The following is a 229079-nucleotide window of genomic DNA, read 5'->3' as shown; positions in this document are numbered from 1 at the left end:
GTCCCCGGAAGACTTCCTCGCCTGGGGCTGGCGTCTGCCGTTTCTCGCCAGCGGCGTGTTGATGATGGTCGGCCTGATGATCCGCTCCGGGGTGCATGAGTCGCCGGAATTCGCCAAGGCCAAGGACAACAACGAAACCGCGAAATACCCAGTGAAAGACGTAATCCGTCAATGCTGGCGGCAGATCCTTTTTGCTGCCGCCGCCGTCACCATCGGCTCGGCCGGGTTCTTCTTCACCAACACCTTCATGATCACCTACGTCACCCAATATCAGGGCATCCCGCGCGCAACCATTCTCGACTGCCTGTTCCTGGTGACGGTCATTCAACTGCTCTCGCAACCGTTGTCGGCACTGCTCGCCGAGCGCATCGGCGAAGGCCGATTTCTGATGTTGGTGGCGTTGCTGTGCATGGGCACGCCGTACCCGATGTTCCTGCTGGTCGGCACTCAAAACATTCTGTTGATGACCCTCGGCATCGCTGTCGCGGTGGTGATTCTCTCGGCCTTGTACGCGGTGATCGCCGGGTACATGACCCAGGCCTTCCCGGTGCACCTGCGTTACTCGGGCATTTCCATCGCTTACCAATTGAGCTGCGCAGTAGCCGGCGGCACCACGCCGCTGATCGGCACGCTGCTGGCCAGCAAGTTCTCCGGACAGTGGCTGCCATTGGCGGTGTTCTTCACGCTGCTGTCGGCCCTGTCCCTGATCGGTGTCTGCGGCCTCGCGCGCTTGCGGGCCAACCCGGTCGTCCTTCATAACAGCAAAGAGGTGTATTCGTGAGTAAGCCCGCCCATATTGACCCGATCGAATGGCAAGCCCGCTGCGAGCTCGCGGCGTTGTACCGATTGATCGCGCACTTTCGCATGACCGACCTTATCGACACCCACATCACCCTGCGGATTCCGGGGCCTGAGCATCATTTCCTGATCAACCGCTACGGGGTGATTTTCGACCGCATGCGTGCCTCCGATCTGGTGCGCATCGATCAGGACGGGCGCATCGTCGATCCTGAATACGCCGGGCATCGGGTCAACGCCGCCGGCTTCGTGATCCATTCGGCGATCCACATGGCGCGGCCGGATCTGAACTGCGTGATCCACACCCACACGGCCGCCGGCATGGCCGTCGCCGCGCAGAAACAAGGCCTGCTGCCGATCAGTCAGCACGCACTGAAGTTCTACGGAAAACTTGCTTACCACACCTACGAAGGCATCGCGCTGTCGCTGGATGAACGTGAGCGTTTGATCGCCGATCTCGGCCCGCACCGAGCGATGATCCTGCGCAACCACGGCCTGCTGGTCGGTGGTTCCGGCGTGGCCCAGGCATTCCAGGAAATCCACTTTCTGGAGCGCGCCTGCCAAGCCCAGGTGCAAGCGCTGGCCGGCGGTTGCGAGCTGCATTTCCCGTCGCCGGAAGTCTGCGCCCACACCGCCGAACAGTTCGACCGCGATGATCAGGACAACATCATCGACTTGGCCTGGGAGGCCGCACTGACCCTGATCGAATCCCAGCGCGAGTCCTATCTGTCATGAATACCGTTGCACTGATGTCCCGCGATACGCTGTTGCTCAAACAATTGCAGGAGGCCTTTGCCCGCCGTGCGCCGCAGCTTTCAGCGGTGCTGGCCGACGATCCCCGGGCGGCGAATGCGCAGATCGCGGCGTGCTGGTTTCCGCTGCCGGACAGCCTCGCCGCGTTGCCCAATCTGCAAGTGATTCACTCGGTCGCCGCCGGCATCGATCACCTGGAGCACGATCCGTCGTGCCCGGATCTGCCGGTGTGCAGGGTGGTTGATCCCGGCCATCGCCAAGGCATGACCGAGTATGTGCGCTGGGCGGTGATTCATTTTCATCGCGGCTTCGATCAAGTGCTGGAGCAACAGCGCCAACAGCATTGGGAGCGACCGCTGCAACGCCCGGCCCATGAGTTTCGGATCGGTGTGATGGGTCTCGGCTCGCTCGGCAGCGCGATCGCCCAAGACCTGGCGAGCGCCGGTTACGAGGTGCGTGGCTGGGCGCGCAGCAGCAAGGATTTGCCGGGCGTGCAGACCTTCGCCGGCAGCGATGGCTTCAACCCGTTCCTCGACGGCGTGGAGTTGCTGATCAATCTGTTGCCGCTCACCCACGAGACGCGCGGCATCCTCAATCGCGAGACGTTAGAACGGCTGGCCAACGGCGCGGCGCTGGTCAACGTCGGGCGCGGCGGGCACCTGAACATCGACGATCTGCAACAGGCACTGGCCCGTGGAAAACTGCGCGGTGCACTGCTGGATGTCTTCGAGCAGGAACCGCTGCCCGTCGAGCATTCGCTGTGGAAAACTCCGGGTGTAACCGTCACCCCGCACATGGCTTCGGCAGCTTCGCACGACTGCATCGCCGAACAGATCGCCGAGAACTTTCGCCGTTTGAACGTCGGCGAACCGCTGCTCAACAGCGCGGATCGCCTGCTCGGTTACTGATCCGCCAGGCAGGCCTGCAAGCGTTCGATGAACAGCGTTTCGGCGCGACTCATGCGCTGGTCGCGGTTCCACAGCAGATGAATGTCGACATCGGCAATCCCCTCGTGGGGCGGCAGGCGCCAGAGCAATCCGGCCTCGACGTCCGCCGCCACCACGTGCTCCGGCAAACAACCGATACCGAACCCGGCGATCACCAGTCGCCGCACTTCCTCAAGGCTTGGCGATGAGGCGACGATGCGTCCGCTGAAGCCTTGCTGATCACGAAAAATCGTCAGCGGCGAAAGCATCCCGCCAATCTGGTCGCTGGTGAAACTGACGAAGTTTTCCCGCTGCAAATCGCCTTCGCCGATGTCCTGTCGGCCAAACAGCGCGTGGTGTTTGCCACAGAAAAACGCATAGCGTTGACGCAGAAACAGACGCTGTTCCAGACGCGGTTGCGGGCGGCGATTGAGGCTCAGACCAAGGGTCGCGGTTTTCTCCTGAAGCGCGCTGACGATGTCCGAACTGCGCATCACATCCACCTCCAGATCCACCCTCGGATACTGCCGATGAAAGTCAGCAAGGAAGTCATCGAAACGCTCGGAAAAGATCCGGCTGATGATCAGCAGTCGCACCTTGCCGATCACTTCGTCGGCCGGTTGCTCCAGCAGGCTGCTGACCTGGGACATCTGCCCGTAGATCTCGCCGGCCAGTTCGAAGATCTGCTCGCCGACTTCGGTGAGGGCAAAGCGCGGGCCGCGCCGGGCGATCAGCTGGCGACCCAGTTGCTCCTCCAGACGCTTGAGTGCCTGGCTCACCGCCGGTTGGGTCAGGTGCAGACGCGCGGCGGCGCGGCTGATGCTCAGCTCCTGGCCGATTACCCGGAAGGTACGCAGCAGGTTCCAGTCGAGGCGGTCGTTGAGCAGGCGCTGGACGTCGCGTTCGGCCATGGGATTTCTCGATTATAAGGTGGGGTAATACTCGGAATAATAAATAGAAAATTGACTAATCATAGCCCCGGGACGATAAATCACCCCACGACAGGCGCCGCCAGAGCGTCTCGGATTCAGCGTTTTCCTCCTGCCAAAAAAACAATCAAAGGAGCCCGACCCCATGAAGCCCCACGCTTCGAACCAGCCGCGCCGTGCGGCGGCCGCAGCCTTCATCGGCACCATGATCGAGTGGTACGACTTTTACATCTACGCCACCGCCGCCGCACTGGTGTTCGGCGCGCTGTTCTTTCCCTCCGACGATCCGCTGTTCAGCACCATGGCGGCGTTCGGCACCTTCGCCGTGGGCTTCTTTGCCCGGCCGTTGGGCGGGATCATTTTCGGTCATATCGGCGACCGTATCGGTCGCAAGAAATCCCTGATCATCACGCTGTTGATGATGGGCGTAGTGACGGTGTGCATCGGCCTGTTGCCGACCTACGCGCAGATCGGCGCGGCAGCACCGGTGCTGCTGATTCTGCTGCGCATCGTCCAGGGCATCGCCGTTGGTGGCGAGTGGGGCGGGGCGGTGTTGATGGCCGGTGAGCATGCGCCGAAGGGCCGGCGCAATTTCTTCGCTTCGTTCGCGCAACTGGGCAGTCCGGCGGGTTTGATCCTGTCGCTGCTGGCCTTCAGTGCCGTGACCCGTTTGCCGGAAGAAGACCTGATGAGCTGGGGCTGGCGCCTGCCGTTCCTCGCCAGTGCGCTGTTGCTGCTGGTGGGCCTGGCGATTCGCCTGGGCGTGAACGAGTCGCCGGAATTCCTCGCCAGCCGCGAGCAGGCCAGCAAGCAAATCAAGAAAGAACAGGCGCCGGTCATGGAAGTACTGCGCACCGCGTGGCGTCCGCTGTTGCTGTGCATCGGCGCCAACACGCTGGGCATCGCCGGGGTGTATTTCACCAACACCTTCATGATCGCCTACACCACTCAGCAACTGGCACTGCCACGTTCGCTGATTCTCGAATGCCTGTTTTTCGTTGCGATCATCCAGTTCTGCATCCAGCCGCTGGCCGCGTGGACGGCGGAGAAGATCGGCGCGACACGTTTCCTGTGTCTGGTGTCGCTGCTGGCGATGGTCTCGCCGTACCCGATGTTCGTGCTGGTCAGTTTGGCCCAGGCGCCGCTGATCATCCTCGGCATCGCGCTGGCGGTGGTGTGCATGGCGTCGTTCTACGCAGTGATCGCCGGGTACGTCAGCGGCATGTTCGAGACTCGCGTGCGCTACACCGCGATCTCGCTGGCCTATCAGATTTGCGGCGCGGTGGCCGGTGGGTTGACGCCACTGATCGGCACGATGCTCGCGCACAAGTTCACCGGGCAGTGGTGGCCGATGGCGGTGTTCTACAGCCTGATCGCCGGCATTTCGCTGATCTGTGTGCTGTCCCTCGCCCGGCGTCACGCCAGCGCCCGTCGCGCGGAACTGGCCCGTGCCTGACCCGGAATTTCAGGAGAACCTCATGTTGAAGATCAATGGCGAACGCCTGTGGGCGAGCCTGATGGCCATGGCCGAAATCGGTGCGACAGCCCGAGGCGGCAGCTGCCGTCTGGCATTGAGCGACGAAGACAAGGCCGGTCGCGAACTGTTCGCCCACTGGTGCCGCGAAGCCGGCATGACCCTGAGCGTGGACGCCATCGGCAACCTGTTCGCCCGTCGCGCCGGCACCGATCCGGACGCCGCGCCGGTGATGATGGGCAGCCACCTCGACACCCAGCCCGAAGGCGGGCGTTTCGACGGCGTCTACGGCGTACTCGCCGGTCTGGAAGTGGTACGTTGCCTCAACGACCAGAACATCCAGACCCGCAAACCGCTGGAAGTGGCGGTGTGGACCAACGAAGAAGGTGCGCGCTTCACCCCGGCCATGTTCGGCTCGGCGGTGTTCACCGGGATCATGGATTTGGACGCTGCGCTGGCGGTACGTGATGTCGATGGCATCAGCGTTGCCGAAGCGTTGCAGCGTAGCGGTTACGCCGGTGAACGTCCGTTGGGCGGCGCGGTGGATGCGTATTTTGAGGCGCACATCGAGCAAGGCCCGATCCTTGAAGACAACGCCAAAAGCATCGGCGTGGTCACGGGTGGTCAGGCGATCCGCTGGCTCGATGTGCGTGTCGAAGGCATGGCCGCTCACGCCGGCACCACGCCGATGCCGCTGCGCAAAGATGCGCTGTACGGCGTGGCGCGGATGATTCAGGCGATTGAAGGCTTGGCCACGGATTTTGCCCCCGAAGGCCTGACCACGGTCGGCGAGTTGAGTATCAACAAGTCCTCGCGCAATACCATTCCGGGGCTGGTGAATTTCACCGTCGATCTGCGTCATCACCGTGACGAAGCGATTGCCGCGATGGAACAACAAGTCCGCGCCCGGTTGCAGGCGATTGCCGATGGCCGGGGCTTGAACCTGACGATCACCCCGCACTGGATCAGCCCGGCCACGCCGTTCGACGCCGAATGCGTGGCAGCCGTGCAAGAAGCGGTGGATGCGCTGGGCTACGCTCAGCAGTCGATTGTCAGCGGCGCCGGGCATGACGCGATTCATCTCGCACGCTACTGCCCGACGGCGATGGTGTTCATCCCGTGCGTCGGCGGCTTGAGTCACAACGAAGCCGAGGACGTGTTGCCCGAAGATGTGAAGCAGGGCACCGACGTATTGCTCAACGCCGTGCTGGCCCGCGCCGGTCTAATCGAACAGGGAGTCTGAATCATGCGCAGTTTTTTCCATGCCGAACAATTGCTCCACCATCCACGCAGCTATTACTCGCGCGGGCAGATGCGTACGCCGCAGGAAGTCCCCGAGCGTGCGCAGCGTCTGGTGCAGGCCGCCCACGGTTTGGGCTTCAGTGTCGAGCAACCCGCCGATGCCGGTCTCGCGCCGCTGCTGGCGGTGCATGGCGCACCGTATCTGACGTTCCTTCAGGAAGCGCACGCACGCTGGAAAGAAATCCCCGAAGACTGGGGCGACGAGGTGATGTCGAACATCTTCGTCCGCGAACCCAACGCCTTGCGCGGCATCCTCGCCCAGGCGGCACGGTATCTGGCGGACGGCAGTTGCCCGGTGGGCGAGCAGACCTGGCGCTCGGCCTACTGGTCGGCCCAAAGCGCAGTGGCTGGGGCTCAGGCCTTGATCGATGGCGAGCCGGCGGCGTACGCGCTGTGCCGTCCGCCGGGGCATCACGCCCGGGCCGAAGCGGCGGGCGGTTTCTGCTACGTCAACAACGCGGCGGTGGCGGCGCAGGTGCTGCGGGACAAGTTTGAAAAAGTCGCCGTGCTCGACACCGACATGCACCACGGTCAGGGCATCCAGGAGATTTTTTACGACCGCGATGACGTGCTCTACGTCTCGGTGCATGGCGATCCGACCAACTTCTATCCGGGCGTCGCCGGGTTCGCCGACGAACGTGGCAGCGGCGCGGGGGAGGGCTTCAACCTCAACCTGCCGATGGCTCATGGATCAAGCGAAGTGGATTTCCTCGGGCAACTGGAAGTCGCATTGAACGCGGTACGCGAGTTCGGCGCCGAGGTGCTGGTGCTGTCGCTGGGCTTCGATATCTATGAGCTGGACCCGCAAAGCAAAGTCGCCGTGACCCGTGAAGGTTTTGCAGCATTGGGCGAACGGATTCGCAGCCTGGGCCTGCCATGCCTGATCGTGCAGGAGGGCGGTTATCACCTGGAAAGTCTCGAAGACAATGCCCGAGCGTTTTTCGTGAATGGCGAGGTGTGGCAACGCTGAGGCACCCCACCTGCCGTAGCGCCGGTAGTGCTTGCGATCGCCCTGAAGCCATCGCGAGCAAGCTCGCTCCCACATTTGAAATGCGGTTCAAATGTGGAAGCGGGCTTGCCCGCGAAGAGGCCTTCGAAACCGCTACAAAAATCAGGCCCCGGGCACCGGGCAGCTCATGTCACCCTCCTCACACTTCAAGTATTGCTTGAGCGCCTCGGTTCGCGTCTTTGTCACCGAGGCGATGCAATTGTTGTAGATCAACGGATAAACACTCCCGCCTGCCACCCCGGATGCCGAAAACTTGCACTCGGCATCGCGAAACCCGATCCAGGCCCGCTGCGCGCTCACCAGCAGTTTTTTGCCATCAGGGTTGTCCTTCAACCGGGCGGTAATCTGCTGATAAACCGAGTTCAACTCCTTGTCCGCCGCCTTGTTTTCCTGCGCGGCGCACTGATTCATCGTCGCCTGATCGCTGGCATTGGCGCAGTCCACGGCGGCGTGGACGACGGAAGTGAAAAGAAAGGGTGTCAGGGCCAGAAGCAGGCGTGGGGACATGAGTCATCTCGCTTTGATGAATGAACGTGCCGGGCAGTTTAGCGACTTCGTGGCGCTAACAAGGTGTGCGATGTCTGGATGCGTTGAGCAACCGTTCGGCAGTCGCCGCAATTTCCTCTCCGTCATGCAGTTTTTCCAGCCATCCGAACGGGATTCCCTGCACGCCGTAATGGGCTCCGGCCAACTGACCGACAATGGCGGCCGTGGTGTCTGCGTCATCGCCCAAGTTGGCCGCTTGCAGGACGGCGGCGGCAAAGCTGTTGGTGTGCTGGAAGCACCATAACGCCGCTTCCAGGGATTCGACGCAGTAGCCGCTGCCGCGGATTTCGCGCTCGGTCTTGTGCAGGTAGTTACCCCGGGCAATCGCCGCCACCTTGGGCTGGTGGAAGGATGTTTGGGGCAGAGTGCGCAGTTGCGCTTTCGATGCGCCTTCCAGGGCCTTGCAGAGCAGTTCGGCAAACAGTTGGCAACATTCGATGGCCTCGGGCGCCGCGTGGGTGGTGCGTGAACTGTCAGCGGCGAATCGCCTGATTTGCCGGGCATCGGGGAAATAGAACAGAACCACAGGCACCAGTCGCATCAACGAGCCATTGCCGGCACTGTGCGGGTCAGTAGAGCCGGCAAACGGCTCTCCGGTTTGTTGATAGCGATCCAGAGCCTGACTCACGGTCATGCCGATATCGAAGCATTCGCCAGTCGAACTCAGATAACCCCACTGCCACCAGTTCAGATAGCGGCCCATCTGGTCAGCGGCATCGAAAGCATTTTTGTTCAGCAGGCTTTCTGCCAGACACAACGCCATCGAGGTGTCGTCGGTCCATTGTCCGGGCTTCAAGTGAAAAGGCCCGCCACCGACCATGTCGGTCAGGGGCTGGAAGCTGCCGCGAGGCTGGAATTCGACGGTGGTTCCCACGGCATCGCCGCAGGCCAGGCCGAGCAGGGCGCCACGGTAACGTTCGGGGAGGGAGGGCTGCATGATGACGTCCTTGTGTCGTTCAATTCGCTGCGAACGTTAGCAGTTTCGCCGCGCTGATCCGTGCGCATTCTGACGAACCGGTGCCCCAAAATACTGCCGGATATTTCAATCAGACCCGCCCTTTGCAGTGGATCGATACAACTTCGGATTGGACATGTGGTCATACAAGCCTACTGTTCAAAACAGGAGGTGACGTATGAAACCAGTACCCAACAGCTTTGAACGCAAGATCATGCTCAGGTCGCCGCGCTCCCATGTCTGGCGCGCCCTGGTCGATGCCGAGGCGTTCGGCCAGTGGTTCGGCGTTGCGCTGGAGGGCCGGCGGTTTATCGCGGGCGAATGGACGCAGGGGCAGGTGACGTACCCCGGTTATGAACATGTGCTCTGGAACGTGCTGGTGGAGCGGGTCGAGCCGCAGCAGCTGTTCTCCTTCCGCTGGCATCCCTATGCGGTAAATCCGAAAATCGACTACTCGCAGGAACCGACCACCCTGGTCAGATTCGAACTGCAGGACTACGAGAACGGCACGCTGCTGAAAGTCTCCGAGTCAGGTTTTGCACACATTCCCGACGTGCGTCAGAAAGAGGCGTACTACATGGACAGTCGGGGCTGGGAGGAACAGTTGAGTCGGCTTGAGCACTTCCTCGCGGAGAGCGACCGGGCCCGTGAGCGTGAAGGTGGCTGATCCCGACCTGTTTACGCCGTGGCTGGAACGCTGGGCGCTGACGCCAGACGGTGAGCCAATCATCACCCCGGGCAGCCGCCTGTTACCTGTGCGTCAGGGCAATACTCCGGCGATGCTGAAAGTCGCGGTGGACGAGGAGGAAAAGTACGGCAACCTGCTGATGACCTGGTGGGGCGGCGACGGTGCCGCCCGGGTGCTCGCCCATCACGACGAGAGCCTGTTGCTGGAGCGGGCGATGGGCCAGCGTTCGCTGATGCACATGGCGCTCAACGGCGAAGACGACGAAGCCACACGGATCATGTGTCGAGCGCTGGCGCACCTGCACGCACCGCGACCGACGCAGCCACCGCCGTTGGTGGAGCTGGCGCCATGGTTTGCATCATTAACAATGGCCGCGGCCCGATACGGCGGCCAATACGCCGAATGCCTGCAAATCGCCGATACCTTGCTCGCCGAACCGCACGACGTGGTGGTGCTGCACGGCGACATGCACCACGACAACGTCCTCGATTTCGGCCCACGGGGCTGGCTGGCCATCGACCCCAAGCGGGTGCGGGGCGAGCGTGGTTATGACTACGCCAACCTGATCTGCAACCCGGAACTGCCGACGGCCACCGATCCGGAGCGCTTTCAGCGGCAAGTCGAGGTGATCTGCGCAACAGCGGGCATCGAGCGAAGCCGCTTGCTGCAATGGGTATTGGCCTTTGCCGGACTGTCTGCCGCATGGTTCATGGAGGATGACGAGCAAAAAGCCGCCGCCGGGCAGCTGAAAGTCGCCCAACTGGCGGCTTCCGCGCTCAATGCCTGACACGCCTAAGGGTTTTCGGAAGGCGCGCTATGGCGAATGTCTTACACGCGCTGGTAGCTTTTTCGACTATTGCCGATTGGATCCACAGCGTAATCTAGCCTCATCAACTGAAGCACAGGGAGTGTTTCAGGATCACGGATGATCGACCATTAGCAAGGATCGCTGCCGACAGGGAGTCGATAATGGTCTTGGGAAAAACCCGCTTCGGCGGGTTTTTTTTCGTCTGCAGAAAAGTGCCGTGCTCAAACAGAAACACCGCCGATCTGGCGGTGTTTCTGCATCTGCAGGTCTTACGAGGCGATCAACTGGCGCAACACGTAATGCAGAATCCCGCCGGACTTGAAGTACTCCACCTCGTTCAAGGTGTCGATTCGGCACAGCACTTCGATTTTCTCCTGCCGTCCGTCTTCACGGGTGATGACCAGGGTCAGGTTCATCCGTGGCGTCAGCTCGACACCGCTCAGGCCCTGGATATCCAGGGTTTCCTTGCCGGTGAGGTTCAGGCTCTTGCGGTTCTGATCCAGTTTGAACTGCAACGGCAGCACGCCCATGCCCACCAGGTTGGAGCGGTGGATGCGCTCGAAGCTTTCGGCGATCACCGCTTTCACGCCCAGCAGATTGGTGCCCTTGGCCGCCCAGTCGCGGCTGGAACCGGTGCCGTATTCTTGCCCGGCAATCACCACCAGCGGCGTGCTTGAGCCCTGATAACGCATGGCCGCGTCGTAGATCGCCAGTTTCTCGCCGGTCGGAATGTAGATCGTGTTGCCACCTTCTTCGCCGCCGAGCATTTCGTTGCGGATACGGATATTGGCAAACGTGCCGCGCATCATCACTTCGTGGTTGCCCCGGCGCGAGCCGTAGGAGTTGAAGTCCCGTGGCTCGACGCCTTGCTCGCGCAGGTAACGTCCGGCCGGGCTGTCGACCTTGATGTTGCCGGCGGGGGAGATGTGGTCGGTGGTCACCGAATCGCCCAATAGCGCCAGCACTCGCGCACCTTTCACATCGGCGATCACCGGCAATGGCCCGGCAATGTCATCGAAGAACGGCGGATGCTGGATGTAGGTCGAATCCGCCTGCCAGACGTAGGTCGCGGCTTGCGGGACTTCGATGGCTTGCCACTGTTCGTCACCGGCAAACACTTCGGCGTATTCCTTGTGGAACATCGCCGTGTTGACCTGATTCACCGCGTCAGCGATCTCCTTGCTGCTCGGCCAGATGTCACGCAGGTAAACCGGATTGCCCTGCTGGTCATTGCCCAGCGGTTCGCTGCTGATATCGGTGCGCACAGTGCCGGCCAGGGCGTAGGCGACCACCAGTGGCGGTGACGCCAGCCAGTTGGTTTTCACCAGCGGATGCACCCGGCCTTCAAAGTTGCGGTTGCCGGACAGCACCGAAGCCACGGTCAGGTCGGCTTTCTGGATGGCTTTTTCGATCGGCTCCGGCAGCGGCCCGGAGTTGCCGATGCAAGTGGTGCAGCCGTAACCGACCAGCGAAAAACCGAGCTGGTCGAGGTACTGCGTCAATCCGGCGGCCTTGTAGTAATCGGTGACGACTTTCGAACCCGGAGCCAGCGAACTCTTCACCCACGGCTTGCGGGTCAGGCCCTTTTCCACGGCTTTTTTCGCCAGCAGGCCGGCAGCCATCATTACGCTGGGGTTGGAGGTGTTGGTGCAGGAGGTGATCGCGGCAATCACCACCGCGCCGTTTTTCAGGCGATAGGTGTGGCCGTCGTGCTCATAATCCGTTTCGCCGACCAGATCGGCACTGCCCACCGCCGCGCCACCGCCGCCCTCGCTCTCCAGGCGTCCTTCTTCCTTGCTGGTGGGTTTGAACTGCAATTCGAGGAAGTCGCTGAACGCCTGACCGACATTCGGCAGCGAGACTCGGTCCTGCGGGCGTTTCGGCCCGGCGAGGCTGGCTTCGACGCTGCCCATGTCCAGCGCCAGGCTGTCGGTGAACACCGGTTCCTGACCGGGCAGGCGCCACAGACCCTGTGCCTTGGTGTAGGCCTCGACCAGTTTCACCACTTCAGGCGGACGGCCGGACAGGCGCAGGTAGTCGAGGGTCACGTCATCCACCGGGAAGAAGCCGCAGGTCGCGCCATATTCCGGGGCCATGTTGGCGATGGTTGCGCGGTCGGCCAGCGGCAGGTCGGCGAGACCGTCGCCATAGAACTCGACGAATTTGCCGACCACGCCTTTCTTGCGCAGCATCTGGGTGACGGTCAGCACCAGGTCGGTGGCGGTGATGCCTTCCTTTAGTTTGCCGGTAAGTTTGAAACCGATGACTTCGGGAATCAGCATCGACACCGGTTGCCCGAGCATCGCCGCTTCCGCCTCGATCCCGCCCACGCCCCAGCCCAGTACGCCGAGGCCGTTGATCATGGTGGTGTGGGAGTCGGTGCCGACCAGGGTGTCGGGGAAGGCATAGGTGCGGCCGTCTTCGTCCTTGGTCCACACCGTGCGGCCGAGGTATTCGAGGTTGACCTGGTGGCAGATCCCGGTGCCCGGCGGCACCACGCTGAAGTTATCGAAGGCGCTCTGGCCCCAGCGCAGGAAGGCGTAGCGTTCACCATTGCGCTGCATTTCGATGTCGACGTTCTGTTCGAAGGCGCTGGCACTGCCGAATTTATCGACCATCACCGAGTGGTCGATCACCAGATCCACCGGCGACAACGGGTTGATTCGCTGCGGATCACCACCGGCCTTGGCCATGGCGGCGCGCATGGCGGCCAGATCGACCACGGCGGGTACGCCGGTGAAGTCCTGCATCAGCACGCGGGCAGGGCGGTACTGGATTTCCCGGTCGGAGCGGCGCTCCTTGAGCCACGCGGCAATGGCCTTGAGGTCGGCGCCGGTGACGGTTTTTTCATCTTCCCAGCGCAGCAGGTTTTCCAGCAGGACTTTCAGCGACATCGGCAACCTGTCGAGATCGCCCAAGTTCTTGGCGGCATCCGGCAGGCTGAAATAGTGGTAAGTCTTGTCGTCTATCTTCAGGGTTTTAAGGGTGTTCAGGCTATCAAGGGACGGCATTACGATCACTCCTTTGAGTCCGCACGGCTACGGACTGAGGGGACGGGCAGAGCTATCAACGTAGCCCTGTTTTCAGTAGCTGGCTAATAACTGGACTCTATGGGCAAGTCCAAGGTTCCGACATGGGCTATCATGCGCCGGTTTTCGTGACAGGCTTTGCTTCAACGCAGGTCTGGGCATCGCGCAGGGGATGAATGATCGCCCTCTGCCCAGGAGTAAGAATGAACACCCTATTCATGCATTGCCGGCCAGGTTTCGAAGGTGAAGTCTGCTCGGAGATTTCCGACCTCGCCGCCCAACTCAACGTGGCCGGCTACGCCAAGGCCAAACCGGCTACCGCTTGCGCCGAGTTCGTCTGCACCGAAGAGGATGGCGCCGAGCGTCTGATGCGCGGTCAGCGTTTCGCCGAGCTGATCTTCCCGCGCCAATGGGCGCGCGGTTTTTTCATCGATCTGCCGGAAAACGACCGCATCAGCGTGATCCTTGCGCACATGGCCCAATTCCCGGTCTGTGGCAGCCTGTGGCTGGAAGTCGTCGACACCAACGACGGCAAGGAACTGTCGAACTTCTGCAAGAAGTTCGAAGGCCCGCTGCGCAAGGCCCTGACCGGCGCCGGCAAACTGGTGGAGGACGCCAGCAAGCCGCGCCTGCTGCTGACCTTCAAGAGCGGCCGTGAGGTGTTTCTCGGTCTGGCCGATGCCGGTAACTCGGCGATGTGGCCGATGGGCATTCCGCGTCTGAAGTTCCCGCGTGAGGCGCCGAGCCGTTCGACCCTGAAACTGGAAGAGGCCTGGCACCACTTCATCCCCCGCGATCAGTGGGAAGATCGCCTGCACAGCGACATGACCGGCGTCGACCTCGGCGCTGCGCCGGGCGGCTGGACCTGGCAACTGGTCAATCGCGGCATGCTGGTGACCGCCATCGACAACGGCCCGATGGCCGAAAGCCTGATGGACACCGGTCTGGTGCAGCATTTGATGGCTGACGGCTTCACTTTCAAACCGAAGCAGCCGGTGGACTGGATGGTCTGCGACATCGTCGAGAAGCCGGCGCGCAATGCCGCGATGCTCGAAGAGTGGATCGGCGAGGGGCATTGCCGGGAAGCGGTGGTCAACCTGAAGTTGCCGATGAAGCAGCGTTACGCCGAAGTGAAGCGCCTGCTCGAACGCATCGCCGACGGTTTCAAGGCCCGTGGGATCAAGGTCGACATCGGTTGCAAGCAGCTGTACCACGACCGCGAGGAAGTGACCTGCCATCTGCGCCGCCATGACGTGAAGAAAGCCAAAGCCCGCTGAGCGCGCGACAGGTGACCGAACACCCGGCATTGGGCGACAATGCCGGCCAGTTTCAGGAGTGAATCATGAGTGAAATGATCGATACGCCGGTCGACGGCACCCTCGACGCCACGGGCCTCAACTGCCCGGAGCCGGTGATGATGCTGCACCAGCACATCCGCGACCTGGTGCCCGGTGGCCTGCTCAAGGTGATCGCCACCGACCCGTCGACCCGCCGCGACATCCCCAAGTTCTGCGTGTTTCTCGACCATGAACTGGTGGGGCAGCACGAAGAGGCCGGGACCTATCTGTACTGGATCCGCAAGAAGTCCGGTTGATCGCAAGGCAAAAAAAGACCTGCAAATGCAGGTCTTTTTTTATGGCCGGTCAGCCCATCGAACGGCTGATGCGAATGCGTTTGCGTGCGCTGCGCGTCAGGCGGATCGACAGCATCAGCGCCGCGCAGCTGAGGCCGACGATCAACCCTTCCCACAAGCCGCTCGGGCCACGTGGCTCGCCGAGCCAGTCGGTCAGGCCGAGGGCGTAACCCACCGGCAGACCGATGCCCCAATAGGCGAACAGGGTCAGGATCATCGTCACGCGAGTGTCCTGATAACCGCGCAGGGCGCCGGCGGCGGTGACCTGGATCGCGTCGGAGAACTGGAACAGCGCCGAGTACACGATCAGCATCGCCGCGATGTGAATCACCATCGGATCGGAGGTGTAGATCGCCGCAATGTGTTCACGCATCAGCAGCATCATGCTCGCCGACAGGCAAGCATAAGCCAGCGCAGTGCCCATGCCGACGCCCGCGGCGAAACGCGCTTCACGGGGTTCTTCACGGCCCAAGGCCTGGCCGACCCGCACGGTCACTGCCATGCCCAGCGAGTACGGAATCATGAACACCAGCGAGCTGACGTTCAGCGCGATCTGGTGCCCAGCCACCACGGTGGCGCCGAGGCTGCCGATCAGCAGCGCGATCACCGCGAAGATGCTCGACTCGGCAAACACCGCGACGCCGATCGGCAGACCGATGGCCAGCAAACGCTTGATCACCGCCCATTGCGGCCAGTCGAAACGGCTGAACAGTTCGCTCGACTTGTAGGCCGGCGCCCAGCGCTCATAACCGGCCAGGCCCAGCGCCATCACCCACATCACGATGGCCGTGGCCCAGCCGCAACCGACGCCGCCCATGGCCGGCACGCCGAAGTGGCCATAAATGAACACGTAGTTGAGCGGAATGTTCAGCGCCAGTCCACACAGGCCCAGCACCATCGCCGGCCGCGTGCGGCCGAGGCCATCACTGGTGCAGCGCAGCACGTGATAGAAGGCCACCGCTGGCAGGCCGCTGGCGATACCGTGCAGGTATTGCATGCAGGGGCCGATCAGCTCCGGATCGACTTTCATCAGATGCAGGATCGGCTCGGCGCTGAACAGCAGGGTGGTTGCCATCAGGCCCACCACCAGCGCCAGCCACAAGGCTTGCCGCACGATCGGGCCGATTTCGCTGTGGGTGCCGGCGCCGAAGCGCTGGGCGACTTTCGGCGTGGTGGCCAGCAGGGTGCCGGTCATCAGCAGGAACACCGGCACCCAGATCGAGTTGCCCAGCGCCACGGCCGCCAGATCCTTGGGCCCGACGCGCCCGGCCATCACCGCATCGACGAAGCCCATGGCGGTGGTCGCCAGTTGCGCGATCATGATCGGCAGGGCCAGGCCGAGCAGATTCTTCAGCTCCAGGCGAACCCGGGCAGGGCGGTTGAGGGAAACGGCAGCGGGGCGGTCAGTCACGGAATTCACAGGCAAAGCGTCCACAGGGGTTGATGCGCAAGGTCGGGCATTCTACGCCGCTGACGTAACGGTCAGGAAAAATCCTCTGTTGCGTATTTGTAATCGCGGCGCCCCATCAAGAAATCACAGCCTGCTGGCTCATCGCAGTCCCAGCGCCTACACTGCCGATCCGCCCAAGGAGCCCCGCCATGCTGATTGTTGCCGACGAAAATATCCCGCTGCTCGATGCCTTTTTTGCCGGTTTCGGCGAGATCCGTCGGGTTTCGGGCCGTTCCATCGACCGGGCCACGGTCGAACAGGCCGACGTGCTGCTGGTGCGCTCGGTGACCAACGTCAACCGCGCACTGCTCGAAGGCAGCAAGGTGCGTTTTGTCGGCACCTGCACCATCGGCACCGATCATCTGGATCTCGATTACTTCAACGAGGCTGGCATCACCTGGTCCAGCGCGCCCGGCTGCAATGCCCGGGGCGTGGTCGATTATGTGCTCGGCAGCCTGATGACCCTGGCCGAAATCGAAGGCGTCGATTTGCGTGAACGTACTTACGGTGTGATCGGTGCCGGTGAAGTCGGCGGTCGCCTGATCAAGGTGTTGAAAGGTCTGGGTTGGAACGTGAAGGTCTGCGACCCGCCACGTCAGGCGACCGAGGGCGGCGACTATGTCAGCCTGGGGCAGATCATCGCGCAGTGCGATGTGATCAGCCTGCATACCCCGCTGACCCGCAGCGGCGACGGCGCGACCTGGCATTTGTTCGACGAGCAGCGTTTGCAGCAGCTCAAGCCCGGCGCCTGGCTGATCAACGCGGCGCGCGGTCCGGTAGTGGATAACACCGCGTTGCGCGAGGTGCTGCTGGAGCGAGAAGACTTGCAAGCGGTGCTCGATGTCTGGGAGGCCGAACCGCAAGTCGATGTTTCTCTGGCCGAGCTCTGTGTGTTGGCGACGCCGCACATCGCCGGTTACAGCCTCGACGGCAAGCAGCGCGGCACGGCGCAGATCTATCAGGCTTACTGCGACTTTATCGGTGAGCCCGCCACCATTCAGCTCGGTGATTTGCTGCCGGCACCGTGGTTGTCGGAAGTTTCCCTGCATGCCGACAGCGATCCGGCCTGGGCGCTGGCGATGTTGTGCCGCGGTGTGTACGACCCGCGCCGGGACGATGCGGATTTCCGTCGCACGCTGCTGGGCAGTGTCGGTGAGCAACGTGCCGCGTTTGATCTGCTGCGCAAACAGTATCCGTCGCGACGCGAAATCGAAGGCTTGAAGGTGCGGATCGAGGGGGATTCGCCCGTCTTGCGCCAGATCGTGACCGCGCTGGGGGCTGTGGCGGTATAAACAGCGGGCAGAAAAAACCCGGCCTGCAGGGGCCGGGTCAGGAAGACGGTGGCGATATCACTTTTGTTCGGCAGGCTTGACCAATCGCTTCTCCAGTTCGCGGCAGGCGTCCTGGATCATGTCTTCAGTGATTGGCACTTCGCGCCCATCCTTATCGATGATCGAGCAACCCAGAGGTTGGCCGGGCTTGGTGCGGATCACTTCAATTTTGTCATCGCTGCTGTGTTGCAAGGACATGGCCTGTCTCCTCATCAGGTTGTGTGCCTAGATTAAAACCGTCAGGTGACCAGGCTGTTACAACTCCCTGCGGTCGGTCCGGAACGGCATCTCCACTCAAACAGAAATGACCGTCTGTCTCAACCCGGACCTTAGACCAATAGCGTCTAGGGGGTAGTCTTGCCGGTCATAATTAACCTGACTCATTGTGATTTGCAGAGTTCCACCCCATTTGACTCTGTAGGCTGGCCCTATCCATCAGCACACGACGTGAACCTGAATGATCCCGATGCTTTCCTCGCGCCACCGCCGGGCCTTGCGCCTGACCAGTTCTTTCCTTGCCCCTTATCGCTGGCCGGCCTTTGGCGCGCTGCTGGCACTGATCGTCACGGCCGGCATCACCCTGTCGATGGGGCAGGGCATCAAGTTGCTGGTCGATCAAGGCTTCATGACCCAGTCGCCGCACTTGCTCAACCAATCCATCGGCCTGTTCATGCTGTTGGTGTTCGGCCTGGCGGTCGGCACCTTTGCGCGGTTTTATCTGGTGTCGTGGATCGGTGAGCGCGTGGTGGCAGACATTCGCCGGCAGGTGTTCAACCATCTGGTGTACCTGCACCCCGGATTCTACGAAGACAATCGCAGCTCGGAAATCCAGTCACGATTGACCGCTGACACCACATTGCTGCAATCGGTGATCGGCTCGTCGCTGTCGCTGTTCCTGCGTAATCTGCTGATGGTCATTGGCGGTGTGGTGCTGCTGTTCATCACCAACCCCAAACTCACCAGCATCGTGGTGATCGCACTGCCGCTGGTGATTGCGCCGATCCTGATTTTCGGCCGTCGCGTGCGCAACCTCTCCCGGCTGAGTCAGGACCGGATCGCTGACATTGGCAGCTACGTCTCGGAAACCCTCGGCCAGATCAAGACCGTACAGGCCTACAACCATCAGGTGCAGGACGAACAGCGTTTCGCCAGCACTGTCGAGCAAGCGTTCGAGACCGCGCGCAAACGGATTTTCCAGCGGGCCTGGCTGATCACGCTGGTAATCGTGCTGGTGCTCGGCGCCGTCGCGGTGATGTTGTGGGTCGGCGGCATGGACGTGATCGCGGGACGGATTTCGGCGGGTGGACTGGCGGCGTTCGTGTTTTACAGCCTGATTGTTGGCAGTGCGTTTGGCACGTTGAGCGAAGTGATTGGCGAGTTGCAGCGAGCGGCCGGCGCCGCGGAGCGAATTGCGGAACTGCTGCGTTCGGAGAACATTATTCAGCCACCGACCACAGGGTTGGTGACGTTGCCGGGGCGGGTCAAAGGCGAGCTGGAATTACAGGATGTGCGTTTTTCCTACCCTTCGCGTCCCGAAAGTCTTGCCGTCGATGGCTTGAGTCTGACGATCAACGCCGGAGAAACCCTCGCGCTTGTAGGACCGTCCGGCGCGGGCAAGTCCACGGTGTATGACTTGCTGCTGCGTTTCTACGATCCCCGGGGAGGGCGGATCCTGATCGATGGCGTGCCGCTGACGAGCCTAGACCCGTTGGATTTGCGCCGCTGCTTCGCGCTGGTCTCGCAAACCCCGGCGCTGTTCTTCGGCAGCGTCGAAGAAAACATTCGCTACGGCTGCCCGACCGCCACGCTGGAGCAGGTGCGGGAGGCGGCCAGAATCGCCCACGCCCACGACTTCATCGAACAGATGCCCGACGGCTACCAGACCCATCTGGGCGACGGTGGCCTCGGTCTGTCAGGCGGACAACGCCAGCGCCTGGCAATCGCCCGGGCGCTGCTGGTCGACGCGCCGATCCTGCTGCTCGACGAAGCCACCAGCGCCCTCGATGCCCAGAGCGAACACCTGATCCAGCAAGCGCTGCCGAGCCTGATGCAAAACCGCACCACACTGGTCATCGCCCACCGGTTGGCCACGGTGAAAAACGCCGACCGGATCGCGGTGATGGATCAGGGCAAACTGGTGGCGATCGGCACACATCAGGAGTTGATCGCGAGCAATCCGCTGTATGCGCGGTTGGCGGCGTTGCAGTTCAGTGATGGTCATCAAGCTTCGACCGACCCTGTAACCGACTAAGTAACCGACCCAGTAGAACGCCATAAAAAATGCCCGCATCTCTCGATGCGGGCATTTTTGTTTACGTCGATCTATCGGCGATACGCGCCCCGATCACTGATCGTCGAAATACCGCTCATGCCAGTCCACCAGCGGCTGTGGCGAGTTGAGTTTCTGGCCGTAGATCACCGAATAGGACAACACGTTCTGTACGTACTGGCGGGTTTCGTCGAACGGGATGCTTTCCACCCACACGTCGAAGCTCAGGTGGTCGGCGCCGCGCAGCCATTGGCGCACGCGGCCGGGGCCGGCGTTATAGGCGGCGGAGGCGAGTACGCGGTTGCCGTTGAACTGGCTGTGCACCTGGCTCAGATAGGCGGCGCCGAGCTGGATGTTTTTATCCGGATCCAACACTTGCTGCGGCGAGGCCAGCGGAATGCTGAACTTGCGCGCGGTTTCCTTGGCGGTGCCGGGCATCAGTTGCATCAGGCCGCTGGCGCCGACGCTGGAGCGGGCGTCGTCCATGAACGCACTTTCCTGACGGGTGATGGCGAACACCCAGCTCGAATGCAGGCCGCGTACCTTGGCTTCGCGCACCAGGGTGTCGCGGTGGGCCATCGGGAAACGGATGTCCAGATCGTCCCAGTACTGCGCCTGGCTGATGGTGCGGATCGCCGGGAAATACCATTTCAAGTCGTAGGCCAGTTTCGCCTGGGCGACCATTTCGTCGCGGCTGAAATGCCGGCTGACGTGATACCACTCGCGGCGACCGTCGACGATCTGCCCACGGGCGTGGAACTCCAGTGCACGCCGTACGCCAGGGGTGTTGCGCACTTTGTTGATCAGCGCCTGACTGAGCACCAGCGGCTTGTTGTTCAGTGAGTACGGCGATTGCGAGCGGTCAGCGGCGAGGAAACCGTAGAAATCCCGTTCCCGCGACAGGTTCTTGTACAGCGTCTGTGCTTCCGGGTTCTGCGGTTGCGCCAGTTCCAGACTGCGGGCCTGCCAGTAGCGCCAGCGGTTGGTGGTGGCCAGGTCCTGTGGCAAACGGCGGGTCAGTTGGTAGGCGTCATCCCAGCGCGCCAGACGCAACAACAGACGCAGGCGCCATTCGGATACAGTGTTGTCGCGCAGTTCCGGATCGTATTTGGTCATCACGTCCAGCGCGCGGCTGTCGAAGCGGCGGGCCAGCGTCAGGCCGATTTCCCGGGCGATCGCGACTTTTTCATCCCGGGAGAAATGCATGCTGCTGGCATAACCGTCGAGCAGGGCCATGGCCTTGTCCGGGTCCTGGCGCGCGAGGCGGCGCAGGCCGAGGCTGACCACGTCCGACATCGGTTCATCGGCCGGCGTGAAGCGCGACGGCTGGTTGAGCAATTCCGGTTTCTGCGCCACGTCCACCAGCAGGCGGCCGCGCGGGGCGAGGGTGGTCAGGCCATTGACCAGGCTGTTGGCCAGTGGGTAGTTGCGGTGCTGGGCGGCGAGTTTGGCGCGTTCCCAGCGTTTCTGTTCGGTCAACTGACCTTCGGCGGCCCACATGCCGAACAGCGCATCACAGGCGGCAGGCTGGGATTTGCCGGTCAGCCAGAGTTTCTCGGCGTTGGCGAAGCCCTCGGCCTTCTTGTTGTGGCTGATCTGGTACTGCGCGTTGAGGCAGTCAAGTTCAGTGAAATTCAGTTTCGGGTCGTAATACTTGACGAACGTCGCCCAATCGCCGCGATCGGCCAGCCAGCGCAGCCAGCGCAATTTCATCCAGTTGGCCTGGGGCAGGTCACCGTGCTCGGCGAGGAATTTCTCGATCTCCGCGTTGCTGGCGGTTTTCAGCCGGGCGGTCAGCTCGTCGTAGGCGAGGTACGGCTCCAGCGGATAATCGGCGAGGGCCTGGCTGTAACGGAAATACGGGCCGCTGTCGCCTTTGGCCAGGGCGCGCTTGGCTTCATCGTAATACTGGCGTTGGGTGGACAGGTCCACCGCCTGGGCGGATTGAACGGCAGCGGCGGAAAGCAGCAAACATGACAAAACACTGAAGAGGCGACTGCGCATGAGACATCCGGGCAGAGAAATCATGACAAGTGCCGGCCCAAAACCGGCACTGAATTGTCTGTAGCTTAGCCTTTTGCCAGCAGGCGGCGAAAGCTTTGCCGGCCTTGCAGCACAAGTTCGCAACAATTGTTGTGCAGAGTGCGTCAGCGGCGAAATTGCCGGCCTGTTCGGGTCTCGATTCAGGTAGAATGCGCGCCCGGTTTTTGGAGAAGCTCATGACCCTGCTCAAATTCAGCGATGTGTCCCTTGCATTCGGCGCGATGCCGTTGTTGGACAAGGTGTCCTGGCAGATCGCCCGTGGTGAGCGGGTGTGCATCATCGGCCGCAACGGCACTGGCAAATCCAGCATGATGAAACTGGTCAAGGGCGACCAGAAGCCTGATGACGGCTCGGTGTGGCGTGCCCCCGGTCTGAAAATCGGTGAATTGCCGCAAGAATTGCCGGTGGCCGACGAGCGGACTGTATTCGACGTGGTTGCCGAAGGCCTCGATGGCGTTGGCGCCTTGCTCGCCGAATACCATCACCTGAGCCAGAACATCGTCACCGACGCCGATCTGGACAAGCTGATGCACGTCCAGCACGACCTCGAAGCCCGCGATGGCTGGCGCTTGCAGACCCTGGTCGACAGCACCCTGAGCCGCCTGCAACTGCCGGCCGACAAGACCCTCGCCGAACTGTCCGGCGGCTGGCGTCGTCGTGTGCTGCTGGCGCAGGCGCTGGTGTCCGAGCCGGATCTGCTACTGCTCGACGAGCCGACCAACCACCTGGACATCGGTGCGATTGCCTGGCTTGAAGAAGCGCTGAAGGATTTTCAGGGCGCCGTGCTGTTCATCACGCACGACCGTTCCTTCCTGCAAAACCTTGCCACCCGCATCCTCGAACTGGATCGCGGTGGCCTGATCGACTGGAACGGCGACTACGCCAGTTTCCTCGTTCACAAAGAAGCCGCACTGGCCGCCGAAGAAACCGCCAACGCGCTGTTCGACAAGCGTCTGGCCCAGGAAGAAGTTTGGATTCGCCAGGGCATCAAGGCCCGCCGCACCCGTAACGAAGGCCGCGTACGTGCCCTGAAAGCATTGCGCGTGGAACGCAGCGAGCGTCGCGAGCGCACCGGCAAGGCCAACATCCAGCTGGAAACAGCGGAGAAGTCCGGCAAGCAGGTGATGGTGCTGGATAACGTGAGCTTCGCGCATCCGGGCGGTCCGTTCCTGATCCGCGATTTCTCCATGGTGCTGCAGCGCGGCGACCGGATCGGCCTGCTCGGCGCCAACGGTACCGGCAAGACCACCCTGCTGAAGCTGATGCTCAGCGGTCTGCAACCGACCAGCGGCAAAGTGGAAGAGGGCACCAGGATCGATGTGGCCTATTTCGATCAGTTGCGCCATCAGCTGGATCTGGAAAAGACCGTGATCGACAACGTCGCCGAAGGTCGCGACTTCATCGATATCGACGGCCAGAGCCGCCACGTGCTGAGCTATCTCGGCGACTTCCTGTTCAGCCCGCAGCGTGCCCGCACGCCGGTGAAGGCGTTGTCCGGTGGCGAGCGTGCGCGTCTGTTGCTGGCCAAGTTGTTCAGCAAGCCGGCGAACCTGCTGGTGCTCGACGAACCGACCAACGACCTCGACGTGGAAACCCTCGAGCTGCTCGAAGAAGTGCTGCTGACCTTCAACGGCACCGTGCTGATGGTCAGCCACGACCGGGCATTCCTCGACAACGTGGTCACCAGCACCCTGGTCTTCGAAGGTGAAGGCAAGGTTCGCGAATACGTCGGCGGCTATCAGGACTGGATCCGTCAGGGCGGTTCGCCGCGTCTGCTGGGCGTGACGGAAAGCAAATCCGGCAAGGCTGACCTGAACTCGGCGGTGGTCACTGCTGAGCCGGCTCCGGTTGCCGCACCTGTTGCTGCGGCCCCGGCTGCGAAGAAGAAGCTGAGCTACAAGCTTCAACGCGAGCTGGAAGCCCTGCCGGGCGATATCGACGCCAAAGAGCAGCAGATTGCTGCTGTCGAGGCTGAAATGGCCGAGACCGGTTTCTATCAGCGTCCACCAGCCGAGACGGCCAAGGTGATTGCTTCTCTGGAGCAATTGCAGGCGGAGCTGGATGCCTTGGTTGAGCGTTGGGCCGAGCTGGACGCCTGATTGATTCCAGGCATGAAAAAGCCCGGTGTCCAGTTATGGGCGCCGGGCTTTTCAGCTTTTCATAAGTGACTGGTGTCAGCGTTTGACCAGGTGCACCGCCAGCACATCGCACGGTGCGCCGTGCAGCACGTCATTGGCGGTCGAGCCCAGCAACAACGCCAGACCATGCCGGCCATGGCTGCCGACCACGATCAGGTCGCACTGCTGTTCCTTGGCAAAATGGTGGATTTCCTGACGTGGCTGGCCGTAGGTCAAGTGGCAGTTGGCGCCTTCGAGCTCGGTGTACTTGTGCTTCAGACGTTCGAGACGTTCCTTGGCCTGATCGAACTGCTGTTGTTGCAGTTGTGACAGATCCATCGGCACGTCACCGCCGAAGGCCATGGCCATCGGTTCGACGATATGCACCAGCGACAGCTTCGCGCCATTGCTTACCGACAGCTCTCGGGCGCGGTGGATCACAGGGTCGCACTCTTCGGTCAGATCTACGGCGACCAGGATATGGTGGTAGGGCATGAGGTGCTCCTCGTGAGGGATCAATATTGGTAAGTATGGCTGGTTTCAAGCGCATTGGTTCCAAAGTGACGCAATGGGCTCATCAGGATTCGGGAGTAGAGATATGACGGTCTGGCTGGTGGTGTCAATCCTGCTGGTGGTGTTGAGTCCGCTGGCATGGTTGCGCCCGTCCCGTGCACAGAGTGGCCGGATAGCCTTGCGCACGGAGGCCCGGCGCATCGGGCTGGCCATGCAGCTTGCGCCTCAGGAGTGGCCGCACTGGATGTCTCAGGAGCCGCCTAGCCCGTGTGCGCAATACCATCGGCCACGCCGTGGCAAACAGCCGGCGTGCTGGACGTACTGGCAGAAATCCCCGGGGATCTGGGTCAACCAGTGGCAGGAAGTCTGTGAGGATCCACTGCTGCTGAATCATTTCGAAAAATTGCCGGGCAACGTTTTCAAGGTCGAGGCGGACAAGCAGATGATCGCCCTCTATTGGGGCGAGAAGGGTGAATCATCGGTTTTGCTGGACATTGATGCCACGCTGAAGGCGCTGGCATGACTCGCGGAATTTTCGCGCTGCAACGGCGCGAAATGTCCGGCAGACGAGCAATAAAAAGCCCGACATGATTCATCGGGCGGGGTTGGCCAGGCAGGCCGGAAACTCTTTTTGGCGTTGAATCGGGTGATCCGGTCAACAAACGTGCGCCTGTTTTCCTTCGTAGTCCAGCCAGCGTAGCCTGTTAAACAAGGCGTGCCGTGAATTAGGGCGACTTTTCTAACTATTAATCTTATGAATGCCCTCACATGCAAGCGTGTGTGGCCGGGCTGCGTCCTACAGAAATGACCGCAAAGTCGCATTTCAACCCGTATTTTGGGCGATTGACAATTGTCGGAAATTCCGTGAAGGTGGCGTACCCAAATCAAACGGGCGTATGAATTGAGCGTTTGTATTGCAGACTGCTCCTACAGAATCCCGACTATCGCGTTGGCGGGTGTGCCGGGTGGATGGGTGTCAGCATCGACGAAAAAACGTCCTGCCGAGCCATTTGCCTGCGTCCGACGTGTACTGTTCAGCTTCCATATCGTGGAGATCAGTTGATGATTTACGAAGGTAAAGCCATCACGGTTAAAGCTCTTGAAAGTGGCATCGTCGAATTGAAATTCGACCTCAAGGGTGAGTCCGTCAACAAGTTCAACCGTCTTACCCTGAACGAACTGCGTCAGGCCGTAGACACCATCAAGGCAGATGCTTCGATCAAGGGCGTGATCGTCAGCAGTGGCAAGGACGTGTTCATCGTCGGCGCCGACATCACCGAATTTGTCGACAACTTCAAGCTGCCGGATGCCGAGCTGGTTGCTGGCAATCTCGAAGCCAACAAGATCTTCAGCGATTTCGAAGACCTCAACGTTCCGACCGTCGCCGCGATCAATGGCATTGCTCTGGGTGGCGGTCTGGAAATGTGCCTGGCAGCGGACTACCGCGTCATGTCGACCAAGGCCAAGATCGGTCTGCCGGAAGTCAAGCTGGGCATCTACCCGGGCTTCGGCGGTACCGTGCGTCTGCCGCGCCTGATCGGTGCCGACAACGCCATCGAGTGGATTGCCGCCGGCAAGGAAAACCGTCCTGAAGACGCGCTGAAAGTCGGCGCCGTCGATGCCGTGGTTGCCCCGGAAAAACTGCAGGATGCTGCCCTTGAACTGATCAAGCGCGCCATTTCCGGCGAGTTCGACTACAAGGCCAAGCGCCAGCCGAAGCTGGAAAAGCTCAAGCTGAACGCCATTGAACAAATGATGGCTTTCGAAACCGCCAAAGGTTTCGTGGCTGGCCAGGCGGGCCCGAACTACCCGGCCCCGGTCGAAGCGATCAAGACCATCCAGAAAGCCGCGAATTTCGGTCGTGACAAGGCGCTGGAAGTCGAAGCCGCAGGTTTCGTGAAACTGGCCAAGACCTCTGCCGCGCAGAGCTTGATCGGCCTGTTCCTGAACGATCAGGAACTGAAGAAAAAGGCCAAGGCCTACGACGAAATCGCCAAGGACGTGAAGCAGGCTGCCGTACTGGGCGCCGGCATCATGGGTGGCGGTATCGCCTATCAGTCGGCTTCCAAAGGTACGCCGATCCTGATGAAGGACATCAACGAGCACGGCATCGAGCAAGGTCTGGCGGAAGCCGCCAAGCTGCTGGTCGGTCGCGTTGATAAAGGCCGCATGACTGCCGCGAAGATGGCTGAAGTGCTCAACGGCATTCGTCCTACGCTGTCCTACGGCGATTTCGGTCACGTCGACCTGGTCGTTGAGGCCGTGGTCGAGAACCCGAAGGTCAAGCAAGCCGTTCTGGCGGAAGTCGAAGACAAGGTCAAAGAGGACACCATCCTCGCGTCCAACACCTCGACCATTTCCATCAGCCTGCTGGCCAAGGCCCTCAAGCGTCCGGAAAACTTCGTCGGCATGCACTTCTTCAACCCGGTGCACATGATGCCGCTGGTGGAAGTAATCCGTGGCGAGAAATCCAGCGAGCAGGCCATCGCCACCACCGTTGCCTACGCCAAGAAAATGGGCAAGAACCCGATCGTCGTCAATGACTGCCCGGGCTTCCTGGTCAACCGCGTCCTGTTCCCGTACTTCGGCGGTTTCGCCAAGCTGGTCAGCGCCGGCGTGGACTTCGTCCGTATCGACAAGATCATGGAAAAATTCGGCTGGCCGATGGGCCCGGCGTACCTGATGGACGTGGTCGGTATCGACACCGGTCACCACGGTCGTGACGTAATGGCTGAAGGCTTCCCTGACCGCATGAAGGACGATCGTCGTTCGGCCATCGACGTGCTTTACGAAGCCAAGCGTCTCGGTCAAAAGAACGGTAAGGGCTTCTATGCCTACGAAGCCGACAAGAAAGGCAAGCAGAAGAAAGTCGCCGATCCGTCGGTACTGGAAGTGCTCAAGCCGATCGTCTACGAGCAGCGCGAAGTCACTGACGAAGACATCATCAACTGGATGATGATCCCGCTGTGCCTGGAAACCGTGCGTTGCCTGGAAGACGGCATCGTCGAAACCGCCGCCGAAGCCGACATGGGTCTGGTCTACGGTATTGGTTTCCCTCCATTCCGTGGCGGTGCGCTGCGCTACATCGATTCGATCGGTGTTGCCGAGTTCGTTGCCCTGGCCGACCAGTACGCTGATTTGGGCGCGCTGTACCACCCGACCGCGAAGCTGCGCGAAATGGCCAAGAACGGCCAGAGCTTCTTCGGTTAAGCGCCCCCAACTAGAGTGAGAGTGAACTTATGAGCTTGAATCCTAGAGACGTCGTGATTGTCGACTTCGGTCGTACTCCGATGGGCCGCTCCAAGGGCGGCATGCACCGCAACACCCGCGCCGAAGACATGTCGGCGCACCTGATCAGCAAACTGCTGGAACGCAACACCAAGGTCGATCCTGCCGAAGTCGAGGACGTGATCTGGGGCTGTGTGAACCAGACCCTGGAACAAGGCTGGAACATCGCGCGTATGGCGTCGCTGATGACCCAGATCCCGCACACTTCGGCCGGCCAGACTGTCAGCCGTCTGTGCGGCTCGTCGATGAGCGCGCTGCACACCGCTGCGCAAGCGATCATGACCGGCAACGGTGACGTGTTCGTGGTTGGTGGCGTCGAGCATATGGGTCACGTAAGCATGATGCACGGTGTCGATCCGAACCCGCACATGTCCCTGTACGCGGCGAAAGCCTCGGGCATGATGGGCCTGACCGCTGAAATGCTGGGCAAAATGCACGGCATCACTCGCGAACAGCAGGACGCCTTTGGCGTGCGTTCCCACCAGTTGGCCCACAAGGCGACTGTGGAAGGCAAGTTCAAGGACGAAATCATCCCGATGCAGGGTTACGACGAGAACGGTTTCCTGAAAACCTTCGACTACGACGAAACCATTCGTCCGGAAACCACCCTGGAAAGTCTGGCGGCTTTGAAGCCGGCGTTCAATCCAAAGGGCGGCACCGTGACGGCCGGTACTTCGTCGCAGATCACCGATGGTGCTTCGTGCATGATCGTGATGTCGGCGCAGCGTGCACAGGACCTGGGCATCCAGCCTCTGGCCGTGATTCGCTCGATGGCGGTAGCGGGTGTGGACCCGGCCATCATGGGCTATGGTCCGGTACCGGCTACTCAGAAAGCACTGAAGCGTGCCGGCCTGGGTATCAACGATATCGACTTCTTCGAGCTCAACGAAGCGTTCGCCGCACAGGCCCTGCCAGTGCTGAAAGACCTGAAAGTGCTCGACAAGATGAATGAGAAGGTTAACCTGCACGGCGGCGCGATCGCCCTGGGTCACCCGTTCGGTTGCTCCGGTGCCCGTATTTCCGGCACCTTGCTGAACGTGATGAAGCAGAATGGCGGCACCTTCGGGGTGGCCACCATGTGCATTGGCCTCGGCCAAGGCATCTCCACCGTCTTCGAACGCGTTTAAGCGTCTCGTCGATGGAAGCCGGGGCCAAGTGCCCCGGTTTTTGTTTTTGCGGATTTATTTTGTTTTTATTTTGAAAAAATTTGAGTGAGGGCCGAAGCATGCCGATACAACCTGGGCTCTACCAACATTACAAAGGTCCCCAGTACCGCGTATTCAGTGTCGCGCGGCATTCCGAGACCGAAGAAGAAGTGGTCTTTTACCAAGCCCTGTATGGCGATTACGGCTTTTGGGTACGTCCCTTGAGCATGTTCCTGGAGTCCGTCGAGGTTGACGGCGAGCAGGTCCCACGCTTTGCTTTGGTGCAAGCCGAACCGAGCCTTTTTTCGAAGCCGTAAGGCGAGTGCGCGCAAAACCCTGCGCTTGACCTCACCTTGTAGCCACTATATATAGCGGTGCCGCGTCAGGCGCCAACCGCCTTTCACTTCTAGAATTCAGGAATTTTCTGATCCATGGGCAAATCGCTGGTCATTGTGGAATCCCCGGCTAAGGCCAAGACCATCAACAAGTATCTGGGCAACCAATACGTGGTGAAGTCGAGTATCGGCCATATCCGAGACCTGCCCACCAGCGGTTCGGCTAGCGCCAGCAAGGAGCCAGCCGCCAAGCGCGGGAAAGCTGCTGCGGGCGAAGCGCCAGCGCTGTCGCCGAAAGAGAAGGCGCGCAAGCAGCTGGTCTCGCGCATGGGAGTCGATCCTGAACACGGCTGGAAAGCCAAGTACGAGATCCTCCCGGGCAAGGAAAAGGTCATCGAAGAGCTGCGCCGGCTCGCCAAGGATGCTGACACCATCTATCTCGCAACCGACTTGGACCGCGAGGGGGAAGCCATTGCCTGGCACCTGCGCGAAGCCATCGGTGGTGACGACAGCCGCTACAAGCGCGTGGTGTTCAACGAAATCACCAAGAAGGCGATTCAGGAAGCCTTCTCGGAGCCGGGCGAGCTCGACATCGATCGAGTGAACGCGCAGCAGGCCCGTCGCTTCCTCGACCGCGTCGTCGGCTATATGGTCTCGCCGCTGTTGTGGGCGAAGATCGCCCGTGGCTTGTCCGCCGGTCGCGTGCAATCGGTTGCCGTGAAGCTGGTGGTAGAGCGTGAGCGTGAGATTCGTGCGTTCAACCCGGAAGAGTACTGGGAAGTGCACGCCGATCTCGGCACCGCCAAAGGCTCGACCGTGCGTTTCGAAGTCGCTCGCGAAAAAGGCGAGGCCTTCAAGCCGCTGAACGAAGCGCAGGCGAAGGCCGCGCTGGAGAAACTCAAATCCTCCAGCTACAGCATCGTCAAACGTGAAGACAAGCCGACCAGTAGCAAGCCGTCGGCACCGTTCATCACCTCCACACTGCAACAGGCCGCGAGCAACCGCCTGGGCTTCGGTGTGAAGAAAACCATGATGATGGCCCAGCGTCTGTACGAAGCCGGCTACATCACTTATATGCGTACCGACTCGACCAACCTCTCGGCGGATGCCGTGGCGATGGCGCGCGATTACATCGAAACCGAATTCGGCAAGAAGTACCTGCCGGAGTCGCCAAACGTCTACAGCAGCAAGGAAGGCGCACAAGAGGCTCACGAAGCGATTCGTCCTTCCGACGCCAACACCACGCCAAGCAAGCTGGCCGGCATGGAGCGTGACGCTGAGCGCCTCTACGAGCTGATCTGGCGCCAGTTCCTGGCTTGCCAGATGCTGCCGGCGCAATACCTGTCGACCACCGTCAGCGTCGCTGCCGGCGACTTCGAGCTGCGCGCCAAGGGCCGCATCCTGAAGTTCGACGGTTACACTCGTGTGCTGCCGCAGATCACCAAGCCTGGCGACGATGACGTTCTGCCGGACATGGCGCAGGGCGACGTGATGAAGCTTATAAAGCTCGATCCGTCCCAGCACTTCACCAAGCCGCCGGCCCGGTATTCGGAAGCCAGCCTGGTCAAGGAAATGGAAAAACGCGGCATCGGCCGTCCTTCGACCTATGCGGCGATCATCTCGACCATTCAGGATCGCGGCTACGTGACCCTGCACAACCGTCGTTTCTATTCGGAAAAGATGGGCGACATCGTTACCGAACGTCTGTCGGAAAGCTTCTCGAACCTCATGGACTACGGCTTCACCGCCGGCATGGAAGAGAACCTCGATGACGTGGCCCAGGGCGAACGCGACTGGAAAAACGTGCTGGACGAGTTCTACGGCGACTTCAAGAAAAAACTCGAAGTGGCGGAGAATCCGGAAGCCGGCATGCGTGCCAACCAGCCGGTAATGACCGATATTCCTTGCACCACCTGCGGCCGTCCAATGCAGATTCGTACTGCCTCGACTGGCGTGTTCCTCGGCTGCTCGGGCTACAGCCTGCCGCCGAAAGAACGCTGCAAGGCCACCGTCAACCTGGTGCCGGGCGATGAAATCGCGGCGGACGACGAGGGCGAGTCGGAATCCCTGGTACTGCGCGGCAAGCATCGCTGCCCGATCTGCAGCACGGCGATGGACGCCTACCTGCTCGACGAGAAGCGCAAGCTGCACATCTGCGGTAACAATCCGGATTGCGCCGGCTACGAGATCGAAGAGGGCAGCTATCGCATAAAGGGCTACGAAGGTCCGAGCCTGGAATGCGACAAGTGCGGCAGCGAGATGCAGCTCAAGACCGGCCGTTTCGGCAAATTCTTCGGTTGCACCAACCCGACGTGCAAGAACACCCGCAAGCTGCTGAAGAGCGGCGATGCGGCGCCGCCGAAGATGGATCCGGTGAAGATGCCGGAGCTGAAATGCGAAAAGGTCAACGACACCTACATCCTGCGTGACGGTGCGTCCGGCCTGTTTCTGGCGGCCAGTCAGTTCCCGAAAAACCGCGAGACCCGTGCTCCGCTGGTGATCGAGATTCTGCCGCACAAGGACGAAATCGATCCGAAGTATCACTTCCTGTGCGAAGCGCCGCAGAAGGATCCGGATGGCTTGCCAGCCGTGATCCGCTACAGCCGCAAGACCAAGGAGCAATACGTTCAGACCGAAGTCGACGGCAAACCGACTGGCTGGAAAGCGTTCTTCGACGGTGGCAAGTGGACGGTCGAGGACAAGCGTCCGGCGAAAGCCAAGGCTTGAGCTGACTCCGACCTTGCGATGGGCTGATGTTATCGGCCCAACACGACAAAAGGCCGCATGACAACCTTCGGGTTTTCATGTGGCCTTTTTGTTTAAAGCTTGCGATCGCATCGGCTGATCCATGACACTGTCCGGCCTGTGTGAAGCAATTATTTCGTTGTGGAGAGTGCCGACATGGCCCACGAACTCTATACCCGTACCAATCAGAAGATCTATTTCGCGGGTTTGTCGCTGGAAGCGCTGGCCAGGGCCGAAGAGGGGCGGGCGATGAACTCGCTGGCGCTGATTCAGGCCGGGCGCGAATCCGCACTGTTTCATCTCTACGGTGCGTTGTTGGGGCTGTGTCATGAAATCGCCGGCTTCTATCGTCTGCCGCAAGCCAATGCGTCGCAAGCGGAAACCTTGCTGACCCGCGAAGTGCTGGAATCGATTGCCATTCCTGAGCTGGCGGAGATGATTGAGCTGGCGGGCAATCCGGAGACCTGGCTGGCTAAATTGCTGGCCGCGCACTCGGCGCTGTTTCAGCCGCCACGCGTTCCACATAAGCCGAAGGGCGATGTGACGCAGCCATTGATTCAGGCAGTGAATCTGGATGAAGAAGAGGTGGTTGAAGAGTTGAGCCGTGAAGAGCTCGAGAGCTGGCGGCAGAACCTCAAGGGGCTGGCTATCCGTTTCCGTGAAGGCTTGAACGAGTGCTGAGGAGCTGTGTACTGGCGGCGACGAGAGGCGTGCTGCTGGTCAAGATCCCGAGCGAAGCCTGAATGATGTCTATATAATCCCTGCCTTTCGTGGAGATCAGACCTATATGCCAACGTCCTTTCTAGAAATTGTCGAGCTACCAGACGGCCGAATCGAACTGCGCAGGGCCGAGGACGAGGGTTCTCTGGTGACTCTGGATTTCTCCGAGGATGCCAAGGCGTTTCTGCAGGGCCAGCACGTTGAAATTGCCAAAGCGATGTTGAGTGTCGGCGTGCAAATGGCGGGGCGTATGGTTGAGGGAGAATTCGATAAGGATGAGGGGCCGCGGGTTCTTCATTGATCCGCTGTCTCCCAGTTACTGCTCCAGATCGGCTTCTCTATCCCTGGAGAAGCCCTGCGCTTTACGTGGCGCGCATTGTTGCTGAATCATCCCAAACGAATGTTCAGGCTTTGAGCGTCCCCGGTGCGGGCGGCGCTGATCAACTGTTGCCGTGACCCTGCGCTCAGTGGATTCGGCCACGTGACGACCGTGTGGCTGCGGCCCAGGCGTAATGCTTCGCAGGCCAATTGCTGAGCGCTTTGGGCGCCGCGCGGTTGTAACAGCAGGATCCGTTCGCGATTCAATCCAGCGTCCCGCAACCAGGTCTGGGTCAGGCTGGCAGGCGGTGCAATCAGGGTCAGCCAGCGTGCGTCCTGATCCTCGCTCAATTCGCGAAGAATCGGTGCCAGCAGGTTCAGACAGTTCCCGGCCGCACCGCGCAGTGACAGCTCACTGAACGCTTCGGGTTCGTTATTCCACGGACGCTCGACGACATCCTTGAGGATGGGGGCGAGCGGTTGCGCCAGAAACGCTTCGAACAACGGCAGTTGTGTTTGCTGAGGTGCGTGTGGGAACTGCATAAAGCCTCCTTTAGCGGCGGATGACGCCGACACTCAAGCCTTCGATAACCAGCTCCTGGTCTTTCAGGTTGACTTCGATAGGGGCGAACTCGGGGTTTTCGGCAATCAGCCAGACTTTACTGCCGTCACGCTTGAAGCGTTTGACGGTGACTTCATCGCCGATCCGCGCAACCACGATCTGACCGTTGCGTGCCTCGCGGGTGGTGTGAACCGCCAGCAGGTCACCATCGAAAATGCCGATGTCCTTCATGCTCATGCCATGAACGCGCAACAGATAATCGGCGCGCGGATGAAAGAAGGCCGGGTTGATGTTGCAGGACTCTTCGATGTGTTGCTGAGCGAGAATCGGCGCGCCGGCAGCCACTCGACCGATGATCGGCAGCGTGGACTCGTCGACCTTGGCTTCGAAACCTGGAATTCGAATGCCGCGAGAGGCGCCCGGAGTCATTTCGATTGCGCCTTTGCGAGCGAGCGCCTTGAGGTGCTCTTCGGCCGCGTTGGGCGACTTGAAACCCAGTTCCTGAGCGATTTCCGCACGGGTCGGCGGGTAGCCGTTGTCTTCGAGGCAGCGTTTGATAAAGGCCAGAATCTCGGCTTGGCGTGGCGTCAGCTTAAGCATATTGATCGCTCTGTCTTTTTATACAGTGACTGGGATTATATACAGTGAAGCGGTCTTGGCAATGATCGTTTTTTGCCATGCCGCCGGACGGTCAGTGACGACCCAGATTAATGTGGCGTCCTTGTTGTGGTTAAATATCTGACTGACCATTCCCAAAACGAACCGGCAGGCTTGACAAGGCACAGACTGAAACGTATGTTTCAAACAAGTGTTTGTCAGGCGGAGTAGCCATGGCCCAGTCGGAAACCGTTGAACGCATTCTTGATGCTGCAGAACAGCTGTTCGCGGAAAAAGGTTTTGCTGAAACCTCATTGCGTCTGATCACCAGCAAGGCAGGGGTCAACCTCGCTGCGGTGAACTATCACTTCGGCTCGAAGAAGGCGCTGATCCAGGCGGTTTTCTCGCGCTTTCTCGGTCCGTTCTGCATCAGCCTCGACAAAGAGCTGGAGCGCCGTCAGGCCAAACCAGAGAACAAGCCTTCGCTCGAGGAGTTGCTGGAAATCCTCGTCGAGCAAGCGCTGGTGGTACAGCCACGCAGCGGCAACGATCTGTCGATCTTCATGCGTTTGCTCGGTCTGGCCTTCAGTCAGAGCCAGGGCCACTTGCGCCGTTATCTGGAAGACATGTACGGCAAGGTATTCCGCCGCTACATGCTCTTGGTTAACGAAGCTGCCCCGCGTATTCCTCCGATCGAACTGTTCTGGCGCGTGCACTTCATGCTCGGCGCTGCGGCGTTCAGCATGTCCGGGATCAAGGCCTTGCGTGCGATTGCCGAGACCGATTTCGGCGTCAACACCTCCATCGAGCAGGTGATGCGTCTGATGGTGCCGTTCCTGGCAGCCGGCATGCGTGCCGAAACCGGCGTCACCGACACGGCAATGGCCACCGCGCAGTTGCGGCCACGGAGCAAATCCGCGCCGGCACCTGCCAAGGTTTAACCCTCCATGGGTGGGCGCGGCAGCTGACATCCGCTAAGCTAGCCGCCCATGTCGACTCTCGTCCTGAACCCGTTTCTCATTGAAATCACCGACCCGCCGGGCAATGTCCCTGGTGGTGATTTCGTGGGCGACGGGTTTTTCGTTTTCAAGGAATTTCTATGACTGCTGGCCTGCAAGGCTCGTTGATGGTGGACGTCGCCGGTACCTGGCTGACGGCCGAAGATCGCCAATTGTTGCGCCAGCCCGAAGTGGGCGGCCTGATCATCTTCGCCCGCAACATCGAGCATCCGCGCCAGGTGCGCGAGCTGAGCGCGGCGATCCGTGCCATTCGTCCGGACTTGCTGCTGGCGGTGGACCAGGAGGGCGGTCGCGTCCAGCGTCTGCGTCAGGGCTTCGCCCGTTTGCCAGCCATGCGCGCCATCGCTGATAACCCGAACGCCGAGTATCTGGCCGAGCAGTGCGGCTGGATTATGGCCACCGAAGTGCTGGCGGTCGGACTCGACCTGAGCTTCGCGCCGGTGCTGGATCTGGATTACCAGCGCAGCGCCGTGGTCGGCACCCGTTCTTTCGAAGGCAATCCGGAGCGCGCCGCACTGCTCGCAGGCGCTTTCATCAAAGGCATGAGCAGCGCGGGCATGGCCGCCACCGGCAAGCATTTCCCCGGCCATGGCTGGGCGGAAGCCGACTCCCACGTCGCGATCCCCAACGACGAGCGCAGCCTCGAAGAGATCCGCGCCAACGACCTGGTGCCGTTCGCCAGACTCAGCAAGCAACTGGCCGCGGTCATGCCGGCTCACGTGATTTATCCGCAAGTCGACACACAACCTGCCGGTTTCTCCCGGCGCTGGCTGCAGGACATTCTGCGTGGCGAGTTGCAGTTCGACGGCGTGATCTTCAGCGATGACCTGTCGATGGCCGGCGCCCACGTGGTCGGCGACGCCGCCAGCCGTATCGAAGCGGCACTGAGTGCCGGTTGCGACATGGGCCTGGTGTGCAACGACCGCGCAGCTGCCGAGCTGGCCCTGAGTGCCGCGCAGCGCATGAAGGTCAAGCCGTCGCCGCGCATCGCACGCATGCGCGGTCAGGCATTCGCCAATACCGAATACCGTCAGGATCCGCGCTGGCTGACCGCTGTCGGCGCGCTCAAAGACGCTCAACTGATCGATTAAGGATTTTTTCGCTATGACGGTTTACGCAATCATCGGCGGCACCGGTCTGACCCAGCTGGAGGGCCTGAGCATTCGCCAGTCGCTGGCGGTGGATACGCCTTACGGGGCGCCATCGGCCGAAGTCCAGATTGGCGAATACGCCGGCAAGGAAGTGCTGTTCCTCGCTCGTCACGGTCACCCGCATCGCTTCTCGCCGCACAAGGTCAACTATCGCGCCAACCTGTGGGCGTTGAAGCAGGCCGGGGCCGAAGCGATCATCGCGGTCAACGCCGTGGGCGGGATTCATCCTGCAATGGGCACCGGACATTTCTGCGTGCCGCATCAGATCGTGGACTACACCAGCGGTCGCGAGCACACCTATTTCGCCGATGATCTGGAACATGTCACACACATCGACTTCAGCTTTCCCTACAGCGAACCGCTGCGTCAGCAATTGATTGCTGCGTTGGCTGCGGAAGGGTGCGAGTACAGCGATCAAGGCGTTTATGCCTGCACCCAGGGCCCGCGTCTGGAAACCGTGGCCGAGATCGTGCGACTGGAGCGTGACGGCTGCGACATCGTCGGCATGACCGGCATGCCGGAAGCGGCGCTGGCTCGCGAGCTGGATCTGGATTACGCGTGTCTGTCGCTGGTGGTGAACCCGGCTGCGGGCAAGACCACTGAAGTGATCACCATGGCCGAGATCGAGCAGGCGTTGCACGATGGCATGGGCAAGGTGAAGTCGACGTTGGCGCGCGTACTCAAGGGCTGAGTCTGGCTCGAAACCGAGTCGAGCCTTTTCGCGGGCAAGCCCGCTCCCACAGAGGTCACGCTAAACCTGTGGGAGCGGGCTTGCCCGCGAATCGATCTGATAGCCGACGAAGATCTCAGCGCTTTTCAAACTTGTCCGGCAACGGCGCAAACAGCGCCTCGATATCATCACTCTGCAGCTTCCAGTCCCCGGCCTTGCGCCCATCCAGCACGCCGGCCGCCAGGTCGGATTTTTCCCGCTGCAAGTGCTGAATCTTCTCCTCGACCGTGCCCCGGGCAATCATCTTGTAGACGAATACCGGCTTCTCCTGGCCAATGCGATACGCGCGGTCGGTTGCCTGATTCTCGGTCGCCGGGTTCCACCACGGATCGTAGTGAATCACCGTGTCCGCTTCCGTCAGGTTCAGGCCCACACCGCCGGCCTTCAGGCTGATGAGAAAGATCTGACGCTTGCCGCTCTGGAATTCCTTCACCGGTGTGCGCCGATCACGGGTCTGTCCCGTCAACAGCGCATAGGCGACGTTGCGTTTTTTCAGTTCATCCTCGATCAGTGACAGCATCGAAGTGAACTGCGAGAACAGCAGAATCCGCCGGCCTTCCTCAAACAACTCCTCGAGCATTTCCATCAGGCTGTCGAGCTTGCCTGATGTGCTGCCGCGAGCGGGCAGGGTGGCGTCATTGACCAGGCGCAAATCGCAACAGACCTGACGCAGCTTGAGCAGCGCCTCGAGAATGATGATCTGACTGCGCGCCACGCCTTTACGGGTGATTTCGTCGCGAACCTTTTTATCCATGGCCAGGCGCATGGTTTCGTACACGTCGCGCTGCGCTTCGTTGAGCTCGACCCAATGAATGATTTCGGTTTTCGGCGGCAGCTCGGTCGCAACCTGCTCCTTGGTGCGGCGCAGCAGGAACGGTTTGATCCGACCGTTGAGGTGCTGAAGTCTGACTTCGCTGGCGCGTTTTTCAATCGGCACGCGGTAATCGGCGTTGAAGCTTTTGACGTCGCCGAGCCAGCCGGGCAGCAAGAAGTGAAACAGTGACCACAGTTCACCCAGATGGTTTTCCAGCGGCGTCCCGCTCAGACATAGGCGCTGACGCGCATTGAGTTCACGGGCAGCCTGGGCGGCTTTGCTGTTCGGGTTCTTGATGTACTGCGCCTCATCCAGCACCAGCACGTGCAGCGGCTGCTGGGCCAGACGTTCGACATCCTTGGGCAGCAGCGCATAAGTGGTGAGGATCAGATCGTAATCGGCCAGATGCTCGAAGTGCTTTTTACGACTGGCGCCGTACAGCGCGACAACCTTGAGCTGTGGCGTGAAGTGCGCCGCTTCGTCGAGCCAGTTGGGAATCAGGCTGGTAGGCATTACCACCATGCTCGGGCGATCCAGGCGTCCGGCGTTCTTCTCGCTGAGAATGTGCGCCAATGTCTGTAGGGTTTTGCCCAAGCCCATGTCGTCCGCGAGAATCCCGCCGACCTCAAGTTGCCGCAGCGACTGCATCCAGCTCAAGCCTTCGAGCTGATAAGGACGCAGCGTCGCATTCAGCCCCTTCGGTGCTTTGGCGCTGTAATCGCGGATGTCGCGCAAGCGCTGGGCGAAGCTGCGAATCTGCTCGCCACCCTCCCAGAGCAGGGGAATGCCTTCCAGTGAATTCAGGCGCGTGGCGTCGGCCTTGCTCAGGCGCAGGGTGGTTTCGCCCGGCTCCTGCATATAAAACTCGCCAAGGGTCGCCAGCACCGGCTTCAGCCGGCCGAGGGGCAGGGCGACTTGCAATGGCCCGTGCTCGCTGTTGCGTTGCGGGATGTTCACCAGAATCAGTTCATCATCGCGACGGCGGGCGAGACGTTCCGGGTTGAGGATTTCCGTGTGCGAACGCATCAGGTTGAGCAGGATCGGCAGCAGGCTCAGGCGCTCACCGTTGACGATGATCCCCAGCTCCAGATCGAACCAGTCGCGTTCCGGCGTCTGCTCGACGGTGGCGTACCAGTCGTCCACGGCAGTCAGGTCGAAACCGAACTCATCATCGACCAGCAGCTCCCAGCCCTGAGTGCGCAGCTTCGGCAGATCGTTGAGGGTGAACGTCAGCCAGGCGCTGTCGTTGACCATCTCGTAGAGTTCTCCGGCGCTTTCCGGCAGGGCTTTGCTCTGCCGGGTGGCGATGCGGAAACCGAGAATTCGCAACTGCTCGCGGTAGCTTTGCTCGACGTCCGGATGGCGCTTGACCCGCAGGGTCTGCGCTTCCTGGCGAATCAGAATGTCGCTGTTCTTCTGGCCACTGACGTATTCGTCGAGGTAACTGAAGGACAGCGCCGCGCGATGCTGGATATAACGCTGCATTTTGCCGTTACGCGGTTCGAATGCGCTGAACTCGACGCTGGCCAGCCACAGACGCGGCACCGGTTGCACGTTGTCCACCAGCACTTGCGGCGGCGCTTTCGGGCTGCGGTTTTCCAGTACGGCCTGGAGTTTTTCCAGCAGTTCGGCGTCTTTGGCGGCGGCGGGGTATTCGAGGGTTTCCTGCACTTGCAGCAACACCGCCGCGCAATGTTTGCAGTTGCTGTGCACCGGGCAGGTGCAGGTGGCGTCGACCATCAGCAGCGTGCCTTTGGCCGACTCGCGCAGATGAATCGTCTGACGGTACACATTACCGCCAGAACCTTCGCAGCTGGCGGTAATGGTCGCGTCGCCGACCTGCACGAATCGCACCCGGTTTTCCAGGGCATAGCGGCGGCCACGCTCCAGGCTTTGTTCCTTGAACCGACTGACCCAGGAGGAGGCCAGCGGTTTACTCAGAGGCGGGGACATAAGGACTTCAGTCAGTCCGGAATGGCTTCAGGCGCTTCCCGAGGCGCGGGCGCCGTCAGTGAAGTGATCTTGATCAGCAGGGCCAGGTGGCCGTTATCGAGGTAGTTGAGTTGGCCATTTTTGGTATGGCTGTCCTGTTTCAGACGCTCGCTGGCGGTGACCATGCCGTTGGCGTCGATCTGGTTGACCCAGAAATCGGCGTTCACATCGGTGAAGCGCCCGAGCTTCATTTCAATCGTGCCTTCGATCGGGAACTGGCCGAACTGCTCCTGACCTTCGCTGACCGCCACTTTGGCAGGCGTTTCGCCCAGCGTCTGCTGCCAGGCTTTGTGCATCAGCACGCTGTACTCGCCGCTGGCGGTGAGTTTGGTCACAACGTCGTTCAGCGCCGGCGTGCGTTTGCTGTCATCGCCCAGCCGCTGGGCGCCTGCCGCCCAGTCTTCCGGTGCGGCGCGGCTGATAATCGCCGGTACAGCGTTCTGGCGTACCAGAATCATTTCGACCTGATACAGGTCATCGGCAAACGCCGTCGGTGCTACCAGAGTCAGTAGCAAGGTCAATGAGCGAAACAGGCGCATGCGGCGTCCTTCAAGCAGTTTTCGGGATGAGGCGCTCGAACAGCGCCTCCACAGTATTAAAGCGCTCTTCCGGGCGCTCCATCGGCACCTGGAACTTGAACATCGTGGCGCCTTCGAATTTGTAGCGTTTTGGCTGACTCTGGATCAGTTTGATCAGGGTCATCGGGTCGACCGGCGTCTGCGCCGCGAACTCGATGCGTCCGCCTTGCGGGCCGCCATCGACTTTCTTGATGCCCAGCTGTTCGGCCCGCAATTTCAGCGCCGTGATGCGTACCAGATTCTTGGTCGGCTCTGGCAGCAGACCAAAACGGTCGATCATCTCGACTTGCAGATCCTTCAGGCCTTCCTCGTCGGTGGCCGAAGCGATGCGCTTGTACAGGATCAGGCGGGCGTGCACGTCCGGCAGATAATCTTCCGGAATCAGCGCCGGCACCCGCAGGTTGACTTCCGGGCCACCGCCGAGCGGCTGGTCGAGGTTCGGCTGTTCACCCTTGCGGATCGACTTCACCGCGCGCTCCAGCATTTCCATGTACAGCGTGAAGCCGACAGCCTGAATCTGCCCGCTCTGACCGTCGCCCAGCAGTTCGCCGGCTCCACGGATTTCCAGGTCGTTGGTGGCCAGCACGAAGCCCGCACCCAGATCCTGAGTATTGGCAATCGCCTCCAGGCGTTTTTCCGCATCGCCGGTGATTTGCTGGCGTGGCGGGGTCAGCAAGTAGGCGTAAGCCTGGTGGTGACTACGACCAACGCGACCGCGCAACTGGTGCAACTGCGCCAGGCCGAACTTGTCGGCACGCTCGATGATGATGGTGTTGGCGCTCGGCACGTCGATGCCGGTCTCGATGATGGTCGAGGCGATCAGCACGTTGAAGCGCTTGTGGTAGAAGTCGCTCATCACCTGTTCGAGTTCGCGTTCGCGCATCTGCCCGTGGCCGATGCCGATCCGCGCTTCCGGCACCAGTTCGGCCAGTTCGGCGGCGCACTTCTCGATGGTCTTCACGTCGTTGTGCAGGTAGTAAACCTGTCCACCGCGCAGCAGCTCACGCAGCAAGGCCTCTTTGACCGTGCTCTTGTTCTGCTCCATGACGAAGGTGCGCACCGACAGGCGTCGCGCCGGCGGCGTGGCGATGATCGACAGGTCGCGCATGCCCGACACCGCCATGTTCAGCGTGCGCGGAATCGGCGTGGCGGTCAGCGTAAGAATGTCGACCTCGCTGCGCAGAGCCTTGAGCTGTTCCTTCTGACGGACACCGAAACGGTGCTCTTCGTCGATGATCACCAGCCCGAGGTTTTTGATCTTGACGTCGTCCTGCAGCAACTTGTGGGTGCCGATGACGATGTCGATGTTGCCCTCGGCCAGTTCGGCCACCGCAGCGTTCACTTCCTTGGCCGACTTGAAACGGCTCATCACTTCCACGGTCACCGGCCAGTCGGCGAAGCGGTCGCGGAAGCTGTTGTAATGCTGCTGGGCGAGCAGGGTGGTCGGCACCAGGATCGCCACTTGCTTGCCGCCGTGCACGGCGATGAACGCGGCGCGCATGGCGACTTCGGTCTTGCCGAAACCCACATCGCCGCAGACCAGTCGATCCATCGGTTTCGGCGAAAGCATGTCCTCGCGCACGGCCTCGATGGTGGATTGCTGATCCGGGGTTTCTTCGAACGGGAAACCGGCGCTGAAGGTCGCGTAATCGGCCTTCGGGTCGGCGAACGCATAACCTTCGCGGGCGGCGCGGCGGGCGTAGATGTCGAGCAGTTCGGCAGCCACGTCGCGCACTTGCTCGGCGGCCTTGCGCTTGGCTTTCTGCCAGGTCTCGGAGCCGAGGCGGTGCAGCGGGGCCAGTGCGTCGTCGCTGCCGGTGTAACGGGCGATCAAATGCAGGTTGGCCACCGGCACGTAGAGCTTGGCGTTCTCGGCGTATTCGAGGGTCAGGAATTCGGCGGCCTGATTGTCGATTTCCAGAATCGTCAGGCCGAGATAACGACCGACGCCGTGGTCGATGTGCACCACCGGCGCGCCTTCGCGCAGCTCGGTGAGGTTCTTGATCACTGCATCGTTGTTGGCGTCGGCGCGTTTTTCGCGGCGGCGACGCTGCATCACGCGCTGGCCGAACAGCGGACTTTCCGCAACCAGTGCCAGCGCCGGGTCGTCCAGCATCAGGCCTTCGTCGAGCGGGGCAATGGTGATCGCCAGGCGATCCTTGCTCGCGACGAAGTCCGGCCAGCTGTCGACGGTTTTCGGTCGCAGCTTCAGGCGATCCAGCAACTCCAGCAGCACTTCGCGACGGCCCGCGGATTCGGCAGTGAACAGCACGCGTCCCGGGAACTCGTCGAGGAATGCCGAAAGTGCGGCTAACGGCTGGGTAGCCTTGGCTTCGATCGCCAGATTCGGCAATGCCTGCGCCGGGAAGCGCTCGCGGCCGACGCCAGTTTCCACGTCCTGCTGGCTGGCAACCACGCGCGGCCAGTTCTTCAGGCGGGCGAAGCAGTCTTCCACCGGCAGGAACAGTTCGGCCGGCGGCAATAAAGGACGGGATGGGTCGACGCGACGCTCTTCATAACGGTTGCGCACATCGTTCCAGAAGTTTTCCGCCGCCTGCTCGATGCCCGGCAGCGAGAACACTTGAGTGTCCTGCGGCAGGTAATCGAACAGGGTCGAGGTTTCTTCAAAGAAGAGCGGCAGGTAGTACTCGATACCGGCCGGCGTGATGCCGCTGCTCAGGTCCTGGAAGATCGGGCAGCGGCGGAAGTCGACGTCGAAACGCTCGCGAAAGCGCGCCTTGAAGCGGGTGACCGCTTCTTTTTGCAGCGGGAATTCCTTGGCCGGCAGCAGCTTGACCGAATCGACCTTGTCGATGGAACGCTGGTTTTCCGGATCGAAGGTGCGCAGGGTTTCGATTTCGTCGTCGAACAAGTCGATGCGATAGGGCAGTTTGCTGCCCATCGGGAACAGGTCGATCAGTGCACCGCGTACGGTGAACTCGCCGTGCTCGTAGACCGTGTCAACGTAGCGATAGCCACTGGCTTCGAGCCGCGAGCGCATCTGCTCGACATCGAGTTTCTGCCCGACATCCAGCACCAGGCTGCTGCCGAGCAGGAATTTGGTCGGCGCCAGACGGTGCAGGGCGGTGGTGATCGGCACCACCAGCACGCCATGTTCCAGCTCCGGCAGCCTATAAAGGCTGGCAATACGCTGGGAAATGATGTCCTGGTGCGGCGAAAACAGATCGTAGGGCAGGGTTTCCCAGTCGGGGAAATGCAGCACCGGCAAATCCGGGGCGAAGAAACTCAGCTCCTGCTCCAGCCGTTCGGCACTCTGGCTGTCGGCGGTCAAAAGCAGCGTGAAGCGCTTGGCAGCGCTGGCAGCCTCGGCAATCGCCAGGCTCAGGGCGGCACCGGGGAGGTTGCCCCAGTGCTGTTTACCTGCCGCGGCAGGGAGAAGCGGTAGACGCAGAACAGGCACGGAAGGTTGAGCTCCAGGCGTTGCGACAAAGTCGGTAATTGTAGCGGCGTCCGGTGCCGCCTGTCAGTTGCAGGATGCGTCTATCTGCACCGTTTGGGAAAAATGTAGTGGTAACCATAAAAACCAGCGCTTTTTTTACGGTTATGTAGTGCCAAAAGTCGGTGGTGCTACGGAGGGTTACAGACATCGTCTAACAGTCGTCGAAAAACTGACTGCGCTGGAAGCCCCGTATTTACTGGGCTGGCGGAGGGCGTTATTTTTTTTAACGGTTTTTTGTTACCGATTGCGCGACAGGCGCGCATTGCTACAAGAGGTTCTCGGCGGCATAATGTAGCCCCTTTTTTCTGCCCCTACATGTGGAAGGTTACCGTGACTCAGAAGCCCGACCAGTGTCTTGGTGAATGGATCGACCGTGAAGCACTCGCAGAAGCGATGATTCCGCTTATCGGTCAGCTCTACCGCAACAACAACGTGGTGAGCTCGATCTATGGCCGCAGCCTGATCAACCAGTCTGTCATCGCGATTCTCAAAGCTCACCGCTTTGCTCGCCACCGTTCTGCCGACGACAGCGAACTCTCCGTCCACGAAACATTCCCACTGCTCAAGGCCATGAGCGAGCTCAAGCTCGGCGCGGCCTCGGTAGATCTGGGCAAGCTGGCGTACAAATTCCGCAACGAAGGCAACGGCCGCACCGCCGAGCAGTTCGTGCGTGAAGAAATGGCTGACGTGGTTGGCCAGCAAAACGCTTCGGCCCGCAAAGGCACCGACGTTGTGCTGTACGGCTTCGGTCGTATCGGCCGTCTGCTGGCGCGTATCCTGATCGAGAAAACCGGTGGCGGCGACGGCCTGCGTCTGCGTGCCATCGTGGTGCGCAAGGGCGCCGAAAACGACCTGACCAAACGCGCCAGCCTGCTGCGTCGCGATTCGGTACACGGTTCGTTCAACGGCACCATCACCATCGACGAAGAAAACAACACCATCACCGCCAACGGCAACCTGATCCAGGTTATCTACGCGAAGAATCCTACCGAAGTGGATTACACCCAGTACGGCATCAAAGATGCGCTGCTGGTGGATAACACCGGTGTATGGCGTGACGCCGATGGTCTGGGTCAGCACCTGGCGTGCCCGGGTATCGACCGCGTTGTTCTGACCGCGCCTGGCAAGGGCAAGCTGAAGAACATCGTTCACGGTATCAACCACAACGAAATCACGGCTGACGACAAGATCGTGTCTGCCGCTTCCTGCACCACCAACGCTATCGTGCCGGTGCTGAAAGCCGTGAATGACAAGTTCGGCATCATCAACGGTCACGTTGAAACCGTTCACTCGTACACCAACGACCAGAACCTGATCGACAACTTCCACAAGGGCGATCGCCGTGGTCGTAGCGCCGCGCTGAACATGGTCATCACCGAGACCGGTGCCGCCACCGCTGCAGCCAAGGCCCTGCCTGAGCTGGCCGGCAAGCTGACCGGTAACGCGATCCGCGTTCCGACGCCGAACGTGTCCATGGCCATTCTCAACCTGAACCTTGAGAAAGCCGCCTCCCGTGAAGAGATGAACGAGTACCTGCGCTACATGGCGCTGCACTCCGATCTGCACAAGCAAATCGACTTCGTCAACTCGCAGGAAGTGGTTTCGACCGACTTCGTGGGCTCGCGTCACGCCGGTGTGGTCGATGCTGAAGCGACCATCGTTCAGGACAACCGCGTTGTTCTGTACGTCTGGTACGACAACGAGTTCGGCTACAGCTGCCAGGTGGTTCGCGTGATGGAAGACATGGCCGGTGTAAACCCGCCAGCGTTCCCGCGCTAAGCCTTAGCTGCAAATGAAAACGCCCCGACTCTGGTCGGGGCGTTTTTGTTTGCGCGCGATTTGCTTCAGCGGGGGATGGCGGCTTGGGCCGTGCGCAGTTCGTGCCTGTTGCCACGGAACAGCACCAGCGTGGCGATCAGGCCCAATACGGCTGCGCCGCTGAGCCAGATCCCCGGCGCCGCCTTGTTGTCCAGTATATGGATCAGATAAGTGCAGGCCGCCGGCGTAAATCCGCCGAAGGTTGCGGTCGCCAAGCTGTAGGCCAACGAGAAACCGGTGGTACGAACTTCTACCGGCATGATTTCGGTGAGTGCCACTACCATTGCCCCGTTGTACGAACCGTACAGGAACGACAGCCACAATTCGACGATCAACAAATGGCTGAAGCTCGGGTTCGCCACCAGCCAGGACAGTGCCGGGTAAGCGGTCAGGATCGCCAGAATCGTCGCCGCCAGCAGTAGGGGTTTACGTCCAACCTTGTCAGACACCGCGCCCATCACCGGCAACCAGAAGAAGTTCGACAGGCCGATACACACGGTCACCAGCAACGCATCGAAGTCCGACAGGTGCAATTCCGCCTTGCCGAAGGTCGGTGTGTAGGCCGTGATCAGGTAGAACGACACCGTTGTCATGACCACCAGCGCCATGCCAGCGATGACGATGCCAAAGTTCTGACCGATCGAACGGATGATTTCCTGCAGAGTAGGGCGATGTTTGCGCGCCTGGAACTCCGGGGTTTCCTCCAGCGAGCGGCGGATGACAAAAATCACCGGGACGATCATGCAGCCGATCAGGAACGGCACGCGCCAGCCCCAGTCGCCCATCTGTTCCGGGCTCAGCCAATGGTTGAGACCGACACCGAGCAGGCCGGCGAATACCACCGCCGCTTGCTGGCTGGCGGACTGCCAGCTGACGAAAAAGCCCTTGCGGCCCGGCGTGGCGATTTCCGCCAGATACACCGACACCCCGCCCAGTTCCACGCCGGCCGAGAAACCTTGCAGCAATCGGCCGAACAGCACGATCAGCGGCGCGGCAACCCCAAGGGTGGCGTAGCCCGGCACGCAGGCAATCAGCACGGTGCCGGCCGCCATCATGGCCAGCGTGATGATCAGGCCCTGGCGCCGGCCATGTCGGTCGATGTAGGCGCCGAGAAAAATCGCCCCCAGCGGGCGCATCAGGAAGCCGGCGCCAAACGTGGCCAAGGAAAGCATCAGGGACGCGAAGGCGCTGTCGGTGGGAAAGAAGGTCTTGGCAATGGCCGTGGCATAGAAGCCGTAGACCATAAAGTCGAACATCTCGAGAAAGTTGCCGCTGACAACGCGAAAAATCGCCTTGCCTTTGCCGGTCGTGGAAGACATGGGTAGGTACTCGCTCTAAATCTTGTAAGAAAGCGTTGCGCTCGTAGCTCATAATGGCCGGCGCGGTTTTGCGGGGAGATGAAGAATTGTTAACTGGACGCTGGGTGGTTCTCGTGCTGCTGACCGGTTTTTTGTCCGGCTGCGGCAACGGTGATTCCCTGGAGACTTTCGGTGGCCCGACGATGGGCAGCACCTATTCGATCAAGTATCTGCGCCACGCCGATCTGCCTGCGCCGCAGGAGGTGCGTGTCGAAGTGGAAAAAATCCTCGCGGGCGTCGACCGGCAGATGTCGACTTACCGCGCAGACTCCGACATCTCGCGCTTCAATGCATTGCCGGCTGATCGCTGTCAGGTCATGCCCGCGCCGATCCTTGAATTGGTCCGCGTGGGCGAGCAGCTGTCGCGACAAAGCGAAGGCTTCTACGACCTCACCGTCGAACCGCTGATGAATCTGTGGGGGTTCGGCCCGCAGGGGCGTGAAGAAAAAGTCCCGGATACGGCAGCGCTGGCCGAGGTGCGACAGCGGGTCGGTCATCAGCACCTGCGCATCGACGGTGACCAGTTGTGCAAGGACGCGGCGGTCGAGGTGGATTTCAACAGCATCGCAGCCGGTTACGCGGTCGACACCATTGCTGCGCGGCTCCAGGCTCTGGGCATACATGATTACCTTGCCGAAGCCACTGGCGAACTCAAGGCGTCCGGCAGGAAGCCCGACGGTTCGCCATGGCGTATCGCACTGGAAGAGCCGCGCGACGATCAGCAGGTTGCAGAGCGCGTCATCAATGTCGATGGCTTCGGTCTCTCCACTTCGGGCGACTACCGCAACTATTTTCAACAGGATGGCCGGCGTTATTCCCACACCTTCGATGCCCGGACCGGTGCGCCGGTCCTACATGACTTGGCGTCGGTCACGGTGATTCATCCTTCAGCGCTGATGGCCGATGGACTATCGACGCTGTTGCTGATTCTCGGGCCTGAAAGGGCTTGGGACTATGCCGAAAAACACGACATTGGTGCATTCTTTGTGATTCGTGCCGATACAGGTTTCGTCACACGCACCAGTCACGCGTTCGAACGGCTCAATGGCGCAAAAGTTGACTGAGAACAGTACGAAAGCTGGCGTTGTAGTGCAGGCAAAAGTAGCCTACGACGCGACCAAGGGTTAATGTGCGCGGCGTTGACGCTTCTATAGACTGTGTCCGGGTTTTCTACTGGCCCCCAATTGTTCCTTCGCGCCGTCGTTCGGCGTGATTTAGCCGCCGGTGCTGCTGGCACCGCGGCCTGTTCTGAGGAGTACGCATGGCTGTCTACAACTACGACGTGGTGGTGCTGGGTTCCGGCCCGGCGGGAGAAGGCGCGGCAATGAACGCCGCCAAAGCAGGGCGCAAGGTGGCGATGGTCGACAGCCGTCGTCAGGTCGGCGGCAACTGCACCCACCTGGGCACCATCCCGTCCAAGGCCCTGCGTCACTCGGTGCGGCAGATCATGCAGTTCAACACCAATCCGATGTTCCGTGCGATCGGCGAGCCGCGCTGGTTCTCCTTCCCGGATGTGTTGAAAAGCGCCGAGAAAGTCATTTCCAAACAAGTCGCTTCGCGTACCGGCTACTACGCCCGTAACCGCGTCGACGTGTTTTTCGGCACCGGCAGCTTCGCCGACGAGCAAACCATCGAAGTGGTCTGCGCCAACGGCGTGGTCGAGAAACTGGTGGCCAAGCACATCATCATCGCCACCGGTTCGCGTCCTTATCGCCCGGCGGACATCGATTTCCACCACCCGCGTATCTACGATAGCGACACCATCCTCAGCCTCGGCCACACCCCGCGCAAACTGATCGTTTACGGCGCCGGCGTGATCGGTTGCGAATACGCTTCGATCTTCAGCGGTCTGGGCGTGCTGGTCGAACTGGTGGACAACCGCGGTCAGTTGCTGAGCTTCCTCGACTCGGAAATCTCCCAGGCGTTGAGCTACCACTTCAGCAACAACAACATCACCGTGCGTCACAACGAAGAGTATGACCGCGTCGAAGGCGTGGACAACGGCGTGGTCCTGCACCTGAAGTCCGGCAAGAAGATCAAGGCCGACGCCTTGCTCTGGTGCAACGGTCGTACCGGCAACACCGACCAGTTGGGTCTGGAAAACATCGGGGTCAAGGTCAACAGCCGTGGCCAGATCGAAGTCGACGAGAACTACCGCACCTGCGTGCAGAACATCTATGGCGCCGGTGACGTGATCGGCTGGCCGAGCCTGGCCAGTGCCGCCCACGACCAGGGCCGCTCGGCCGCTGGCAGCATCGTCGACAATGGCAGCTGGCGTTTCGTGAATGACGTGCCGACCGGTATCTACACCATTCCGGAGATCAGCTCGATCGGAAAGAACGAGCAGGAACTGACCCAGGCCAAGGTGCCGTACGAAGTGGGCAAGGCGTTCTTCAAGAGCATGGCGCGTGCACAGATCGCCGGCGAGCCGCAAGGCATGCTGAAGATCCTGTTCCACCGTGAAACCCTCGAAGTGCTGGGCGTTCACTGCTTCGGTTATCAGGCGTCGGAGATCGTGCACATCGGTCAGGCGATCATGAACCAGCCGGGCGAACTGAATACCCTGAAGTACTTCGTCAACACGACGTTCAACTACCCGACCATGGCCGAAGCCTATCGGGTAGCGGCGTACGACGGCCTCAACCGGCTTTTTTGACGGGCTCCGGCCGGTGGCCTGAGCCGGCCGGGGAGACCGATTTCAGCAATTCCCGAGGGTGGCAGTGGCCAAACCGGGAAAGTCTGTAATCAGGCTGTCAACGCCGAAGTCAGCGAGTCTGCGCATCAGCGCAGGCTCGTTGACGGTCCACACCGACACATGCAGCCCTTGACGCTGCGCCTTCTGCAGGCGTTCCGGCGTACACAGCGTCCAGTTCAACGCCAGAATCTCGCAACCGTAACTTTGTGCGACCTTCAGCGGGTCGAGCCAGGCGTATTCGGCCACCAGGCCGCGCGATACGTCGGGCACCAGATCCAGTGCAGCCTTCAAGACTTCCCGCGAACTCGAGGTGATCGTCACCTTGTCGAGCAGCCCGTGTCTGACTGCCATTTCACGGATCGCCAGCACGGTGGTCGCGGCGCGGGTGCGAGAAGCGCTTTTGACTTCCAGCTGCCAGTGCTCGAAACCACACTTTTCGAACAGTTCTTCCAGCGTTGGAATCGGGCATGGCTTGATCCAGCCCGGGCCGCCCTTGCGCGCGTCGTAGGTCACCAGCTCGGCGGCGGTGTGCTCGACCACCTTGCCGCGCCGGTCGGTGGTGCGCTTGAGGGTCGGGTCGTGGATGACCATCAGCTCGCCGTCCTTGGACAGGTGCAGGTCCAGCTCGCAACGGCGAACGCCGTGCTTGAGACATTCCTGAAAACTGCTCAGGGTGTTTTCCGGTGCTTCGCCCTTGGCGCCGCGGTGGCCGTAGATAAGGGTCACGGTTCTTCCTTAATTTAGATGCCTGATTCGTTCTGTTCGCGGGCCAGACGTCGTTCCTGGGCCTGCTTCTGCAAAATATAGCGGGCGAGCAACTGGCGCTGGGCGTCGGTCAGGTGTTCGAACTCGGTACCGACGTCGTAGCCGTCGCCCTTGCGGTCGCAATGGGTCACGCGGGCGCGCAGCAACAGGCCGAGGGCCTGGGGCATCAGCACCAGTTTCACCGAGAGGTGGGCGCCGGTAGCGATCGGGGTCGGGTGCTGAAAGTCGATGCCGCCCTCGGAGATGATCACCGGTTGCGGCTCGCCGATATGGCCGAGCACGGTCAGGGCGACCACCTGGCTGAGCAGGTCGATGCGTTTGTTCTGGGATTTCAGGAACGCCGCGATGGCGCGGTCGCGTTCACTGATCTGGCGCAGCAGGTGCTGCGACTCGAATTCGCTCAGGTGCAGTTCGCTGAGCAGGTTGAACAGTGGAGAAGCATCCTGCAACACTTCCTGGCCTGCGGCTTCGGGAGCGGACAGGGGCCGAATTTCCAGTGCGATCGTGTCCTCGATACGGTAGTATTCGCGGCGATCTTCTTCATCTAATGTCGACATGGCGAACCCATGGTAGCGGCGGTGGTCTGAGTGTAAAGCTGGTTATCGACCCCCGCCACAAGGACGTTCCTTTTCCCTCCGAACAAGCCCCGACATGTTCAGACCTCTCTTCGTATTTATCGGCACGCGTTATACCCGTGCAAAGCGTCGCAATCATTTTGTGTCATTCATTTCCCTGACTTCGATGATCGGGCTCGCCCTTGGCGTGGTCGTGATGATCGTGGTGCTGTCGGTAATGAACGGCTTCGATCATGAGATGCGCACCCGCGTGCTGGGCATGGTGCCCCACGCGACCATCGAGTCCGGTGAAGCCATCAACGACTGGCCGAGCCTGGCCGCCAAGGTCAAGCAGAACCCGCAGGTGGCGGCCGTCGCGCCGTTCACCCAGATGCAGGGGTTGCTGACCAACAACGGCCAGGTGTCCAAGGTGTTGCTCAATGCGATCGACCCGGCGCTGGAACGCAACGTCTCGATCATCGACAACTTCATGAAGCAGGGCAAACTCGACGATCTGACGCCGGGCAGCTTCGGCATCGTGATCGGCGACAAGGCCGCGACCAAGCTCGGCGTGGGCCTCGGTGACAAGATCACCTTCGTCGCACCGGAGGTCAGCGTGACCCCGGCCGGGATGTTCCCGCGCATGAAGCGCTTCACCGTGGTCGGCATCTTCCATGTCGGCGCCGGTGAACTGGACGGCTATCTGGGCGTGACCAACCTGCAGGATCTGGCGAAGATGCACCGCTGGAAGCCTGATCAGGTGCAGGGCCTGCGACTGAAGTTCGACGATCTGTTCCAGGCCCCGCGTGAGGCGTGGAACATCGCCCAGCGCCTCGGCGAAGACCGTTACTACGCCCGCGACTGGACCCGTACCCACGGCAACCTGTATCAGGCGATCCGCATGGAAAAAGCCATGATCGGCCTGCTGTTGCTGCTGATCGTCGCCGTGGCCGCGTTCAACATCATTTCCACGCTGGTGATGGTGGTCAATGACAAGAAGGGCGATATCGCCATTCTGCGCACACTGGGCGCCACACCGGGCACGATCATGCGCACGTTCATGGTGCAGGGCACTGTGATCGGCGTGGTCGGCACGGCCATCGGCGCCGTGGTCGGGATCTTCGCCGCGCTCAACGTCAGCGCCGCGATTTCGGCCCTCGAAGGCGTGATCGGACACAAATTCCTCAACGCCGACGTGTATTTCATCGATTACCTGCCGTCGCAGGTGCAGAGCCAGGACGTGGTCATGGTCTGCGCCGCTGCGTTGGTCCTGAGTTTCCTCGCCACCCTGTATCCTGCCTGGCGTGCCGCGCGCACCCAGCCGGCGGAGGCGCTACGTTATGAGTGAGTCGGGCATGAGTGAAAAAGCAATCTTGAGCTGCCGCAACCTGGGCAAATCCTACGAGGAAGGCCCGGAGTCGGTGGAAGTGCTGGCCAACCTGCAACTGGAGCTGCATCCAGGTGAGCGGGTGGCGATCGTCGGCAAGTCCGGTTCGGGCAAAAGTACCTTGCTCAACCTGCTGGGCGGCCTCGACACGCCGACCAAGGGCGGTGTCTGGCTCGACGGTGAAGAACTCTCGGCGCTGAGCGAGAAGAAGCGTGGCCTGCTGCGTAACCGCGCCCTCGGGTTCGTGTACCAGTTCCATCACCTGCTGCCGGAATTCACCGCGCTGGAAAACGTCTGCATGCCGCTGCTGATCGGCAAGACCGCGATCCCGGAAGCACGTCAGCGTGCCACGGCGTTGCTGGAGCGGGTCGGTCTGGGCCATCGTCTGGAGCACAAACCGGCGGAGCTGTCCGGTGGCGAACGCCAGCGTGTGGCCATCGCCCGTGCGCTGGTGAACAATCCAGGGCTGGTGATGCTCGATGAGCCGACCGGCAACCTCGACTCCCACACCGCCGAAGGCATTCAGGATCTGATGCTGGAACTCAGCACTTCGATGCGCACGGCGTTTCTGGTGGTGACTCACGACATGAACCTGGCTCGCCAGATGGACCGCGTCCTGCAACTGCAGGAAGGTTGCCTGACCCCCATCTGACGGCTTGAAACCCGATGTCTGAAAAAGCGTCGGGTCTTTTATTTTTATACGGTGCCCCAGCGAATGTTCAGACCGTTATCGATCTTTATCGGCACGCGCTATACCCGCGCCAAGCGCCGCAATCGCTTTGTTTCGTTCATTTCGATGACCTCGATGATCGGCCTCGCCCTCGGCGTGCTGGCGATGATCGTGGTGCTGTCGGTGATGAACGGCTTCCAGCGCGAAATGAGCTCGCGCATCCTCGGCATGGTGCCCCACGCGACCATCGTCGGCGTCAAGCCGATCGACGACTGGCAGCCAGTGGCCGCCGCCGCGATGAAGAACCCGGAAGTGACCGCCGCCGTGCCGTTCACCGAGATGGAAGGCATGCTGTCCTACAAGGGCATGATGCAGCCGATCCAGATCAGCGGCGTCGATCCGGCCCAGGAAGGCAAGGTGTCGATCGTTGCCCAGCACATTGTTCAGGGCCGTCTCGATGCCTTGAAACCGGGTGAATTCGGCGTAGTGCTGGGCGAAATCACCGCTCGGCGTTTTCGCCTCAACGTCGGCGACAAGATCACTCTGATCGTGCCGGAAGTCAGCACCGCACCGGGCGGCATCACTCCGCGCATGCAGCGCTTGAACGTGGTCGGCGTGTTCAAGGTCGGTGCCGAACTCGACGGTTCCATGGGCCTGATCCACGTCTCCGACGCCGCGACCATGCAGCACTGGGAGCCGAATCAGGTGCAGAGCGTGCGTCTGGCGGTGAAGGATCTGTACGCCGCGCCGAAGGTTTCCTCGGACATTGCCAGCGGCCTCGGCGCCGATTTCAAGGCTGACGACTGGACCCACACCCAGGGCAGCCTGTTCAGCGCGATGAAGATGGAAAAAACCATGATCGGCCTGTTGCTGCTGATGATCGTCGCGGTGGCGGCGTTCAACATCATCGCGACCCTGATCATGGTGGTGAACGACAAAGGCGCGGACATCGCGATCCTGCGCACCATCGGCGCCACACCCCGGCAGATCATGGCGATATTCATGGTGCAGGGCACGGTGATCGGCATCGTCGGCACCATCATTGGTGGCGTGCTGGGTGTGATTGCGGCGCTGAACGTCAGTGAGATGGTGGGCTGGGTCGAGCGGGTGACCGGGCAGCACATCTTCAGTTCGGACGTGTATTTCGTCAGCAACCTGCCATCGGAATTGCAGGGCGGCGACGTGCTGCTGATCTGTTCGGCGGGCTTCATCCTCAGCTTCCTGGCCACCGTTTACCCGGCGTGGCGAGCGGCGAAGATCGAACCGGCGCACGCGTTGCGCTATTCCTAAGCATCCTGATGCTCGTTCCCACGCTCCGCGTGGGAATGCATCAACGGACGCTCCGCGTTCGGCTCTTTAGGGCGCAGAGCGCCCCGGGCTGCATTCCCACGCAGAGCGTGGGAACGATCAGCTTCGAGGCAACTCAATCACAAACCGCGTCCAGCCCTGAGCCGATTCGCAATGAATCTGCCCGCCATGGGCCCGGATGATCGACTGAGTAATCGCCAGCCCCAATCCCGCATGCTCGCTGCTGCCTTCCTGGCGCGCCGGATCCGCCCGGTAGAAGCGGTCAAACAAACGCGGCAACAACTCCGCAGAAATCCCCTCGCCACTGTTCTCCACGGTCACCCTCATGGATTTCGCCTGCTCGGTGACCCGAATGCGCACCTCGCCGTTTGCAGGGGTAAAGCGCAACGCGTTATCCAGCAGATTCGATAGCGCCCGGCGCAACATCGCGCGATCCCCCTCAAGCTGCCCCGCACCGTCGCGGCTCAGGCCGACCTGAGCGTCTTCGGCCAGCGGCGCAAAAAACTCCAGCAACGCATCGGCTTCTTCCGCCAGCTCCAGCGGTTCACGCTTGGGCACCAGCAAACCGTGGTCAGCCTTGGCCAGATAAAGCATGTCGTTGACCAGTTGCGCCATCCATTGCAGCTCTTCGAGGTTGCTGTGCAGCGCTTCACGATAGTCTTCGAGAGGGCGAGGGCGGGTCAGGGTGACTTGGGTGTGGGTCAGCAGGTTCGACAGTGGCGTACGCAGTTCATGGGCGATGTCGGCAGAGAACGCTGACAGCCGCTGAAAAGAATCGTCGAGGCGTCCGAGCATGGCGTTGAAGCTGTGGGCCAATTCCGCGAGTTCTGCAGGCATCCGCGCTTCCGGCAATCGGGCATTCAGCGATTGCGCCGAAATCCCACGGGCCACGGCACTCATGCGCCGTAACGGGCGAAGACCGCTGCGGGCGGCCCAGGCGCCGAGCAGCGCGGTGGCCAGCGCCGAGAGGCCGACGGTCAGCCAGATCAGATGCTGCATGCGTTGCAGGAAGTGCTGGTGGTGGGTGATGTCCAGCAGCAAGGTCAACTGCGGTGAATCGGGTTTTCCCGGTTCAAGCGCGGCGTTGAGCAGGCGATAGTCCGTGCCGTTGTCGTTGATGGTGGCCAGACCGGGTTGCTGCGGCAGGTTAGCGGGGGTATGCAACGAGCGCCCAAACCAGCGCTGGCCCTCAGGGCCGCTGACGCGCAACGTGATATCGCCCTGTTGGCTCAGCTCATCGGTGATGTGCGCGGCGTCGCTACCACTCAGCAGTGTCTGACGCACGCTGAGCAGTTTTCCTTCGAGCAGTTGCTGGTCGAGCTCGACGAAGTGGCCCTCGCTGGCTCGATTGAAAACCACCCCGGCCACCAGCGAAACCACGGCGGTGCAGCCTGCAAACAACAGCGCCAGCCGGCCGCTCAAGGACAGTCTGCGCATCAGTCGGCACGCTCTTCAAGGACGTAACCCATGCCGCGCACGGTGTGAATCAGCTTGTTGGGGAAGTCGTCGTCGATCTTCAGGCGCAGTCGACGAATCGCCACTTCGATCACATTGGTGTCGCTGTCGAAGTTCATGTCCCAGACCTGCGAGGCGATCAGCGATTTGGGCAGTACTTCGCCCTGGCGGCGCAGGAGCATTTCCAGCAGGGCGAACTCTTTGGCGGTGAGGTCGATGCGTTGACCGCTGCGTTCGACCCGGCGGCGGATCAGGTCCAGGCTCAAATCGGCCAGGCGCAAGCTGGTTTCCTGGGGCGTGGAGCTGCCGCGGCGCAGCAGGCTGCGCACCCGCGCCAGCAGTTCGGAGAAGGCGAACGGTTTGACCAGATAATCGTCGGCGCCCAGTTCGAGGCCGTGAACCCGGTCTTCCACGGTGTCCTTGGCGGTCAAAAACAGGATCGGCGTTTCCAGGCCGGCGCTGCGCACCGCTTGCAGGATCTGCCAGCCATTGCGACCGGGCAGCATTACGTCGAGGATCAGCAGCGCATAGTCGCCGCTCAACGCCAATTGCTGGCCGGTGGTGCCGTCGGCCACCAGTTCGGTGTTGAAACCAGCCTCGGTCAGGCCCTGGCGCAGGTACTGGCCGGTTTTGGGTTGGTCTTCGACGATCAGCAGTTTCATGGGCGGCTCGGGTAGCGGGAACGAGGACGTTATACCGTGGGCAAACGCGGTGAGCGCCAACCTGACAAAGTTGTAATCTGCCTGTCAGGTCGCTGCCAGCGCAGGCGGGCTAGAGTTTCCCACAGGCTGAACCTTGATTTGTTGGAGTACGACTATGTTTTTGCGCAATCGTCTGGCCCTTGCCGCGTGTCTGCTGGCGCTGAGTTCGCCGCTGTGGGCATCGCCGGCGCACACCTATGACTTCGGCCAGCCGGCCCCGGCGGCCAAGGCCACCCGCAGCATCGAAGTGGTGATGGGCGACATGAGCTTCGATCCGAAGGCGATCGAGATCAAGGCCGGTGAGACCGTTCGTTTTGTGCTGGTGAATAAAGGCCAGTTGCTGCATGAATTCAACCTCGGCGACGCGACGATGCATGCAAAACATCAGCAGGAAATGTTGCAGATGCAGCAAAGCGGCATGCTTACGCCGACTGGCATGAAGGAAATGTCCCACGACATGGCGGGCATGGATCACGGCTCGATGGGGCATGGCATGAAGCACGACGACCCCAACAGCGTGCTGGTGGAGCCGGGCAAGACCGCCGAGCTGACCTGGACCTTCAGCAAAGCGGTGAACCTGGAATTTGCCTGCAATATTCCCGGGCATTACCAGGCCGGAATGGTCGGCAAACTGACTGTCAGTCAGTAAGCACTCAAAGGCGGGAGCAAAGGCTGGTAGAATCCGCTGATTCTTCAGTCAGGTTTCCGCCATGCATCCCGCAGCCGAACATTCGCCGCTGGGCAAATCCAGCGAATACATCGCCACGTACACACCGTCCCTGTTGTTCCCGATCCCGCGCACCGCGAAATGGGCCGAGCTGGGCCTGACCGCCGAAACCCTGCCGTATAAAGGCGTGGATTTCTGGAACTGCTTCGAGCTGTCGTGGCTGCTGCCGTCGGGCAAACCGGTGGTGGCGATCGGTGAGTTCAGCATTCCGGCGGATTCGCCGAACATCATCGAATCCAAGTCGTTCAAGCTGTACCTGAACTCGCTGAACCAGACGCCGTTCGCCGACATGGCGAGCCTCGAAGCGACGCTGGTCAAGGACTTGTCCGCTGCTGCCGGCAAGCCGGTGGGCGTGCGGGTTCGCAGCCTGAAAGACGTCGAAGCTGAAGGCGTTGTGGCGCTGCCGGGCGTGTGCATCGACGATCTGGATATCAGCGTCAGCAACTACGAACACCCGCGTCCTGAACTGCTGCGCTGCGACGATTCGCGGGTGGTGGAGGAGAGCGTGCACAGCCATCTGCTCAAATCCAACTGCCCGGTGACGAGCCAGCCGGACTGGGGCAGCGTGGTGGTGGAATACCGTGGCGCGGCGCTGGATCACGCCAGCCTGCTGGAATACATCGTCAGCTTCCGTCAGCACTCGGACTTCCACGAGCAATGTGTGGAGCGGATCTTCCTTGACCTGCAGCGCCTGCTGAAACCGGAAAAACTCACGGTGTTTGCGCGTTATGTGCGCCGGGGCGGGCTGGACATCAATCCGTACCGCAGCACTGAAAGCGTGCAACTGCCGAACCATCGTCTGGTTCGTCAGTAACCCGCCTCGCGGACATGAAAAAGCCCTGCCAGTGATGGCAGGGCTTTTTTGCATTCGCGGGTTTCAGATGCCCATGCTGACCAGAGAATTCATGATGTTGCGCAGTGTGCCGGCGATGGTGGGGTGATCAACTTCAAAACGCTCAACGGCCAGGTTCACGCCATCGGCAATGTTGGAGTCCTTGGTTTTGGTTTCCAGTTCAAGTTCCAGTTCGATCTGTTCCATCAGTGCATGTAGATCAGCGCGCTCGGCTTCGGTCAGCGGAGGATTTTGATCCAGTTGCTCGCGCAGGGCATTGAGCTGTTTCTGCAGTTCTTGAGCGGGCATGGTTGTTTCCTTTTATCGAGAGGCACTGGCATAGACCGCAGCTGTGCGCCAAAGGTCTATGGCTCTCCTTAAGACTAATCCACTCTTGGCCAACCTGCATGATCCCGGTCAGGGCTTTTCGCCTTTGAGGCGACGCAGGTTGATGTCCGCGAGGCAAGTGTCGAGGTCGCCCAGATGATCGATCACCGAGTGCACGCCGAGGCTGAACAGTTGCACGGTCGCCTTGCCGCGCAGTTGTTCGCGTTCCTTCTGGCTCAGGGCCTGCCATTCGCTCGGCGCCAGGCCGCACAGTGAACCGCAGGACGCCAGGCCAATGGTCCACAACCCGGCATTGAGGCCCGATTGCAGCAGGCGCGGTTCGCCGCTGACCAGTACGCAACCGTCGAGGCGATCGACATTCAAGCCCATCAACGCTTGCCAGCAGGCGTTGGGCGCCGGCCAAGGATTGATTGTTGCCGAATATTGCGATGGTTTGATCCAGTCTGGCAGCGCCGATGCCAGCACCTGAGTGCTCACGATGGACAACTCATCGAGCCAGGCGCAGGGAATTTGCTGGCGCTGCAGGCTGCGCAGGCTGTCGAGGGCGCCGGGTGTGACGTCGGCGTGTTCCGGGCCGACGCTGGTTTGATGACGGGCGCGGGCGCCGAAGTCCACCAGACAGCCGCTGAGTCCGAACAGCACGGCGGTCAGCGTCGGTGCCGCGAGGGGCAAGGCTTCGGCTTGAGGCATGGAAAACGTCCCTGAAATAGCGATCAGGCTAAGCGTCAGCGGTGACAGTTACGTGACAGGTGAATGACGAAGCGTCCTACAGAGGGTTTCACCGGGGAACTGCCTAAAGCGCCGTTTCCGTCTTATACTGACGCACTAATCGCCGCGGCCCAGGTGCTGCGTCCGTACTATCCAAGGAGTTTTCTATGCGCTGGAGCCATCCTCTTGCTCAGCTTTGTGTATGTGCCAGCGTAATGCTGGTGCCGTTCGCCGCTCAGGCCGCAACGGAAGAAGATCCTTGGGAAAGCGTCAACCGTCCGATTTTCCAGTTCAACGATTTCGTTGATACCTATGCGCTGAAGCCGCTGGCGCAGGGTTACGAATTTGTTACTCCGCAATTCCTGGAAGACGGCATCCACAACATGTTCCGCAACGTCGGTGATGTCACCAACCTGGCGAACAACATTCTTCAGGCCAAACCGGCCGCCGCTGGCGTCGACACCGCGCGCCTGATCTTCAACACCACGTTCGGCCTGCTCGGATTCTTCGACGTCGGCACCAAAATGGGCCTGAACCGCAGCGACGAAGACTTCGGCCAGACCCTCGGCTACTGGGGCGTCGGCAGCGGTCCTTACGTGATGCTGCCGCTGATGGGCCCGAGCACCCTGCGTGACGCGCCGTCCAAGTACGTCGACAGCTTCACCGGCCCGTATCGCTACATCAACGACGTGCCGGTGCGTAACTCGATTTTCGGCCTGAACATCGTCGACACCCGCGCCAGCCTGTTGTCCAGCGAGAAGCTGATCAGCGGCGACAAGTACACCTTCATCCGCAACGCCTACCTGCAGAACCGCGAGTTCAAGGTCAAGGACGGGCAGGTTGAAGACGATTTCTGATCTCGATTGATCGGTATGAAAGGGCGACCGCGAGGTCGCCTTTTTTGTGGGTGCGTCCAATGATTGGGTTACGGTTGAAGCCGTTCTTATAACTGCGAGTGATTTGACAAACAAAGTCTCCAAGCGACCATCGGCGCATGCTTGAAACGCTCGAAGGATGGGAGTACCGTCTGCGCCTTAGAAGGGCACCTCTGGTGCAACCGTGTGCGGGGCAAACGCTCCGAAGCGGTGCAGCAGAGAGGCTAGAAAGCGAATCCAGTAGTCTGCGCCGGGCCGTTGCCCCGCCTGCTACGCCAACCTAATTCTGGCGCCGTTTGCCCACATGCCAAAAACCAGTGCCACGCTGCTGATAATCGATGATGACGAAGTAGTGCGCGCGAGCCTCGCGGCCTATTTGGAAGACAGTGGTTTCAGCGTCTTGCAGGCCAGTAACGGCCAGCAGGGTCTTCAGGTATTCGAGCAAGACACGCCCGACTTGGTCATCTGCGATCTGCGCATGCCGCAGATGGGCGGTCTCGAACTCATCCGTCAAGTCACTGAGCGGTCACCGCAGACTCCGGTGATCGTGGTCTCGGGCGCCGGCGTGATGAACGACGCGGTTGAGGCCCTGCGCCTGGGCGCGGCGGATTATCTGATCAAGCCTCTCGAAGATCTGGCCGTGCTCGAGCACTCTGTGCGCCGGGCCCTGGATCGTGCGCGTCTGCTGCTGGAAAACCAGCGCTACCGCGAGAAACTGGAAAAGGCCAACCGCGAACTCGAAGCCAGCCTGAACCTGCTCCAGGAAGACCAGAACGCCGGTCGCCAGGTGCAGATGAACATGCTGCCGGAAAGTCCGTGGGCCATCGACGAATTCAGGTTCGCGCACCAGATCATCCCGTCGCTGTACCTGTCGGGTGATTTTGTCGACTACTTCCGGGTCGACGAGCGCCGGGTGGCGTTCTATCTGGCGGACGTGTCCGGTCATGGCGCCTCTTCGGCGTTCGTCACCGTGCTGTTGAAGTTCATGACCACGCGCCTGCTGTTCGAATCCAAGCGCAACGGCACGCTGCCGGAATTCAAGCCTTCGGAAGTCCTCGGTCATATCAACCGGGGGCTGATCAGTTGTAAGCTGGGTAAACACGTCACAATGGTCGGTGGAGTCATCGACGAGGAGACCGGTTTGTTGACCTATAGCATCGGCGGCCATCTGCCGTTGCCTGTGTTGTACACGCCTGACAGTGTTCGCTATCTCGAGGGGCGCGGTCTGCCGGTGGGGCTTTTCAACGAAGCCACCTACGAAGACCACGTGCTCGAGCTGCCACCGACGTTCAGCCTGACGCTGATGTCTGATGGCATTCTGGATCTTTTGCCAGAGCCCACACTCAAAGAGAAAGAAGCCGCTTTACCGCAAAAGGTGAAGTCGGCGGGCGGCAGCCTGGATGGTCTGCGGCAGGTTTTTGGATTGGCCACGCTAGGGGAGATGCCGGATGATATCGCCCTGTTGGTGTTGAGCAGGAATCTTTGATGAGTACCGGTAGAATCCAGTTCGCCGAGCAGGACGGCACCTTCGTCCTGAAGTTCGTCGGTGAAGTTCGCCTGACCCTGTGTTCGGCGTTGGATGCGACTATTGAAAAAATCTTCACCGCGCTGAATTTCAACGCGATCGTGATCGATTTGACCGAAACCCGCAGCATCGACAGCACCACGTTGGGCCTGCTGGCCAAACTGTCGATCCTGTCGCGGCAGAAGGTCGGCCTGCTGCCGACCGTGGTCACCACCCACGAGGACATCACCCGTCTGCTGCAGTCGATGGGTTTCGAGCAGGTGTTCAATATCGTCAACCATCCCGTGCCGTGCCCGGAATGCCTTGATGACCTGCCGGATCAGGACCAGTCGGAAGAGGTGGTGCGGATCAAGGTGCTCGAAGCGCACAAGATCCTCATGGGCCTGAACGACTCCAACCGCGAAGCCTTCCATGACCTGGTGAATGCCCTCGAACGGCACTGATCAGCCAGGCCGCGAGGCACAAAAAAGGGCGAACCTGTGAGGGTTCGCCCTTTTTGCGTTTGCGCTTGGCCGATTACAGCTTGGCTTGCAGCAGCGCCTCGAGTTTTTCCTGGTCGCGGGCAAACTGACGGATGCCTTCGGCCAGTTTTTCGGTGGCCATCGCGTCTTCGTTGGACAGCCAGCGGAATTGCGCTTCGTTGAGGCTCAGACGCGCCTCGCCAGCGTGGCCCGGAGCGAGTTTGCGTTCCAGCTTGCCGGTGTCGGCCGCCAGTTTCTCGATCAGGTCCGGACTGATGGTCAGGCGGTCGCAGCCGGCCAGTTGCTCGATCTGACTCAGATTGCGGAAGCTCGCGCCCATGACCACGGTCTTGTAGTCATTGGCCTTGTAGTAGTTGTAGATGCGCGTCACGGACTGCACGCCCGGATCGTCGGCACCGGTGTAGTCGTTGCCGTTGGCCTTCTTGTACCAGTCGTAGATGCGGCCCACGAACGGCGAGATCAGGAACACGCCGGCATCGGCGCAGGCAGCGGCCTGAGCGAAGGAGAACAGCAGGGTCAGGTTGGTCTGGATGCCTTCCTTCTCGAGGATCTCGGCAGCGCGGATGCCTTCCCAGGTCGAGGCGATCTTGATCAGTACGCGGTCACGGCCAACGCCGGCCTTGTCGTACAGCTCGATCAAGCGGTGGGCCCGTTTGAGCACTGCGTCCTTGTCGAACGACAGGCGTGCATCCACTTCAGTGGAAATACGGCCCGGAATGACCTTGAGGATTTCCTGACCGACCGCGACGCCGAAACGGTCGCTGGCCAGGCCGACATCGCCCTTGCAGTCGCCGACGCTGGCGTTCAGCAGTTCGGCGTAGGCCGGGATGGCCGCTGCCTTGAGCAGCAGGGAAGGGTTGGTGGTGGCGTCGACCGGTTTGACCCGGGCAATCGCTTCGAAGTCGCCGGTGTCGGCCACGACGGTGGTGAACTGTTTGAGTTGTTCCAGCTTGGAAGTCATGAGCGTGCTCTGTCCTATGGGTCTGGTGACATTACCCGAGCGTCGACAGCCACTCAAGGGCATGTCGGCGTATCGAGCGCCCCGGCGGCAACAACCTGAAAACGGCTGTTTGAAAGGCGGGGCGCGTTATCGATCAATACGATGCCAAAAAGAACCACAGGTTCAAAGCAACTGACCCGCTGTACGGCTTAATCGGCGTTCAAATGCGTCGAGACCGCCGTCTGTGCCGGTTTCGGCTGGCCGTCGGAGGTCAGCAGACCAAAATTCTTCTCTCGGTCGTTACTGCCCGACTCGCTGTTCTTCCATTCGTAAATCGACGTCAGCGGAATGTTGAGTTTTTTAACATCGGCGATAAACGCAGAGATTTTACTGGCTTGCCCTTCCGGCCCGCCGTTGGAGGCGAGCGCCGAGACGCCCCATTCACTGATAACGCCCGGCAGACGGAAGTTTTGCTGGATGAAGGTCTGCGCGTTACTGATCTGGGTCGCGGTCATGCCGTAAGGGTGATAGGAAATGGCATCCAGGCACTCAGGATAAGTGCCGAGGATGCTGTTGAGGGCCACGGTCGAGGCGGAGCCGGCCGTCGGCGGACGGGCAAAACCGAAGCCCACCAAAGGCGTCGATTGCGGTTTGCCCTGCAGCGTCTTGCACATGGCCGTCATGAACGGCACGAAGGTGTTTTTGAAGTCTCCAGTGGGCCAGTAGGTGTCGAGGTCCGGCTCATTCCAGATTTCGATCCCCACCAGTTGCGCGCTCCAGGCTTGCTCAAGCCCGCTCACCGCGTTGGCAAAGGCTTCACCGGCGGTGGTCAGGTCACCGGTCAACGGTTTGGTGGCGCGAACGGTCATCAAGACCGGCAACCCGGCGGACCGCGCCGTCGCAAACGCATCGCTGATCTGTTTCTGGTAGGTCTTGCCGCCGAGGCTGTCGCTCCAGACGCCAAAGCGCACAAAGCTGAATCCGGCTGCTTTGATCTGCTCGGCGTCCGCCGGGGTGAAGTTCTGGATCTTGACCTGAACGCCAATGGTTCGGGTGGGCAATGACGGGAACAGCGTACTGGCGTGAACCTGCGCGGTGGCACTGAGCGTCAACAGGGCGGCGGCACCCAGATGTTTGAGATGTGCTGATTTCATGTCGGCTCTCCTGATGAGAATGACATCTAGCGAAGGGTTATCTCGTTACACAGGTTTCGAGGGCAATATGGATGCTAAGTGCACGAATGTTATTTTTTGTCGGAAAACTTTCGCCTGAAAATCACAGTTATTTTTAGTCCGGTAATTCTGGTTGGGGGACTTTTAGAGGCCGTGGTACTTAATGCATCGGTATTAAGGGTGAATCTATTTCCGAGTGAAGGAAGGTCTTGCGGGTTCATTCGAATTTGCAAGGCATGTTGGCCGATTGACATTACACGGGAAAGTAAACCTTGTTCAAAAAGATTCTTGTCGTTTGCGTAGGCAATATCTGCCGAAGTCCGACAGCGGAACTTCTGTTGCGCAATGCACTGACACCCTCGGCGATCAGCGTGACCTCCGCAGGCCTGTCTGCACGGGTCGGCGAAGGCATGGAGTCGACCGCGCGCCAGGTGCTGGAAGACCGCGGGCACAGTGCCGAAGGGTTCAAGGCGCGGCAACTGACAGCGGACATCGTCAATGAATCAGACCTGATTCTGGTGATGGAAAAACAACATGTTAATCAAGTACTGAAGATTGCCTCTCACGCCAGGGGCAAAGTGTTTCTGCTGGGCAAGTGGCAGAGCGAACGAGAAATACAGGACCCGTATCGCCAGGGGCAAGCCGCTTTTATTCATGCCCATGCATTGATTGAAGATGCTGTTAGCTCATGGGCGCAACGCCTGGCGCGTTGATGAATATTCTTCAGTTCAGTGAATGGTAAGAAAGACTTATGCAGTTACCGTCAGTAATCGGCACCCGCGACAACGATCAAGACAGTATTGATCTTCTCGGCATCTTCGGCAGCCTGATCGATCAGAAATGGTTGATCGGTGCGTTCACCGGCGCGTTCATGATGACCGGTGTGGCCTATGCGATTTTGGCCACGCCGGTGTACCTGGCCAACGCGCTGGTGCAGGTCGAACCGAAAAAGAACGACATGCTCGGTTTTTCCGACCTCAACAGCATGCTCGGCGGGCAATCGCCATCGGTGACCGAAATCGGCATCATCAAATCCCGCGCGGTAATCGGCAAAACGGTCGACGACCTGCGCCTGGATATCGACGTCACCCCCAACACCTTCCCGCTGATCGGTGGCTTTCTTTCCCGGCGCTATCGCGGTGAGACCGAACTCAGCGTCGCGCCGCCGCGTTTCGGTCTGAGCAGCTACGCCTGGGGCGGTGAACGCCTGGAGTTTGCCAAGCTCAATCTGCCCAAGGAACTGCTGGGCAAGAAACTCACCCTGATTGCCGGCGAACAACATCGCTTTCAGCTGTTGGATGATAACGACAACCTGCTGGTCGAAGGCGTGGCGGGCGAAGCCTTCGCGCAGGACGGTGTAGAAGGGCAGGTCGCGCAACTGTTGGCCAATCCCGGAACCCGTTTCGAAGTGGTGCGCAACCCACGAATCGTGACCATCCAGGGTTATCAGGACGCGCTGGACATCTCCGAGCAAGGCAAGGAGTCCGGCATCATCCGTCTGGCCCTGGCCAGCAGCGACGCCGCCGAAGCGGTGAAGATCCTCAACAAGATCGCCGCGCTGTACGTCGATCAGAACGTGCGCCGCACCTCCGCCGAAGCGGCGCAAAGCCTGGCCTTCCTGCAAAGCCAGTTGCCGCAGGTCAAGCGTGACCTGGCCAAGGCCAGCGATGCGCTCAACGCCTACCAGACCCACGGCAAGACCGTGAACATCTCCATGGAAACCCAATCGGTGCTCGGCCAGTCCGTGGCGCTCGAAACGCGGATTTCCGAGCTGAAACTGCAACAGGCGGAGATGGATCGCAAGTTCACCAAACAGCACCCGGCCTACCGCGCGCTGATGACCCAGATTGGCGAATTGACCCAGCAACAGCGCTCGCTGGAAGGCAAGGTCCAGGACCTGCCGGCCACACAACAGGAACTGCTCAACCTGACCCGCGATGTCGAAGTTGCCTCGCAGATCTACACCCAGTTGCTGAACAAATCCCAGGAGCTGGACATCGTTCGCGCGGGCGCTGTGGGTAACGTGCGTCTGGTGGATACGGCGGATGTCGACCTGACCAGCCCGGTCAAACCGAAAAAAGCCCTGATCGTGTTGATCGCCACCTTCCTCGGCGCCTTCGTCGGCGTGGCGCTGGTGCTGTTGCGCAAATCCCTGAGCAAGGGCCTGGAAGGGCCGGAAGCCATCGAGCAGCTCGGCTTGCCGGTCTACGCGTCGATTCCCTACAGCGCCCTGCAACAGGAAGAGGACAGCAAAAAAGTCCGGGCCAAAGTCGCGGCGGACACGCCGGCGTACCTGCTGGCCCTGCGCAACCCTACGGACCTGTCCATCGAATCGATCCGTAGCCTGCGCACCTGCCTGCACTTCGCCGCACTGGATTCGACCAACAACCGCATCATGATTTCCGGCCCGAGCCCGCAGGTCGGCAAGACCTTCGTCTCTTCCAACCTCGCAGCGGTCATGGCCCAGAGCGGGCAGCGCGTGGTGCTGATCGACGCCGACATGCGCAAGGGGCATCTGCACAAGACGCTGAACACGCCGATCACCAACGGCTTGTCGGATCTGCTGGTCAAGCGCTGCACCCTCGATCAGGCGATCAACAAGGTCGAGGTCGACAACCTGCACTTCATCAGCCGTGGCCAGGTCCCGCCTAACCCTTCCGAACTGTTGATGCACGCCAATTTCCGCGACCTGCTGGCGCAACTCAGCGAGCGCTATGACGTGGTGATCATCGACACGCCACCGCTGCTGGCCGTGACCGATGCGGCGATTGTCGGTCGCGAGGCCGGCATCAGTCTGATCGTCGCGCGGTTCGGGGTAAACCCGGCCAAGGAAATCGAAATGACGATCCGGCGTTTCGCCCAGAACGGTATCGAGTTGAAAGGCGCGGTGTTCAACGGCGTCGAGAAGCGCGCGGCCAGCTATTACGGCAACGGCAGCTATTACAACTACGAATACGCGTCCGACCAGTCCTGAAATTCAGCGACGGTTCTTACAGGCATGAAAGTGGGTGAGTTGTGAAAAAAATACTGCACGTGGCGGAAACGATCAAAGGTGGGGTGGCGACGGTCATCCGCACAATTTCGGCGGCTCCCGAAGACGGGCGCTATGAGCTGGTGTATCTGGTCCCGCTCGACCAGAAGAAAGAGCTGCACGGCATCGATCCACAGCAGATCCGCACCTTCGCCCGAAGCGGGCGGAATGTGCCGTCGCTGCTGCGTTTTGCCTGGCAACTGGCGCGGGTCCTGCTCAAGGAAAAACCCGACGTGGTGCATTTGCACAGCACCTTTTCCGGGGTGATCGGCCGTTGCGTGTGTGTGCTCCTGCGGCCGTGGCGCAAGCCGAAAATCGTCTACTGCCCCCATGCGTTCTCGTTCCTGATGGAAAGCTCGCCGATCAAGCAGAAAGTCTATGCGGGGATCGAACGGGTGCTGCAGAAGGTCACGGACACGATCATCTGCGTCAGCCAGTTCGAACTGGACAAGGCCGCGAAGTTTGGCATCGAGCGCAAGCGCATGACGCTGATCTACAACGGCATCGATCACAAGCATGAAGAACGCAAGGCCAACGATCCGGCACCGATTCATCTGCTGTTTGTCGGTCGCCTCGACTACCAGAAAGGCTTCGACGTGTTGCTCAAGGCCTACAGCGAAGCTAAGCGCAGCGACCTGAAACTGACGGTGGTGGGCAGTGCGGTGAACGAGGACGTGGTCGAATGTCCGCCGCTGGACGGGGTGGAATACCTGCCCTGGGTGACGCCAACCGAGGTTCACGCGCTGTATCAGAAAGCCGATGCGCTGATCGTGCCGAGCCGCTGGGAAGGCTTTGCCATGGTGCCGCTGGAAGGCATGGCGCTGGGCCTGCCGGTGATCGCCAGCGACTGCACGTCGTTGCCCGAACTGGTCACCCATGGTGTGTCCGGTTACGTGTTCCCCGCCGGTGACCACCAGGCGCTGGCCGATCGCCTGAAGAAAATCCAGAAGCCTGCGTTGTCGGCCCTCGGCATCGAAGGTCGGCGCATCGTCCGCGAGCGTTTCAGCGCCGCGTTGATGATCCGCCAGACCTACGACGTGTATTCCGCTCCCTCTTATTAAGTAGAACTCCGCTCATGAACGTAACGATTTTGCATGGCTACAGTGCCTCCAATTCCGGCGATGGTCTGCTGGTCGATCTGGCTATCGCGCTGGTGCAGCGCAACTTTGGCGAAGACACCGCGATCAGTGTCGTGGCGTCCGATCCGGACTCTTTCAAGTACCTGCCGCACCCGCGTTTCAACGCGCCGGTGATGGCGGCCAAGGGCCTGGGCCGGGTCAAAGAAGCGGTGTTCCTCAATCAGTCCTACGCGGGGCTGGCGGATCTGTTGAAGAAAACCGATCTGATCGTCGGCGTTGGCGGCGGCTACATGCGCTCGAAGAGCGCCTTCGAGCACATCAAGCTGAAACTCGGCCACGCCAAGCAACTGGAAACCGCGATCCTCAGCAAAGTGCCGTCGGTGTACCTGCCGCAAAGCATCGGGCCGTTCCACGGCGACAGCGACAAGATCGTCGGCCACTACGCCAGCGCCGACGCGGTGTTCGTGCGCGATAACCGGTCCTCGGCGCTGTTCGATGCTTGTGAAAATGTCTACCGCGCGCCGGACCTCGCGGTGCAGGCCCTGGCCGGCAAGATCCTTCAGCAACCCAAGTTCACCCGCTGCGCCTCGACCCCGGCCACGGTGTGCGTAGTGCTGCGCAAGCCACCGGCGTGGAGCAAGGAGAAGAAACTCGCCTACGTGGCCAACCTGAAGGTGCTGCTGCAGCGTTTGAAGAACAAAAGCAAAGTGGTCTGCGCCGTACAGAGCGCCGTGCGCGGTAACGATGACGGCGCGTTCTATCGCGAACTGGGCATCACCGAAGACTTGCTGCCGCTGAAGGCCACGCTGGCCAAATACCAACCGGACCTGGTGATTTCCGTACGCCTGCACGGCGCAATCGAATCGCTGCTCTCGGGTGTGCCGGCGTATCACATCAGCTACGAACGCAAAGGCTTCGGCGCCTATCAGGACATGGGCGTCGAGGACTGGGTCATCAACGGCGGCGACATCAATGTCGACACTATCATCGACACGGTTTACGCCCCTGACGCGCTGTCGAATTTCGGCAAACGCCTGACCGACACCTGCCGCGAGATCGAGGCGAAAACCGTGGCCATGGACGACATCATCAAGGGCGTCATTCGATGATATTCCGGCTGTTGCTGCGCGGCGGAGCACTGGGCGCGAAGTTCCTGCTGGTGCTCGCCATCACCCATTACCTCGGTTACGAGGCGCTGGGTTTTTACGGCGTGGTGGTCGCGGCGTCGTTGATCGCGTCGAAGTTCTACAGCGTCGGTTTCAGTTCCGAAATCAATCGGCTGATCAGCGTGGGCGGCAGTTCGCGCCGGGTCGTGGACAAAGTGCTGCTGCTGTACCTGGCCGTGGGCCTGGCGTTGTCGGTGCTGACGGTGGTGATTTATTCGCTGTTCCAGTCGGTGGAAGCGACGGCTGCGCTGATCGCCTGCGTGACGCTGGTGCTGCTCACCGAACACCTGTCGTTCGAGATCAACTCGTTCGTGTTTTCCGCGCAGAAAGCCACGGCGGGTGCGCTGCTGTTCTTCATCAAGACCGGGCTCTGGGCGCTGCTGGCCGTGGGCGGTATGGCACTCGGCTGGGTGTCCGCAATCGCCAGTGTGTTGTGGCTGTGGGTCATCGCCAACGTGCTGGTGATTGTCGCCGGTTACCTGATCGTGGTGAATGTTCATCGCGGGCGGGAAGAGGGGACGCTGGCCACCGCCGCCGTGTGGAAAGCCGGGTTGCCGTTTTACCTCGGCACTGGCCTGATCGCGCTGAGTCAGTACGCCGAACGCTTTCTGATCATCGACCTCGAACCCTACGCCAGCCTCGGTAAATACGTGTACGCGTGGTCGGCGGCCAACACCTTGCAGGCGCTCTCCTACGCGGTGGTGGCGGTGGTCGGCATTCCGCTGCTCGCCAAGCGTTATCAGGCCGATCAGCAACCGTTCACGGTCCGGCAGTTGTTCGTGAACAAGTGGGTCGCGCGTTCGCTGGCGGTGTCGGCGGCGGTGGCGGTGGGCATTTATCTGTTCTTCAACGTGGTGCTCGATTACGTCGCCACCAGTGTTCCGCGTCCGGACAACGGTATCCTCGGCGTGCTGATTTTCTCCTTCGCCCTGCGCGCCATTGGCGACATCGTCTGGGGCGGCTTGATCGCTTCGAAAAACAGCCGGGTGTCCCTGGCCAGCGCGGCCATTTGTCTGTTGGTTTCAGTGCCGGTCAGTTACCTGCTGATCAAGCATTATTCGATCTACGGCGCGGCCTGGGGCAACGTCTTCGCGATCATCGTGCAGCTTGCCGTGATCGCGCTGCTGACCCGCGCCACGCGGGCGAAAAAGGCTGTCGTGTCATGGGCCTGAAACTGCCGTGCATCGAGTTTCGCGGCCGCCGTCTCGATTCGTCGCTGTCGTTCCTGATCCTGTTCACCGGGCTGTTTCTGTCGGTGGCGATGCCGCTGCTGGTGCCGCGCGATCCGGGCCCGGACGCGATGACCCTGTGGTCGTCCTATGCCCGGGCCGACAACTGTAATTTCTGGAACCCGTTCTCGCCGGATCGCTCGTCCTACGAGTGTTCGGCGTTCCTGCTGCGGCCCACCGGGATCAACCTGACCAACGCCTGGGCCTACGGGATGTTCTGCAACTTTTTCCTCACGGCGATTCCCGTGGTGGTGTTCCGGCGCATGCCGCTGACCATCTTCGGAACCCTGTGCCTGTGGGGCATCGTACGTTCGTTTTTTCTGGAAAACCTGACCAAGGAAATCATCGTGTCGGTGGCGGTGCTGAGCATTCTGTTCAGCTCGCTGACGCGCAAATATCGCGGCGGATTTTTCCTTTCGGCGGTGATCTACGGCGTGCTGATCCGGCCCTACTGGATTTTGTTTTCGCTGTCCTGGGTCGGCGTCTGCGTGATGAAGAAATACGTCTCGCGCACCACCTTCTTCCTGATGCTGTTCCTGTTCTATCTCGCAGTAGCAATGGCGATCCAGCTGGCGCTGGGCTTTCCGGTGTCGTCGATTCGTGCCAGCAACAACGAACTGCGCACGGCGGGCGAGGAGGGTTCCAAATCGCTGATCGTCTCGTGGCTCAGCGGCAGCGACTTCGTCTCGCAGGCCCTGGACTCGATGATCATTTTCTTCCGCTTGTCGTTTCCCGTTGAGCTGATCCTGCTGTCGGGGCCGGGCCAGGTGATCTTCGTGGCGTTGATGATCATGACTGCGCTGCTGCTGTTCAAGGTCATCACCTCGACCGATTACAAGGGCGCACCGATCCAGACCAAACCCAAGGAACTGATCGCGATTCCGCTGGCGTTTCTGCTGGTTCAAGGCTTGTTCGAGCCGGACTTCGGTTCGTTCGCCCGGCACTTTTCGATGGTGGTGCCGGTGCTGTTCGTGGGCCTGGGGTTGATGCTGCGGGCGAACAAACCGGCGAAGGTTGAATCAAGAATTCTGAATTGAGGCGGGTGCTTTATGTCGAGCAAGAAAAAGTCCCTGGAGATCGAAACCCTGCGTGGCCTGGCGTGCCTGTTGCTGGTGCTCTATCACGTGATCGGGCCGTTGGGCGGTGGTTTGAAAATCGACATCGGCTCGCCGTTCCGGGTGATCGCCGATTCGATGGTGTACGTGCGCATGCCGCTGTTCACCTTCATCTCCGGCTACATCTATTCCCTCTACAAGATTCGCGGCAATGACTTTTCCGCGTTCTTCAGCGGCAAGGTGCGGCGCCTGATCGTGCCGCTGTTTTGCGTCGGTGTGCCGTTCTCGGTGTTGCAGGCGGTGGGGCCGGGCGTGAACAAGGACGTCAGCGTGATGGATGCGCTGTTGTCGTTCTACGTGCCGATCAACCACTTCTGGTTTCTGCAGGCGGTGTTCATCATTTTCATGTTCGTCGGCCTGCTGGAGTGGCGCGGTTTGTTGCGTACACCGACGCGCCTGTACCTGTTGTTCGCCTTCGCGGCGGCGGTGTTCCTGTTGCCGCCGTTTCCCGTGGATGCGTTCGGCATCAACGGGGCGATTTATCTGCTGCCGTTCTTCGTGGCGGGCATGATCGGCCAGGAGAAAGTCAGCGAGCTGAAGCAGACGTTCAAGGTGATCGGCCCGCTGGTGTTTGTGCTGATCTCGCTGACGCTGCTGTACGTGGCGGCGGTGGACCGCGAGCTGATCGTCGACCGCCGCAGCCTGATCGGCCTGACCGTGGGCTGCGTATCCTGCATCGCGTTACTGTCGAGTGACATGCGCTCGAAGACGCTGACCTGGCTTGGCGGTTACTCCTACGCGATTTTCCTCTTTCACGTATTGTTCGCCGCTACGTCGCGTTCGATCCTCGGTCGCCTGGGTGTGAAAGACGAAAGCGTGCTGGTGTTCTGCGGTTTGACGTGTGGCTTGCTCGGGCCTGTGGTGTTGTCGATGATTTTCAGCCGGTTCAACTTCACCTCCGTGCTGTTCCTCGGCGAACGTGCGGCGACGAAAAAGAAACCGGCGGCGACCATCGCCCCGGTGGCGCAGATTCGATGAAGGAAACGATTCATGCTGGCTGTTGATGATGTGCCGCCGGCGGCGGCGTCGGTGGTGCAGGTCGGCGACGCTCGCGAGCGGTTTGGCCAGTGGCGCGAAGGCAAGGCCGGCAAGGTGTTGTCGATCTCGGTGATCGGCGACAGCTACAGCGCCGGGCAGGATTTCTACCTGAACAAACTGGTGCAGCGCGTGGCCGGAGAGGTCGGGTTTGCCGGGCCGGGGTATGTCGGGTTCAACCACGGCGCAGCGCTGGGCGGCACGCATTTCAAGTACACCCGCAGCAGCGAAAAATACTTCGGCGGCGACTGGCAGGTCTCCGGCCTCGGCCAGGCCAGCCCCGACAGCCGCACGGTGAGCGGCCACCCCGGCGCCTGGCTGCAAGTCGAGGCCAGTCCGACGCCTGCCATCAACACCGCAGTCACTCAGGCGAAACTGCTCTACCTCGGCAACGGCGAGTCCAGTGAGTTGCGTTATCGCTGGTCACCCTCCGCCGACTGGCAGCCGTTGAAACTCGCGGGCGAGGGCGTACAGGAAGTCCCGCTGTCCGGCACATCGGCAGCGACCGATTGGGCCTTAAGGCTGGAAGTGGTGAAAGGCGCGCCGACCCTGTTCGGCCTGTGGCTGAGCAACGATCAGAACGGGGTTCGGGTGTCGAAACTGGCGGCGTCCGGCGCGGCATCCGCTGATTTCTACCACGACGATGCCCGCTGGCAGGCGCAGTGGAAATCTGTGGTATCGAAGATTCCCGCAGACATTTACCTGATCATGCTCGGTGGCAACGATCAGGGTTTTGGCGTGAAGCCCGAGCAGTATCTGCATAACGTTCAGGGGCTGGTCGGCATGCTCCGCGAGATTCAGCCGGCGGCTAGCATCAACCTGATCCTGCGTCAGGACACCACCCGCTCCAGCGCCTATCCGATGTCGGCTTATGCGCAGGTCATCGAGCCCTGGGCCCGTGAGCAGCGTCTGGGTTATGCAAATCTGCAATGTGCGTTCGGCACCGACGTCAAACGCTACGCAGCGGCCATGATCGGGCCGGACAAGATTCATCCGCTGCCGGCCACGGGCGGGCGGGTGATTGCCGATTACTTCTATCGTTGGGTCGTGGGCGGACAGCAAAAAGTCTCGCCACAGGATAGCTGTGGCGAGACTTCGAAGTAGCCGTCAGTTGTCGAACAGATCCAGATGGCTCAGCAGCTCTGCGGTTTTCTGCGGCATCAACTGCGTCACGCAACGGGTTTCCACATTGACGATGATCGCCGGGTCGTTGCAGCAGATCCGCACGCGGAAACGCCAGTCGCTGAAGATCATCTTCAGGCCGTCGCGGTCATCGACCTCCAGCGCCTGCTCGCCGTAAATCCGTTTCAGGTGGGCGAGCAGAGGATAGGGATCGCGCATCGGTCGGCGTATGTCCCCGGACGAGGGAAACACGCCGAGACGGTCGACCAGCAGCAGGGTGCCCAGCCACGGGCCATTGGCGCTGGGCAATGGCTGATGGCGGGATAACCAGCTCATCACCCCGAGGTTGTCCACCTCACGTTCAATCTCTGCGGAATGTTGTGCAATGTTCATGGTTGCCTCGTTGGATGTGCGTGCTGCAATGAATCAGTGGGGGCCGCTCAGCGGCCCTTCAGGTAAACGTTGTCGTAGCAGAAGTTGGTCGCCTGCAGGTAACCCTCGGCGTCGCCGCAGTCGAAGCGCAGCCCCTTGAATTTGTAGGCCAGCACGCAACCGTTCTGCGCCTGTTTCATCAGGGCGTCGGTGATCTGGATTTCGCCGCCCTTGCCCGGTTCGGTGTCGGCGATCAGGTCGAAGATGTCGGGCGTGAGGATGTAGCGGCCGATGATCGCCAGGTTCGACGGTGCGTCTTGCGGGGCCGGTTTTTCCACCATGTGGTTGACCCGGTAGATGCCCTCGGAAATCGCTTCGCCGGCGATCACGCCGTACTTGTGGGTCTGGTCGCGCGGCACTTCCTGGATGGCGACGATCGAGCAGCGGAATTTCTTGTACAGCTCGATCATCTGCGTCAGTACGCCGTCGCCTTCGAGGTTCAGGCACAGGTCGTCCGCGAGAACCACAGCGAAGGGTTCGTCACCGATCAACGGGCGGCCGCTGAGAATCGCGTGGCCCAGGCCTTTCATTTCCACCTGGCGGGTGTAGGAGAAGGTGCAGGTGTCGATCAGCTCGCGAGTACCGGCCAGGAACTTCTCTTTCTCGGTGCCGCGAATCTGGTGTTCGAGTTCGTAGCTGATGTCGAAGTGGTCTTCCAGTGCGCGCTTGCCCCGGCCGGTGACGATGGCCATGTGTTGCAGGCCGGCGTCCCGTGCTTCTTCAACGGCGTATTCGATCAACGGCTTGTTGACGATCGGCAGCATTTCCTTGGGCATGGCTTTGGTGGCCGGCAAGAAACGCGTGCCATAACCGGCAGCGGGGAACAAACATTTACGGATCATAAAAGTTTCCTGGTCATTCATGGCGCACTGCCATCGTTTATTGCAATAACGAAAGGTTGCAAGTTATTGAAGCTGTACTTTAATACCTGACTCGGGAGATGAGTGGCAAATAGCAATGAGTGTAAAACACGACAATGTTATGAGATGTCGGTTTGACAGTTATTGGTTATTTTTAGTCGGCATCCGTTGATAGTGATGAATGCGCGGGAGTGCTAATAAGTACCAGGCAATACAGTTTGGCTTGTAAAAATATTTATAGCCAGTGATTGAACTGTTTTTGTTTCTGGTTGTTGTCGCGCGGTTTGTGTGAATCAAGACACACATTAAACAAACAGCGCTTGACACGCGAGTTGGCACTTTTCCCACTTATGGACCGCGCTATGAAGATTCTGGTAACGGGTGGCGCCGGCTATATCGGCTCGCACACCACACTTGCACTACTTGAAGCAGGTTATGAAGTTGTAGTTCTGGATAATCTTTGCAACAGCAGCGACGCCGCCTTGCACGCGGTAGAAGCCATTTGCGGCAAAAGTGCGCTGATGATTCGCGGGGATGTCTGTGACCGGGCCCTGCTGGACCGGATTTTCCAGCAGCACGCCATCGATGCCGTACTGCATTTCGCCGGGCTCAAGGCTGTCGGCGAGAGCGTGCGCAAGCCGCTCGAATACTACGAAACCAACGTCAGCGGCAGCATCACGCTGTGCCAGGCGATGGCAGCGGCGGGGGTGTTCCGGCTGGTGTTCAGCTCGTCCGCCACGGTCTACGGCGAGCCGGCGCAGATGCCGATCCGCGAGGATTTCCCGACCGGCACTCCGACCAATCCCTACGGCCAGTCCAAGCTGATCGTCGAGAACGTGCTGCGCGACCTGTGCCAGTCCGAACCGCGCTGGAGCATCGCGCTGCTGCGCTACTTCAACCCGATCGGCGCGCATCACAGCGGCCAGATGGGCGAAGACCCCAACGGCATTCCCAACAATCTGGTGCCTTACATCAGCCAGGTGGCGGTCGGCAGCCTCAAGGAGTTGTCGATCTTCGGCGACGACTACCCGACGGTCGACGGCACCGGCGTTCGTGATTACATCCACGTCGTCGACCTGGCGGACGGGCACTTGAAAGCCCTGCAAACCATCGCCGACCGTACCGGCATTCATACCTGGAACCTCGGCACCGGCGACGGCTACAGCGTGTTGCAGGTGCTGCGGGCCTTCGAGCAGGCATGCGGGCAGCCGGTGCCTTACCGGGTAATGCCACGGCGTTCCGGGGACATTGCCGAGAGCTGGGCCGACGCCTCCAAGGCCGCCAAGGAACTCGGCTGGAAAGCCACACGCAACTTGCAGGACATGGTCACCGACACCTGGCGCTGGCAATCGAATCATCCCCGGGGTTATCAGGGATGATGGCGTTTTAGTGCAATGTTAGTTTCGGTCAGGTTGTTAGATATCGTCGGGAAATTAGACTGGCAATGCCTTTTGCAAGTCCGTAGATATAAACCTGCCGTTCGACTTTTATCAGTTGCGTAAGACTGTGAAAGAACAACGGATCTTGTTCGCGCTTTTTGCGACTTGAACTCTACCACCTCTAACCAACACCCGATGTTCAGGTGCGATGTTAGAAAGGAGTTGATATGAAGAAAGTGATGGCGATCGCCCTGTTGACGATGTTGAGCAACTGGGCCTCCGCAGCTGAAGCGCCGCTTACAGCAGTGACCAATGTATCTGGCAGTGTCGCGGCTTCTACAGCGCCTGCTGCCAGTACTGCCATGGTCGCCAGTGCTGTAGCGGCGTCCAACAGTGGTGGAAGTGCCAACGGCGGTACAACGGGTACCACCGGTACCACGGGTACAACCGGCACGCACAACTAACTGAAGTATCTGTTGGTGCAGTACAGGGTCGCCCGACGAAAGTCGGGTGACTTTGTTTTTGGATTCGCCCTTGAATAGCGTAGTGCCATTATGACCCGTCGTTTTTCTCTTTTATTGTTGGCAAGTATCGCTTTGCAAGGTTGCATGTTCTCCCCCGGCCAGTACCTGAGCACCAGTAGCATCACGCGCCAGGGCGCCAGCGAAAGCAGCCGGGTCGAGCTCATTCCGATCACCCCCAAACTCATCGCCATGAACCGCGCCACGTACAAGCGTGAGTCGGTGCCGGCGGAGTTGTTGGCGACCCCGGCCGAATACCGCATCGGCAGCAACGATGTCCTGTACATCACGGTCTGGGATCATCCCGAGCTGACCGCCCCTTCGGGTGCGCAGCAGCAGATCGACGCCAACGGTCGTCTGGTGCGTTCCGACGGCACCTTGTATTACCCGTACATCAAGGAAGTCCAGGCCGCAGGCAAAACCATCCAGCAACTGCGTTCGGACATCGAGCAACGCCTCTCGGCGTTCATTGCCGAGCCACAAGTGGATGTCGCGGTGCTGCGTTTCGCCAGTCAGAAAGTCGTGGTCTCGGGCGCTGTAACCAAGGCTGGCCCCCAGGCGATTTCGACCAACCCGCTGAGCGTGGTCGAAGCCCTCGGCTCGGCCGGTGTCGATACCAACAATGCCGACTTGTCGGGGCTGATGCTGACGCGCAACGGGCGGGTCTATCCGCTCAATCTCGATGCGCTCAATCAGCAGGATTCCGAATTGCAGAACGTCTACCTCAAGGGGGGCGATCAGCTGTATCTGCCGTACAACGACAACAAGCGCATCTACGTGATGGGCGAGGTCAACCAGCCCCGTGCGCTGAGTTTCAAGACCGCCACCATGAACCTGTCCGACGTGCTCGGATCGGTCGGCGGCTTGAGCCAGACCACCTCCAACGGCAACGCCGTGTATGTGATTCGCGGGGTGGAAAACCTCGACGTCGAGCCGGCGAAAATCTATCAGCTGGAAGCCGAATCGCCGACCGCCATGGCGCTCGCCTCGCACTTCGAAGTGCGGCCCCAGGACGTGGTCTATGTCGGGCCTGCCAACGTGACTCGCTGGAATCGCCTGATCAGCCAGTTGGTGCCGTCGGCATCGATTGTCGGGACCGGGGCTTCCGCTGCGAAGAACTGGAGCGAATACAGTAATAACAGCAAATAAGGCCGCCGACTGTGAAAACGTTGAAAGTGGGCGTGTGCCTGATGGCGGCCGTTTTGCTCAGTGGCTGCAATCCGCTGATGAGCGCTTCGTTGAACAACCTCAAGTCCGCCGTCATCGGACCGGATGAACTCGATGTGTCGGCGGAGCAGGTGGCCGGGGTCAAGTATCCCCAGCTCAAACTGACCACACCGTCCGGTTCCGGGGTGTTGGCGCTGGTGCGCGAGCGCGAGGACCTGCAGTTCTGGGTCGCCTCCGGCAAGCAGGTGCTGCTGATGCGCGACGGCCTGGCCATGCGCACTGTGGGCCTGGGTGTGGAGGGCGATCTGGACGGCACGCGCCTGTCTGATGACTCGCCGTTCAAACAGGGCCTGCATCGCATCACCGACGGCTACACCAGCCGCCGCTGGATCGACCTCTACAAGGGCCAGGAAGTCGGGATCATCGTCAACAGCCGCTTCTCCCGAAAATCCCTGGAAACCCTCGACATTCTCGACAAGGAATACTCCGTGCTGCGCGTCGATGAGCAGATTGACGCGCCGGCCATCGGCCTGCGCGCAACCAACCGTTACTGGGTCGATCCGGTGGACGGTTTCATTGTGCAGAGTGAACAGCAACTGACCTCGCAGTTGCGGGTCAGGATCGTGCAACTGACCCCTGACCGCAGGCATGTCCCGTGAAGGGGCTAAGAGCGCTCTCGGCGTGCCTGATGTTGCTTGCCGGTGCCAGCGAGGCAGCAGTCATCGTCAGCGGTGATGTCGCCAACCCCGGCCCGATCGAATTGCCGGCGGGCGGACGTTTGCGCGATGTGATCGGTGAGGCCGTGCCGAATGCCGAAGGCTACTGGCTGGCGGGCGTCCTGTTGCGTCAGTCATTGCTGGAAGAACAGACGCGGCTCAAGGTCGGCGTGCTGTTCGATCTGGATGTGCTGCAGCGCATGGCGATGCTCTTTGACAAGCCGAGTCGAGCGGCGCTGGCCCAGCGCCTGGCCGAGCAGGTCCGGCAGATGCCGGTGACCGGGCGGCAGATCGCCGATCTCGATCCGGTGGCGGTGGAAGTCGGTTTCGCCCGCAACATCCGCCTCGACGATGGCGATCAACTGATCTACCCGAAACGGATCGATGAAGTCGAAGTGCTGGGCGCCGTCGCCGAGCCGTGCCGCCTGCCTTATCAGCCGTTGCAGGAGGCCCGCGAATACCTGCAGGGCTGCACGTTGCTGACGGCGGATGCCGATGCCGATTACCTGTGGCTGATCCAGCCCAACGGCGAATCGCGGCGGGTCGGCATCGCCCACTGGAACCGCGAGAGCGGGCAGATGCCCGTGGCCGGCAGCAAGATTCTGGTGCCGGTGAAAAACGATGATCTGGATCCGCCTGTCCCTGAACTGAATCAGCAGTTGGCCGAATTGATTGCCACGCAGTTGGCTGAGGTGGTTCGTTGAATTTGCGTTTTGCAGCTGTGTTGTTATTGCCGTGTGGCCTGGTGCATGCCGAGCCACGGATTACCCAGAATGACTTCGGCGGCGTCGGTCTGTTGCAGACCCCGACCGCGCGCATGTCGCCCGCCGGTGAGTTGAGCGTCAACGCCAACCGCACCGAACCGTACAGCCGATACAGCGTTTCGTTGCAGCCGCTCGACTGGCTGGAAGGTTCGTTTCGCTACACCGCCATCACCAACCGTCCGTACGGTTCCGAAGCGCTGAGCGGCAGCCAGAGCTATAAGGACAAGGCGGTCGACGCCAAGGTCCGGCTGTGGCAGGAAAGCCACTGGGCGCCGGAAGTGGCGCTGGGCTTTCGAGACATCGGTGGTACCGGTTTGTTTGCCAGTGAGTTCTTCGTGGCCAACAAGCGCTATGACAATTTCGATTTCAGCGCCGGCATCGCCTGGGGTTACATCGGTAATCGCGGCGATGTCGACAACCCGTTGGGTTCGATCAGTGACCGCTTCAACACCCGCCCGGATCTGGAAGGCACCGGTGACGTCAACGCCGGCTCGTACTTCCGCGGCAAGCCGTCGTTTTTCGGCGGCGTGAGTTACCAGACGCCCTGGGACCGCCTCAGCCTGAAACTCGAATACGAAGGTAACGACTACAAGCACGAGCCCAAGGACAACATCATCAAGCAGGACTCGCCGATCAACCTCGGCGCGGTGTTCAAGGTGACCGATTCCGTCGATCTGAGCGCGGCCTGGGAGCGCGGCAACACGGCGATGTTCGGCGTCACGTTCCACACCAATTTCGTCAGTCGCAAGGCCCCGGCCAAGACCTTCGACCCACCGGCCGAACCGCTGCCGGCGAAGGCGCCAACCGCGACCATGGAAGAGGTCAACTGGGCCGACGTGTCGCGCCGTTTGCAACAGAACGCCGGCTACAAGGTCGAGCGCATCACCCAGCGCGATTCCGAATTGATCGTGTACGGCGAGCAGCAGCGTTATTTCCATTCGCCCAAGGCCGTCGGCCGCGCGAGCCGGATTCTCGACAACAGCGTCAACGACGACATCGACTGGTTCACCGTGGTCAACAAGCGCTACGACCTGCCGCTGGAAGAAACCAGCGTGCCCCGGCAGACCTTCCGCGAAGTGATCAACAACGAAGAACCGCTGGAGTCGCTGCACCGTACCACCGAGATCAATCCGGCAATGCCGCGCAACGAGAAAACCCTCTACACCGAAGCGCCGCAGCACTTCAATTACGGCGTCGGCCTGGGCTTCAAACAGAACGTCGGCGGTCCCGATGGTTTGCTCTATCAGTTCACGGCGGATCTGGATGCCGAGTACCGCTTCAACCGCAACACCTGGTGGAACGGTCTGCTGAGTCAGAACCTGATCAACAACTTCGACAAGTTCACCTACGACGCACCCAGCGGCCTGCCGCGCGTGCGCACCGACTTGCGTCAGTACCTGACCACTTCCGACACCACCATGCCGCTGTTTCAGGTCAGCCACGCCGAGCAACTGGACAAGGATTTGTACGGCATGGTCTACGGCGGTTATCTGGAATCGATGTTCGCCGGGGTCGGGGGTGAGGTGCTGTTTCGTCCGACCGGCAAGCGCTGGTCGATCGGTGCGGACCTGAACTACGTGCGTCAGCGTGAATTCGACCAGGGTTTCGGCCTGCGTGATTACTCGGTCTGGACCGGCCACATCACCGGCTACACCGACCTGCCGTTCGACACGCTGGCCGCGGTCAGCGTCGGGCGTTACCTGGCGGGCGACTTTGGCGGCACGGTGGATATCTCCCGCGAGTTCTTCAACGGCGTACGCTTTGGCGCCTGGGCGACCATCACCACCGCCGGCAGCGCCGAGTATGGCGAGGGTAGTTTCGACAAGGGGCTGTACCTGTCGATCCCGTTCGACGAAATGATGAGCATGTCGACCATGCGCCGCGCCAACCTGGTGTGGGCACCGCTGACCCGTGACGGTGGCGCGCGGCTCAACCGCAGCTTCCAGCTGCATTCGATGACGGACAGCCGTGAAGGGGACATGTTCTACCGGAACTTCGGGAAGATTACCGAGTAAGTTTGGGGGGAGCGGAGAATTAAAGCGGGAGCCTGATGGCTCCCGTTTTTGTTTGTGGTGAAGGGGGATCTTGATGCAGCCGTGATTGCTGTGGGAGCTGGTGTGTTGCGGGTGGTTGGCAGGTTCAAATCTGGTGTTGAATGATCCGGCGCTTTAGCGGGCAAGCCCACTCCCACAAGGATCGGGGAATGCTGAAGATTACGGCATCACCCAAAAACCTGTGGGAGCGGGGCTTGCCCGCGAAGGCGTCCGCTCAGCCGACATCAGAGCATCTGTCACTCCTCGGTTTCAGAACCCCGACCAACCCCAAACCCCGCCCACAAAAAAGGGGACTTTCGTCCCCTTGCGGTGTTGCTTTCTCAAGCCCTGCGTCTCAGTAAATATCCTTCGACAACAGGGTGAACGGCGTCTTCACCAGAATTTTCAGATCCAGCCACAGCGACCAGTTATTGATGTACTTCAGGTCGATCTCAACACGCTTTTCCATCTTGTCGAGGGTGTCTGTCTCACCCCGGCAACCGCTGATCTGCGCCAGGCCGGTGATACCCGGTTTGATTCGGTGGCGGGCCATGTAGGCGAGGATCTTGCCCGAGTAGTAGTTGTTGTGCGCCACGGCGTGCGGACGTGGGCCGACCAGTGCCATGTGCCCTTGCAGCACGTTGAACAGTTGCGGCAGCTCATCCAGCGAAGTGCGACGGATGAAGCGACCGACCGCGGTAATGCGCGAATCGTTGCGGCTGGCCTGCTTGACGTCACGGTCATCGTGAACGCGCATCGAGCGGAATTTCCAGACCTTGATCACCTTGCCGTTCCAGCCGTGGCGATCCTGCTTGAAGAACACCGGGCCCGGCGAGTTGAGTTTCACCGCCAGGGCCACGGCCAGCAGCACCGGGCTCAACAGAATGATCGCCAGCAGGGCGACGGCTTTCTCCACCAGACTCTTGCTCAGCGCAGCGGTCGGGCGGCTGGTCAGCGGGCTTTCGTTGAGGTAGATCGCCGGCAGACCGTCCACGACTTTCACCGAGTGATTGAGGAGCGTCAGGCTGTTCAGGTCCGGCACCCAGACCACGTCAACGTTGGCATCCAGCAAGTCCACATACATCGCCTCGATTTTGGCGGCTTCCGACAGCGGCAGCGTGATGTACAAGCGGCGGATGTCGTGGGTCTGGATCAGCTCGAGCAGTTCGTCCTGAGCGCCGACAACGCGCGGGGCGTCCGCTTCCAGCGACGGGGTATCGCCGTTGCTGACCAGACCAACCAGCGGCAGGTTTTCATGCTGGCTCAGCTTCTTCGCCAGACCCAGCGCCAGTTCGCCGGTGCCGACGATCAGGGTCTTGTGTTCGCTTTTGCGCGAACGCTGGTAGAACTTCGAGAACGCATGCAGCGGTGCGTACAACAGCGCCTGACCGAGGAAACCGTACACCGCCCACTCAAGGATGACCTGGCGGGAAAACAGCGCATCGGCCTTGCAGATGAAGGCGATGAACGCCAGCCCGGCCATGGTCATGAACCAGCCCATGAACAGTCGACCCAGCCCGGTCAGGTAATTGTCTCGCTTTCGATACGCGCCGCTGAAGGTATAAGCCGGCACCGAGGCCAGTACGGCCAGGATCGTGCACATCCGATAGTAGAACTCGACGGTGCCCGTGTGCTGTTCGGCCAGTATGAACAACAGGGAAACAATGAAACTCTGTGCCAGCGCCCATTGGCCCCAAAAGGTCAGTCCCTTGAGGCCGGTGTTTCGATTGATACGAAGAGAAAGATCCATACGATATCCCCAAAAGACGTCCATTCAGGTTTCGACAGTAGAAAACCGAGTTGTTAAGCAGACTTGTTATTGTTGTTTGAGCCAGTGTCCTGAGGTAACAACGCCGGAATGCGGAACTGTCGTCAGTCAATAGACTAAGTTATTGCCGGGGATGCTGTCTGACGAGTTCTAACAAGATGGCACAGTGCCAACTTATTTGAATTTCCAATATTCAAACGTTAGAAAAGGTCGAAAGGCAGGGGGTGAATAATCAATATTGTGTTTGCTATCGTAGGTGGGGTCAGGAGGCGGGTATAACCAGGGAGGGGTGAAACCAAACAGAGTGCTTTTTTATTTTTGTAATCGCACTTGTATCTGTTTGTCTTGTAGTGGGGGATGTTGTTTAGGCAACAACTTCCTGGATCAGGCAATAACCGCGATTGCGTACGGCACGAAACAATCGCTCACCGTTGCTGGCGTTCTTGAATTTGTCTTGAAGACGGCTCAGGCACATTTCCAGTCCCCGGTACTGCTCCGGCTCGCGGCCGATGCTGAGGATCAGATCGTCGCGACTGACAACGCGATCTTCATGGTGCAGCATCTTGCGGACCAGTGCGGTTTCAAGCCCGGTGAGACTGATTTCGACGCCTTCTTTCGTCAATGCACCCTGATCATTGTCCAGATGCCAGGCTTGGGTGCAGGGCGCGTCGGATTCGATCGTTCGGGAAGTATCAGCGGGGTTTTCGGACATGGCCGTGGAATTGTGGAATGAATGCGCCGATTGTGCTGCCAGCCATTCCGATTCGAGGGTGGCCAATATGCGCTGGGTATCATGTTCGATGCTACGTGCGACATGCTTCCTTGTGCCGCGTGGGTAAGTGAACTCCATCAGCATCGGAGTGGAAGAGGGCGAAGCAACACCTTCAATAAACATTTGTGCCTGAGACGTGCCGAACGAATTGAAACGCTCACTGGAGAGAATGCTCTCGAGTTCGCGTTGCGACGCTGAGCTGTTAGTCACGACAACAAAGTATTTTCTTGGGAGGGTCGTGCTGGTTTCCATGTCTCTCTCCTAAAGTACACACCAAATTTGGCGAAAAAATAATGGCAGGCGAGCAATGTTTTCCTCGGAATTAATCGATCAGGCAGGGTCTGGGCCCAAAGATGGCCTCGATAAGTTCCACTCGGTCTGCGTTAGAGTAATGGTTTATTGTTATGTTTAAGTGTTGCAGCGCTCATGCAATTGACAGCTTTTTATTAGATATGTGACGCGGTTAAAACTATGAGAAAGCGGATGTTTGAAGCGTTGCATCAGACGTTCCCTCGTATGCTGCAAAAGAGTGTTTTCCCTGAATCAAGGAGTTGAGATCAACCCCCTCATCAGACGATAGCCATACCCGCGAATGCTCTGTATGGCGTTCGTACCGTACACGTCCTTGATTTTCCCACGCAAGCGGCTGATGGATTTTTCCAGCGCCCGAGGGTCGTAGAATTGGGTGTTCAGCCCCATGATGCTGGCGATTTCATCGTGGCTGAGAATGTGATTGCCGGTCTGCGCAAAGGCTTGCAGGATCTTCATTTCGGCAAAGGAGATATCCAGTTTCTTGCTGGTGTCCGAGAGGCAGATGCGGGTGGGGTCCAGCACCAGGCTGATATCCCGCTGCCATTCTTCGCTGTCGAAGAACTCACCCAGCAGTTCCGCGCTTTCATCGGACAAGGTATTGAGTTTGATACAGAAGTCGGCACCGGCCAGAAAGTACTTGATCTTGTTGTGGGCGCCGCGACCTGTGATCACTGCACAAATAATTGGCTTCAAGTTGTCGTTGCGCAGGTTTTCCACCAGCGCAAGGTTATCTTCGAGTGCCTGAGGGCTGTCGATGATAATGAAGATCGCCCGATACAGGCCGTGATATTCGTTGTGCTGATATGAACTAATGTAGGCGTCGGCTTCAACAGCCACACCGCTCTGCACATGCTTTGCGATTAGCGCGCTAAAGTGTTCAGCCACGCCACGGGTACGACCCAGGGTGAGAACACCTGGTTCGTCGCTTGTGCGGCGCGGGCTTCTAGTCGCTAAGTTACCTGTGAGCATCATGCATTGACTCGAAAAGGTGCTGACATCGGGATGTTAAAGCACCGGTTCTCATCTGTGACTGACAATTGGTAACATTTGGACGAATTTTAGACGTGGCTCCCGAGTTTTCTAACAATAATTAAGCGATTCAAGCTTTTAGTTGATTTTTTCGGGGCTGTGAACTAACGGAATTGAGGCCGTTAGATGGTGGCAATATGGAATGGTGCCACTATTTTGTAATTATCGCGAGCTGTTTTTATGTCCCTTGGCCATCACTCAACTGCATACGTATCAGAGCAGTGTGAGGTGGGTCACATTTTATGGGGAGGCCTGTCTTTTGGCTATAACGTCGACAAGTTCACACACGGACGTTTATTAACATGCCTTGAGTGTGGCTTTTGATAAGACATATTCTCCGTCCCCGAGTCGGGCAATGGGTGTACATCTGCCAATTGTTTTACTTCAGATACTCAATGCCTGAATGCATTTAACAGGGCGCCCGCAAAGAGCGCTCTGACGGAGGATTAATGGATTTACTGACCTTGTTCAAGGTGCTGATTCTTGGGGCGGTAGAAGGCCTGACCGAGTTCCTGCCCATTTCCAGTACGGGCCACCAGATTATTGTTGCCGACTTGCTGGAATTCGGCGGTGAACGCGCCATGGCGTTCAACATCATTATTCAACTGGGCGCCATTCTGGCCGTGGTCTGGGAGTTTCGCCCGAAGATCTTCGAGATCGTCAAAGGCCTGCCGACCCAAAGCAGTGCACAGCGTTTTACCCGCAATCTGCTGATCGCCTTTTTCCCGGCGGTCATTCTCGGCGTGTTATTCGCCGACACGATTCATGAATACCTGTTCAACCCGATCACCGTTGCCGTTGCATTGGTCGTGGGCGGCATCGTGATGTTGTGGGCCGAGCAGCGCGATCATGTAGTGAGTGTCGACCATGTGGACGACATGAAGTGGGCCGACGCCCTGAAGATCGGTTGCGTACAGTGCCTGGCGATGATTCCGGGTACGTCGCGCTCCGGTTCCACCATCATCGGCGGTCTGCTGTTCGGCCTGTCACGCAAGGCCGCCACGGAGTTCTCGTTCTTCCTGGCAATGCCGACCATGGTCGGCGCTGCGGTGTATTCCGGCTACAAGTACCGCGAACTGTTCCAGAGCAGCGACCTGCCGGTCTTCGCCCTGGGCTTCGTCGTAGCGTTCATCTTCGCAATGATCGCCGTGCGCGGCCTGCTGAAGTTCATTGCGAACCACAGCTACGCCACCTTCGCCTGGTACCGGATTGCATTCGGCTTGCTGATCCTCGCCACCTGGCAGTTTGGCTGGGTGAACTGGACGGCGGCCGCAGCCGCCTGATCACTGACTGCTGATCAGTGCGGCGACGGCGAGGTCATTCACTTCAGAGTCGGGCGAATCGTGACGAAACCGCTGCAACGCCGAGGTGAAATATGCGGCTTGCAGCATGCCGTCACTGGCGAGGAAATAACGTGCCGCTTCAATTTCCTCTACCGAATACACACGTTTCTTCAGGCCGGAAATGTCCGACATCCCGTCGACTGTGACCATCGTCGTTGTGAAAACCAGAAAACCAGACATCTGAGTAGATTGAAAAGGGCCATCTCCCCCCTCACCGCAGCCCTTCAAAAAATCACAGGATGCATAGGCGCTTGCAGAGAGAGTCGAGAGTAAAGCGAGGAGGGTGAAACGCTTGAATAAAACACAGCTGAACGCGGGCATAACCAAAAGACATCCTGTCAGTACAACAAAACACCGGGCAACGCTCATTCGTTGCCCACACGCTCAACGCGTCGATCAACGCCCGGCCAGCAACTCCGCCGCCTGATCCAGCAACGCCAGCGGATCCTTGGCCTTGTGGATATCCACCGACAACAACTGACGAAACTTGCGCGCCCCCGGGAAACCGGTGCCCAGGCCCAGCACATGCCGGGTGATGTGATGCATCGCACCGCCGGCCAGCAAATGCTCGGCTATATAAGGCCGCAATTGCGCCAGCGCCTCGGCCCGGCTGATCACCGGTGCGCTGCTGCCGAACAACTGCTGATCCACCTCGGCCAGCAGATAAGGATTGTGATACGCCTCACGCCCCAGCATCACGCCGTCAAAGGTCTGCAAATGCTCATGGCAGGCCTCCATCGTCTTGATCCCGCCGTTCAGAATGAACTCCAGCTCCGGAAAATCCGCCTTCAGCCGCGCCGCCACGTCATAACGCAACGGCGGGATGTCACGGTTCTCCTTCGGCGACAACCCCTCCAGAATCGCAATCCGCGCATGCACCGTAAAACTGGTGCACCCGGCATCCCGCACCGTGCCGACGAAATCGCACAGCTGCTCATAACTGTCCCGCCCGTTGATCCCGATCCGATGCTTCACCGTCACCGGAATCGACACCGCATCACGCATCGCCTTCACACAATCCGCCACCAACTGCGGATGCCCCATCAGGCACGCCCCGATCATATTGTTCTGCACCCGATCACTCGGGCAGCCGACGTTCAGATTCACCTCGTCGTAACCGTGCTCCTGCGCCATACGAGCGCAAGCGGCCAGGTCCAACGGAACGCTACCGCCCAACTGCAACGCCAGCGGATGCTCGGCTTCGTTGTGACGGAGGAAACGCTCGTGATCGCCGTTGAGCAGAGCGCCGGTGGTGACCATTTCGGTGTAGAGCAGGGCGTTTTTCGACAGGATGCGTAGGAAGTACCGGCAGTGACGGTCAGTCCAATCCATCATCGGCGCGACGGAGAAACGGCGGGAGAGTGGGGCGGGTGTGGCGGTGATTGGGGGCATTGGGGGTACGGAATCGGTGTGGCTGGGAGGTGGGGGAGTTTATCAGGAATAGGGGAGGAGGGGCTTGGGAGCATCGGAAGAGTGGGCTGGCAGGTGCTGAGGCTGGTAAATACATCAGTCCTTTGGTTCCCATTTCTTTGCGATGTCGTTTGAGGGGATATATCGTCTTGTGGTATAAGGCTATAATTTTTTTGGCAGGTTTTTAATGAAGGCTTCAGTCTCATCAATGGCTATAGAAAAAAATAAGACTGAAGGCAATAGCCTTTCATCTAATAATCACAAAGTTGTTAGTCTGTTTTGTGGGGCAGGAGGTCTTGACTTAGGCTTCATTAATGCGGGATTTGAGGTTTGCTTTGCTGCAGATTATGACTCCGCAGCAATCAAAACGTATAACAGAAATCACTCTGGCAAACTTGGTCGCGTTATCGATCTTCTGGATACCAGTGTTGAACAGCTATGTGATTCTGTTTCGGAAAGTTGCGGTGAGACCCAGCAGATCACTGGAATAATTGGCGGTCCGCCTTGCCAGGGTTTTTCGCGTGGCAACGTAGGGCGTCATGCAGACGATCCCCGGAATCAGTTGGCTTTAAAATATGCTGCCATAGTTAACTCTTTTTATCATAAGTTTGGGTTGAAGTTCTTTGTTTTTGAAAATGTTCCTGAAATACGCGCTCGGAAGAACGAGAGCTTTCTGAGTGGTCTGCGTGCGGAGTTATCTAAGCACTTTGATATTTATGAGCAAGAGCTCAATGCTAGTAATTATCAAGTGGCTCAGGCGCGTCGTCGATTATTCATTGTCGGCATCTGTAAAAATGCGGGCATCGAAGATTTTAAATTTCCCGCTCCATCTCCACTTAAGGCGAAAGTTGTCAAAGATGTAATAAGTGATCTCCCTGAGCCCGTCTATCTCTCTAGTAAGTTAGTAGCGGAGTCGATCCCTTATCACCAAAATCATTGGACATCTCGACCTAAATCAAAGAGGTTTGAGACGGGGGTTATGCCAACAGGCGGGCGTTCCTTTATCCAATTAGATTGGTGCAAGCCTAGTCGAACGGTTGCTTATGGGAATCGAGAGATACACGTACATCCCAATGGCAAACGCCGTTTGAGCATCTATGAGGCTCTTCAGTTACAAGGTTTTCCTTTCAGTTACGTGCTTGAGGGGAATATGAGTCAACAAGTAAAGCAGGTTTCAAATGCGGTTCCGCCACCAGTTGCTGAAAGGATCGCACAATCAATAATCGAACAAGTACTGTAAAGCGAGTATGTTATGGAAGACGTAGCTGAGAACAGTAAACTTTCCGAAGAGGAGATTTCTCTTCGTAGGCAATTATCGAAAACCAAACTTTATGATGAGCCCGTTGTAGCGACGCTGAAAACTAACGAGCGTGTGTTTGCTCGCATTACAGATGGGATTTATCGCGAACCCGCTTCTGCGATACGGGAATTAATCGCGAACTCCTATGACGCTGATGCAACCGAGGTAAGAGTTTTTACAGATGCGCCTCGGTTTTCCCAAATAGTGGTTCGTGATAACGGGCACGGTTTAGATGAAAATACTCTAGCGCATATTATTTGTAATATTGGTGGTAGTCTAAAAAGAAGCAATGATGGTAAGGACCATGAGGTTACAAGCGAGACTGATAAAAATCTTAGTCCAAATGGTCGGCGTCTAATCGGGAAATTGGGTATCGGGCTTTTTTCCGTTTCACAAATCACCCACCATATTGTGATAGTTTCCAAAGTTAAGGGTGCAAATAAGCGTTTGGTCTGCGATATTATACTTAGGCCTCAATCCGAAGTGGTTGCGGATGTGGATGAGGATACGTATGTTACAGGTCGGGCCGAAATTACTTATGTTCCTGCGGAAGATTTGGATTATTCTGGCACTGAAATTACGTTGCTGAAGGTAAGACCCTTCGTAAGAGAAAGCTTGCAGTCCAAGCTAACTTGGAACGCTATTCAGTATCAGCGGCAGGCAGAGGAAGAGCCTGAAGAAGTTGAGTTTGATCTTGAAGAAGACTTACAGGACTTGCCTCGAGTTCCCGACTTTCACATAGGTGAAGTAGATCCATCAGACAGTGAAAAGCTTATCACCACCGCAGTATTGCCTTGGTTGCCAACAGATAAACCTTTAGAAAAATTTAAGAAATTCGTCTCTAAGGTATCAGAGTTGACTGTAGATGCTAAGCGCGGAAACGTTAAGCTCAAAGAATGCGTAGATTCTTATTTAAGAATGATATGGTCAATTAGTCTCTCTGTTCCAGTGCGTTATATCGAGAAGCATCCATTTGATGTCAGTGCGTCTGATAATGTTGATGTCTATCTTATTAGCAATGGAGGGCGAGGAAGCTCTGCTACTAAGGTAGATTTATTGCCTGGTGAAACGCTTGAGTCAAAGCTTAAGTTGTGTGCGAAGCGTACCGAAAGTGACTTGCCTTTTGATGTTTTTATTGATGATGTTGAATTGCGTAGACCAATTTCTATTGCTGGAGAAGTTGATAATAAGAAAGGACAGCTAATGTTTGTCGGCGGCGCAAGCCCGTCGTTAAGTAGCGTTCCAGAAAGCTATCGAGGCGGTGAACTCGAATTTGAATATTACATGCTCTGGAATCACAAGGTAGTACCGTTGGAGCATAATGGCTGTTTAATTAGAATCAACGGGGCAACGGGTACTCTATTTGACGCAAGCTTTCTCGACTATCAGATTTCCGAGCAGACACGACTTCGGCAGTTAACCGGTGAAGTATTTGCTATTAAGGGGCTGGATCCTGCGCTAAATATCGATCGAGAGTCATATAACGTTGCTCATCCACACTATCAATATTTGAAGAAGTGGATGCACAACGCTCTTCGTCAATTTATGAGCAAGAATAAGTCGTTAAGTAAGGGTAGCGCTGCAGTAAAAAATAAAGAGAAGGTTGACAAAATCAAGGAGGATATCAACTCCGTAGTTCAAGTTTTTACTGAAACTAAGTCGGTAAAATTTTATTCGTCTTCGAAGGGTGAGCAGCCGTCTCTCTTGGACTCTCCCGGCACCATTAATATTGATCGCGGCGTTGTTTTTTCGGGTGCACGGCCCGTATCCAGTACCGAGAAGGCGCGAATGGCGCTTCACGAAGATAAGCTTATTGCTGTTGCCAATATCCTAGAGTCTTACGGTCTCCTTTCAAGTTTGACTTCAACTGAAGTAGAAAAACTAATCAGTGCCATCGGTAATATATTTCTTTTGGATGTTAAGAAATGATAAGCATGGATCGCGGTGACGAGTTGGATTCGGGGCTTGGTTACGAAGATGTTAGCCATGCGAAGGTGATTCTTAAAAAGAAGTTTTTGCCTTGGCATAAACCACGCAAACAATTTATTCGTAGTAATCAATGGAATAAGGTAATCGCTAGCCTGATAGACTCGCTTGATTTGAAGTCAAAAGCTCGTTCATTGGAATATCTGAGTCTGCCTGGCCCTGATTTACTCGATGTAAGAGCTTTGTATTCGACTTGCGCGGAAAAGGCTGTGCGTATTAGATTCACCGGTCTGAATGCAATTCCGGTTGAGGATAAAGAGTCGACAATGGATCAGCTTATATCTCTTGATGAGCTGCGTGGACTCGAATTTGTCGATCCCTCTTCTGGTGTTCATCAAGATAAGCTCGAAAGATTGTCAAATAAGAGTTCGATTGCGTACCAAAGTGTTATTAAGCAAGCGCCAACTTATGACGTAATAAATATTGATCTGTGTGGAAGCTTTTTGGAGTCTCCACCTATGGAATCTCAAAGTAACTACTATGAAGCGCTTTTTGAGCTCCTGAGGTACCAAGCTGACAATAGGACTGAAGATTGGCTGTTTTTTATTACCACTCGCACCAATGAGGATATGGTACATGCTGATACATTTAAGCAGTTTGTAAAAATTCTAGAAGGTATTTTTGATTTAGATAGAGCTGTTTATGATAAATGTATAGAGTTGAGTATTTTTGGCGCGGAAGTTCTCGTTGATCAGAAGATTGATACATCAAAAATTGACAGTGTTTCTTTTAATAATTTGGTAAGTGCTGGAATTGGAAAGTGGGTTCTTAGCGCATTGGCATCTCAGGCTCCGGCCTATAAGTCTAAAATGCTTAAGCTGTTCGGCTATAATGTTAAGCTAGACCCGAAGTCCACATGTGACATGATATCGTTCGGGTTTTGGTGCTCCAAGATACCAACTAAGGCTGTTGACGTTTTTGGACTGGCTGCGGGTGGTGTTAACCAGCAAAGCGAGGATGCTGCCGTCGCTGTTAGTAAATGCAGGATATCGGTTATTGAATCGATATCTAATATTCTCGATGTGGATCAGCATCTTAGAAGCGACGAAGCATTTGAGGAGGCTCTGACATCATCTGTAAGACTTATGAAGTCCGCCAGATATGATGTGGACTCGTATGTAGAGTGGGCGAGGGGTGAGCATGCCAAGGTGATTCAACTGCTGGCTGCTCGCGGTTAATTAGAGTTGGGTGCAGGTATGTTATTCTCTGCGCCCACCTTCGTCATCGGCCCATATTTTTTATGATCAGCTTTCGCTCTCGTCCGATGAATGTCTATATACGTTGCTAAATCAGAAAGGTGAACTCCTAAAGCTGCCTTTTGAGACTTGGCACTCAACCTTATATTGGGGTGCCTATTTCTCCTGATGGTTTTCAACAGTTAATCCCATGTGATCAGCGCAAACTTGAATTGGCGGCGCTACAGTTGGCACTGCGCGATGGATGGGTGCGATTTGACGAGCTCAAATTCGTAGCATTGTTTTAAACAAAAAACTCGATCGTTTAAATGAGCCTTGTCGTAGTCATCCAAACCCTACACAACCTTGCGCCACCCCCTACACCTAAGACAGAATCCGCCGGCTTGTGCCTCTAGCACGGGGGTTCTATCGTTCCTGGGTCACTGAAAACCAGTGATCGGGTTTGGTAGCCCGGATTCCGTCAGAAGCACAAGACTACTGTCTTGCGGAGGCTTTCAGTGCCTTCGTTTTATGGTGGTCATGCGCAGGGCATCTTCGGATGCGCCGGGGTTCCTGACGGCCGGTCTACCAACCTGCGTATGGCCTCCACCCTAGTTTGGTAGCGAAGGTGGCGGCTCCTAACCTCTTATCCGTCGGGAGTTACTCCATGTTCAAACCAACACCCAACCCACCCGAAACCGATCCAGTCTCCCCCTACAAATTCCCCGATTCACGAACCCTGAACGAAGCCGCCGAACGCGCCCTCGATCACTACCTCACCCCACAGCAACGGATCATGGGCAGCCACACCCAACATGACCCGATGTACTTCGCCAACCCGGCCTACGACACCGAATCCCTGCTCGCCAACGCCAGCGAATCCTTGGGTTCAGCCTCCGAAATGCTCAACAACTTCGCCGCCACCCTGGAACCCGCCCACCGCAAAACCGCCATCGGCATTGCGCAGTTGGTGATGTTGGGGTCTTTGGCGGTGAATCAGGCGTTGGATAACGTCGAGCCGAAGTAGGTTCGGGCAACCCTCTGCGGTGGAGGGTTGATCGTCAGGCGTGGGTTCAACCTGAACCCACGCTGAAACCCCCGCAAGTTTCATCTTCCCGCCACCCGCACAGGCCTACGATCCATCCACTAGATCCCGACCCCACCCGAGCGCCACACACCATGAACAATCCACTCAAAGCGCTTTTGCTCGTCGCAACCATCTCGTTTCTAAGCGCCTGTTCCGGCGCCGGTGGCTTGACCACCACCAGTTGTTTCTCCAGCGACTGTCAGTCGCCGGAGGCGCGGAACGTGAATACGTTGAAGTTCGGCGGGAGCAATATCGGTAACAGTTTCAACCAGTACAGCTCCGGCCTGATGCATGACGATTGAGGGTTACTGGGCCGCGGGTACGGCGATCCATTCGCTCAGGACTTTCTGGTATTTGCCGGTGACTTTGCTCAGGTGCAGCCACTGGTCGACGTAGAGTTTCCAGCTGATGTCGTCGCGCGGCAGCAGGTAGGCTTTTTCGCCGTATTGCATGAACTGGCTCGGGTTGACGGCGCACAGGCCGGGTTTGAGTTTCTGCTGGTAGAGGGCTTCGGAGGCGTCGGTGATCATCACGTCGGCCTTGTTGTCGAGCAGTTGTTCGAAGATGGTCACGTTGTCGTGCAACGCCAGTTGCGCCTTGGGCAGGAAGGCGTGGACGAAGGCTTCGTTGGTGCCGCCGGCGGGTTCGACCAGGCGCACGTTGGGCTGGTTGATCTGGTCGATGGTCTGGTATTTGGACTGGTCGGCGCAGCGCACCAGCGGGATCTTGCCGTCGACGTCGAGGGTGTTGCTGAAGAACGCTTTTTTCTGGCGTTCGAGGGTCACCGAAATGCCGCCGACGCCGATGTCGCATTTGCCGGCCTGCATGTCCGGCATCAGGGTTTTCCAGGTGGTCTGTACCCATTCGACCTTGACGCCGAGGCTGTCGGCCAGGGTTTGCGCCATGGCGATGTCGATGCCTTCGAATCCGCCGTCCGGGCGTTTGAAGGTGTAGGGCTTGTAGTCGCCGGTGGTGCAGACGCGCAACTGGCCCTGTTGCTGAATGGTGTCGAGGTGCGAGGCCGGTTCTTGTGCCTGGGCGGCGCCGGTCATGGCCAGCAGGCCGCAGAAGATCATCGTGCTTTTTGGAATTGTCATTGTGATCGGGCTTGTGCAGTGGAGGTGCGGGCCAGTGTAGTGAATGGGTTTGCCGGGTGTCACCCCGGTTCCGGGCTCAACGTGCCCAGCCACGCCACCAGTCCCACGATCAACAGCGCAATCACCAGCTCCGATGCCACGCTACGGCGCAAGGCGTTTGCCGCCACTTGATGCTGCCCCGCGCGCAACGATTGTTCGAGCAACGGCCCGAGGTGGAAGCGGTTCAACGCGGCCAGTACCAGCATGCCCCCGAACAATACAACCTTGATCGCCAGCAGAATGCCGTAGGTGCCGAGCAGGATTTCGCCCAGTGTCGGGCCGACGATGAACAGGTAATTCGCCACGCCGGTGATCGATAGGATGAGCACAATTGCCGCGCCGACGCCTTCGAAGCGTTTGACGGAATCCGCCAGCGATCGAATGCGCGCCTCGCTGCACAGTGCGTCGAGCCGCGCCATCAAGATTAACGCGAGCATCGCGCCCAGCCACGCACCCGCCGCGAGCAAGTGCAGGATGTCGCTGAGCAGATGCCACGCGTTATCCATCGCGCCGTGTCCGCTCCAGGTCAGGGAGGCGAGGGCGACGGCGCCGGCCATCGATGCCAGCCACAATCCCGGCCCGATCATCACGGCGATCAGCGCAATCATCCGCAGCGTCCACGCCAGCCCTACGTTGGTTTCCAGCACCATCATTTGCAGATGCGGCCACAGTGCCGCGAACTCCGTTTCGCCACTCATGGCGCGGGTCATCAGCACCAGTCCCGCCACTGACAGCAATGCCCCGATCAACGCCATCCCGCGCAGCATCGGCCGAAACCGCAGCACCGCGTCAACGCTGTACAGCCCGAACAACGCCAGCCCGAACAACAGCAGCAAATCCACATACAACGCCAGACGCAGGAGGATGTTGATCAGTTCAGCCATCACTCATTTCACTTTGAATGTGACGTTGCCGGTGATCGGGTGCGTGTCCGATGACACCGCGCGCCATTCGACCTTGTAGGTGCCGGCCGGCAGAGGTGCGAGCGGGGTGACGAGCATGGTTTTCGGGTCGCTGCCGGCGCTGACTTTGGCCTTCACCGGCATGGGCGAGTGGGCCATGCCGGGCATTTCGGTCATCACCAGTTTGGCGCCGGAGAACTGGGTCAGCAGATCCTCCGAAAAGCGCAGTTCGATTTTGCCGGGCGCCGCGCCGTCGGCACCTTCGGCCGGGGTCGACGACAGCAGTTTCGGATGGGCCTGGGCCAGGGTGCTGAAGAGCAAACCGCTGGCGAGGACGAGGGAGATTTTCAATGTGCGCATGCAAGACCTCGGTGTTGTTTTTTGAAGGGATTCAGAACCACAGCCGTACGCCGAGGACGAGTCGCGCTTCGCTGCGATCCTCGCCTTCTTCCCGCGCGTAATCGGCGGTGTGGCCGTAGGTGCGGTTCCAGGTCACGCCGATGTAGGGCGCAAATTCGCGGCGGATCTCATAGCGCAGGCGCAGCCCGACTTCGGTGTTCGCGAGGCCCGAGCCGATCCCACGTTGCGGGTCGTTTTTGCCGTAGACGTTGAGTTCGGCGGTGGGCTGCAGGATCAGGCGATTGGTCAGCAGGATGTCGTAGTCGCCCTCCAGCCGCAGCGCGCTCTGGCCGTTTTCGCCGATGAAGGCCGTGACTTCGGCTTCGAAGTTGTACAGCGCCATGCCCTGCAGGCCGAACGCGGCCCAGGTTTGCGGGGCGCCGGGTTTGAAGTCCTGACGCACGCCGCTGACCACGTCCCACCATGGCGAAACCGCGTGACCCCACAGCGCCTGGATTTCCGCGTCTTCGGTCTTGCCGTTGCTGCGTTCGCCCTCGGAGCGCAGCCACAGCCGATCGATGTCGCCGCCGATCCAGCCGGACAAATCCCAGGCCAGCGTGCTGGCGTCGTCGGCGTCCTGCCATTCGAGTTTGTCGGCGAGGAAGTACGTGTTGATGGCGCTGTCGTGGACCTGATGACCGGCGTGGCTGGTGAACACTGCAGCGCGGTCGGCGTCCGTCAGCGCCGGGATCGGCGTGCGGCTTTCGGTCGGCGCGGCGGGCTGCATCATGCCGTCGTCCATGCTTTGCATGCCGGTCATTTGACTGTGATCCATGCCTTGCATATCAGCCATCCGGCTGTGATCCATGCCCTGCATGTCGCTGGCGGCGAAGGCCGGAGCCATCGACAGGAGCGACAACGAAAACGCGGCAAATCGAGTCATGGTCGGCGTCCTCATTCTTCCACCCGCACTTCGCGGAACATGCCCATTTCCATGTGGTACAGGAGATGGCAGTGATAGGCCCAACGGCCGAGCGCATCAGCCGTCACGCGGTAGCTGCGGCGGGTGCCGGGCGGCATGTCGATGGTGTGTTTGCGTACCTGGAAGTCGCCGTTTTCGTCTTCCAGATCGCTCCACATGCCATGCAGGTGGATGGGGTGGGTCATCATCGTGTCGTTGACCAGCACCAGGCGAATCCGCTCGCCGTACTTCAACAGCAGCGGCTCGGCATCGGAGAACTTGATGCCGTTGAACGACCAGGCGAATTTCTCCATGTGGCCGGTGAGGTGCAGCTCGATGGTGCGGCTCGGGTCGCGGCCGTCCGGGTCTTCGAACGTGCTGTGCAGGTCGGCGTAGGTCAGCACGCGGCGACCGTTGTTGCGCAAGCCGAGGCCGGGGTCGTCGAGTTTCGCGGCGGTGGTCATGGCTTGCATGTCCACCAACGGGTTGTCCTTTTCGCTGTCGGGGTGCGACTGCATCGGGCCCATGTTCATGCTCGAGTGATCCATGCCGCTCATGTCCATCGAGCCATGATCCATGCCGCCCATGCCCATGTCGTCCATGGTCACCAGCGGTCGCGGGTCCAGCGTCGGCACCGGGGCCGACAAACCGGCCCGGGTGGCGAGGGTGCCTCGGGCGTAACCGGTGCGGTCCATGGCCTGGGCGAACAGGGTGTGGGCGTCGGCGGCGGGCTCGACGATCACGTCATAGGTTTCCGCCACGGCGATACGCAACTCGTCGACGCTGACCGGTTTGACGTGCAGGCCGTCGGCGGCGACCACGGTCATTTTCAATCCGGGGATGCGCACGTCGAAGTAGGTCATGGCGGAGCCGTTGATCAGCCGCAGCCGCAGTTTTTCACCGGGGCGGAACAGGCCGGTCCAGTTGTTATCCGGGGCGTGGCCGTTCATCAGGAAGGTGTACGTGGCGCCGCTGACGTCGGCGATGTCGGTGGGATTCATCTTCATCTGCGCCCACATCGTGCGATCGGCGACGGTGGCGCCCCAGCCTTTTTCGCCGACGTCGTGGATGAAATCAGCGACGGTGCGCTTGTGGAAGTTGTAGTAGTCGGACTGCTTTTTCAGGGTCTTCATCAGGCTGGCCGGGTCTTCGTCGGACCAGTCGCTGAGCATCACCACGTACTCGCGGTCGTACTGGAACGGCTCCGGTTCCCGGGCGTCGATCACCAGCGGCCCGTAAACGCCGGCCTGCTCCTGCAAGCCGGAATGGCTGTGATACCAGTAGGTGCCGTGCTGGCGAACCTTGAACTGGTAGACGTACACGCCACCCGGCTCAATGCCCTTGAAACTCAGGCCCGGCACGCCGTCCATGTTGGCCGGCAGCAGAATGCCGTGCCAGTGGATCGACGTACTGTCCTTGAGCCGGTTGCGCACCCGCAGCGTCACCGTGTCGCCTTCACGCCAGCGCAGCAGCGGGCCGGGCAGGCTGCCGTTGATGGTCAGGGCGGTGCGGGGCTGGCCGGTGAAGTTGACCGGGGTTTCGCCGATGAACAGCTCGAAGTCGGTGCCGCTTAACTCGTTCACCTGGCCAGGGCTGTTCAAGGCCCAGACCGGCGTGCGCCACAGGCCGAGGCCGCCGAGCAGACCGCCGGCGGCGAGGCCTTTGACGAAGGTGCGTCTTGAGGTGGTGGAAGGCATGCGCTGGAAGTCCCCGTTTGACCAATGACGGGGAGGCTAACCAGCGGCAGCTTTCAGCAGGCTGAGGGGCGGATTACAGTTGTGTCAGGTTCAACCTACAAACCGAGACCTTCCTGGACCACCAGCAGCAGGTTGTTTTCCGTCAACGCAATCGCATCCAGCTGTTGCCCGGTTTCGAGCGTCTGCAACCACCAATGGCTTTCACCGTGCTCATCGACCGTGCGCAGCAGCGATGCTTCGCGCCCCGGCAGGACGATTTGCACTCGCCCTGCGCCGTCTTCGGTGAAGCGGGCGATGGGGTCGAACGTCAGGCTGTGGTGGTTGGCTTCGATGATCAACTGGTCGATGGCGTAGTCGTGGGTCTCGCCATCCGAAGAAGATTCGCAAACATGCGTAGGATTGCGCCGAATCTTCAGGCCTACCTCGGTGACCGGTTGCAACCAGCCTTCGATTCGGTGATACAAGGCGTAGACCTGAGCCGGCCAGCAATCGATCTCCAGTTCAGCGCAGGTGATTTCGTCAGCATGGGTGTGCCGGGTTTGTTTGAGTTTCGCGGCGAGTTCGTCTGCTTTACTCATGTCGGTTCCCTGTGGTGATTTCAACTTCATCGTAGTCCTTTCAAAGTAATGCAGGTTTTGCCCTGCGTCATGCGCCTGCAACACGGGCATGACTCAATCAGCGTCTGGCCAAGTGATGGTCAGACCACAGAAACCACGGACGCACGCGTCCCAAGGAACGGGAACATGAAAAAGCTTTTTACAATTATGGCGCTGATTGCGCTGACGGTCGGTAGCATCGGCCTGAGTTCGGCGCGCCAGTCGTCTGCCAGCAAGGCGGAATCGGTGGCGGGGGTATTCGATTACTACCTCCTGGCGTTGTCCTGGTCGCCGACCTTTTGCCTGACCCACAAGGATGACCCGCAATGCACCGGCAAGGGTTACGGTTTTGTCCTGCATGGCCTGTGGCCGCAATACGCCAAGGGCGGCTGGCCGCAATCCTGCCCACCGCTGACCAACCTGTCGGCCGCCGAAACGGCCAAAGGCCTGACGCTGTTCCCGACCAAAAAACTGCTCGATCACGAATGGAGCAAACACGGCACCTGCAGCGGCCTCGGCGCGATGGGCTATCTGGACGAATCGGATAAAGCCGTGGCCGCGGTGAAAATCCCGGAAGAGCTGCAACCGTTCAGTAGCTCTTATTACTTCGAAGCGCAGGAAATTGCCGATCTGTTCCGCAAGAGCAATCCGGGCATCCCGTCAGACGGCATCGCCGTCATCTGCAACGGCCCGGAACTCTCGGAAGTGCGCGTGTGCATGGGCAAGGACCTGCAATTCGGCGCCTGCGGCAAGGGCGTGAAAACCCAGTGCCGGGCGGGGGACATTCGAGTGCCGCCGTCGCGTTGACCGGAGCAGTTACCGTCCATGGAAAACAGGCGCCTCTTCAGGCGCCTGTTTTTTTGCATGCGGGTTTGAACAACGCCGCGACTTTGTTCATGCTTTCGCGCCAATGGATGATGACGCGACACCGCAAGGAGCTTTTCATGAGCGGAAAACCCGCTGCCCGAGTGACCGACCCGACCGCCTGCCCATTGCCGGGACATGGCACCAGCGGTAAGAAAACCTTATTGCTTCTTCTATTGACCATCTTGTGTTCAGCTTGCGCTAAAAACCATACGGTCCAGCCTGCAAATCTCAATTTTCTGACTATAGAGAGAAAACCCAGCAGCCTGTATTACGAAATTTACTACGCCTCTGATGTAAACCTTTTGGATCTGTTTGGGAGAGGAATGAGGGAAGGCGCCGCTTCGACAATGTTGGAGTGTGCACTGGGTGACGATCAGGACTTTTCTATCACTAACCGATTCAGATATTCGGCGTACGGACTGATTGATGTAGATGAGACGAACAAAGCCGGCGGGAAATACAACTACGTGACGAGTGCAACTTTAAGGCAAACCGTAAATAACGGTTCAACTCAGGAATTTCTTTCAATTCAGGAGTTGAATGGCCTGTTGTCCGGAAAGCTCCAGGTCCCCTGCAAAGTCGTCATTACCGCCTGGGGCTACAAACCCTACTACTCAAACACCATGAACCTCCCGGTCGCAGACCTGCTGCGCGAAGGTAACAAGTTCTGAGCTCATTGCTAAAAGGGAACATACTTGGGTCAGGGCGATTTTCCACCAGAGAAGTAGGCAGTAAATCGGCCAGCGACTTGCTGCTTGAATCGATCATGGAGATTTCTCGTGAGGTACAAATTTCTTCTATGCATATTTATGGTCATCTGCTCCGGGTGTGCAAAGGATCATGTAAAACCTCCGGCAAATTTGAGCTTCGTGTCTGTCGCAAGAGAACGAACGCTCTACGACGTTCGGTATCAATCGGACGTGGATGTTCTGGATCTTTTTGACCGAGGTGAACGTAAAGGAATGGCGTCGGGTACTCTTGAGTGCGCCTTGGGAGACGACGAAGACTTTGCGGTTGATAAATCAATGCAGTTTTCTGCCCTCGGTTTGATTACCTCGGACAAGGGGCAGGCGAACAAAACGGGATTTTCCTATCTGACCAGCGCGTTTTTGATCGAAACCTCTAGCGATAGAAGTACGGACAGAAATCTGTCAGCGGCCGAACTGAACCAACTCCTCTCTGGCAAACAACAAATCCCCTGCAAAGTCGTCGTCACCGCTTACGGCTACAAACCCTACTACTCAAACACCATGAACCTCCCGGTCGCAGACCTGCTGCGCGAAGTCAACAAGCCCTGAGCTCAGCGCCATTTGGGGGGATCAAGCAAATCCCCCCGCATCCACCCCCAATTCCCCCCGCAGAAACTCCACCAAACCCCGCTGCAATCCACTCAACACCCCCTCGCGACTGACCAGCGCCAGTTCCGTCGGTGGCAGCGGCGGCAAGTCCGTGCACACCCGATGCTCCGGCAACACCGCCGACGCCGGCAGCACCGAAACCCCGAGCCCGGAGGCGACCGCCGCCTGAATGCCGGTCAGGCTGTGGCTGCCGAAGGCCACACGCCATGGGCGTTGCGCCACGTCGAGCAGGCGGATCGCCCGTTGTCGGTACAGGCAGCCCTGGGGAAACAGCGCCAGCGGTAACACGGCACTGGATGAGTCGAACTCAGCACCCTTGACCCAAACCAGTCGTTCCGGCCAGGTCGCCCAGGCCGTGCCGCTGTCGGGTTCGCGTTTGATCAGGGCGATGTCGATTTCGCCGCTGTCGAGGCGTTGGCGCAGGTCGAGGCTCATGCCGCTGACGGTTTCCAGTCGCGCTTGCGGGTGGCTGCGGGTGAAGCCGGCGAGGATCAGCGCCATGCGTCGGGCGTCGAAGTCTTCCGGCATGCCGATGCGCAGGATTTCCAGATCCAGATCGCTGGCCAGGGCTTCGCTGGCCTCGGCCGACAAGGCCAGTAATCGACGGGCGTAGTGGATCAGCAGTTCGCCGTGCTCGGTGACGCTGACGTTCAACCCGGTGCGGTCGCGCAACAGCAGGGCGTGACCGAGCAGGTCTTCCAGTTTGCGCACCTGTTGGCTGACCGTGGACTGGGTGCGGTGGACGCGTTCGGCGGCGCGGGTGAAGCTGCCTTCATCGACCACGCAGACGAAGGTTTTCAGCAGTTCCAGATCCAGCATGGCGGCGGCCTCGATATTTGTTTGGCAACTGACAGTCGGCTATTTATTTAATTTCACACTATCACCCCGAGTTCATAAGCTGAAGCCCTCACTTGCAGAGGAATTCCCCATGACCTTGATCAACACACCGCGCCCGCAATGGCTGACATTCGATTGCTACGGCACCTTGATTCAATGGGACGAAGGCCTGCGCGCCGTGGCTGAGCGGATCCTGAGCGAGAAGGGCGAACACCGGGTCGATGCCGGGCGCCTGATCGAGGTCTACGACCGCCACGAACATCGCCTGGAACAGACGCCGCCGCACCGCTCGTTTCGCGAGCTGAGCACCCTCGGCCTGCAACTGGCCCTGGAGGAGCTGGGGCTGGCGAGTGCCAGCCAGGACAGCCAGCGCCTGGCCGCCGCGATCCCGCAGATGCCGCCGTTTCCTGAAGTCGTCGAGACCCTCGCGCAGCTCAAGGCCAAGGGTTTCAAGCTGTGCATCGTCTCCAACACCGATGACGACATCATCGCCGGCAACGTCGCTCAACTCGGCGGCCATATCGACCGGGTGATCACCGCGCAACAGGCCGGTGCCTACAAACCGGCGCCGCGGCTGTTCGACTACGCTCATGAGCAATTGGGCGTCAGCCGCGATCAGGTGGTGCACATCTGCGCCAGCCCGATGCTCGACCACACGGCGGCCCGCGACATGCATTTTCGTTGCGTCTGGATCGACCGGGGCACCGGTCGTCAGTTGCTGCCGGACTATCGGCCCGACGCGATCCTCAACACGCTGGACGAAGTGCTGCCGCTGTTCTCGTCCCTTGGCTGGTCGTAAAGGAGTTTCGCCATGGCCCATACCCTGACCGGCAGCGCCCGACCCGCGCGTTACGCCTCGTTGAACCTCGACAGCGAAGCCATCATCACCGCTCGCAAAGAACTGGCGGCGTGCTTTCAACTGGCGGCGCTGCACGGGCTGGAGGAGGGGATCTGCAATCACTTTTCGGCGATGTTGCCGGGACACGCTGACCTGTTTCTGGTCAATCCGTACGGCCATGCGTTTTCCGAAGTGACCGCGCACAACCTGCTGATCTGCGACTTCGCCGGCAACGTGGTGGACGGCGAGGGCCAACCGGAGGCCACTGCTTTCTATATTCATGCGCGCCTGCATCAGCGATTGCCACGGGTGAAGGTCGCATTCCATACGCACATGCCGAACGCGACGGCGTTGTGCCTGCTGGAGGGGCCGCCACTGTTGTGGCTGAGCCAGACCGCGCTGAAGTTCTACGGGCGCACGGCGGTGGACGAGCATTACAACGGGCTGGCGCTGGATGAGCGTGAAGGCGACCGGATTGCCGGGGTCATGGGCGAGGCCGACATTCTGTTTCTGAAGAATCATGGGGTGATCGTTGGGGCGCCGACCATCGCCGAAGCCTGGGACGATCTGTATTACCTGGAGCGTGCCGCGCAGGTGCAACTGCTGGCGATGGCCACGCAACGGGTCTTGAAACCGGTGCCGCACGCGGTTGCGCAACGGGCTTACGAGCAGATGCGCGAGGGCGATCCGGAAAGTGCGCGGGCGCATCTGCACAGTGCAATGCGGCGGTTGTCGAGGCGGGGGTAAAAGCGAGGAAAACGGACAGGCAAAAATAATTCGCGTCGCAGGTCATCCAATTGCGCTGCGCGCCGATAGCAACAGGGTCGGGATTGTCTCGGGGGCACTTGGTTGCCCCACACAACCCGGTGGGCTACGCTCACGAAAACAAGGGTTTCGGGCTTTTGCCCCTGTCGTACCTGCCCAGGACACGCTTTTGCCTATCCCCATTCACGATCCGCACCAGGCCCCCGGCGGCACCCTCAAGCGTTTGCCCCTGCGCAAGGCGGCGGTGTTGTTCATCGTGGCTGTGTGTCTGAGCCTGTCCGGTCTGTTGTATTTGCAGATCGAACAGTCGCGGCGCCAGGATCTGGCCAACGCACAGGTGTCGTCGGCCAACCTGACCCGGGCCATGGCGCAGCAGGCTGAAGACACTTTTCTGGCAGCGGATCTGGTGCTGACCAGCCTGGTCGACTGGGTTCAGGACGATGGTTATGGCGCGGAGCAGAAGCCGCGTTTGCAGAAAACCCTCGCGCGGCGGGTGCAGCAACTGGAGCAGTTGCACGGCATGTTCCTGTTCGACCGCGAAGGGCAGTGGGTGATTACCTCGTTCGCGGATCTGCCACGCGGCAATGGCGTGGCCGATCGCGAGTACTTCAAGTTTCACCAGCAGAACGTCTCGGCTGTGGCGCATATCGGCCCGGCGATCCGCAGCCGCGAGAACGGCGAGTGGATCATCCCGATCTCGAAACGGGTCAACGACCACGCCGGCAATTTTCAGGGCGTGCTGCTGGCCGGGATCAAGATGTCCTACTTCGACCGGTTCTTCAAAAGCTTCAGCCTGGACGACAACGGCACCATGTTCCTCGGCCTGACCGACGGCACCTTGCTCGCCCGGCGGCCGTTCGACGAGAGCCTGATCGGCACCTCGCTGGCCAAGGGCGAGATCTACCAGAAGTTGCTGCCCAATGCAGCCGCCGGCACCGCGATGATCGATTCGGTGGTCGACGGTGTCACCCGTCTTTACGGTTACCGGCAGCTGGAAAGCTACCCGTTGGTGGTCGCGGCGTCTTCGTCCCGGGACACGATCCTCCAGGGCTGGTATGACCGGGCGTTCCAGTCCAGCGTCATCGTGGCGCTGGTGATGCTCGGCGTGGGGCTGTTTGGCTGGGTGTTCATTCATCAGGTGCGCGATGGCGAGCGGATCGAGAAAAACCTGCGCAAGGCCCAGCGGACGCTGGAGCAGATCGCCACCCACGACAGTCTGACCGGGCTGGCCAACCGGCGTCTGTTCGAGCGCTCGCTGGAGGTGGAGTTTGCCCGGGGCGCGCGGCAGTCGAGCCCGGTGAGCCTGATCATGCTCGATATCGATTTCTTCAAAAGCTACAACGATGCCTACGGCCACGTGGCCGGCGACCATTGCCTGACCCAGGTCGCGCAGGTGGTGAAGAACTGCTGCCAGCGCAAGTCCGATCTGGCGGTGCGCTATGGCGGGGAAGAGTTCGCGGTGTTGCTGCCGGACACCGACATCAACGGCGCGCTGGCGATTGCCGGGCAGATCCGCCGCAGCGTCATGGACAAACACATCACCCACAGCGGCTCGCCCACCGGTTATCTGACGGTGAGCCTGGGCTGCTATTCGTTTATTCCGCTGGGCAACGACAGCCCGGAGCTGTTCATCCAGCGCGCCGATGCGGCGCTGTATCAGGCCAAAAACGCCGGACGCAATCGTGCGGCCGTGTTGTCGATGGACGTCGGTTTCGGCGAATTGCTACGTTCGGATCGCTGACAAAAAACGATAGGGTTCAGACACAGGCCATGGCGTTTACCACGGCCTGCTCTTGTTCGTTCAGCCGCCGGTGCCACCGCCGGCACCGCCCGTGCCGCCACCGGCCGAACCGGTGCCACCTCCTGCTCCCGAGCCTGAACCGCTGGCGCCGCCGTTGGTGCCGGTGCCGCCACCCGCGCCGCTGCCGCCGGACGGCGAGCCCGGCGTGTTGTCGGGCGGCATTTGTGAACCACTGGTCGAGCCGGATTTGGTGCCCGTGGCATCGGCGCCGTCGTTGGCGGCGAATGTCGCGGCTGAGCCTGTGGCCAGCAGGCCGATCAACAACAGCGAGGTGAGTTTGCGCGTGATCATGGTCTGTCTCCGGAAAGGGGTTTACCTGATATTGGTCAGACGCGCCGAACCCTTGGTGCCGGCCGGATGACGAGCGGTCAAAAGTCCACGGTCGCCGAAACCTTCAGCGTACGCGGCGTGCCCTGGGTCAGGTAACCGCCGTTGGCCGAGGCCCAGTAAGCTTCGTTGGCGACGTTCTCCAGATTGGCCCGCAGGGTGATCTGCTTTTCATCCAGTTTGAAGGCATAACGCGAGCCGAGGTCGAAGCGGTTCCACGCCGGAATGCTCTGGGTGTTGGCCGCGTTGAGGTACTGGCCGCCGGTGCGCAACATCCGCGCGCTGAGGGCGGCACCTTCGAGGCCCGGAATGTCCCAGTCGGCGCCGAGGTTGAACTGGAAGCGCGGCACCCCGACGGCGCGGTTGCCGTCATTCACGCCGTTGCTGCTGCCTTCCAGTTCAGTCTTCATCACGGTTGCGCCGCTGAGCAGGCGCAGGCCGTCGAGCGGTTCGCCATAGACGTTGAGTTCCACGCCTTTGTTGGTCTGCTGGCCATCGACCCGGAAGATTCCGTCCTGGGTATAGCTCGACGGTTGCTCGATGCGATAGACGCCGAGGTTGGCGCCGTAGCTGCCCATGTCCAGGCGCACGCCGGCTTCGATCTGCTTGCTGCGCACCGGGGCGAAGGTTTCGTCGCGGTTGATCGCGGTGGTCGGCGGCGTCGGGCCCTTGGCCAGGCCTTCGATGCGGTTGGCGTAGAACGACACATGCTCCCACGGCTTGATCACCAGGCCGTAGACCGGGGTGGTGATCGACTCTTCATAACTCGAGGTGCGGGCGCCGGTGGCGGTGCTCCAGCCGTCGACTTTCAGCGCCTGGCGACGCACGCCGAGGGTCAGCAGGATGCGGTCATCAACGAAGCCGAGGGTGTCGGAAATCGCCTCGCTGCGCAGGGTGTTCTTGCCGGTGATGCGCGGGTCGTTGATGTCGCTGGCGAACGAGGTTGGCGCCGGGCGCGGCTTGTCGGTGACGTTGTACAGGTTGGTGCTGTAGCGCCCGGCGGTGCCGATGGTTTCGAACGCCGAGCGCTGCTCGCCCCAGATGCCCGCCCAGCCGAGGTTCAACTGGTGCGTGACGGGGCCGGTGTCGAAACGGCCGTTGAGCCCGGCCATGGCACTCTGGTTGTCTTCGTCGTGGGGTGAATAGAGCATGCCGCCACGGGCGTTGCCGTTGAGGTCGGTAACGGTCAGCGACGAGTAAACCCCGTTCTCGCGGGTGTGCTTGGCGCCGCCGGACACGTAGGCCGTCCAGTTGTCGTTCAGGTCGTACTCGGCGCGGGCCATGCCGAAGGTGTCTTCGAGTTGCGAATAGCTCCAGCTCTGGGCATAGCTGGCGTTGGCGTGCGGCACCTTGGGGGCTTTTGTCAGGCTCGAATCGACATAGACCACCGAGCGGCCCTGGTTGATGACCTGCTTCTGATAGCCAAAATCGGTCGAGACCCGCAGGCGATCGCCGCGATAGTCCAGGCCGACGCTGAACAGCGACGAGCGCTGGTCTTCGTCATCGACGGCGGTGTCGCCTTCGCGCTGCATCAGGTTGACCCGCGCGCCGAAGCGGTTGTCCTCGCCAAAGCGCTGGCCCAGATCCAGATGGCCGCCGACCCGACCGTCGGCGCTGTAATCGAGGGTGACACTGCGGGTCGGCGTGTCCATCGCGCGTTTGGGTTGCAGGTTGATCCCGCCACCGATGCCGCTGCCGCTCGGGGTCACGCCGTTGACGAATGCATTCGGGCCCTTGAACAGTTCGACCCGGTCCAGCGCTTCGACGGCAATGATCTGCCGGGGCAGCACGCCATAGAGGCCGTTATAGGAAATGTCATCGGAGGCCAGCGGCAGGCCGCGGATCATGAACATCTGCGAGAAGTTGCCGAAGCCATTGGACTGGCGCACCGAGGCGTCGTTGAGCAACACATCGCCAACGGTCTGGGCCTGCTGATCGGCCATGGTCTTGGCGGTGTAACTGGTGACGCTGAAGGGCAGGTCGTTGACCTCCTGGTTGCCGAGCATGCCGATCTGCGCGCGGCGCGCGACCTGCTCGCCGCCGTAGGTATCACCGCTGTCGTCGCGCAGGGCGCTGACGTTGGTGGCGCCCAGTTCCAGCGCGCCGTCCGCCGCGACTTTCGGCGCCACGGTGTAACCGTTGTGGCCGGTGCTGATCAGTTCGAAACCGCTGCCTTCCAGCAACCGGGCAAAACCGCTCTGTGCGGTGTAACTGCCTTGCAGGCCGGGGCTCTGGCGATTGCCCAGTTGCGCCGGATCGAACGACAGCGGCACGCCGACGCTGACCGCAAATTGCGCCAGCACATGGCTGAGCAGGCCGGGACCGATGTTGACGCTGCGGCTGGCGCTTTCACTGACGCTGTCGGCGGCGTGGGCGGCGGTCGGCAGCAGCGCGCTGAAGGCCAGGGCCAGGCTCAGGTTCAGGGCCTTGAGCGCAAACGTGGCGGGGCGGGGCGATGGCATTGCGGTCATTCGGTGTTCCTGTCGGGGGCGTGGAATGGGAAGGTCTATCCACTCACCGGACGAGTCGCGAAAAGGTATCAGGGAATAATGAAAATATTTTCCGAGGGCTTAGACACGGGGCTCTACCGACAGCCAATAACGGGTCAGGCTGTTGATGTTCAGTGGCAGGGTATCGCTGAGCAAACGCAGGCTGGCGTCGGTGTCGCGCAGGGAAAACGCCCCGGACACGCGCATCGCCGCGATGTCTGGATGACAGCGCAGTACGCCCCGGCGATAGCGGCTCAGCTCGCCGAGCAATTCGTCCAGACGCATGTTGCTGGCCAGCAGCATGCCTTTGTCCCAGGCCAGGGATGCGGTGTCGAAGGTTTCGGCGCTGTCGAAGCTGTTGAGCTTGAAGCGCTGGCGCTCGCCCGCCTGAAGAATCGCGCTGTGCTTGAGCAGTTGCGGGGTGATCTGAACCTGGCCTTCGAGCACCGACACCTGGCTGCGCGAACCCTCGGTGCGTACGCAGAATCGCGTGCCCAGCGCGCGGGCCACACCTTGCGGGGTTTCGACAATGAAAGGACGGGCGCTGGCGTCTGCGGCGGTGTTGATCAGCACTTCGCCGTTGAGCAGCAGGACGCGACGCTCCACCGGGCTGAAGGCGATGTCCACGGCGCTGTCGGTGTTGAGCACCAGTTGGGTGCCGTCCGGCAATTGCAGGTTCTTCTGCTCGCCGACGGCGGTGCGCTGGTCGGCGGTCCATTGCTGCCACGGCACATGCTGCGAGGCGATGCCCAACGGCCCGGCCATCAACAGCAAGCCGAGGCGGGTGAGGGTCTGACGACGGCTCAGGCCTTCTTTGCGCGAGGCGCGTTTCAAGGTCTGGATCGCGACATTGGCCGGCACGCTGCGCAAATCCCCCAACAGCGCTTCGGCCCGTTGCCAGGCGATGGCGTGTTCGGCGCTGCGGGTGCGCCATTGGGCGATGGCCTGATGGTCGGACGGGGTCGCGGTGCCGGAATGCAGTTGCACCAGCCAGTCGGCGGCTTCGCCGAGAATCTGCGGATTGATCATCGACGAATTCATCAGGCGACACTCAGGCAGGCAATGAATGCGGCACGCATGTGCCGTTTGACGGTGATCAGCGAAACATTCAGGCGCGTGGCGATCTGCGCGTAGGTCAGGCCTTCGATCTGCGACAGCAGGAAGGTCTCGCGGGTCTGCTCGGGCAGTTCGCGCAGCAGCGCTTCGATGCGCCACAGGGTTTCGAGAATCAGGTAGCGGGTTTCCGGCGACGGCACTTCGGCGGCGGGCAAGTGCGCGATGGTTTCCAGGTACGCGCGCTCCAGGTCCTGGCGCCGCCAACGGTCGATCACCAGACCCTTGGCGATATGCGTCAGTAGCGCCCGGGGCTCGTTGCCCAGCGGCTTGATCACTTGACGGGTGAGCAGGCGCAAAAAGGTATCGTGGGCCAGATCGGCCGCCTCGCAGCGGTTGCCCAACTTGCGCTGCAGCCAGCCCTGCAGCCACCCGTGGTGTTCGCTGTAGAGCGTCTGGACTTGCTGATTCAACGGCTGATCGAGGGACGACATGGAGGGCAGGTACTCGTTTCGGGCGTCCGTTGCCAGAGATGCAATCGAGAGTGCGATTAGGGTGCAATTAAGAATTGATCGCATTCTAGTGGCGCGCAACGAGTGATGGCAATTGTCCTTTCACACTTTCTTTTCTGACACCGGCGCAGTGGCCTACCCATCTTCCGGGAGATTGGCTATTTGCCGGTCGGGACGCCGGGACTAACGTAGCCCCACATTCACTTGCCCCGGAGAGTCGCCATGAAACCTCGTATCGATTTCTACACCGCGTCCCCAGATGCCCTGAAAGCGATGATCGCCCTGGAAACCGCCGTCTCGAAATTGCCGCTGGAAAAAAACCTGATCGAACTGGTCAAGCTGCGCGCTTCGCAGATCAATGGCTGTGCGTTCTGCATCGACATGCACACCGCCGACGCGATCAAGGGCGGCGAAACCCCGCGCCGGTTGTTCGCCGTGACCGCATGGCGTGAAGCGCCGTTTTTCACTGAACGTGAACGCGCCGCGCTGTTGTGGACCGAAACCCTGACCCAACTGAGCCTGACCCACGCCCCGGACGAAGACTACGAAGCGGTCGCTGCGCAGTTCTCGCCCAAGGAAATGGTCGACCTGAGTGTCGCGATCAGCACCATCAACAGCTGGAACCGTCTGGCCGTGGGCTTCCGTAAAACCCCGCAAGCCTGATCGATCAATGTGCATCGGCACTCGGCGCGGCCGGTGGTTGCACCTTGCGCATCAAGGGCACCATCGCCGTGGCGATGCCGAAGCACACCATGATCATCAGGAACGTGTCGCCGTAGGTTTGCGTCTGCGCTTCACGGTAGGTCAGCAGCCATAGCTGACGCAGGCTGGCGGTGAGGCCGACATCGCCGCTCTGACCCAGCGCGGCGAAGTTGCCGCCGACCTGGGCCAGCCACTGATTCACCGCTTCGTTGCTGCTGTTCAGATGCTCCGCCAACCGGGTGAAGTGCAGGTTGGTGCGGTCGTTGAGAATGGTCGCGCACGCGGCAATCCCGATTGCACCGCCCAGATTGCGCATCAGGTTGAACAGGCCCGATGCATGCTTCAGCCGAGCCGGTGCCAAGCCCCCTAGAGTCAATGTCACCGCCGGTGGCACCGCCAGTTGCTGGGCGATCCCGCGCAGGGCTTGCGGCAGCAGCAATTCTCCGGCGCCCCAGTCATGGGTGATCGGACTGAATTCCCACATCGACAAGGCGAACAACGCCAGACCCGCCATCATGATCCAACGCAGATCGATGCGATTGGCCAGAAAGGCGTACAGCGGAATCGCCATGATCTGGAACACCCCGGTGGAGAAAACCGCCAGACCAATGTCCAGTGCCCCGTAGCCGCGCACCCGGCCGAGAAACAGCGGCGTCAGGTAAATCGTCGCGAACAGGCCGATCCCGGTGACGAAGGAAAAGAAGCAGCCGAGGGCGAAGTTGCGATCCTTGAGCGCGCGCAGGTCGACGATCGGATTGGCCACGTGCAGCGTGCGGCCGATGAAGGCCAGCCCCGCGAGGCCACTGATCCATGCGGTGGTCAGGATGGTCTGGTCGCTGAACCAGTTCCAGCGCGGGCCTTCCTCGAGGGTGTATTCCAGGCAACCGAGAAACAGCGCCAGAAACACCATGCTCAAATAGTCCGCGCCCTTGAGCAGCGACAGTTCCGGCTGGTCGATCTTCACCAGCATCGGCACCGCCACGGCGACGAAAATTCCCGGCACCAGATTGATGTAGAACAGCCAGTGCCAGGACGAAATGTCGGTGATCCAGCCGCCGATCACTGGGCCTAATGTTGGCGCCAGCGAAGCCACGGCGCCGATGGTGGCAGCGGCGATTACCCGCTGTTTGCCGGTGAAGAAAAAGAACGCGGTGGTGAACACCAGCGGAATCATCGACCCACCGAGAAACCCTTGCAGTGCGCGAAAGGCGATCATGCTCTGGATGTTCCAGGCGATGCCGCAGAGCAGGCTGGCGAGGGTGAAGCCGACCGCCGAGGCGCAGAACAGCCAGCGCGTGGAGAACACTCGCGACAGCCAGCCCGACAATGGGATCACGATGATTTCGGCGATCAGGTAACTGGTCTGCACCCACGCCGTTTCATCGGTGCCGGCGGACAACCCGCCGCCGATATCGCGCAGCGAGGCCGAGACGATCTGGATATCCAGCAGCGCGATGAACATGCCGATGCACATCGTGGCGAAGGCGAACACCTTGGTCGCCGTTGCCATCTCGGCGGCGTTGAATGGCTGCGCGGCGGCGGTGAGGGCGGTGCTCATGGCGCGCTGGCCACAGCCGTGGTTTCAGGTTGGGCGCGGGTGTCGACTTCAGCCGTCACCGACAGTCCCGGACGCAGGTGGCCGAGCACGCCGTCGGCCGGGTCGAGCAGGATCCGCACCGGTACACGCTGGACGATTTTGGTGAAGTTGCCGGTGGCGTTTTCCGGCGGCAGCACACTGAACTGCGAACCGGTGGCCGGGGCGAGGCTGTCGAGGCGACCGTGGAATTCCTGGCCGGACAATACGTCGGCGCGGATGCTCACGCGCTGGCCGGGTTTCATCCGCGCCAGTTGGTCTTCCTTGAAGTTCGCATCGACCCACAGGCCGCTGGCCGGCACCACCGACAACTGCTGCGAACCGGCCTGCGCATAAGCGCCGACCCGCGCGCGGCGATTGCCGATCACGCCGTCAACCGGAGCGCGCAGCTCGGTGTAGCCGAGGTTGAGTTGCGCCAGATCACGCTCGGCCCGGGCTTGCTGGAGGGCGGCGCGGGCCTGTTGTTTCTGGGTTTCGATCACGGTGAGCTGGCGTTGCGCGGCCAGCAATTCGGCCTGGGCTTTGGCGCTCAAGGCTTGCGCGGTCTTGAAGGTGGCGTCGGCCCGTTGCGCGCTTTCTACCGAGACTGCATTGGTGGTCACCAGACGCTTGTAGCGGGCGTTGTCATCCCGCGAGCGGGCGGTTTCGGCGCTGGCGGCATCGATACCGGCACGGGCCTGACCGATCACCGCTTGCTGCAGTTGTTCGGTGGCGTCGAGGTTAGCCAGCAGCGCCTCTTCGGCGGCGACCGCGCCTTCAGCCTTGGCCAGATTGGCGCGGTAGTCGCGGGCATCGAGGCGAATCAGCACGTCGCCGGCCTTCACCTTCTGGTTGTCGCTGACCAGCACTTCCTCGATGTAACCGGCGACTTTCGGCCCGATCACCGTGACGTCGCCGCCGATGTAGGCATCGTCGGTTTCCTCGAGAAATCGCCCCGTGCCCCACCAATGCACGGCGTACAACCCGGCCAACACTAACGCGGCCAAGCCAGCAGCGGGCAACAACAGGCGTTTGAGCAGGGGCGGTTTGGGAGCGCTGACCGGAACGGCGAGATCGGGTTCTACGGTGGGCATGCTGGTCATGGCGTAATACCTGAGAAAGCGGAATGGCTATTACGACCGTAATATGACGCGAGTAATATTTTGTGGCAATTGATTTTTGTCGCCGATCGTCAGTTGCTTACTTGAGCCAGGCGCCGGGTGTGCTGCCGGTCATGGATTTGAAGAACGCAATGAATGCGCTGTCGCTGGCGAAGTCCAGTTCAAACGCGCAGTAGCCGAGGTTGCGCCCGGTGGCGAGCAATTCCATCGCGCGCATCAGCCGCCACTGTTGGCGCCATTGCTGATAGCTCATGCCGGTTTCGCGCTGGAAGATCCGGCCGATGGTGCGGCTGCTGGCGCCGATCTGTTGCTCAAGCACTTGCAGTTCTGGTGGCAGTCGCTCGGGTTGTGCCAGCAGGAGCGCCAGGCGCTTGTCTTCCGGCAGGGGCAGGAGCATCGGTTGCTGCGCCGCATCACGGATTTCACTCAGGCACAGCCCCAGCAAATGGACAAATTTGCCCTGCTGCCAATCGGTGGCGAAATCGGCAATCGCCATCGGTTCCAGCACCGCGCGCAGCAACGGGCTGACCTCAATCACGCAAACCTGTTGCGGCAGCTCACAGCACAACTCGGGCGTCAGGTAGATGGAGCGGTAATCGACACTTTGCTGCATCACCGCCCGATGCGTGACGCCACCGGGAATCCACGCCGCCCGCGACGGCGGCAGCAGGCACAACTGCTGCGCCAGGGTGATGCGGGTGCAGCCCTGTCGGGTGTAGAGCAGTTGCCCGCGCTGATGCCGATGCAGGCCGGAGTCGTGATCGCCGAGAGTAGAGGCGATGCCGATCACCGGCGCCGGGAAGCGATCAGGGTCAAAACGATCGTGGGCTTCGAGCCAGGCCATGGTTTGTCCGATTTCAACGATAAATTGTCAGGATTCGGATAATACGTCAGCCACCGTTTTTTAAACTCCCCGGCGTTTTTGTTGAGGAGTCTTGGTGATGGACCAAAGAAAGTTGTTGATGTTGGCGATTGCACTGCTGATGTTCCCGCAGATCGCCCAGACCTTGTTCAGCCCGGCGCTGGGGGATATCGGCCGGGCATTTGATGTCGGCCCGCAAGCGGCGGCGCAAACCCTGTCGGTGTACTTCCTGGCGTTCGCGTTGGGTGTGGTGACGTGGGGGCGGGTGTGCGACCGGATCGGCCGCCGGCCCTCGATGCTCGCCGGTCTGGCGATTTATGTTTTTGCCTGCGTACTCGGTTTGAGCGTTCGCAGTTTCAACGGCTTGTTGATGGCCCAGGCACTGGCGGCATTCGGCGCTGCGGTTGGCTCGGTGGTGACCCAGACGTTGTTGCGCGATCGTTTTCGCGGGAGCGAACTGGCCCAGGTCTTTTCTCTGGCAGGCATGGCGCTGGCGGCCAGCCCAGCCATCGGTTTGTTCAGCGGGGCGAGTCTGGTTCAGGGCTTCGGCTATCGCGGCGTACTCGTTGCGTTGTTGTTGCTGGCGTCGGCCTTGTGGCTCTGGAGCTGGCGCGTCTTGCCGGAAACCCGTCCACCACAACTGACCCCCGTCGGTCTGTTCGCAACCATGGGCGATATGCTGCGCGATCCCGGCATCTGGCGTTCGGCTTTGTGGATCGCCTCATTCAATGTTGCGTTGTTCAGTTATTACAGCCTCGGACCGTTTCTGTTCGAGCGGCTTGGGCTGAGCAGTTCAGCGTTCGGCTACAGCGGCGTGATGCTCGCGTTGGCCTCAGGTTTTGGAGCATGGCTCAACAAATGCTTGCTGCGCATCGGCTGCAGTCCGCTGCAGTTGATTCGCCTTGCGGCCGTCACCGGTTTGCTCGGTGGCATCGGCGTGTGGCTGTTGCAGGCGCACATCTGGTTCGTGCTGCCGATGCTGCTGGTGGTACTGGCGTTCGGCATGGCGATTCCGAACATTCTGGGAGCAGCCTTGAGCAATTACACGGATCGCTTGGGTACCGCCGGCGCGTTGCTGGGGCTGTTTTACTACCTGTTGATCGGCGGGGGATTGATGTTGGCAGCCTGGTCTCAGGCCCTCGGGGAAACCCTGATGATCTGCAACTTGCTGGCGTTATCGCTGGCGATCCGCGCTAAAAGGGCATTTGTTTAAGAAATGTAAGCAGCGTAGGAAGCGTCTTGCATTTGTGTGGGAAGGCTCTGACTATCACCGCAATTGATGGGGTGGCATTACGCCAGTTGATTGCAAGGATGTTGAGTGCCGTATTCGCTTTGCGTTGTTTTCAGTAGTCGTTCCCTGCCGCGCCCGCTGTTGTCGGCCTTGTTATTGAGTGTGTGTGCGCCCGGCGTTCTCGCCGCCGAAGTTTCAGCCCCAGGCCAGGAAGTGCTGCGCCAGCAACAGCTGCAACAGCGCGATCTGCAACAGCTGCAACTCGAACAGCGCAAGCGGCAGCTGGAGCGCGGCGCGTTCGGCCCGGCGCCGGCCAATCCGGCCATTCCTGAATCGATCAAACCCGATGAGCGCTGCTGGCCCTTGAGCGGGACGCGCATCGGCGGCGTCACGCTGATCGACAAAGACAAGCTCAACGCCCGGATCAAACCGCTGCTGGCGCCGTGCATGGGCGTCGGCCAGATCAACCATCTGCTGGCGACCATCACCGCGCTGTACGTGGAGAAGGGCTACATCGCCAGCCGGCCGTACCTGAGCAGCGCGCCGGCAGCGGGGCAATCGCTGGATATCCTGATCGACGAAGGTTACATCGAGTCCATCGAACTGGCGGACCAAAGCCTGCCGGTGTCACTCGGCGGGGCGTTCCCTGGCATGCTCGGCAAACCGCTGAACCTGCGAGATCTGGAGCAGGGGCTGGATCAGTTGAACCGTCTGCGCTCGCTCGATCTGACCGCCGACATCGCCCCCGGCAGTCAGCCCGGGGCGTCGAAAATCATCCTGCGTTCACGTACCTCGGGACAGTCGCGCTGGAGCTTGGGCCTGGGCGTGGACAACCTCGGCAGCGCCAGCACCGGTCGTGATCGCGACACGCTGAGCCTGACCCTCGACAGTCCGCTCGAACTCAACGATCTGTTGAGCCTCAGCGCCAGCGACACCCTCAATCAGGGCGACCGCTACAGCCGCAACGTCAGCCTCTATTACGCGATTCCCTACGGTTACTGGACGTTCAGCACCTTCGCCAGCCACGCCGAATACCGCGCGCCGTTCAAACTCAGCACGGCGACCCTGCACAGCACCGGCATCACCGATCAACTCTACCTGCGCGCCGACCGGGTGTTGTGGCGCGACCAGAGCCATCAGCTCAGTGCCAACCTGCAACTGGCGCACAAGGACGTTGACAGTTATCTGGAAAACGTCCGCCTCGGCATTCAGAGCCCGACCCTGACCGTGGCCGAAGCGGGGCTCAATCTGTTCTGGCTCGACCGCGCGGTATGGAATCTCGACGTCAACTACGCCCAGGGTTTAAGCGGGTTCGGTGCCGACGACGATGCCGATCGTCAGGTCAAAAACCTGCCCAAGGCACAGTTTCGCAAGTACCGCGCCGGCCTCAGCCAATGGCGCAACGGCCAGCTCGGCGCGCAAGCCTGGCAATGGCAGAGCCAACTCAATTTGCAGTACAGCCCGGATCCGCTGCCGGCGATCGAACAACTGCTCGGCACCGACGATTCCGCCGTGCGCGGTTATCGGATCAGCAGTGCGTCCGGCGCCAGCGGCGCGATCTGGCGCAACACCTTGCGCCTGCCGCTGCGCACCGATCTGCCGGTGCAGCTCACCCCGCGCGTCGGCCTCGACCACGGCTGGATCAAGGCCGATCACGGTGCTTCGGTTCAACGTCTGAGCGGCGCCAGCATCGGCCTCAACCTGGGCTGGAAAAACCTGCAAGTGGATGTCGATTACCAGCGCAGCCTCAACACCCCGACCGGCCTGCACCGCGAGCCTGAAACCTGGCTGATGCGGGTCGGATTACAGATATGAACGTCAGTGAACAACAGCCATCGGACCTGAGCGCGACAGCCGTGGCCTTCAACTCAACGCGCAACGTGATGCCGCACTACATGGAGAGTTTTTTATGCCAATGAACACCTTTGCGTTTCATCTTTCCCCACGGGGCAAACTGCGCTGGGCGATTGCCAGCCTGTTTCTGGTCGCTCACCTGCCGGGCGCCATGGCCGGCGGTGTGGTGGTCGCGCCCGGCCCCGGCGGCACCGCGCAATTGCAGACCCAGGGCGGCGTCCCGATCGTCAACATCGTCGCGCCCAACGGACAGGGCCTGTCGCATAACCAGTTCCTCGACTACAACGTCGACCGACAGGGCCTGGTGCTGAACAACGCTTTGCAGGCCGGTCAGTCGCAGCTCGCCGGGCAACTGACGGCCAACCCGCAATTGCAGGGCCAGGCCGCGAGCGTGATCCTCAACGAAGTGATCAGCCGCAACCCGTCGGCCATCAACGGCGCCCAGGAAATCTTCGGTCGCGCCGCCGACTACGTGCTCGCCAACCCGAACGGCATTTCGGTGAATGGCGGCAGCTTCATCAACACGCCGAACGCCAATCTGCTGGTCGGCCGTCCCGAGCTGAACGACGGCAAGCTGCAAGCCCTGAGCACCCGCGACGCCACCGGTCAGTTGCAGATCCAGAGCGGCGGCCTGCGCAACGGCGAAGGTTCGATCAACCTGATCGCCCCGCGCATCGACAGCCAGGGCGCGATTGCTGCGCGTGATCAACTGAACCTCACCGTCGGGCGCAATCAGATCGACTACGCCAGCGGCCAGGTGAAAGCCGTGGACCCGGCTGACAACACCACCGATCAGCGGATCGACGCCAGCCTGTTCGGTGCGATGCAGGCCGGACGCATCAACATCGTCAGCACCGCAGAAGGCGCGGGCGTGAAGGTCGGCGCTGTGCAAGTCGCCGGGCGTGACGGTGTGCAGATCCGTTCGGCGGGCGACTTGAGCGTCAGCGGTCAGGCGATCCCGGACAGCCTCGACCTGACCCGCGCCGGTATCCGCAGCAGCCAGGGCGACGTCGGCCTGCACAGCGGCAAGGACCTGACCCTGGCCGCCACTGACGTGAGCGGTCGCGACGTGAAGGTCGAGGCCAAACGCAACCTGACCCTGACCACCGTGGAAAGCCGCAAGCTCCAGGAACAGCGCGAGAACTGGAACAACAGCACCATCGGCATCACCTGGGAAACTTACGAGCGCACCAAGACCGACAGCGATTCGCGTCAGCACGGCAGCCAGATCGTCGCCAGCCGCGACGCGCAATTGTCGTCCGGCAAAGACACCGAACTGAAAGCCGCCAAGGTCGACGCGAAGAACAACCTCAGCGTGCAAAGCGGCGGCGACCTGCGCCTGACCGCCGCCACTGAAAGCCACACCCGGACCGATCAGGGCAAGCACCGCAAGCACCTGTGGAAAGCCGATTGGGACAGCAGCAGCGAAGAGCAGCGCAGCGTCACCAGCCAGTTGAAGGCCGGCAACATCGCCCTGCAAACCGCCGCGTTGTTGCGCTCCGAAGGCGCCGAGCTGAACAGCGCCGGAGATCTGCAACTGGCCGGCAAGCAAGTGGAAATCACCACCGCGACCCGCACCCATCGCAGCAGCGACAACCGCTATTCCGGTGATCTGGTCGGCGGCGGTTTCTTCGGCAAGACCGGCGACGCCGACAAGGGCCAGACCCAGCATCAGGGCAGCAAGATCAACGCGGCCGGCAAACTGGTGGCCAAGGCCGACGACGTGCGCATCAGCGGCAGCCAGGTGCGCGGCGGCCAGGACGCCAGCGTGATCAGCGACAACGGTTCGCTGACCATCGACGGCGTGCAGGACACCTCGCACAGCAACAACCACGACAAGGACAACAAGTTCTTCGGCATCACCAAGGACGAGTCCCGGCAGAACAGCAAGGACAGCACCACGGTGCGCAGCGAGCTCGCTTCCGACAGCAACCTCAAGCTCAAAAGCGCCAAGGACATCGAAGTCGCCGGTTCCACGGTCAAGGCTGGCAGCGCGCTGGTGGCCGATGCTGCGGGCGATGTAAATGTGCATTCGACGCAGAACACCCACGACAGCAGCAAGAGCACGCAGACTCGTGGTTTCGACGCCTACGCCAAGGAGCAGACGGCGGAGCAATATCGCGCCGGCGTGCATTACTCAGACAAGGCGCAAACCGTCACCGTCAACGACGTCACGCAGCAGGGTTCCAGCCTCAGCGGCGGCAGCGTGCAGGTGAAGGCGGGCGGCGATCTGACGCTGAAGGGCGCCGAGGTGAAATCCACCGCCGGCGAGACCACCCTGAGCGGCAAGAGCGTCTCGTTGCTGGCCGAGCAGGACAGCCACAGCACCTCGACCGAAACCCGCAACACCGGCGGCGGTTTCTACTACACCGGCGGCCTCGACCGCGCGGGTAGCGGTGTGGATTTCTCGCACAGCACTTCGCAAGACACCACCGCTAAAACCGCTGCGCAAACCACTGGCGTGCAGAGCAGCGGCAGCCTGAACATCAACGCTGACAAACTCGTCACCGAAGGCGCGCAACTGAAGTCCGGCAACGGTCTGAATGTCGCCGCCAACGAAGTCGACAACCGTGCTGCGAGCAACACCGAAAGCAGCACCCACAGCGAGAGCAACTGGTCGGCGGACATCGGCGCCAACGTCGAGTACAAAGACATCGCCCGGCCGATTGCCGGCGCGGTGAAAGAAGTGCTCGACGGCAAGGTGCCGGACAAGGACGTACTGGCCAATCTCGGTCAGCCGAACGTCGGTATCGACGTGGCAATCGGTCATGCCGGCGCCGATAAAACCGAGCAGGGCAGCAACGCCTTAGTCAGCCGGTTCGATGGCCAGACCGTGAACGTGAAGGTCGGCGGCACGCTGCACGATCAGGGCACCCAGTACAACGCCAGCGCCGGCCAAGTGAACATCAGCGCCGACAAACTGGTGGCCGATGCCGCGAACAACACCCACAGCAGCACCGAAAAATCGGTGGATGCCAAGGTCGATGTGCGCGTCTACACCAAGACCGGCGAAGACGTGAATGTGGCCGGCAGCAGCGCGGGTGGTAGCAGCCAGTCGAGCAAGGACAGCTCCACCGCGGTGGTCGGCGGTTACGCTGGCAATCAGGGTGTGAACATCCATGTCGGCGGCGATGCCCGGTTCGAAGGCAGCCGTTTCGATGGCGGCCAGGGCGGTGTCAGCGTCAAGACCGGCGGGGATCTGGCACTCAATCAGGCCAACGACCGCCAGAGCAGCGACAGCTCCAGCCTGCGCGGCAACGGTTCGCTGACCGTCGGCACTTTGCCGGGCACCGAAGGCACTAATGTCGATCTCGGCGCCGGGTTCCAGCTCGATCACAAAGGCAACCAGACCACCGACAGCCAGGCGCATGTTGCCAGCCTCAGCGGCAACGGCACGGTGCAATTGAGCAGCGGCGGTAATCAGATTCAGCAAGGCACGAAGATCGACAGCGCTGGTGCTATCGACCTCAAAGCTGACGGCAAGCTCGACCTGCAAGCGGCCACCGACTCGCACGTCGCCACCGGCAGCAATCTCGGCGGCGGCCTGAAGGCCGGCGGCAGCAAAACCAGCAGCGAGAAGAGCCGCGATCAGGGCGGCAGCCTTAGCGGCAACTTCAACATCGGTCGGGTCAACGAGAACACGCAGACCCTCAGCGGTGGCCAGCTCACCAGCCAGAACGGCATCGCCTTGAGCGGCGATTCGGTGCACCTGCAAGGCACTCAGGTCAGCGCGCCAAACGTCAGCATCGACGCGCAGAAGGGCGGTTTCGTTCAGGAATCCGCGCAATCCACCGACAGCCGCAATAACTGGAATGTGGCGTTGAATGCCGGTGGCAATCTGAGCCAAAGCACACCGACCGCCGCCGATGAAAAAGTCAGCAGCGATCACGGCTTCAATGCCGGGGCCAAAGTCGGCGTGGATTACCTGCAAGGCACCACCCAGCAGAACAGCCAGATCAAGGCTGACACGGTGGTGTTGAACAGTGGCGGTGATGCGAGCCTGAGCGGCGCGCGCAACGTCAGCGGCAACGTGGCGGGTGATCTGACGGTCGAAAGCCGTCAGGACTCCAGCACTCACGCCAAGGTTGACGTGGATCTGGGCCTCACCGCCAAGAAGACTCCGGCCGACGACAAGGGCAAACTCGCGGGCACCGACTACAAGCCAACGCTGAAAGTCGACGGCGAATACGCACACAAGGACAGCGTCAAACAGGCGTCCGGTATCAGTGCTGGTCAGGGTGTGAATCTCACGGTCGGCGGCGCTACCCAGCTGACCGGTGCGCGGATTTCTGCCGCCGAAGGCAAAGTCGATCTGGGCGGCTCGAAGGTCAGCAGCAGCGATCTGAGCAACCTCGACTACGGCGTAAAAGCCGGCCTCGACCTGCCACACAAAACTGAAGAAAACGCACCGAAGGTGTCCCTTGAAAACGGCAACCTGAAAGTCGGCCCGGTGACCCTGAGCGGTCATGCTGACAGCCAATATCTTCAAGCTGGAATTGAAGAGGCGCGCTAAATCCACCCAGCTACGGTGGATGCACCGGAACCCACAGCCACGTTATACGTCTGCGGGAACCGGCGTGCTTGCCAACGTGGTCGTTCGGCCGAAAATTCCTTTCTGGTTGACACTGACTCTGTCAACGTTTTCGTCACGGCGGGTTGCAATTTATGAGCTAATCTCACGCGAACATCGTCTCTGGAGAGCTTCATGTCATGGACAAGACAGTTGAGTTGCCGAGTGAGTACGTTCGTGCAATACAGTTGGCGGATCTGATTATCTATTCCGTCAAAAAATCCCTTCGTCATGGCTCGGGAAATCAGGTCGCTTCTAATATCCCGACCGTATTTGTCCCGGAGAGCAAGGAGCAGAAAGCCGTTATCAGTGCCTATCCTGCGACTCATCTGGTGAGAGAGGCTCGGGCATTGAAGAAAGAGTTGTACGCGCTTCCTGTCAGACCCAACAGCGGTCCCCATCATCCAATGCGAGGAGCGATCGCCGCTCTGGAAGTCGGCGCAGGGAATTGCGGGGAAATGGCCGATCTGGCCTACGTGTTGTGCCGGGAGTATTTCTCCAGTGAATGGCGTGTGATGCGCGCTTCGGCACCCAGGCCGGCAGATCATGGATTTTGCCTTGTGTGGAAGGGGGAAGAACCTGAATCGATTATCCGATATGTAAACGGCAAGCCACTGAAAACCATAGCGATTATTGCCGTAGATGCATGGCCAATCTATTCGCAGGCTGTGCTATGGAACGATCATTTCATGTCGAGTCGAACGCTCAAGCGATCTACGTGGCGAACCACTGGACTGATTTCTCCGCCCAAGGCTGAGAAGAATTGCATCGGCAGCGCTGCGCCCAAGCAGGCAGCGCTCCATAGTATGTCCGAGCTGATCAAAGGCCTGAGAGCGGGTAACCGGATAGAAGCGACCCTCAAATCAAGGCACGTATTGATCGCGAGAAGGGCTCAAGAGCGCTTTGAGTTCTCCGACACCTTCAGGACTTCATTGCGCGAGGCCTCGGTTGCGAAAATCAAGGCCGAAAAACCACCTGCCAAACAGTTGGAGCACCTCTGGGCGACTCATGGTGACATCACGATCGAGTATCGCGAGCGTAACGTCAGATTGAGGGAGGATGAGGTTGAGCCAGATAACCAAAGCCAAACCAAAAAGGCGAGGGTGTCAGGCGAAGAGGCGTGACGGCATGCCTTCCGTCAGGAGGTGATGGCTTTGGAATCCCTCAGAGAGTGGCTTGGGGCAGGCGACGTAACCTGAGAAAAAGGCCCGGTTCAGAAAACTCAAGCGTTTCAATGAATGCCCTGTGCTCCGTATAGCACTCGTCGGAATCCATTGCCTCGGCTTAATAGGAAGCATTACCATTCGTTCCCCTTTCCTCAGCACGCCGCAATGACCCCCATGCTGCCCCGCAGACCCGGCTTTCTCGAGCATTACGAAGAGTTGATCGGCACCTGGACCCGTCGCCTGCGCAATCGCTCGCAGGCCGAGGATCTGGCGCACGACACCTTTGTGCGGGTGCTCGAATCCGATTCGTCGGCGGTGCAGCAACCCCGGGCGTATTTGCACCAGACCGCGCGCAACATCGCGGTGGACGGCTATCGGCGTGAGGACCGGCGGGGCGCCATGGAGTCGGAGGCGATCGATCTCAGTGAGGCGCCGACCGGCGACCCGGAGCATTACATGCATGCGATCCAGCTGGCCGATTCCATCGAACGCGCGCTCACGGAGCTGCCGGTCAACTGCCGACGGATTTTCGTCTGGCAGAAGATCGAGGGCCTGACCCAGGCGGAAATCGCCGAACGCCTGGGCCTGTCCAGGAACATGGTGGAAAAGTATATGATCCGCACCCTGCGGCATCTGCGTGATCGCCTGGACGGGGCGCAATCATGAGCCGTGGCGTCTTTTCATCCCCAGCCAAACAGGACATTCCATGATGGATACTCGTGATTGCGCGTGCGGGCAAACAACGGTGCGCGATGACGCGGCACGCTGGTTTGTGCGTTTGCAGGAGCCAGCGGTCGATGCCGAACAATATCGGAACTTCGACGCGTGGCTGAACGAACATCCCCAGCACCGGGACGAATTCCAGTTGCTGCAAGGCTTGTGGACAGCGGCGGATCTGCTGCCGGCGCCACGGCTTAAAGCTTTGTGCGAAACGCCGCCAGCGCGGCGCGAACGCCGTCCGTTGTTGCGTTATGCCGTGGCGGCCAGCGTGGTCGCGGTGGCGCTCGGGCTCGGTCTGTTCAGCGGCTTGAATCACCCGGCGGGTTACAGCGCCGAATTCGCCACCGCGCTGGGCGAGCGCAAGCATGTCGCGCTGCCGGACGGCTCGGTGATCGACCTCAACAGCCGCAGCCGTTTGCAGGTGCGTTTCGAGAAGGATCGGCGGCTCATCGAACTGACCGAAGGCGAAGCGATGTTCAGCGTCGAGCACGACACTTCCCGCCCGTTCGTGGTCGAGGCCGGCAGCGGCAAGGTCACGGTGACCGGCACCCGCTTCGATGTGCGGCGCGACGTGACGCAGACCCGGGTCGCGGTGGAGCAGGGCACGGTCAAGGTGCAGGGCCGTGATGCGGCCAATGCCGATTTCATCAGCCTCACTGCCGGTCTCGGCACGCGGATCGATGCCCAGGGCAAAGTGGCGCCGGCCTACGCGGTCAACCCGGCGGAGCTGACGGCCTGGCGCAGCGGCAAACTGGTGTTCAACAATGCCAGCCTCAGCGAAGTCGCCGAGGAAGTGTCGCGTTATCGCGACAAGCCGCTGAAGGTCGCCAACCCGGCCGTGGCCAATTTGCGCCTGACCAGCGTGTTCAAATCCGACAACACCGATGCCTTGCTCAAGGCCTTGCCAAGCATTCTTCCGGTGGCCGTGCGCACCCTTGCCGACGGCAGCCAGGAAATAATTTCAAAATAAAATTCAGGTTTTTTTCGAGTTCGTCGTCTTCCTGTTCAACTGCAACTGGTTTGCATTAACAGCCGCACACTCTTGCGATCCACAGGACTCCGTTCGACGTGAAAAACTCCACCGCCAAAAACAATAAATCCCCTTGGTTACCGCTGGCGCTTGCGCTGGCGGTCAACGCCGCCGTGCCGATGGCTTTTGCCGCCGAAGCCATTCACATCCGCGCACAGCCGCTGGGTCAGGCCCTGAGCGAACTGGGCCAGCAAACGTCGTTGCAGGTGTTTTTCAGCCCGGACCTGGTCGCTGGCAAACAGGCGCCGGCGGTGGACGGCAATCTTTCTCCGGAGCAGGCCCTGCGCCAATTGCTGCAAGGCAGCGGTCTGGATTACCAGATCAATGAAGGTTCGGTGACGCTGTCGCCGGCCCCGACTTCCGCTGCCAGCGGCCCGCTGGAACTGGGCGTGACCGACATCAAGGTGGTCGGCGACTGGCTCGGCGACGCCAACGCCGCCGTGGTGCAGAACCACCCCGGCGCGCGCACGGTGATTCGCCGTGAAGCGATGGTCGAGCAGGGCGCGATGAACGTCGGCGACGTGCTGCGCCGTGTGCCGGGTGTGCAGGTGCAGGAAGCCAACGGCACCGGCGGCAGCGATATTTCGCTGAACGTCGGCGTACGGGGTTTGACGTCGCGCCTGTCGCCACGCTCCACCGTATTGATCGACGGCGTGCCGGCCGCGTTTGCCCCGTATGGCCAGCCACAACTGTCGATGGCGCCGATCTCTTCCGGCAACCTCGACAGCATCGACGTGGTCCGTGGTGCCGGCTCCGTGCGTTACGGGCCGCAGAACGTCGGCGGCGTGATCAACTTCGTGACCCGCGCGATCCCGGAAAAAACCACCGGTGAAATCGGCACCACCCTGGAAACCTCGCAGCACGGTGGCTGGAAACACATCGATACCGCGTTTCTCGGCGGCACTGCCGACAACGGCATCGGCATGGCGCTGTTGTACTCGGGCGTCAACGGCAACGGTTACCGCGAGCGCAACAACGGCAACGACATCGACGACGTGATCCTCAAGACCCACTGGGCGCCGACCGATCAGGACGATTTCAGCCTCAACTTCCACTACTACGACGCCAGCGCCGACATGCCCGGTGGCCTGACGCAAAAGCAGTACGACGACAAACCGTTCCAGTCCGACCGCGACTACGACGGCTTCAGCGGCCGCCGCAAGGACGTGTCGTTCAAGTGGATCCGGCAGATCGACGAGCGCACTCAGGCAGAAGTGCTGACCTATTATTCCGACAGCTTTCGCGGCAGCACCATCGCCGCCCGCGATCAGAAAACCCTCAGCTCGTTCCCGCGTTCCTACTACACGCTGGGCATCGAGCCGCGCGTTTCGCGTGTGTTCGACGTCGGCCCGACCACTCAGGAAGTCAGCGTCGGTTACCGTTATCTGAAAGAGGCGATGCACGAACAATCGAGCCGCCTGGCGCTGGTCAACAATGTGCCGGTGGTCACCAAGACCTCCGACGGTCATGTGTTCCAGGATCGCACCGGCGGCACCGAGGCCAACTCGGTGTACATCGACAACAAGATCGATGTCGGCAACTGGACCGTGACCCCGGGCATTCGCTTCGAGCACATCAGCACCGACTGGCATGATCGCGCCGTACTCGACACCGCCGGCAAACGCGTCCCGGAGAAAAACCGCAGCATCGAAAGCAACGAACCGCTGCCGGCCCTGAGCGTGATGTATCACCTGTCCGATGCGTGGAAGCTGTTCGCCAACTACGAGACGTCGTTCGGTAGCCTGCAATACTTCCAGCTCGGTCAGGGCGGCTCGGGTGACCAGACCGCCAATGGTCTGGAGCCGGAGAAAGCCAAGACCTACGAAATCGGCACGCGCTACAACGATGACGTGTGGGGCGGGGAAGTGACGCTGTTCTACATCGACTTCGATGACGAACTGCAATACATCAGCAACGACGTGGGCTGGACCAACCTCGGCGCGACCAAGCACCAGGGTATCGAAGCGTCGGTGCACTACGACATGGCGGCGCTTGACCCGCGCCTTGATGGCCTGACCGCCAACGCCGGTTTCACTTACACCCGCGCGACCTACGAAGGCGAGATCCCCGGCTTCAAGGGCCGCGACCTGCCGTTCTACTCGCGTCAGGTGGCCACCGTCGGCCTGCGTTACGACATCAACCGCTGGACCTACAACATCGACGGCTTCGCCCAGTCCAAACAGCGCTCGCCGGGCACCGGCGTGAATGCTGATGGCAGCTTCAATGGCAATTACATCACCGAAGGCACGGCGGACGGGCAGTACGGCGACATTCCGGGTTACGTGACCTGGAACGTGCGCGGCGGCTATGACTTTGGTTCGCAGCTCTCGAACCTGAAGCTCGGCGCCGGGGTGAAAAACATCTTCGACAAGCAGTACTTCACCCGCTCCAGCGACAACAACTCGGGGATCTACGTGGGCACGCCACGGACGTTCTTCGTGCAGGCCAGCGTAGGCTTCTGATCTGCACTGATGGTTCCTCCGTCGAACCGTCTGCGTGGGAACACCTCCGCGTCCGCTTTTATTGGGACGCGGAGCGTCCCTGGCTGCGTTCCCACGCAGAGCGTGGGAACGATCTGAACACATCAGATCAGGCTCAGACCTTCAGCGCTTTCCCGCCAATCGCCACCGCCACCAGCAATGTCGCCATCAGCCCGAAGGCAAAACTCAGGCTGCTGGCGTGGGCGACAAAACCGATCACCGCGGGCCCTGCCAGAATCCCCGCATAACCCAGCGTAGTGATTGCCGGCACGGCGATGCTTTCCGGCATCACCGTCTGCTTGCCCACCGCCGTGTACAGCACCGGCACGATGTTCGAACAGCCGGCGCCAACCAGCGCATAACCCAGCAGCGCGGCTTGCCAGCTCGGGGCGAAGGTCGCCAGAAACAATCCCGCCGCTGCCAGCAGACCGCCAAACAGAATGATCCGGGTTGCGCCCAATGCCCGGACGATCCGGTCACCGGTCAAACGGCCGGCGGTCATGGTCAGTGCGAACGCTGCGTAACCCAACCCCGCATAGGCGGTGTCGATCCCGCGTTCCTGCGCCAGAAACACCGCGCTCCAGTCCAGCGCCGCGCCTTCGGTGAGGAATACGATGAAGCACATGCCGCCGATGAACAGCACGATCCCGTGGGGAACCGCGAACGCAGGCCCCGAGCTTTCACTGCCGTAAGGCAGCATGTGCGGCACGGCCTTGAACAGCGCCGCGATCAACACCACGACCACCACCAGCATCGCCGCCAATGGCGACAGCCCGAGACCGAGCAGGGCGCTCACGCCCGCCGCGCCGACGATCCCGCCGAGGCTGAACAGGCCGTGGAACCCCGACATCATGTTCTTGCCGCTGGCCCGCTCGACGATCACCGCTTGCAGGTTCACCGTCGAATCCACCGTGCCCAGCCCGGCGCCGAACATGAACAACGTGGCGATCAATGCCGGAATCGACGACACCGTCGCCAGCAACGGCAATGCTGCACAGATCAGCAGCGTGCCGCCGGTGGCTACCTTCCGGCAGCCAAACCGCGTGGCCAGAATCCCCGCCAGCGGCATCGCCAGAATCGAGCCGACGCCCAGGCACAGCAACAACAAACCCAACGTGCCTTCATCGAGCCCGGCGCGCGCTTTGGCGTAGGGCACCAGCGGCGCCCACGCGGCGATGCCGAGCCCGGCGATGAAGAAGGCGATGCGCGTGGACATCTGTTCGAGGCGTCCGGGAACGAACGTGTCTTGAGGGGTGAGGCTGGTCATAACGATCCTTGGCAAAAAACGTTTCAGCAGCGGACATCCTTGCACAGCTCTTTCGATGGAGCGAGCCCGCTCGCCTCGGCAGGGCGTTGCGATTTACAGTGGCGCCCCTGTCGACGGGAAAAACAAGGGCCGGTTCATGACGCAGTTCTACGATGCACGAGGCAATCTCTACGGGGTCGTTTCGCCTCGGGCGCTACGCGATGCCGGTATCGATTTACCGACCAGCGCCGCACAGTGCGCGTCGTCGCGCCAGACGTGGAGTACCGCAGCCATCGCGCAGTGTTGCGATTGGCCCGACGGTCAACGTCCCGTCGGCAGCAAATCCCATCGCAGCGATGGCCTGTTGATCGGCCCGTTTCAATCCTCGCCACCCTTCGATCTGCTGATCGTCAACACCGATGGCACGCTGGCTGAACGCAGCGGCAATGGCCTGACGATTTTCTCCCGGGCGCTGCTCGAACAGGGGCTGATGCCGGAGGAGGGTGCGACGCTACGGGTGCATCACGATAAACCGGATGCGCAATCGCCGGTGCCGACGTCGGTGAAGCCAGCGCAAGTGGCGAGCGTTCAGGGCTTCTGGCTGGACCTCGGCCAGCCCGGTTTCGGCCCGGCGGCGGTCGGTGCACTCGGCGTTGAACCGGTGCCGTTCAACGGTGTGGCAGTCAGCGGTGTTCGACCGCTGGCGCAACTCAATCCCGCCTGGGTGCACAGCCAGTTCGTGCGCATCGGCAATCCGCATTGCGTGACACTGGTGCAGGATGAAGCCGCATTGCCGAGCAACGCACAGATGCTTGAAGCACCGCTGGCGGAAAGTCTGACCGCCATCGCCTACGCCATGCCCACCGGCGCCGGCCAGCCGTGCCCGGCCGGGGTCAATCTGCAATGGGCGATGCGCGCCGGTGATCAACGCATTGTGGCGCGGGTGTTCGAACGGGGCGAGGGGCCGACCGCTTCTTCGGGCACCAGCGCCAGTGCGGTGGCGTCTGCGGCATGGCGGGTAGGCTGGGTGTCGGCGGGAGAGGTGCAGGTGGTAATGCCGGGTGGCACGGCGCCGATCCTGCTGGAGGCGCGCGACGGAGAACTGACTGGCGTGCGTCTGTTCGGCACCGCCGTGCGCGACGAAAATTGCTGAAGCCTCAAGATCAGAACCGCCCGACAGTGTCGCTCACCGCACCACTTTTGAATGCGTTATTCGCGCCCGCCTGCCAATACACTGCGGTCGGCGCCTGGCCCCGCACGATGCACTTCCACTCGAGCTGTTGCTGACCTGGCACCTCCACGGTTGTGCTCCAGCGTTTGTTGTTCAGTGTCAGCGCTATCGCATGTTGTGGGTCCCACGCCCCGAACTCCAGCGATGAACCCGCTGCATAGACACTTTCGCCCGGTTGCGGATTGGCGTTATCGCAATGCACGTTGACTGCCACTGTCGCCGGTTCCACAGGGCCGCTCCAGATCCGGATATCGCCGTTATCCCAGTTCAAGGTCGGCGCGTCCTTGCCTTGCGGCAACTGTTGCAGATCGGATTTGAGGGCGATCACCAATGTGCCGCGTACACCTTGTGTGGTGGCGACCAGTCCCGAATAGGCAGTGTTGAAGCGAATCGGCGAATCAGCGCGGATTCCGGCACTCTTGCGCAGTTTGATCAGTTGCCGGATCAGTTGATCACGCTGCCAGTCATACATGTGCGGCCAGTAAACGGTCGGCGTGCCGGGACTGCTGAGGATGTAGGCGTAAGCCAGATTGACCAGTGGATCGGGCAACGCCCAGTGATGTTGGCCGCCGTAGGCGCCGGGTGAATAACCGGTGTCGTGGTTGTCGACAAAGGTCACGGCGATTTCGCGCCAGGCACGATCCGGATTGCCATTCAAACCGTGGCGCCACTCGGCGAGCGAACCGTTCTGCATACGCTCCTTGAGGGCGAAATCAAACACCGTGCAGTGCGAGCGATCCGACCAGTCCTTGAGCACATCCTGCCAGCTCGCATTGTGTCGCCAGTCGCCCGGCGGGTATTCCCCGGGGCTTTTCCAGTTCTCGCCGACGCAAAATTGCTGGTTGCCGAAGGCGTTCATCCAGCGATCCACGGTTTCCGGCGCGTAGCCACGGACAAAGTCAAAGCGCAGGCCTCGAGCACCGTAGTTGTCGCGCAGATTGATGAACTCGTTTTTGAAGGTTTCGAAGACTGTTGGATTCGCAGTGTTCAAATCCGCCCTCCCATCCACAAACGCGTCACCTTCGTCACAATTTGCGCAGTCGTGCCGCCGTTCGTTGTTCCCTGCCGGGAACAGCGGAAAGACCGCTTTATCGTCCGTGTGATTGGGCACGACGTCGAAGACGACTTTCACGCCAGCGTTGTTGAACGCCAGCACCGCTTGTTTGAGTTGCTGATCAGTGCCGTAACGGCTGTTTTTGTCGAAGCTGTTCCAGAAGTAGCCTTCTCCACCACCGGAGGTCTGAGCCTGGCTGTCGGTCCAGCTTGAGTTGTCCGTCCAAGGGGGCGGTAACCAGACAAGGGTGAATCCGTCGTTGCCAATGGTCGCCGCCTGTTGAGCAAGTACTGAATACCAGGGGGTTGGATTGCGGCTGGAATTCCAGTGGAAGGTTTGCAGCAGAATATTTTCACCGCCGCCGTTGCGAACTGCCGCGCTCGCAGAGCTGGTGGCGGTGACGGCGAGGCCAAGCGCGAAAATCAGAAGAAGTGGTGAAGTCCCTTTCATGATCGTCCCCCCGGGAACGATGGATCCCTTGGGGTTTACTGTGAGCCGACACGCAGCGCTTGTCGCCTGTCAGATCTGACAGGTCGGCTCTATCGTTTTGCGATAAAGCCGCCCCGATCCATAACCGTTCATTGGCCTTTGAACAGTTTCACGGCGACAACAGTGTCATCGACCACCGTCACATACAGCAGGGCTATGGGCTGTGTCTCGGGGCTTTGAAAGCACTCGACGATCACAGCCTGCGCCGAGCAGGCTTGCAGCGCCAAACGGTCTGCGTGCCGCAATTGGCGTTTCACGGCGGCACTCAACGGAATGGGTGAATGGCCCTCGCGAACGTCAGAGCAAAATCTCGAAGTGACTTCTCTCGGGGTGCGTGACGGTGGTGATTCAAGGCCCGCGTCTGCAAACAGATGATTGAGTTGCTCCGCCGCACTGACCGCTCGGGGGAAACCGGCGAAGGCCGAAGTCTGCAGCAGTATTTCAGTCAATTCACCCGGTGCGAGGCCCGATGCCAGGCCGGTTTTGAGGTGCACGCTCAGCGGTGGCCCGACCATGCCCGAGGCGACAATGGCGGCAAACGACACCGCTTCGCGTAATCGCGGATCAAGACCGGGACGTGAGTGTAAATGCCCGTACACCACGCCAACGGCAAGTTCGCGCAGTGCGGGAACGGTATGAAACAAGGCGTCGAGCCTGGCCCCTCCATCGGGTACGAGTTCGACAAACGTATGGCGGCCTTCCTGGTAAAGCGTGGCCATGGGATCGGAAGTGGTCTTTTGATTCATGTCGCGTCCTCACGGATCAATGAGGATGGCAGCGGAGCAACTACGCGCGAACTACGGCATGACAGTGCGTCCATCGGAAGAAGTCGGCGCCGTTGCAGCGCCGACTTCTACACCTTAGACGAATTCCACCACCGGCATCTGCCGCTTCATCAGCACTTTGCCGTCGCGGATCGAATACAGCGGCAGGCCCTGGCTGCGGATCACTTCGTAATCGCTGTCCGCCGACAGGATCAGCAGGTTCGCCGGGCGGCCCTGTTCCAGGCCGTAGCGTTCACCGAGGTGCATGGCTTTGGCGCTGTTGTCGGTGACCAGATCCAGTGCGCTCTGCAGGTTGCGATAACCGAGCATGTGGCAGATGTGCAGGCCGGCTTCGAGGACCCGCAGGATGTTGCCGTTGCCCAGCGGATACCACGGATCGACGATCGAATCCTGGCCGAAGCAGACGTTCATCCCGGCTTCGAGCAGTTCGTTGACGCGGGTCACGCCCCGGCGTTTCGGGAAGTTGTCGAAGCGCCCTTGCAGGTGAATGCTTTCGGTCGGGCAGGAGACAAAACTGATCCCCGAATGCCCGAGCAGGCGGAACAGTTTGGCGCAGTAGGCGTTGTCGTAGGAGCCCATCGCAGTGGTGTGGCTGGCGGTCACGAGGGCGCCCATGTCGCGGCTGCGGGCCTCTTCGGCCAGCACTTCGAGGAAGCGCGAATGCGGGTCGTCGGTTTCGTCGCAGTGCACGTCCACCAGGCAGCCGGTGCGCTCGGCCAGGTCCATCAGGAACTTCACCGAGCTGACGCCTTGGTCGCGGGTGTACTCGAAATGCGGGATCCCGCCGACCACATCGGCGCCCATGCGGATCGCTTCTTCCATCAGCTCGCGCCCGTTGCGGAACGATTCGATGCCTTCCTGGGGGAACGCGACGATTTGCAGGTCGATCAGGTGACGGCTTTCCTCGCGCACTTCAAGCATCGCCTTGAGCGCAGTGAGCTGCGGATCGGTGACGTCGACGTGGGTGCGCACATGCTGGATGCCGTGGGCGGCGAGGGTCTGGATGGTTTTCTTCGCCCGGGTCTTGGTGTCTTCCTGGGTGATGGTGACCTTGCGCTCGCCCCAGCATTCGATGCCTTCGAACAGCGTGCCGCTCATGTTCCAGCGCGGCTCGCCGGCGGTCAGGGTGGCGTCGAGGTGGATGTGCGGCTCGACGAAGGGCGGCACCACCAGATTGCCGCCGGCATCGAGGTCGTCGGGGCCCAGGGTCGGCGCTTCGGTCTGGCGCGCGATGCTGCGGATCAGGCCGTCTTCGAGGTGCAATTCGTGCAGACCTTCCTGGTTGCGCAGTCGGGCGTTGATGATGTGCATCGGGCGAATCCTTTTATAGATCTTGTAGAGGGGCGGCCGCGTTGCGGGCGCCGAGCAGGCCGGTCACTGCGATATACGTTAACGCGGCAACGGCGATCCCGACCAGCGGCGCGACCCATGGCGAGCCGAACGCGGCGACGGTTCCGGCCGCGTAAGCCGCCAGCCCCGGCCAGTTGAACGCCGGTAACCGTGCGTCGGCCAGACGCGGATAACGCCCGCGCCAGCGGAAGAAAAAGTCCGCCATGATCACCCCGCCAATCGGCGGGATCACCGTGCCCAGCAGGATCAGATAAGGCACCAGCATGTCGTACATGCCCAGCAGCGCGAGCGCCGTACCGATCACGGCACCGGCCAGGGTCACGGTCTTGCGGCGCCCGGTGCGCAGCAGGTTGCAGCCGGCGACGGCGAAGTTGTAGATGGTGTTGTCCTGGGTGCTCCAGATGTTCAGCAACAGCATCGCCATCGCTGCCATGGCGAAGCCCTGCAACAGCAACACTTCGACCACGTCGGGCTGTTGATAGACGATTGCGCCATAGGCGCCGATCAGCACCATCAGGCCGTTGCCGATGAAAAAACCGATCAGGCTGGCCAGCACCGCGACCCGCGCCGAACGGGAAAAACGCGTCCAGTTGGTGGCCTGGGTCGCGCCGCTGACGAAGGTGCCGAACACCAGTGTGATGGCGGTCGACCAGTCCAGCGAACCCGTCGGTACGACGCTGAGCAAACCGTCGAGGCCGCCGACCTTCACGGTCGCGACCCACATCGACAGCATCAGCAGCAACATCATCGCCGGCACTGCGATGTACGACAGAATCTCCAGCCCGCGATAACCGACATACGCCGTGGCGCAGAACACCAGGCCGAACAGCACCATCAGGCCCAGCACCGTGGCTTCGTTCAAGTCGAAATACTTGCCGAGCACCACCGCCGCCGTCGCGGTGCCCCAGGCGTACCAGCCGATCTGGGTGAACCCGAGGATCAGGTCGCTGAGCTTGCTGCCGACTTCGCCAAAACAGAAGCGCCCCATCAGCACCGAATTCAGCCCGCTCTTGAAGGCGATGTAGCCGAGGCCTGCGGCATACACACCGAGCAGCAGATTGCCGATGACGATGACGGCGAGCATTTCGCCGAAGTTGAACGCCACGCCGAGCTTGCCGCCGGCAAACATGGTCGCGGTGAAGAAGGTGAAGCCCAGCAGCACCATCGCCGTGGAGGCCAGGCCTTTGCGCGCGTGCATCGGCACTTCACTGAGGGGGTAATCGTTGCCGGGATCGTTTTGCGTCATGGGGCGTTCCTTGCTGGAAAGGGGAGGACGCGAAGTGGTTGCAGCGGTCGTGCCAAACGCGATGTTGCGGGTATTTATAGACGAGACACGGATGATCGGCGCGAAAGCAGTGCATCGGGCGCCCTACCGAACCATGTGGGAGCAGCTGGTCCCACAGGGTCACGGGATTGGATCAGAGGAACCGCAGCAGCGCGGCGACTATGGCTTCAGGCGCATCCTCCTGCACCAGATGCCCGGCATTCGGGATCGGATGAAATTGCGATCCTGGAATCATCTTGTGCAACTCACGCCCGCGTTCGATGGGTATCCACTGATCCTCTTCCCCCCAGAGAATCTGCACCGGGCAACGGATCGTCGGGTACAGCGGCTGTGCCTCCAGCGTGTAGCGCTGATCCATCTGCGCGATCTGCCGGTAGAACGCCGCTTGCCCCGGATCGCCCAGCCACGGCTGCACGTAGGGCGCCAGTTCGTCATCGGGAATCTCCCGGTGAATCGCCCCGCGAATGTAGGCCGGCACGATGGCGCGCTGGATGTAATCCGGCAGGCCGCTGAACGCCGCTTCATGCTGGCGCACGTGCTGCACGAACGGCGAGCCCCAGGGCGTCAGCGCCACCGGGTCGATCAGAGTCAGGCTGCGGTAATCCTTGCCGTTGAGCAGATGCGCGCGCAGGGCGGTGGCGCCGCCGAAGTCGTGGGCGACCACGTCCGGGCGTTGCAGATTCCAGTGATCGAGCAACTGCGCGAGCAATTCGTTCTGCACGCCGAGGGAGACATCGGCGTCCGGTTGCTCGGACTGCCCGTAGCCCAGCAGATCGAAGTAATGCACCCGATGGGTGGCGAAAAAGTGCGGCGCGATGCGGTGCCACACGTAAGACGAGAAGGGCGTGCCGTGCACGAATACCAGCGGCGGGCCGTCGCCGTGCACCCCGTGGCGAATCTGTTGCCCGTTGAAATCAAAGACCTGATCCAGCAGCCAGTCCGTCATGGGCCTGCCCTCTTGGCGGGTTCGAGCCAAAAAGCATAGGCGTAAAAAACCACCGGTCTCGGTGGTTTTTTTGTGTCGCGGGAGTTACTCGCCGCGATAGATGCAACCGCTGGTGCAGGTCTCGTGGATGCGGATCGCACTGAGTTCCGGCAGCAGGGGCTTCAATTCATTCCAGATAAATTTGGCCAGCACTTCGCTGGTCGGATTCTCAAGGCCCGGAATGTCGTTCAGGTAATTGTGGTCCAGACGCTCGTACAGCGGCTTGAAAATCGCCTTGATCTCGGAAAAGTCACGGATCCAGCCGGTGTGCGGATCGAGGTCGCCGCTCAGGTGAATCGCCACTTTGAACGAGTGACCGTGCAGGCGTCCGCACTTGTGGCCGTCCGGTACGTGGGGCAGGCGGTGGGCGGATTCGAACGTAAATTCCTTGAAGATTTCCACAGTGATTTCAGCTCTGTTCAGATGGCGTTCGCCGCAGCGAATTCGGGCAGGCGGCGAGTTTATCAGCTTGTTCCCGGCTGTGCTGACTAAAGGGTCAGCAAGCGCTCGGCGAGGCGACCATTGGCAGTCAGTTCGAGGAATTCGTCGCCCAGCCGGCGGCTCTCGTCCATCGCCGCGCGCCAGTATTTCTGCCGGCTCGGCGCATCGCCCATAAAGCGCTTGAAGTCGTTACGGTCGGGGAGTTTGCCGTAGGGCAGGCGCGCCAGGTATTCCTTGGACGGCGCGAGCAACAGCACGTCCTGCAAGCGCTCCACCGACGCCTTGCGCCACGGCAGGGTCTTGTCGAACCAGCCCGGAATCACCCGGTCGGTGAAGTGCGGATACAACACGATGCCGTCGCCGCTGTAGGGCAGGTCGAGGTGATAGTCGAGCAGACCGCCGTCGCGGAACGTGCCGGCACCGGCGCCCGGCAGGTCGCGCACGCCTTCCATGACCATCGGGATCGAGCCCGAGGCCAGCAGCGCCTGACGCAAGTTGCCGGCGTCGAGGGCGACGAAACGCGACGGGAAGTCGTTCAGCGCATGCACCGGCGGCGCCAGGCGCGGGTCGTGGATGATCAGCCGTTCAAAATGCCGCGACAGCCGCGCACGGCCGCGCAGGTTGTCGGCGATCACCGAACCCAGCGCCAGCCCGAGCCGGCCGCGATGGTCGTCCGCCAGCCCGCCGTGGCTTTTGACCACCATGATGTTCAAGCGGTAATGGGCGTTGGTCAGAAGGCTCGTGTCTCGGCCGTCGAGCAGGTCATCGAGCATGCGCTGCGAACTGCGGCTGACCTCGCCGATGGTCACACCTTTGTTGAAGTTCTGCTCGGTGTACAGATGACCGAGGCGGCGGATGCCTTCGGCGGCGTCCGGCAGGCAGGCGCTGGCGAAGCGCCAGGAACCCACCGACGCACCGATCAGCGAGCGCTCGCGCGGCGCCTTCGGCAACCACTCGCCGAACAGCGCCAGATCCAGGCCCTGAATCCCCAATGCCTTGGGCCCACCGGCAGCGCCGGGCAGGGTGCCGACGTCGGCGGCGTTCAGGCCTTGGGCACGAATGCGCGCCATGGCCCTGGGGCCGGCCTTGAGGGTGAGGGCAGGGAACTTGATGTGAATGGCGGTCATACCGGTCTCGATCGTTAGCAAGCGAAAGATTATAAGCACATGTTGCCGTGGCTGCAGGAGCAGGCCCAATGATGGCAATTCAGTTTCAGTTAAGTTCGCACCTTTAAGGTGCGGCCCGTAGCGACACATAAAAATACGGAGACACCATGAAAACCCTGACTGCCCTGACCATCGCCTCGATCATCGGCCTCACCGCCAGCACCGTTCACGCCCGTGATCTCGGCCCGGATGAGGCCCTGCGCCTGCGCGACGCTGGTACTATCGTCTCCTTCGAGAAGCTCAACGCCACCGCGCTGGCCAAACACCCGGGTTCGACGATCACCGACACCGAGCTGGAAGAACAGTACGGCAAGTACATCTACCAGATCGAACTGCGTGATCCGCAGGGGCTGGAGTGGGATCTGGAACTGGACGCGGTGAGCGGGCAAGTGCTCAAGGATCATCAGGATACGTAATGAAGGTGAATGTTCGCGCCACCCGCCGTACGGCATTGGCGCTGGTGATGTTTTGCTCGACGGCCATGGCCCGTGACCTGGGTCCCGACGAAGCCCTCAATCTGCGCAAGCAGGGTGTGATCCTGCCGCTCGAGCAGGTATTACACCAGGCGATGGACCGCTATCCCGGCGCGAAACTGCTGGAAGTCGAGCTGGAAGAAAAACACGACGTCTACATTTATGAAGTCGAGTTGCTGACCGTCGAAGGTGTGGCCCGTGAGCTGCATCTGAAGGCCGACACCGGCGAACTCGTGAAAGACAAGGAAGATTGACCGATGCGCTTGCTTCTGGTGGAAGACCACGTACCGCTGGCCGACGAATTGCTCGCCGGCCTGCAACGCCAAGGCTACGCGGTGGACTGGCTGGCGGACGGGCGCGATGCGGTCTATCAGGGCAGCAGCGAGCCCTATGACCTGATCGTCCTCGACCTCGGTCTGCCCGGCGTGCCGGGGCTTGAGGTGTTGGCGCAATGGCGCGCCGGCGGTCTGACGATTCCGGTGCTGATCCTTACCGCCCGCGATTCCTGGGCCGAGCGCATTGAAGGCCTGAAGGCCGGTGCCGACGATTACCTGACCAAACCTTTCCATCCGGAAGAACTGTATTTGCGCATCCAGTCGCTGCTGCGCCGCTCCAAGGGCCAGGCCAACCAGCCGACGCTCAAGGCCGCCGGGCTGCACCTGGACGAGGGCCGCCAATGTGTCGTTCGCGACGGCGCCGACATTCAGCTGACCGCTGCCGAATTCCGTCTGCTGCGCTACTTCATGCTGCACCCGGAACAGATTCTCTCCAAAAGCCACCTCGCCGAGCACCTCTACGACGGCGAGACCGAGCGCGATTCCAACGTGCTGGAGGTTCACGTCAATCACCTGCGACGCAAGCTCGGCAAGAGCGTGATCGAAACCCGTCGCGGCCAGGGTTATCTGTTTGGCGGACAGGCTTCGTGAGATCGATCCAGCGCCGCTTGAGCCTGGGGTTGATCAGCGTGCTGGTGGTCGTCGGGGTGCTGCTGGCGCAAACCAGCCTGTGGCTGTTCGAAGTGGGATTGCAGCGCTATCTCGAAGCCGGGTTGCGCAACGACAGCGAGAGCCTGCTGGTGGCGCTGGTTCGCGGGCCGCAAGGCTTGCAGCTGGATGAGCGGCATTTGTCGCCTGCCTACCAGCGACCGTTTTCCGGGCATTACTTCCGCATCGATTTCGCCGACAGCCATTGGCGCTCCCGCTCGTTGTGGGATCAGGATCTGCCGCTGCTCGAACGCTCCGGGCTGCACAGCAACCTGCAACTGGGGCCGGACGGTCAGCAATTGCTGGTGCTGCGTTCGGACTATCGACGGCTCGGTCAGTCGATTTCCATCAGCGTCGCCCAGGATTACACGCCGGTGCGCGAGAGCTTCCAGCGCATGCGCCAGATCGGCCTCGGCCTCGGGCTGGCCGGGTTGCTGCTGATTCTGTTGTTGCAACGCCTGACCGTGCGCCGCGCGTTGCGCCCGCTCGAGAAGGCTCGCGAACAGATCGCCCAGCTGCAGCAGGGCCAGCGTTCACAACTCGATGAACAAGTGCCGGCGGAACTGGAACCGCTGGTGGCGCAGATCAACCATTTGCTGGCGCACACCGAAGACAGCCTCAAGCGTTCGCGCAACGCTCTGGGCAATCTCGGGCATGCGCTGAAAACCCCGTTGGCGGTGCTGCTCAGTCTGGCGTCGAGTGAAAGGCTCGACGCGCATCCGGAACTGCGCAGGATTCTCAAGGAACAACTGGAACAGGTTCAGCAACGGCTGAACCGCGAGCTCAACCGAGCGCGGCTCTCTGGCGATGCGTTGCCGGGGGCGCTGTTCGATTGCGACGCCGAGCTGCCGGGGCTGCTGTCGACGTTGAACATGATCCATGGCGAGCATCTGGAGCTGAGTTATGTGGCCCCACCCGGTCTGCAATTGCCGTGGGATCGTGAAGATTTGCTGGAACTGCTCGGCAATCTGTTGGACAACGCCTGCAAGTGGGCGGATGCCGAGGTGCGGCTGAGCGTGGTTGAAACGGCGGAAGGTTTTGTGTTGAGCGTGGAAGACGACGGGCCGGGGATTCCCGAGGCGCAGCGGGCTCAGGTGTTCAGCCGGGGGGCGCGGCTGGATGAGCAGACCCATGGGCATGGGTTGGGGCTGGGGATTGTGCGGGATATTGTCGAAACGTGGGGCGGGGTTTTGGTGTTGGGCGAAAGCGAGTGGGGTGGGTTGAAGGTGGAGATTCAGTTGCCTCGGCGGTGAGCTTCAAGAGCCCCCTCATCGGAACGCCGCCCGCCTAACCCTCTCCCAAGGGGAGAGGGAACTGACCGAGTTGGTTTTCCGAGCTACACCGACCTGAAAGTCTTCAGTCGAACTCAGGTTTTGAACACCTTGGAGATCGGCTCCCTTTCCCCCTCGCCCCCCTGGGGGAGAGGGCTGGGGTGAGGGGGTAGCTCTTGATTTTCAGCAATCCCGCATCAGACGCGAAACTGATCCATCAAACTCTGCTGCTGATTCGCCAGGCTATTGAGCGACTGACTCACCCGCGCCGATTCATTCGCCTGCCCCGACAGCGATTCCGTCACATCACGAATCGTCGCCACGTTGTTGTTGATCTCTTCAGCCACAGCGCTCTGCTCTTCGGCAGCGCTGGCGATCTGCAGGTTCATGTCGCTGATCACCGTCACCGCATCGCCGATCTGGCGCAGCGCCGTCACGGCCTGGCCGACCTGTTCGACGCTGCCCTGGGCCTGGCGATGGCTGTTGCCCATCGAACCGACCACGTCCTGGGTTCCGGTCTGCAATTGCTCGATGACCTGGCGGGTTTCTTCCACCGATTCCTGGGTGCGGCGGGCGAGGTTGCGTACTTCATCGGCTACTACCGCAAAACCGCGACCTGCTTCACCGGCACGGGCGGCTTCGATGGCGGCGTTGAGGGCCAGCAGGTTGGTCTGTTCGGCGATGGCGCGGATGGTTTCCAGCACGGTGCCGATCTTCTCGCTGTTGGCGGCCAGGCCTTCGACCTGCACCATCGCCGCGCTCATGTCGGCGGCGAGGGTGTCGATGCTGGCGGTGGTGCGGTCGATCACGGTCAGGCCCTGACGGGTGGCGCGGTCGGCGTCCTTGGCGGCTTCGGCGGCTTGCGCGGCGCTGCGGGCCACGTCCTGGGCGGTGGCGCTCATTTCGTGGGACGCGGTGGCGACCTGATCGACCTGACGGTATTGCTGCTCCATGCCGGCGCTGGTCTGAGTGGCGATGGCCGAAGACTGGTCGGCGGTGTTACGCGCGTCCTGCACCGAGCGTTTTACCTCGGCGATGATCGGTTGCAGCTTGTCGAGGAAGCGGTTGAACCAGCCGGCCAACTGGCCGAGCTCGTCCTTCTTGTCGTAGGCCAGACGGCGGGTCAGATCGCCTTCGCCGCTGGCGATGTCTTCCAGCATGTGGGCCACGCCGAGGATCGGTTTGGTCACGCTGCGCGCCATCAGCCACACCAGCAACAGGCCGATCAGCGCGGCGAGCACGCCAAGGCTCAGTTCGATCAGGGTGCCTGAGGTGTTGCTGGCATCCAGTTGTTGCTTGAGTGCTTCGGCGCGGCTCACCAGCACTTTTTCCGGCACATCGAGCAGCACGCCCCACGACGGGCCGCCGGGAATCGGCTGGAACGGCGACAGCACTTTCAGTTGCGCGTTGCTGTGCAGGCTGCTGACGGTGTTGCTCGAGGCGAGCAGACGCAGCAGTTCGGCGCCGCTGGTGGTGTCCACGGCATCCAGGCGCTGGCTGAGTTTATTGGCGTCCGGGCTGTAACCGGCGAGCAGGCCGGCGGGGCTGACGATGCTCACGGCGGTCTGGCCGTCGTAGAGCTTTTTGCTGGCGCTCTGGCTGATCGCTTGCAGGCTGTTGAGGTTGATGTCCACCGACAGCGAGGCGATGACTTTGCCGTTGACCATCAGCGGGAACACGATGCTGGTCATCAGCACCTTTTGCCCGTCGATCACATAGAAATAGGGTTCGATCACGCATGGCTTGAGCGTGGTGCGCGGGCAGGTGAACCAGGCGTTGGCGGCCTGACCGCTGGGGCCGGTGCTGGTGTCGCTCATGTCGCTTTCCGGCAGGGCCATCGAGGTCACTTTGCCCGGCGTCGGCTGCGACCAGTACAAGGCGAAACGGCCCTTGTCGTTGCTGCCCAGTTCAGCCTGGCCGGCAAACAGCTCGTCCTTGCCGTCCAGCGCGTTGGCTTCGAACACCAGCGACAGGCCGAGCAGATCCGGGTTGGCCTGCAGCGCCGATTTCACCTGACGGGTCATGTCTTCGCGCAGGTCGAAGGCATCGAGGAAGCGCTTCTCGGCCTGCTCACGCAGGAACAGCACCTGACGCGAGAAACCGTGGCCATATTGATAGGCGTCCATGAACTGCTGGCGAATGCCGGCGGCCTGGACCTCGCCTTGGGATTCGATGCGGGCCTGAGCCGATTCGGTGAGCATTTCCATGCTCGAAGCTTTCACCAGTTCGGAACTGTGCTCCATGCGATACAGCGAAAGACCCACCAACAGGGTCACGATACCGGCCAGGCAGAGCCCGGCGAGCAGGGTGATTTTCCATTGGATGGAAAGTTGTCTGAGTGACATGGAAACGTCCTTATTCGATAAATATCTGAGACTTTGCACTGTAACGGCCGCGTTTCGGCTTTCTTTATGGCGTAAATGCAATAGGGCGAATTGACGCATGTTGTGGCGGATATGCCCTGTTCAGCGGATTGATCATGGAAAGTTACACAGTGTTGCGACCAGTCGCTTTGACACTGCGCCCGCGCTGCGGCACAGTGCGCGCCCTTCTAATAAGACCCTCTATGCAAATCCGCTGGCGACCCTCGTGGCTTGTCGGCCGGACTCATCCTGTCTGGCGGTGAATGGCTTTACCGTCGTGTTTTCGAGGTAGTGAAATGAATGCAGTGATTGCTGCGGTCGGCGTCATGCTGATCCTCAGCCTGTCCCGGGTGCATGTGGTGATCGCGTTGATCGTCGGTGCGCTGGTCGGTGGCCTGACCGGTGGTCTGGGTATCGACGCCACGCTCAAGGCTTTCAACAGTGGCCTGGGTGGCGGGGCGACGGTGGCGTTGTCCTACGCGTTGCTCGGCGCTTTCGCCGTGGCGATTGCCAAGTCCGGACTGGCCCATGCGCTGGCCGACAAGGCTCTGGCGATGGTTGATCGCCAGCATGCGACCGGTGGCGGCAGCGTCAAATGGCTGCTGATCGGCCTGCTGTGGGTGGTGGCGATCGCTTCGCAGAACATCCTGCCGATTCACATCGCGTTCATTCCGCTGCTGGTGCCGCCGCTTCTTTATGTACTGACCAAGCTGCAACTGGACCGCCGGTTGATCGCCTGCGTCATGACCTTCGGCCTGATCACGCCGTACATGTTCCTGCCGGTGGGCTTCGGCAACATTTTCCTTAATGAAATCCTGCTGGCCAACGTTGCCCGCAGTGGCGTTGACATCAGCGGGATCAACGTCACCCATGCCATGGGGATTCCGGCGCTGGGCATGCTGGCAGGGCTGGGTATCGCCTTTATCAGTTACCGCAAGAAACGCGTCTACGACCTGGGAAAAATCGAGCAGGTCGAGCAGGTGGCAGTGCAGTACAACCCGCGCAGTCTGTTGATCGCCGGTGTCGCCATTGCCGCAGCCTTCATTATTCAGTTGCTGCTGGATTCGATGATTATCGGGGCGCTGGCCGGTTTCCTGATCTTTTCGGCGTCGGGCATCGTCAAATGGCGCGAGACGGATGACCTGTTCACCGAAGGCATGAAGATGATGGCGATGATCGGCTTCATCATGATCGCCGCCTCCGGATTCGCCGAAGTGATGAAGGCCACCGGCGAGGTGCAGACGCTGGTCGAGTCGTCGGCGTCGTGGATCAACCACAGCAAAGGCATCGGTGCGTTGCTGATGCTGCTGGTCGGGCTGCTGGTAACAATGGGCATCGGCTCTTCGTTTTCCACGGTGCCGATCCTCGCGGCGATTTTTGTGCCGCTGTGCGTGCAACTGGGTTTCAGCCCGATGGCGATTGTCTGTATCGTCGGCACGGCCGGCGCGTTGGGCGATGCCGGTTCTCCCGCGTCGGACTCGACGCTTGGTCCGACCTCCGGGCTGAACATCGACGGCCAGCATCACCACATCTGGGATACCGTGGTTCCGACCTTCCTGCATTACAACCTGCCGCTGCTGGCGTTTGGCTGGGTGGCTGCGATGGTCCTCTGACGTGATCGTTCCCATGCTCTGCGTGGGAACGCCTCTTGTGACGCTCTGCGTCACGCTTTGGGACGCGGAGCGTCCCGGGCTGCATTCCCACGCAGAGCGTGGGAACGATCGGCGTCGAGGTGTCGATCTCAAGCCGCAGCTCAACTTTTGGTTACGCGTGCCGTTAAAGCCTTTAACCACGCCAATAAAACCAAAAGAGTGAGCCCCCATGCGCCTGAGTCTCAAGGCTAAAGTCCTGTCCCTTGCCGTCCTTCCGGTCTTGCTCTTTGCGCTGGTGATCAGCCTGACCACGCTGTTCATCCTTCAGGAACAGGCGCGCAATGAAGTCCAGCAGACCCGCGAACGCCTGCTCGGCGATGCCAAAGCCACGCTGGCCAGCTACGTCGCCGTGGCCATGACCACCATCAAACCGTTGTACGACGCCGCCGCTCCCGGCGACGCCGATGCGCGGGCGCAAGCGATCAAGCTGCTGTCGAGCATCAAGTACGGCAAGGATGGCTACTTCTTCGGCTACGACTCCGAGACCGTGCGCCTGTTCAAGGCCAATGACCCCGAAGGCGTGGGCAAAAGCTTCAAGGACAACCGCGACCCGAACGGCGTCTACGTCAACCGCGACCTGGTGAAAGTGGCTAAGGACGGCTCTCACTACCTGCAATACAGCTCGCCGCTGCCGGGCAACGCGAAAGTGCTGGTGCCGAAACTCGGCTACACCGAATACCTGGCGAAGTGGGACATGGCGGTGGGTACGTCGGTCAACCTCGATGGCATCGAAGCGCAAGTGGCGGTGGTCGAGGCCAAGGTGCAGGAGCGCATGCAGGGCGTGGTGCTGAGTATCGTCGGCGTGGCGGTGGTGGTACTGCTGGTGATCGCGGCGGCGGGGATGCTGCTGGCCAACACCATTCTGCGACCGCTGACCCTGATGAAAGCCAACCTCGATGACATCGCGGCGGGCGAGGGTGACCTGACCCGGCGTCTGACCATCACCAGCCAGGACGAACTCGGTGAACTGGCGGGCTCGTTCAACCGTTTCGTCGACAAGATCCACGGCCTGGTGCGGCAGATCACCGAAATGACCTCGCAACTGACCGGGCTGGTGACGCAAGTGTCGGATCAGGCCCAGCGCTCCGATCAGGCCATGGAGCGTCAGCGTCACGAAACCGATCAGGTCGCCACGGCGATCAACGAAATGTCTGCGGCCGCGCAAGAAGTCGCCAAGAGCGCGCAGAACGCCGCCGTCGCCGCGCAGCAGACCGACGAAGAAGGCCAGACCGCCAAGCGCGTGGTGGCCGGCAGCATCAAGCAGATTCATGCGCTGGTGGACGATATCCGCAGCAGCGGCGTGTCCCTCGACAGCCTGCAACAGGACGTATCGTCGATTGTCGGCGTGCTCGGGGTGATTCGCTCGATCGCCGAACAGACCAACCTGCTGGCGCTCAACGCTGCGATTGAAGCGGCGCGGGCCGGCGAGGCCGGGCGCGGGTTTGCGGTGGTGGCGGACGAGGTGCGGGCGCTGGCGTCGCGCACGCAGATCAGCACTCAGGAAATTCAGGGCATGATCGACCGCTTGCAGGCGGGGACGCAGTCGGCGGTCGAGGCCATGCGCCGCTCAAGCGAGGCGGGTGACGGCACGTCGGCCCAGGCCAATCAGGCGGGGGCGTCGCTGGATGCGATGGCGGATCTGATTGCGACGATCAATTCGATGAACGCGCAGATCGCCAGTGCGGCGGAAGAGCAGACGGCGGTGGCCGAAGAGATCAACCGCAGCGTGCATCAGATTGCGGTGGCGGTGGATAACGTGGCGGATGAGACACAGTTGGGGGCGCAGACTTCGCGGAGTCTGGCGGATCTGGGGCAGCGGCTTGGGAAGTTGGTGGGGCAGTTCCGTATCTGAACCCTGAAAGCCCCCTCACCCTAGCCCTCTCCCGGAGGGAGAGGGGACTGACCGCAGTGTCTTGCGTCATACATCGACCTGAAAAATCGTGTCGATTATGGATTCACAGCCGATCGCTCATGTCGGCGTATCTCTCGAATATCCCCCGTTCGGTTCCCTCTCCCTCCGGGAGAGGGCTAGGGTGAGGGCCGGCTTTTGACTTTGGCGAGTTCAGGGTCTGTCCCAGTAGGGAACCTCCCCAAAACACTCAACAAAGAAATCAATCACCGTCCGCACCTTCACCGACAACCGCCGGCTCCCCGGCCATAGCACCGAAATCTGCTGCGGCTCGACACTGTTCGAAACCTGATAATCCCCCAGCACCGGCACCAGCGTGCCCTCACGCACCGCCTCGCCGATCAGCCATGACGGAAACATCACCAGCCCCAGCCCTTGAACAGCGGCCTGGGTCAACGTGTCCGCGTGGTTGCCGGTGATCGGGCCCTTGACTGCATACGGCGTCCACTCGCTCTGATCCTGCCGGAAGAACCAGCGCTGCAGGCCGGTCGCGCCCTTGTAGGCCAGGCACTGGTGGCGGGCGAGGTCTGCGGGATGTTGTGGTGTGCCGAAACGCATGAGATACGCGGGACTGGCCGCGACCTGAAAGCGGTGCGGCGCGAGGATTCGCGCCTGCATGCTCGAGTCGTGCAGCGGGCCGATGCGGAACAGCAGGTCGGCGCCTTCCTGCAGTGGGTCGATGTAGTGGTCGGTCTGCTGGATGTCCAGTTGCAGCTTCGGATAGCGCTCGCACAAACGGCCCAGCCACGGCGTCAGGTGGCGCTGACCAAACACCACCGGGGCGTTTATCCGCACCAGGCCGGTCGGTTCGCTTTGCTGTTCCTGCAAGGCCTGTTCGGCTTCTTCCAGTTGCACCAGCACCAGCCGCGCGTGGTGGCCGAGCATGCGCCCGGCTTCGGTTGGCGTCACCGCGCGGGTGTGGCGGTAGAGCAGTTGCTGGTTCAGCGCCTGTTCCATCAACTGGATCTGCCGGGAAATCGAGGAGGGCGCCACGCCCTCGCGGCGGGCGACTTCGGAAAAACTGCCGTGGTCGAGCACCGCCACAAACAGCCTTAGCGCTTTAAATCCCAGTTCGTTGAGCCCGTGCATCGTGTGTCCTGCTGTGCGAGTTACGCAAAAGTGTTGTCCGGATGCTCCCATTTATCGCACAGCTGCGCCAGCCGATAATCCGCGCCATCGTTTCCTTCAGAGGTTTTTCAGATGCAGTCGTTTGATGAAGTGAGTGCCGCGCCGGCCCCGGTAGCGCGGCCAGGTTTGCGTTTGTTGCTGTTGCCGTTGGTGATTCTGGCTGGCATGGGGTTGTCGGTGGAGGCGGGGTTGCTCGGGCCGTTGGGTGAGCAGGTCGGGCATTTGTGGGCGACCTTGAGCATCTTCGGGGTGGGCTCGGCGATTCTGTTTTTGCTGTTGTTGTTTGCGGGGCCGCAGAAGGGGCCGGCGCTGACGGATCTGCCGCGCTGGCAGTTGATCGGCGGGTTTCTGGGGCCGATGTATGTGGTGGTGTTGACGCTGGCCACACCGCATATCGGGATTGCGATGACGATGATTGCGATTCTGTCGGGGCAGGTTGGCAAGAGTGTGCTGATTGACCATTTCGGGTGGTTTGGGGCTACGCGCAAGAAGGTCAATGCTGAGCGGTGGCTGGCGTTGGGGTTGATTGTGGCGGCTTTGGTTTTGATTGCGCGGGGGTGAATGATGAGTCTGGTTATTTTGTTGGCGGTGGTGGTGTTGGCGGGTGCGGTGTTGAGTGTTCAGGCGGCGATCAATGGGCGGTTGGGGGAGACCGTTGGGGTTCTGCGCAGCAGTTTGTTGACGTTTGTCGTCGGCGCTGTTTCTACGGGGTTGTTGATTTTGTTTTTTGAGCCTGCTCAGGCGGTGAGTTTGCTGGAGGTGCCGAAGTGGCAGCTTAGCGGTGCTCTGTTTGGGGTGGTTTACATGATGGTCATGGTTGGCGCAGTGCCGCGCGTTGGTGCGGCTGTGGCGACGGTGGCGGTGATTGTCGGGCAGCTTGGGATGGGGATGTTGATTGATAATTTTGGCTGGTTGGGGAATCCCGCTATTGAGTTGTCTTCGAGTCGGGTTTTGGCGATGGTTTGTCTCGGGTTGGCGCTGGTTTTCATGTATCGCAGTAGCGTGCGGCAGGCTGTTTGAACTTGGCGGCCTTTGGGCCGACCAGGTTCTCGGATTATTGAGTACATATCCGTTTCTTCGGGTGCGGCCGCTGGCGGTTTCGCTCTTACAGCGAGTCACTTTGGCAAACGCCGGAATGCCGGCCCAGCCCAAAGTAACCAAAGGTCTGGGCCCCGGCGTTCGGCCCCTCGCTGGGGCTCGGGGTTCCTTCGTTACGGGATTCATCCGGGGGCATCGCCTCCGGTTTGCTTCGCTGCACCTCCTCTCGATGTGTTCGACTTCGTCGAACGGCGCTACGCGCCCACCCCCGGATAAATCCCTCCACTCAGCCTGCCGATGGGGCCGGCACGTCAAAAGCGGTACTCGAGCTAACGCTCATCGTTGTGACTGGTGACTGGTGACTGGTGACTGGTGAGTGGTGTGGGGTGGGAGGTTAGGTGGTTTTCACGTTCTACACTGGTAGCACGGCTTGTTCTTTCGGCCTCAGGCAACCACCACCAGAGGAGTCTGTTTCATGGCAGATAGAAAATGCGATTGTCCGGGATGTCGTTGCACGATCAAGGAGGGTGAACATTCTTATGTGGCGCACGGGAAGCATTATTGCTGTGAGGCTTGTGCGCATCATCACAAGAGTGGTGAGGAGTGTTCGGGCAAGGGGTGTCAGTGTGCGCATCCCAAGTAATCTCGGGTATTGAAAAGGTGGAGCCTAATCAGGCTCCACTTCCAGTTTCAGGCTGTCGTCGTCCAGGCGTTCGGTATGGCGGACGTTGCCGTGCAGGCGGCGGCCTCCGACGTTGACGACGATGGTTTTGGCCTTTTCAAGGTCTTCCGGCAAGGGGGCCGGGACGCGCAGGGCGAAGCGGTAGGGGTCGTTTTCGACGGGTTCCAGGCCAACCGGGCAGTCGACGCTTTTGGTGATGCGACCGAACAGGGTGTCCAGGCCGTAGTCCAGATGCGCCGGGCTGTTGATGGTTGTCATGTGTAGTCCCCCCGAAAGTGTCCCCGCCTGCGCGCAAGCTTAGCTCGCCGGTCGCCATGTAACGTTTTCCACGCCGAATTTTTCTGCCATCGGCTTGCTGGTCTTTTGCACTTTCTCCCGGCCGAAACGCGGGATGCGGCCGACCCCCGCGTCGCAGCTTGCCCAGTGCCACGCCTCGGTGTTGTCCATTTTGTCCGAGCGGATAATGAACGACTTTGGCGTGCCGTGAAGGGTGTAATCGATGACGTACAGTTTTGCGTTGTTCATAAAGCCCATCTTCCTCCCTGTGGTAATAGAAGGATCGCTGGGCTGCGGGAAAATTCACTCGGATTGTCCGACGGTATCTATCAATGGCGAGGTCCCGGTCGGACTGGTTACCATGGCGCTTCGCCAACCCCGATGAATGTTCGCCATGGCCCTCGCTGCGCCCCCTGATCTGAGTGATACCGATGTGCCGGTGCAACCGCTGGCGCGCACGTATCCGCGTGGTTTGTTCATCGAGCCGCATGAGCATGTCTGGGGGCAGTTGCTGTACGCGATGAGCGGCGTAATGTGGGTCGAGACGCCCCACGAGGCGCTGGTGGTGCCGCCGCAGCGGGCGGTGTGGTTGCCGCCGGGGGTGCCGCACGGGATTCGGGTGGTGTCGGATTTGCAGATGCGCAATATCTACCTGCGCCCGGCGCTGGCGGCGACGCTGGATGAGACCGTGCAGGTGATTGAGGTCGGTGGTTTGCTACGCGAGTTGATCGTCGGACTTGTGGCGCAGGGCGACAGCGGCGATGCCGAGTACTACGAGGCACTGGTCGGGCTGGCGCTGCTGGAGCTGAAACGCGCAAGGCGTTCACAGCTGAAGATCCCGTTGCCGGACGATGCCGACCGGCGGCTGATGAGTCTGTGTCAGGCGGTGATGGCCGCGCCGTCGCTGGACATTCCTTTTGAACAACATGCCGAAAACGCCGGGGCCAGCGTGCGCACCCTGGCGCGGTTGTTCAAGGAAGGGTTGGGCATGGGCTTTGCCGAGTGGCGGCGGCAGGTGCAGTTGGCGACGGCGGTGGCGGAGTTGATCCAGGGCGTGCCGGTCAGTGCGATTGCCCGTGAGCTGGGTTATTCGCCGAGCAGTTTCAGCGACATGTTCCGCCGGGAGCTGGGTGTCGCCCCTTCGCAGTTCGGTGTGGGGCAGCTTCCAGCCTGATTTGGCAGAAATTCAGAAGTCCTTGGCCGATGCCGGTCGCCGCCTTTCCCTAGACTTTGCCCATTCCTTTTTGTGGCGGAGTGATCCCATGAATTACCTGATTTCACTGGCCGTCGGTCTGGGTGTAGGCCTGCTTTATGGCGCGCTGGATGTCCGTTCTCCGGCGCCGCCGGCCATCGCGCTGGTGGGCCTGTTGGGCATGCTTGCGGGCGAGCAGTTGTGGCCGATGGGCCGGCAACTGGTCAGTGGCTGGCTGTCCTGAATTCTGTCTTTTCCCTTCGGTGGAGATTTCCATGAAAGCATTGCAATTCGATAAAACCGGCGACCTGTCGTCCCTGCGCTTCGTCGAGGTGCCGACGCCGGTGCCGGGCACTGACGAGGTGCTGGTGCAGATCAAGGCCGCGGGCCTCAATCCCAGCGACGTGAAGAATGTGCTCGGGCGTTTTCCGTACACCACGCTGCCGCGTATTCCCGGTCGGGATTTTGCCGGTGTGGTGGTCGAAGGGCCGCAGGCGTTGATCGGCCAGGAGGTCTGGGGCACCGGGCGTGAGCTGGGCTTTTTCGCCGATGGCTCCCATGCGCAGTTCGTCAAATTGCCGGGCAACGGCGTGGCGCACAAGCCTTCGCATTTGAGTTTCACCCAGGCCGCCAGCCTCGGCGTGCCTTACACCACGGCGTGGGATGCGCTGGAACGCAGCCTGGTCAGTGCCGAAACCCGTTTGCTGGTGATCGGCGGCGGGGCGGTGGCGACGGCGGCGCTGGCGCTGGCCAAAGTGCGCGGCGCGCAGTTGCTGGCGGCGGCGCGGCGGCCGGAGCAGGTCAAGGAGTTGCAGGTGCAGGGTTATCAGACGATTCAGCTGGATAAACCCGAGGATCTGGGCGCGCAAGTCAACGCGGTGTATCGCGGCGGTGCCGACGTGATCTTCGACACCACCGGTTTCTGGCTGCCGGCCTCGGTGGCGGCATTGGCGACCTTCGGGCGGATCGCGATCATCGCCGCGCCAGTCGATGGGCATGTGCAACTGCCGGCGCTGGCGCTGTATCGCAAGGGCGGTTCGGTGGTCGGCATCAACTCGTTGCTGTATGGCGTTGAAGCCTGTGCGGCGATGCTGGAACAGTTCGGCCGGTTCTTCGACGAAGACCTGCTGCCACTGCCGCAAGGGCTGGTCGAAGCGCCGCTGGCCGAAGGGCTGGCGCGGTATGCCGATGTGAATCAGGGCAGCGGTGACAAGGTCATCCTGATTCCCTGAGCGACACCAATGCATTAGATCGTTCCCACGCTCTGCGTGGGAATGCCTCAATGGACGCTCTGCGTCCGCTCTTTGGGACGCGGAGCGTCCCGGGCTGCATTCCCACGCAGAGCGTGGGAACGATCAGTCGATCAATCGATCAGGCTGCAGCGGACGCCTCAGTCTTCACTTCCAGATTATCCAGCACCCGATTCACCGCCAGCTCACCCAGCATGATCAGTTGCGCAATCCCCAACAGCACATGCCGCTGCGGGCCATCCACCAGCCCGGCGAAGTCATTGGCCATCACCTTGGCCGAGGTCAGAGTTTCGCAGGCGTCGGCCAGCAGTTCTTCGTTGTCGATGCCGGGGGCGATGAGGTAGCGGGTGTTGTGTTTGAGCAGGGGGTTTCGGGGGAGCAGTGGATTGAGATAGTGATCGAGGGCGCGTTCGGCGGCTTCGTGGAATTTCTTGGAGTCGAGGGTTTCGTAGGGCGAGGTGGGGTCGGTTTCGGGTGGATTGGGTGTGGGTTTGATCATGGTGAAGCTCCTATAAGAGTGGAGCCGCCCGGAGCTGTCGCTAAACAGGAAGGTGGCGGCTGTACGCAGGTTAGCGAACCGGTTATAGGCACCCGGCAGACCCGAGGGTCTCCCGCATACAGCCACCATAGCGGAGTTGCAGACGTTGAGCCTGCGACAAAGCATGGAGCGCTGATGCACCTATTTATGATTCGAGTCGCTAAACCCGATCGCTGTTTTTCAGCGACCGCCAAACAATAGAACCCGCCCCCAAGGCGCACAAGCCGGCGGATTCTGGCGGATGCGTAGGCAAAGGCGCAAGGTCGCGTGGCTTTGCGGACATAATCTTCAACACTCTTCAACACTGCGTTGATTTGTGCCCGAAACGACAAAACCCGCCGTCCCGATCGAACGGGGCGGCGGGTTTGTATACCTGATGCGCTGTATTGTTCTGTAGGCGTCAACGCGAGCAGTCTCGCCAGTATGTTCAGCCTTGAAAGGGGCGGGATCAGAACTGATAACCGACGCCGGCGTAGTAACCCCAGCCATTGGAACGCGCCCGGAAGTTGCCGTCGCCAAAATTCAGCTCGCTGCCATCCTCCCAGTTGCCGCCGTTGTGGAAATAACGGCCGACCAGGGTGAAGCGCAAGTGGGTGAACGAGTACAGCAACACGTTGGTCGCCACCGTGGCATTGGCGGTGCGCGCCGGATTGTCCTTGTGCAGGTCCGAGCCGAAATCGAAGTTGGTGAAGCCGATGTAGGTCAGCGAGGCACCGTTGCTGAATGTGTCGATCGGCACGATGTACTTGAGCTGCGCGCGGTAGCCGTCCCACGAATATTCGTTGCTGGCGCCGTAGTTTTCCCACTGGTAGCGCCCGTACAGGTTGGCCGACAGATTGACCCGCGAATGGGTGTCGATGTCGGTGCCGAAACCGCTGTACAGCGTGTTGGCGCGGTTCTCTTTGCGGCTGCCGTGATCGTAGATCCAGTCGAACGCCACGTACCATTCCTTGAACGGCCCGATGGCCAGGCTGCGCCCGGCGAGGTAGTCGATGGAGATGCGCGGCTCGTGCTCCATGAACACCGGCGAGCCGTGATCCCACACGCCTTTGTCGTGGCTGTTGCCGATGTTGAAGATCTTCGGAATGTCGATGTAGCCGTACAGCTCGAACGGGCCCTTGCGCCCGAAGTACTCGTATTCCAGGTAGATGTCATCGGCCGGTTGCGGGCCGAAGCTGATGTCCTTGCTGCCGATCAGCATCAGGTCCTGGTTGTACCAGTCCGACAGGTACGCACCTTTTTTTGGCGGGCTGGCTTCGGGGCTGAGGGCTTCACCCTGGGCGGATTCATCGGGCAAGACCGGTTGCGCCAGCGCGGTGTGGCTGAGAACTCCGGTAACGCCGGCCAGTAGCAGGGAAACAGCAAAAGTGCGCGCACCGCGAAGGCGGTGGCAGGAAAAAGCGTGCATTCAAAGTCCTTTTTGCGGATCAAGGCCCGGAATCACGGGCCTGTACGGTTTTGTAACGAAAATGCGGTCAACAGCGACTCGCAAACGTTTGCACAAGCCGTACCAGTTTCCCAAGCCGCTGAAAAATCGATTGATTCGCGGGTTAACCTGGCGACTCGATCAACGCCCCCTCAAAGCGCCTGCAATCGTCCTCAAGCCCTTGCTCAGAACGGCCGGAAGTATCGACGCAGGGCCTTATCGCACAAAAGTATTAACACTATTTAACCGATGCTCCATCGCAGGGCATCAACTAGCGTGTGTCTGGAATGGGACGGTTTATCTGATGACCGTCATACGCTTGATACGCGTGTTGGATCTTGCCGCTGTTACACGCCTTCAAGGACGAAATCGGCCACGAAAGGAGTAGCCCGTGGAAGCAAGGTTTGGTGTCGCCCTCGTTTCGCGTTTTTCCCCACTGTCCCTTGCTGTGCATCTGAGTGTCGCCGGGTTGCTGTTCGGCGGTGTCAGTGAGCAGGCATTCGCCACCTGTTCGGCGGCGGGCTCCACGATTACCTGTTCGGGCGTTCCGAGCCTGCCGCTGTTTCTCAATGACTACAGCAGTGCCACCAGCGGCCTGACGGTCAACGTCAACTCGGGCGCGCAGATGAATGCGACGCTGGGCGGCAAAGTCATCAACCTGACCGGGGCCAATATCACCCTGAACAACTCCGGCACCGTCGACCCGGCCTTGCTGGGCCTGGTGTCGATCCTCAGTGGCGGTGCATTCATCGGCACCGGCGCGACCAGCACGGTCAGCGTGGTCAACAATGCCAGCGGGATCATGCGTGGCACGGGGATGTTGCTCGGCCTCAACCTGACCAGCATTGACGGCCTGGCTATCGGCGTGAACAACGCGGCGGCGGGTACCACGACCATCACCAACAACGGCACCATTACGTCCACCGGGCTGTCGGTCGGCGGCATCACCCTGGCCGATACCCCGGTGGTCGGGGTGTATGGCGGTTCGCAAGTCAACATGACCAACAGTGCCAGCGGCACGATCAACGGCCGGATTGCGTTCGAGACGTCGGCAGCAGGCAACACCTTCACCAACGCCGGTAACATCACCGGCGGTGTGTCGATGGGCGCGGGCAGCACCAACACCTTCTACGCGATCACCGGGTCCAGCGTTAACGTCGGTGACGGTGTGCAAGTGTCCGTCGGCCTCGGTGGCCTGGTCGGCATCAACCTGACCTTCGCCCCGACCGGCACCATCGATGGCGGCGCGGGGGGCACCAACACGCTGATCCTGCAAAACCCGATCGGCGTCGGTGGTGGCGTCACCGGGACCGGCACCGCGTCCAGCGCGACCTACGTCAACTTCAACAACCTGACCCTCAACAGCGGCACCTGGACCTTGCAGGGGCCGTTGGTCAGCGGGGCGACCACCCTCAATGGCGGTGTCGCGCAGTTCAACGACAACGCCGCGTTCGGCAGCGGTGTGCTGACGTCCAACGGCGGGATTCTTCAGGCCAGCAATGCCGGTTTGTCGCTGGCCAACCAGATCAGTCTGGGCGCCGGTGGCCTGACCCTGCAGGGCATCAACGGCACGACCCTCAACGGCGTGATTTCCGGTACTGGCGGCCTGACCAAGATCGGCAGCGGTCAGCTCAACCTCAACGGCATCAATACCTACACCGGCAACACCGTGCTCAACGGCGGGGTGGTGCTGGTGGGCAACAACCAGGCGTTCAGCACCGGCGGCATCACCGTTGACGGCGCTTCGAGCATCTCGGCAACGACGCCGATTTCGCTGGCCAACGCGATCACGCTCAACAGCACCCTGACCGCAACCGGCACCGGAGCGCTGACCCTGGGCGGGGTGATCAGCGGTACCAGCAACCTGACCAAGACCGGCAGCGGCAGCCTGACCCTCAACGGCATCAACACCTACACCGGGAACACCAGCCTCAGCGCCGGCACCTTGCGCGTCGGCAACAACAACGCGCTGGGCACCGGTGTCCTCAACACCAGCAACGGCACCAGCCTCGACAGCACCGGCAACGTGACCCTGGCCAATAACGTCGGCATCACCGGTGCGTTAAACGTGCTCGGCAGCAATGCCCTGACCCTGGCCGGCATCGTCTCCGGCACCGGCGCGATCACCAAAAGCGGCAGCGCCAGCCTGACCCTGACCGGCAACAACACCAACAGCGGCACCACCGCGCTCAATGGCGGCAGCTTGCTCGTCGGCAGCAACACCGCCCTCGGCACGGGCGCGTTGAACGCAGCGGCCGGCACTACGCTGGATGCGACCACCGCCGTGACCCTGGCCAACGCGGTGGCGCTGGCGGCGGATCTGACCATCGGCGGTACTCAGGCGCTGGGCTTGAGCGGGGTCATCAGCGGCGCCGGCAATCTGATCAAGAACGGCACCGCAAACCTGACCCTCAGCGGCAACAACACCTTCTCCGGCGGCACGGCACTGAATGCCGGGACGCTGATCGTCGGCTCCAACACCGCGCTGGGCACCGGCGCGCTGACCACGGCGGCGGGCACCACCCTCGATGCCAGCACCACTGTGGCACTGAACAACGCCGTCGCCCTCGGCGGCAACCTGAACATTGGCGGCAGCGCCAACCTGACCCTCGGCGGCGTGGTCAGCGGCAGCGGCGGGCTGACCAAGAACGGCGCGGCGAACCTGATTCTCAACGGCACCAATACGTTCCTTGGTGCTGTTGCGTTGAACGCGGGCACCATCACAGCGGGTGCCAACGCTGCGCTCGGCAGTGGCAATATCACCGTCGGCGGCGCGGCGACCCTCGACAGCAATACCGCGGTGACGCTGAACAACAACGTCATTCTCAACAACAATCTGGGGATCGGCGGCAGCAGTGCACTGACCCTCGGCGGCGTGATCAGCGGCGCCAGCCAGTTGATCAAGAACGGCACGGCCAACCTGACCCTCAACGGCGCCAACACCTTCACCGGCGGCACCGCGCTCAACGCCGGCAGCCTGACCGTCGGAAACGGCGCGGCGCTCGGCACCGGCACGCTGACCGTGGGCGGGGCGGGCGGCACGCTCAACAGCAGCGCCAACGTGACGCTGAACAACGCCATCGCGCTGAACGCCAACCTCACCACCGGCGGCGCCAACCCGCTGACTCTGGGCGGTGTGATCAGCGGCGGCAGCAACCTGATCAAGACCGGTGCTTCGACCCTGACTCTGACCGGCAACAACACCTACACCGGCGCTACTTCGCTGAACGCCGGGACCCTGGTCGTCGGCTCCAACACCGCCCTCGGCACTGGCGTACTCAACGCCGCCAACGGCACCACACTGGATGCCAGCACGGCGGCGAGCCTGGCCAACAACGTCAACCTTGGCGGCAACGTGACCATAGGCGGCAGTAACGCGCTGACCCTCGCGGGCGTGGTCTCAGGTGTCGGTGGCCTGATCAAGAGCGGCCCGGCCGATCTGATCCTCAACGGCGCCAACACCTACTTCGGCAACACCGCGCTGAACGTCGGCAAACTGATCGTCGGCAGCAACACCGCGCTGGGCAGCGGTGCACTGAACGCAGCGGCCGGCACCACGCTGGATACCAATACCGCCGTCACTCTGGGCAACCAGGTCAACCTCGCCGGGGCGCTCAATGTGGGCGGCAGCGCGGACCTGAGCCTAACCGGAACCGTCGCTGGTGCCGGCAGTCTGGTGAAAAACGGCGCGGCCAATCTGAATCTCAATGGCACCAACACCTACGCCGGCGGCACCACACTGAATGCTGGCACCCTGACCGTTGGCAACAGCTCGGCGCTCGGCACCGGCGCCTTGACGGTGGGCGGTGCGGCAACCCTCGACAGCAGTTCGCCGCTGGTCAACCTGGCCAACGCAGTCGTGCTGAATGCGGCACTGAGCGTCGGCGGCACGCAGAACCTGACCCTCGGCGGCGTGCTCAGCGGCACCGGCCAACTGGTGAAAGACGGGGCGGCCAACCTGACCGTCAACGGCACCAACACCTTCAGCGGCGGCACCACCCTCAACGCCGGCACCCTGACCCTCGGCGCGCCCGGCGCATTGGGCAGCGGCACGCTCACCGTCGGTGGCGCCGCGACGCTGGACAACAGCAGCGCTTTCACCCTCGGCAACAACATCACCCTCGATGCCGGGTTGACGTTGGCCGGCAACAACGGCCTGACCCTCAGCGGCGTGATCGACGGCGCCGGCAGCCTGACCAAAACCGGTCTGGACGACCTGGCCCTCAGCGGCACCAACACCTTCACCGGCGCGCTGAACATTGCCGCCGGCAGCGTCACCACCCTGAGCAGCGGGGCGCTGGGCAACACCTCCGGCGCCAACATCAGCGCCGGCGCCAGCCTCAACCTCGGCAGCAACGCCAGCCTCGACGGCCTGAGCGGCAGCGGCAGCGTGCAGATCGGCGGCGGCAACACATTGACCGTGGGCGGGGTGAGCAGCACCAGCACCTTCGACGGTGACCTCAGCGGCAACGGCGGTCTGACCAAGGTCGGCACCGGCACCCTGAACCTGACCGGGATCAACGGCATCGTCGGCAACACCGCCGTCAACGGCGGCACCCTGAACCTCAGCGGTTCGCTGGCCAGTGCCCAGGTCAACGTCAATACCGGCGGCACCCTCACCGGTAACGGTTCGGCACTCGGCGCGATGACCATCAACAGCGGCGGTCACCTGGCTCTGTCGTCGGGTAATACACTCTCGGCCGGATCATTGACGCTCGCAGCCGGCAGCAATGTCGATGCGGCGCTGGGGACGCCATCGACCACGTCGCTGATGAACGTCGGCGGCAACCTCACCCTCGACGGTAATCTCAACGTCACCGATGCCGGTGGGTTCGGCGTCGGTGTGTATCGTCTGTTCAACTACACCGGAGCCCTGACCAATCTGGGCCTGGACGTTGCCAGCGTGCCGGTCGGTTATGGGCTGGGCGATCTGGTGGTGCAGATCGGGGTCGCCAATCAGATCAACATTCAGGTCTCGGCGCCGAATTCGGACATTCGTTACTGGGACGGCAGCCAGACCATCGCCAACGGCACTGTCGATGGCGGCAGCGGTACCTGGAGCGGCGCCGGCACCAACTGGACCGACGCCAATGGTCTGGTCAATCAGACCTGGGCCGGCGACTTCGCGGTATTCCAGGGCACGGCCGGCACGGTGTCGGTCAACGGCACGCAACTGTTCACCGGCATGCAGTTCCTCACCGATGGCTACAACGTGGTCAACGGCACCTCGGGGCTGCTGACCGCCGTCAACGGTGCCGGCGGCACCACGGCGATGCGCGTTGATCCGGGCGTGACCGCCACAGTCGGCGTGAACATCAACGGCAGCGGCATTCTCAATAAACTCGACAGCGGCACCCTGGTACTCAATGGCGCCAACAGCTACACCGGCGGCACGCAACTCGATGGCGGCAAAATCGTGGTCGGCAGCAACACCGCGCTGGGCAGCGGTGCGTTGATCGCCAATGCCGGCACGCAACTGGACAGCAACACCGCCGTGACCCTGGCCAATGCGGCCACGCTCAACGGTAACCTGACGATCGTTGGCAGCAACGCGCTGACCCTCAACGGCGTGATCAACGGCACCGGCGGGCTGATCAAGAACGGCTCGGCCAACCTGACCCTTGGCGGCAACAACGCCTTCCTCGGCCCGGTGGCATTGAACGCGGGCGGACTGGTTCTGGCGGCGAACAGCGCGCTGGGTTCGGCTACTCTGAACGCGGCGAACGGCACTACCCTGGATGCCAGCAGTGCTGTCACGGCGGGTAACGCGATCAACCTGGCGGGCAACCTCGGCATCGTCGGCAGCAACGATCTGACACTCAGCGGTGCGATCAACGGCGCCGGCAGCCTGACCAAGAACGGCGCGGCCAACCTGATCCTGAGCGGGGCCAACAACTTCCTCGGCGGCGTCACCCTCAACGCCGGCACCCTGACCGCCGGCAGCAACGGCGCCCTCGGTCTGGGCAACCTGACGGTGGCCGGTGTTTCGGCGCTGGACAGCAACACCTCGGTGTCGCTGGGCAACAACGTGGTACTCAACGCCAATCTGACCAACACCGGCAACAGCGACGTGGCCCTCAGCGGCGTGGTCAGCGGCACTGGCGGTTTGATCAAGAACGGCGCCTCCAACCTGACCCTCAACGGCATCAACACCTACAGCGGCGGCACCACCCTGAACGCCGGCACCGTGACCCTCGGCACCGCGGCGAGCCTGGGTTCCGGTGCGGTGACCGTGGCAGGCGCGTCGACCCTCGACACCACGGCGCCGCTGGTGCTGGCCAACAACATCAACGTCAATGCCAACCTGAGCGTGGCCGGCAACAACAACCTGACGCTCGGCGGCGTGATCGCCGGGGCGGGCACCCTGACCAAGAACGGTCTGGCCGACCTGACGCTGTCCGGCAACAACACCTTCAGCGGCACCTTCGACGTGCAGTCCGGCAGCCTGACCACCCTGGGCAACTCGGCACTGGGCAGCAACGCCGGAGTCAATCTCGGCAATGCCGCGACGCTGAACCTCGGCGGTTCGGGCAGCCTCGCCAGCCTGACCGGCAGCGGCACTGCACTGATCGGCGGCGGCAACACGCTGAGCATCGGCGGCAACAACGCCAGCAGCATTTTCGGCGGTGTGCTCACCGGCACCGGCGAGTTGAGCAAACTCGGCACCGGCACGCTGACCCTGACCGGCCTCAACAGCCTGACCGGCAACACCACGGTCAACGCCGGCACCTTGAATGTCAGCGGCTCGCTGGACAGCGCCAGTGTGCTGGTCAACAGCGGCGGCACCCTGACCGGCGGCGGCTCGCTCGGCGGGGCCGTGACCGTGGCGGATGGCGGTCATCTGGCCGGCGCCACCGGCAGCACGCTTTCGGTGAATTCGCTGGTGTTCAACGCCAATTCCAACTTCGATGTCGGCCTCGGCACACCGGTCTCCGGTGGCGGCAACCCGCTGGTCAACGTCGGCGGCAACCTGACCCTGGACGGCACCCTCAACGTCAGCGACATCGGTGGATTCGGCAGCGGCGTGTACCGCTTGATCAACTACACCGGCGGCCTGACCGACAACGGCATGCTGATCGGCACCGTGCCGGGCAGCGTCACCCCGAGCGATCTGACCCTGCAAACCGCACTGGCCAACCAGATCAACCTGCTGGTCACCGCACCGGGCGTTACCGTGCAGTTCTGGGACGGCAACCAGCTTGTCGCCAATGGTTCGGTGGATGGCGGCAGCGGCACCTGGGGCACCGGCACCACCAACTGGACCGACGTCAACGGCACCACCAATCAGGCCTGGACCAACAACTTCGCGGTGTTCCAAGGCACGGCGGGCACTGTCACGGTGAACGGCGCGCAAACCATCACTGGCATGCAGTTCGTCACCGATGGCTACAGCCTGCAGAACGGCACGGCCGGTTCGCTGAATCTGGTCAACGGTTCGCTGGGCAATGCGACTGTGCGGGTCGATCCGAACGTCACCGCGACCGTGGGCGTGGCGCTCAATGGCGCCGGCACACTGGGCAAATACGACACCGGCACCCTGGTGCTCAACGCCGCCAACGGCTACACCGGTGGCACCGCGCTCAATGGCGGCAAGATTGTGGTCGGCAACAACGCGGCCCTCGGCACCGGCGTGTTGACCGCCGCCAATGGCACGGCGCTGGACAGCAATACGGCGGTCAGCCTGGCCAACGCCGTGGTGCTCAATGGCGGACTCACCGTCGCCGGCTCCAACGCGTTGACCCTCGGCGGTGTGGTCAGCGGCAACGGCAGTCTGATCAAGACCGGCGCCTCAAGTCTGACTCTCAACGGCAGCAACACTTACAGCGGTGGTACTCAGCTGTCCGGCGGTTCGCTGATCCTGGGCAACAACAGCGCGATCAGCAGCGGCGCCCTCAGCGTGCTGGGCAATGGCACCCTCGACAGCACCTCTGCGCTGCAACTGGCCAACGCCATCAACCTGGGTGCGGAACTGACCCTGGCCGGCAACCAGAACACCACCCTGATCGGTGCGATCACCGGCAGCGGCAGCCTGGTGAAAAACGGCAGTGGCGACCTCGTCCTTAGCGGCGCCAACACTTACAACGGCGGCACGACGCTGAACGGCGGCAGCACCCGTGGCGACACCAGCAGCCTGCAAGGCGCCATCGCCAACAACGCGACGCTGACCTTCGAGCAGAACAGCGACGGCAGCTACACCGGCAACCTGACGGGCGCCGGCACACTCAACAAAACCGGCACTGGCGCCTTGCTGCTGACCGGCAACAACACCTTCACCGGCAACACCGCGGTGCAGGCCGGTGCGCTGAACGTCAACGGTGTGCTCAACAGTGCCAACGTCAACGTTGCGAGCGGGGCGAAAATCGGCGGCAGCGGCGTGTTCGCCGGCGCCGTGCAATTGGCCAACGGTGCGACGCTGACAGGTGGCGGCGCTGCAACGCCGTTGTCGGTCGGTTCGCTGGCGTTGTCTTCGGGCACCAACCTGGACTTCACCCTCGGCTCGGCCGCCAGTTCCACAACCGTGGTCAACGTCGCCGGCAACCTGACCCTCGACGGCACGCTGAACATCAGCAACGCCGGCGGCTTCGGCACCGGGGTCTATCAACTGTTCAGCTACGGCGGCAGCCTGACCAACAACGGACTGGTCTACGGCAGCCTGCCGGTGTCGGCGGCCAACCTGACCCTGCAGACCGCGCTGGCCAATCAGGTCAACCTGCTGGTGCAGAACACACCGGGTGAAGTGCAGTTCTGGAACGGCGGCACCACCAATCCGGACGGCAGCATCGGTGGCGGCAGCGGCGTGTGGGGGCCGGGCACCAACTGGACCGATCCGAGCGGTACCCAGGCGTTGGCGTCGAACGGTCAGTTCGCCGTGTTCGGCGGGCAGAGCGGGACGGTCACCGTGCAAGGCAATCAGAACTTTACCGGGTTGCAGTTCCTCTCCAGCGGTTACAGCCTGGTTCCAGGCGCCGGCGGTACGCTGACCCCGGTCAACGGCCCGGGCGGCAGCCTCGCGCCGGTGCGGGTGAATGCCGGTGGCAGTGCGGAAATCTCCGCACCGCTGGTGGGCAGTGGCGGTATCGAGAAGCTCGATTCCGGCACCCTGGTCCTCAGCGGCGCCAACACCTACAGCGGCGGGACCACGGTCAGCGGCGGTACACTGATCGGTAATACCACCAGCCTGCAAGGCAACATCCTCAACAACGCCTCGCTGGTGTTCCAGCAGAACGCCAACGGCCAGTTCAACGGTCGCCTCAGTGGTGTTGGCGCCCTGGCCAAACGCGGTGCCGCGCGCTTGCTGCTGACCGGTGATCAACCCTTCAGCGGCACCGTGGCGGTGGATCAGGGCGTGCTGCAAGTCGGCAGCCGTGCGGCGCGAGCGTCCCTCGCCGGGCAGGTCACCGTGGCCAATGGCGCGGGCCTGGGCGGTAATGGCAGCGTCGGTTCGGTGGTCAACCATGGCGTGGTGGCTTCCGGTGGTGAGGACGGCACCTTGAGTGTCGCCGGCAACTTGACCAACGCCGCTGACGGTGTGCTGGCCCTGACCGTCAGTTCGCCGACGGCTACTCCGCTGGCCGTCGGCGGTACCGCGACCTTGAGTGGTGGTCTGCAGGTCAACAGCCTGGCACCGTTCACCGGCAACACCGTGTACTCGCTGATCACCGCCGGTGGCGGGGTGACCGGCACCTTCAGCGCCGCCGACCTGCCGCAATATGCCTTCCTCGACACGGCGTTGGTGTATGACCCGAACGCGGTGAACCTGTTGGTCAGCCGCAACGGCAACTCGTTCGTCGACGTCGCTGCTACTCGCAACCAGCGCAACACCGCTTCGGCGTTGATGCGCAACGGCGCGGCGGGCAGCGCGTTGCAGGACGAAATCGTCAACCTCAGCGTGGCCGGGGCACGTAACGCCTTCGACAGTCTGTCGGGGGAAATCCATGCCAGCACCGCCAGCGCAGTCCTCGAGGATTCGCGCTACGTGCGGGACGCGGTCAACGACCGTATGCGCCAGCCGTCGTGCAGCGCGCCGGACGATCCACGCCGCGCCCTGGCCCCGAGCGACAACCAACTGAGCAGCAACGGCTGCCACGGCGAAATGGTCGGTTGGGCCCGTGCACTCGGCGCCTGGGGCGAGTCGGACGGCAACAGCAACAGTGCGAAGCTGGATCGCAACCTGAGCGGCTTCATGCTCGGCACCGACAAGCAGCTCGACGACCAATGGCGCGTCGGCATGGCCGCCGGCTACACCCGCAGCGATCTGGACGCCCATGATCGTCGCTCGGATGCCACGGTCGAGAGCTACCACCTGGCGGCGTACCTCAACTCGCAATTCGATGCCCTGGCGGTGCGCCTCGGTGCGGCGTACAGCTGGCACGACATCGAGACCAAACGCGACGTCAGCGTCGGCGCCTACAACGATCGGTTGAAGGCCAATTACGACGCCCGCAGCGCCCAGGTGTTCGGTGAAGTCGGTTATTCCATCGAAGCGGCCGGGATTGCCCTGGAACCGTTCGCCGGTCTGGCGTACGTCAACTACGACAGCGACAAGGCCAAGGAGAAAGGCGGAGTAGGGCGTCTGCGCGCCGAGTCCGATCAGGACATCACCTTCTCGACCCTGGGCGTGCGCGCCGGTAAGGTCATCACCCTGGCCAACGGCGGGCAGTTCACCCCGCGCGCGGCCCTCGGCTGGCGGCATGCCTTCGGTGATACCAAGCCTGACGCCGACCTGACCTTCATCGACGGCGGCGCCTCGTTCAACACCCAGGGCGTGCCGATTGCCAAGGACAGCGCGGTGGTCGAAGCGGGCGTGGACTTCCAGATCAGCCCGACCGGCAAACTCGGTATCGGTTACTCGGGGCAGTTGTCGAACGAGAGCAACGACCATGCGATGACCATCAGCTTCAGCCTCGGATTCTGATTCAGGAGCGAAGCACTTCAGCCGCCCGCAAGGGCGGTTTTTTTTTGCCAGTTCACAGGCTGCGGCAGTTGCCTTCACCGAAGCTCGGATTTTGCTGTAGGCGTTTGCTAAAGCGGCAGGCTTGTTTCTGGCATCACGGACATGTCCTACACGATTAAACGATTGTCCTGACTGCGTCGAACCGTAGACCCACGCAAAGTCCCGAGCCTGAAAAAGGCACAGGGAAATGTGAATGTTCGGCGCCAGCAAACCGGTTGTATTCAGACTCGATATAGAGGGTTTTCCCCACGACCTTCAGGTGTTCGAATTCCGGGCCAGGGAATCGCTCAACCAAACCTACCAGGTCGAACTCGAGTTGGTCAGCGAACGCCGCGACCTTGATCTCGAAGCCCTGCTGCACCGGCCAGCCTTTTTGTCATTCTGCCCGGACGGCTCTGGCATTCACGGCCAGATCCATCGAGTCGCGCAAGGTGATTCGGGCACACGCTTGACCCGCTACCAGATTGTTCTGGTGCCCCATCTGGCCTACCTCGCCCATCGTCATAACCAACGAATTTTCCAGCATCAGAGCGTGCCGCAAATCATCGCCCGCGTGTTGAGCGACCATGGCATGCAGCCGGATGCCTGGCGTTTCCAGCTCAGCGCCGATTACCGGCCTCGTCTGTATTGCGTGCAATTTGAAGAGACGGACTTGTTCTTCATCCAGCGCTTGTGTGAGGAGGAGGGACTGCACTTTCATTTTCAGCACAGTCGCGACGGGCACCTGCTGGTATTCGGTGATGATCAGAGCGCTTTCCCCACGCCGGCTGCACCGACGGCTTATGCACAAGGCAGCGGCATGGTTGCCGAAACTGCGGTCATAGACCGCTTTAACGTCCGCGTGGAAACCCGCACCACGCACGTCAGTCGCCGTGATTACCACTTCGAAAAGCCCACCGTGCAACTGGACGCCGAAGCCAAAGAAATGCGGCTTCCAGTGCTTGAGGATTACCGCTTTCCCGGTCAGTTCACTCATCGCGATCAGGGTAGACATCTCAGTCAACGCGCCCTTGAGCGGCATCGCGCCGATTACCGGCAAGCACAAGGGCGCAGCGATCAGAGCCTGATGCGCAGTGGCAGCTTCGTCGACATCAGGGAACATCCACGCGCCGATTACAACGGTTTATGGCTGCTGACCCGTGTCGATCACGTTGGCCGACAGCCGCAAGTGCTGGAAGAGTCGGCGACCGATCTTGCTACCGCAGACGGCTTCACTCAGGGCTATCGCAACCACTTCGTCGCGACGCCCTGGGACGTCATTTTTCGCCCCGCCCTCGAACACCGTAAACCCCGAATCAACGGCAACCAACATGCCGTGGTGACCGGGCCGCCCGGCGAAGAGATTTACTGCGATGCCTACGGCCGGGTGAAAGTCCAACTGCTGTGGGACCGCGAAGGCCAGCTCGATGAACAATCCAGTTGCTGGTTGCGCGTAGCCACAGGCTGGGCTCATGACCAATACGGCAGCGTGCAGATTCCGCGCGTCGGCATGGAAGTGCTGGTCGGGTTCACCGAGGGGGATCCGGACAAGCCGTTCGTGCTGGGTTGCCTGCCCAACGCCGTGACACCAGTGCCGCTGGATCTGCCAGCAGAGCAGACCCGCAGTATCTGGCGCAGCCAGAGCAGCCCCGGTGGTGGCGGTTACAACGAGCTGCGCATCGAGGACAAAAAAGGCGCCGAAGAAATCGCCATCCGCGCGCAACGTGACCTTGTCCAGCTCGTGCTCAATGACCAGCGAGTCCAGGTCGACAATCAACGCACCGTGGTCGTTGGCGGCATTGCCAGTCATGAGCTGCACAGCGACGAACACCATCTGACCCACGGCAATCGCCTGACCGAACTCAAACAGGAAGATCACCTGTGGGTGCATGGCGACCGCCACATTCGGGTCGCCAGCCAACGGCTCAGCGCCGGTCAGCAAATCCACCTCGGGGCCGGTCAGCAAGTGGTCATCGACGGCGGCACCCATGTGACGATCAAGGCCGGCGGGCATTGGTTGACGCTGGGGCCCGAAGGCATTCGCAGCAGCGTGCCGATTCTTCAGGGCGGCGCGCCTGCGCCGGGAATGGCGGCGCAACCTTTGGTGCCGGGGGCGTTGCCGTTGTTGAAAGTGGCATTTGATCCGGTTCAGCAACGCCATGCCCTGCTGTCTACGCGCACTTCGCGTTGTCTGATCTGCGAGGCTGCCCGCGCGTGAGCCTTTCGACCGGTCTGCCCGACGATTTGCCATGGACCCGACACCAGGCCTTTTTGCTGCTGGATGGGGCGACGATCAGTGATCTGCCAACGCGGTTGAAGCAGATTAACCCTTCGGTCAGCACATTGGCTCTGTATGACCAGCCACCCTTCGCGGCACTGCGCGATCTATCGCCTCTGCTCGTGGCCATCGAGCGGGCTGACGAGCCATTGGTACGGTTCTTCCTGCAACACGCAGCGCAAGAGTGGGGCGTGCTGTTGTTCAGCTGCGCGCCGATGCACAGCGTTGGTGAACACCTGCGCAAACTGCTGAGCGTCGAATTGCCGGCCGGGCAATCGGCGTTGTTGCGGCTGGCCGATGCCGGGGTGGTGCATGCGCTGTATGCCAGTGGCGATCAGCGTTTGTTCGGGCCCTTGACCTGTGTGGCAACGGCGGACTGCGTCAACGATGCCTGGCACGTCCATCGGCCTCGGCAGGCCGAGTGTCCGGAGCTGCCTGTCCCTTATTGTCTGAACCCGGAACAGAACGCGGCGCTGGATCAGGTGGATCGGCGCCGAGCGTTGCTGGATCTGGATGCGCATCTGTTGAAGCACTTTTCCCGATTTCATCTCGGAGAAAACCTGACCCAGCGCTGGCCAACGCTGCAGCAAATGGAAGCCCAGGCCAGCGCGCTTGGCCTGAGCAGCCGATCCGAGTTGTTCAACTTCGCCAACCTGCTGGCGTTGCTCGACAGCCGCGATATCGCCCAACACCCGCAAATCCACCACTTGTTCCACACGCCTTCTCTGCAATCACCGGGCGAGCGCCTCACGCTGGCCGTTGATGTGGCGCAGCGTTGGGCCAGTCAAAGGGAACGCCCATGACCCATCCCGCCATCCTCGACGCTGCCGCCGCCTCGAAAGCCCCCATCGTTGCGCCCGCGGCTTGCCCGCTGCAACAAACCCATGTGCAACTGCTGCCGTTGAGCTACGGCCTGGTGGAAAGAGCGTTCGATCCGGGCACCGAATTGAATTTGCCGTACACCTTGACCGCGCGCCCGTTGGGCATCCGCCGGCTGCGCGATGGCTGGCTGTACATCATCGACAGCCTCAGCGGCGAGTTGTACGAATACCGAATGCTCGACGGTATCGTCACGGCCCTGCTGCACCAGGGCAAACAGGTCAGCGAGGATCAGCGCGCAGCGATTGAAGCGCATCCGGCGCTGATCTTTCCCCGGCAAAGTACGTTGTACGTGACCTTGGCCGAGGTGCAGTGGACGGCGGGCAAGTGCCATCAGGTGCTGGACAGCCGCGAAGAGCGCGAGCACTTCATGCAGGCGGTCGATCTTGCAGCGGTGAACTGTCTGACCGGTGGCGAGCATTTACTCACCGTGGAGCAGACCAGACAGTGGTTGGCGGAGGTGGCCGCCGGCGCGGAACCTGTCGCGGAGGTTGACGCAACGCGGATGCCAACCGTGCAGGTCAGCGACGCTCCCGAGCACGAACGCGAACCTTATCTGTGGGAGCAACCGCGGCGTTTTCGCCCAGCGCACATCGGCGAATTCCTCGGCCGGGTGCGCGGGCCGTATCAGGACGACACGCTGTTTCTGCTGGTCAACGACGATCTGGGTGTGATGCGCGATCTGGCCGAGTATCAGGACACCGTGGTCGGCTGGGTCGATGAGTGGAGCAACACCGGCAACAACGCGCGCGATTATCTGCTCGCCAGCTATATCGAGTCGCTGAGCCAACTGAGCGAGACCGATGTCGACGGATTGGCCAAGGCCAGCGAACAGCCGCAGGCCAAAGCCCTGTTTGCCGATCTGGAACAGTTGCCCGAGCCGGATCGCGAGAATACGCGCAAGGCGTTGCTCGATTATTTGAACAAGGGCGGGGATGTCCAGGCCGATGCGCCAGCGCCGCCCGAACTGCAAAAACTGCGCGCTCAGGGTTTTGATGACGGCATGGGACAGAATCGTCTGGCCCCTACGGCTGAGGTGGATCGGCGTTTTTACACGCGCCAGTACTTCGAAGCCGTCGCTCCCCAGGACTTTGTCGAACAGCATCTGGAGACGCTGATCCGCCTCGGCAAGGATCAGGATCGGCGCATCAAAGACGTGCTCGACGGCCCGCTGCTCAGCGGTAAACGCGGGATCAACGACCTGATCGACCGCCCGGCGATGGACGAGCGACTGAACCTCCTGCGTGACGACCTCGGTCGCTGGAACCGCATGCTCGAACGCATCACCGCCGACCGCACGCAACTGCTGGTCGGCGGACGCTTCCATCGTTCGGCCTGGTACTACGACGCGCAAGTGGCGGCGCAACTCCATCAGGCCCTCAGCGCCGAATACGCCTGCCTCAAGGACCTGTGCCGCAGCGACGAAGCCAGCGAAAAAATGCTCGGTTATCTGGAGGAACACCCGGAACTGACCCGAACGGTCTTCTACACCTTGCCGCTGCGCCTGCAATCGGAGCAGAGCGGGCAATACTCAACGCTGTTCAACGCCCTCATGGCCACGTTCAACAACCTGCCTGACTGGCTGGCCAAGCTGAAAAAGATCGAACAACCGCAACTGCCGGCCCTTGACGACATGCCCGAACACACCCGCGTCGTCGCGGCAGCCGTGCAGGACACTTACAGCCCGGCACTGAACCTGGGCCTGAACCGCGTGCTGGAAGGCTTCGACCTCTCGGCCGAGAAAATCCCCGACCTCGATGAACTGTTCCAGCGCCTGCCCAAAGCACTGCGCCTGCGCCTGTTCGACGCGGCAAAAACCAGCGGCGTGACCTTCACCGTCGCCAGCCCGGCTGAGCAGTCCGCGCTGCAAACGGTGATCAAGGAAGTTCTGCGCGAACGCGAATACCTCACGACCCTCAACCGTGAGCGCAACCAGATCACCCACAACAAGAATCGTCAGGGCCACAAGACGGCGAGAGCGGTGGAGCTGCAGGAAGAGATCGTGCGGGTGCGGGCGCAGTTGACGCAGATCGAAGGGCGATTGGCGGCAGCGTTGAGCCCGATTGATGAGCTGCCGGATCGCTCGGCCCGGTTGTACGGCGCGACGCCTGCGAGGGCAGGGGTGACGGTGGTATTTCCGCCGGCGCAGCAGCAGGAACTGCGCGGGTTGTTGGGGAATATCCGGGCGGGATTGGGCGGGGTGTCGGCGGGGAGTCTGGTGAAGACGGAAGGGATGGGGTTGGTGGTGGTTTTGGTGCAGGTGGTGAATTTGGTGGGGGCAGCAAAGGAGCTGAAAAAACAGTCCAGAAACGAACGAAGCTGGGGGCCGGTTTTGAATGCCTTAATGGCCACTGGTGCTGCTGGGTTCACGGCGGCACAAAGTCTGGGTGATACGGCGTTGAAAGCTCGAAGTGGTGGGCTTGCTGCAAATCTTCAGCGGCATGCTCTGCAGAATGTGTTTGTGCAGATGGGGAAGTTACATATTGGGCTAGGCGCACCCACTTACCTCTTAGGCCTCATTTCGTCAGCAACGAGCTTGAATACCCAACAGAGGAAGCTGCAGGAGGCAACGAGAAGAGGGAATCGTCCTGCGCGAAACACTGCGGCACTTGCAACATTGGGTGCGGGCGGCCTAGTGACAGTTAATGCATATGGGCTCTCCAATACGGTTCACGCAACATTCACTGTTTTGAGTGCTCCGAACAGTGCAGCACGTACCGTCGCCTGGGCCGCCGCTGGCACACGTCTTTCCACCGTGTTTTTCCGCTTCAATCTGGCGGGGGCTCTATTCACCGTGCTGGAACTGAGTGGTACCTGGTTGTTCAACCGTTACAACTTCAGTGCCCATGATAAATGGCTGAAAATTACGCCTTGGGGGAAGGATACCGACATGCGGGGTGACCACTCTCTGAAGAATTACCAAAGTTATCTGGCTTTTCTGATCCACGCGCCTTACGCCCAACTGGGACCCAATCCTTATGATTCCTGGCTGATGAACCTGCTGTTCAAAGCCAGACCCAGCGATATCCACCTCGTGTTACCCAGACTGACTTTGGGTGATCTATTGCCGCCTCTCGGCGGGAAAGCTACTCACCTATTGGGCATCGGCGCCCACCGTATTTCGATGCCGCTTCACAGTCGCGGAACCCCACGAGAGCGCAAGGATGTGGTCAGCGAAGAGGTCCTCCGCAGCCTGCGCATCGTCAAGTCGTCATCGGAAGGCTTGGTGCTTTGCCTCCAGTACCCGATAGACCCGGATTCCGAGTTCACCCCGACGAAAGAAACACTGGAGTTGGCGGTTTGTGTTCAGAACCTGAACGACAAAGGTGAATGGACATCTCGCACCCGTGTCATTCATATCGATCCTAGGGGAGAGGGGCATTTTGCAGTGGTTGCTCCGCAGTTGATTAAAGAAAAACCACCGGTTTTGCTCGTTGAAACCCAATTTCTGGAGCTGGCCGCTCATGCTGAATAATCACGTCGAGCCGGGAGTTATTCCGCAATTCGAGACCTTTCGAAAAGCAGGAGATGTCGAGCCGTTTCCGGGCGGCAAAGTTACCTATCTCGCGCCGCTACCTTTGCCAACACCAATGCCTCCCTATGGGCCTCATATCGGGAGTCTGAATGACGTATACATGGACTTTGGCCTGGGATCTCCACAGGTATTTTCATGGCAAGTCATTTTGGGAGGCCCTTTCAGCGTTGCATGCATGATCGCCTTTCTATTTCCCTTAATAGGTGGCTTCCTGTTTTTTTTATTTGGCATGGGATGGGAGGACATAACTCATGCCATAAACGGGATTTTTCACGAGGCCTATGGAAAAGCATTTCTTGCCCTTTTCTGGGGACTACTTATCGGCCTCGGCGTCTGGCACCACAACCACAAAAAACGCGCCTCAATCATCCCGACCCGTTTCAACCGCCAACGCCGCGAAGTCTGCTTCATGCCCGAAGGCGCCACCGAACCGGTCTTTGTCCCTTGGGAATCCCTCTCCGCCTGGATCATCGAAGCCCAGGGCGCGACCCAATACGGCATCCACCGCCAATACGGCATGGGCATCGGTTTCTACCACGGCGAAACCCTCACCAGCCTCGAATTCCAATGCGCCGGCCTGCCGCTTGCCATCAGCCACTGGGAGGCCATTCGCGGTTACATGGAATACGAAATCCACGACCTCAAATCGATTCAAGACCTTCAAGACCTGCAAGGCCCCGACGACCCACCCCACGAAGGCCTGCACACCTTCCGCAACGCCCGCGCACGCATGCACCAACAGATCCGTGAAGGTTCGCGCACTCGGCTGTCGGGTTTCTTCTGGTACCTCTATCACGTCATGACCTTGTGGACGATTCCAAACCGCCTCGTCGAATGGGAAGTGCGCCGTCTCGAACGGATCGGCAAACAGGCACTGCCCGAAGCCATGCGCAAATGGTCGGAACCGCTGCCGAAGGATCAATGGGCCAAACCGAGTGAAGAGTTGCTGCGACTCAGTGAGCAAGTACGCCAACTGCAAAAACGCCAGCCGCATCGGCCGATCACCGAGATCTTTGCCGAGGTGCAACGCTAGTCCCGGGGGCAGTAGGGACGCAGGGTGGTCGATTGCATTGAGCGGCAGAAACGTGCTTCCCATCCCCTCTGCTAGTATTTGCCCCACTGCCTCCCGGAGACTGCCCCCATGACCGAGCCCATCCGTCTGACCCAATACAGCCACGGCGCCGGTTGTGGCTGCAAGATTTCGCCCAAGGTGCTGGAGGTGATTCTGGCCGGCAGCGGGGCGCAGAACCTCGATCCGAAACTGTGGGTCGGCAACGCGTCGCGCGATGATGCGGCGGTGTATGAAATCGATGCCGAGCGCGGGGTGGTCTCGACCACGGATTTCTTCATGCCGATCGTCGACGACCCGTTCGACTTCGGCCGCATCGCCGCCACCAATGCCATCAGCGACATCTACGCCATGGGCGGCGATCCGTTGATGGCGATTGCGATCCTCGGCTGGCCGGTCAACGTGCTGGCGCCGGAAGTGGCGCGAGACGTGATTCGCGGCGGACGTGCGGTGTGCGATGCGGCGGGGATTCCGCTGGCCGGCGGGCATTCGATCGATGCGCCGGAGCCGATCTTCGGTCTGGCCGTCACGGGACTGGTGGAAAAGCGCTTCATGAAACGCAACGACACCGCCACCGCCGGTTGCCTGCTGTACCTGACCAAACCGTTGGGCATCGGCATCCTCACCACCGCCGAGAAGAAGGGCAAGCTGCGCCCCGACGACATCGGCGTGGCCCGGGACTGGATGTGTACGCTGAATAAGCCCGGCAGCCGTTTCGGCAAACTGGCCGGGGTCACCGCGATGACCGATGTCACCGGGTTCGGGCTGCTCGGGCATCTGGTGGAAATGGCCGACGGCAGTCACCTGACGGCGCGGGTTTTTTATGACCGGGTGCCGCGGCTTTCGAGCGTTGAGTACTACCTCGAACAGGGCTGCGTGCCCGGCGGCACTTTACGCAATTTCGACAGTTATTCGAGCCGCGTCGGGCGAGTGCAGGAATTGCACAAGCGCGTGCTGTGCGACCCGCAGACCAGCGGCGGGTTGCTGGTGGCCGTGACCCCCGAGGGCAATGCCGAATTTCTCGCCGTCGCTGCCGAACTCGGCCTTGCGCTTGAGCCGATCGGTGAATTGATCGCGCGACAGAGCCACGCGGTCGAGGTGAATTGATGACCGCCGACTTCACCGACTACCGCGACATCTTCCTCAACGATCGGCCGCTGATGGACGCCCGTGCGCCGGTCGAGTTCCACAAGGGCGCGTTTCCCGGGGCGGTCAATCTGCCACTGATGAACGACATCGAGCGGCAGCGGGTCGGCACTTGCTACAAACATCACGGTCAGCAGGCCGCCATCGAACTGGGCCATCAACTGGTCTCCGGCGCGGTGAAGGCCGAGCGTCTCCAGGCCTGGGCGGAGTTTGCCCGGACGCATCCCGAGGGTTATCTGTATTGCTTTCGTGGCGGCCTGCGTTCGCAAATCGTCCAGCAGTGGCTGAAGTCGGAAGCCGGCATCGACTACCCGCGTATCGGCGGTGGCTACAAGGCGCTGCGAGGTTTTCTGATCGACACCCTCGAATCGGCTATGGACGAGTGTGATTTCGTGCTGCTGGGCGGCATGACCGGCACCGGCAAGACCGAAGTGCTGGTGCAACTGCGCAACAGTGTGGATCTGGAAGGCCATGCCAATCACCGGGGCTCGAGTTTCGGCAAGCGCGCCACCGGTCAGCCGTCGAACATCGATTTCGAGAACCGGCTGGCCATCGACTTCCTGAAAAAGCGTGCGGCCGGCATCGATCAGTTTGTGCTGGAGGATGAGAGCCGGGTGGTCGGCAGCTGCGCGCTGCCCTTGCCGTTGTATCAGGGCATGCAGCAGTACCCGATGGTCTGGCTCGAAGATCGTTTCGAGCAGCGCGTCGAGCGGATCCTGCGCGATTACGTGGTGGATTTGTCTGCCGAGTTTCAGGCCGTGCATGGGGAGGAAGGTTTCGGGCGGTTTTGCGAGCGCTTGCTGGAAAGCCTCGACAACGTGCACAAGCGCTTGGGCGGCGAGCGGCATCGACGGATGCGGGTGTTGATGGAGGAGGCGCTGGCGGAGCAGGGCCGCAGCGGGGCGGTGGAGTTGCATCGCGCGTGGATCGAGGGTTTGCTGCGCGAGTATTACGACCCGATGTATGTGTTCCAGCGCGAGAAGAAGGGCGGGCGGATCGAGTTTGCCGGGGAGCGGCAGGCCGTTATCGAGTACCTGTGTGAGCGGGTCAAACCCAAGGCCTGACGGGACCCGAGCGGGCCCCGGACAAACTCAGGTCGGACAGCTTTCCTGGCCGTTATCCAGTCCCTGTTTGTAGCTGTGGCTCTGCAGGCTGGCCTTGCCGTTGTGCCAGGTCAGGGTCAGCACATACAGCGAGTCGTAATCGCTGGATTCCCAATCCTCGGTGATCTTCTGCTTCCCGCCGACCGCCTTGTCCGCCACCTTGTTGATCAGCTCCGGCAGGTAGCCATGGGACCACGCGGTGTAAATGGTCGAGTTGTGATACTTGTCTTCGATCAGTTCCCGGGCCAGATCGCTGGTGTCATTGGCCGAGAATTCGATGTTCACCGGCAGGCCGAGCTTGATCGCGGCGGGGCTGATGGTCATCAACGGGCGGATATAGCTGTAGGAGTTGTCCAGCTCGCCTTCCTCGACATTGCGCGTCGGATTGGCGGCGAACACGTAGTCGGCCTTGCCGAATTTTTCCGGCAGCAGGGTCGACAGGTCGATGGCCCGGTTCAGGCCCTGGCAGTTGAGCTGGCCGAGACCACCGGCCGGTTTCTCCGCATGGCGCAGGAACACCAGGGTCTGGGTGCCGTCCACCGGTTGCGCACGGCTTTCGCTGGATTCCAGCGACAGGAACAGCGCGCTGACCGCCAGCAGGGTGGGCAGGGCCACATACGCGCGATGTTTGAAGCGGTTGGCGACTTTCATCAAGTTCGTCATGAGATAAGGGTTCTTCAGTCTGTTCGGTTAAGGCTGACAAACCTCTGCACCGGGGCTCGCGCGCCGGGTGTTTTCCCTGTCATCAATGGCTTGCTTGGAGCCCCCTGAGGCCCGTTTGGTTCGATCCGCTTGAGTGCGCCGCACTTTACCGTTGAGGCTGTGCGGTTGGAGGGAAGGTTAACCACAGGATGTTGCGGATTTAAGTAAGCCGGCGGGCGAGGGCGTAAAGAACCCGAGCCAGAGCGCTGTTCGTGGATTATGCTCAGGCCTTTCATTTTGTGACTGGATGCTACACATGACTGATCTGTCCGCGTTCCCGATCACCCAGAAATGGCCGGCGCAGTACCCTGACTGGATTCAGCTCTATTCCCTGCCGACCCCCAACGGCGTCAAGGTCTCGATCATGCTCGAAGAGATCGGCCTGCCGTACGAGCCGCACCGCGTGGGCTTCGACACCAATGACCAGATGTCTCCGGAATTCCTCTCGCTGAACCCGAACAACAAGATCCCGGCGATCCTCGACCCTCACGGCCCCGAGGACAAACCGCTGCCGTTGTTCGAATCCGGCGCGATCCTGATCTACCTCGCCGACAAGAGCGGCCAGTTGCTGGCCCAGGAAGGCGCGCTGCGCTACGAAACCATTCAGTGGCTGATGTTCCAGATGGGCGGTATCGGCCCGATGTTCGGCCAGCTCGGTTTCTTCAACAAATTCGCCGGCAAGGACTACGAAGACAAGCGTCCCCGTGACCGCTACGTCGAAGAAAGCCGCCGCCTGCTCAGCGTCCTCAACACCCGCCTGGAAGGGCGCGACTGGATCATGGGCGAGCGCTACACCATCGCCGACATCGCCACGTTCCCGTGGGTGCGCAACCTGATCGGCTTCTACGAGGCGGGCGATCTGGTCGGCATCAACAACTTCCCGAACGTCACCCGGGTGCTGGAGCGCTTCCTGGCGCGGCCGGCCGTTGTGCGCGGGCTGACCATTCCTTCCTGATCCTGTGGCAGCCGGGTGCGCAGATTGTTGCGTGCCCGGTAACGCACTGTTGATTGATCCAGGTTTGTACCCCGATCCCCGCAAGGCATAAGCTTCGCCCCCTACGACTTTCGTCTCATCCGCTGTTTTCAGGAAAGGCCCCATGTCCAGTCAGTTCCCCGAAGCACGTCCACGCCGTCTGCGCCGCAATGCGAGCCTGCGCAGCCTGTTCCAGGAAACCGAGTTTTCCCTCAACGATCTGGTGCTGCCGATCTTCGTCGAAGAAGAGATCGACGATTTTGTGCCGATCAAGAGCATGCCCGGCGTGATGCGCATCCCGGAGCGCAAACTGGCCGGCGAGATCGAGCGTTACGCCCGGGCCGGGATCAAGTCGGTGATGACCTTCGGCGTGTCCCATCACCTGGACGCCAACGGCAGCGACACCTGGCGCGAAAACGGCCTGGTGTCGCGCATGTCGCGGATTGCCAAGGACGCCGTGCCGGAAATGATCGTGATGTCCGACACCTGCTTCTGCGAGTACACCGACCACGGCCACTGCGGCGTGATGCACAACCATGAAGTCGACAACGACCAGACCCTGATCAACCTCGGCAAACAAGCGGTGGCGGCGGCGCGTGCCGGTGCCGACGTGATCGCGCCATCGGCAGCGATGGACGGCCAGGTGCGGGCGATTCGCCGGGCGCTGGACGATGCCGGCTTCACGCAGATTCCGATCATGGCCTACTCGACCAAATTCGCCTCGGCGCTCTACGGCCCGTTCCGCGAGGCCGGCGGCAGCGCGCTGAAGGGCGATCGCAAAAGCTATCAGATGAACCCGATGAACCGCCGCGAAGCCCTGCGCGAATCGTTGCTCGACGAACAGGAAGGCGCCGACGCGCTGATGGTCAAACCGGCCGGCGCGTACCTGGACATCATCCGCGACATCCGCGAAGCCTCGAACCTGCCGCTGGCGGCGTATCAGGTCAGCGGCGAGTACGCGATGATCAAGTTCGGCGCCCAGGCCGGGGCCATCGACGAAGATCGCGTGGTGCGCGAAAGCCTCGGCGCGATCAAACGCGCGGGTGCGGATCTGATCTTCACCTACTTTGCGATGGACCTGGCCCTGGCCGGGATCTGATCCGTCAGGGGCAATTGAAAAACGGCCGGATCCCGTGATCACGGAAGTACCGCTCGATCACCTTCGGATCCGCGCTGTTGTCGGCAATCGCCACGTAGGTATCGGGGCGCAGCAGGTAAAAGCCGTTGCGCCCCAGGCCCGCCGTTTCAAACGCCGGACGCCAGTCGAACACGTGCAGCGGCAAGTGATGTTCATTGCACCAGGCGATCATCTCGTCGCTGGTGTCGCCGTACACATGCACCTGCCAGCACGGATGGCGCAACGGCTCGTAATTGTCCCCCTCGCCATCATGGGCCCACGGCAAGCGGTCGCCGCCGTGGACGTGCCCGGCCACGCCTTCGCTCAACGCCATGCCCCGATAGTTGAGGGTGATCTGCGACACCGTGCGAAACAGCAATTCGCGGCTGCTCTCGAATGAGGCCATTTTCGGAATCAGGAACGGCGCCAGCCGTGTGCGCAACAGGTCGGCCATGCGGCCTTCGGCGGTGACGAAGCTGAAGACCTTGTCGGTGGTCGACACCAGTCGCCGGGCGAAGGCGATGCGTTCGGTTTCGTAGCTGTCGAGCAGTGTGGGCGTGGCCGCGCCGCCGAGCACCGCCGCGAGTTTCCACGCCAGGTTGATCGCATCGCCGATGCCGGTGTTCATGCCCTGACCGCCAGCCGGGCTGTGCACATGCGCCGCGTCGCCGAGCAGAAACGCCCGGCCCTTGCGAAAGTGATCCGCCACCCGGTGATGCACGCGGTAGGTGGAGAACCAGTTGACGTCCTCGATGTGCACGTTCAGGTGTTCGATGGCGCGATTGCTGACATCGGAAAATTCCAGGGTTTCGGCACGCTCCGCACGCTCGTCGCGCACGGTGCCAATCAACCGCGCGCGGCCTTCGCCGGCCAGCGGGAACACCGCGAGAAAGTCCGCCTCATCCAGGTCCAGATGCAACTCGCCATTGAGCGCTGGACCGCTGGCCCGCACATCGGCGACATAGAAAATCTGCTGATAGGTGCCGCCGGGAAAACCGGTGTCGAGGGTCTTGCGCACGATTGAACGAGCGCCGTCGCACCCGGCCAGATAGCAGGCCTGGCAGATTTCCTGCTCGCCATCCGGCAGGCGCAAATGTGCGGTGAGGCCGTCACCGTTTTCCGTGAAGCTTTCCAGCGTCGTGTTGCGCTCGACGGTCACGTCGTAGTCTTCGAGGCGGTCGATCAACAGCCGCTCGTGTTCGTCCTGCGGGTACATTTCCAGAAAGGCATAGGGCGTCAGGCCTTCGCCGATCCGGTTCAGCGGCAGCTGCGCCACCGGTTTGCCCTTGACCCAGAAATTCGCCGCGGCCACCCGATGACCGTTGCGCACCACCGTATCGGCCAGGTCCAGTTGCCGGTACAGCTCAAGGGTGCGCGCCTGCACCGCCAGCGCCCGCGAGGTGGTGCCGGGGGCGGAGGTCTTGTCGATGATGCGTACGCGCACGCCCAGTTTGCTCAGCCACAGGGCCAGCACCAGCCCGGTGGGGCCCGCGCCGATGATCAGAACATCACTGCGGTTCATGGTCTGTCCTCCTCGCGTGTCCTGACCCCAGGCTTGCCACTGAGTGTGCAGCAGCAAGTATGGATCAGACGGCGAGGGCGGCCAGTCGGCCTGCCAGACGGGACGATGGAACAGCGCCGCCGGCCCGCAGTCCTATCCTGCACCCTGCGATTGAGCGTAGGGTTAACCCGGCTCAACGGACTGGATGAAGCGTTATGCACACCCCTCGATTAATCGTCAGCCTTGCCGCGCTGCTGGTACTGGCCGGTTGCGCCGGTCAACGCAGCGAAGAACCGGCGCCGCGCCCGCCCGCCGAGGTCAAGGCACAGATCGTGCGCCTGCTGCCGGCCAAAACCGTCGACCGCCAAGGCTGGGCCACCGACATCTACGCCGCGTTCGCCGCCCAGGGCATCAGCCCGACCACGCAGAATCTGTGTTCGGTGCTGGCCGTCACCGAGCAGGAATCCACTTTCCAGGTCGATCCGCCGGTGCCTGGCCTGGGCAAGATCGCTCGTGACGAAATCGACCGCCGCGCCGCCAAGGTGCACATCCCGAGCCTGTTGGTCAGCGGTGCCTTGCAGGTGCGCTCGCCGAACGGCAAGACCTACAGCGAACGCCTCAGCGCCGCCCGCAGCGAAAAGGAATTGAGCGCAATTTTCGACGACTTCATCGGCTCGGTGCCGATGGGCCGCACGCTGTTCAGCGGTTTCAACCCGGTGCACACCGGCGGGCCGATGCAGGTCAGCATCGAATTCGCCGAGCAGCACGCCAAGGACTATCCGTACCCGGTGGAGGGGACGATTCGCCGTGAGGTGTTCAGCCGTCGCGGCGGGATGTATTTCGGCATCGCCCATTTGCTGGGTTATCCGGTGAGTTATCGCGAGCCGCTGTACCGCTTCGCCGACTTCAACGCCGGCTGGTACGCCAGTCGCAATGCGGCGTTTCAGAACGCGGTCAGCCGGGCGTCGGGGATTCCGCTGGCGCTGGATGGCGACCTGATCCGCCCGGGCGCGATCATGCCGGGCAGCACTGAACTGGCGGTGCGCACCCTCGGCAAATCCCTGGGCATGCGCAATCCGGTGATCCGCGATCAACTGGAGAAGGGCGATAGCCTGGCGTTCGAGGAGACCAAACTGTATCAACGGATCTTCGAACTGGCGGAGCGTGCGGAAGGCAAGACATTGCCCCGTGCGGTGCTGCCGGGCATCGTGCTGCAGAGCCCGAAGATCACCCGCAAACTGACCACGGCGTGGTTTGCCAAACGGGTCGACGAGCGTTATCGGCGCTGCATGGCCAAAGGCTGAGGACGATCAAAAGGGTATAAAAAAACCCGGCTGACGGGAGCCGGGTTTTTTCTGGGTTGTTGCGGTCAAGCCATTCATTCAGGCAACGCGACGTTCAATCAGACGATCCGAACCACCTTCAGCAACGCGGCGTTCGATCAGACGATCCGAGCCACCTTCGGCAACGCGGCGTTCGATCAGACGATCCGAGCCACCTTCGGCAACGCGACGTTCAATCAGACGATCCGAGCCACCTTCAGCGACGCGGCGTTCAATCAGACGATCCGAGCCACCTTCGGCAACGCGGCGTTCGATCAGACGATCCGAACCACCTTCAGCAACGCGACGTTCAATCAGACGATCCGAACCGCCTTCGGCGATCATGGTGTGGGCCGGTTTGGCGGCAAATGCGTTGAAGGCCAGAACCGAGAGGGCAATGCTGAGGATGACTTGGCGTTTCATGATTTTTGCTCCGGGGGTGTTGTTTGTTTGGTATGGAGCGGATGTTACGCCCGGGATTTTTTAAGAGAACTTCATTGACGTGATGGTGAACATCGACGCCGATGATGGTTTGTCAAAGCACCTTCACTGCGCGGCCAATTGCCTGGATCGGCCCGGTGGGTTTGCCGATCGGCGAACCGTTGGCGCCCTCCAGCGTCAGCTCGAACAACTGGTTCGGTTGCAGCGGCGGCAGCTTGTCCAGCGGGATCGACAGCGCCTGGCCCGGTTTGACCAGCCCCAGCGACACCGGACCCTGCCAGCCGTCGGCCTTGGTCCAGAACTCCAGCGCCTTGTCGGCCGGCACCTCGACCACGCCCAGCGGAATCAACTGGATCTCCCGCGGACTGCTGGCCTGGATCACCCAGCCCGGCGCCTTGTCCTGCGGGGCGACCAGCACCACCAGATAGCTCGGTTTCGGGGTGGTTTGGGTCAACAGGATCGAGCCCAGCAACAAGGTCGCGGCCAGCCCGGCAGCGCTCAAACCGCGCCACAGTGACAGGCGGTTCCACCATGAAGTCTCTGGCGCCCTCTTGTGGGTGAGTTGCCCGACACTGCGTTCGATGCGTTGCCACAGCTGCGACGAAGGCTGATGCGCCGGGGCGAGGTCGGTCAGCTCCAGCAGCCGCCGCTCCCAGGCATCCACGGCGGCTTGTAGTTCGGGCTCGTTGGGCAAGCGTCGTTGCACTTCGGCGCGCGCTTCGGCCGAGAGGGTGCCAAGCACGTATTCGCTGGCCAGTTCATCGCGTTCCTGCGCCGATTCGGTGGTCATCCCATGCACTCCCGCAACGCATTGAGGCTGCGCTTGATCCAGGCTTTGACGGTGCCCAGCGGCGTGTCGAGGCGTTGGGCGATCTGCGCGTGGCTGTAACCGTCGACGTAGGCGTGAAGGATGCAGCGGCGGCGTTGCGGTTCCAGTTGATGCAGGCAGCGGTGGATGCGGGTCGATTGCGCCAGTGCGTCTAAGTCGTCATCTTTCGCGGGTGATTCGTTGCTGTCGTTCAGCGGCGTTTCCCGGTCGTGATTGCGCAGCACATTCAGCGCCAGATGCCGGGTCACGCTGAACATCCAGCCCCGGGCCGAACCGCGCGCCGGATCGAAACCCGCCGCGCCAGCCCAGATCTTGATGAATGCGTCGTGAACGATGTCTTCGGCCAGCGCCGTGTCACGCACCAGACGCCGGGCCACACCCAGCAGCCGCGGACTTTCCTGCACATACAATTCGCGCAGGGCCCCGCGCTCGCCGCGGGCACAGGCGGCGAGGCGGGCTTCGTAATCGAACGCGGTTTCGGGTAATGGCATGTCCTGCAATCTAGCAAGCATCGGCCAAACTTCCAGTCAGGCTCAGTTCGCCGCCCAGAAAATGTAGTCGGCCTGGTACTTCACCACTTCCTGTTTGCCCTTGTTCGCCGCCGTGCATTCGCTGCCCGGTGCCACGCCGCCCTTGAGCGCCACGCGCTGGATGTAGCTCACGCCGCTCATGGCGCCTTTGCCTTCGGCGGGGTTGGCCTTGACCAGTTGATAGGGCAGGTTGCCCGGGCTCGATGGCGCAACGGCCAGTTGCGTGCCGGTGACTTTCGAACCGTCCTTGGCCTGCCAGGTGGCGGGTGGGCCGAAGTAGGTGCCGACCTGTTTGCCGCTGCGATCGTTGAGCACCGCTTTCGGGCCGACGAACACCCACTCGGTCTGGCCGGCGGCATTGGCCTTGTCCCGGCATTCGTAGGTGATCTCGCCGATCCCGGTGGTTTCCATCGCGATCTTGTGGCCGTCCGGCACTTTGACCGCGTCGGGATAACTGCTTTGGGCAAAGCTTGTCGAGGCGACGGCGAGTAAACCGGTGAAGCCGATCAGTTGGGTGATGTTCATCAGTGTTTCTCCGAAAAAGGGTAAACCGCTGACAGCCGAAAGAGGGCTGTTACAGGGACTACCCGTGACGGAGCGGTTTGGATGCAGTGGCCGGAAAATAAATCTGAAAGCTCTGAAGGTCAGATGGCTGTAACTCGCTCGCGCCCGGTTTTTACCAAGGCCAGGCCGGAGGCTTTAAGCAGTTCCTGGGTATAGGCATGCTGCGGCGCCGCAAAAATCTGGCGCGAGGCTCCCTGTTCGACCACCTTGCCATCCTTGATCACCATCAAGTCGTGCGCCAGCGCATGCACCACCGCCAGGTCATGGCTGATGAACAGGTACGTCAAGCCACGGCGGATCTGCAACTGCCGCAACAACTCCACCACCTGTTTCTGCACCGTGCGATCCAGCGCCGAGGTCGGTTCGTCGAGCAGAATCAGCGCCGGTTCCAGCACCAGCGCCCGGGCGATGGAAATGCGTTGGCGCTGGCCGCCGGAGAATTCGTGGGGGTAGCGATGCCGGCTCTGCGGATCGAGGCCGACTTCCTCCAGCACGCGGATCACCGCTGCCTCACGTTCCTCAGCCGTGCCGATGCCGTGGGTCAGCAGGCCTTCGGCGATGATCTGCTGTACCGACATTCGCGGGCTGAGGCTGCCGAACGGGTCCTGGAACACCACCTGAATCTGCCGGCGCAACGGGCGCATCAAGCGCTGATTGAGCAGGCTCAAATGCTTGTTGCCGAAGCGGATATCGCCCTCGGATTCCACCAGTCGCAAAATCGCCTGTCCCAACGTCGACTTGCCCGAACCGGACTCGCCGACAATCCCCAGGGTCTTGCCCCGTTGCAGTCGGAAACTCACGCCGTCCACGGCTTTGATGTATTGCTGGGTGCGGCTGAACAACGCCTTGGGCAGCGGGAACCAGACTTTCAGATCGTCCACCTCCAGCAGGTTGTGATCGTAGCGACTCGGCACCGGTGCGCCCGACGGTTCCGCCTCGATCAGCAGGCGGCTGTAAGGATGCTGCGGCGTGCGGAACAGCGTTGCGCAGTCGGCCTGTTCGACGATTTCCCCATGGCGCATCACGCACACCCGTTGGGCGATGCGCCGCACCAGATTGAGGTCGTGACTGATCAGCAGCAGCGACATGCCGAGGCGTTGCTGCAACTCGATCAGCAACTCGAGAATCTTCTGCTGCACGGTCACGTCCAGCGCCGTGGTCGGTTCGTCGGCGATCAGCAATTGCGGCTCGTTGGCCAGCGCCATGGCGATCATCACCCGTTGCCGCTGGCCGCCGGAGAGCTGGTGCGGATAGGCCTTCAGGCGCTGCAACGGCTGGCGAATGCCGACCAGTTCCAGCAGTTCCAGCGTGCGCTGGCGCGCGGCACGGCCCTTGAGTCCCTTGTGGATTTCCAGCACCTCGCTGATCTGTTTTTCCACCGTGTGCAGCGGGTTCAGCGAAGTCATCGGCTCCTGGAAAATCATCGCGATGCGGTTGCCGCGCAAGCCGCGCATCTGCTGCTCGCTGGCGTGGAGCAAGTCCACGCCGTTGTAGCGGATGCTGCCCATGCTGCTGACGGTCTTGGCCGGCAGCAAACGCAGAATCGAATGCGCCGTCACCGACTTGCCCGAGCCGGACTCGCCGACCAGCGCCAGGCACTCGCCACGGCGGATGTCGAGGTTCACGCCGTGCACCACTTCGTGCCCGGCGAAGGCGACGCGCAGGTCGCGGATTTCAATCAGGTTATCGGTCATTTCAGCTCCGGGGATCAGGATCGCGGATCGAACGCGTCACGGCAGGCTTCGCCGATAAACACCAGCAGGGACAGAATCAGCGCCAGGGCGAAAAACGCCGTCAGCCCCAGCCATGGCGCCTGCAGATTGCGCTTGGCCTGGCCGATCAGTTCGCCCAGCGACGCGGTGCCGGCGGGCATGCCGAAGCCAAGAAAATCCAGCGCGGTGAGGGTGGCGATGGCGCCGGTCAGAATGAACGGCAGGTAGGTAAGGGTGGAGGTCATGGCGTTGGGCAGAATGTGCCGGCGCATCAGTTCACTGTCCGTCAGGCCCAGCGCCCGCGCGGCCTTGACGTATTCCAGGCTGCGCCCACGCAGGAACTCGGCGCGCACCACGTCCACCAGTGCCAGCCAGGAAAACAGCGCCATGATCCCCAGCAGCCACCAGAAACTCGGCGAGACGAATCCCGACAAAATGATCAGCAGGTACAGCACCGGCAGCCCCGACCAGATTTCCAGCACCCGCTGCCCGAGCAAGTCGACCCAGCCGCCGTAATAACCCTGCAACGCCCCGGCCACGATGCCGACCAGCGCACTGACGGCGGTGAGGATCAGCGCGAACAGAATCGAAATCCGCGTGCCGAAAATCACCCGCGCCAATACGTCCCTGGCCTGATCGTCGGTGCCCAGCCAGTTGCTCGAGGACGGCGGGCTCGGTGCCGGTTCCGTGAGGTCGTAATTGACCGTGTCGTAACTGAACGGGATCGGCGGGAACAGCATCCAGCCGCCCTGATCCTCGATCAGTTTGTGCACGTAATTGCTGGCGTAATCCGGCTGGAACGGCAGTTCGCCGCCGAAATCGGTTTCCAGATAATCGCTGAGGATCGGGAAGTAGAAGGCGTGGTGGTAGCGGATCACCAGCGGCTTGTCGTTGGCAATCAGTTCGCCGCCGAGGCAGATCAGGCACAGCCCGATGAACAGCCACAGCGACCAGCGCCCGCGACGGTTGGCCTTGAATTGGGCGATGCGCCGCCGGCCCAGAGGGGAGAGTGTGAACATCAGGCAGTCCTCGCCGAGAAGTCGATGCGCGGGTCGAGCAGGGTGTAGCAGAGGTCGCCGATCAGCTTGATCAACAGGCCGAACAGGGTGAACAGGAACAGCGTGCCGAACACCACCGGGTAGTCTCGCGACACCGCCGCTTCGTAGCTCATGCGCCCGAGGCCGTCGAGGTTGAAGATGGTTTCGATCAGCAGCGAGCCGGCGAAAAACACCTCGATCAACGCCGACGGCACACCGGCCACCACCAGCAGCATCGCGTTGCGAAACACATGGCCGTAGAGCACGCGTCTTTCGGTCAGGCCCTTGGCGCGCGCGGTGATCACGTACTGGCGGCTGATCTCGTTGAGGAAGCTGTTTTTGGTCAGGATCGTCAGCGTCGCAAAACCGCCGATCACCAGCGCCGTCACCGGCAACACCAGGTGCCAGAGGTAGTCGCCGAGCTTGCCCCACAGACTCAGGCTGTCGAAATTGTCCGAGACCAGCCCCTGTACCGGAAACCAGTTGACGTAGCTGCCCCCGGCGAACACCACGATCAACAGAATCGCGAACAGAAACGCCGGCATCGCGTAGCCGACGATGATCGCCGTGCTGCTCCAGACATCGAAAGCGCTGCCGTTTTTGATTGCCTTGCGAATGCCCAGCGGGATCGAGATCAGGTAGGTGATCAAGGTCGCCCACAGGCCGAGGGACAGCGACACCGGCAGCTTCTGCACGATCAGATCGGTGACCTTGGCACCGCGAAAGAAACTGCTGCCCAGGTCCAGTTGCGCGTAGTTTTTCAGCATCAGCCACAGGCGTTCGTGCATCGGTTTGTCGAAGCCGTAGTGGTGTTTGATCTCTTCGATCAGTGCCGGGTCCAGACCACGGCTGCTGCGCCCGGCACCGCCGATCGCGGTGACCTCGCTGGCACCGCCCATGCTGTGGCCACCGAAGCCTTGCAGGCGGGCGATGGCCTGTTCCACCGGGCCGCCGGGCGCGGCCTGCACGATGACGAAGTTGACCACCAGAATGCACAACAGCGTCGGGATGATCAGCAACAGACGTCGACTCAGATAACGCCACATGTCACTGGCCCCCCGCGAGCTGGCGCAGGGCGCTCATCTGCTGATTGGTCAGCGGCTTGGCCGAAACCTCCCACCAGGTGTCGAGGCCTTCGCTGTAGATCGGCTGCACCGCCGGCCTGCCGAAGCGGTTCTGAAACACCGTCGGCGTGCCTTTGGAGTAGTAGTTGGGAATCATGTAGTCACCCCATTGCAGCACCCGGTCGAGGGCGCGGGCGTAACGCACCATGGCGTCGCGGGTATTGGCCTGGACCAGGCCGTCGATCAGCCGGTCCACCGCAGGGTTGGCCAGCACCATCGAATTGGAGCTGCCGACCTGAGTGGCGCTCTGCGAGGCGTACAGGCTGTACAACTCGCGGCCCGGCGAGACGATCGGATCGCCGCTGCGCGGGAAACTGGTGACGATCATGTCGTAGTCCCGAGCGTTGAGCCGGTTGATGTACTGCGCTGAATCGATACGCCGCAGATTCAGGGTGATGCCGATCTGCGCCAGGGTGCGTTTGTACGGCAGCAGCATGCGGTCGAAACCGCCCTGGCCGTCGAGGAAGGTGAATTCGAAGGGCTCGCCGGCGGCGTTCACCAGCCGGTTGTTTTTCGGCGTCCATCCGGCCTCGGCCAACAGCTTCAGTGCCTGCAATTGCTTATCGCGGATGTAGCCGCTGCCATCGGTTTTCGGCGCCTGATAGACGCGGCTGAAAACCTCGTCCGGAATCTGTCCGCGCAACGGTTCGAGGATCGCCAGTTCTTCGGCGTCGGGCAGTGCGGTAGCGGCCATTTCACTCTTCGGCCAGTAGCTGTTCTGGCGCACGTAGAAGCCGCGCATCATCTGCTTGTTGGTCCACTCGAAATCCCACAGCAGGCTCAGCGCCTGACGCACGCGGCGATCCTTGAACAGCGGATTCTGCAGGTTGAACACGAAACCCTGGGCGCAGGTCGGTTTGTCCGGGGCGAGAATTGCCTGTTGCAGGCGACCGTCGTGCAGGGCCGGGCTGTCGTAGCCGACCACGTAACCGGACGAGGAAAACTCGCGGTTGTAGTCGAACGCGCCGGCCTGCAGCAGTTGCCGGGCGACGTCGGTGTCGCCGTAGAAATTCACGGTCAGGCTGTCGAAGTTGTACATCCCGCGACTGACCGGCAGGTTTTTGCCCCACCACTGCGGGTCACGCTGGAAACTGATGCTGCGTCCCGCATCGACCTTGCTCACTCGGTACGGGCCGCTGCCCAGCGGAGGCTCGAAGCCGCCGCCGTTGGCGAAGTCGCGGGTCTTCCACCAGTGCTCGGGCACCGGCCGCAGCGACGCCAGATCCAGCGCCAGGGTGCGGTTGAGGTTGTTCTTGAAGGTGAAGCGAATCTGCCGCGGGCCTTCGATCAGTACATCCTGCACGTCGGCGTATTGCTGGCGATAACTCAGGCTGCCCTTGGTCATCAACAGTTCGAAGGTGTAGCGCACGTCCTCGGCGGTGATCGGCGTGCCATCGGCGAAACGCGCCTCGGGATTCAGGTTGAAACGCACCCACAGACCGCCGGGATCGCGCTCCATGGATTGCGCCACCAGACCGTAGACGGTGTAGGGCTCGTCCAGCGAGCGGAACCCCAGCGGCGAATACACCCAGTCGTTGACCTGCACCACGGAAATGCCCTGATCGGCATACGGGGTGATGTAGTTGTACTGACCGATCTCCATCGAAGCGCGGCTGAGCGAGCCGCCCTTCGGGGCGTCGGGATTGACGAAATCAAAGTGCTGGAAACCGGCGGGGTATTTCGGCGCCTCGCCGTACACCGTCATCGCGTAGCTGCCGCCGGCCAGCGCAGCTGCCGCGTTGCACAGCAGCGCGCTGCCGAGCAGCAGGCCGGCCATGTTGCGCATGAATGTCATGAAGTCGTTCCTCTGAGCCGGAAAAACCCGAAGCGGCGGCAGGCCGCTGCGGGATGCGAATTCGCAAGGGGAAGGGGCCGGCCGGAGTCTTGCGCGGCCCCGACCGGGACTCAGAAGTGGTATGTCATGCGCGCAAACAGCGTGCGGCCCAGCGGATCGGTGTAGCGCGGGTCATAACCGCTCTGGAAGTTGTAGGCCTGGTTGGAGAACGGCGGATCGCGGTCGAACAGGTTCTTCACCCCGGCATCGACGTCCAGCACCTTGTCGAAGGTGTAACCGGCCGACAGGTCCCACACCGAATACGACGCGACCCGCGCGTTGGTCTCGCGGTCGTAGTCGTTGTAGCCGGTGGTGAAGCGGTTGGTCAGTGCCGCACGGGCCGCGCCGAAGGTCCAGGAACCGGTCAGGTTGTGTTTCCAGCGGGCGATCACACCATCACCCCGGAAGTCGCCGACCTTGTCGGTGAACGGGCCCTTGATGGTGCTCTGGAAGTCGTACTCGTCGACATAGGTGCCTTGCAGGCCCAGACCGAACTGACCGTACGGCGTGTTCGGGAAGCGATAGTCCAGCGACACATCGACGCCGTTGGTTTCGACGATGCCCAGGTTGGCGTTGCCGGTGACGATGTAGTTGAGCGTGCCGTCGGCGTTGCGCACGAAGCGGTCAGGGTAGCTGCCGGCCTGATCGAACACCGTGGATTCCGGGAACGGCTGGATCTGGTTGGAGATGTGAATCCACCAGAAATCCAGGCCCACGGACAGGTTGCTGACCGGCTGATAGACAAAGCCCAGCGTCACGTTGCGCGCCTTCTCCGGGGCCAGGTCTTCGTTGCCGCCGATCTGGTTGAGGAACTGCTGACCGCAATCGCGCCCGCCGTTGCCGCCCGGTTGCACCACGCCGCCGGTACACAGTACCGGGTCGTTGTAGTAGCCCTGGGTGTAGGTGATGCTGCGCGGCGAATACAGCTCATAGAGCGACGGCGCGCGGAAGCCTTCACTGTACGCGCCGCGCACCACCAGCTCCTTGAGCGGCTGATAACGGAACGAGTATTTCGGGTTGGTAGTGCTGCCGAAGTCGCTGTATTTGTCGTGACGCACGGCGGCGGACAATTCCAGGCTGTCGAGCACCGGCACGTTGATTTCCGCGTAGGCGGCTTTCACGCTGCGGTCGCCCTCGACGCTGCCGGCCGGGTCGATGCCCAGGCTCTGGATGTCGCCGGCAAAGGCTTCGTAGTCTTGGTGGAATTTCTCTTTGCGGTACTCGCCGCCCAGGGCCAGGCCGGACGGACCGGCACCGAACCAGTCACCGATTTCGCGGCTGATCCGCCCGTCGAAACCGGCGACCCGCCCTACCGCCGTGGAGTAGGCGCCGTGGTACATCGCCTGATCGATGTACTGCTGGCCGGCGCTGGTCTGCGGGCCGAAGGGGTTGAGCAGGCCGCTGGCCAGACCGTCGATCATCGCCTGATCGCTGACGTAGCCGCTGGTAACGCTGGAGACGATCTTGTTCTGGTTGTACGAGGCGCCGACGTTGTAGTCCCAGCCGCCCACCAGACCGTCGAAGCTCAGCAAGAAGCGCTGGCTGGTGTTCTGGTCTTTCGATTCGCGCGGGCCCGCGGCGGTTTCGCGCCAGTTCACGTCCACCGGTTGCGTCGGGTCGAGGGCGAAACCGGTGGGCGCCGGGGTGATGCCGTTGCCGGGATAGTAGGGCGAGGACGAATCCAGGCTCAGGCCGGTCAATGGCGCCGGGCCGACAGCGGTGGCGTTGTTGTTGCGCGACCAGAAGTATTCAAGGTTGACGTTGTGGTCGTCGGCCAGTTTGCCGGTGGTCTTGCCGAAGAACGACGTCTTCTCGGTCTGCGGCACCAGGTCGATGAATTCCCGGGTGCTGAAGCGGCAGAGGCCGTCGCGGGCCACCAGGTTGGGGCCGTTGCAATTGCTGTTGGCCAGTGGGTTGGTGGCATTGCCGTTCTGGCTGTAGTTGCCGGGGAACGCGGTGCCGGAGGTCTGGTCCAGACCTCGGCCAGGCACGTAGTCACGGGCGAAGGAGCGGTCGTTGGCGTCGAGGTTCTGCTGCTTGTTGTAGTTGAACACGCCGAGCACGTTGAAGCGGTCCTGCTCCAGGTCGCCGTAGCCCCAGCTTGCGCTCATGTCCTTGGTCGCACCGCCGCCGCTGTGGGTCGGGGTTTCGCCGCCGAGGGTGAGCTGGCCGTCGGTCATGGATTTCTTGGTGATGAAGTTGATCACGCCACCGATGGCGTCGGTGCCGTACAGGGCCGAGGCGCCGTCGCGCAGCACTTCCACGCGCTCGATCGCGGCAAACGGGATCATGTTCAGATCCACCGCGCCACCGGCCGAGTTGGTGCCCGACAGGGCGTTGTTGGCCAGCCGGCGACCGTTGAGCAGCACCAGCGTCTTGTTCGCGCCGATGCCGCGCATGTCGGCGAACGAGGCGCCGCCGGTGGCCGCGCCAACCGAGCCAGCGCTGTTGTTGATCGATTGGCTGCCGGTGATGCGTTGCACCAGTTCGGCGGTGGTGGTCACGCCCTGTTTGCGCAGTTCATCGGCCTTGAGCACGGTGATCGGCACCGCCGTTTCCGCGTCGACCCGACGGATCGCCGAACCGGTCACTTCGACCCGTTGCAGTTGCGTGGTCGGCGCGACCACCGCCGCAGCGGCCGGGACGCTGTTGTCGTCCTCGGCAGCCTGAACCCCGGCGCCCATCCCCATGGCCACCAGGTACAACGGAACGAAGCGGTGGCGGGAAATCGTCGCCACCAAGGGTTTGAGCGTGAAGCGTGGAGTGTTCATCAGCATGGTTGTTTCCGACTTTGTTAGACGTTTATCGAAATGGCCTTGTGAGCCCTCTTTGCACGGAGCACGGTGGTGCCGCGCCGCGAAAACCACTTTCTTCAAGCAAGCCGATCCCCTCCGAAGACGCGCTGCGTTTTTCGGTCGGCCGATTGCGACGGGATTCAACGAACGGTGTCGGGCGCGTCCCTCACTGCGCGCCCGGCACCGCCGTCAGCGGGTGGTCATCACCGATATCTTGGTGATGCCCGAGCGCTCGATGGACGCCATGGCTTTGGCGACCTGGCCGTAATTCACGGCGGAGTCGGCCTGCAGCTGCACGCGCACGTCAGCATCCTTGGCCTTGACCTCCTTGAGGCTGGCCTCCAGTGATTCCGGCGCCAGCTCGGTCTTGGCCAGGAAGAACTTGCCGTCCTGATCGACGCTGACCACCACCGGATCCTTCTTTTCGGCGGGAGCGACGGCGTCGGTTTTTGGCAGGTTGACCTTGATCGCGTTGGTCATCAGCGGTGCGGTGACGATGAACACCACCAGCAGCACGAGCATCACGTCCACCAGCGGCGTGACGTTCATTTCGCTGAGCACTTCATCGCTGTCTTGAGTGGAAAAGGACATCAGCTGGCCTCCCGCACGGCGGCCGTGGATTTGGCGATGGCCTGGCGGCTGATGGAGAAAGCGCTGCGCGAGGCGAGGGCGTCGAAGTCGTGGGCGAAGTCATCCATGTCCGCCGAGGCCAGCTTCAGGCGCCGCAGGAAGAAGTTGTAAATCAGCACTGCCGGCACCGCGACGGCAATCCCCACACCGGTGGCGATCAGCGCGTGGCCGATCGGCCCGGCCACGGTTTCCAGACTGGCCGAACCGCTGGCGCCGATGCTTTGCAGGGCTTCCATGATTCCCCACACGGTGCCGAACAGACCAATGAACGGCGCGGTGCTGCCGATACTGGCGAGGATCGCCTGGCCGTTTTCCAGCGAGCGACGTTCCTTCTGGATCTGCTGGCGCAGGTTGCGTTCCAGGCGGTCGGCACGGTTGATGGTGTGCGCCAGTTGCTGGGTGGTGCGCGGGGATTCTTCCACCAGCAGGGCTTCGAAACCGCTGCTGGCGATCCGCGCCAGAGAGCCCGGATACTGGCTGGCGTGTTCGGCGGCGGTCAGCAGATCCGGCGCGCCCCAGAAGGCTTTGCTGAACTGCTTGTTCTGGGTTTTCTGGCGCAAGTATTGCGCCGACTTGACCAGCAGGATCGCCCAGCTGACCACGGAAAACAGCACCAGTCCCCAGAGCACGCCGGGGACAATCATCGAAGACAGGGAATCGTTCATGGCTACACCTCGCTTGCGTTAATCGTTTGTGAGTTCGGTTGTTGTGCCGTCATTGCGGCAATTTGAAATCGATGGTCTGGGTGGCGAAGCCGTCGATCGGTGTATCGCCGCGCTTGGCAGGAATAAACTTCCAGGCCTTCACCGCCGCGACCGCCGCGTCATCCAGTTGCGGCTTGCCGCTGGACTTGGTCACCGTCACCGAACCGGCGCGACCGTTGGCCAGCACCTGAATCCGCAGCACCACGCTGCCTTCCCAGTTGCGCCGCAGGGCCAGCGACGGGTATTCCGGCGGCGGGTTGCCGAGGCTGGCGAGGCCGGAAATCGCCGCTGACTCTTTCACCGGGCCCGGTGCCGCCGCAGGTGCCGGTGGCGCGCTCGGGGTGGCCGGAGCGGCAGGCGCCGCCGGTTGCGCAGGGGCGGGCGGCGCTTTCGGCGGCTCGGCCTTTTTCACCGGTTTGGGTTTCTCGACCGGTTTCGGTTTTTCGATCGGCTTGGGTTTCTCGACCGGTTTGGGCGGCGGCTTGACCGCGTCCTCGTCTTCCACCGGCTGTTCCGGTTCGGGCGGTGGCGGTGGCGGTGGTGGGGGCGGCGGCTCCGGTGTCGGCGGGGCCGGAGGTGTCGGGCTGGTCAGCTCGACGGTCATTTCCGGAATTTCCTGCGGCGTGGGCAGCGGCTCGGCCCGCGCCTGCTGGAAAAACCACCAGGCGCCGCCGTGTATCAAGGCCGACACCGCCACCAGCAACAGCATCTGCTGTTTGTTCAGGCCGCCGGGCTGCGAAGTGTTGGCCTTAAACACGGGCCGGCCCGCAACCGACGGGAGCGGCGCTTCCCGCAAGGGCCCCGGCGGACTTCTGTGCTTTACCGCATCGTTCATTAAAGCTCCCTCGGGTGGATGAAGGGCAATAAGGTGCCGTTCGAACAACAGGGCGTTGTTCGAGTGAGTGGTCGCAACTTTCATACAGGTGTGCAGAAGCCGATAGTTGAACTATCTATTGAACAGGGCTTGTGCAGCTTATTGCTTCAGTAATGTCGACTTCGATGGTTCATTGATCCGGTCCGTGGCTGTTCTTTTATAAGTGAGTGTGCAATTGAGTGGCGAACATCATTCGTGCCCTCATGGTTGATGCAATAGCAACCGCTGTGCCAAAGAGTGACCAAATGTGTATCGGTTATTTCATGGGTGATACGTATGTCGCATTTATATAAGTTTCATTAACCAGGCCGGTTTTCCTGGGCGCATAACCTCCCGATGGCCCTGTTTGCAGGGCTTTTTTCAGGGCGAGACAGCTCTGGCGCGGTATCGCGCTGTTCAGCGAGATAGAGCGGCTGTTCTCGTGTCGGCCAGGGCGCGTGATGGTGCGTGGCGGACTGATTTGGTGCGGGTCAGGGTTTTAGCGGGTCACAGGCGATGTTCCTTGTTCTTGTTTAAGTAAAGTCGGTCGTTCCGCATGAACGATGTAATGACTGGAAGTGCAGTTTTGGTGCGCTTCGAGCATCAACTCCGAACAGCAAAAGTTGTACGGGTGTGCTGTCTGAAAGTTATTGTCGAACAATCTGTTCTGGCATTCATTAATGCAGCGCGCACGCAATGACCGCTTGCGTGCTATTTAAAAAATAAATAGTGCAGGTGTTCAGGTAATAAAAGGAATGCACGGACTGTTCGGCGGGCGAACGTGGCGCAGGTAAACGGGCATGGAGAAAAGAGGGTGGCGCAGCAGATGAAGATTCACGCGGTGAACTCCTTGTTGCCAGCTCGGATACGCGAACTTTTGGTTCGGTATCGCACCTTACAAGAACGCGGATAGCGTTCGCTGATTGCTCTTGGTGCGGGATGGGCACCGCCAGCGCTGTTTTGCGAAATCAGGGATTCGCAAGCTGCCGATGAATGCGCAATCCGTGCCAAATTCGATACAACGGCTATAAATAGGGCCAGGCGGGATGCCTTTCGCAGTGGAGGAGGGGATATGTATCAGCTCTACGGACACCGCAACTCAGGAGCAGCGGCCATCGAGGCGGCGCTCGAGCTGTGCCAGGTGGCTTACCGCTTCATCGATATCGAGGCCAGTGCGGAAGCGGCGCAGGAGCTGGCGCGGCTCAATCCGCTCAAACAGATCCCGACCCTGCAACTGCCGGACGGCAGTGTCATCACCGAAAGTGCGGCGATCCTGATTCATCTGGGGCAAAGCTTTGCGCAATCCGGCCTGCTGCCGGCCAACGGCGCTGACCGCGATCAGGCGATTCGGGGCCTGGTGTACATCGTCAGCAATTGTTATGCGGCCATCGGGATCATTGATTACCCGGAACGCTGGCTGGTGATGCCGGACGAGGCCTCGCGACAGAATCTGATGGCGGGTGCGCGGGAACGACTGCACTGGAGCTGGGAGGTGTTTGCCGATCAGTTCTCGGCCGAGCTGTACCTGGACGATGAAACACCGGGCGCACTGGATGTGTTGGCGGCGGTGGTCACGCGCTGGGCCGGTGCCCGCGAACACCTGCGCCAGGCCCGACCCGGTTTCCATGCGTGGCTGCAGCGCATCGACCGGCACCCGGTGCTGGCGCCGGTCTTTGCGCGGCATTGGCCCGGTTAAGAAATCGAATCAGATGGTGATCGTTGATTGTTCCCACGCTCCGCGTGGGAATGCAGCCCGGGACGCTCCGCGTCCCAAAGCGTGACGCAGAGCGTCACAAGAGGCGTTCCCACGCAGAGCGTGGGAACGATCAACGATCAAACAGGAACTATTCACCGCGAATGTACTGCTCCAGCTGTTTGATCAGTTCGGCCTGTTCGGCAATCGCTTCCTTGACCAGGTCGCCGATCGACAGCAGGCCGATCAGCTTGCCGTTCTCCACCACCGGCAAGTGACGCAGGCGTTTGTCGGACATGATGCCAAGGCAAGTGTCGACGGTCTGGTGGGTGTCCACCGTGATCACGTTCGCCACCATGATGTCGCGCACCGGCGTGCCCACCGAGGAGCGTCCGTGCAGCACCAGTTTGCGTGCGTAATCGCGCTCGCTGATGATGCCCACTACGTTGTCGTCTTCCACCACGAGCAAGGCGCCGACGTTCTTCTCGGCCATTTTCATCAGCGCTTCGAGCACCATGTGATCGGGTTTGATCTGGTGCACTTCCTGATTTTTCGGATCTTTGAGCTTGAGCAGCTGGGCGACGGTTTTCATGGCGGTTACTCAGGTGTTGTCGTTGTTCTCCAAGCATCGTAGACGCAGGCGCGCAGGGCAAGGCCGCAAAACGGCAGATAACACGCAAAAAACGTCATTTGACCGGGTTTTTCATGGCGAGGCCTGTGTCACCGCTTGCGGCAATGCCGCGTAGAATGCCCGTCTGAATCAATTCCTGAGGTTGCAGTGGTGGATTTACAGCAGGGCTTCGTCCTGACCCGGCATTGGCGCGACACCCCGGCCGGCACCGAAGTCGAGTTCTGGCTGGCGACCGACGCCGGGCCGCGCCGTGTGCGCCTGCCGCATCAGCCGTCGGTGGCGTTCATCCCGGCGGCGCAGCGCGAGCAGGCCGAGCGGGTGCTGGCGGACGAAAGGAGCGTCGAGCTGCGTCCCCTGGCTTTGCAGGATTTCGAGCATCGCCCGGTGCTTGGGCTGTACTGCCAGCAGCACGGTCAGTTGATGCGTCTCGAAACCGCGCTCAACCGCCACAGTGTCGATGTCTTCGAAGCCGACGTGCGACCACCCGAGCGCTACCTGATGGAGCGTTTCATCACCGCGCCCGTCTGGTTCAGCGGCACGCCCGATGCCGACGGCGTGTTGCTCGACGCCCACCTCAAACCTTCACCTGACTATCGCCCGCAACTGCGGCTGGTCTCGCTGGACATCGAAACCACCGAGCAGGGCGAGTTGTACTCCATCGCGCTGGAAGGCTGCGGCGAGCGCCAGGTGTACATGCTCGGCGCACCGAATGGCGATGCCAGCATCGTCGATTTCGACCTCGAGTACTGCGAATCGCGCACCCTGATCCTCAAGAAGCTCAACGACTGGTTCGCCCGCCACGACCCCGACGCGATCATCGGCTGGAACCTCGTGCAGTTCGACCTGCGCATCCTCCACGAACATGCCCGGCGCCTCGGCGTGCCGCTCAAGCTCGGGCGTGGCGGCGAGGAAATGCAGTGGCGCGAACACGGCAGCCGCACTCATTACTTCGCGGCAGCGGCAGGAAGGCTGATCATCGACGGCATCGAATCCCTGCGTTCGGCGACCTGGAGCTTTCCCTCGTTCAGCCTGGAAAACGTCGCCCAGACTTTGCTTGGCGAAGGCAAGTCCATCGACAATCCGTACCAGCGCATGGACGAGATCAACCGCATGTTCGCCGAGGACAAACCGGCGCTGGCCAAGTACAACCTCAAGGACTGCGAGCTGGTCACGCGGATCTTCGCCAAGACCGAACTGCTGAAATTTTTGCTTGAGCGCGCCAGCGTCACCGGCCTGCCGGCGGATCGCAGCGGCGGCTCGGTGGCGGCGTTCACGCATTTGTACATGCCGTTGATGCACCGTCAGGGTTTTGTAGCGCCTAACCTCGGCACCAATCCTCCGCAGGCCAGCCCCGGCGGATTTGTCATGGACTCGCAACCGGGGCTGTACGAATCGGTGCTGGTGCTCGACTACAAGAGCCTTTATCCGTCGATCATCCGCACCTTTCTGATCGATCCGGTGGGATTGATCGAAGGCTTGCAGCATCCCGATGACAGCGACTCGGTGCCAGGTTTTCGCGGCGCTCGTTTCTCTCGCACCCGGCATTGCCTGCCGTCCATCGTCGCCCGGGTCGCCGAGGGCCGCGAGACCGCCAAGCGCGAACACAATGCGCCGTTGTCCCAGGCGCTGAAGATCATCATGAACGCCTTTTACGGCGTGCTCGGTTCCAGCGGTTGCCGGTTTTTCGATACGCGGCTGGCGTCATCGATCACCCTGCGCGGCCACGAAATCATGCTGCGTACCCGACAGCTGATCGAGGCTCAGGGGCATGCGGTGATCTATGGCGATACCGACTCGACGTTCGTCTGGCTGCGTCGCCCCCATGGTCAGGAAGAGGCGGCAACCATCGGCCGGGCGCTGGTGCAACACGTCAACGACTGGTGGCGCGAGCATGTGCGTGAGCAGTACGGGCTGGAAAGCGCCCTCGAATTGCAGTTCGAAACCCACTACAAACGCTTCCTGATGCCGACCATCCGTGGCGCGGAAGAGGGCAGCAAAAAGCGCTATGCCGGCCTGGTGACTCGTGCCGACGGCAGCGAAGAAATGGTCTACAAAGGCCTGGAAACCGTGCGCACCGACTGGTCGCTGCTGGCCCGGCAATTCCAGCAGGAACTGTACGAGCGGATCTTCCAGCGCAAGCCGTATCAGGATTACGTGCGCGAGTATGTGCGCAAGACGTTGGCCGGCGAGTTCGACGAGCGACTGGTCTACCGCAAGCGCCTGCGCCGCACCCTCGACGATTACGAACGCAACGTGCCGCCCCACGTGCGCGCCGCGCGGCTGGCCGATGATTACAACGCGCAACACGGTCGCCCGCGCCAGTATCAGAATGGCGGCTGGATCAGCTACGTCATCACCCTGGCCGGCCCCGAGCCGCTGGAAGTGCGCCGCGCGGCCATCGACTACGACCACTACATCACCCGCCAGTTGCAACCGGTGGCGGATGCGATCCTGCCGTTTGTCGACGACGATTTCTCAACCCTGATCGGGGGACAACTGGGCCTGTTTTGAGTCCAGCAGTTGCAGGGTCCACTCGTCCTGAATGCCGTGGAAGAAACGCTCCAGCGCCTGATGCCAAGGGCTGTCGTCGACAGCGAACTGGGCGAACAGGGTCATTGATGAGTGGAATTTCAGGTCGTCCGGATGGCCAAATATCTCGGCAATCGAACGCTGCTGCACGTTCAGCACCAGCTGCGTGCAGGTCCGCAGCCGGGCGCCGAGCAGATCATGGGCCAGATAGGCCTTGGCCTCACCGGCCGAGCCAATTGCGAAGCGCCGCGACATCTCGCTGCCGCCGAGCCCGGCGAACTGCGGGAACACAAACCACATCCAGTGGCTGCGCTTGCGGCCCTCGCCGAGCTCGCGCTGGACCCGTTCGAACACCGGGTCCTGGGCAAGCACGAAGCGTTGCAGGTTGAATGGATCGTCCTGATCAGTGCTTCTCATGGCGAAGCCCTCTGTCAGTCGGCGGTGGCTCAGACCATGGCCAGCCGCTGCTTGCGTTTCGGCGCCTGAAACACCTGGTCCAGCGCCGCCAGATCCCCGGCCTCGAGTTGCAACTGCGCCGCTTGTGCATTGAGCTGCACGTGTTCCGGGCGCACGGCCTTGGGAATCGCAATCACCCCATCCTGACGCAGAATCCACGCCAGCGAAACCTGTGCCGGGGTCACGCCGTGACGAGCGGCAATCTGTTTCAACACCGGCTCGGCAAGCATCGCGCCACCCTGGCCGATCGGGCAGTACGCCATCAGCGGCATGCGCTGCTGTTGGCACCACGGCAGCAGGTCGAATTCGATGCCGCGCTCTTCCAGGTTGTACAGCACGTGATTGGTCGCGCAGGCCGAACTCGACAGTTCCTCGAGATCATCGACGTCGAAATTCGACACGCCCCAGCGACCGATCTTGCCGTCCTCGCGCAGACGCTCGAACGCCTCGACGGTTTCTTCCAGCGGATACTGGCCGCGCCAATGCAGCAGATAGAGGTCGATGTAATCGGTGTCGAGCCGGCGCAGACTGCGCTCGCAGGCCTGGGGAATGCCCTTGCGACTGGCGTTGTGCGGGTAGACCTTGCTCACTAGGAACACTTGATCGCGCAGGCCGGCAATGGCTTCGCCGACGACGGTTTCGGCACCGCCTTCACCGTACATTTCCGCAGTGTCGATCAGGGTCATCCCCAGTTCGATGCCACTGCGCAAGGCCGCCACTTCACGCTTGTGCGCCGAACGCTCTTCGCCCATGCGCCAGGTGCCCTGGCCAATCACCGGCACCTGCACGCCAGCCAATTCGAGGGTACGCATTCAAACCTCCTTTCTGAAACGGTCGATACCTTGGGTGGGCAGCAGGATAGCCCACGGGTTCCGTCCGGTTCCAGAAAGGAGGTCAGGTGCTTACCTGGCGGAGAACTTCAACACCACGCTCTGGGTATAGGTCTGGCCGGGATCGAGGCGGGTGCTCGGGAAGTTCGGCTGATTCGGCGAATCCGGGTAGTGCTGAGTCTCCAGGGTGAACGCGCCCCAGTGCGGATAGACCTTGCCACCCTTGCCCTTGACCGTGCCGTCGAGGAAGTTGCTGGTGTAGAACTGCACGCCCGGTTCGTTGGTGAACAGCTGCAAGTGGCGACCGGATTGCGGGTCGCTGACTTCGGCGGCGAGTTTGCTGACGTCTCCCTTGGTGTCCAGCGCCCAGTTGAAATCGAAGCCGCCTTGTTTCTCTTCAGCGAATTTCAACTGCGGATGGTCGGCCTTGATGTGCTGGCCGATGGCGGTCGGTTTGGTGAAGTCCATCGGCGTGCCGGCGACGGGCGCGAGTTCGCCGGTCGGGATCAGCTTGGCGGTGACCGGGGTGTAGTGACTGGCGTGCAGGGTGGCGACTTGCTTGAGGATGTCGCCATTACCGGCGCCGGCAAGGTTGAAGTAGCTGTGGTTGGTCAGGTTGAGCACAGTGGGTTTGTCGGTGCTGGCCTTGTAGTCGATGCGCAGCTCGTTGCTGTCGGTGAGGCGGTAGGTCACTTCGGTGGTGAGGTTGCCGGGGAAACCCATTTCACCATCCGCCGACAGATAGGTCAGGGTCACGCCGACCGAATCCTTGTCCTTGGTTTCCTTCGCCTTCCAGACCTTTTTGTCGAAGCCCTGAGTGCCGCCGTGCAAGGCGTTGGTCTTGTCGTTCTGCGGCACCTGGTAGCGTTTGCCGTCTAGCTCGAACGCACCGTCGGCCAGGCGATTGCCGAAACGGCCGATGGTTGCGCCGAAGTACGCGGTGCCTTTCTGATAACCCTGCACATCGTCGAAACCGAGGACGAGGTCGTCGAGCTTGCCGTGCTTGTCCGGCACTTGCAGCGCCTGCAAGGTCGCGCCGTAGGTGATGACCGTGGCTTGCATGCCGTGGCTGTTGCGCAGGATGTATTGCTCGACCGGCGTGCCGTCATTGGTTTTGCCGAAGGCTTTGTGTTCGCTGGACAGGCCGGCGGCCTGGGCGGAGAGGGTGGCGATCATCAGGGACAGTCCGAGGCCGCAGAGTGAGTGTCGGGATTGAAGCATGGGTTGACCTTCCTTTTTGTTGTTGTTTTGAAAATCTTTAAATAGTCATGCTAATTAATGCTTGAGTGAGGATTTATAGCGGATTAAACGATTAATGCAAAAATAAAGTCGGACTAAATTGATTAAGCCAACGGCGCCGAAGGTCGGGAATCCACGCCGGCACTGCACTTTTGCGAAATCCCCGGCTCTATCCATGGCCAGGGTGCGGTGACTTCCGCCGCACAGGAACGTGTCCGTCAAAGAATTCATGCCGAGAGTTTTGCACCCCATCGCTGCATTCATTCATCGCCCGTGCCTGCTGCTGGCCTGCCTGTCGACGCTGTTGCTCGGCGGTTGCAGTCATCAGGACGGCAACAATTTCATCACCCAGATGCGCGAGGGCAGGCCTCAGGAATTTCTCCAGACCAGCGTCGACCGCATGGCAACTCTGGCGATGCGTGACAACCTCGACAGCCTCTATCGCTTGATGGGCAAGCTGTATTTGCGCAACCCTGAAGAGCTGCGCAAATCCGGCTTCCTCGACATTCGCACGGCGGTCAAACAGGTGCGGCTGGCCATCGAGCTACAGCAACCTTTGCCGACTCTCGGCGGCAAGAAAGATCTGGCGGCACTGAGCTATGCCATGAGCCCGGAATTCCTCGGCGACCGGGTCGGCGCGTTCATCTATGCGATCGGCAGCATGCTGGTCACCGCCCACGGCAACCGCACCGAGTTCTACATGACCGATGCGATCAACCCGACCTTCGTCAACAACGCCGCGCGCAACATCGAGAAAGCCACGTGGATCCTCGCCCAGCGGCAGAACAAGGATGGCCAGCCGCTGCTGTTTTCCAACGAAATTTCCGAGGAGGGCAGCAACCTGAGCTTCGCCACGGAGTTCGGCAAAGTCGTGGCGCGTCTGGATCTGCTGACCCAGATGCTCGACGAGCGCTACCGGCGCATCGGACTGAATTACGCCCAGAGCCTGCTGTTTTTGAATTTTTTGCCAGTGCAGTGAAATGGCATAACGATAGATCCGATCGATATAGGGCGTTATAAGAAAACTGGTTATGCTGCGGGCCGGATTTTTCCTGTGGTTTGTCTGGACGTCTTAATGGAATTGGCAAATTTCGGCCTGGTGATTGCCGGGCTGGTGGTGGGGTTCATCGTCGGCATGACCGGTGTCGGCGGCGGTTCGTTGATGACGCCGATCCTGCTGTGGTTCGGCATCAATCCGGCCACGGCGGTGGGCACGGATCTGCTGTACGCGGCCATCACCAAATCCAGTGGCGTGCTGGTGCACAGGAAGAACAAGAACATCGACTGGGCCATCACCGGCTGGCTGACCCTGGGCAGTGTTCCGGCGGTGGCGATGACCTTGTGGTTCCTCAGCACCCTGCACACCGCGCCGGATGCGATGAACGCCATCATCAAGCAAGCGCTGGGCTTCGTGCTGTTCGCCACGGCGCTGGCGATTCTGTTCAAGAAGCGCCTGCTGGAATTCGCCCACAAACGCGCCGGCGGCAACTACAACCCCAGCGGCGCGCGCCTGAATGCCATGACCGTGATCACCGGTCTGATCCTCGGCACCATGGTTGCCCTGACGTCCATCGGCGCCGGCGCCCTCGGCACCGTCGCGCTGTTCATCCTCTATCCGCTGCTGCCGACCCGCCGTCTGGTCGGCACCGAAATCGCCCACGCCGTACCGCTGACCCTGGTCGCCGGCCTCGGCCACGCGAGCATGGGCAACATGGACTGGGGCGTGCTGGGCTTTCTACTGGTCGGCTCGCTGCCGGGCATCTGGCTCGGCAGCCACCTGACCGGCCGCGTCTCCGATGAACTGCTACGCCCGTGCCTGGCGACGATGCTGGTGTTGATCGGCTACAAGCTGGCGTTCTGATCGGCGAGCAGCCATGACCCCGAAGGCTCGAGCGTCAGGCTGACGCGGCATGAAAGGTAAACAAATGGGCACCGGGTCGCGCCCATCCGGTTGCGCAAAACCGGTGCTGACCTAAGCTTTGGGCAAGGCGAAACACTTTTGCCGGGCACCCCCCGGAACAATCGCCGCGATGCGCAATCATTAGAGCGTGGATATCAAAAGGAGATGCGCATGCTCATCAGGTCACTGACCCTGACACTCTTGCTGGCGATTGCCGGCCCACTGTTCGCCGCCGACGGCGATTCCCCTCTGGACGTCGACAAGGGCATTAACCGCCCATTGATCGTGATCGCTTCCAGCACGGTCGATTCTTATTGGGTCAGCCTGAAAAAAGCGCTGGACGACCCGGCCAACAAACAAGGCATCGCCGACCGCAAGATCAAGGTTTACACCATCCTTAGCATGAGCGGTCAGGTCGATGGCAAAAGCCTTGAGCAGCAGCAAACCATGGCGCTGCTGCGCTCGCTGAAGCTGGGCGCCGGGGCGTATCCGAAAGTCTTCCTGGTGGGCAAGGATGGCGAGACCAAACTGACGGCTTCGGGGGATGAAGCGGCGGCGGTCGATTTGAAGAAGATTTTCGAAACCATCGATGCAATGCCAGCCGCCGAGAAAGAAGCTACTTCCACCGTGGTGACTGCCCCGGCTGCTGCAGAACCCGCACCGGCCAAAGGCGCAAAAGGGACCAAACCGGCGAAGCCAACCAAACCGGCCAAGCCGCCGGAAATGCCGGATGATTGATGTTTTGATTCAGGGCTGATCAGAAACGAAAAAACGGGCGACCTTCTCAGGTCGCCCGTTTTTTATGGCGTGATTACCGGGTCAACTCACCCAGAATCCTGTGCGCAATCTTCACCCGCTCTCCATTCGGATAATTGCGGTTCGCCAGAATCACGATCCCGACTTTCTTCGACGGCACGAACGCGACATACGCGCCGTAGCCTGCGGTGGAGCCGGTCTTGTTCAGCAGCACGTTTGCCGGTTCAGGCTGTGGCGGGGTGAGCCAATTGACCTTGTGCGGTTCCATGGCCATTGGCGTCGAGTTGCCGTCCAGCAGGCGATCGAGGCTGATCGGGTAGGTGTAGCGTTCCCAGCCCAGGCCCTGGGTCATGTCGCCGACGGTGTAGTAGCCGGTGTGGGTGAGGGCGATGGCTTTTTGCAGAGGTGTTTCGAGTTTGTCGGTGTCGAGGTTGGCCTGGACGTATTGCAGCAGGTCGGCGGCGCTGGTTTTCACGCCGTAGGCTTCGGAGTCGAGGGCGCCGGGGCTGACTCGAACCGGTTTGTTGTTCTTGTCATAGCCTTGGGCGTAGAGCTTTTGTTCAGACGCCGGCACCGACAGGAAGGTGTGCTTGAGTCCGAGTTTCGGCAGCAGGGTTTCGGTCATGACCTGATTGAACGGCTGGCCGAGGCTTTTTGCGGCCAGGTAACCGAACAGGCCGATGCTCGGGTTGGAATACAGGCGATGACTGCCGGCCGGATACGTCGGTTTCCACTGTTGGTAATAGCCGAGCATCTTGTCGGAAGAATCCGCAGCATCCGGGAATTGCAGCGGCAGGCCCCCGGCAGTGTAGGTGCCCAGTTGCAGCAGACTGACGTGGTCGAAGGCGCTGCCCTTCAGCTCGGGCCAGTGCTGGCTGGCCTTGTCGGAGAATTGCAGTTTGCCGCTGGCCTGGGCGTAGGCGGCGAGGGTCGCGGTGAAGGTTTTGCTCACCGAACCGATTTCGAACAGGGTGTTTTCACTTACCGCTTGCCCGGTGCTTTTGTCGGCGACACCGTAATTAAAGTAATGCGCCTTGCCATCGACTGTCACGGCCACGGCGAGACCTGCGATGTCCTGTTGCTGCATGACCGGGGTCACGGTGGCCTTGACCAGCGCCTGCAACTGATCGTCGGTTGGCGGGGCGGCCAGGCAGGCGGCGGCGCTGAAGAAAAGTCCGAAAGCGCTGTAGGACTTGAGTTTATTCAGGTTGATCGAAGACATGCTTGAACCACTCTCCATGAGTGTTGATGGTGTTATCCCGCTACACTGCGAGCGTTTTCCGTCGGGCCGGCTGATCGGCGCCGCCAAATCTAGGCAGTCCGGCGTCTTTCGACAAACGATGAAAACTCGGACGAGCCATTAGAAAAATTTGGGACTTGGCATGATTCGACCTCAATTGCCCTTGAATGCGTTACGTGCCTTCGAAGCCTCTGCGCGTCATTTGAGCTTCACCCGCGCCGCCGTGGAGTTGTGCGTGACCCAGGCGGCCGTCAGCCATCAGGTCAAAAGCCTGGAGGCGCAACTCGGCGTGATCCTGTTCAAACGCCTGCCCCGTGGGCTGATGCTGACCGGCGAGGGCGAAACCCTGCTGCCGGTGCTGACCACGTCGTTCGATCATATCGCGCAGATGCTCGAGCGTCTGGCGGGCGGGCAATATCGGGAAATGCTCACGGTCGGCGCGGTGGGCACCTTCGCGGTGGGATGGCTGTTGCCGAGGCTGGCGGACTTTCAGGCGAAACATCCGCTCATAGATTTGCGGCTGTCGACCAACAACAATCGGGTGGACGTCGCCGCCGAGGGGCTGGATTACGCGATCCGCTTCGGTGCCGGGGCATGGCACGGTATCGAGGCGACCCGTTTGCTGGAGGCGCCATTGTCGGTGCTCTGCGTGCCGGAAATTGCCCGGCAACTGCATACGCCGGGGGATCTTCTGCAGCAGCGTTTGCTGCGCTCCTATCGCACCGATGAGTGGCCGGAATGGTTTCATGCGGCGGGGCTGGCAACCCATGCCGCGCCGCCCCAGAGCATCGTGTTCGACTCGTCGCTGGCGATGATGGAAGCGGCGTTGCAGGGCGGCGGGGTGGCACTGGCGCCGCCGTTGATGTTTGCCCGACAACTGGCGGCGGACCTGATCCGCCAACCCTTTGCCATCGAAATCACCACCGGCAGCTATTGGCTGACGCGCTTGCAGTCACGGCCGGAGACGTCGGCGATGGCTGCGTTCAGACACTGGTTGCTGGAGGCTGCGCAGGCCTAGCGCACCAGGCACGGCTTCTTGTTATCGAACGTCCAGCCCGGAATCAGAAACTGCATCGCCACGCTGTCATCCCGCGCGCCGAGCCCCATGCCTTTATAGAGTTCGTGGGCCTTGGCCACCTGATCCATGTCCAGCTCCACACCGAGCCCAGGCTTCTTCGGAACCTGCACGCAGCCGTCGACGATTTGCAGCGGTGCCTTGGTCAGGCGCTGGCCGTCCTGCCAGATCCAGTGAGTGTCGATGGCGGTGATGTCGCCCGGCGCGGCAGCCGCGACGTGGGTGAACATCGCCAGGGAAATGTCGAAGTGGTTGTTGGAGTGCGAGCCCCAGGTCAGGCCCCATTCGTGGCACATCTGCGCCACGCGCACCGAACCCTGCATGGTCCAGAAATGCGGATCGGCCAACGGAATGTCCACCGACTGCAGCTGAATCGCGTGGCCCATTTCGCGCCAGTCGGTGGCGATCATGTTGGTGGCTGTTTTCAAGCCGGTGGCGCGGCGGAATTCAGCCATCACTTCGCGGCCCGAATAACCATTCTCTGCACCGCACGGGTCTTCGGCGTAAGCGAGTACATGATGCTGGTCGCGGCACAGACGGATCGCTTCTTTCAATGACCACGCGCCGTTCGGATCGAGGGTAATGCGGGCGTCGGGGAAGCGTTCGGCCAGTGCGGTCACCGCTTCGATTTCGGCATCGCCGCTGAGTACGCCGCCCTTGAGCTTGAAGTCCTTGAAGCCATAACGCGCGTGTGCAGCCTCGGCCAGACGCACCACGGCGTCGGCGGTCATGGCTTTCTCGTGACGCACGCGGAACCAGTCGTTGTCGGCATCCGGTTCGCTGCGGTAGGCGAGGTCGGTTTCCCGGCGATCGCCCACGTAGAACAGATAACCGAGCATCTTCACTTCATCGCGCTGCTGGCCTTCGCCGAGCAAAGCGGCCACCGGCACGTCGAGGTGCTGGCCGAGCAGGTCGAGCAGTGCGGCTTCGAGTCCTGTGACCGCGTGAATGGTGATGCGCAGATCGAAGGTTTGCAGGCCGCGGCCGCCGGCATCACGGTCAGCGAAGGTCTGGCGCACCTGGTTGAGGATCTTCTGATACGTGCCGATCGGGCTGCCGACCACCAGACTGCGGGCGTCTTCGAGAGTCTGGCGGATGCGTTCTCCGCCGGGTACTTCGCCGACGCCGGTGTGGCCGGCGTTGTCCTTGAGAATGACGATGTTGCGGGTGAAAAAAGGCCCGTGGGCGCCGCTCAGGTTGAGCAGCATGCCGTCGTGGCCGGCCACCGGGATGACTTGCATCTCGGTGATGATTGGAGCTTTGGCGATGTCGTGTGCGGTCATTTGGCGTTGTCCTTTCAAGCGGATTCAGGCGTGTTTCGGCGCGGCATCGGCCACGGCGACGTCAGGTGCGGATTTGGGTGTCATGCGGGCGGCAAACACAATGATCGCGGCGATGATCGAGGTCGCGGCCAGGCCATAGAGGCCGCCCTGGATCGAACCGGTGTGTTGCTCCAGCAAGCCGAAGGTGGTGGGAGCGACGAAACCGCCGAGGTTGCCCACTGAGTTGATCAACGCGATCACGGCGGCGGCGATCCGTGCGTCGAGATAAGCCTGCGGAATCGGCCAGAACAGCGACGACGCGGATTTGAAACCCAGTGCGGCAAAGCAGATCGCAACGAAAGCGAAGATCGGCCCGCCGGTGGTGGACATGAACATCCCCGCCGCGGCGATCAACAGCGCCGTGGCGACCCACGCCTGCTGGTGTTTCCATTTGGCCGAGAACGAGGCGAATGCATACATGCCGATGATCGACAGCAGCCACGGAATCGAGTTGAACAGGCCGACCTGGAAATCGCTCATCTCGCCCATTTTCTTGATGATGCTCGGCAGCCAGAACGTCGCGGCGTAGATGGTCAATTGAATGAAGAAGTAGATCAGGCAGAACAGGATGATCTGGCGATCCTTGAGCAGTTTGCCCAGCGACGGCCGGATCGGGGTCGCAGCTTCGCGTGCCTTCTGTTCATCGTCGATGGCTTTGACCAGCGCATCCTGCTCGGCGCGGGTCAGCCACTTGGCGTCGTGGGGCTTGGCGTCGAGCCAGAACCAGACGAATACGCACAGGCCAACCGAGAACATCCCTTCAATGAAATACATCCACTGCCAGCCGTGCATGCCCAGACCTTCGATCTGCAACAGCAGACCGGACAACGGGCCGGAAATCAGCGAGGCCACGGCCGAACCGCTCAAGAAAATCGCAATCGCCTTGCCGCGCTCGGCCCCCGGCAACCAGCGGGTGAAGTAGTAGATCACCCCGGGAAAGAACCCGGCCTCGGCCACGCCGAGCAGGAAGCGCAGAATGTAGAAGTGGGTTTCGTTCTGGATGAACGCCATGCCGGCGGCCACCAGCCCCCAGGTGAGCATGATGCGGGTCAGCCAGATTCGCGCGCCGACCTTTTGCAGCAACATGTTGGAAGGGACTTCGAACAGCGCGTAACCGATGAAGAACAGACCGGCACCGAAACCGTAGGCCGCGGCACCGATGCCGAGGTCGTGTTCCATGTGGGTACGGACGAAGCCGATGTTCACCCGGTCAATGTAATTGACGATGAACATGATGACGAACAGCGGCAGGACGTGGCGTTTGACTTTGGCAATGGCGGAGGACAGCACCGAATCGGCGCCCTCGTTCATCCCGGCAATGGACGATTTCACTTGGTTTTCTCCCACTCGTTATTTTTATGCGGGGTGTATCTGGGTGTTGCGTTGTTGATAGACATCATACAACTAGATTTTTTTGTCCTACAAGCGGGAGTGCTCAATCAAATTTGTCTACGGGAAAGGGTTTTTATGCTTTTTCAGATTTTATGCGCCGTGTTTGTTGGCTTTTGTAGGGGGTTTGGCACGCGTAGTAGAGCGTTTTGTTCCAGTGCAAGTGGGGCGACTGCTCGGCGCAGTGGAAGATTTTCTAGCTAAAATTGAGTGTTGTCATACAAGTTAGATCCCGGAATTCATAGGAGCTCATACAAGTCATTGCCGCCAGTGCTACGATCGGTTTGCCCCGATCACCGGAACCGACCATGCAAGACGACCTCGACGCCCCCGCCCGTAAACGCGCGCACAACCTGGCCCACGACCTGGTGGAAAAACTGACCCAGAGCATCCTGCTCGGTCAGATGCTGCCCGGTGACAAGTTGCCGTCGGAAAACTCGATCGTTCAGGAACACGGCGTCAGCCGCACCGTCGTGCGTGAGGCAATTTCCAAATTGCAGGCGTCAGGGCTGGTGGAGACGCGACACGGTATCGGCACCTTCGTGATCGAACGTGCGCCGGAGCAGGGGCTACGGCTGAATGTCGACACAGCGCTGGGCGTGCGCAGCATTCTCGAATTGCGCATGGGGGTGGAGACGCAAGCGGCGGCGCTGGCCGCGCAGCGCCGAACCGAGCAGCAACTGGTGCAGATGCGTCAGGCGCTGGACGACTATCAGCGTCTATTGGCTAACAACGACAGTTGCGTCGAGGCCGACCGGCGCTTCCACTTGCTGATTGCCGAAGCCACCGGCAATGTCTGCTTCACCGAAATCATGCAACACCTTGGCAGCGCGATGATCCCGCGCACCCGGGTCAATGCGGCTGAACGCGGCGCGGTGGATTTGAGCAAGCTCGGGCAACTGGCGAATCTTGAGCATGAGGCGATCCTCAACGCGATCAAGCGTCAGGACCCGGACGCGGCGCGTGCGGCGATGTGGTTGCATCTGACCAACAGTCGAGACCGGTTTTCCGCCACGAGCTGAATGCCGCTGGTCTGTTCGATAGCACGCCTGGTGCGGCGGCACTTCCAACGAGTACGACCCGGATATTCCGGGCCTCATTCATTGAGGTGCAATCATGGCTGACGATACGCTGTTTCAGGGAGGCACGGCCCCAACCGACCCTACCCGCAAAGTCCCCGGTACGGATGAGCCGACGCTGGCCGATCACGAGATGCCGCCGGGCGTCATGCCCGGGCGCGACCCGTTGAGCGATGCCGACCGGCCAGAAGACTGGAAGGATCCGACGTCCGATGAAGACATGCCGCCGGCTGATGAGCCGACACCGCTGTCCGATGACAGGCGCTGAACAAAACCCGGCTGATTGCCGGGTTTTTTTGATGCTTTAATCAGCGCCGAGATCGCGCATCAACAACCCGAACCGCAAATCCACCGCATCCGGAATCGGCAGATACACCGTGTGCCCGTCCCCCAGCGCCACGTCGATGGCTTCACCTTTCAGGTTCTGCAATTCATGCAGATCAAAGTGGAAATTGCCCTTGGGCGTCATCAGTTCCAGGTGATCGCCCAGTGCAAAACGGTTCTTAACCTTGACCTCGGCCAGACGATCCCGACGTTCGCCGGTCAACTCGCCCACAAACTGCTGACGCTCCGACACCGAGCTGCCGTTCTGATAGTTCTGGTATTCGTCATGCACATGCCGGCGCAGGAAGCCTTCGGTGTAGCCGCGCTGGGCGAGGGATTCCAGATCGGTCATCAGGCTGCGGTCGAATTCGCGACCGGCCACCGCATCGTCGATGGCCCGGCGATAGACCTGGGTGGTGCGCGCGCAATAGAAGTGCGATTTGGTCCGGCCTTCGATCTTCAGTGAGTGCACGCCCATGCGGGTCAGGCGCTCGACGTGCTGCACCGCGCGCAGGTCCTTGGCGTTCATGATGTAGGTGCCGTGCTCGTCTTCGAAGGCCGGCATCAGCTCGCCAGGGCGGTTGGCTTCCTGCAACAGGAACACCTGATCGGTGGGAGCGCCGAGGCCGAGGGTCGGTTGCGGTTCGAAGGTCTGCACGATTTCGCCGAGCTGGTTTTCGCTGGTCTCCTGCGCCGAGTATTTCCAGCGGCAAGCGTTGGTGCAGGTGCCCTGATTGGCGTCGCGTTTGTTCATGTAACCCGAGAGCAGGCAGCGGCCGGAATAGGCCATGCACAGCGCGCCGTGGACGAACACTTCCAGTTCCATGCCGGGCACTTGCTCGCGGATTTCGCCGATCTCTTCCAGCGACAATTCACGGGACAGGATGATCCGACTCAAGCCCTGCTGTTGCCAGAATTCGACACTCGCCCAGTTCACCGTGTTGGCCTGCACCGAGAGGTGGATCGGCATCTGCGGGAAGTGTCGGCGCACCAGCATGATCAGGCCGGGGTCGGACATGATCAGCGCGTCCGGCGCCATCTCGATCACCGGCGCCAGGTCCTTGAGGAAGGTCTTCAGTTTGGCGTTGTGCGGCGCGATGTTGACCACCACGTAGAAGCGCTTGCCCTGGGCCTGGGCTTCACGAATGCCGAGCGCGAGGTTGGCGTGATCGAATTCGTTGTTGCGCACCCGCAGGCTGTAGCGCGGCTGGCCGGCATACACCGCATCGGCCCCGTAGGCGAAGGCGTAACGCATGTTTTTCAGGGTGCCGGCGGGGGCGAGCAGTTCGGGGGTGAAGGAGGTCGTCATGGCGGCGTCGGTCGCAAAAGCGCGGCAGGGTAGAGCAGTTGCGCCGAGGGTTTATTGATCTGGATCTATGCTCAATGAAGAAACAGGGCACTCGCGCTGACGCTGGCTGACTAAACGGGACGGGCGCGGGTGGCGCCTGACTGACCTGGACCGGACATGAACCAAAAGAGTCTGCAATTCAAATCCCTCACCGTGCTGCTGTTTCTGGTGACGGTCGCCTTCATCTGGATCCTGCTGCCGTTCTATGGTGCGGTGTTCTGGGCGGTGATCCTCGGCATCCTGTTCGCACCGATGCAGCGCCAGTTGCAACTGAAATTCGGCTGGCAACGCAACCTCACATCACTGTGTACCTTGAGCATCTGCCTGGTGATTGCGATCTTGCCGGTGATCGTCCTCAGTGTGCTGCTGGTGCAGGAAGGGGCGACGCTTTACGACAATATCGAAAGCGGCAAGCTCGATATCGGCGCTTATCTGGCGCAATTCAAGCACAGTCTGCCGCCTTACTTTCAGCACCTGCTCGACCGCTTCGGCATGGGCGAGCTGAATGCCTTGCGCGAGAAGATCGTCAAGGCCGCCATGCAGGGCAGTCAGGCGCTGGCGAGCCAGGCGTTCAGTTTCGGCCAGGGCACGTTCGAGTTCGTGGTGAGTTTTTTCATCATGCTGTACTTGCTGTTTTTCTTCCTGCGCGACGGCGCCGAACTGGCGCGCAAGGTGCGCACAGCGATACCGCTGGAGGAGCATCACAAGCGTCGCTTGCAGTTGAAGTTCAATCGCGTGGTGCGCGCCACCGTGAAAGGCAATCTGCTGGTGGCGATCACGCAGGGTGCGCTGGGCGGGGCGATTTTCTGGTTTCTCGACATTCCCAGTGCGTTGCTCTGGGCGGTATTGATGGCGTTTCTGTCGTTGCTGCCGGCGGTGGGCGCGGGGATTGTCTGGGTGCCGGTCGCGATTTACTTCCTGCTCAGCGGGATGATCTGGCAGGGCGTGGTGCTGGGGCTGTTCGGGGTGTTCGTGATCGGTCTGGTAGACAACCTGCTGCGCCCGATTCTGGTGGGCAAGGACACCCGGATGCCGGACTACATGATCCTGATCTCGACCCTGGGCGGGCTGGCGGTGTTCGGGCTGAACGGCTTTGTGATCGGGCCGCTGATCGCGGCCCTGTTCATGTCGAGCTGGGCGTTGTTCATCGAGAGCAAACCGAAAGTGCAGCTGCCTTAAGCCTTGAACGGGCCGTTGAGCAATTGTTGCGACAGTGCCTGCGCCGCCGGCAAGGACGTGAGCGGGCCGCTGACCGGCTCGCCGTCGCGCACCAGATACCAGCAGGCGAGCAGCCCCAGCTCTCTGAGCGATGCGGGAACGGCGCTGCCGACAACGGACATGATTTGAACCTGAGCCATGAAAAGTACCTCCATCAATCTGTGGAGCTACCTTAGGGAATTGGCCGTTTCAGGGACAATCAACGCTTTCGATAGTGGTCATTGACGCCGCTGAGGGCTGGCTCAATCCACCACTTGATCGAGCATGTGCACGATCTCGTGTTCGTTGAGAAAACCCTTGCGCACCAGGTTTTCCGCCAGCAACGAGAGAAATTTCGCCGTGCGGTGGCCTTCCAGGTGCTTGAGTTCGGTCAGGGCGTTGTAGACCTTGCTCGAGGTGCATAAACCGACGATGCGGTGCGGATTCTGTGTAGGCATTCAAGTCGTCCTTGTTGTTATCAACCTGTTGTTTGCGGACGGATTCAGAGTGCGGTTCCGTCATGACAAATAGATGACCGTTTGTGTTTTGCCCTTAACGGTCAAGTCCATCATGCCGACTTTAGCGGTTCAAACTGTCCTCACAGCGACCTTGGCGAGATTTTTTCAGACCCTGGCCGACGAACGGTCGGCTTTCCCGAAGGCAATAAAAAGCCCCGCGATCAGGCGGGGCTCTGGGGACTGGTTACCAGCGCGGGCCACCGTAGTAGTGTGGCCGGCCGTAATAACCGCGCGGTGGGCCGTAATACACCGGGGCCGGTTGGACGTAGACCGGTTGCTGCACATAGACCGGGGCCGGCTGGTAATAAACCGGTGGCGGCGGTTGCTGGACATAGACCGGCGCCGGTTGAGCGTAAACAGGCTGCTGGACGTACACCGGCCGATCCTGGTTGATGAGCGCCGAGCCGATGATGGCCGAGCCGACGATCGCACCAAATACCGCCGGGCCCTGCCAGCCACCGCCGTGGGCTTCTGCCTGACCCGTGATCGCGAATGCACCAATCAACAAGGCCACGATGGGGAGTTTACGAATCATGATAATTCCTCGGTTCTTCGACCCGGCGTCCGAACCTGCAACAGGCCCGGAATGGCGCGGGGATACTTCTAAGACAGCAACATTTTGAAAAACAGCACGGCCGCCAGGTAAATTTTGTGTAAGGTCTGTACCGGTTTGTTTACCGAGCTTGCGGCATCGACCGTGATGCCCGGAACAGACCGCCTTATGATCGTTCAGAACCCGATGGCCTGGCTAATCCCGTCCATCCGAAAGTGCATTCGAAGGAGCCTCCCATGCAGATGAACCCCAACAAAGACACCCAATTGTGCATGTCCCTGTCTGGGCGTCCCGGGAATTTCGGTCTGCGTTTTCATAACCATTTGTATGAACAACTGGGCCTGAATTTCTACTACAAGGCCTTCAGCAGCCAGGATCTGCCCGGTGCGGTCGGCGGGATCCGCGCGCTGGGGATTCGCGGTTGCGGGGTATCGATGCCGTTCAAGGAGGCGAGCATTGCGCTGGTTGATGAACTGGACGCCTCGGCGGCGGCGATCCAGTCGATCAACACCATCGTCAACACCAACGGTCATCTCAAGGCCTACAACACCGATTACATTGCCATCGCTCAGTTGCTGGAAACCCACGCGGTGCCAAAGGACTCGACTTTCGCCCTGCGCGGCAGCGGCGGCATGGCCAAGGCTGTGGCCAGTGCCTTGCGCGATGGCGGTTACAAGAACGGTTTGATCGTCGCCCGCAATGAGCGCGCCGGTCGGGCGCTGGCGGACTCGCTGGGGTATCGCTGGCAGGCGGAGCTGGGCGACGAGCGCCCGCAGATGCTGATCAACGTGACCCCGGTGGGCATGGACGGTGGCCCGGAAGCGGGTCAACTGTCGTTTGAGGTGGATGTGATCAAGTCTGCCAACACCGTGTTCGATGTGGTGGCGATCCCCTCGGAAACCCCGCTGATCGTGCGCAGTCGTGCCGAAGGCAAAAAGGTGATCACCGGGCTGGAAGTGATCGCGATCCAGGCGCTGGAGCAGTTCGTGCTGTACACCGGCGTGCGGCCGACGGTTGAGCAGTTCGATGCGGCGGTGGCGTTTGCCCGCAGTTGATGGAGCCTAAGCAACGGCATATCCGCCCGGATTTGCCGTTGCCTATACTGCCGGATCAGCAAGCACAGACTTGCCCATCACAAAAAGCCGAGGTTTGCATGCATCCGCCCATTCTCAACCTGAATGACGTCGAACTCGAACCGCTTCCCGAATCATTGGCCCCCGAAGGCGAAACCGCTGGGCGTTATCAGCAACGCTTCGCCCGGGTCGGCCAGCAACTGGGTGCGCAGAAACTCGGTTATCGGCTGTATGCGTTGCCGCCAGGCATGCGCGGCAGTCCGTTTCACAGTCATCGGGTCAATGAGGAAATGTTTTACGTGGTGGCCGGGGAAGGGGAAGTGCGCCTCGGTGCCGAACGTTTCCCGATACGCGCCGGGGATGTGATCGCTTGTCCGCCGGGCGGCCCGGAAGCGGCGCACCAGATCATCAACACCAGTGCTGCGGAACTGCGCTATCTGGCGGTCAGCACTCAGCAGCAACCGGAAATCTGCGAGTACCCGGACTCGAACAAATACGCGGTGATGGACAACTTCAGCATCGATGCCGAGGGCAACGCCTCAGGATTCGTGGCGGTGGCGCGGCAGGCGGACGGGCTGGATTACTGGGACGGCGAATAACACCGTCCCCGGTGCACTTATTCTTCGAGACGGGCCAGACGCTCTTCCAGCGCCGCAATCCGCGCTTCCAGCTCTTCGATGCGCTCCAGTGACACGCCGCTGGCAGCGCCGCGATCGCTCGGGTTCTGCCGCGCCGCGATAATCGCCTCGATGTCCGCCGGATCGCCCAGCGCGTGGGTGTAACGATCTTCACGCTGACCGGGCTGACGCGGAATCAACACCGCCAGCTCCCGGGCGATCAGGCGTTCCAGCTGATGCACCACTTGTTCGGCGTCTTCAAACTCATGCATTCGACCGCTGCGGGTCAGCAGTTCGTTGACGGTCTGCGGGCCGCGCAGGAACATCAACCCGGTCAGGATCAATTGCGCCGGCACCAGCTCCAGTGCCTTGTCGACCTTATGCTCCCAGCGGTCCGCGCGGCTGCCCATCACCAGTTTGGTGAAGCCGCGGCTTTCGAGGGCGCGCAGGCTCTGGCCGACCTGGCCCTGAGTCAGGTTCATCACTGGCTCCCGGCTGGTTTTCTGGTTGCAGGCCAGCACCAGCGCGTTGAGGGTCAACGGGTAGGTTTCCGGGCTGGTGGCCTGTTTCTCGATCAACGAGCCCAGAATGCGGATTTCCGTAGCGTTGAGCCGTGGTTCGTCGGAGCGGGTTTCAAATTCTGTGGTCATCGCGCGTTCCCTCTGCAGTCGAAGGCGCCTAGCCTAATCCTTGCTGGATAAAAGACAAGCCGCGCCGCCATGCGAGCATGGCTATAATCGCCCCCACGATTCAACCAGCCACCACGTGAGACAGCCATGACCATTTCCCTATACGCCGCATCCGTCCCGGTTTTCCAACAAATGCTCAACGCCGTGAGCGATGTGCTGAAAAAGGCTGAAGCCCACGCCACCGAGAAAAACATCGACCCGAACGCCTTCCTGCAAGCGCGTCTGTACCCGGACATGTTCCCGCTGGTGCGTCAGGTGCAGATCGCCGTGGACTTCGCCAAAGGCGTTTCCTCGCGTCTGGCCGAAATCGAAATTCCGAAATATGACGACACCGAAACCACCTTCGCCGAGCTGCAAGCGCTGATCGCCAAGGTTCTGGCCTTCATCGGCGAGATCAAGCCAGAGCAGATCAATGGCAAGGAAGGCATCGAGATCGTGACCCGTCCGGGCACCCCGAAAGAGAAGCGCTTCAGCGGCCAGGCTTATCTGCTGAGTTACGGCCTGCCGCAGTTCTTCTTCCACGTCACCACCACCTACGCACTGCTGCGTCACAACGGTGTGGAAGTGGGCAAGCGCGATTACATGGGCGCGTTCTAAAACGTTCTGCAACAAAAAGCCCGCCAAGGTTTACGCCTTGGCGGGCTTTTTGTTGCGCCGGGTTTTTACGCCGGACGCTGGGCTTTCTGCTCTTCGCCCAGGCACGCGGCGGCGGTGAACAGCACGTCGGTGGAGGAGTTCAGCGCCGTCTCGGCCGAATCCTGCAGCACGCCAATGATGAAACCGACGGCCACCACCTGCATGGCGATTTCGCTCGGGATGCCGAACAGGCTGCACGCCAGCGGGATCAACAGCAGCGAACCACCGGCCACGCCCGAGGCACCGCAGGCGCAGATCGCAGCGACGACGCTGAGCAGGATCGCGGTCGGGATGTCCACGGCGATACCCAAGGTGTGCACGGCGGCGAGGGTCAGCACGGTGATGGTGATCGCCGCGCCGGCCATGTTGATGGTGGCGCCGAGCGGGATCGATACCGAATAGGTGTCTTCATGCAGGCCCAGGCGCTTGCTCAGTTCCAGATTGACCGGAATGTTCGCCGCCGAGCTGCGGGTGAAAAACGCAGTGATGCCGCTTTCACGCAGGCACTGGAGCGTCAGCGGGTACGGGTTGCGGCGCAGCTTCCAGAACACGATCAGCGGGTTCATCACCAGCGCCACGAACAGCATGCAGCCGAGCAGTACCGCCAGCAGGTGCGCATAACCGATCAATGCGCCAAACCCGGAGGTGGCCAGGGTCGACGCTACCAGACCGAAAATGCCCAGCGGTGCGAAGCGAATCACGACCCGGACAATCAGCGTCACGCCATTGGACAGATCGCCCAGCACTTCGCGGGTGGTGTCGCCGGCGTGCCGGATCGCCACGCCCATGCCGATGGCCCAGGCCAGAATGCCGATGAAGTTGGCGTTCATCAGTGCGCTCACCGGGTTGTCGACCACGCTCAGCAACAGGCTTTGCAGCACTTCACTGATGCCGCCCGGCGCGCTTACGGCGATGTTGTCAGTGGACAGCACCAGATGCGACGGGAACATCATGCTGGCAATCACCGCGACCACGGCAGCGGCGAAGGTGCCCAGCAGATACAGGAACAGAATCGGCCGGATGTGGGTTTCCTGGCCGTGCTTGTGGTTGGCGATCGAGGCCATGACCAGCACGAACACCAGGATCGGCGCCACGGCTTTCAGCGCCGAGACGAACACTTTGCCGATGAAGGCCGTGCCTTTGGCCGCTTCCGGCGCGAACAGCGCGAGGGCGATGCCGGCAATCAGGCCGATCAGGATCTGGGTGACCAGGCTGAGGCTTTTAAGACGTTGCAATAGAGAAGGGGATGAAGCGGTCATGAACGGCATCTCTGTTTTTATAGGGTGCAAGGTTGCGTGATCCGGGCGATTGATCGGGGGCAGGCCACGGACACAAACCGAAAGGACTGACGCGCCAGACACGCCGTTAAACGGGTGGCTGAACAGGGTGTACGTTTTGCAGGGCGCGGACTTTATCACAGCGTCGTCCGGATCCTTCAGACCTGTGACGATCTGCCACCCGATCCCTCTGTAACTTAGACAGGTTTGTGCAAGTCACCCGGGAAACACTCTGTTAAGATTGCGCATCCTTATTTTCAAGTTCTGCCAGCGGGCCCCTCGGGTCAACGCTGGTGTCGTCGTTTTGCTGGAGTTCCTCATGCTGTTGCCCATCCTTCTGTTGTCCGCCGCCGGGTTTACGGTGCTGACCACGGAGTTCGTCATCGTCGGCCTGCTGCCGGCGATTGCCCGCGATCTTGCTGTCACCATCCCGCAGGCCGGGCTGCTGGTGACTCTGTTCGCGTTCACCGTGGCGATGTTCGGTCCATTCTTGACCGCCTATTTCGCCCGCTTCGAGCGCCGCAAACTGTTCATCACCATCCTGATCATGTTCGGCCTGGCCAATACCGTGGCGGCATTGGCGCCGAACATCTGGGTCATGGCCATCGCCCGGCTGATCCCGGCGCTGGGGTTGCCGGTGTTCTGGGCGCTGGCCAGTGAAACGGCGGTGGATATCGTCGGCCCGGACTTCGCCGGTCGCGCCATCGCCAAGATCGGCTTCGGCATCGTCTGCGCCACCGTGTTCGGCATTCCGGTCGGCACGCTGATTTCCGATGCGTTCGGCTGGCGCAGTGCGTTCGCCATTCTGGCGGTGATCGCGTTCGCCAAGGCGCTGCTGCTGTTTGTCTATCTGCCGAAAACCAGCCTGCACCAGCATCAGGTCAGTTTCGCCTCGCAGTTCAAGATCCTGCGCAGCCCGTTGATGCTCGGCCATGTGTTGCTGTCGATCCTGGTGTTCAGCGGCATGTTCACCGCCTACACCTATCTGGCGGACATCCTCGAACGTCTGGCCGGCTTCAATGGCACCGTGGTCGGCTGGTGCCTGATGGGCTTTGGCGCGGTCGGTCTGATCGGCAACTCGCTGGGCGGTCGTGCGGTGGATCGCCATCCGCTGATGGCCTCGGTGATGTTCTGCGCGTTCATGATTCCCGGGATGGTGGCGCTGGTGCCTAACATCAATTCGTCGCTGGGTCTGGCGGCGGCGATGGGCATCTGGGGCGTGACGCAGGCGGCGCTGTTTCTGGTCAGTCACGTGCGCTTGATGAAAGCCGCACCGGAAGCGCCAGCCTTTGCCGCCTCGCTGAACATTGCCGGGGCCAACCTCGGGATTGGTTTGGGCGCGATCATTGGCGGTCGAGTGATCGACAGCGCCGGCCTGGGTTTTGTGGGTTTCGCCGCTGCCGGGTTCATTCTGCTGTCGATTTTCCTCGCCATGGTGCTGATGGTGCTCAAGCCGCGCGACGTCTGCGCGCCGGCTTAAAACGCTGTAAACAGCTCGCGTCGGGCACCTTCGGTAATCGCTTTGATGCCGGGGTGCTTGACCTTGCGCTCCACCGAGATCGCGTAAAACGACTCGCTCACCGCATCGGTCTGGCCGATCAACTCGACGCCGTACTGGCGCTTCACCTCATCGGCAATCACGCTCGGGCCGATGAAAATCCCGCTGCCGGACTGGCCGAACGCCTGCATCAAGGCGCTGTCATCGAACTCCCCGACAATCCTCGGCTGAATTTGCTGCTCGGCGAACCAGCGCTGCAAACGGCTGCGCACTACGGTTTCCGCGCCGGGGATCAACAGCGGCGCACCGTGCAGGCTGTGAGGGAAATCCTGACCGTATTGCGCGGCCAGTTCGGCGGTGGCAAAGAAACTGATCCCGCATTCCCCGAGTTTCTGGCTGTAGCCCTTGATGTCCAGGTGCGAGGGCATCGGGCTGTCGGAGATCACCAGGTCCAGGCGCTGGATCGCCAGATCCGCCAGCAGGCGCTCGAGTTTGTCTTCGCGGCAGGTGATGCGCAGCGGTTCGCTCAATTCCATGGTCGGCGCGATCAGGCGATAAACGATGGATTTGGGCACCACGTCCGCCACGCCGACCCGGAACAGGATCTGCTGTTCGTTGGGCTGGGCGCGCAGCATCAGCTCCAGTTCACCGCCCAGCTGGAACATCTGCTCGGCGTAGGGCAGGGCCTGACGTCCGGCTTCGGTGAGCTCTAATTGCCGGCCGACTCGTTGAAACAGCTCGATGCCGTAGGTCTGTTCGAGCAGGGAAATCTGCCCGCTGATGGTTTGCGGCGTCAGGTTCAGTTGCTCGCAGGCGCGCACGATGCTGCCGGTCTTGGCCACCACCCAGAAGTAATGCAGTTGTCGGTAATTGAGCATGGGGTTCGATCCGTCAAATACAGTTCGTATAAATCGAAGTATAGCCGCTAAAAATACGAATTTTCCTGAAGTGTTTGTCTCCCTAGAATGCCCAGCCATCGACGGCCGGTCTGTACGGCGCTGTCTGTTCTATCGAGGGAAGCATCATGAAACTAAAAACTACGGCGTTACTGATCGCGTCTTTACTGGTACTGGCCGGTTGCGACCAGGCCGAAAAGAGCGCCCAGCAACTGATGGGGCAGGCGGCTGAAGCGGCCAAGCAAGCCATCGATGACACGCACAAAGCCGCCGAGCAGGCGCTCAGCGATGCCACCGGCAATCTGATCAGCAAGAAAGAACCGAAAGACGACGAAGAAAAATCCGAATCGTCCTCCCAGGAAATCTAAACCGTCTTACACAGAGTCAGGACTGACCCATGGAATACCTGTTAGAACTCGCTTCCAGCCCGACCGCATGGATTGCCTTGGCCACACTGGTGGTGATGGAAATCGTGCTCGGCATCGATAACCTGATCTTCATCTCGATCCTGACCAACAAGCTGCCCGAGCAGTACCGGCAGAAAGCCCGTCGTCTGGGGATCGGCATGGCGCTGATCATGCGTCTGGCCTTGTTGAGCACCATCGCGTTCATCGTTCAGCTGACCGCGCCGGTCATCGAGATCCTCGGCCACGCGTTCTCCTGGAAGGACATGATCCTGATCGCCGGCGGCCTGTTCCTGTTGTGGAAAGCCACCACGGAGATCCATCACAGCATGGACCCGGCACCTGAAGATCCGAAGACCGCGACGTCCAAGGTGACCCTGGGCTTCGCCGCCGCCATCGGGCAAATCCTGATGCTGGACATGGTGTTCTCGATCGACAGCATCATTACCGCTGTCGGCATGACCGAACACTTGCCGATCATGGTGATTGCGGTTGTTGTCTCGGTATTGGTGATGCTGTTTGCGGCTGATCCGCTGGCCAAGTTCATCAACGACAACCCGACGGTGGTCATGCTGGCTCTGGGCTTCCTGATCATGATCGGTATGACGCTGATCGCCGAAGGCTTTGGCGCCCACGTACCGAAAGGTTATGTGTATGCCGCCATGGCGTTCTCGGCTGCGATTGAAGTGCTGAACATGATGTCGCGCCGCGCCAAGCAGAAGAAACTGACTGCCGAAGCGTAATCGTTGGAAAAGCAAAGGCCGCCTGAACTCGCGAGAGTCCAGGCGGCCTTTTTGTTTGTATCGGTTACGGAAAGTCAGTGCGCGGTGGCGTGACGGGCGTCGTGTTTCTCGATCTTCCGGGTCGGTGCAGGTTGAACCGGGTGGTGATGGCGGCGGGAAATCCGCAGTACGCCCCACAACATGGCGGCGGCAACGGCCAGCCAGCCGGCAATCAGCATTACGATGGTCATGGTCAGGCTCATCTGTGCCTCCTCTTTGCCCTGCGTCGGGCTAACGCTCTTTGGCTCTTCTCTGAATGACAGTCTAGTCGCTGGTGTGTTTCAGGCTATTGACCAAAGGTCGGTGGTGATCAATCAGTTCGCTCTATGCAGCCGATGGATCTGCCGTTTTGGGCTATACCGCAGCGTGACGCCGTCCTATGATCCTCGACCAAGCCGGAACACGATGACCGGTAACTGATCAAGAGAGTGATGATGGTGCAGCTATTTTCCCGGATTCGCGCGGCGCTGCTGGTGGCCGGTTGCGTGACAGCATTGGTGGGGTGTGCGGGCAGTGTGGCGCCGGAGGTCAAGCGCCTGCCTGAACGGGTCGAACTCAGTGGCACCTTCTATCGCGGTGAGGCCTATCAAAGCGGGCCGCAAGTGCTGGCCAGTCTGCTGTCGCAGCAGGGCATCGTGATCACGCCGGGTCTGCTGGAAAAGCCGCTGCATTTGCCCGGTGCCGAGGACAAGCTGCAACAGAATCTGCAAAACCTTGCCCGTGAATACGGCATGGTCGTGTATCCGCTGGATAGCAATCTGCCGGCGCTGCTGGCTCAGGTGGCGGCCGGGTATCCGGTGATGGTGCGTTTCAGCGAGGGTTCGGCGTTTTGGGCGGAGCCGCGTTACGCGATCCTGTCCGGCTACGATCGCTTGAAGCAGAAGGTGCTGCTGCGCGCCGGGATGAATCGCCGTGAATTGATGAGCTTCAGCTCGTTCGAGTCGGCCCTGGAAAAATCCGGAGGCTGGGCGGTGTTGATCCAGAAACCGACGCAGATTCCGGCGGCGGTCGATCAACAGCGCTGGCTCAAGGCTGCCGACGCACTGGCGCAAGCCGGGCAGGAGCGGGAAGCGGCGCAGGCGAGGAAGGCGCTGGCGGCGCATTGAGGTTCCGTTCGTCGCCTGTCGGGCACCCTGATGGAGGATGCGCTTCTGAACTGTAGCGTCCCGTGTTTTTCGGGCCAGTATCAGGAGGCGAACATGGCAATTCCAACTTCACCCACTGGGCCGCATTCTTCCGAGCATGGCAGCGGCGACGACCTGGGCTTTGATCCGGACTCGCCTGATCTGGACGATCCGCAAGTCGATCCCATCGGCCCGGCGAAGGCGCCGAAGGATGTGCAGCCGGGCGACGATCCCAAGCGTCCGGCCAAGCCTTACGATCCCTTGGCTGATCTCAAGCCTTGAAGCGAGGTGCGTATGAGTACCGATTCGAGTTTCGACGACCACAAACCTGACAGTGTGCCCACCACGCCTGAGCCGGAAGTTGATCCGGTGCTGGATCCAGACAGCCCCATGCGGGATCCGCTGGCGCGTCCAGCGGTGGTCACGCCAGAGCATTCGCGCGACCCGAGTGCCGGTGACGGCATTCCCGATGACGACAAGATGCCGTTGCCAAACGACTGAGTGCATAAATGAAAAAGCCCCGACGATTCGGGGCTTTTTCATGGGGGACGGATTACTTGGACGCTTCGATCACGCCGCTCTGGCGACTCTTGAGGTTTTTGTCGGCCTTGTATTGCTGAGCCACGGCTGGGACGTTGGCACTCTTGCCGGTTTCCACCCAGCTGCGGATGCGGCTGGCATCGGCGAAGTGAGTGTATTTGCCGAACGCGTCGAGAATCACCAGGGCAACCGGACGGTTGGCCATGCGGGTCACCAGCACCAGACAGTGACCGGCAGGGTTGGTGAAACCGGTTTTGGTGATGCGGATATCCCAGTCGGCCTTGTTGACCAGGTGATCGGTGTTGCGGAAACCCAGGGTGTAATTGGGTTTACGGAACGAAACGGTCTTTTCCTTGGTGGTGGTCAGCTCGATGAGCAGCGGCTGTTTATGCGCAGCCACCAGCAACTTGCTCAGGTCGCGGGCGGTGGAGACGTTGCGCTCGGACAGGCCGGTGGGTTCGACAAAGTGCGTGCTGGTCATGCCCAGCGCCTTGGCCTTGGCGTTCATTGCGGCGATGAATGCCGCGTAACCACCCGGATAGTGGTGGGCCAGGCTGGCGGCGGCGCGGTTTTCCGAGGACATCAGGGCAATCAGCAGCATCTCCCGGCGGGGCAGTTCGCTGCGCAGCTTGACGCGGGAAAACACGCCTTTCATTTCCGGCGTGTGGCTGATGTCGACGTCAATCCATTCGTCCATGTTCTGGTGTGCTTCGACAACTACCAAACCGGTCATCAATTTGCTCACGGAAGCGATGGGCACCACCACGTCCGGGTTGCTGGAATAAATGACTTTGTTGGTCTGCAGATCCATCAGCAGGGCGCTGCCGGAGGCAATCTTCAATTGCGAGGCGTCTCGAGGGGCAGCGGTGGTTTCGGCGGCGTTGACCGTTGGCGTGAGGAGCGTGCCTGAAAATGCAAAAACCAGGCTCAGGATGGACAGACGAATATTCACGCGGGCGAACTCATGAAGGTTGGAAATGCCGTTCTTTGTAACGGCCTGTGTCGTAAAAACGACGCATTGTAGGAGTATGGTTGAAGAACTGTCGATGGTTGTCCGCCAGGCATGAAAAAGTCGTGAAAAGCCCTGTAAAAATAGGGGTTTCCGGCGAACGGTAAAGGTTTTTTCGAGGGCATGAAAAACCCCGCACAAGGCGGGGTTCTCGGAGCGCGGAAAACGCGACTCAGGCGTGCAGGGTTTCTGCCGCGTAGAGAGTGTTTTCCAGCAGGCAAGCGCGGGTCATCGGACCGACGCCTCCCGGTACCGGAGTGATCCACCCGGCGCGGGGCAGGGCGGTTTCGTACACCACGTCACCGACCAGTTTGCCGTCTTCCTGGCGGTTGATGCCGACGTCGATCACGATCGCGCCTTCCTTGATCCACTCGCCCTTGACCAGGCCCGGCTTGCCGGCGGCCACGACCACCAGATCGGCGCGGCCGACGTGGCCGGCCAGATCCTTGGTGAAGCGGTGGGTAACGGTTACGGTGCAACCGGCCAGCAGCAGCTCCATCGCCATCGGACGACCGACGATGTTGGATGCGCCAACAACCACCGCGTCCATCCCGTACAGATTGGCACCGGTGCTTTCCAGCAGGGTCATGATGCCTTTCGGGGTGCACGGACGCAGCAGCGGAATGCGCTGGGCCAGACGGCCGACGTTATAAGGATGGAAACCGTCGACGTCCTTGTCCGGGCGGATGCGTTCCAGCAATTTGGAGGCGTCCAGGTGCTCTGGCAGAGGAAGTTGAAGCAGAACGCCGTCGATTGCCGGGTCGTCGTTCAGTCGATCGATCAGATCGGTCAGTGCTTCCTGAGTGGTTTCGGAAGGCAGGTCGTACGCTTGAGAGAGGAAGCCGACCTCTTCACAGTCTTTACGCTTGTGCGAGACATAAACCTGAGAGGCAGGATCGCTGCCGACCAGGATCACCGCGAGGCCTGGCGTGCGCAGACCTTGCTGGCGACGTTCGGCAACCCGTTGGGCGATCTGCTGGCGCAGGCTGGCGGCGATCGATTTGCCGTCGATTAGTTGTGCAGTCATTGCGCGTGATTAACCATCGAGAGGGGAAAAAAAGAGAACGCATTCTCGCATGTCAAACGGTGAGGGCAAAGGCGCTTGGTCAGCAAATTCCCCTAAGCCCTTTAATTAAATGAATTTTTTTTAAAAAGGATTTGACGACCTTCGGGTCGCTCTATACTATTCGTCGCACTTGTCGGGCACAGCCTAGCACTGGTTAAGAAGGTCGAGCTAAATCAACGTTTTGCGAGACTGGAAAGCACTTAGTTTGTAGTCCTCCAAGGGTACAGCTAACAAGGCGCCCGTAGCTCAGCTGGATAGAGCATCCGCCTTCTAAGCGGATGGTCGCAGGTTCGAGTCCTGCCGGGTGCGCCATTAGGCAGCATTGGCACAAGTAACGCGATATGGTGGGCGTAGCTCAGTTGGTAGAGCACGGGATTGTGACTCCCGTTGTCGTGGGTTCGATCCCCATCGTCCACCCCATATTTCGAAAGGCGCCAGATGTAACAGTCTGGCGCCTTTGCTTTAAAAGCTTCATCTGCGGATGTGGTGGAATTGGTAGACACACTGGATTTAGGTTCCAGCGCCGCGAGGCGTAAGAGTTCGAGTCTCTTCATCCGCACCAATCAAAGCTTCATTCATGCCGTTGGCCGGGTGAAGTTCTACAAAGAAGTTGTTTGGCTTCTTTGACACGCAATATGGTGGGCGTAGCTCAGTTGGTAGAGCACGGGATTGTGACTCCCGTTGTCGTGGGTTCGATCCCCATCGTCCACCCCATATTCCGAAAGGCGCCAGATTTAACAGTCTGGCGCCTTTTTTGTTTTACGGTTTCGGATTTTCGCGGCTGCAGGTTTCGGGTCGCAGGGCAGGGTGCTTCGTCGTATTAATGTTGCTCGATGATGCTGCGCTGCCCGCCGTCCTTGCTTGCGAGGTCGGCTGTCAGGGAGATGATTCAACCGCCTCTATATATAGAAGAGGTTGGCGCAGAGCCCTGGCTTGAATTGGCTGTATTTGCTAACAGGGCGAGGCGCAACCGTTTGTCCCCGCCTTCAAATGGCCTGCTGTTTTTTACCCGTTTTCAGTAGGGTGACTTCTTGAGTTTGACCTACTAGAATGCTTGCCCTTGATTCTTGGGTCGGAAACGGCCGGCTAACGTCTGTGCAACGAGGAATATCCATGCAAGTTTCTGTTGAAAATACTACTGCTCTTGAGCGCCGCATGAGCATCACCGTGCCGGCTGAGCGCATCGAGACTCAGGTCAACAAGCGTCTGCAGCAGACTGCCAAAAAGGCCAAGATTGCTGGCTTCCGTGTTGGCAAGGTGCCAATGAGCGAAATCAAGCGCCGTTTCGGTGCTGATGCGCGCCAGGAAGCAATCGGCGACGTGATCCAGTCCTCCTTTTACGAAGCTGTGGTTGAGCAGAAGCTGAACCCGGCCGGTTCGCCATCGATCGAGCCAAAATCGCTCGAAGCTGGCAAGGACCTGGAATACGTAGCCGTATTCGAAGTGTTCCCTGAGTTCACCGTTGCCGGCTTCGAAGGCATCACCGTCGAGCGCCTGAGCGCTGACGTGGCTGACGCCGATCTGGACAAGATGCTGGACATCCTGCGCAAGCAGAACACCCGTTTCGAAGTGGCCGATCGCGCTGCCCAGAACGAAGACCAGCTGAACATCGATTTCGTTGGCAAGGTTGACGGCGAAGTGTTCGCTGGCGGTTCCGCCAAGGGCACTCAGCTGGTACTGGGTTCCGGTCGCATGATCCCTGGCTTCGAAGAAGGCCTGGTAGGCGCTAAAGCCGGCGAAGAGCGCGTTCTGAACCTGACCTTCCCAGAGGACTATCAGAACCTGGACCTGGCTGGCAAAACCGCCGAGTTCACCGTGACTGTAAACACCGTTTCCGAGCCAAAGCTGCCAGAGCTGAACGAAGAGTTCTTCGCTCAATTCGGCATCAAGGAAAGCGGCATCGACGGTTTCCGCACCGAAGTTCGCAAGAACATGGAGCGTGAACTGCGTCAGGCGATCAAATCCAAGGTCAAGAATCAGGTCATGGACGGTCTGCTGGCCACCAACCCGATCGAAGTGCCCAAGGCTCTGCTGTCCAACGAAGTTGACCGTCTGCGCGTGCAGGCTGTTCAGCAGTTCGGTGGCAACATCAAGCCAGACCAACTGCCGGCCGAGCTGTTCGAAGAACAAGCCAAGCGTCGCGTTGTCCTGGGTCTGATCGTGGCTGAAGTGGTCAAGCAGTTCGACCTGAAGCCAGACGAAGCCCGCGTTCGCGAAATGATTCAGGAAATGGCTTCGGCTTACCAAGAGCCTGAGCAGGTCGTGTCCTGGTACTACAAGAACGACCAGCAACTGAACGAAGTTCGTTCGGTTGTGCTGGAAGAACAAGTTGTGGATACTGTTCTGCAGAAAGCTAGCGTGACCGACAAATCGGTCTCTTACGAAGAAGCGGTCAAGCCGGTAGAAGCTCCAAAAGCCGACTGATTGTTTTTGCGTTAGAAGCACACACCATAAGCCAGCCTTCGAGCTGGCTTATGCGTATTCAAGACATGACTATTTGGGAGTGACTGCAGAGCATGTTCCGTAATTCCTATATTCAGCAGAACTCTGATATCCAGGCCGCCGGCGGCCTGGTCCCGATGGTTGTCGAGCAATCTGCTCGTGGCGAGCGCGCCTATGACATCTACTCGCGTCTTCTCAAGGAACGAGTGATCTTTCTGGTGGGTCCGGTAGAGGACTACATGGCCAACCTGATTTGCGCGCAATTGCTGTTCCTTGAAGCGGAAAACCCGGACAAGGACATCCATCTTTATATCAACTCCCCGGGCGGTTCGGTGACAGCGGGCATGTCGATCTACGACACCATGCAGTTCATCAAGCCAAACGTATCGACTACCTGTATCGGTCAGGCGTGCAGCATGGGCGCATTCCTGCTGACGGCCGGTGCACCTGGCAAGCGTTTCTGCCTGCCGAACTCGCGCGTGATGATTCACCAGCCACTGGGCGGTTTCCAAGGGCAGGCATCGGACATCGAAATCCATGCCAAGGAAATCCTCTTCATCCGCGAGCGTCTGAACACGCTGATGGCCAAGCACAGCGGCCGTACGCTTGAAGAAATCGAGCGCGACACCAACCGCGACAACTTCATGAGTGCAGAAGCTGCGAAGGAATACGGTCTGATCGACGAAGTGATCAACCAGCGCCCAGCTTAAAAATAAGCAGCTCAAAATAGGCTTGGTCGGCGCGTCTGATCAGCGGCGGGCTTGAAAAAGCCCGCAATAGCCTTCATCTTGTGTTGCAAGCCTATCGGATTTGGATCGAACGAATGACTGACACCCGCAACGGCGAGGACAACGGCAAGCTGCTCTATTGCTCCTTCTGTGGCAAAAGCCAGCATGAAGTACGCAAATTGATTGCCGGCCCCTCGGTCTTTATCTGCGACGAGTGCGTCGACCTGTGCAATGACATCATCCGCGAGGAGGTGCAGGAAGCACAGGCCGAAAGCAGCGCGCATAAATTGCCTTCGCCTAAAGAAATCAGCGGCATCCTTGATCAGTATGTCATTGGTCAGGAACGTGCCAAGAAGGTTCTGGCAGTAGCGGTGTACAACCACTACAAGCGTCTGAACCAGCGTGACAAAAAGGCTGACGACGTCGAACT

Annotated in this window: 201 protein-coding genes, 4 tRNA genes and 1 pseudogene (2 of these 206 running past the window's edge); 116 read left to right on the top strand and 90 right to left on the bottom strand. The window is 60.9% G+C overall.

Features of this window, described 5'->3' with window-relative positions; translation table 11 throughout:
• The 3 genes in view from ACEN93_RS07595 to ACEN93_RS07585 are tightly spaced (each overlapping or abutting the next) and all read left to right on the top strand, a layout consistent with a single transcriptional unit that may run on beyond the window.
• Nucleotides 1-781, top strand: partial view of an MFS transporter gene (locus ACEN93_RS07595; protein ID WP_495611267.1) — the 3' portion only. Its footprint begins 521 nt before the window's first position; 781 of the gene's 1302 nt are visible here — the last part of the coding sequence; its start codon lies off the left edge, out of view; the stop codon is at nt 779-781.
• The gene (locus tag ACEN93_RS07590; protein ID WP_039772830.1) at nt 778-1533 is read left to right on the top strand and encodes a class II aldolase/adducin family protein; all 756 of its coding nucleotides are present in this window, start codon (nt 778-780) and stop codon (nt 1531-1533) included. Before ACEN93_RS07595 ends, ACEN93_RS07590 begins: the two co-directional genes overlap by 4 nt.
• The gene (locus ACEN93_RS07585; protein WP_103386725.1) at nt 1530-2459 is read left to right on the top strand and encodes a 2-hydroxyacid dehydrogenase; all 930 of its coding nucleotides are present in this window, start codon (nt 1530-1532) and stop codon (nt 2457-2459) included. Before ACEN93_RS07590 ends, ACEN93_RS07585 begins: the two co-directional genes overlap by 4 nt.
• Here the strand turns inward: ACEN93_RS07585 and ACEN93_RS07580 are convergent.
• Nucleotides 2453-3388, bottom strand: coding sequence for a LysR family transcriptional regulator (locus ACEN93_RS07580; RefSeq protein ID WP_007953119.1), 936 nt, complete (start codon nt 3386-3388; stop codon nt 2453-2455). The genes ACEN93_RS07585 and ACEN93_RS07580 overlap by 7 nt on opposite strands.
• Before the next feature lie 163 nt (nt 3389-3551).
• Between ACEN93_RS07580 and ACEN93_RS07575 the strand changes: the two genes are divergently transcribed.
• Genes ACEN93_RS07575 through ACEN93_RS07565 form a run of 3 tightly spaced genes read left to right on the top strand, consistent with a single transcriptional unit; the run spans nt 3552 to nt 7152 of the window.
• Nucleotides 3552-4862 carry an MFS transporter gene (locus ACEN93_RS07575; RefSeq protein ID WP_495611266.1) on the top strand — a complete coding sequence of 437 codons (1311 nt, stop codon included), beginning with the start codon at nt 3552-3554 and terminating at the stop codon, nt 4860-4862.
• A gap of 22 nt (nt 4863-4884) precedes the next feature.
• Nucleotides 4885-6123, top strand: coding sequence for a Zn-dependent hydrolase (locus tag ACEN93_RS07570; RefSeq protein ID WP_074689274.1), 1239 nt, complete (start codon nt 4885-4887; stop codon nt 6121-6123).
• 3 nt (nt 6124-6126) lie between these two features.
• Nucleotides 6127-7152, top strand: a complete 1026-nt coding sequence (locus tag ACEN93_RS07565) for a histone deacetylase family protein (protein WP_495611265.1) — start codon at nt 6127-6129, stop codon at nt 7150-7152.
• Between the two features lie 141 nt (nt 7153-7293).
• On the opposite strand, the gene ACEN93_RS07560 is transcribed toward ACEN93_RS07565, so the two are convergent.
• The gene (locus tag ACEN93_RS07560) at nt 7294-7698 is read right to left on the bottom strand and encodes a lysozyme inhibitor LprI family protein (RefSeq protein WP_103386731.1); all 405 of its coding nucleotides are present in this window, start codon (nt 7696-7698) and stop codon (nt 7294-7296) included.
• A 55-nt stretch (nt 7699-7753) separates the two neighbouring features.
• Nucleotides 7754-8674 (bottom strand): ADP-ribosylglycohydrolase family protein, encoded by a 921-nt coding sequence (locus ACEN93_RS07555; RefSeq protein WP_074689268.1) that lies wholly within the window; start codon nt 8672-8674, stop codon nt 7754-7756.
• A gap of 196 nt (nt 8675-8870) precedes the next feature.
• Here ACEN93_RS07555 and ACEN93_RS07550 point away from each other — a divergent pair, with 196 nt between their 5' ends.
• Nucleotides 8871-9359, top strand: a complete 489-nt coding sequence (locus ACEN93_RS07550) for an SRPBCC family protein (protein WP_039772808.1) — start codon at nt 8871-8873, stop codon at nt 9357-9359.
• Nucleotides 9352-10167, top strand: coding sequence for an aminoglycoside phosphotransferase family protein (locus ACEN93_RS07545; protein ID WP_080770672.1), 816 nt, complete (start codon nt 9352-9354; stop codon nt 10165-10167). The genes ACEN93_RS07550 and ACEN93_RS07545 overlap by 8 nt, the downstream gene beginning before the upstream one ends.
• A gap of 290 nt (nt 10168-10457) precedes the next feature.
• Here ACEN93_RS07545 and acnA read toward each other — a convergent pair whose 3' ends face one another.
• Nucleotides 10458-13199, bottom strand: coding sequence for an aconitate hydratase AcnA (acnA, locus tag ACEN93_RS07540; protein ID WP_074689265.1), 2742 nt, complete (start codon nt 13197-13199; stop codon nt 10458-10460).
• A 221-nt stretch (nt 13200-13420) separates the two neighbouring features.
• Here acnA and rlmM point away from each other — a divergent pair, with 221 nt between their 5' ends.
• On the top strand, nt 13421-14494 hold the full coding sequence (gene rlmM, locus ACEN93_RS07535; RefSeq protein WP_495611264.1) for a 23S rRNA (cytidine(2498)-2'-O)-methyltransferase RlmM: 1074 nt from the start codon (nt 13421-13423) through the stop codon (nt 14492-14494).
• A 65-nt stretch (nt 14495-14559) separates the two neighbouring features.
• On the top strand, nt 14560-14811 hold the full coding sequence (tusA, locus tag ACEN93_RS07530; RefSeq protein ID WP_007953079.1) for a sulfurtransferase TusA: 252 nt from the start codon (nt 14560-14562) through the stop codon (nt 14809-14811).
• A gap of 49 nt (nt 14812-14860) precedes the next feature.
• Here tusA and ACEN93_RS07525 read toward each other — a convergent pair whose 3' ends face one another.
• Nucleotides 14861-16270, bottom strand: a complete 1410-nt coding sequence (locus tag ACEN93_RS07525) for an MATE family efflux transporter (protein ID WP_074689261.1) — start codon at nt 16268-16270, stop codon at nt 14861-14863.
• A gap of 179 nt (nt 16271-16449) precedes the next feature.
• On the opposite strand from ACEN93_RS07525, the gene pdxB reads away from it, so the two are divergent.
• Nucleotides 16450-17592 (top strand): 4-phosphoerythronate dehydrogenase PdxB, encoded by a 1143-nt coding sequence (pdxB, locus tag ACEN93_RS07520; protein WP_495611263.1) that lies wholly within the window; start codon nt 16450-16452, stop codon nt 17590-17592.
• A 57-nt stretch (nt 17593-17649) separates the two neighbouring features.
• Here pdxB and ACEN93_RS07515 read toward each other — a convergent pair whose 3' ends face one another.
• Nucleotides 17650-17829 (bottom strand): PA1571 family protein, encoded by a 180-nt coding sequence (locus ACEN93_RS07515; RefSeq protein WP_064598133.1) that lies wholly within the window; start codon nt 17827-17829, stop codon nt 17650-17652.
• 259 nt (nt 17830-18088) lie between these two features.
• On the opposite strand from ACEN93_RS07515, the gene ACEN93_RS07510 reads away from it, so the two are divergent.
• A complete protein-coding gene (locus ACEN93_RS07510) occupies nt 18089-19882 on the top strand; it encodes an ABC transporter transmembrane domain-containing protein (RefSeq protein ID WP_495611262.1) in 1794 nt (597 codons plus the stop codon).
• Between the two features lie 93 nt (nt 19883-19975).
• Here the strand turns inward: ACEN93_RS07510 and ACEN93_RS07505 are convergent, their stop codons facing one another.
• The gene (locus ACEN93_RS07505) at nt 19976-21904 is read right to left on the bottom strand and encodes a transglycosylase SLT domain-containing protein (protein WP_490840733.1); all 1929 of its coding nucleotides are present in this window, start codon (nt 21902-21904) and stop codon (nt 19976-19978) included.
• 215 nt (nt 21905-22119) lie between these two features.
• On the opposite strand from ACEN93_RS07505, the gene ACEN93_RS07500 reads away from it, so the two are divergent.
• Nucleotides 22120-24042, top strand: coding sequence for an ATP-binding cassette domain-containing protein (locus ACEN93_RS07500; RefSeq protein WP_039772801.1), 1923 nt, complete (start codon nt 22120-22122; stop codon nt 24040-24042).
• Between the two features lie 75 nt (nt 24043-24117).
• Here the strand turns inward: ACEN93_RS07500 and ACEN93_RS07495 are convergent, their stop codons facing one another.
• Nucleotides 24118-24555 carry a universal stress protein gene (locus ACEN93_RS07495; protein ID WP_011335197.1) on the bottom strand — a complete coding sequence of 146 codons (438 nt, stop codon included), beginning with the start codon at nt 24553-24555 and terminating at the stop codon, nt 24118-24120.
• Between the two features lie 103 nt (nt 24556-24658).
• Here ACEN93_RS07495 and ACEN93_RS07490 point away from each other — a divergent pair, with 103 nt between their 5' ends.
• The 7 genes from ACEN93_RS07490 to ACEN93_RS07460 all read left to right on the top strand — a co-directional run bounded on the left by ACEN93_RS07490 (nt 24659) and on the right by ACEN93_RS07460 (nt 33107).
• A complete protein-coding gene (locus ACEN93_RS07490) occupies nt 24659-25096 on the top strand; it encodes a hypothetical protein (protein ID WP_495611261.1) in 438 nt (145 codons plus the stop codon).
• A gap of 539 nt (nt 25097-25635) precedes the next feature.
• On the top strand, nt 25636-27783 hold the full coding sequence (fadB, locus tag ACEN93_RS07485; protein ID WP_074689251.1) for a fatty acid oxidation complex subunit alpha FadB: 2148 nt from the start codon (nt 25636-25638) through the stop codon (nt 27781-27783).
• Between the two features lie 29 nt (nt 27784-27812).
• A complete protein-coding gene (gene fadA / locus ACEN93_RS07480; RefSeq protein ID WP_007953060.1) occupies nt 27813-28988 on the top strand; it encodes an acetyl-CoA C-acyltransferase FadA in 1176 nt (391 codons plus the stop codon).
• Nucleotides 28989-29086: 98 nt separating this feature from the next.
• Entirely contained in the window at nt 29087-29323 is a 237-nt protein-coding gene (locus ACEN93_RS07475; protein ID WP_007953059.1) for a DUF1653 domain-containing protein, read from the top strand.
• Between the two features lie 114 nt (nt 29324-29437).
• Nucleotides 29438-32068, top strand: a complete 2631-nt coding sequence (gene topA / locus ACEN93_RS07470) for a type I DNA topoisomerase (RefSeq protein WP_495611260.1) — start codon at nt 29438-29440, stop codon at nt 32066-32068.
• Between the two features lie 174 nt (nt 32069-32242).
• On the top strand, nt 32243-32767 hold the full coding sequence (locus ACEN93_RS07465; protein ID WP_039772797.1) for a DUF6586 family protein: 525 nt from the start codon (nt 32243-32245) through the stop codon (nt 32765-32767).
• Nucleotides 32768-32873: 106 nt separating this feature from the next.
• Nucleotides 32874-33107, top strand: a complete 234-nt coding sequence (locus ACEN93_RS07460) for a hypothetical protein (protein WP_007953047.1) — start codon at nt 32874-32876, stop codon at nt 33105-33107.
• Nucleotides 33108-33193: 86 nt separating this feature from the next.
• Here the strand turns inward: ACEN93_RS07460 and sulA are convergent, their stop codons facing one another.
• Both sulA and lexA read right to left on the bottom strand, forming a co-directional pair.
• Complete coding sequence (gene sulA / locus ACEN93_RS07455) at nt 33194-33667, bottom strand: SOS-induced cell division inhibitor SulA (protein ID WP_495611259.1); 474 nt, start codon at nt 33665-33667, stop codon at nt 33194-33196.
• Between the two features lie 10 nt (nt 33668-33677).
• Nucleotides 33678-34286 (bottom strand): transcriptional repressor LexA, encoded by a 609-nt coding sequence (gene lexA, locus ACEN93_RS07450; RefSeq protein ID WP_007953044.1) that lies wholly within the window; start codon nt 34284-34286, stop codon nt 33678-33680.
• Nucleotides 34287-34516: 230 nt separating this feature from the next.
• Between lexA and ACEN93_RS07445 the strand changes: the two genes are divergently transcribed.
• From ACEN93_RS07445 to ACEN93_RS07435, 3 genes are all read left to right on the top strand, one after another.
• Complete coding sequence (locus ACEN93_RS07445) at nt 34517-35224, top strand: TetR/AcrR family transcriptional regulator (protein ID WP_007953037.1); 708 nt, start codon at nt 34517-34519, stop codon at nt 35222-35224.
• Nucleotides 35225-35382: 158 nt separating this feature from the next.
• Complete coding sequence (gene nagZ, locus ACEN93_RS07440; RefSeq protein ID WP_495611258.1) at nt 35383-36393, top strand: beta-N-acetylhexosaminidase; 1011 nt, start codon at nt 35383-35385, stop codon at nt 36391-36393.
• A 13-nt stretch (nt 36394-36406) separates the two neighbouring features.
• On the top strand, nt 36407-37144 hold the full coding sequence (locus ACEN93_RS07435; RefSeq protein WP_495611257.1) for an S-methyl-5'-thioinosine phosphorylase: 738 nt from the start codon (nt 36407-36409) through the stop codon (nt 37142-37144).
• Nucleotides 37145-37259: 115 nt separating this feature from the next.
• Here ACEN93_RS07435 and ACEN93_RS07430 read toward each other — a convergent pair whose 3' ends face one another.
• From ACEN93_RS07430 to mfd, 3 genes are read right to left on the bottom strand one after another with little or no spacing between them, the layout of a single operon-like run.
• Nucleotides 37260-39950 (bottom strand): SNF2-related protein, encoded by a 2691-nt coding sequence (locus ACEN93_RS07430; protein ID WP_414882633.1) that lies wholly within the window; start codon nt 39948-39950, stop codon nt 37260-37262.
• A gap of 11 nt (nt 39951-39961) precedes the next feature.
• Nucleotides 39962-40528: a CsiV family protein gene (locus ACEN93_RS07425; protein WP_085667451.1), complete on the bottom strand. Its 567-nt coding sequence runs from the start codon at nt 40526-40528 to the stop codon at nt 39962-39964.
• A gap of 10 nt (nt 40529-40538) precedes the next feature.
• Nucleotides 40539-43988, bottom strand: a complete 3450-nt coding sequence (mfd, locus tag ACEN93_RS07420; RefSeq protein ID WP_495611256.1) for a transcription-repair coupling factor — start codon at nt 43986-43988, stop codon at nt 40539-40541.
• A 354-nt stretch (nt 43989-44342) separates the two neighbouring features.
• Here mfd and ACEN93_RS07415 point away from each other — a divergent pair, with 354 nt between their 5' ends.
• Nucleotides 44343-45806 carry a glyceraldehyde-3-phosphate dehydrogenase gene (locus ACEN93_RS07415; RefSeq protein ID WP_039772791.1) on the top strand — a complete coding sequence of 488 codons (1464 nt, stop codon included), beginning with the start codon at nt 44343-44345 and terminating at the stop codon, nt 45804-45806.
• Nucleotides 45807-45871: 65 nt separating this feature from the next.
• On the opposite strand, the gene ACEN93_RS07410 is transcribed toward ACEN93_RS07415, so the two are convergent.
• On the bottom strand, nt 45872-47164 hold the full coding sequence (locus ACEN93_RS07410) for an MFS transporter (protein WP_085667453.1): 1293 nt from the start codon (nt 47162-47164) through the stop codon (nt 45872-45874).
• Nucleotides 47165-47217: 53 nt separating this feature from the next.
• Here ACEN93_RS07410 and ACEN93_RS07405 point away from each other — a divergent pair, with 53 nt between their 5' ends.
• Together ACEN93_RS07405 and sthA are read left to right on the top strand one after the other, a co-directional pair.
• Nucleotides 47218-48267, top strand: coding sequence for an FAD:protein FMN transferase (locus ACEN93_RS07405; protein WP_495611255.1), 1050 nt, complete (start codon nt 47218-47220; stop codon nt 48265-48267).
• A 197-nt stretch (nt 48268-48464) separates the two neighbouring features.
• Nucleotides 48465-49859 (top strand): Si-specific NAD(P)(+) transhydrogenase, encoded by a 1395-nt coding sequence (gene sthA / locus ACEN93_RS07400; RefSeq protein WP_039772789.1) that lies wholly within the window; start codon nt 48465-48467, stop codon nt 49857-49859.
• A 42-nt stretch (nt 49860-49901) separates the two neighbouring features.
• Here sthA and ACEN93_RS07395 read toward each other — a convergent pair whose 3' ends face one another.
• Entirely contained in the window at nt 49902-50624 is a 723-nt protein-coding gene (locus ACEN93_RS07395) for a glycerophosphodiester phosphodiesterase (RefSeq protein WP_495611254.1), read from the bottom strand.
• A 14-nt stretch (nt 50625-50638) separates the two neighbouring features.
• Nucleotides 50639-51220, bottom strand: a complete 582-nt coding sequence (locus ACEN93_RS07390) for a PilZ domain-containing protein (RefSeq protein WP_039772787.1) — start codon at nt 51218-51220, stop codon at nt 50639-50641.
• Nucleotides 51221-51314: 94 nt separating this feature from the next.
• Here ACEN93_RS07390 and ACEN93_RS07385 point away from each other — a divergent pair, with 94 nt between their 5' ends.
• The 3 genes from ACEN93_RS07385 to ACEN93_RS07375 all read left to right on the top strand — a co-directional run bounded on the left by ACEN93_RS07385 (nt 51315) and on the right by ACEN93_RS07375 (nt 54564).
• A complete protein-coding gene (locus tag ACEN93_RS07385) occupies nt 51315-52565 on the top strand; it encodes a lipoprotein-releasing ABC transporter permease subunit (protein WP_039772786.1) in 1251 nt (416 codons plus the stop codon).
• Nucleotides 52566-52572: 7 nt separating this feature from the next.
• A complete protein-coding gene (gene lolD / locus ACEN93_RS07380; RefSeq protein WP_162831788.1) occupies nt 52573-53256 on the top strand; it encodes a lipoprotein-releasing ABC transporter ATP-binding protein LolD in 684 nt (227 codons plus the stop codon).
• A 63-nt stretch (nt 53257-53319) separates the two neighbouring features.
• On the top strand, nt 53320-54564 hold the full coding sequence (locus ACEN93_RS07375; RefSeq protein WP_011335181.1) for a lipoprotein-releasing ABC transporter permease subunit: 1245 nt from the start codon (nt 53320-53322) through the stop codon (nt 54562-54564).
• Between the two features lie 117 nt (nt 54565-54681).
• Here ACEN93_RS07375 and ACEN93_RS07370 read toward each other — a convergent pair whose 3' ends face one another.
• Both ACEN93_RS07370 and ACEN93_RS07365 read right to left on the bottom strand, forming a co-directional pair.
• Nucleotides 54682-56019 carry a heavy metal sensor histidine kinase gene (locus tag ACEN93_RS07370; RefSeq protein ID WP_127799030.1) on the bottom strand — a complete coding sequence of 446 codons (1338 nt, stop codon included), beginning with the start codon at nt 56017-56019 and terminating at the stop codon, nt 54682-54684.
• Nucleotides 56019-56699 (bottom strand): heavy metal response regulator transcription factor, encoded by a 681-nt coding sequence (locus tag ACEN93_RS07365; RefSeq protein WP_011335179.1) that lies wholly within the window; start codon nt 56697-56699, stop codon nt 56019-56021. The genes ACEN93_RS07370 and ACEN93_RS07365 overlap by 1 nt, the downstream gene beginning before the upstream one ends.
• Before the next feature lie 154 nt (nt 56700-56853).
• Between ACEN93_RS07365 and copI the strand changes: the two genes are divergently transcribed.
• Both copI and queF read left to right on the top strand, forming a co-directional pair.
• Complete coding sequence (gene copI, locus ACEN93_RS07360) at nt 56854-57387, top strand: copper-resistant cuproprotein CopI (RefSeq protein ID WP_103386743.1); 534 nt, start codon at nt 56854-56856, stop codon at nt 57385-57387.
• 61 nt (nt 57388-57448) lie between these two features.
• A complete protein-coding gene (gene queF / locus ACEN93_RS07355; protein ID WP_085649295.1) occupies nt 57449-58279 on the top strand; it encodes an NADPH-dependent 7-cyano-7-deazaguanine reductase QueF in 831 nt (276 codons plus the stop codon).
• Nucleotides 58280-58342: 63 nt separating this feature from the next.
• On the opposite strand, the gene ACEN93_RS07350 is transcribed toward queF, so the two are convergent.
• Together ACEN93_RS07350 and pcrP are read right to left on the bottom strand one after the other, a co-directional pair.
• Entirely contained in the window at nt 58343-58606 is a 264-nt protein-coding gene (locus ACEN93_RS07350) for a DUF4404 family protein (protein WP_039772780.1), read from the bottom strand.
• Between the two features lie 108 nt (nt 58607-58714).
• Nucleotides 58715-59335 carry an HAD superfamily inactivated hydrolase PcrP gene (gene pcrP, locus ACEN93_RS07345; protein WP_103386744.1) on the bottom strand — a complete coding sequence of 207 codons (621 nt, stop codon included), beginning with the start codon at nt 59333-59335 and terminating at the stop codon, nt 58715-58717.
• A gap of 185 nt (nt 59336-59520) precedes the next feature.
• On the opposite strand from pcrP, the gene ACEN93_RS07340 reads away from it, so the two are divergent.
• The 3 genes from ACEN93_RS07340 (at nt 59521) to rssC (ending at nt 62196) form a co-directional block, all read left to right on the top strand.
• Complete coding sequence (locus ACEN93_RS07340) at nt 59521-60210, top strand: MlaA family lipoprotein (protein WP_011335174.1); 690 nt, start codon at nt 59521-59523, stop codon at nt 60208-60210.
• Nucleotides 60211-60532: 322 nt separating this feature from the next.
• Nucleotides 60533-61714, top strand: a complete 1182-nt coding sequence (gene rssB / locus ACEN93_RS07335; RefSeq protein WP_041475374.1) for a two-component system response regulator RssB — start codon at nt 60533-60535, stop codon at nt 61712-61714.
• A complete protein-coding gene (gene rssC, locus ACEN93_RS07330; RefSeq protein WP_003226553.1) occupies nt 61714-62196 on the top strand; it encodes an anti-sigma factor antagonist RssC in 483 nt (160 codons plus the stop codon). The genes rssB and rssC overlap by 1 nt, the downstream gene beginning before the upstream one ends.
• Nucleotides 62197-62269: 73 nt before the next feature.
• Here rssC and tal read toward each other — a convergent pair whose 3' ends face one another.
• The gene (gene tal / locus ACEN93_RS07325) at nt 62270-63196 is read right to left on the bottom strand and encodes a transaldolase (RefSeq protein WP_039772777.1); all 927 of its coding nucleotides are present in this window, start codon (nt 63194-63196) and stop codon (nt 62270-62272) included.
• A 188-nt stretch (nt 63197-63384) separates the two neighbouring features.
• Nucleotides 63385-64329, bottom strand: coding sequence for a hypothetical protein (locus ACEN93_RS07320; protein WP_039772776.1), 945 nt, complete (start codon nt 64327-64329; stop codon nt 63385-63387).
• Nucleotides 64330-64619: 290 nt separating this feature from the next.
• Between ACEN93_RS07320 and ACEN93_RS07315 the strand changes: the two genes are divergently transcribed.
• Genes ACEN93_RS07315 through ACEN93_RS07280 form a run of 8 tightly spaced genes read left to right on the top strand, consistent with a single transcriptional unit; the run spans nt 64620 to nt 74106 of the window.
• The gene (locus ACEN93_RS07315) at nt 64620-65060 is read left to right on the top strand and encodes a low molecular weight protein-tyrosine-phosphatase (RefSeq protein WP_039772775.1); all 441 of its coding nucleotides are present in this window, start codon (nt 64620-64622) and stop codon (nt 65058-65060) included.
• A gap of 38 nt (nt 65061-65098) precedes the next feature.
• Nucleotides 65099-67321, top strand: coding sequence for a polysaccharide biosynthesis tyrosine autokinase (locus tag ACEN93_RS07310; protein WP_495611253.1), 2223 nt, complete (start codon nt 65099-65101; stop codon nt 67319-67321).
• Nucleotides 67322-67362: 41 nt separating this feature from the next.
• The gene (locus ACEN93_RS07305; RefSeq protein ID WP_064598090.1) at nt 67363-68439 is read left to right on the top strand and encodes a glycosyltransferase; all 1077 of its coding nucleotides are present in this window, start codon (nt 67363-67365) and stop codon (nt 68437-68439) included.
• Between the two features lie 14 nt (nt 68440-68453).
• A complete protein-coding gene (locus ACEN93_RS07300; protein ID WP_495611252.1) occupies nt 68454-69566 on the top strand; it encodes a polysaccharide pyruvyl transferase family protein in 1113 nt (370 codons plus the stop codon).
• The gene (locus ACEN93_RS07295) at nt 69563-70795 is read left to right on the top strand and encodes an MATE family efflux transporter (protein WP_103386748.1); all 1233 of its coding nucleotides are present in this window, start codon (nt 69563-69565) and stop codon (nt 70793-70795) included. The genes ACEN93_RS07300 and ACEN93_RS07295 overlap by 4 nt, the downstream gene beginning before the upstream one ends.
• The gene (locus ACEN93_RS07290) at nt 70786-71889 is read left to right on the top strand and encodes a hypothetical protein (RefSeq protein WP_039772770.1); all 1104 of its coding nucleotides are present in this window, start codon (nt 70786-70788) and stop codon (nt 71887-71889) included. The genes ACEN93_RS07295 and ACEN93_RS07290 overlap by 10 nt, the downstream gene beginning before the upstream one ends.
• 12 nt (nt 71890-71901) lie before the next feature.
• Nucleotides 71902-72945, top strand: a complete 1044-nt coding sequence (locus tag ACEN93_RS07285; RefSeq protein WP_074689227.1) for an acyltransferase family protein — start codon at nt 71902-71904, stop codon at nt 72943-72945.
• A 12-nt stretch (nt 72946-72957) separates the two neighbouring features.
• Nucleotides 72958-74106, top strand: a complete 1149-nt coding sequence (locus tag ACEN93_RS07280; RefSeq protein ID WP_495611251.1) for an SGNH/GDSL hydrolase family protein — start codon at nt 72958-72960, stop codon at nt 74104-74106.
• Nucleotides 74107-74109: 3 nt separating this feature from the next.
• Here the strand turns inward: ACEN93_RS07280 and ACEN93_RS07275 are convergent, their stop codons facing one another.
• Both ACEN93_RS07275 and galU read right to left on the bottom strand, forming a co-directional pair.
• Nucleotides 74110-74517 carry a phosphohexomutase domain-containing protein gene (locus ACEN93_RS07275; protein ID WP_039772767.1) on the bottom strand — a complete coding sequence of 136 codons (408 nt, stop codon included), beginning with the start codon at nt 74515-74517 and terminating at the stop codon, nt 74110-74112.
• Nucleotides 74518-74564: 47 nt separating this feature from the next.
• Entirely contained in the window at nt 74565-75398 is an 834-nt protein-coding gene (gene galU, locus ACEN93_RS07270; protein WP_007951629.1) for a UTP--glucose-1-phosphate uridylyltransferase GalU, read from the bottom strand.
• Between the two features lie 380 nt (nt 75399-75778).
• On the opposite strand from galU, the gene galE reads away from it, so the two are divergent.
• From galE to ACEN93_RS07240, 6 genes are all read left to right on the top strand, one after another.
• Nucleotides 75779-76795: a UDP-glucose 4-epimerase GalE gene (gene galE, locus ACEN93_RS07265; RefSeq protein ID WP_039772766.1), complete on the top strand. Its 1017-nt coding sequence runs from the start codon at nt 75779-75781 to the stop codon at nt 76793-76795.
• A 227-nt stretch (nt 76796-77022) separates the two neighbouring features.
• Nucleotides 77023-77259, top strand: coding sequence for a hypothetical protein (locus ACEN93_RS07260; RefSeq protein ID WP_003226528.1), 237 nt, complete (start codon nt 77023-77025; stop codon nt 77257-77259).
• Nucleotides 77260-77349: 90 nt separating this feature from the next.
• A complete protein-coding gene (locus ACEN93_RS07255) occupies nt 77350-78465 on the top strand; it encodes a polysaccharide biosynthesis/export family protein (RefSeq protein WP_172829496.1) in 1116 nt (371 codons plus the stop codon).
• Nucleotides 78466-78476: 11 nt separating this feature from the next.
• Nucleotides 78477-79142: a YjbF family lipoprotein gene (locus tag ACEN93_RS07250; protein ID WP_080770671.1), complete on the top strand. Its 666-nt coding sequence runs from the start codon at nt 78477-78479 to the stop codon at nt 79140-79142.
• A 29-nt stretch (nt 79143-79171) separates the two neighbouring features.
• Entirely contained in the window at nt 79172-79903 is a 732-nt protein-coding gene (locus tag ACEN93_RS07245; protein WP_052266612.1) for a capsule biosynthesis GfcC family protein, read from the top strand.
• On the top strand, nt 79900-81978 hold the full coding sequence (locus tag ACEN93_RS07240) for a YjbH domain-containing protein (protein WP_495611250.1): 2079 nt from the start codon (nt 79900-79902) through the stop codon (nt 81976-81978). The genes ACEN93_RS07245 and ACEN93_RS07240 overlap by 4 nt, the downstream gene beginning before the upstream one ends.
• 373 nt (nt 81979-82351) lie before the next feature.
• Here the strand turns inward: ACEN93_RS07240 and ACEN93_RS07235 are convergent, their stop codons facing one another.
• The 3 genes from ACEN93_RS07235 to ACEN93_RS07225 all read right to left on the bottom strand — a co-directional run bounded on the left by ACEN93_RS07235 (nt 82352) and on the right by ACEN93_RS07225 (nt 85820).
• Nucleotides 82352-83746: an undecaprenyl-phosphate glucose phosphotransferase gene (locus ACEN93_RS07235; protein WP_074689221.1), complete on the bottom strand. Its 1395-nt coding sequence runs from the start codon at nt 83744-83746 to the stop codon at nt 82352-82354.
• A gap of 382 nt (nt 83747-84128) precedes the next feature.
• A complete protein-coding gene (locus tag ACEN93_RS07230; protein ID WP_039772761.1) occupies nt 84129-84788 on the bottom strand; it encodes a winged helix-turn-helix domain-containing protein in 660 nt (219 codons plus the stop codon).
• A gap of 291 nt (nt 84789-85079) precedes the next feature.
• On the bottom strand, nt 85080-85820 hold the full coding sequence (locus ACEN93_RS07225; RefSeq protein WP_039772760.1) for a winged helix-turn-helix domain-containing protein: 741 nt from the start codon (nt 85818-85820) through the stop codon (nt 85080-85082).
• A 506-nt stretch (nt 85821-86326) separates the two neighbouring features.
• Between ACEN93_RS07225 and ACEN93_RS07220 the strand changes: the two genes are divergently transcribed.
• A complete protein-coding gene (locus ACEN93_RS07220) occupies nt 86327-87160 on the top strand; it encodes an undecaprenyl-diphosphate phosphatase (RefSeq protein ID WP_495611249.1) in 834 nt (277 codons plus the stop codon).
• On the opposite strand, the gene ACEN93_RS07215 is transcribed toward ACEN93_RS07220, so the two are convergent.
• A complete protein-coding gene (locus ACEN93_RS07215; protein WP_495611248.1) occupies nt 87161-87541 on the bottom strand; it encodes a DUF2388 domain-containing protein in 381 nt (126 codons plus the stop codon).
• 75 nt (nt 87542-87616) lie between these two features.
• Complete coding sequence (dusA, locus tag ACEN93_RS07210; RefSeq protein ID WP_115078624.1) at nt 87617-88612, bottom strand: tRNA dihydrouridine(20/20a) synthase DusA; 996 nt, start codon at nt 88610-88612, stop codon at nt 87617-87619.
• Nucleotides 88613-88817: 205 nt separating this feature from the next.
• Here dusA and ACEN93_RS07205 point away from each other — a divergent pair, with 205 nt between their 5' ends.
• Genes ACEN93_RS07205 through ACEN93_RS07195 form a run of 3 tightly spaced genes read left to right on the top strand, consistent with a single transcriptional unit; the run spans nt 88818 to nt 93094 of the window.
• Nucleotides 88818-89870 carry a DNA cytosine methyltransferase gene (locus ACEN93_RS07205; protein ID WP_495611247.1) on the top strand — a complete coding sequence of 351 codons (1053 nt, stop codon included), beginning with the start codon at nt 88818-88820 and terminating at the stop codon, nt 89868-89870.
• Nucleotides 89871-89882: 12 nt separating this feature from the next.
• A complete protein-coding gene (locus ACEN93_RS07200) occupies nt 89883-91859 on the top strand; it encodes an ATP-binding protein (RefSeq protein ID WP_495611246.1) in 1977 nt (658 codons plus the stop codon).
• A 5-nt stretch (nt 91860-91864) separates the two neighbouring features.
• Nucleotides 91865-93094, top strand: a complete 1230-nt coding sequence (locus tag ACEN93_RS07195) for a PP_RS20740 family protein (RefSeq protein WP_495611245.1) — start codon at nt 91865-91867, stop codon at nt 93092-93094.
• Here ACEN93_RS07195 and ACEN93_RS07190 read toward each other — a convergent pair.
• A complete protein-coding gene (locus tag ACEN93_RS07190) occupies nt 93091-93252 on the bottom strand; it encodes a pyocin activator PrtN family protein (protein WP_495611547.1) in 162 nt (53 codons plus the stop codon). The two genes, ACEN93_RS07195 and ACEN93_RS07190, sit on opposite strands and share 4 nt — an antisense overlap.
• A gap of 506 nt (nt 93253-93758) precedes the next feature.
• Between ACEN93_RS07190 and ACEN93_RS07185 the strand changes: the two genes are divergently transcribed.
• The gene (locus tag ACEN93_RS07185) at nt 93759-94118 is read left to right on the top strand and encodes a DUF6124 family protein (protein ID WP_007955862.1); all 360 of its coding nucleotides are present in this window, start codon (nt 93759-93761) and stop codon (nt 94116-94118) included.
• Between the two features lie 152 nt (nt 94119-94270).
• The gene (locus ACEN93_RS07180) at nt 94271-94480 is read left to right on the top strand and encodes a hypothetical protein (protein ID WP_039770310.1); all 210 of its coding nucleotides are present in this window, start codon (nt 94271-94273) and stop codon (nt 94478-94480) included.
• Nucleotides 94481-94483: 3 nt separating this feature from the next.
• On the opposite strand, the gene ACEN93_RS07175 is transcribed toward ACEN93_RS07180, so the two are convergent.
• From ACEN93_RS07175 to ACEN93_RS07150, 6 genes are all read right to left on the bottom strand, one after another.
• Nucleotides 94484-95275, bottom strand: coding sequence for a transporter substrate-binding domain-containing protein (locus ACEN93_RS07175; protein ID WP_178082885.1), 792 nt, complete (start codon nt 95273-95275; stop codon nt 94484-94486).
• Nucleotides 95276-95334: 59 nt separating this feature from the next.
• Nucleotides 95335-96198: a copper homeostasis membrane protein CopD gene (gene copD, locus ACEN93_RS07170; protein WP_495611244.1), complete on the bottom strand. Its 864-nt coding sequence runs from the start codon at nt 96196-96198 to the stop codon at nt 95335-95337.
• A 3-nt stretch (nt 96199-96201) separates the two neighbouring features.
• Nucleotides 96202-96576, bottom strand: a complete 375-nt coding sequence (gene copC, locus ACEN93_RS07165; protein ID WP_495611243.1) for a copper homeostasis periplasmic binding protein CopC — start codon at nt 96574-96576, stop codon at nt 96202-96204.
• A gap of 31 nt (nt 96577-96607) precedes the next feature.
• A complete protein-coding gene (locus tag ACEN93_RS07160; RefSeq protein ID WP_495611242.1) occupies nt 96608-97498 on the bottom strand; it encodes a copper resistance protein B in 891 nt (296 codons plus the stop codon).
• Between the two features lie 11 nt (nt 97499-97509).
• Nucleotides 97510-99213 carry a copper resistance system multicopper oxidase gene (locus ACEN93_RS07155; protein ID WP_495611241.1) on the bottom strand — a complete coding sequence of 568 codons (1704 nt, stop codon included), beginning with the start codon at nt 99211-99213 and terminating at the stop codon, nt 97510-97512.
• 95 nt (nt 99214-99308) lie between these two features.
• Nucleotides 99309-99791 carry a hypothetical protein gene (locus tag ACEN93_RS07150; RefSeq protein ID WP_064598036.1) on the bottom strand — a complete coding sequence of 161 codons (483 nt, stop codon included), beginning with the start codon at nt 99789-99791 and terminating at the stop codon, nt 99309-99311.
• Nucleotides 99792-99956: 165 nt separating this feature from the next.
• Here ACEN93_RS07150 and ACEN93_RS07145 point away from each other — a divergent pair, with 165 nt between their 5' ends.
• From ACEN93_RS07145 to ACEN93_RS07135, 3 genes are all read left to right on the top strand, one after another.
• Nucleotides 99957-100616 (top strand): ribonuclease T2, encoded by a 660-nt coding sequence (locus tag ACEN93_RS07145; RefSeq protein ID WP_039770300.1) that lies wholly within the window; start codon nt 99957-99959, stop codon nt 100614-100616.
• Nucleotides 100617-100753: 137 nt separating this feature from the next.
• On the top strand, nt 100754-101347 hold the full coding sequence (locus ACEN93_RS07140; RefSeq protein ID WP_237233729.1) for a PAAR domain-containing protein: 594 nt from the start codon (nt 100754-100756) through the stop codon (nt 101345-101347).
• Nucleotides 101348-101596: 249 nt separating this feature from the next.
• Nucleotides 101597-101974: a hypothetical protein gene (locus ACEN93_RS07135; protein ID WP_239065520.1), complete on the top strand. Its 378-nt coding sequence runs from the start codon at nt 101597-101599 to the stop codon at nt 101972-101974.
• A gap of 21 nt (nt 101975-101995) precedes the next feature.
• Here ACEN93_RS07135 and ACEN93_RS07130 read toward each other — a convergent pair whose 3' ends face one another.
• The gene (locus ACEN93_RS07130) at nt 101996-102853 is read right to left on the bottom strand and encodes a LysR substrate-binding domain-containing protein (protein ID WP_495611240.1); all 858 of its coding nucleotides are present in this window, start codon (nt 102851-102853) and stop codon (nt 101996-101998) included.
• 109 nt (nt 102854-102962) lie between these two features.
• Between ACEN93_RS07130 and ACEN93_RS07125 the strand changes: the two genes are divergently transcribed.
• The 3 genes from ACEN93_RS07125 (at nt 102963) to ACEN93_RS07115 (ending at nt 106215) form a co-directional block, all read left to right on the top strand.
• A complete protein-coding gene (locus ACEN93_RS07125; protein ID WP_103387155.1) occupies nt 102963-103670 on the top strand; it encodes a haloacid dehalogenase type II in 708 nt (235 codons plus the stop codon).
• Between the two features lie 12 nt (nt 103671-103682).
• Nucleotides 103683-104456: an aldolase gene (locus ACEN93_RS07120; RefSeq protein WP_495611239.1), complete on the top strand. Its 774-nt coding sequence runs from the start codon at nt 103683-103685 to the stop codon at nt 104454-104456.
• A gap of 187 nt (nt 104457-104643) precedes the next feature.
• A complete protein-coding gene (locus tag ACEN93_RS07115; protein ID WP_085667464.1) occupies nt 104644-106215 on the top strand; it encodes a sensor domain-containing diguanylate cyclase in 1572 nt (523 codons plus the stop codon).
• A 60-nt stretch (nt 106216-106275) separates the two neighbouring features.
• Here the strand turns inward: ACEN93_RS07115 and ACEN93_RS07110 are convergent, their stop codons facing one another.
• From ACEN93_RS07110 to ACEN93_RS07095, 4 genes are all read right to left on the bottom strand, one after another.
• The gene (locus ACEN93_RS07110) at nt 106276-106566 is read right to left on the bottom strand and encodes a hypothetical protein (RefSeq protein WP_103387158.1); all 291 of its coding nucleotides are present in this window, start codon (nt 106564-106566) and stop codon (nt 106276-106278) included.
• Between the two features lie 77 nt (nt 106567-106643).
• Entirely contained in the window at nt 106644-109073 is a 2430-nt protein-coding gene (locus tag ACEN93_RS07105; RefSeq protein WP_495611238.1) for a TonB-dependent siderophore receptor, read from the bottom strand.
• 99 nt (nt 109074-109172) lie between these two features.
• Nucleotides 109173-110132 (bottom strand): FecR domain-containing protein, encoded by a 960-nt coding sequence (locus ACEN93_RS07100; RefSeq protein ID WP_490843846.1) that lies wholly within the window; start codon nt 110130-110132, stop codon nt 109173-109175.
• Nucleotides 110132-110638: a sigma-70 family RNA polymerase sigma factor gene (locus ACEN93_RS07095; protein WP_495611237.1), complete on the bottom strand. Its 507-nt coding sequence runs from the start codon at nt 110636-110638 to the stop codon at nt 110132-110134. Before ACEN93_RS07095 ends, ACEN93_RS07100 begins: the two co-directional genes overlap by 1 nt.
• Nucleotides 110639-110878: 240 nt before the next feature.
• Between ACEN93_RS07095 and ACEN93_RS07090 the strand changes: the two genes are divergently transcribed.
• Entirely contained in the window at nt 110879-111319 is a 441-nt protein-coding gene (locus tag ACEN93_RS07090; protein ID WP_495611236.1) for a carboxymuconolactone decarboxylase family protein, read from the top strand.
• Between the two features lie 4 nt (nt 111320-111323).
• Here the strand turns inward: ACEN93_RS07090 and ACEN93_RS07085 are convergent, their stop codons facing one another.
• The 3 genes from ACEN93_RS07085 to ACEN93_RS07075 all read right to left on the bottom strand — a co-directional run bounded on the left by ACEN93_RS07085 (nt 111324) and on the right by ACEN93_RS07075 (nt 114896).
• Nucleotides 111324-112916 (bottom strand): DHA2 family efflux MFS transporter permease subunit, encoded by a 1593-nt coding sequence (locus ACEN93_RS07085; RefSeq protein WP_085613167.1) that lies wholly within the window; start codon nt 112914-112916, stop codon nt 111324-111326.
• On the bottom strand, nt 112913-114034 hold the full coding sequence (locus tag ACEN93_RS07080) for an HlyD family secretion protein (RefSeq protein ID WP_210710141.1): 1122 nt from the start codon (nt 114032-114034) through the stop codon (nt 112913-112915). Before ACEN93_RS07080 ends, ACEN93_RS07085 begins: the two co-directional genes overlap by 4 nt.
• A gap of 97 nt (nt 114035-114131) precedes the next feature.
• Nucleotides 114132-114896, bottom strand: a complete 765-nt coding sequence (locus ACEN93_RS07075) for an AraC family transcriptional regulator (RefSeq protein WP_074689179.1) — start codon at nt 114894-114896, stop codon at nt 114132-114134.
• Between the two features lie 97 nt (nt 114897-114993).
• Between ACEN93_RS07075 and ACEN93_RS07070 the strand changes: the two genes are divergently transcribed.
• The 7 genes from ACEN93_RS07070 (at nt 114994) to ACEN93_RS07040 (ending at nt 127947) form a co-directional block, all read left to right on the top strand.
• The gene (locus ACEN93_RS07070; RefSeq protein ID WP_490840761.1) at nt 114994-116127 is read left to right on the top strand and encodes an MFS transporter; all 1134 of its coding nucleotides are present in this window, start codon (nt 114994-114996) and stop codon (nt 116125-116127) included.
• A 105-nt stretch (nt 116128-116232) separates the two neighbouring features.
• Complete coding sequence (locus ACEN93_RS07065; RefSeq protein ID WP_495611235.1) at nt 116233-117960, top strand: ShlB/FhaC/HecB family hemolysin secretion/activation protein; 1728 nt, start codon at nt 116233-116235, stop codon at nt 117958-117960.
• A 94-nt stretch (nt 117961-118054) separates the two neighbouring features.
• On the top strand, nt 118055-122512 hold the full coding sequence (locus ACEN93_RS07060) for a hemagglutinin repeat-containing protein (protein ID WP_495611234.1): 4458 nt from the start codon (nt 118055-118057) through the stop codon (nt 122510-122512).
• A gap of 197 nt (nt 122513-122709) precedes the next feature.
• A complete protein-coding gene (locus ACEN93_RS07055; RefSeq protein ID WP_085667467.1) occupies nt 122710-123693 on the top strand; it encodes a hypothetical protein in 984 nt (327 codons plus the stop codon).
• A 207-nt stretch (nt 123694-123900) separates the two neighbouring features.
• Entirely contained in the window at nt 123901-124401 is a 501-nt protein-coding gene (locus ACEN93_RS07050; RefSeq protein WP_414882664.1) for a sigma-70 family RNA polymerase sigma factor, read from the top strand.
• Between the two features lie 40 nt (nt 124402-124441).
• Complete coding sequence (locus ACEN93_RS07045; protein ID WP_495611233.1) at nt 124442-125425, top strand: FecR family protein; 984 nt, start codon at nt 124442-124444, stop codon at nt 125423-125425.
• A gap of 98 nt (nt 125426-125523) precedes the next feature.
• Complete coding sequence (locus tag ACEN93_RS07040) at nt 125524-127947, top strand: TonB-dependent siderophore receptor (RefSeq protein ID WP_074689168.1); 2424 nt, start codon at nt 125524-125526, stop codon at nt 127945-127947.
• Between the two features lie 133 nt (nt 127948-128080).
• Here the strand turns inward: ACEN93_RS07040 and ACEN93_RS07035 are convergent, their stop codons facing one another.
• Nucleotides 128081-129232: an MFS transporter gene (locus tag ACEN93_RS07035; RefSeq protein ID WP_007955928.1), complete on the bottom strand. Its 1152-nt coding sequence runs from the start codon at nt 129230-129232 to the stop codon at nt 128081-128083.
• Nucleotides 129233-129368: 136 nt separating this feature from the next.
• Between ACEN93_RS07035 and ACEN93_RS07030 the strand changes: the two genes are divergently transcribed.
• A complete protein-coding gene (locus tag ACEN93_RS07030) occupies nt 129369-130364 on the top strand; it encodes a diaminopimelate epimerase (RefSeq protein WP_495611232.1) in 996 nt (331 codons plus the stop codon).
• A 10-nt stretch (nt 130365-130374) separates the two neighbouring features.
• Here ACEN93_RS07030 and ACEN93_RS07025 read toward each other — a convergent pair whose 3' ends face one another.
• The 7 genes from ACEN93_RS07025 to ACEN93_RS06995 form a co-directional block, all read right to left on the bottom strand.
• Entirely contained in the window at nt 130375-131946 is a 1572-nt protein-coding gene (locus tag ACEN93_RS07025) for a glucan 1,4-alpha-maltotetraohydrolase domain-containing protein (RefSeq protein WP_074689164.1), read from the bottom strand.
• A gap of 128 nt (nt 131947-132074) precedes the next feature.
• Nucleotides 132075-132731 carry a carboxymuconolactone decarboxylase family protein gene (locus tag ACEN93_RS07020; RefSeq protein ID WP_495611231.1) on the bottom strand — a complete coding sequence of 219 codons (657 nt, stop codon included), beginning with the start codon at nt 132729-132731 and terminating at the stop codon, nt 132075-132077.
• A 114-nt stretch (nt 132732-132845) separates the two neighbouring features.
• Nucleotides 132846-134081 carry a cytosine deaminase gene (gene codA, locus ACEN93_RS07015; protein WP_085648185.1) on the bottom strand — a complete coding sequence of 412 codons (1236 nt, stop codon included), beginning with the start codon at nt 134079-134081 and terminating at the stop codon, nt 132846-132848.
• Between the two features lie 13 nt (nt 134082-134094).
• On the bottom strand, nt 134095-135366 hold the full coding sequence (gene codB / locus ACEN93_RS07010; protein WP_011335109.1) for a cytosine permease: 1272 nt from the start codon (nt 135364-135366) through the stop codon (nt 134095-134097).
• A gap of 172 nt (nt 135367-135538) precedes the next feature.
• Nucleotides 135539-136351 (bottom strand): alpha/beta fold hydrolase, encoded by an 813-nt coding sequence (locus ACEN93_RS07005; protein WP_236191567.1) that lies wholly within the window; start codon nt 136349-136351, stop codon nt 135539-135541.
• 84 nt (nt 136352-136435) lie between these two features.
• Nucleotides 136436-136792 (bottom strand): 6-carboxytetrahydropterin synthase QueD, encoded by a 357-nt coding sequence (gene queD / locus ACEN93_RS07000; RefSeq protein WP_007955941.1) that lies wholly within the window; start codon nt 136790-136792, stop codon nt 136436-136438.
• An 86-nt stretch (nt 136793-136878) separates the two neighbouring features.
• Nucleotides 136879-137958 (bottom strand): patatin-like phospholipase family protein, encoded by a 1080-nt coding sequence (locus tag ACEN93_RS06995; protein ID WP_163975941.1) that lies wholly within the window; start codon nt 137956-137958, stop codon nt 136879-136881.
• Nucleotides 137959-138104: 146 nt separating this feature from the next.
• Between ACEN93_RS06995 and ACEN93_RS06990 the strand changes: the two genes are divergently transcribed.
• The 4 genes from ACEN93_RS06990 to ACEN93_RS06975 are packed head-to-tail and all read left to right on the top strand — an operon-like array spanning nt 138105 to nt 140706.
• Nucleotides 138105-138413, top strand: coding sequence for a PepSY domain-containing protein (locus tag ACEN93_RS06990; RefSeq protein ID WP_039770261.1), 309 nt, complete (start codon nt 138105-138107; stop codon nt 138411-138413).
• Complete coding sequence (locus ACEN93_RS06985; RefSeq protein WP_064597979.1) at nt 138413-138724, top strand: PepSY domain-containing protein; 312 nt, start codon at nt 138413-138415, stop codon at nt 138722-138724. The genes ACEN93_RS06990 and ACEN93_RS06985 overlap by 1 nt, the downstream gene beginning before the upstream one ends.
• 3 nt (nt 138725-138727) lie before the next feature.
• Complete coding sequence (locus tag ACEN93_RS06980) at nt 138728-139396, top strand: response regulator transcription factor (RefSeq protein WP_011335105.1); 669 nt, start codon at nt 138728-138730, stop codon at nt 139394-139396.
• The gene (locus ACEN93_RS06975; RefSeq protein WP_163975939.1) at nt 139393-140706 is read left to right on the top strand and encodes a sensor histidine kinase; all 1314 of its coding nucleotides are present in this window, start codon (nt 139393-139395) and stop codon (nt 140704-140706) included. Before ACEN93_RS06980 ends, ACEN93_RS06975 begins: the two co-directional genes overlap by 4 nt.
• A gap of 215 nt (nt 140707-140921) precedes the next feature.
• On the opposite strand, the gene ACEN93_RS06970 is transcribed toward ACEN93_RS06975, so the two are convergent.
• On the bottom strand, nt 140922-141677 hold the full coding sequence (locus tag ACEN93_RS06970; RefSeq protein ID WP_371262551.1) for a methyl-accepting chemotaxis protein: 756 nt from the start codon (nt 141675-141677) through the stop codon (nt 140922-140924).
• A 102-nt stretch (nt 141678-141779) separates the two neighbouring features.
• Nucleotides 141780-141926: pseudogene (locus ACEN93_RS06965) on the bottom strand (HAMP domain-containing protein); the annotation flags it as partial.
• 1457 nt (nt 141927-143383) lie between these two features.
• On the opposite strand from ACEN93_RS06965, the gene ACEN93_RS06960 reads away from it, so the two are divergent.
• Both ACEN93_RS06960 and ctpM read left to right on the top strand, forming a co-directional pair.
• On the top strand, nt 143384-144700 hold the full coding sequence (locus tag ACEN93_RS06960) for a Na+/H+ antiporter family protein (RefSeq protein WP_039770253.1): 1317 nt from the start codon (nt 143384-143386) through the stop codon (nt 144698-144700).
• A gap of 208 nt (nt 144701-144908) precedes the next feature.
• Entirely contained in the window at nt 144909-146591 is a 1683-nt protein-coding gene (gene ctpM, locus ACEN93_RS06955; RefSeq protein WP_103387345.1) for a methyl-accepting chemotaxis protein CtpM, read from the top strand.
• 210 nt (nt 146592-146801) lie between these two features.
• Here the strand turns inward: ctpM and ACEN93_RS06950 are convergent, their stop codons facing one another.
• A complete protein-coding gene (locus ACEN93_RS06950) occupies nt 146802-147737 on the bottom strand; it encodes a LysR family transcriptional regulator (RefSeq protein WP_495611230.1) in 936 nt (311 codons plus the stop codon).
• A gap of 111 nt (nt 147738-147848) precedes the next feature.
• On the opposite strand from ACEN93_RS06950, the gene ACEN93_RS06945 reads away from it, so the two are divergent.
• From ACEN93_RS06945 to ACEN93_RS06935, 3 genes are all read left to right on the top strand, one after another.
• Nucleotides 147849-148337, top strand: a complete 489-nt coding sequence (locus ACEN93_RS06945; protein WP_039770247.1) for a DMT family transporter — start codon at nt 147849-147851, stop codon at nt 148335-148337.
• Nucleotides 148338-148796 carry a DMT family transporter gene (locus ACEN93_RS06940; protein WP_170844903.1) on the top strand — a complete coding sequence of 153 codons (459 nt, stop codon included), beginning with the start codon at nt 148338-148340 and terminating at the stop codon, nt 148794-148796.
• Between the two features lie 493 nt (nt 148797-149289).
• Nucleotides 149290-149457, top strand: a complete 168-nt coding sequence (locus ACEN93_RS06935) for a metallothionein (protein ID WP_074689145.1) — start codon at nt 149290-149292, stop codon at nt 149455-149457.
• Nucleotides 149458-149481: 24 nt separating this feature from the next.
• Here the strand turns inward: ACEN93_RS06935 and ACEN93_RS06930 are convergent, their stop codons facing one another.
• Together ACEN93_RS06930 and ACEN93_RS06925 are read right to left on the bottom strand one after the other, a co-directional pair.
• Complete coding sequence (locus tag ACEN93_RS06930; protein ID WP_085667477.1) at nt 149482-149754, bottom strand: hypothetical protein; 273 nt, start codon at nt 149752-149754, stop codon at nt 149482-149484.
• 39 nt (nt 149755-149793) lie between these two features.
• Nucleotides 149794-150021 carry a DUF6555 family protein gene (locus ACEN93_RS06925; RefSeq protein ID WP_064597962.1) on the bottom strand — a complete coding sequence of 76 codons (228 nt, stop codon included), beginning with the start codon at nt 150019-150021 and terminating at the stop codon, nt 149794-149796.
• 145 nt (nt 150022-150166) lie between these two features.
• Between ACEN93_RS06925 and ACEN93_RS06920 the strand changes: the two genes are divergently transcribed.
• The 3 genes from ACEN93_RS06920 to ACEN93_RS06910 all read left to right on the top strand — a co-directional run bounded on the left by ACEN93_RS06920 (nt 150167) and on the right by ACEN93_RS06910 (nt 152196).
• A complete protein-coding gene (locus ACEN93_RS06920) occupies nt 150167-150946 on the top strand; it encodes an AraC family transcriptional regulator (protein WP_170928286.1) in 780 nt (259 codons plus the stop codon).
• A gap of 88 nt (nt 150947-151034) precedes the next feature.
• Nucleotides 151035-151208, top strand: coding sequence for a DUF1427 family protein (locus tag ACEN93_RS06915; protein WP_074689141.1), 174 nt, complete (start codon nt 151035-151037; stop codon nt 151206-151208).
• A 31-nt stretch (nt 151209-151239) separates the two neighbouring features.
• Entirely contained in the window at nt 151240-152196 is a 957-nt protein-coding gene (locus ACEN93_RS06910; protein WP_495611229.1) for a quinone oxidoreductase family protein, read from the top strand.
• Between the two features lie 139 nt (nt 152197-152335).
• Here the strand turns inward: ACEN93_RS06910 and ACEN93_RS06905 are convergent, their stop codons facing one another.
• Together ACEN93_RS06905 and ACEN93_RS06900 are read right to left on the bottom strand one after the other, a co-directional pair.
• Nucleotides 152336-152713, bottom strand: coding sequence for a DUF6124 family protein (locus ACEN93_RS06905; protein WP_103387342.1), 378 nt, complete (start codon nt 152711-152713; stop codon nt 152336-152338).
• Between the two features lie 487 nt (nt 152714-153200).
• On the bottom strand, nt 153201-154160 hold the full coding sequence (locus ACEN93_RS06900; protein WP_039770240.1) for a nucleoside-specific channel-forming protein Tsx: 960 nt from the start codon (nt 154158-154160) through the stop codon (nt 153201-153203).
• Nucleotides 154161-154569: 409 nt separating this feature from the next.
• On the opposite strand from ACEN93_RS06900, the gene ACEN93_RS06895 reads away from it, so the two are divergent.
• From ACEN93_RS06895 to mnmH, 7 genes are all read left to right on the top strand, one after another.
• Entirely contained in the window at nt 154570-165093 is a 10524-nt protein-coding gene (locus ACEN93_RS06895; RefSeq protein ID WP_495611228.1) for an autotransporter-associated beta strand repeat-containing protein, read from the top strand.
• A gap of 232 nt (nt 165094-165325) precedes the next feature.
• Nucleotides 165326-167329 (top strand): type VI secretion system Vgr family protein, encoded by a 2004-nt coding sequence (locus ACEN93_RS06890; RefSeq protein ID WP_495611227.1) that lies wholly within the window; start codon nt 165326-165328, stop codon nt 167327-167329.
• Nucleotides 167326-168192, top strand: coding sequence for a DUF4123 domain-containing protein (locus tag ACEN93_RS06885; protein ID WP_495611226.1), 867 nt, complete (start codon nt 167326-167328; stop codon nt 168190-168192). Before ACEN93_RS06890 ends, ACEN93_RS06885 begins: the two co-directional genes overlap by 4 nt.
• Entirely contained in the window at nt 168189-171743 is a 3555-nt protein-coding gene (locus tag ACEN93_RS06880; RefSeq protein ID WP_495611225.1) for a toxin VasX, read from the top strand. Before ACEN93_RS06885 ends, ACEN93_RS06880 begins: the two co-directional genes overlap by 4 nt.
• Nucleotides 171733-172836 carry a hypothetical protein gene (locus ACEN93_RS06875; protein ID WP_495611224.1) on the top strand — a complete coding sequence of 368 codons (1104 nt, stop codon included), beginning with the start codon at nt 171733-171735 and terminating at the stop codon, nt 172834-172836. Before ACEN93_RS06880 ends, ACEN93_RS06875 begins: the two co-directional genes overlap by 11 nt.
• A gap of 108 nt (nt 172837-172944) precedes the next feature.
• A complete protein-coding gene (gene selD, locus ACEN93_RS06870) occupies nt 172945-173979 on the top strand; it encodes a selenide, water dikinase SelD (RefSeq protein WP_495611223.1) in 1035 nt (344 codons plus the stop codon).
• Nucleotides 173979-175082: a tRNA 2-selenouridine(34) synthase MnmH gene (gene mnmH / locus ACEN93_RS06865; RefSeq protein WP_103387403.1), complete on the top strand. Its 1104-nt coding sequence runs from the start codon at nt 173979-173981 to the stop codon at nt 175080-175082. The genes selD and mnmH overlap by 1 nt, the downstream gene beginning before the upstream one ends.
• Nucleotides 175083-175109: 27 nt before the next feature.
• Here the strand turns inward: mnmH and ACEN93_RS06860 are convergent, their stop codons facing one another.
• Nucleotides 175110-175784: a histidine phosphatase family protein gene (locus ACEN93_RS06860; protein WP_074689123.1), complete on the bottom strand. Its 675-nt coding sequence runs from the start codon at nt 175782-175784 to the stop codon at nt 175110-175112.
• 295 nt (nt 175785-176079) lie between these two features.
• Here ACEN93_RS06860 and ACEN93_RS06855 point away from each other — a divergent pair, with 295 nt between their 5' ends.
• Both ACEN93_RS06855 and hemB read left to right on the top strand, forming a co-directional pair.
• Nucleotides 176080-176778: a glutathione S-transferase family protein gene (locus ACEN93_RS06855; protein ID WP_039770231.1), complete on the top strand. Its 699-nt coding sequence runs from the start codon at nt 176080-176082 to the stop codon at nt 176776-176778.
• 142 nt (nt 176779-176920) lie between these two features.
• Nucleotides 176921-177895: a porphobilinogen synthase gene (gene hemB, locus ACEN93_RS06850; RefSeq protein ID WP_085648205.1), complete on the top strand. Its 975-nt coding sequence runs from the start codon at nt 176921-176923 to the stop codon at nt 177893-177895.
• Between the two features lie 4 nt (nt 177896-177899).
• Here hemB and ACEN93_RS06845 read toward each other — a convergent pair whose 3' ends face one another.
• Nucleotides 177900-179435, bottom strand: a complete 1536-nt coding sequence (locus ACEN93_RS06845; RefSeq protein WP_495611222.1) for an FAD-dependent oxidoreductase — start codon at nt 179433-179435, stop codon at nt 177900-177902.
• A 194-nt stretch (nt 179436-179629) separates the two neighbouring features.
• On the opposite strand from ACEN93_RS06845, the gene ACEN93_RS06840 reads away from it, so the two are divergent.
• On the top strand, nt 179630-180718 hold the full coding sequence (locus tag ACEN93_RS06840; RefSeq protein WP_495611221.1) for a DUF1615 domain-containing protein: 1089 nt from the start codon (nt 179630-179632) through the stop codon (nt 180716-180718).
• 78 nt (nt 180719-180796) lie between these two features.
• Here ACEN93_RS06840 and ACEN93_RS06835 read toward each other — a convergent pair whose 3' ends face one another.
• The 12 genes from ACEN93_RS06835 to ACEN93_RS06780 form a co-directional block, all read right to left on the bottom strand.
• Nucleotides 180797-181159, bottom strand: coding sequence for a hypothetical protein (locus tag ACEN93_RS06835; protein WP_039770223.1), 363 nt, complete (start codon nt 181157-181159; stop codon nt 180797-180799).
• Between the two features lie 112 nt (nt 181160-181271).
• Entirely contained in the window at nt 181272-181967 is a 696-nt protein-coding gene (locus tag ACEN93_RS06830) for an anti-sigma factor (protein WP_495611220.1), read from the bottom strand.
• Complete coding sequence (locus ACEN93_RS06825) at nt 181964-182497, bottom strand: sigma-70 family RNA polymerase sigma factor (RefSeq protein ID WP_414882690.1); 534 nt, start codon at nt 182495-182497, stop codon at nt 181964-181966. Before ACEN93_RS06825 ends, ACEN93_RS06830 begins: the two co-directional genes overlap by 4 nt.
• A gap of 42 nt (nt 182498-182539) precedes the next feature.
• Nucleotides 182540-183061 carry a DUF3455 domain-containing protein gene (locus ACEN93_RS06820; protein WP_495611219.1) on the bottom strand — a complete coding sequence of 174 codons (522 nt, stop codon included), beginning with the start codon at nt 183059-183061 and terminating at the stop codon, nt 182540-182542.
• 119 nt (nt 183062-183180) lie between these two features.
• Nucleotides 183181-184794: an ABC transporter ATP-binding protein gene (locus ACEN93_RS06815; protein ID WP_495611218.1), complete on the bottom strand. Its 1614-nt coding sequence runs from the start codon at nt 184792-184794 to the stop codon at nt 183181-183183.
• A 14-nt stretch (nt 184795-184808) separates the two neighbouring features.
• Nucleotides 184809-185831 carry an ABC transporter permease gene (locus tag ACEN93_RS06810; protein WP_074689103.1) on the bottom strand — a complete coding sequence of 341 codons (1023 nt, stop codon included), beginning with the start codon at nt 185829-185831 and terminating at the stop codon, nt 184809-184811.
• Complete coding sequence (locus ACEN93_RS06805; RefSeq protein ID WP_085667485.1) at nt 185831-186895, bottom strand: microcin C ABC transporter permease YejB; 1065 nt, start codon at nt 186893-186895, stop codon at nt 185831-185833. The genes ACEN93_RS06810 and ACEN93_RS06805 overlap by 1 nt, the downstream gene beginning before the upstream one ends.
• Before the next feature lies 1 nt (nt 186896).
• Nucleotides 186897-188768, bottom strand: coding sequence for an extracellular solute-binding protein (locus ACEN93_RS06800; RefSeq protein ID WP_495611217.1), 1872 nt, complete (start codon nt 188766-188768; stop codon nt 186897-186899).
• 110 nt (nt 188769-188878) lie between these two features.
• Nucleotides 188879-191584: a TonB-dependent receptor gene (locus ACEN93_RS06795; protein WP_074689097.1), complete on the bottom strand. Its 2706-nt coding sequence runs from the start codon at nt 191582-191584 to the stop codon at nt 188879-188881.
• Between the two features lie 207 nt (nt 191585-191791).
• Entirely contained in the window at nt 191792-192193 is a 402-nt protein-coding gene (locus ACEN93_RS06790; RefSeq protein ID WP_011335072.1) for an ExbD/TolR family protein, read from the bottom strand.
• Entirely contained in the window at nt 192193-192897 is a 705-nt protein-coding gene (locus ACEN93_RS06785) for a MotA/TolQ/ExbB proton channel family protein (protein WP_085667488.1), read from the bottom strand. The genes ACEN93_RS06790 and ACEN93_RS06785 overlap by 1 nt, the downstream gene beginning before the upstream one ends.
• A gap of 49 nt (nt 192898-192946) precedes the next feature.
• Nucleotides 192947-193771, bottom strand: coding sequence for an energy transducer TonB (locus tag ACEN93_RS06780; RefSeq protein ID WP_495611216.1), 825 nt, complete (start codon nt 193769-193771; stop codon nt 192947-192949).
• Nucleotides 193772-194861: 1090 nt separating this feature from the next.
• On the opposite strand from ACEN93_RS06780, the gene ACEN93_RS06775 reads away from it, so the two are divergent.
• Nucleotides 194862-195485, top strand: a complete 624-nt coding sequence (locus tag ACEN93_RS06775) for a glutathione S-transferase N-terminal domain-containing protein (protein ID WP_011335069.1) — start codon at nt 194862-194864, stop codon at nt 195483-195485.
• Between the two features lie 148 nt (nt 195486-195633).
• Here the strand turns inward: ACEN93_RS06775 and ACEN93_RS06770 are convergent, their stop codons facing one another.
• Nucleotides 195634-196074: a CBS domain-containing protein gene (locus tag ACEN93_RS06770; RefSeq protein WP_011335068.1), complete on the bottom strand. Its 441-nt coding sequence runs from the start codon at nt 196072-196074 to the stop codon at nt 195634-195636.
• A gap of 189 nt (nt 196075-196263) precedes the next feature.
• On the opposite strand from ACEN93_RS06770, the gene ACEN93_RS06765 reads away from it, so the two are divergent.
• Entirely contained in the window at nt 196264-198624 is a 2361-nt protein-coding gene (locus ACEN93_RS06765; protein ID WP_495611215.1) for a DNA polymerase II, read from the top strand.
• Here ACEN93_RS06765 and ACEN93_RS06760 read toward each other — a convergent pair.
• The 3 genes from ACEN93_RS06760 to ACEN93_RS06750 all read right to left on the bottom strand — a co-directional run bounded on the left by ACEN93_RS06760 (nt 198589) and on the right by ACEN93_RS06750 (nt 201149).
• Entirely contained in the window at nt 198589-199059 is a 471-nt protein-coding gene (locus ACEN93_RS06760; RefSeq protein WP_039767655.1) for a DUF1810 domain-containing protein, read from the bottom strand. The genes ACEN93_RS06765 and ACEN93_RS06760 overlap by 36 nt on opposite strands.
• Nucleotides 199060-199088: 29 nt before the next feature.
• Nucleotides 199089-199910, bottom strand: a complete 822-nt coding sequence (locus tag ACEN93_RS06755) for an aldo/keto reductase (RefSeq protein ID WP_495611214.1) — start codon at nt 199908-199910, stop codon at nt 199089-199091.
• A gap of 90 nt (nt 199911-200000) precedes the next feature.
• Entirely contained in the window at nt 200001-201149 is a 1149-nt protein-coding gene (locus tag ACEN93_RS06750; RefSeq protein WP_495611213.1) for an aldose epimerase family protein, read from the bottom strand.
• A gap of 247 nt (nt 201150-201396) precedes the next feature.
• On the opposite strand from ACEN93_RS06750, the gene ACEN93_RS06745 reads away from it, so the two are divergent.
• The 3 genes from ACEN93_RS06745 (at nt 201397) to ACEN93_RS06735 (ending at nt 203805) form a co-directional block, all read left to right on the top strand.
• Entirely contained in the window at nt 201397-202146 is a 750-nt protein-coding gene (locus ACEN93_RS06745) for a hypothetical protein (protein ID WP_495611212.1), read from the top strand.
• A 96-nt stretch (nt 202147-202242) separates the two neighbouring features.
• A complete protein-coding gene (locus ACEN93_RS06740) occupies nt 202243-203028 on the top strand; it encodes a sulfite exporter TauE/SafE family protein (RefSeq protein ID WP_495611211.1) in 786 nt (261 codons plus the stop codon).
• Nucleotides 203029-203238: 210 nt separating this feature from the next.
• The gene (locus ACEN93_RS06735) at nt 203239-203805 is read left to right on the top strand and encodes a DUF4174 domain-containing protein (RefSeq protein WP_074689078.1); all 567 of its coding nucleotides are present in this window, start codon (nt 203239-203241) and stop codon (nt 203803-203805) included.
• Between the two features lie 73 nt (nt 203806-203878).
• Here the strand turns inward: ACEN93_RS06735 and ampC are convergent, their stop codons facing one another.
• Nucleotides 203879-205045, bottom strand: coding sequence for a class C beta-lactamase (gene ampC, locus ACEN93_RS06730; protein ID WP_495611210.1), 1167 nt, complete (start codon nt 205043-205045; stop codon nt 203879-203881).
• Nucleotides 205046-205205: 160 nt separating this feature from the next.
• Here ampC and ACEN93_RS06725 point away from each other — a divergent pair, with 160 nt between their 5' ends.
• On the top strand, nt 205206-206081 hold the full coding sequence (locus ACEN93_RS06725) for a LysR family transcriptional regulator (RefSeq protein ID WP_039767644.1): 876 nt from the start codon (nt 205206-205208) through the stop codon (nt 206079-206081).
• Here the strand turns inward: ACEN93_RS06725 and gudD are convergent.
• A complete protein-coding gene (gene gudD, locus ACEN93_RS06720) occupies nt 206078-207421 on the bottom strand; it encodes a glucarate dehydratase (RefSeq protein WP_085608310.1) in 1344 nt (447 codons plus the stop codon). The two genes, ACEN93_RS06725 and gudD, sit on opposite strands and share 4 nt — an antisense overlap.
• A 24-nt stretch (nt 207422-207445) precedes the next feature.
• Nucleotides 207446-208792 (bottom strand): MFS transporter, encoded by a 1347-nt coding sequence (locus ACEN93_RS06715; RefSeq protein ID WP_011335053.1) that lies wholly within the window; start codon nt 208790-208792, stop codon nt 207446-207448.
• A gap of 365 nt (nt 208793-209157) precedes the next feature.
• On the opposite strand from ACEN93_RS06715, the gene ACEN93_RS06710 reads away from it, so the two are divergent.
• Nucleotides 209158-209871, top strand: coding sequence for a FadR/GntR family transcriptional regulator (locus tag ACEN93_RS06710; protein WP_163975909.1), 714 nt, complete (start codon nt 209158-209160; stop codon nt 209869-209871).
• A gap of 94 nt (nt 209872-209965) precedes the next feature.
• A complete protein-coding gene (locus tag ACEN93_RS06705; RefSeq protein WP_163975907.1) occupies nt 209966-210196 on the top strand; it encodes a hypothetical protein in 231 nt (76 codons plus the stop codon).
• Between the two features lie 36 nt (nt 210197-210232).
• Here ACEN93_RS06705 and trhP read toward each other — a convergent pair whose 3' ends face one another.
• Complete coding sequence (gene trhP / locus ACEN93_RS06700; RefSeq protein WP_495611209.1) at nt 210233-211561, bottom strand: prephenate-dependent tRNA uridine(34) hydroxylase TrhP; 1329 nt, start codon at nt 211559-211561, stop codon at nt 210233-210235.
• Nucleotides 211562-211717: 156 nt separating this feature from the next.
• Here trhP and ACEN93_RS06695 point away from each other — a divergent pair, with 156 nt between their 5' ends.
• Nucleotides 211718-212779, top strand: coding sequence for an AI-2E family transporter (locus ACEN93_RS06695; protein ID WP_085667496.1), 1062 nt, complete (start codon nt 211718-211720; stop codon nt 212777-212779).
• Here the strand turns inward: ACEN93_RS06695 and ACEN93_RS06690 are convergent.
• The 3 genes from ACEN93_RS06690 to ACEN93_RS06680 all read right to left on the bottom strand — a co-directional run bounded on the left by ACEN93_RS06690 (nt 212776) and on the right by ACEN93_RS06680 (nt 213850).
• On the bottom strand, nt 212776-212958 hold the full coding sequence (locus ACEN93_RS06690; protein ID WP_007951581.1) for a hypothetical protein: 183 nt from the start codon (nt 212956-212958) through the stop codon (nt 212776-212778). The two genes, ACEN93_RS06695 and ACEN93_RS06690, sit on opposite strands and share 4 nt — an antisense overlap.
• A 102-nt stretch (nt 212959-213060) precedes the next feature.
• Nucleotides 213061-213255: a hypothetical protein gene (locus ACEN93_RS06685; protein ID WP_007951579.1), complete on the bottom strand. Its 195-nt coding sequence runs from the start codon at nt 213253-213255 to the stop codon at nt 213061-213063.
• 244 nt (nt 213256-213499) lie between these two features.
• Nucleotides 213500-213850, bottom strand: coding sequence for a hypothetical protein (locus tag ACEN93_RS06680; RefSeq protein ID WP_007951578.1), 351 nt, complete (start codon nt 213848-213850; stop codon nt 213500-213502).
• A gap of 254 nt (nt 213851-214104) precedes the next feature.
• Between ACEN93_RS06680 and ACEN93_RS06675 the strand changes: the two genes are divergently transcribed.
• Together ACEN93_RS06675 and ACEN93_RS06670 are read left to right on the top strand one after the other, a co-directional pair.
• Entirely contained in the window at nt 214105-214923 is an 819-nt protein-coding gene (locus ACEN93_RS06675; protein ID WP_495611208.1) for a shikimate 5-dehydrogenase, read from the top strand.
• 98 nt (nt 214924-215021) lie between these two features.
• Nucleotides 215022-215540 (top strand): cupin domain-containing protein, encoded by a 519-nt coding sequence (locus ACEN93_RS06670; protein ID WP_085667497.1) that lies wholly within the window; start codon nt 215022-215024, stop codon nt 215538-215540.
• 17 nt (nt 215541-215557) lie between these two features.
• Here the strand turns inward: ACEN93_RS06670 and ACEN93_RS06665 are convergent, their stop codons facing one another.
• Complete coding sequence (locus ACEN93_RS06665) at nt 215558-216208, bottom strand: YceH family protein (protein WP_085667498.1); 651 nt, start codon at nt 216206-216208, stop codon at nt 215558-215560.
• Nucleotides 216209-216334: 126 nt separating this feature from the next.
• Between ACEN93_RS06665 and ACEN93_RS06660 the strand changes: the two genes are divergently transcribed.
• Nucleotides 216335-216844 (top strand): DUF1993 domain-containing protein, encoded by a 510-nt coding sequence (locus tag ACEN93_RS06660; protein WP_007951572.1) that lies wholly within the window; start codon nt 216335-216337, stop codon nt 216842-216844.
• Between the two features lie 65 nt (nt 216845-216909).
• Here the strand turns inward: ACEN93_RS06660 and sstT are convergent, their stop codons facing one another.
• On the bottom strand, nt 216910-218142 hold the full coding sequence (gene sstT, locus ACEN93_RS06655; RefSeq protein ID WP_064600897.1) for a serine/threonine transporter SstT: 1233 nt from the start codon (nt 218140-218142) through the stop codon (nt 216910-216912).
• Nucleotides 218143-218479: 337 nt separating this feature from the next.
• On the opposite strand from sstT, the gene ACEN93_RS06650 reads away from it, so the two are divergent.
• Nucleotides 218480-219640 (top strand): MFS transporter, encoded by a 1161-nt coding sequence (locus ACEN93_RS06650; protein WP_007951570.1) that lies wholly within the window; start codon nt 218480-218482, stop codon nt 219638-219640.
• Here the strand turns inward: ACEN93_RS06650 and nhaR are convergent.
• On the bottom strand, nt 219637-220536 hold the full coding sequence (gene nhaR / locus ACEN93_RS06645) for a transcriptional activator NhaR (RefSeq protein ID WP_115078541.1): 900 nt from the start codon (nt 220534-220536) through the stop codon (nt 219637-219639). The two genes, ACEN93_RS06650 and nhaR, sit on opposite strands and share 4 nt — an antisense overlap.
• A gap of 146 nt (nt 220537-220682) precedes the next feature.
• Here nhaR and ACEN93_RS06640 point away from each other — a divergent pair, with 146 nt between their 5' ends.
• Together ACEN93_RS06640 and ACEN93_RS06635 are read left to right on the top strand one after the other, a co-directional pair.
• Nucleotides 220683-220922 (top strand): hypothetical protein, encoded by a 240-nt coding sequence (locus tag ACEN93_RS06640; RefSeq protein WP_039767627.1) that lies wholly within the window; start codon nt 220683-220685, stop codon nt 220920-220922.
• A 29-nt stretch (nt 220923-220951) separates the two neighbouring features.
• On the top strand, nt 220952-221701 hold the full coding sequence (locus ACEN93_RS06635; protein WP_039767626.1) for a TerC family protein: 750 nt from the start codon (nt 220952-220954) through the stop codon (nt 221699-221701).
• Nucleotides 221702-221775: 74 nt separating this feature from the next.
• Here ACEN93_RS06635 and ACEN93_RS06630 read toward each other — a convergent pair whose 3' ends face one another.
• Nucleotides 221776-221943 (bottom strand): hypothetical protein, encoded by a 168-nt coding sequence (locus tag ACEN93_RS06630; RefSeq protein ID WP_007951566.1) that lies wholly within the window; start codon nt 221941-221943, stop codon nt 221776-221778.
• Nucleotides 221944-222174: 231 nt separating this feature from the next.
• On the opposite strand from ACEN93_RS06630, the gene ACEN93_RS06625 reads away from it, so the two are divergent.
• The 3 genes from ACEN93_RS06625 to ACEN93_RS06615 all read left to right on the top strand — a co-directional run bounded on the left by ACEN93_RS06625 (nt 222175) and on the right by ACEN93_RS06615 (nt 223365).
• Nucleotides 222175-222846 (top strand): peptidase C39 family protein, encoded by a 672-nt coding sequence (locus ACEN93_RS06625; RefSeq protein WP_085667499.1) that lies wholly within the window; start codon nt 222175-222177, stop codon nt 222844-222846.
• A gap of 93 nt (nt 222847-222939) precedes the next feature.
• Entirely contained in the window at nt 222940-223146 is a 207-nt protein-coding gene (locus tag ACEN93_RS06620; protein ID WP_039767621.1) for a DUF6021 family protein, read from the top strand.
• Nucleotides 223147-223158: 12 nt separating this feature from the next.
• Nucleotides 223159-223365 carry a hypothetical protein gene (locus ACEN93_RS06615; protein ID WP_039767620.1) on the top strand — a complete coding sequence of 69 codons (207 nt, stop codon included), beginning with the start codon at nt 223159-223161 and terminating at the stop codon, nt 223363-223365.
• A gap of 52 nt (nt 223366-223417) precedes the next feature.
• On the opposite strand, the gene pbpG is transcribed toward ACEN93_RS06615, so the two are convergent.
• Both pbpG and folD read right to left on the bottom strand, forming a co-directional pair.
• Entirely contained in the window at nt 223418-224356 is a 939-nt protein-coding gene (gene pbpG / locus ACEN93_RS06610) for a D-alanyl-D-alanine endopeptidase (protein WP_011335039.1), read from the bottom strand.
• A gap of 229 nt (nt 224357-224585) precedes the next feature.
• Nucleotides 224586-225440: a bifunctional methylenetetrahydrofolate dehydrogenase/methenyltetrahydrofolate cyclohydrolase FolD gene (gene folD, locus ACEN93_RS06605; RefSeq protein WP_085667502.1), complete on the bottom strand. Its 855-nt coding sequence runs from the start codon at nt 225438-225440 to the stop codon at nt 224586-224588.
• Between the two features lie 274 nt (nt 225441-225714).
• On the opposite strand from folD, the gene ACEN93_RS06600 reads away from it, so the two are divergent.
• From ACEN93_RS06600 to clpX, 7 genes are all read left to right on the top strand, one after another.
• Nucleotides 225715-225791, top strand: a tRNA-Arg gene (locus tag ACEN93_RS06600).
• A 32-nt stretch (nt 225792-225823) separates the two neighbouring features.
• Nucleotides 225824-225899, top strand: a tRNA-His gene (locus ACEN93_RS06595).
• 57 nt (nt 225900-225956) lie between these two features.
• Nucleotides 225957-226041: transfer RNA gene (locus tag ACEN93_RS06590), tRNA-Leu, on the top strand.
• Nucleotides 226042-226117: 76 nt separating this feature from the next.
• Nucleotides 226118-226193, top strand: a tRNA-His gene (locus ACEN93_RS06585).
• A gap of 399 nt (nt 226194-226592) precedes the next feature.
• Entirely contained in the window at nt 226593-227903 is a 1311-nt protein-coding gene (gene tig, locus ACEN93_RS06580) for a trigger factor (protein WP_074689056.1), read from the top strand.
• A gap of 92 nt (nt 227904-227995) precedes the next feature.
• Nucleotides 227996-228631, top strand: coding sequence for an ATP-dependent Clp endopeptidase proteolytic subunit ClpP (gene clpP, locus ACEN93_RS06575; RefSeq protein WP_007951559.1), 636 nt, complete (start codon nt 227996-227998; stop codon nt 228629-228631).
• A gap of 113 nt (nt 228632-228744) precedes the next feature.
• A protein-coding gene (clpX, locus tag ACEN93_RS06570) for an ATP-dependent Clp protease ATP-binding subunit ClpX (protein ID WP_007951558.1) crosses the window boundary here: on the top strand, nt 228745-229079 show its start. Its footprint extends 949 nt past the window's final position; the window shows 335 of its 1284 coding nt (coding positions 1-335); its start codon is at nt 228745-228747; its stop codon lies off the right edge, out of view.

It is taken from the genome of Pseudomonas sp. Pseusp21 (assembly GCF_059492145.1).
The sequence above is the reverse complement of the archived record's forward strand: the minus strand, read 5'-3'. Positions and strand labels throughout refer to the sequence as shown.

What these genes read in the sequence shown, in the direction of transcription:
- acnA (WP_074689265.1), bottom strand. Translation starts at nt 13,199, where the DNA reads ATGCCGTCCCTTGATAGCCTGAACACCCTTAAAACCCTGAAGATAGAC.
- fadA (WP_007953060.1), top strand. Translation starts at nt 27,813, where the DNA reads ATGAGCTTGAATCCTAGAGACGTCGTGATTGTCGACTTCGGTCGTACT.
- rssC (WP_003226553.1), top strand. Translation starts at nt 61,714, where the DNA reads ATGAGTACCGGTAGAATCCAGTTCGCCGAGCAGGACGGCACCTTCGTC.
- trhP (WP_495611209.1), bottom strand. Translation starts at nt 211,561, where the DNA reads ATGACGACCTCCTTCACCCCCGAACTGCTCGCCCCCGCCGGCACCCTG.
- ACEN93_RS06890 (WP_495611227.1), top strand. Translation starts at nt 165,326, where the DNA reads ATGTTCGGCGCCAGCAAACCGGTTGTATTCAGACTCGATATAGAGGGT.
- ACEN93_RS06985 (WP_064597979.1), top strand. Translation starts at nt 138,413, where the DNA reads ATGAAGGTGAATGTTCGCGCCACCCGCCGTACGGCATTGGCGCTGGTG.
- galE (WP_039772766.1), top strand. Translation starts at nt 75,779, where the DNA reads ATGAAGATTCTGGTAACGGGTGGCGCCGGCTATATCGGCTCGCACACC.
- ACEN93_RS07490 (WP_495611261.1), top strand. Translation starts at nt 24,659, where the DNA reads ATGACGGTCTGGCTGGTGGTGTCAATCCTGCTGGTGGTGTTGAGTCCG.
- ACEN93_RS06670 (WP_085667497.1), top strand. Translation starts at nt 215,022, where the DNA reads ATGCATCCGCCCATTCTCAACCTGAATGACGTCGAACTCGAACCGCTT.
- ACEN93_RS06940 (WP_170844903.1), top strand. Translation starts at nt 148,338, where the DNA reads ATGATGAGTCTGGTTATTTTGTTGGCGGTGGTGGTGTTGGCGGGTGCG.
- queF (WP_085649295.1), top strand. Translation starts at nt 57,449, where the DNA reads ATGCATCCCGCAGCCGAACATTCGCCGCTGGGCAAATCCAGCGAATAC.
- ACEN93_RS07160 (WP_495611242.1), bottom strand. Translation starts at nt 97,498, where the DNA reads ATGACTCGATTTGCCGCGTTTTCGTTGTCGCTCCTGTCGATGGCTCCG.
- ACEN93_RS07425 (WP_085667451.1), bottom strand. Translation starts at nt 40,528, where the DNA reads ATGCGCCTGTTTCGCTCATTGACCTTGCTACTGACTCTGGTAGCACCG.
- mnmH (WP_103387403.1), top strand. Translation starts at nt 173,979, where the DNA reads ATGACCGCCGACTTCACCGACTACCGCGACATCTTCCTCAACGATCGG.
- ACEN93_RS07195 (WP_495611245.1), top strand. Translation starts at nt 91,865, where the DNA reads ATGGATCGCGGTGACGAGTTGGATTCGGGGCTTGGTTACGAAGATGTT.
- ACEN93_RS07475 (WP_007953059.1), top strand. Translation starts at nt 29,087, where the DNA reads ATGCCGATACAACCTGGGCTCTACCAACATTACAAAGGTCCCCAGTAC.
- sulA (WP_495611259.1), bottom strand. Translation starts at nt 33,667, where the DNA reads ATGCAGTTCCCACACGCACCTCAGCAAACACAACTGCCGTTGTTCGAA.
- ACEN93_RS07095 (WP_495611237.1), bottom strand. Translation starts at nt 110,638, where the DNA reads ATGTCGTCCCTCGATCAGCCGTTGAATCAGCAAGTCCAGACGCTCTAC.
- hemB (WP_085648205.1), top strand. Translation starts at nt 176,921, where the DNA reads ATGTCCAGTCAGTTCCCCGAAGCACGTCCACGCCGTCTGCGCCGCAAT.
- ACEN93_RS07110 (WP_103387158.1), bottom strand. Translation starts at nt 106,566, where the DNA reads ATGATCACGCGCAAACTCACCTCGCTGTTGTTGATCGGCCTGCTGGCC.
- ACEN93_RS06990 (WP_039770261.1), top strand. Translation starts at nt 138,105, where the DNA reads ATGAAAACCCTGACTGCCCTGACCATCGCCTCGATCATCGGCCTCACC.
- ACEN93_RS07235 (WP_074689221.1), bottom strand. Translation starts at nt 83,746, where the DNA reads ATGGATCTTTCTCTTCGTATCAATCGAAACACCGGCCTCAAGGGACTG.
- ACEN93_RS06695 (WP_085667496.1), top strand. Translation starts at nt 211,718, where the DNA reads ATGAACCAAAAGAGTCTGCAATTCAAATCCCTCACCGTGCTGCTGTTT.
- ACEN93_RS06830 (WP_495611220.1), bottom strand. Translation starts at nt 181,967, where the DNA reads ATGACCACCGAATCGGCGCAGGAACGCGATGAACTGGCCAGCGAATAC.
- ACEN93_RS07295 (WP_103386748.1), top strand. Translation starts at nt 69,563, where the DNA reads ATGATATTCCGGCTGTTGCTGCGCGGCGGAGCACTGGGCGCGAAGTTC.
- ACEN93_RS07055 (WP_085667467.1), top strand. Translation starts at nt 122,710, where the DNA reads ATGGACAAGACAGTTGAGTTGCCGAGTGAGTACGTTCGTGCAATACAG.
- ACEN93_RS07050 (WP_414882664.1), top strand. Translation starts at nt 123,901, where the DNA reads ATGACCCCCATGCTGCCCCGCAGACCCGGCTTTCTCGAGCATTACGAA.
- ACEN93_RS07060 (WP_495611234.1), top strand. Translation starts at nt 118,055, where the DNA reads ATGCCAATGAACACCTTTGCGTTTCATCTTTCCCCACGGGGCAAACTG.
- codA (WP_085648185.1), bottom strand. Translation starts at nt 134,081, where the DNA reads ATGCACATCATCAACGCCCGACTGCGCAACCAGGAAGGTCTGCACGAA.
- ACEN93_RS06840 (WP_495611221.1), top strand. Translation starts at nt 179,630, where the DNA reads ATGCACACCCCTCGATTAATCGTCAGCCTTGCCGCGCTGCTGGTACTG.
- ACEN93_RS07200 (WP_495611246.1), top strand. Translation starts at nt 89,883, where the DNA reads ATGGAAGACGTAGCTGAGAACAGTAAACTTTCCGAAGAGGAGATTTCT.
- ACEN93_RS07220 (WP_495611249.1), top strand. Translation starts at nt 86,327, where the DNA reads ATGGATTTACTGACCTTGTTCAAGGTGCTGATTCTTGGGGCGGTAGAA.
- ACEN93_RS06620 (WP_039767621.1), top strand. Translation starts at nt 222,940, where the DNA reads ATGGCAATTCCAACTTCACCCACTGGGCCGCATTCTTCCGAGCATGGC.
- topA (WP_495611260.1), top strand. Translation starts at nt 29,438, where the DNA reads ATGGGCAAATCGCTGGTCATTGTGGAATCCCCGGCTAAGGCCAAGACC.
- lolD (WP_162831788.1), top strand. Translation starts at nt 52,573, where the DNA reads ATGAGTGAAAAAGCAATCTTGAGCTGCCGCAACCTGGGCAAATCCTAC.
- ACEN93_RS07585 (WP_103386725.1), top strand. Translation starts at nt 1,530, where the DNA reads ATGAATACCGTTGCACTGATGTCCCGCGATACGCTGTTGCTCAAACAA.
- ACEN93_RS07275 (WP_039772767.1), bottom strand. Translation starts at nt 74,517, where the DNA reads ATGAACATTGCACAACATTCCGCAGAGATTGAACGTGAGGTGGACAAC.
- ACEN93_RS07205 (WP_495611247.1), top strand. Translation starts at nt 88,818, where the DNA reads ATGAAGGCTTCAGTCTCATCAATGGCTATAGAAAAAAATAAGACTGAA.
- ACEN93_RS07565 (WP_495611265.1), top strand. Translation starts at nt 6,127, where the DNA reads ATGCGCAGTTTTTTCCATGCCGAACAATTGCTCCACCATCCACGCAGC.
- ACEN93_RS06945 (WP_039770247.1), top strand. Translation starts at nt 147,849, where the DNA reads ATGCAGTCGTTTGATGAAGTGAGTGCCGCGCCGGCCCCGGTAGCGCGG.
- ACEN93_RS06855 (WP_039770231.1), top strand. Translation starts at nt 176,080, where the DNA reads ATGACTGATCTGTCCGCGTTCCCGATCACCCAGAAATGGCCGGCGCAG.
- ACEN93_RS06845 (WP_495611222.1), bottom strand. Translation starts at nt 179,435, where the DNA reads ATGAACCGCAGTGATGTTCTGATCATCGGCGCGGGCCCCACCGGGCTG.
- ACEN93_RS07245 (WP_052266612.1), top strand. Translation starts at nt 79,172, where the DNA reads ATGTTGCTTGCCGGTGCCAGCGAGGCAGCAGTCATCGTCAGCGGTGAT.
- ACEN93_RS06815 (WP_495611218.1), bottom strand. Translation starts at nt 184,794, where the DNA reads ATGACCGATAACCTGATTGAAATCCGCGACCTGCGCGTCGCCTTCGCC.
- ACEN93_RS07185 (WP_007955862.1), top strand. Translation starts at nt 93,759, where the DNA reads ATGTTCAAACCAACACCCAACCCACCCGAAACCGATCCAGTCTCCCCC.
- pdxB (WP_495611263.1), top strand. Translation starts at nt 16,450, where the DNA reads ATGCTGATTGTTGCCGACGAAAATATCCCGCTGCTCGATGCCTTTTTT.
- ACEN93_RS07390 (WP_039772787.1), bottom strand. Translation starts at nt 51,220, where the DNA reads ATGTCGACATTAGATGAAGAAGATCGCCGCGAATACTACCGTATCGAG.
- ACEN93_RS07435 (WP_495611257.1), top strand. Translation starts at nt 36,407, where the DNA reads ATGACGGTTTACGCAATCATCGGCGGCACCGGTCTGACCCAGCTGGAG.
- ACEN93_RS06755 (WP_495611214.1), bottom strand. Translation starts at nt 199,910, where the DNA reads ATGCGTACCCTCGAATTGGCTGGCGTGCAGGTGCCGGTGATTGGCCAG.
- ACEN93_RS06875 (WP_495611224.1), top strand. Translation starts at nt 171,733, where the DNA reads ATGCTGAATAATCACGTCGAGCCGGGAGTTATTCCGCAATTCGAGACC.
- ACEN93_RS06800 (WP_495611217.1), bottom strand. Translation starts at nt 188,768, where the DNA reads ATGACATTCATGCGCAACATGGCCGGCCTGCTGCTCGGCAGCGCGCTG.
- ACEN93_RS07575 (WP_495611266.1), top strand. Translation starts at nt 3,552, where the DNA reads ATGAAGCCCCACGCTTCGAACCAGCCGCGCCGTGCGGCGGCCGCAGCC.
- nagZ (WP_495611258.1), top strand. Translation starts at nt 35,383, where the DNA reads ATGACTGCTGGCCTGCAAGGCTCGTTGATGGTGGACGTCGCCGGTACC.
- ACEN93_RS07570 (WP_074689274.1), top strand. Translation starts at nt 4,885, where the DNA reads ATGTTGAAGATCAATGGCGAACGCCTGTGGGCGAGCCTGATGGCCATG.
- ACEN93_RS07035 (WP_007955928.1), bottom strand. Translation starts at nt 129,232, where the DNA reads ATGACCAGCCTCACCCCTCAAGACACGTTCGTTCCCGGACGCCTCGAA.
- ACEN93_RS07385 (WP_039772786.1), top strand. Translation starts at nt 51,315, where the DNA reads ATGTTCAGACCTCTCTTCGTATTTATCGGCACGCGTTATACCCGTGCA.
- ACEN93_RS06690 (WP_007951581.1), bottom strand. Translation starts at nt 212,958, where the DNA reads ATGGCTCAGGTTCAAATCATGTCCGTTGTCGGCAGCGCCGTTCCCGCA.
- ACEN93_RS07555 (WP_074689268.1), bottom strand. Translation starts at nt 8,674, where the DNA reads ATGCAGCCCTCCCTCCCCGAACGTTACCGTGGCGCCCTGCTCGGCCTG.
- ACEN93_RS07285 (WP_074689227.1), top strand. Translation starts at nt 71,902, where the DNA reads ATGTCGAGCAAGAAAAAGTCCCTGGAGATCGAAACCCTGCGTGGCCTG.
- ACEN93_RS06740 (WP_495611211.1), top strand. Translation starts at nt 202,243, where the DNA reads ATGGAATTGGCAAATTTCGGCCTGGTGATTGCCGGGCTGGTGGTGGGG.
- ACEN93_RS07300 (WP_495611252.1), top strand. Translation starts at nt 68,454, where the DNA reads ATGAACGTAACGATTTTGCATGGCTACAGTGCCTCCAATTCCGGCGAT.
- copD (WP_495611244.1), bottom strand. Translation starts at nt 96,198, where the DNA reads ATGGCTGAACTGATCAACATCCTCCTGCGTCTGGCGTTGTATGTGGAT.
- ACEN93_RS06950 (WP_495611230.1), bottom strand. Translation starts at nt 147,737, where the DNA reads ATGCACGGGCTCAACGAACTGGGATTTAAAGCGCTAAGGCTGTTTGTG.
- ACEN93_RS07105 (WP_495611238.1), bottom strand. Translation starts at nt 109,073, where the DNA reads ATGACCGCAATGCCATCGCCCCGCCCCGCCACGTTTGCGCTCAAGGCC.
- ampC (WP_495611210.1), bottom strand. Translation starts at nt 205,045, where the DNA reads ATGTCTTCGATCAACCTGAATAAACTCAAGTCCTACAGCGCTTTCGGA.
- ACEN93_RS07365 (WP_011335179.1), bottom strand. Translation starts at nt 56,699, where the DNA reads ATGAAACTGCTGATCGTCGAAGACCAACCCAAAACCGGCCAGTACCTG.
- ACEN93_RS07290 (WP_039772770.1), top strand. Translation starts at nt 70,786, where the DNA reads ATGGGCCTGAAACTGCCGTGCATCGAGTTTCGCGGCCGCCGTCTCGAT.
- ACEN93_RS07515 (WP_064598133.1), bottom strand. Translation starts at nt 17,829, where the DNA reads ATGTCCTTGCAACACAGCAGCGATGACAAAATTGAAGTGATCCGCACC.
- ACEN93_RS07090 (WP_495611236.1), top strand. Translation starts at nt 110,879, where the DNA reads ATGAAACCTCGTATCGATTTCTACACCGCGTCCCCAGATGCCCTGAAA.
- ACEN93_RS07120 (WP_495611239.1), top strand. Translation starts at nt 103,683, where the DNA reads ATGGCCCATACCCTGACCGGCAGCGCCCGACCCGCGCGTTACGCCTCG.
- ACEN93_RS06905 (WP_103387342.1), bottom strand. Translation starts at nt 152,713, where the DNA reads ATGATCAAACCCACACCCAATCCACCCGAAACCGACCCCACCTCGCCC.
- ACEN93_RS07150 (WP_064598036.1), bottom strand. Translation starts at nt 99,791, where the DNA reads ATGAGTAAAGCAGACGAACTCGCCGCGAAACTCAAACAAACCCGGCAC.
- clpP (WP_007951559.1), top strand. Translation starts at nt 227,996, where the DNA reads ATGTTCCGTAATTCCTATATTCAGCAGAACTCTGATATCCAGGCCGCC.
- ACEN93_RS07375 (WP_011335181.1), top strand. Translation starts at nt 53,320, where the DNA reads ATGTTCAGACCGTTATCGATCTTTATCGGCACGCGCTATACCCGCGCC.
- ACEN93_RS07140 (WP_237233729.1), top strand. Translation starts at nt 100,754, where the DNA reads ATGAGCGGAAAACCCGCTGCCCGAGTGACCGACCCGACCGCCTGCCCA.
- ACEN93_RS07505 (WP_490840733.1), bottom strand. Translation starts at nt 21,904, where the DNA reads ATGCGCAGTCGCCTCTTCAGTGTTTTGTCATGTTTGCTGCTTTCCGCC.
- ACEN93_RS06635 (WP_039767626.1), top strand. Translation starts at nt 220,952, where the DNA reads ATGGAATACCTGTTAGAACTCGCTTCCAGCCCGACCGCATGGATTGCC.
- ACEN93_RS06665 (WP_085667498.1), bottom strand. Translation starts at nt 216,208, where the DNA reads ATGACCACAGAATTTGAAACCCGCTCCGACGAACCACGGCTCAACGCT.
- ACEN93_RS06750 (WP_495611213.1), bottom strand. Translation starts at nt 201,149, where the DNA reads ATGCTTCAATCCCGACACTCACTCTGCGGCCTCGGACTGTCCCTGATG.
- ACEN93_RS07075 (WP_074689179.1), bottom strand. Translation starts at nt 114,896, where the DNA reads ATGGCCTGGCTCGAAGCCCACGATCGTTTTGACCCTGATCGCTTCCCG.
- ACEN93_RS07230 (WP_039772761.1), bottom strand. Translation starts at nt 84,788, where the DNA reads ATGGAAACCAGCACGACCCTCCCAAGAAAATACTTTGTTGTCGTGACT.
- ACEN93_RS06735 (WP_074689078.1), top strand. Translation starts at nt 203,239, where the DNA reads ATGCTCATCAGGTCACTGACCCTGACACTCTTGCTGGCGATTGCCGGC.
- ACEN93_RS06915 (WP_074689141.1), top strand. Translation starts at nt 151,035, where the DNA reads ATGAATTACCTGATTTCACTGGCCGTCGGTCTGGGTGTAGGCCTGCTT.
- pcrP (WP_103386744.1), bottom strand. Translation starts at nt 59,335, where the DNA reads ATGCCTCAAGCCGAAGCCTTGCCCCTCGCGGCACCGACGCTGACCGCC.
- ACEN93_RS06935 (WP_074689145.1), top strand. Translation starts at nt 149,290, where the DNA reads ATGGCAGATAGAAAATGCGATTGTCCGGGATGTCGTTGCACGATCAAG.
- ACEN93_RS07045 (WP_495611233.1), top strand. Translation starts at nt 124,442, where the DNA reads ATGATGGATACTCGTGATTGCGCGTGCGGGCAAACAACGGTGCGCGAT.
- ACEN93_RS06810 (WP_074689103.1), bottom strand. Translation starts at nt 185,831, where the DNA reads ATGTTCACACTCTCCCCTCTGGGCCGGCGGCGCATCGCCCAATTCAAG.
- ACEN93_RS07465 (WP_039772797.1), top strand. Translation starts at nt 32,243, where the DNA reads ATGGCCCACGAACTCTATACCCGTACCAATCAGAAGATCTATTTCGCG.
- ACEN93_RS06725 (WP_039767644.1), top strand. Translation starts at nt 205,206, where the DNA reads ATGATTCGACCTCAATTGCCCTTGAATGCGTTACGTGCCTTCGAAGCC.
- ACEN93_RS07500 (WP_039772801.1), top strand. Translation starts at nt 22,120, where the DNA reads ATGACCCTGCTCAAATTCAGCGATGTGTCCCTTGCATTCGGCGCGATG.
- fadB (WP_074689251.1), top strand. Translation starts at nt 25,636, where the DNA reads ATGATTTACGAAGGTAAAGCCATCACGGTTAAAGCTCTTGAAAGTGGC.
- ACEN93_RS06785 (WP_085667488.1), bottom strand. Translation starts at nt 192,897, where the DNA reads ATGAACGATTCCCTGTCTTCGATGATTGTCCCCGGCGTGCTCTGGGGA.
- ACEN93_RS06675 (WP_495611208.1), top strand. Translation starts at nt 214,105, where the DNA reads ATGCAGATGAACCCCAACAAAGACACCCAATTGTGCATGTCCCTGTCT.
- ACEN93_RS07405 (WP_495611255.1), top strand. Translation starts at nt 47,218, where the DNA reads ATGGCCGGCGCGGTTTTGCGGGGAGATGAAGAATTGTTAACTGGACGC.
- ACEN93_RS06710 (WP_163975909.1), top strand. Translation starts at nt 209,158, where the DNA reads ATGCAAGACGACCTCGACGCCCCCGCCCGTAAACGCGCGCACAACCTG.
- ACEN93_RS06960 (WP_039770253.1), top strand. Translation starts at nt 143,384, where the DNA reads ATGAATGCAGTGATTGCTGCGGTCGGCGTCATGCTGATCCTCAGCCTG.
- ACEN93_RS06780 (WP_495611216.1), bottom strand. Translation starts at nt 193,771, where the DNA reads ATGAACGATGCGGTAAAGCACAGAAGTCCGCCGGGGCCCTTGCGGGAA.
- tig (WP_074689056.1), top strand. Translation starts at nt 226,593, where the DNA reads ATGCAAGTTTCTGTTGAAAATACTACTGCTCTTGAGCGCCGCATGAGC.
- ACEN93_RS07215 (WP_495611248.1), bottom strand. Translation starts at nt 87,541, where the DNA reads ATGCCCGCGTTCAGCTGTGTTTTATTCAAGCGTTTCACCCTCCTCGCT.
- ACEN93_RS06860 (WP_074689123.1), bottom strand. Translation starts at nt 175,784, where the DNA reads ATGACGAACTTGATGAAAGTCGCCAACCGCTTCAAACATCGCGCGTAT.
- ACEN93_RS06770 (WP_011335068.1), bottom strand. Translation starts at nt 196,074, where the DNA reads ATGAAAACCGTCGCCCAGCTGCTCAAGCTCAAAGATCCGAAAAATCAG.
- tusA (WP_007953079.1), top strand. Translation starts at nt 14,560, where the DNA reads ATGAGTGAAATGATCGATACGCCGGTCGACGGCACCCTCGACGCCACG.
- ACEN93_RS06970 (WP_371262551.1), bottom strand. Translation starts at nt 141,677, where the DNA reads ATGGAGCAGCAATACCGTCAGGTCGATCAGGTCGCCACCGCGTCCCAC.
- tal (WP_039772777.1), bottom strand. Translation starts at nt 63,196, where the DNA reads ATGACTTCCAAGCTGGAACAACTCAAACAGTTCACCACCGTCGTGGCC.
- ACEN93_RS07320 (WP_039772776.1), bottom strand. Translation starts at nt 64,329, where the DNA reads ATGAAATCAGCACATCTCAAACATCTGGGTGCCGCCGCCCTGTTGACG.
- galU (WP_007951629.1), bottom strand. Translation starts at nt 75,398, where the DNA reads ATGATCCGTAAATGTTTGTTCCCCGCTGCCGGTTATGGCACGCGTTTC.
- ACEN93_RS07005 (WP_236191567.1), bottom strand. Translation starts at nt 136,351, where the DNA reads ATGACGGACTGGCTGCTGGATCAGGTCTTTGATTTCAACGGGCAACAG.
- ACEN93_RS07560 (WP_103386731.1), bottom strand. Translation starts at nt 7,698, where the DNA reads ATGTCCCCACGCCTGCTTCTGGCCCTGACACCCTTTCTTTTCACTTCC.
- ACEN93_RS07070 (WP_490840761.1), top strand. Translation starts at nt 114,994, where the DNA reads ATGGACCAAAGAAAGTTGTTGATGTTGGCGATTGCACTGCTGATGTTC.
- gudD (WP_085608310.1), bottom strand. Translation starts at nt 207,421, where the DNA reads ATGACCGCACACGACATCGCCAAAGCTCCAATCATCACCGAGATGCAA.
- ACEN93_RS07410 (WP_085667453.1), bottom strand. Translation starts at nt 47,164, where the DNA reads ATGTCTTCCACGACCGGCAAAGGCAAGGCGATTTTTCGCGTTGTCAGC.
- ACEN93_RS06925 (WP_064597962.1), bottom strand. Translation starts at nt 150,021, where the DNA reads ATGAACAACGCAAAACTGTACGTCATCGATTACACCCTTCACGGCACG.
- ACEN93_RS07370 (WP_127799030.1), bottom strand. Translation starts at nt 56,019, where the DNA reads ATGCGCAGACTGTCCTTGAGCGGCCGGCTGGCGCTGTTGTTTGCAGGC.
- sstT (WP_064600897.1), bottom strand. Translation starts at nt 218,142, where the DNA reads ATGACCGCTTCATCCCCTTCTCTATTGCAACGTCTTAAAAGCCTCAGC.
- ACEN93_RS07175 (WP_178082885.1), bottom strand. Translation starts at nt 95,275, where the DNA reads ATGACAATTCCAAAAAGCACGATGATCTTCTGCGGCCTGCTGGCCATG.
- rssB (WP_041475374.1), top strand. Translation starts at nt 60,533, where the DNA reads ATGCCAAAAACCAGTGCCACGCTGCTGATAATCGATGATGACGAAGTA.
- ACEN93_RS06625 (WP_085667499.1), top strand. Translation starts at nt 222,175, where the DNA reads ATGGTGCAGCTATTTTCCCGGATTCGCGCGGCGCTGCTGGTGGCCGGT.
- folD (WP_085667502.1), bottom strand. Translation starts at nt 225,440, where the DNA reads ATGACTGCACAACTAATCGACGGCAAATCGATCGCCGCCAGCCTGCGC.
- ACEN93_RS06745 (WP_495611212.1), top strand. Translation starts at nt 201,397, where the DNA reads ATGCCGAGAGTTTTGCACCCCATCGCTGCATTCATTCATCGCCCGTGC.
- ACEN93_RS06805 (WP_085667485.1), bottom strand. Translation starts at nt 186,895, where the DNA reads ATGTGGCGTTATCTGAGTCGACGTCTGTTGCTGATCATCCCGACGCTG.
- codB (WP_011335109.1), bottom strand. Translation starts at nt 135,366, where the DNA reads ATGACGCAAAACGATCCCGGCAACGATTACCCCCTCAGTGAAGTGCCG.
- ACEN93_RS06650 (WP_007951570.1), top strand. Translation starts at nt 218,480, where the DNA reads ATGCTGTTGCCCATCCTTCTGTTGTCCGCCGCCGGGTTTACGGTGCTG.
- ACEN93_RS06820 (WP_495611219.1), bottom strand. Translation starts at nt 183,061, where the DNA reads ATGAACATCACCCAACTGATCGGCTTCACCGGTTTACTCGCCGTCGCC.
- ACEN93_RS07155 (WP_495611241.1), bottom strand. Translation starts at nt 99,213, where the DNA reads ATGCCTTCCACCACCTCAAGACGCACCTTCGTCAAAGGCCTCGCCGCC.
- ACEN93_RS07550 (WP_039772808.1), top strand. Translation starts at nt 8,871, where the DNA reads ATGAAACCAGTACCCAACAGCTTTGAACGCAAGATCATGCTCAGGTCG.
- ACEN93_RS06775 (WP_011335069.1), top strand. Translation starts at nt 194,862, where the DNA reads ATGTATCAGCTCTACGGACACCGCAACTCAGGAGCAGCGGCCATCGAG.
- ACEN93_RS07080 (WP_210710141.1), bottom strand. Translation starts at nt 114,034, where the DNA reads ATGACCAGCATGCCCACCGTAGAACCCGATCTCGCCGTTCCGGTCAGC.
- ACEN93_RS07415 (WP_039772791.1), top strand. Translation starts at nt 44,343, where the DNA reads ATGTGGAAGGTTACCGTGACTCAGAAGCCCGACCAGTGTCTTGGTGAA.
- ACEN93_RS07340 (WP_011335174.1), top strand. Translation starts at nt 59,521, where the DNA reads ATGCGCTGGAGCCATCCTCTTGCTCAGCTTTGTGTATGTGCCAGCGTA.
- ACEN93_RS07125 (WP_103387155.1), top strand. Translation starts at nt 102,963, where the DNA reads ATGACCTTGATCAACACACCGCGCCCGCAATGGCTGACATTCGATTGC.
- ACEN93_RS06705 (WP_163975907.1), top strand. Translation starts at nt 209,966, where the DNA reads ATGGCTGACGATACGCTGTTTCAGGGAGGCACGGCCCCAACCGACCCT.
- copC (WP_495611243.1), bottom strand. Translation starts at nt 96,576, where the DNA reads ATGCGCACATTGAAAATCTCCCTCGTCCTCGCCAGCGGTTTGCTCTTC.
- ACEN93_RS07445 (WP_007953037.1), top strand. Translation starts at nt 34,517, where the DNA reads ATGGCCCAGTCGGAAACCGTTGAACGCATTCTTGATGCTGCAGAACAG.
- copI (WP_103386743.1), top strand. Translation starts at nt 56,854, where the DNA reads ATGTTTTTGCGCAATCGTCTGGCCCTTGCCGCGTGTCTGCTGGCGCTG.
- ACEN93_RS06760 (WP_039767655.1), bottom strand. Translation starts at nt 199,059, where the DNA reads ATGAGAAGCACTGATCAGGACGATCCATTCAACCTGCAACGCTTCGTG.
- ACEN93_RS06640 (WP_039767627.1), top strand. Translation starts at nt 220,683, where the DNA reads ATGAAACTAAAAACTACGGCGTTACTGATCGCGTCTTTACTGGTACTG.
- ACEN93_RS07180 (WP_039770310.1), top strand. Translation starts at nt 94,271, where the DNA reads ATGAACAATCCACTCAAAGCGCTTTTGCTCGTCGCAACCATCTCGTTT.
- lexA (WP_007953044.1), bottom strand. Translation starts at nt 34,286, where the DNA reads ATGCTTAAGCTGACGCCACGCCAAGCCGAGATTCTGGCCTTTATCAAA.
- ACEN93_RS06995 (WP_163975941.1), bottom strand. Translation starts at nt 137,958, where the DNA reads ATGACCGCCATTCACATCAAGTTCCCTGCCCTCACCCTCAAGGCCGGC.
- ctpM (WP_103387345.1), top strand. Translation starts at nt 144,909, where the DNA reads ATGCGCCTGAGTCTCAAGGCTAAAGTCCTGTCCCTTGCCGTCCTTCCG.
- rlmM (WP_495611264.1), top strand. Translation starts at nt 13,421, where the DNA reads ATGAACACCCTATTCATGCATTGCCGGCCAGGTTTCGAAGGTGAAGTC.
- ACEN93_RS06630 (WP_007951566.1), bottom strand. Translation starts at nt 221,943, where the DNA reads ATGAGCCTGACCATGACCATCGTAATGCTGATTGCCGGCTGGCTGGCC.
- ACEN93_RS06685 (WP_007951579.1), bottom strand. Translation starts at nt 213,255, where the DNA reads ATGCCTACACAGAATCCGCACCGCATCGTCGGTTTATGCACCTCGAGC.
- ACEN93_RS07020 (WP_495611231.1), bottom strand. Translation starts at nt 132,731, where the DNA reads ATGAATCAAAAGACCACTTCCGATCCCATGGCCACGCTTTACCAGGAA.
- dusA (WP_115078624.1), bottom strand. Translation starts at nt 88,612, where the DNA reads ATGCCCCCAATCACCGCCACACCCGCCCCACTCTCCCGCCGTTTCTCC.
- ACEN93_RS06795 (WP_074689097.1), bottom strand. Translation starts at nt 191,584, where the DNA reads ATGCTGATGAACACTCCACGCTTCACGCTCAAACCCTTGGTGGCGACG.
- ACEN93_RS06615 (WP_039767620.1), top strand. Translation starts at nt 223,159, where the DNA reads ATGAGTACCGATTCGAGTTTCGACGACCACAAACCTGACAGTGTGCCC.
- ACEN93_RS07145 (WP_039770300.1), top strand. Translation starts at nt 99,957, where the DNA reads ATGAAAAAGCTTTTTACAATTATGGCGCTGATTGCGCTGACGGTCGGT.
- nhaR (WP_115078541.1), bottom strand. Translation starts at nt 220,536, where the DNA reads ATGCTCAATTACCGACAACTGCATTACTTCTGGGTGGTGGCCAAGACC.
- ACEN93_RS07280 (WP_495611251.1), top strand. Translation starts at nt 72,958, where the DNA reads ATGCTGGCTGTTGATGATGTGCCGCCGGCGGCGGCGTCGGTGGTGCAG.
- ACEN93_RS06880 (WP_495611225.1), top strand. Translation starts at nt 168,189, where the DNA reads ATGACCCATCCCGCCATCCTCGACGCTGCCGCCGCCTCGAAAGCCCCC.
- ACEN93_RS07495 (WP_011335197.1), bottom strand. Translation starts at nt 24,555, where the DNA reads ATGCCCTACCACCATATCCTGGTCGCCGTAGATCTGACCGAAGAGTGC.
- ACEN93_RS06900 (WP_039770240.1), bottom strand. Translation starts at nt 154,160, where the DNA reads ATGCACGCTTTTTCCTGCCACCGCCTTCGCGGTGCGCGCACTTTTGCT.
- ACEN93_RS06835 (WP_039770223.1), bottom strand. Translation starts at nt 181,159, where the DNA reads ATGAAACGCCAAGTCATCCTCAGCATTGCCCTCTCGGTTCTGGCCTTC.
- ACEN93_RS06680 (WP_007951578.1), bottom strand. Translation starts at nt 213,850, where the DNA reads ATGATTCGTAAACTCCCCATCGTGGCCTTGTTGATTGGTGCATTCGCG.
- ACEN93_RS07260 (WP_003226528.1), top strand. Translation starts at nt 77,023, where the DNA reads ATGAAGAAAGTGATGGCGATCGCCCTGTTGACGATGTTGAGCAACTGG.
- ACEN93_RS06660 (WP_007951572.1), top strand. Translation starts at nt 216,335, where the DNA reads ATGACCATTTCCCTATACGCCGCATCCGTCCCGGTTTTCCAACAAATG.
- ACEN93_RS07085 (WP_085613167.1), bottom strand. Translation starts at nt 112,916, where the DNA reads ATGAGCACCGCCCTCACCGCCGCCGCGCAGCCATTCAACGCCGCCGAG.
- ACEN93_RS07510 (WP_495611262.1), top strand. Translation starts at nt 18,089, where the DNA reads ATGATCCCGATGCTTTCCTCGCGCCACCGCCGGGCCTTGCGCCTGACC.
- ACEN93_RS06920 (WP_170928286.1), top strand. Translation starts at nt 150,167, where the DNA reads ATGGCCCTCGCTGCGCCCCCTGATCTGAGTGATACCGATGTGCCGGTG.
- ACEN93_RS06930 (WP_085667477.1), bottom strand. Translation starts at nt 149,754, where the DNA reads ATGACAACCATCAACAGCCCGGCGCATCTGGACTACGGCCTGGACACC.
- sthA (WP_039772789.1), top strand. Translation starts at nt 48,465, where the DNA reads ATGGCTGTCTACAACTACGACGTGGTGGTGCTGGGTTCCGGCCCGGCG.
- selD (WP_495611223.1), top strand. Translation starts at nt 172,945, where the DNA reads ATGACCGAGCCCATCCGTCTGACCCAATACAGCCACGGCGCCGGTTGT.
- ACEN93_RS07100 (WP_490843846.1), bottom strand. Translation starts at nt 110,132, where the DNA reads ATGAATTCGTCGATGATCAATCCGCAGATTCTCGGCGAAGCCGCCGAC.
- ACEN93_RS07310 (WP_495611253.1), top strand. Translation starts at nt 65,099, where the DNA reads ATGCAGTTACCGTCAGTAATCGGCACCCGCGACAACGATCAAGACAGT.
- ACEN93_RS07030 (WP_495611232.1), top strand. Translation starts at nt 129,369, where the DNA reads ATGACGCAGTTCTACGATGCACGAGGCAATCTCTACGGGGTCGTTTCG.
- ACEN93_RS07225 (WP_039772760.1), bottom strand. Translation starts at nt 85,820, where the DNA reads ATGATGCTCACAGGTAACTTAGCGACTAGAAGCCCGCGCCGCACAAGC.
- ACEN93_RS07350 (WP_039772780.1), bottom strand. Translation starts at nt 58,606, where the DNA reads ATGCCCGCTCAAGAACTGCAGAAACAGCTCAATGCCCTGCGCGAGCAA.
- ACEN93_RS06825 (WP_414882690.1), bottom strand. Translation starts at nt 182,497, where the DNA reads ATGCCATTACCCGAAACCGCGTTCGATTACGAAGCCCGCCTCGCCGCC.
- ACEN93_RS07430 (WP_414882633.1), bottom strand. Translation starts at nt 39,950, where the DNA reads ATGTCCCCGCCTCTGAGTAAACCGCTGGCCTCCTCCTGGGTCAGTCGG.
- ACEN93_RS07580 (WP_007953119.1), bottom strand. Translation starts at nt 3,388, where the DNA reads ATGGCCGAACGCGACGTCCAGCGCCTGCTCAACGACCGCCTCGACTGG.
- ACEN93_RS06910 (WP_495611229.1), top strand. Translation starts at nt 151,240, where the DNA reads ATGAAAGCATTGCAATTCGATAAAACCGGCGACCTGTCGTCCCTGCGC.
- ACEN93_RS07130 (WP_495611240.1), bottom strand. Translation starts at nt 102,853, where the DNA reads ATGCTGGATCTGGAACTGCTGAAAACCTTCGTCTGCGTGGTCGATGAA.
- ACEN93_RS07255 (WP_172829496.1), top strand. Translation starts at nt 77,350, where the DNA reads ATGACCCGTCGTTTTTCTCTTTTATTGTTGGCAAGTATCGCTTTGCAA.
- ACEN93_RS07460 (WP_007953047.1), top strand. Translation starts at nt 32,874, where the DNA reads ATGCCAACGTCCTTTCTAGAAATTGTCGAGCTACCAGACGGCCGAATC.
- ACEN93_RS06790 (WP_011335072.1), bottom strand. Translation starts at nt 192,193, where the DNA reads ATGTCCTTTTCCACTCAAGACAGCGATGAAGTGCTCAGCGAAATGAAC.
- ACEN93_RS06980 (WP_011335105.1), top strand. Translation starts at nt 138,728, where the DNA reads ATGCGCTTGCTTCTGGTGGAAGACCACGTACCGCTGGCCGACGAATTG.
- ACEN93_RS07025 (WP_074689164.1), bottom strand. Translation starts at nt 131,946, where the DNA reads ATGAAAGGGACTTCACCACTTCTTCTGATTTTCGCGCTTGGCCTCGCC.